Below are 176391 nucleotides of genomic sequence, written 5' to 3' on the forward strand. Positions count from 1 at the left end.
CCACAGAACGTCGAGGCGGCGCCGGGCGAGCGCGAGGATCACCTGCTTATGGCTCTTGCCTTCGGCTAGCTTGCGGTCGTAGAAGGTCTTGGAAGTAGGGCAGAACCGAGCGGCGATCTGTGCCGAGAGGTAGAAGACGCGTAGGAGCCGACGGTGGTAGCGATGTGGTCGGCGCATGTTGCCGCTGATGCGACCGGAATCCCGTGGGACTGGAGCGAGGCCGGCGACCCCGGCAAGTCGCCCCGAGCTGCCGAAGACGTCCATGTCCCCGCCGGTGCAGATGAATTCGGCTCCCAGCAAGGGGCCCATGCCGGGCATGCTGAGGATCACCTCCGCGTCGCGGTGCTCACCGAACCGGGCTGCGATCTGCCCGTCGATGTCCGCAATCTCCTCGTCCAGCGCCAGCACCTCCTTGGCGAGGATGTGCACCACGGCCGCCGCGGTGCTCTCGCCTGCCACGGCTGTGTGCTGGGCCTGGGCTGCGGCGACGGCGGTGTCAGCGATGGCCTGGGCGCCACGGACTTTGCGGTTCCTCAGCCATGTCGCCAGCCGGCTAGTGCCGGTCCGCCGCAGGCCGGCGGGTGTCTGGTGACCGGTGAGAAGGATGAGGGCGGCCTTGGACGCGGCGTAGTCGAAGGCCCGCTCGAGGGCGGGGAAGTACTCCAGCAGCTGGGCTCGCATCCGGTTGATGGCGCGGGTGCGGTCGGCTGCGAGGTCGTAGCGGCGGGCGGTGAGGATCTTCAGGTCCACCGCGATCTCGTTCCACTCCTGCAGCGGCTGGAGGTCCCGGCGCATCCGTGCCTGGTCGGCGATGACGTAGGCGTCCTTCGCATCCGTCTTGCCATCGCCCCGGTAGCCGCGGACGCGTGGTGGACAGTGCGGCCGGGGACATAGAGGAGCCGCTGGCCATGGCCTGCCAGCAGGGCTATCAGAAGTGCGGCACCGCCGGCATTCAGATCGACTGCCCAGGTCACGGGGCTGCCCTCGGCCAATGCGAGGACGTCGCCTATCAGCTCCAGCAGTTCGGGTTCGTTGTTCGGCACCCGGCGCGAGTGCACCTTCGTCCCGTCCGTATCGATCACCGTGTAGTGATGCGCGGCCTTGCCGGCATCCGTCCCCGCCCAGAGCTCGTGCACCCGAGCCTCCCTCGTCGATCGGTTGACTGGTCCCTGCAGACGACCACGCCGACGTGTCCTTCCGAAGCGATCCGTGTTTGCTCATCCCAATGAGTGGCCGTGTCGTCGCGGGGCACTGGGCGGCCAATCAGTCAAAGCCACAACCACGGCATGAGCGTTTTAAGCCACGCCCAGGCCCCCGGGTCTCCCGATCGTAGGAAGGACCGGAATCAACCCGCCAACACGGTAAGGAGTGTTTGAGCTGGAGGGTGAGCGTCATGGTTGGCTAGATGTGGATCTCGTGTGCGCGTAGGTAAGGAGTGCGAGTGAGTGCTTCACCGCGGGGAGAGACGCCGACGCGTGACCGCGAGGGTTCCTGTGGCGAAGGCCAGTAGCAGGAGCGCGAGACCTGTGAAGATCATGGGATTCACCCAGCCCGGGGCCAGTTCGGTTCCCACACCATCTGACGTGACGCACTGAGCACTGACCGGCAACGTCCATCGCGTCACCACATGATCGCCCGAAACGCCCATCGACGCGCACATCTGATCCGGGTCCAGGATGTAGAACCCCGACATCACACCCCACGAGTACGCGCCGTACGCCGCCGCGCCAGCCAAGACCGCTACCAGAGCGCAGGTGGTGACGCTGGGCAGGTGTCCGACCAGGAACGGCTGCTGCTTACACACCCGTCGGACGACCGCGACGGCGGCGGCCAGGCCAATGCAGGGCGCCAGGAACGGCCCGAAGACGAGGGCGAAAAACAGAAGATCATCCATGCCTGCTCAGACATCGCCCGGACAGGACCGGTTCCACCGTCCGCCTGAACCTAACTGCCTGAGCGCTCTGCGTGGCGACCGTCTCCAATTGGAATGCTCAAGCCACACGAGGCTGACTATCCGGGCCAGCGACCAGCAGAGCGTCGGAGCCGGTGACGCCCACCGTGCTTCGCGCGCTGCTGGTGACAGGTAGCGCGCCGATCTGGTGACAACCACTGTGCTTCGCTCGGCCGAAGTCGCAGGTCAGCGGGCGCCGATGGTGACAACTATCGCGTTTCGGCACAGGAGATGAGCCGAAGCACGATAGTTGGCACTGGGGCAGGCTGTTTGTCACCGACTGGGCGGCATGCCCAGTCGGTGCGACTCTTTCGCGACAGGTGCCACCTGATCTTGGCGGTTGAGACCACTTGCGTCTCGCACGGCGCTAGCGTTGGTTCCATGATCGTATGGCTTAACGGCACCCACGGCGCAGGCAAGACGACGACCAGTGCACTTGTGCAGCAGCTGATCCCGGATTCACGGGTGTTCGATGCCGAAAAGGTCGGCGAGACGCTCATGGACATCAAGCCGGGGCTGCCCTGGACGGGTAACTTCCAGGACTGGTCGCCGTGGCGGCCGCTCGTGGTCGAGACCGCCCGGCGCGTACTCGACTACACCGGTGGCACTCTGGTGATGCTGACTGTCCTGGTCGAGCAGTACTGGCGCGAGATCAACTCGGGCCTCGCCCAGCATGCGATTCCAGTACGGCACTTCGTTCTTCATGCTGACCAGGACACCCTCCGCGGGCGCATCGAGGGGGACACGGACCTTGGTCCTTCCCCGTTCCGTCTCGCATACCTCGAGCCCTACGCCGAGGCGGCCCGCACGTGGCTGCACGGTGAGGCCGAGGTCGTCGACACCACGCACCTCACGCCTTCCCAGGCCGCCTTGCAGATCGCGGAGGCCGTCAAGAGTTGAGGTTCGCCCGTCGATCTTCGTTACTGGTGACACATGGGTTGTTGTATCAGCATTTGTGACAAGTCGCGTGCCTCACTGGTGACAACAAGGCTACTTCGTTCGGTCCCATTCGCCATGTCATCCGGCTCTGCCAGTGACAACTACTGAGCTTCGGCTCATGGAGATGAGCCGTGAACGATCTCGACTCGGGCTCCAGCAGGCTCTCGTGACATCCAATCCGACCAGCTCACGTGATGGCGACGTCCTGCTGACGGAAGGCAAGCAAGATCGTTCACGGAATGTGTGCCAGAACCCGGTTGTGAAGTCAGTTGTTCGCGGGTTTGGAAGGCGCCCGGTCCGCGCCGGGGTCGATGTTCACGAGAATCGACAGCACCACGCGGGCGGGGCTACGCGGTGGAGCGCCATTCCTCTTCGAGGCTGCTGAAGATCATGGAGTCTCGCCAGCCGTCGTGGAGCAGCGCTGTGTCGCGCAGGCGTCCCTCATGCGTCATGCCGATCTTGGACAGGACTCGGGAGGAGCCGAGATTCCTCGGGTCGCAGGTGGCATGGATCCGATGGAGCCCCAGCTCGCCGAACCCGTGCGCGAGCAGCTGCCGGCCTATTTCCGTGCCGATCCCCTGCCCCCATACCCGGGGATGCACGATGTACGAGATCTCGCCCTGGCGCTGCTTATGGCTGCGGACATGCAGCTCACCCATGCCCACGACATCCCGCCCGACGCGGGCGACGTAGGGGAACCGGCGCTGAGGGGTGCCCGACCAGGCCTTGACCGCGGAGTCCACGAAGTCCTGCGTCTGGACCTCTGTGTTCGGCCCCCAGGACTGATAGCGGCACACCTCCGGGAGGCACGCCCACGAGTGAACGGCCGGCCAGTCCTCCAAAACGATCTTGTCCAAGGCTACCGAGTGCTGACTCATAGGACGATCATGAATGGGGCGCCGTGGGAAGATCAAGATCAGGGAGCCCATCACGCTTCACCGCCGGCCATGTGGGGAGAAAGGCCCGGTGCGGGGAAAAACCTTCGACCGGCCGAACGCCGATCCGGCACCCTCTCCAGCATGACCACGTCGTCCTTCATCCCCGGACTGGAACTCTCCCACCGCTTCTACCTCGAAGCCGTGCGGCCTTTGCTGGACGAGGCCGCCCCGGGGGTTGCGCACTCCGCTGCCCGCCTCGGCAGCGGCTCGGAAGTCCTCGGATTCGACACCGCCCGCTCCGCCGACCACGAGTGGGGACCCCGCCTGCAGATCTTCCTGCGCTCGCAGGACGTCATCCGCCACGGCGCGAGGATCACGGCGCTGCTCTCCGAACGCTTGCCGAAAACCTTCCGCGGCTACCCGACGCACTTCGCCCCTGCCGGCGAAGCAGGCATCCGGGTCATGCAGACAACTGACGGGCCAGTCCACCACCGAGTCGAAGTCACAGACCCAGGCGCCTGGTTCACCGCGCAACTGGGCTTCGACCCGCGTACCGGCATCACCCTGGCGGACTGGCTGGCCACCCCGACTCAGCTCCTCGCAGAGGTCACTGCCGGTGTCGTCTTCCACGACGGACTCGGACAACTCGCACCAGCCCGCGCCAACCTCGACTGGTACCCCCACGACCTCTGGCTCTACCTACTCGCCTGCCAGTGGCAGCGCGTCTCCCAGGAGGAAGCCTTCGTCGGCCGCTGCGGCGAAGTGGGCGATGAACTCGGCTCCGCTGTCGTCGCAGCCCGCCTGGTACGCGATCTGATGCGGCTCTGCCTGCTCATGGAGCGCCGCTACCCGCCCTACGGCAAATGGCTCGGCAGCGCCTTCGCCCGCACTCCCCAGGCACCCGCCCTCACCCCGGTCCTCACCGCGGCTCTCGCCGCCACCGACTGGCACACCCGCGAGCACCACTTGGCCCGCGCCTACGAGGCGGTCGCGGCCGCACACAACCAGCTCGGCCTGACCGACCCTGTCGACCCCGCCACGCGGCCCTACCACACCAGACCATTCCAGGTTCTGCACGCCGAACGCTTCACCGCGGCGCTGAGCACCCGTATCACCGACCCTGACATTAGCTCCCTGCCGACAATCGGCACCGTCGACCAGTTCGTCGACAGCGCGGACGTCCTCAGCCACCCGGAACTGACACGCGCCGCCACCAACGGTCTGCTCTTCCCCTGAGACCTCCGTCTCAAAGCGATGGAAGGAGAGAGTGAAGCGGCCCGACGATTGGGGACGTCTATCGGCTCTGTCGCGGATCTTGTGACCGTTGTGGTGAGTGCTGCGAGGATGGAGCGTCAGCCGTTGGCCGGGGGCGAGGGGGGATATCCCTCACTTCAATTCGTTCATCCAGGACAAGAAATGGATCAACTTCTATCAAGGGTATCGTTGGGAAGATTGATCGCATGCGTGATGCAGAGCAATATCTTCTGTCTTCAAGTCATTGATTTTTGTGGAGGTGAGCATGGGCCTTGAGCCTGGTCAAGTGTGTAGGGGGTAATTTCCGGCGTGGATGATTTCTGTTTGACGGTCACTCTCGAGGGAGGGGTGCGTGGGAGGGTCTCCGCGGCCAACCTTTCATGGAAAAGAGTAGATCATCCATCGCAAGTCGCTAGCGTCGGGGAAGAAGTCGCAGTCGTCTTCATGAGTTTCGACCCCGACCGAAATGATATCTCTCTTTCCGTTAAAGACCTTACTGTCGACCCTTTCATTGAATTTGCACGTACACAGCTGGGTGAGACTTGCCTCGGGCGGGTCGCTAAAATCACTCCCATCGGATTTTTTGTGCGCCTCCATTCGGGAATCGAAGGCCTTCTGCCAGGTTCTAGTCCGGTCGATGTCGGGGTGGGGCACGCTGAAATCGGTGATGAAGTTGCAGTCAGGGTTGACTACATCAACCTCCAGTGCAGACAAGTGCGTGTTTCGCTGGTCAATGGCGCAAATGAAGAACAGCAGGCACATCCGAGCTAAGGGCTGTTCCGTAACTGATCTTTGGCATGAGAGTGGGCGGCTGAGATCGGATCCTGGGTCCCACTCTTTGGAAGAGGCGCCGGCCTCGGTTCACCCCTGTGACCGCACGACACGGCAGCGGATGGCGGGGGCCGTCCTCCCGGCAACGTGTGGATCCACCCGCCCGGGGAGATGAGCAGGGCCCCTGTTATCGTGCGCCGATGTCAACGATCAAGCAGTTCCAAGTGACCTTCGACTGCGCGGAACCTGCGCGCCTCGCCGCCTTCTGGTGCGAGGTGCTGGGGTACGTCGTACCGACAGTCCCGGAGGGCTTTGCCGCGTGGGAGGAGTACCACCACTCGCTGCCGTCTGAGGACGAGGTCTACTTCGCGTGCGCTGATCCCTCGGGTGTGGGCCCGCGCGTGCTCTTCCAGCGAGTTCCCGAAGGCAAGGTCGTCAAGAACCGGGTGCATCTTGATGTGCGGGTCGGCACAGGGCTCGTGGGTGACGAGCGCCTGGCCACACTCGAGGCCGAATGCGCACGGCTGATGGCGCTCGGCGCGAAGCACGTGCTGACGCAGCGCGCCGATGGCGTCAACGAGTCGTGCATCACGATGCAGGACATCGAGGGCAACGAGTTCTGCCTCGCCTGATTCTCCTCCGAGACTGCGAGGGGGGAGCCGTCTCCCGGGGACCTCTCAGGTCTCGTATGCGGCAGAAGCTATCCCGTGAGGGCGAGGTTGTGCAGTCGGGCGATGCCGAGCATGGCGTGTCGGACCCCGTCGCCCTTGAGACGGCAGTCGCGGAGGATCTTCCAGGTCTTCATGCGGGCGAAGACGTGCTCGACGCGGGCCCGGACCTGTTTGTGCGAGCGATTGTGCTCGCGCTTCCAGCCCGGCAACTCTTCGCCCGGGGTGCGGCGGTGGGGCATGAGGAGGCCGATGCCCGGATAGCCGCCGTCGGCCATCGTGAGGGTCCTGCCCACGGCGGCCTTCGCGCCAGACTCCTCCCATGCCCGGCAGTCGATGCGATTGCCGGGCAAAGGCTCACCGACCACAACGACCAGGCGGGTATCCGCATCAATGACGACCTGGTGGTTGGTGGAGTACCGGTAGTTCTAATAGGTCATCGGTAAGCCCGAGCACGGAAGCGCAAGGGCTTCAATGCGAGGTGGAAGCCTGCCCCCGTTCCGGGACCTGGATCTCTGTGTCCCTGGTCCTGCTCCTGACCTCGCAGGACAGGTAACGGCCGCGTCTCCACGGGCGAAGGACGAGTCGCTGGTCCTGCTCGCCGACGCGCCGGGCATCGGCACGGTCGGCTTCGCGCAGGTCTACCGGGTGTTCTCGTCGCTCAGCATGGACACCGCCTGGGTGCTCAACGACCTGTACGTGGCTCCCGAAGGCCGCCGCACCGGCGCCCGGCCGGGCGCTGCTGCGCGAGGTGCTGCGCCGGGCGCGGGAGGCCGGGGTGGCCGGGGTGCAGCTGGAGACCGCGTACGACAACACGGTCGCGCAGGGGCTGTACGAGGCGGAGGGCTTCGTGCGCGAGGATTTCCATGTCTGTTTCCACGAACTCGGGTGAAACATTCTCTGGTCTCCGTCGCGTCGATGGGGTGAGACGACGCGAGGGGGAGTAGATGCGGCAGGGTCGCGGAGACGGGTTCCGTGAGTTCGCGGAGGGCAGATCGGGGCACCTGTACCGGTCGGCCTGTCTGCTGGCCAGCGGGGACACCCATCTCGCGGAGGACCTCGTGCAGGAGACCCTGGGCAGGATGTACCTGCTCTGGGGGCGTGTTTCCCGTATCGACAATCCGGCGGCGTACGCACAGACCGTGCTCGTACGGGCCTTCCTGACCCACCAGCGCCGGCGGTCCGCGGGAGAGCGCCCGGTCGGGGAGTTCCCCGAGTCGGGCGCGGCCGCCGCCGGATCCGGGTCCGGCGATACGGCGTTGCGGCTGACGCTGCTGGAGGCCCTGGGGCGGCTCGCGCCCAAGGACCGGGCGGTGCTCGTGCTGCGGTACTGGGAGGACCGCAGCATCGAGGCGACCGCCGACGCGATGAACACCAGCTCGGCGGCGGTCCGTACCAGGACCTCGCGGGCGCTCGGCCGGCTCAGGGAGCAACTGGGCGGCAGCATGAGTGAGTTCGCGGGCCTTTGAGAACGGAAATGGCCAGGCCGCCGGTGGGCGGCCCCGTGCCGGTGTGGTCCTCTGCACTCTCCCTGAGAACGGAAGGTTTGGTTCCCCATGCCCTTTGAAGACGAGCTCGGCGAAGCCCTCCGGCGTGCGGGGGACGGTTTCACGGCCGACCGGCACGCCCTGGTGGAAGCCGGTGAGCGGCGCGGACGGCGGCTCGTGGCCCGCCGCCGGGCCGCCGTGATCGGCGGATCGGTGCTGTCCCTGGCCCTGATCGGCGCGGTCGGTGCCTACGCCGGGGGGCTGCTGGACGGAACGGGCCGGGTCGAGATCGCGGCGCCGCCGCAACCGTCGGGCGGAGGGTCCGGCGGGGGCGGGGGCGGCGCCCCGGAGCTGCCGCCCGGCGGTACCGGCGCGGTCTCCGCGGCACAGCTGGTCGAGGTGTTCAAGGGGTTGCTGCCGGGAGGGACTCTGTCCGTAGAGCATGCGAACGGTACCGACGGCCACGGCGCGGGAGTCGCCGGCGTGTACGACGACGGCAAGGGCGCAGTGGCGATCAGGCTCACCCTGGTCCCGGTGGACCCGAACGGCAGCATGGCCAACATCGCGACCCTTTGTACGAAGAAGGATGTGCGGCCGGACGACGCCTGCACGACGGAGCAGCTGGCCGACGGCTCCAGGCTGCTGACCCAGCAGGGCTACATGGCCCAGAACCCCGCCATAGACATCAAGGAATGGCGGGCCGCGCTCGTGACCCCGCAGGGGTTCCTGGTCGAGCTGTCCGAAAAGAACGCTCCGCCGATGGAGACCACGACGTCCTCTCGCCCCAACCCGCCCTTGAGCCCGGCCCAGTTGAGGGCGGTGGTCACCTCGGACAAGTGGCAACCGGCGCTGAACGACATGCCCCCGGCCGTGCAACTGCCAGGCCGGACGCCCTGATCCCCGAACGCGCTGCGGGATCTGAAGACAGCGGAGCAGCTGCAGAGCATCGACTACCACCCCAAGTGGTATGAACTGGACTACTTAAAGAGCGTTTTGTCCTGTCGATGGTGTTTGGTTCGAATCTGGGCGGGTGGCTGTCGCCGGGTGGCTGAGGCGGCTGGTTGTGGTGTTAAGCGTGTGGCTGGTGACGGCTGCTGCAGGTCCATTTCGGTCCCTTCGCTCCTGTCTGATCCCAAGGCGCCCCCGCTCACCCCTGTTTGCGCCCTGTCTTGGGCCGTCGGCCGGCAGTACTACCGAAACATGCGCCCAACGACCGTGGCCTTATCCCAGTGACCTGTCCGATGCCCGGTGGGAACTGCTCGAACCGATTCTGTCGGCCTGGCGGGCCGAGCGGAGAGGAAAGGGCCTGGATATCGGCCGGCCGCCCGAGCACGACCTGCGCCGGATCATGGACGCGGTCCTCTACGTCGATCGAACCGGGATCCCCTGGCGGTACCTGCCGCACGACTTCGCCCCGTGGGAGACGGTCTACGGCTACTTCCGCCGCCTGGCAGAAGGACGGGGTGTTCGAGCAGCTCAACGGCTTCCTCCGCCGACTAGTCAGGGAGGCCGAGGGCCGGGATGCCGAGCCGACCGCTTGCGTGCTGGACGCCCAGAGCGTCAAGACCTCCGCGAACGTGCCTGCCACCGGCCAGGGCATCGACGCGGGCAAGAAGATCGCAGGCCGTAAACGCCACATCGGCGTCGACACCCTTGGCCTCCTCCTCGCCGTCCTCGTCACCGCCGCCAGCGTCTCGGACAACGTCGGCGGCATCCACCTGCTCTCGAACATCGCCGCAGCCCACCCCCGCATCACCAAGGCCTGGGCCGACACCGGCTACCGCAACAAGGCCATCGACCACGGTGCCCGCCTCGGCATCGACGTCGAAGTCCTCCACCGCGACCCCACCCAGAAAGGCTTCAAGGTCATCCCGCGACGCTGGGTCGTGGAGAGGACTTTTGGATGGCTCATGCACCACCGCCGGCTTGCCCGCGACTACGAGGCCCACCCGCACCGCTCCGAAGCCATGATCCACCTCGCGATGATCGACCTCATGAGTCGACGCCTCACCCGCGAATCCACACCGAACTGGCGCGACAGCTGACCCCTTTACCAAACACCATCGACAGGACAAAACGCTCTTTCAGACCGCCGAGCCCAGCGCCGAACCCATCCGCGTCACCGGGTTCGGCACCGACGCCGCGGGCCTGGTGCACCTCCTGCCCGACCACGGCGACACCACCGCCCGCTGCGGCTTCACGGACTGACACAGCTACGCCACCTGCATCGACTGGTTCGAGGAGCGCACCTGCCCCGTGTGCCTCGCCGACCTCGCGCTCGACCTCGGCGCCGAAATCCCCGCGGACGTCCTCGCCGAGCTGGACGAGATCGCCGCGCCCTGGCCGGGCCGCTGGCTCCTGCGCCCCCGCGAGGGCGACCGCGAGCGCGTCGATGCGGGCGCCGGCGGGGAAGGCGAAGGACGCCAAGCGGAGCGATGTGCGTTGGTTGACTCCCCGGGCCTGGCGTCGCTGGGTGGATGTGGGGCTGCGCGGGCATGGCGCCGCCGGGCTGCCGGATCCGGAGTGGGCGGGGCGGCTGGAGGACCGCAATGCCGCCTTTGCCGATCTGCTCTACTCCTCGGGGATGCGGCTGAGCGAGGGCGGTTCGCTGCTGACCTTCGAGGTCTCCTCGATCCGGTTGCGCGGTGGCCGCTACTACGTCGGTCGGATCGCCGCTGCGGTGACCCGGTCGAAGAAGTCGCGCACGTTCTACGTCGCGGTGCATGTCTTGGGTGAGGTCGAGGCATACCGGCAGGGGCTGCGTGCGGGCCGGGCTCACCTGCTGGCGGGGTGCACGTGGCGCCTTGTACTCGACGGAGCGGGGTACGGCAGATCAGCGAGGCGGGGCGCTGCCGGAGGCGGGCGGGTTGGGGGTGCAGGTGCGGAGTTGGCGGGTGAGTGCGTCACCGAGGGCGGGGTCCGGCGGGCCCGTGTGGTCGATGCCGAGTTGGGCGGCCAGGGCGGTGGTGTGTAGTCGAGCGGCGGCCTCCAGAAGCTGGGCACAGGTGTCGGTGGCGCTGCGGAGATGATGCCTGGCGGTGAGGGCGAGGGCGGCGGCGAGCGGGGCGCTGGGCCACCACCAGACGGTCAGTGGGGTGTACAGGATGGCCCAGCCGGCCAGGGTGGCGGCGCGGGTGAGGGCCTGCTCTGCGGCGGTGATCTCGGTGCGGGTGGTCTCGGGCAGTGTGAGCCATAAGTGCGGCCACAGGAGAGGCAGGTCCAGGTGGTGGTCGCGGTCCAGGCGGATGGTGACGGCGTGGATGCGGTCGCCGCTCCAGGTGGGCCGGTCCGGTTCCTCGGCGGAGATGCGCTGCAGCGCCTGATGCGCGGCCCGGCGCCGGGCGGGGTCAGCTCGGTGCCCGTCGCGGGCCAGGGTGCGGGCGTCGGCGTCGAGTTGTTGCCGGTAGCGCTGCTGGGCGGCGGTCCAGCGGGCGCGGCGGCGAGCAACGCGGGCATGGGCCCATTGCCGCAGCAGACGCGGCCAGGTGTACCAGCCGGCGGCCAGCGTGATGCGCTGGACCAGCGTCCCCAGACCCTGGGCGGCCAGCCCGGCCGCCGCGCTAGCGGCGAGGACCGCGCCAAGCAGGACGATTTGGCCGCCGAAGGTGGTTGCAGCGGGGGCTTGGGCCCAGTGGGTGATCCGGCCGGTAAGGCGAACGTAGTCCAGGGCGTGGGCCTGGCCGAGGGTTCGGGCGGTGGTGGCAGTGGCCAGGAAGAGTGCTCCCGGCAGGACCAGCAGAGTCAGCCAGCGCTCGGCGAGCTTCTGCCCCAGGGCGCTCAGGAACCCGCCCACCACTACAACCGCTCGGCACGCAGGGGCCGGTCGCTGATTCGGCAGCGGGGCACGTCAGAGCCGTCGGGCCAAGCATGGCGCGAGCACTGACCGGTCGGGCACAGCAGCACCCACTCGTCGGGCACGGCGGGATTGACCCCGGGCGGGTTCAGGGCGCGCGACCGGGCGTAGACGCCTGCGGCGTCGCCGGCGGCCAGCAGGGCCTCGTGGAGCACGTTCAGCGGCGTGGCGGGATCTTCCCCGTCGCGCAGTGCCGCCAGCAGGCCTTCCAACGGCGCCGCGCCTAGGGGGCTGTGCGCCTCCAGAGTTGTGCGAATACTGCCCAGCTGATCGCATATATAGGCGACATCATCGCGCTGCTCCATACCGGAGCCTCCGGCAAAGTTCTCGGGCACGCCATCCCCCGTTCGCTTGCGAACCCACGGTGTGCTCAGGCGGCCTAGTGCACGGTGGCTTCACCCCGCCGGCATAGGGGCCCCGGGGCCATCGTGTCCGAACCTAATCCTATCCGGCAACTAGGGCTCTATCTTTGGCATTTGACGATCAACGGGTCACCGTTTACGGGGGAGGGGTCATGGGGCAGCGTGAGGAACTGCTAGCGGCGGTGCGGGCACGATTAGAGCGGGCCGCGGCTGGAGACGCAACAGCGATCCGCGAGGCGCCAGCGATGGCCGAGGCGCACCGCTTGGCCAGGTTCGTTAACGGGCCGCTTGATCCCGACGATGCGGAAACCGAGCGCATCCTGGGGTGGTTTCACTACCGGCGGACCGAGATCCTTCCCCAGCCGGTAGCCGGACAAGACAAGGAGGCAGCGCTCCGGTTCTTCACGCGGTGTTTCATCGCAGGAATCGACGATCTGCCGCAACCACTCCTCGCGACCCTCGCCGGGCGGGCGGTCTCGTATGCGATTGACCTGGGCGAGCGTGCATCGCGTACCCCGACGGATCGAGCGCTTAGGGCGTCTGCCGTGGGCCTGTGGGAGCGCATCATGGGCACACCCGGCGACCAGGTCAAGCGCGCCCTGCTGTCACACGGTGTCAGTTCCCTGTCCGTCCAGTATGCCAAGGGTCGGCTTGAGAGAATCAAGGTGGCGGTCCAGGCCTCCCCTAATGACCATCCCAACCCGACTCCGGACCTGACTAATCAGGGCATTTCCCTACGGGAGCGTTTCCAGCGTACCCAAGAACCTGAGGATCTGGATCAGGCGGTGGAGGTGTTCCGTGCGGCCGTCCGGGCCACCCCCCGCGACCGCTCCGATCGAGATGTGCCTCTGGCTTGCCTTGGCGAGGCGCTCGAAGCGCGGTTCAAGCTCACCGGGAACGCCAAAGACCTGGACCAGGCGGTGCAGCTGTTCGCTGCATCCGCTCGAGCCATCCCCCGCAAGGGCCCCGAACACGCCGAGAACCTCCCCGTCCTCGCCTCGTACCTGACTGCCCTCGGCCGCACCCTGCAGGCGCGGTCCCAACGCACGGGGAACGTTTGGGATCTGGATCAGGCGGTGACGGCGTACCGTGCGGCTGTCGCAGCACTCCCTCCCGACCACTCCGAGCGCGCCCGGTATCTGACCACTCTAGGGACCGCCTTGCATGCGCGGACCTCGAAAAGGTCCGAGCAAGCCAAGGATCTGGATCAGGCGGTGGAGGCGCTCCGTGCGGCTGTCGCAGCACTCCCCCCCAACCACCCCGACCCCGCCAATATCCTGCTGATGCTTGGCATCGTGCTAGGAACACGGTTCCAACGCACTGGGAACCTTATGGATCTGGATCAGGCGGTGGTGGCAGCCCGCTCCGCTGTCCGAGCCGCCACCCACAACCACCCCTTGCACAATGTGTGTTTGACCCAGCTCGGTGCCGTCCTGGAGATCCGGTACGACCATTCCGGGGACGTCAAGGAACTGGACGAAGCAGTGGAGGTGCACCGCGCTGCTGTCCGGGCCACCCTTTATGACGACTTCCACCGCGCCATGAGCCTGAGCGGCCTCGCCGGCACGCTACAGCTGCGATTCGAGCACACCGGGGAGTCGGCCGACCGGGAGGAGGCGCTGTCCCTGTGGGGGCAGGCGGTCGAAGCAGAGACGGGTCCGCCGTCGCTGCGTATCGCGGTGGCGCGTAGGGCGGCACGTTTCGCGTCTTCCTCGGACCCCGGTCGGGCGGCCGGATTCCTGGAGCGGGCGGTGCTGATGTTGCCGGAGTTGGCGCCACGGTGGCTAGATCGCGACGAGCAGCAGCATGCCCTCGGCCGCAGGGCTGCCGGTCTCGTCGGCGACGCTGCCGCGCGGGTGTTGGGCGACACCAATGGAAACGAGCAAGGGCGGGCCATGCGGGCACTGCGTCTGATTGAGGCCGGACGGGGAGTCCTTCTGTCCCAAGCGCTGGATACACGAAGTGACTTGACTGACTTGAAGCTCCAACACCCTGACTTGGCCAGGCGTTTCACCGAGCTGCGCGAGCTACTTGACCAGGATCCAGCTGTCGCGGCCACCGGAGTTGGTGCCGACCCCTCCGGGCGGACAGGCAGTGGGCGCCACCGGCTGGGTGTAGAACTGGAGGAGTTGCTGAGGCGCATACGGGCCTGCGATGGGTTCGCCGCCTTCGCCCTGCCGCCCACTCCCGACGAGCTCCTGGCCGAAGCCGCACATGGCCCCGTGGTGACGTTCAACGTCAACCGCTACCGCAGCGACGCACTCCTACTCACCCGCAACGGCATCACCTCCTGCCCACTGCCTGGGCTCAGCCAGGACACCGTCATCGACCAGCTGAACACCTTCTACGGGGCACTGGCCGATGCGACAGCGCCTGACTGCGACCGGATCGCCGCCCAGCAAACCCTGCGCCGGACCCTCGAATGGCTCTGGGAGGCCGCAGCCGAGCCAGTCCTCTCCGCCTTGGCGGCCCTGGGCGAGATCGTCCCCCCAACCCAGGACGGCGCGCCATTGCCACGGGTGTGGTGGGCACCGGGCGCGATCCTCGATCTGCTGCCCCTGCATGCGGCCGGATTCCACACTGACCCCGTACACGACCCCAACCGCCGCACTGTCATGGACCGGGTGATCTCCTCCTACACCCCCACCATCCGCGCCCTGCGTCACGCCCGTGGGCGTCGCCCCCGGCCCGCCAGCGGATCCCAGTCCCTGATCGTCGCCATGCCTACCACCCCTGGCCACAGCCCACTGCCGTACGCCTCGGAAGAAGTCCGCCAGATCCGGGCACTTCTGCACTGCCCGATCCAGCTCACCGAACCCGCCCCGGCCCCCGACGGCACCCCTGCCCCCCCGGGGATCGGCACTCCGACCACAGCCACGGTTCTCGCCCACCTCCCGCAGTGTGGCATCGCCCACTTCGCCTGCCATGGCAACAACCGCAGCACCGATCAGAGCGAGCTACTCCTCCACGACCACGCCACCACACCGTTGACTGTGTCCACACTCTCCCAGATCAGCCTGGACCATGCGCATCTTGCGTACCTCTCCGCCTGCAGCACCGCGAACCCCGGCACCACCGACTTTCTGGACGAGGCCATCCATCTGACCAGCGCTTTCCAACTCGCTGGCTTCCCCCACGTCATCGGGACCCTTTGGCCAATCAACGACCGCTTGGCTGTCGAAGTCGCCGAATCCTTCTACATCCACCTGACCATCGGCCCGCGCGGAACACTCGACCCCAGTCAGGCCGCAACCGCCCTGCACCACACCATCCGGGCCCTTCGCGACCGCTACCCGGCGACCCCATCTTTATGGGCGGCCTACCTCCACGCCGGCGCATAGACGAAGCGGACAGACCCGACCCGGCTTCTTCCCTCCTCGCTTGGGAGCAGGGGGGACCTCAACCCGGCGCCGGTTGCCCGGCCTCGGCGTCCGCCATGGTGCGGGGGTCGGGCACGGACTTGCGAATCGCTAAGGCAACCGTGTTGAGGAGAACATCCATCGCCGATCACACATAGAACTCCCGCCACGAGAAAACACCTGACCGGGCGCCGTCCCCCGAGGAGGGTAATATTCAACACGCTGAATTTGACGGGGAACCGCCCTGCCCGGCCTGGTCGACCGCGGGCAAGCGGGCCGGACTCACCGCGCAGTCCCTCCGGGTGCTCGCCGCCATGCTGCGCGCCGCCGGGGAGGCGGCCGGACACGGCGGGTACCGCGAGGGCTCCGGGGCGACGTGGGCCGAGGTGCGCGCCATGGCGGCCGCCATGCCGGACCCGGAAGCCGGACTCGTCGCCGAGGTGCTGGTCTGGGCGCTCGGCCTGCAGCTGCACGGCGAGTCCCTGCGGTGGGTCGCTCTGGAGCAGTCGGCGAACCTGCCCGCCGAGGTGCGTGAACGGTCTCGTTCGAACTGGCCCTGGCCGTTGGTCTCAGCAGCAGTGGGCCGAGCTGGACGCGGCCGACTACGGGGTTGCAACCCACCGGCGCCGGGTGCTCTTCATGGCGTTGCGGTACGGGCGCATCCCCGGATCCGTGCGGCCCGGGGTGCCGTTCGCCGAGCAGACCCTCGCCGCCGCCCTCGGGTGGGGCGCGGGTGAGCGGATCAACACCCGCGGCGTGCGGGGCCTCGACGAGCGCGGCCGGGCCAAAGGTGGGAACACCCTTCAGCGCGGACCGGGCCGGTTGGTGCCTCACGGGGAAGGTCCGGACCTGGTTCCGGAAAACGGGTACCGGCTGATCGAGGCCGGACAGCTGGTCGGGTTCCTGCCGTCCAACCCGTGGCAGGGATCGCGGACGTCCGCGATCCAGCGGATCGGGGACGTGGTGTGCCCGCCGGTCGGGGCGGTCGTCATGGGGGCGCTGACGGGCCGGGCATGGCAGGGGCCGGTCGATGACTACCTCGGCCAGGTGTACGGCGGGGGCCGAGGCCCTGGTGCCAGTCGCGGTGCCGCAGCAGCACCGCCGGTGCGCACCGGCGGACTTGGTGACGCTGGCTGCATAGTTCAACGTGCGTTGGTCCGCGTCTCCGGGACCAGGTGGTCCATCGAGGAGTTTCCAGGCCGCCAAAGGCCAGGTCGGCTTGGACGATTACCAGGTCCGGCACTGGACCTCGTGGCACCGGCACATCCCCCTGGCCATGCTCGCCCTGGCCTTCCTCGCAACCGTTACGGTCAGCGCGAAGCCCGGCCGAAGCGCCGACCCGAACCTAGGCACGTGCACCCACTCATCTCTCAACGAGAGCGTCCCGGCGCGACCGCTTCGCTGCGATCGCCGTCGGCCCGCGCTCGCAGCGCGTTCCTCGCGGACCAGTCGTGCCGGGAGCTGAGGTTGTGGGTGGAGGCCATGGTGAGCGTCGTGAGCGGCCCGGGGAATGCTCCGGGACCGCGCCGCTACTGGCCGTCGTCCGGCTTCGACGCCGGCGGCTGAGTCTGATCACCCACCGTCGCGGTCGGTGCGGTCCTCGGCCTGCTTCTGCTGGTCCTCCGCCTTTTTGTCGTCCGGGTCCTTCTTTTTCGGGGGGTGCACGTCCTCGCGCATCATGGTCACAAGGTCGTCAAGCTGAGAAGGTGACAACGGAAAGGCCAATTCCGTCAGGTAGTCACGAAGGGGCCTTTCAGCGATGATCAGCGCCCTCGCCCGTTCCTTCGACCACTTTCTCCGCGAGTCGTCTGTCGGGCCGTCAGACAGCTCTTGCGCCGCCTCCAGCAGATCGCTGTACACCGCCCGCTTATGCATGTGCCAGGCAGCGTTACGCGACCACCCGTCGACTTTGATCTGTCTGTCCAGTTCCGTTTCGGCCCGCAAAGCTACGTGCTTCTCCTCCGCGTCGAGTGTCTTCTGGAGATGGGTATCGGCCGCTGCAAGCTGCTTTCCGAGCTGGGTATCGGCCGCTGCAAGCTGCTTGCCCAGATGGGTCTCGGCCGCTCGAATCTGCTTGTCGGTATTGCGCCTCCCATTGAGGAAGAGGAGCACCTGGCCTGTGACAGCGCTCGCGAAGCCCATGGCGCCGACAGCGAGGGTCACTTCATCCGAGACCGCCATAAGCCAGCCCTTCTCCGTGTCGAGCGGGTGTCAGCCCGCATGGGTCATGAGCCAGCCTGGCTCCCCTCTCGGCCTCTTGCATCTGGGGTGCGGCCGTACGGCGGGTGGAGGCGGCCCAGTCCTCCGACGAGCAGATACGGGCGCTGAGACCCCAGAAAGGGGGCAGGAACCGTATGCCGGAGTACAGCGTGACTTGGACCATCGACATCGACGCCGACACGCCCGTACACGCCGGCTTCGAAGCGCTCGCCGTCCATCGCGACAGCACGTCCTGGACCACGGTCTTCACCGTCCACACGGACGAAGTGATGTGGTCGTGGACCTCAACCCCCACCAGCCGGGCCCGCCGAAGCTGAGCGGCCCCTGGACCCTGGCCAGGTAACCTCCACGTCCTCGCGCCCCGGCACGGCCACCAGCCGCGCCGAGGCGCAGCCGTCCCCGGCGCCCCAAGAGCTGGCCGCTACCCGCCAGCCGCGAACAGGCCCAGCCGCCGCCCCAGCCGTTGGGCCTCCTGCGCGGACCCCGGACGATTCCTGGGCGCGACGGACGGTCGGCGCTCGTCGGCCCGACAGCGTGACGCCGCGCTCCGCCGCGGCAGCGTGGCGCGCCGCGTTGGGTTGTTGAGCGCACGTTGGCCTGGCTGATGCACGCCCGCCGCCATGCCCGCGACTACGAACGGCTCGTCCAGCACTCCGAAGCCCTGATTACCTGGGCCGCCATCACCCTCATGACCCGCAGGATTGTCCAGACAAAAATCCTCAGAGGCCGAGGGCAAGACGAGTCAAGATAAGGCCTCGTGAACGACACCTCGAACTGGCCCACAGACAAACTGACCGCGCTCCGCCTCGGGAGGAGACTGGTGGCGGAAGTCCCCGCCAGGCGGATTGACCGCCGGGCGTTCGTGGACATCACCCCCAGGCAGACCCCTCGTGATTCCGAGGCACGCAAGCAAGGCTGGGTGCCCAGCGAAACGAACCGCATCTTCCGGCTTGAGCACTGGGAGTACGACAGCGAGCGCATCGATGGCTTCGACTACGACATCGGGGCAGTCCTCATCGCATCCGCTGAGGCAACCGGTGAGTCGGAGCTGGTCACCGTCCTGACCGACTGGCAACTCAGCCCCCACCAGTTCGTCTACCCCTGGGACAGCGAGGACCCCAAGTAGCCGCGGAGGTATTCATTCAACACGCGGCCACACCCTCGCTTACAAATGCCATGAACGGCTCAGACGCAGGTGCTGAACTGGCCGTTACTCAAGGCGCGGCGGGTGGACAACTCGCCCGGCATGCCTCGGCAGGCCACGGCCCCTTGCAGGGGGCCGGGTCGATAGGGTCGGCCCCTCGCCTGATGGTGCGATCGCACCAGTCGCACAGCACTGTCGCACGGGCGCCCGCGTCCTCAAGGACCCTGGCCGCCTCATCTGCGACTTCGAGCCAGTTGGGTTCCGTGACCGCTACGGGCGCGCTGTCGAGCAGAAGTTTGCTGTTCCAGAGACTGAGGCCGGTGACCGTCCGGATCGCACGGACCGCTTCCACCTTCCGGTCACCTGCCTCTGTCAGCAGTACACGGAATCCTGGCTCTTCCACGCACCCTCCCAGGCCACCCCAAGCCGTCCAGCAAGTGAACCATCACCGCAACGGGCCTTGACCCCGGATGTTGAACACGTCTATGCGGCTTGGGTCAGGGTAGTTGCTGCTGGTCGGAGGGCGTTCTCGTAGGCGATCGGGGACCGCTGGCCGAGGCGGGAGTGCCGGCGGCGGGTGTTGTATCGGGTCAGCCAGCGGAAGGCGTCGAGTCTGGCCTCACGCTCGCTCGACCAGGCCTTCCGGCCTTTGAGCGCCTCCCTCTTGAAGGCGGCGTTGAAGCTTTCCGCGGCGGCGTTGTCCGCGCTGGAGCCGACCGCGCCCATGCTCTGCCGGACCCCTGCTGACCTGCAGAGTTCCGCGAAAGCCCTGCTCGAATATTGAGATCCGTGGTCGGTGTGCATGATCGCTCCGGCAAGGCTTCCACGGGTCCGCTCGGCGACCGTCAGGGCGTCGATGACGAGCTCTGTCCGCATGTGGTCGGCGATCGCCCAGCCGGCCAGCCGGCGCGAGGCGAGGTCGATGACGGTCGCGAGATAGAGCGGCTTCGAACCGCTGACCGGCAGATAGGTGATGTCGCCGACGTACTTCATGTTCACCTCGGATGCGGTGAAGTCACGTCCGAGCAGATCCGGTGCCTTCGCCGCGGCTTGGTCCGCGACGGTGGTGCGGTGCCGGCGGCGCAGACGGACTCCCTCGAGCCCGATGGTCCGCATGATCCTGGCGACGCGCTTGTGGTTGACCGCCGGGCCGCCCTCGTCTCGGAGTTCTGCGGTGATTCTGGGGGCTCCGTAGGTGCCGTCGGAGTCCTGGTGGACCTTGCGTATCCGGGCCGCGATCCCGGCTTCGACGGTCTGGCGGGCCGCTCTCGCGGATGCGGTGCGGCGCCAGTAGTAGAAGCTCGAGCGGGCCAGGCCAAGGATGTCGCAGAGCCGCTTCACGCCGTGTCGGCGCTGGTGATCGTCAACGAACTGGCAGCGGTTCACCAGCGCGTCTCCGTCGCGAAATACCGGGCCGCCTTGCGGAGGATGTCGCGCTCTTCCTCCAGCTCACGGATCCTCTTGCGGGCGGCGGCCAGCTCCGCCTGAACGGCGTCGGCGTCGGCCCGCGAGGCGGCCGGCGGCGCGGAGTGGGCGCCAGGTCGGCGGCCGTCGGCGGCCCGGATCCAGTTCCGCAGCGTCTCGGTGTTCACCCCGAGATCACCGGCGACCGACTTGATCGTCGCTCCCGGCCTCGAGCGGTACAACGCGACCGCGTCCGCCTTGAACTCGGCGGGGTAATGCTTCATCCCCACAGGGACTCCGTTCTCCTGGACCATCAAGATCCAAGTGTCTCCGGTGTCCAAAACCCAGGGTCAAGGCCCCTTCTCGAGTTCGTCCGGGTCCTCACCATCCCCCGAGACCCGGATCAGGGCTCAGCTGCCGGGTCCCAGTCCGACACCGACCTCATAGACGAATGGCGCGGCCGCTGGCGCGACGTCAAGCTGCTCCAACGCCAGGCCCAGCCGGCCAGCAAGCGCTTACGTGCCACGGTGCGGCAGACCCTGGACGATGCCGCGCAGGAAGCCGAAGTCGTCCGCGAGGACGCCCGCGTGGCAGCAGGCCGTATCCGCGCGAGCGCGGAAGCCGAGGCCGTGCGACTGCGCGCCGAGGCCCAGAAGGATGCCGACGAACTCCTGCACCAAGCCCGCGAGAGGGCCGAACAGGTCCGCAGAGCGTTCGCGGGGGAGGGGTTAGGCCCGCACACGCCGGGGGTGGCCGCAGGCTCGAGCAACTCATGGTGGCGGCAGGGGGAAGGCCTTGCGCTGCGTCCCGCGATACGTCCGCTGGCCGCAGGGGTCGCGGTGGCCGCGCTGGCGACGACCGTGATCCTCACGGGGGACTCCATCATCGGCACGTCCGGCGACTGCAGGGCCCAAGGCGCCGACCAGCTCATCTCCCGAGCCGACCTCCAAGGCCGCGGTACCGTCCAGCAGGCCGCCTTCGTCCGTAAGCCCGAGGCCATCATCACCTTCCCGCCCAACTACACCCCGCGACCGATCTTCGGCTTCCCGAGCGGACCCGCCTCCAGCCCTTCGCCGGAAGCATCGCCCACGCCGAGCGCCGAGCCGACCCCGAGCCCCACCCCCACGCCCAGCACCTCACCCACACCGACCGCGTCACCGGCCCAGGACAGACGCGACCCCTGCGCCAAGAAGGCGCACGCCCGCTAGACCGCGAGCCGGCCATCGTCGGCGAGGGGCCGGTACCCGCCGCAGAGAGCGCGGCGAACGGTTCGGTTCCGCATCCGTCGCATGCGGCGGATCGGCGGCAGCGTTCGCCTATTCCATGAGGCCGAGGGCGTTGTCGGGGTTGCAGTACGGGCAGGCCTCGACGTTGTCGGCGAGCATCCGGCGGGCCTGGTCGCGGTCGATGGGCTTGCCGTTGCCCATGATGCAGTCGCCGACGTGGACACGCAGCGGCCTGGCGCCGGCCGCCGTGCGGATCGACTCGGCCTTCCAGTCCGGGGGTGGCGGCAGTGGCCGGCGGGACTGCTCGGCGGCGAGCTCCGCCTCCAGGCCGTGGATCTTCTCCTCGACCTGCCGCTGCTGCCACTGGAGCCAGGCCCGCACGGCCCGCCACTGGTCCAGGCGCGCCTGGACCCCGCTCACCGCGACCGCGCCCCTGGGCCGGCCGCCGCGAACCCACCACGGCGGTGTCCCGCCGCGCGGTCTGCCGCCTCGGCTGCCTGACGAAGCTCGACCCGGCCCGCCGTGGACCATCCAGACCCTTCCCAGTAGGGGTACGCGCTGATCCGGCACGACAGCACGATCAGCTCCCGCCGGAGCTCCGCTCCTCCTTGCCCGGGCCGGTCGGCGAGGCGCTGGTAGGCGGCGGTCCACTGCTGCTGGAGCTTGATCAGGTCGTCGGGGAACGGGAAGGACTTCATCCACTTATTCAATCAGGTGTTCGAATTATTGTGCGAGTCCCGACGAGGTGCTCGTGGCGCCTGTGACTGATTCCCAATGACCGTTGTCAAGCGTCGGAGGTGCCTACTGGGTCCTGCCGATCGCACGCCGGAACCTTGCCCATAGAGAGGTCGGCAAGGTGACGTCAGTGGCTTCATCCGGAGAGCCAGCATCGTGCGCCGTGGCGGTCGGCTCTGCTGGGTCCTCGTGAGCGTCTCCGCGGAATGCGACGGCGTCCTCCCCGATCCCGACAACGTCCAGGAGGGTGTCCAGGGCCTTGTCGGCTTGCTCATGCGGCTCGGTCAGCCAGACATACGAGACGCCCACCGGATTGCCGTCGTGCTTGCTGATCGCGAAGCTGAATCCCTTCAGCCGGAACAGTACGACGTCGAGCTCGTCCAGCCCGTCCCACGACCGCTCCACGTGCAGACGTAGCCGCTGAGCCACGGGCTGCACCGGCAGCGCCAGCACTCCGATCATCTGGAATAGCGGGGCGTGGTGTTCCCAGACGCTGTACTGGTAGGCGGGGTTCTTGCCGGTGTAGTAGGGCGGTTGTGTAGCCGGCTGCCAGTCGGGCTCAGGCCCCGGGACCTCGATCTCTGTCACAGCAGCTCCTCCCCACGGCCTCCAGCCAACTGATGATCAACCTACCTTCACCGGGTCGGCCAGCGTTATGCGGCGCCGGTCAGGCCCAGTTGTGGCGGCTGGGCTGTCCAGTGGCGTTGGTCGCGGATGAGGGCCCACAGAACGTCGAGGCGGCGGCGAGCTAGGGCGAGAATCGCCTGCTTGTGACTCTTGCCTACGCCTCTCTTCCGGTCGTAGAAGGTCTTCGAAGTGGGGCAGAACCGGGCGGCGATCTGGGCGGAGAGATAGAAGACCCGCAGGAGCCGGCGGTGGTAGCGGTGTGGCCGGCGCATGTTGCCGCTGATGCGACCGGAGTCCCGTGGGACCGGTGCGAGTCCGGCGACGCCGGCGAGCCGGCCCGCGGTGCCGAAGGCGTCCATGTCCCCGCCGGTGCAGGCGATGAACTCCGCCCCCAGCAACGGGCCCATGCCGGGCATGCTGAGGACCACGTCCGCGTCGCGATGTTCACGGAAACGGACCGCAATCTGCGCGTCGATTCCAGCGATCTCATCGTCCAGAGCCAAAACTGCCCTGGCCAGGGTGCTGACCACAGCCGCGGCAGTGCTTTCCCCAGCCACGGCGGTGTGCTGGGACTGTGCCGCCGCGACGGCTGCATCGGCGATGGCCTGGGCACCACGGACTTTACGGTTCTTCAGCCAGGTCGCGAGTCGGCTCGGGCCGACCCGGCGCAGGCCAGCCGGGGTCTGGTAGCCGGTCAGCAGGATGAGTGCGGACTTGGAGGCGGCGTAGTCGAAGGTCCGTTCCAGGGCAGGGAAGTACTCCAGCAGCTGGGCCCGCATCCGGTTGATGGCGCGGGTGCGGTCGGCGGCGAGGTCATAGCGGCGGCCGGTGAGAATCTTCAGGGCCACCACGATCTCGTCCCACTCCTGCAAAGGCTGCAGGTCCCGACGCATCCGTGCCTGGTCGGCGATGACGTAGGCGTCCTTCGCATCCGTCTTGCCGTCTCCGCGGTATCCACGGGAAGCGTGGTGGACGGTGCGGCCAGGAATGTAAAGCAGCCGCTGACCATGGCCAGTGAGCAGAGCGATCAGAAGTGCGTCCCCGCCGGCGTTCAGGTCGACGGCCCAGGTCACCGGGCCGTCCTCAGCCAGTGCCAGGACATCGCCTATCAGCTCCAGGAGCTCCGGTTCGTTGTTCGGCACCCGGCGCGAGTGCACCTTCGTCCCGTCCGTATCGATCACCGTGTAGTGATGCGCGGCCTTGCCTGCATCCGTCCCCGCCCAGAGCTCGGGCACCCGAGCCTCCCTCGTCGATCGGTTGACTGGTCCCTACAGACGACCACGCCGACGTGTCCTTACGAAGCGATCTCTGTTCGCTCATCCCAATGAGTGGCCGTGTCGTCGCGGGGCACCGGGCGGCCAATCAGTCAAAGCCACAACCACGGCATGAGCGCTCTAAAGCCACACCCAGGCCCCTGGGTCTCCCGATCGTACGAAGGGCCGGAATCAACCCGCCAACAAGGTAAGGAGCGCTTCAGTTGGCGTGTGAGCGCGCTACTTGGCGGAGCTGAGCAGCGTAGATGGCGGACGACTCATGGCAGGCCGGCGGCGCTGCGGAGCGCACGGCGGGAGCCGGGCCCTCGGTCGCGGGCCGCGCCCCTGGCCAGAGGCCCGGCTTGTCGATGTCGAGCCAGGTGACGTGCGCGCTGTACCCGCTGTGCTCGTCGTCGTCGTTCACGCACTCGACTCTGTGTCTGATCCGTGAAGCGGCTCTCTACAGCGTTGTGCGTGGACGCGGCGCAGGTGCTTCACCGTCACCGCCGCCGGGAGACCGGCCAGGAGGAGGGACAACCCCACCGGGAACACCCCCGCCCACACCGTTGGTGAGACGTACGCGGTGCCGGACGAACCGTCCACCAGCCACGCGCGGACCGGTGGCGAATCGATGTCGCCCTCGACGGGGACATCGAACGACGAGCCGCCGTCGTCCGGGGTGAAGGCGCCCGAGCAGGACGTCGACACTCCCGCATTGGCCACAGTGTTGTCGTACGTCCGGCAGTCTGCTTCGGTCACGGTGCCGGGCTCGCCCCACAGCGCCGCCCGCAGCTCTGCGGTGAAGTTCGTCAGTACGACGTAGGCCAGAATCAGCCCGACCAGACAGGCCAGGGCCAGCCACGGGGCGGGTCCGACCTGCTCCGGCCCGCTCCGTTGCCCGTCCAGAACGTTCCCACCCTCGCTCATTCCCACCCTCGGATCTCCGACGGACCTTCATGGTGACCGATCCGAGGTGCCCTCGGAAGCCCTCCACGACGTACTGGTGGGCTCGCACGACCGACACCGGCCAGTGGATGTCGTCGGCCGCGTCGGATCCGCCTCCGGGTGAGCGTCGTACATGGCGAATCCCGCCAACTGAAGCGCTCAGTCACACGTGGGACTGTCAGTGGCGGGTTCTACGATCCGGCCGTGGCTGATACCGAACTCACTGACGACTTGATTCGCTCGCAGAAGCGCTCCGACTCGGCCTGGGCGCAGCTCCGGGCCGTTCAGGACGGGTACGGCCCGCCTTCTCGGGACGGTGGTTGGCCTGAGGCAGCCCACGAGGAGTGGCAGGCCGCATGGCTTGCCTGGGGAGACCGCTCGGACGAAGTCCGGGCCGCGATCGACACGTGGGCCGCGGAGAGCGGGCAGCGCCGCATCGATATCGAGACCCGTCTGAAGGGCGAGGTCCGAGGGGCAAGGACCCGCAGGTCTGGCCGGAGGAGTAGCAGCAGCCCGGGCGACAGGAGCGGTCCGTTCGGCAGCGCCCGCCGGGCCCCGGCTCGGCCTGCCGGTCATGCTGACCGTGCCAGGCCTGAAGCGGCGGTGAAGGAGGCCACCCCGAGTGCCTCTGTTCCCGCCCCTCGAGCCGATGCTCGCCCAGGCCGCCCAGGCCGCCCAGGCCGCCGAGTCCGTCCCCGGACCTGGTGTCCTGGCGGGCGGCCTGGCCTTTGAGCAGAAGTTCGACGGCCACCGCGCCCTGCTGTACACCCCGTACGGGCCGGGCGGCCAGGTGCTGCTGCAGACCCGCCGCGGATCGCTGATCCAAGAACGGTTCCCCGACCTCGTCGCCGCCGTCGAGCAGCTCCCCGGCGGCCTGGTCCTCGACGGCGAACTCCTCGTCTGGGACCCCGACGAGGGCCGGCTGTCGTTCGAGGCGCTGCAGCGCCGCGCCGCCGCCCGCGGCCGCAGCGCCCCCACGCTGGCCGCACGATGGCCGGCCTACTTCGTCGCGTTCGACGTGCTGCAACTCCACGGGACCGAGCTGCTGAACCTCCCCTACCGCGAGCGCCGCACCCTGCTCGAGGACCTGTTGGCTTTATTCACGGGTTGTGGTTCTGGCTCAACTTCTGTGGAGCTGCGCCGGGCGCGCTCGTGCCCACTGTCGGGCCAACACGCCGACCTGCTGGTTCTCATTGTTCAGCGTCCCGAAGTATTGAGCGTCGAGCCGTCACCACAGAAGTTGAGCCAGAACCCGGGTTGTGAAGCCCGTTGTTCATGGGTTTGGGAGGCGCCCAGATCCACGGTCGGGTGATGTTCACGAATTTTGGGTTCTGGCACAGATCTTGGGGAGCGGTCGCGGAGGGTGACCTCGATGTTCGATTGTGAGGAGGCGGGTTCGTGTGAGACGGCGTACGCCTTGTCGTCCAACGGTCAGAATTGACGCTCCCTCAGGTGGCTGTCGGCCGCTGCTGCGGGCGGTTGTGGATGGCGATGGTGCTGGTCATGCAGACCGATGCACCGTTCTGGGACTCGCTGGTGTTCAACGGGATCGACGATGTGGATGTCGAGACGGCTACGGCCGCGTTCGGCACGGTCGAGGTGGTGGCGAGAGGCCGTGCCGCCGGGGCTGCATGTCCGGACTGCGGTCGCTTCTCGGACCGGGTCCACGACCGTTACCAGCGCAAGCTGAAGGACCTTCCGCTCGCTGAGCAGGGCTTTGAGATCCGGCTGACGGTCCGGCGCTTCATCTGCGGAACGGCGGACTGCCCGCGCCGGACGTTCGCCGAGCCGTTCTCCCGGCTGGCCGCCCCGCACGCAAGGTTCACGACTCGGCTCAACCGCGCCCTTGAGCGAGTGGGGCTCGCGCTGGCCGGGCGGGCAGGCGCTCGGCTGGCTGCCCAGCTGGGGTTCGGGCGCGGGACGGATGACCTTGTTACGCAGGGTCATGGCACTGCCTGATCCGCAGTTCAGTACTCCGCGTGTGCTGGGCGTGGACGACTTCGCGATCCGTCGCGGTCAGACCTACTCCACGGTCTTGATCAGCGTCGAAGACCATCGTGTGGTCGATGTGCTCCCGACGCGTGAAGCCGGGCCGCTGGCCGTGTGGCTGGTCCGTCACCCCGGCGTGGAGATCATCTGCCGGGAGCGAGCGGGAGCCTATGCCGAGGGTGCCCGGCGCGGTGCCCCCGATGCTCTGCAGGTCGCTGACCGGTTCCATCTGTGGCAGGGTCTCGGCCGAGCCGTGGAGACCTGCGTCGCCGCCCATCGCGACTGTCTGAGCAATCCTTCGCCCAGCGGCATGCTGCCGGAGGCCACCCGACTGGCTTCCGGTCGGCCGCAGGACGACTCGGTACCAGCCGGCCGGCGGGCCGAGCGGAAGAAGGCAGCACATGCCCTGGTCCACAAGCTTCTTGCTCAAGGTCACTCACGTCGGGCGATTGCCCGACACCTGGGCTGGGGCCTCAACACCGTGCTCCGGTACGCGAACGCCGCACGCTGGCAGGACACCATCCGTGACAACCGGCCCCGACCCAGCAGGCTGGACCCCTACAAGCCCTACCTGGAGCGCCGATTCGCCGCGGGATGCACCAGCGTCACCCACCTCCACAGTGAACTCGTTGCCGACAACGCGCCCGTCACCTATCAGATGGTCCGCGCCCACATCGCCACCCTCCGCGGGGCTCCGGCCGGCGCGCCGCCCCGGCCTCCGACGGTGCGCCAGGTGACCGGCTGGCTCACCCGACACCCCACCGCGCTGAGCGAGGACGACCGCGCCGGCCTGAAGGATGTCCTGGCACGCTGTCCCGAACTGGACACGGCCGCCGGGCATGTCCGAGCCTTCGGCGAGATACTCACCGGCCGCCTCGGCTCCACCCTTCCCACCTGGATCGACGCGGTCGAGGCCAGCCAGCTGCCCGGGCTCACCGGCTTCGCACTCCACCTGCTCCGGGACCTTGACGCCGTGACAGCCGGGCTCACCCTGGACTGGAGCTCGGGCAGCATCGAGGGTGCCGTGAACCGGATCAAGAAGATCAAGCGACAGCTCTACGGTCGAGCCGGATTTGAACTGCTCCGAAAATGATCTTGCTTCAGTAGCTCCTCGCGGAGGTGTTGCTCTGCCGCTGGTCGACGCCTTCGAAGCCGGTCGTCCAGATCCCGACAGGGGGCCCTCGGGGGTTCGTGAGTGGGCCTGACCAGTGAGTACGGAGCCGGTTGGAGGTCGTTTCCCGTGGGCCGGGTGAGTTTCCTCCACTGGCGGTGGGCAGTCGCCGTGGAGGCCCCGATCGGCCGCGGGGACCGTGGTGCTACTTTTGCCGAAATTTGCGGGAGGGGTGGGCAAGCTGGTGAACAGTACCCTGCGGCGTGCTGCTGTCGTGGCCCTCGGCGAGCTCGGGCGAAGCAGCGACTCTGGGGACCGGGCGGACGCCGGTCACGGTCTGGCGAGCTTTGCCGAGATGGAGGAGGCTGTCGATCCGCTGCTGGAGCTGGTGCTCGACCGCGAAGACACCTTTGTCACACGGGTGACCGCAGAAGCCTTGCTTCGACGGCAGGACAGGGCCGGACTTCTGATTGTCGCGTCCGCGCTGGCAGTCGCCAGCCCGAACCATGGCGATTGGATCCACACCGCGGTCCGCGATGCATTTGCCATCTACGCCAGCGACCGCGACGACGCGATGCGGCTCTGCGAGGAGCTGACGCGGGATCCTGACGAACGCGTCGCCCTGGGAGCTCGCGAGCTGAACGAAAGCCTGACCGGGATCCACTGCGTTCTTCACCCCGAATAGTGCAGGGGCACACGGCGCCGTAGGCGCTCGACGACCGCGACTTGGTGACCACGTTGCAGTCAAGCATCCGGGCTCATGACTCCCGTTTTCCATCGAACGGCACTGTCACCGTCTGTGACCACTCCCCAAGATCTGTGCCAGAACCCGAAACTCGTCAACAGACGCTGTCGAAAGAAGTGATCGAAGCCACCGGTTCGTGAACGCTTCCTCTGCGGCCACCGCCCGGTCGTTTTGAGCTGAAAAGCGCTCGCAGATCCCCGCCTGCCATGAGTCCCCCCGATGATCATCCGCCGCCAACCCACCTTGCTACGGCAGTTCTTGGGCCAGCATCCCAAACCGGGCCCGCAGGCCGGGTCCGGCACGGCAAGATCCGGCCCCGGCGCGCTCCCCAGTCCGGTGGCCGGCTCTGCTGAACGGCGACCTCATGCCTGTCCGTCGCTGTTCCGCCGTTGAGGCAGCCTTTTTTACGCATGGCCACCTTCGCGAGGTGGGGTAACGACTGCGGTGGGTGCGATTCTCGTTCTACGGTGTCTTCAGCAGCATGACCATGTATCAGATCTTGGGGTGGGTTTGTTGGATATTCCTTTGGCGGACGCGGTCGCGGCGGTACGTGACGAACTACTCACGGCGGCAGCGCGGGCCGGTGAGAATCCCCAGGTGGTCTTCGCCGTGGGGCCGGTGGAGATGGAGTTCGAGGTCGAGCTGCGCGCGGACGCGAAGGCGAAGGCTGGCTTCAAGCTGTGGGCCGTCGGTGCGGAAACCGAGGCGGGAGTGTCGCGCGCCCGCACGCACCGCGTCTCGTTCACCCTCACCCCGAAGACCGCGAGCGGTGAGGACGTACTCGTCCACGCCACGCAGCCCCGCCAGTCGGGCCCGGGAGACACGTCACAACGCATCGAAGACTGAGCCCTAGCCGGCTCGGCGGCGCCAGTCCCGGGCCTGGAGTGCAAGGTCGTGCACGGGTAAGGCGGGGGAGGGCGACAGTGCAGCAGGAACGGTTGGCCGGGGTTGGCGGCCCGGGTGGGCCAGGGTCGGGCTATGCGGTGGGCGGGCGACTGGTGCTGACATCCGCCCACGTCGCCGGCCCCGTTGGCACCCGGGTAGAGGTCTTCCGGCCGGCAGGAAGCAGGGCGGTGGGCGGGACGGTGGTGTGGTGCGGCACCCCGGCCGGGCGAGACGACGCCGCGTTGGTCCTCGTCGACCACGAGCCGCACTGGCAGCCACCCATGACACCGGTGCGGTGGGGCCGACTGGTGACGGCACGGCCGGGCACCGACTGCGAAACCTGGGGCTTGCCGGACGTCGCCCAGCGCGACGGCAAGCCGGTGGAAGCGGCACAGCTGCGCGGGGAACTGAATCCAGGCAGCGGGTTCGTCGGCAACCAGTACGTGATGGACCTGCGCCAGCCTTCCCTACAATGGTCAGCCGACGGCACATCGCCGTGGGGCGGTATATCGGGCGCGGCGGTATACGCGGATCGGCTGCTGGTCGGCGTGGTGGCCTCCGACCGTGCGCACTCCGGCGGCAGCCAGCTCAACGTCGTACCCACCTTCGTTCTCCACCACGACCAGGCCTTCCGCACCGCCCTCGCGGAGCATGGATTCGGTGCGGACCACGGGCTGGAGCCGGTGGAACTCCAGCACCTCACCGACCTCGCCCAAGGCCATATCGGCGCCGCAAAGATGGCCTCACCAGCGGCACTCCTTGAAGCCCGACATCAAGTTGTGCCCTTCCACGGCCGAGACGGACTCCTGGGCGAGCTGAGAGATTGGTGCGCCCAGGGAGGTACCGGATTCTGGTTGCTGCACGGGCCAGGCGGCCAGGGCAAGACTCGCCTGGCCCATCACTTGGCCGCACAGCTGACCGCCGACCGTTGGGCGGTGCTGTGGCCGAAGGCGAACGCCACCACAGAACAGCTGGCGGAGGTGCGGCATGTTGCCAGGCCTCTGCTGGCCGTCCTCGACTACGTCGAGACACGCACCGAACAGCTCGCTGCCCTCGTCGAAGCTGCCGCCGACCACCCCGGCACGACCCCTCTCAAGCTTCTGCTCCTCGCCCGCACGGGCGGTGACTGGTGGCGCCAGGCCTCCACCGCCACCCGTCTCGCCGAGGACTACCTTGCAACCGCCCCCACCCGCCTACTCACCCCGCTGGAGAACGACCCCGTCCGCCGGTCCGACCACTACCGCGACGCGGCCCGCGCGCTGGCCGCTGCTCTGCCGCGGGTCGACGGCCTGACCGGACACGACTGGCCCGCGGCTGCGTCCTGCCTGCTGCTGCCGCGGCTGGATCAGGACGCCTACGGCAACGCCCTCACCCTCCATATGACCGCCCTCGCCGACCTCCTCGAGACCATCGAACCCGGCGGGATCCGCCGACATGGCGCCGCACGGCCAGTAGCCGCGGACGTCGAGGACCGGCTACTGAGACATGAGAGCCGGTACTGGAGGCAGAACGCTGCCGCCCTCGGCCTCACCCCGGGCCTGAGCCTTCCGACGCTAGAAACGGCGCTAGCCGCCGCCCACCTCACTGGCGCCTCCGACCATCAACAGGCCGATTGGCTGTGGCAACGGCTCCCCGCGCTGGCCGACCAGACTCGCGACCGCCGCAACCAGGTCACCACCTGGCTCTCCACCCTCTACCCGGCCAGCATCATTCCAGGACAGCCTTGGGGCGCGCTGCAGCCCGACCGCCTCGCCGAACGCCACATCGGCCGCATCCTGGACACCGACCCCACCCTCGCCGATCGCCTCCTTCACGACGCCGACTACACCCAGACAGAACGACTGTTCAACATCTACAGCCGCGCAGCTGCTCACCCCGTCTTCCAAGACCGCCTCGACACCCAGCTCACCGCTCTGTGTACCCGCCACCACCAGCTGGGTGCGCAGATCATCGGCACTGCCATCCGGACCGACCACCCCATCGCCTTCACTACCGCCCTCAACATCACCATTTCCGACCCCGCCACTCCCATCACTGATCTCGTCACCCTCGACGAGCAGCTCCCGGCCAGCAGCCGACGCCTCGCCACAACAGCTGTCCACCTCACCCAAACCCTCACCGACCGCTACCGAGCGCTGACCGAGGCCAACCCTGACGCCTACCTGCCCAACCTCGCCCGCTCCCTGAACAGGCTGTCCGTACGGCTGGGTGCAGTGGGGCAGCGGGAGGAAGCTTTGACCGCCGTCGCGGAAGCTGTAAGGATCCGCCGCGCGCTGGCCGAGGCCGACTCTGATGCCTTCCTGCCCTACCTGGCCGGCTCAGTGAACGATCTGTCCATCGCCTTGCATGAGGCGGGCCGAGGGGAGGAGGCTCTGGCAGCGATTGAGGAAGCCGTGAGCCAATTCCGTGTACTGGCAGAGGCCAACTCCGACGCCTACCTGCCCGACCTCGCCGCCTCCTTGATCAACCTGTCCACCGTCCTGGGTGAGGCGGGCCGAGGGGAGGAGGCTCTGGCAGCGATTGAGGAAGCCGTGAGCCAATTCCGTGTACTGGCCGAGGCCAACTCCGACGCCTACCTGCCCGACCTCGCCACCTCCTTGAACAACCTGTCTCGCTGGCTGAGGCCTGAGGAAGGTTTGACCGCCATTGAGGAAGCAGTAAGGATCCGCCGCGCGCTGGCCGAAGCCAACTCCGATGCGTACCTACTGGACCTCGCCCAGTCCCTAGACAACCTGGCCACCCGGCTGGGCGACGTGGGACGGCGTGAGGAAGCATTGACCGTTAGAGAGGAAACCCTCGGCCACTACCGCGTACTGGCCGAGGCCAACCCCGATGCTTACCGGCGCGGCCTCGCCGGATTCTTGTACAACCTGTCCATCGATCTGGGTGCGGTTGGTCGGCGGGAGGAAGGCTTGGCCGCCATCGAGGAATCCGCCAGCCACTACCGTGTACTGGCTGAGGCCAACCCCATGGCCTTCGAAGCCGATCTACAAGACTCTCTGGAAGTGGCGGCCTGGCTCGAAGCCCTTGGCCAATAGTCCAGCAGGCAAAGGCGCACGCACCCCAGCCCGCTCAGCACTACCAAGCTTCAGCGCAACGCGACACTCGGTGCAGGGCGGCCGTCACCTCGGATGCTGAAGGCGGTGGTCGAGGATATCGCACGTCTGAGATGGAGCTCCCCGCCAGCTGGTGCCTTGGGCTGGACGCCCGCGCGCCGCTGACGCGGCCGCGTGCCGGCCCTGCGGCCCAACCAGCCGCAGGGCCACCGTCCGTGTGGGGCTGGCGACCAGGTGGGCCGCACTGAGCTTCCGTCAACTTGAAGTCGCAGGTCAAAGGGCTGGTGTGACCGGCTCTCGGGACGCTCGTGCTGGTCACGGGCGACTGTCTGAGTAGTAGATCGTCCGTCAGCGCGGTCGGCGCCTGAGTCGAAAGGCAGTCGACGGGATCATCTCGTGCAGGGGATCATGCGTAGGTGTCGCCGATCGAAGCCGCAACCCATGACCTGCAAGACCTCGCTGTTCTCTGGAGTATCGGCGAGGCCCATGCTCACGATGTCGTCGAGGCTGCCTGCGCGGCACTCGTTGCCGGACTCGACAGCCCGGCACTGCGCATTCTGGCCGGATACACACGTGCCGAGGCGGAGTACGACGTTCCCGACCTGCTTCCCGTCGTACTCGATGAGCTGGACCTGGTGTTTTACCCGCGTGACAGCGAGGCCGGGCAGGACGCTGCCGTGCGGGCGCTCGCGCACCAGATGCTGGCGGGCCGGCTGACGCCGCGAGAGCTTGCTCTGCGCATCCACCAGCGGTTCGGCCACCAGCTACCCCTGGCCGAGCGCCTTGCTGAGCTTGATGACGAGTACGACATCGTCGAGTACGGGAACAGGACGTTGGCCCAGCTCGATGCCGAGGTCACGGCCGAAGCTCAGCGTCTGGCGCATGGTCGGCCCGACCAGAACCGACATTCGTAGCGATCGAGCCCTGAACAAGCGGTCGTCAGCAGAAGCAGGTAGCTGTGTGAACGTTCTCGTTATTCCCCAGGCGTAAGTTCACGTAATTCCCCAGGCCCTGGCCGCGGCCGGGGGTTACGTTGGCCAGCGTGAACTTGCTGGGGTGGAGCTATCGGTATGTGGGACCGCCTGATCTGCGGGCCCTTGTCCGGCCGGAGGCTGAGGGCCGACGCATCCACTCGGTGGCGGACTTCAACGACTGGGTGTCGGGCCTGGCAGCGGTGGAGCTAGCCGAGCCTTTCACGTTCGTTATCGACTCGGCGGCCGTGCTGCGGCTCGCCCCGCGCCGGAGCGAGCACGTGGTGTGCGCTGGCGGCGGCCCCGTTCTCGGTGCCGGAGAGATTGGCTTCCGCGAGGAGTCCGGGCAGTGGGTGGTCGGCGAGGTGAGTAACCAGTCGACCGGATACTGCCCGGACATCAGCTCGTGGCCGGCCGTCGCGAAGGCTCTGGACGCAGCCGGAATCGAGCACCCTTCCGGCTTCACCCACGAGGTGATGTTCCGGCGCTGTCCCGCCTGTAGCCAGCTGAACATCGTTCGGGAGGAGGACTTCGTCTGCGTCTTCTGTGACGAGGACCTGCCGCGGGAATGGAACGTGGACTGGGCTGGGCGTTAGCGGACCGGCGGCTTGTCGGGCTTGTCGGTGGGGTTCTTGGGTCGCTTGTTCGGTCGGTAGCTGAGGCCGTTCATGATGACCTGGTGGCTGGTGTTGATCAGCCGGTCCAGCAGCGACTCGGCGACGACCGGGTTCGGGAAGAGCGGATACCAGTCGCTGGGTGCCCGGTTGCTGGTGATGATCAGGGACCGGCCCTGCCGTTCGCTGACCAGTTCATAGAGGTCATCGGCCTGGGACGCGCCGAGCTGGCGCATGGCGAAGTCGTCGAGGATGAGCACGTCGGGCCGTACCAGTTCACGGATCCGCTTGTCCCAGGTGCGGTCCGCGTGGCCGCCGGCGAGGTCCGCGAGGATCCGGCTGGTCTTGGCGAACCGTACGTGGGCGCCCTGGCGGACCGCGAGATGGCCGAGGGCCTGTGCGACGTGTGTTTTTCCGACCCCGACCGGGCCGAAGAGGATGCTGCGCCTCAGCCTCGACACGATTTCGCGGCGCCGCGGTCTCGTGCTCACGACCGACCACATCCACCAGAACAGCCGCGGCGCCACCCTTATCGCTGAGGTCATCGACGCCGGTCTGCTGACCCAGAGCGCGTAGCTGCTTCCGCGCCCGGCCAGTCGGATGCCATCTACCGCGCGGAGGTGGCGTGCGATCCAGACGGTCAAAACTGAAGCAGTGGCGCGGCATCGCCACCCGCTACGAGAAGACCGCCACCATCACCCGCCTGGCCCCGTTCACGCCCCAACTCGCTCCGGGCAGGCTCTGCCCATGCAGCATCCCGAACGCATGCCGGACGATGAGCCCTGCGAGATCCTCTATGACCTCACCGAGATCATGTTCTTGGGCATCGGCCACCCGGACCGCCCGAAGCTGGTTGTGATGGGGGAGGGCGACCCACCGACGTCGTGGACACGCTGACGCTCAGAAGAGCGCCAGCTTCTCGTCGGCCGGATCGGGCTCGGCGTCCTCGAACATCGGCAGCAGCAGGTCTGAGTCCGCCGGGATGAGGCGGCCCGAGGCGATGCAGCTGATCGGGGGGAGCCCGTGGCGGCGGTTCTGGGGCCCCGGCGGGTCGTGCCGGGCCAAGTGGCGCGTGTCCGGGCTGACGGCGACGGAGCGACGGCAGGCAGGGCAGGTGATGCGAGGCCATGCGGACATGACGAAGTCTCCTTCGTTGAAGGCAGGTTGAGGAGTCACGTCCCCGAGAACCGGGGCGTGTTTGGAGAGTAGGAGCGCTGGCTGAGCATGGCCACCGGCGGCTGAAATCGCACCGGGAAACTGAATCTCAGCAGGTCACACTCAAGGAAACTCAAAGGAACTCAACGGAACAGACCTATCGGGTCGAGATAGGTCGAGAAGGATCGAGAACGATCTAGGCCACCGATCCTGAACTTGGCCGGATCGCGTCAGATGTCCGCGCCGGACTCGCGAGGGAACGCACTTTCGGGCACGACGAACATCCCTTCTGGAGGGGGAGGCGGAGAGTGTCCTCGGAGGTCGAGGTGTGAGTGGAGCGTATGACCGGCCGGGTGACCTGGCGAGCGGCCAGTGCGGAAACCGGCAACAGAGTCGTTGTTGCAGGTGAAAGGCTACGCAAGGTCTCGCAAGAAGACATGAGTGCCCATCAGTGACTAACTATGACTAACTTCCGCGAGGTCATTAGAGGCCAAATTGGCTGGATCGCGTCGTTGGTGACGGCCGGCCCGCGCGGTCGGGATCTGAGGCATGGCGGAATCCCTCCCCTGGGGGTGTGTCTGGTGTGTGGAGTCGGTCCGATCGGAGCCGGTGAAGCGAGAGTAGGACGACAGCCCGGCGGCGAGTAGCGCCCACCAAAAGCCGCCATGACCTGCGCGTAGTCAGAGTGCGCGAGAGCGTATTCAGAGTGTCGGCAGAGTGGTGCCAGAGTGCTTCGGAGGGGCCTGGACGGGTTGGCTGATTCCGTTCGTCTGAGGCGAGTCTGGCACGCTGTCCGACTACGGCGAAGCGCCCCGGATCCGTCTTGGCCAGGGCGCTTTGAGTGAGTTTCAGTGAGATCCGGTGAGCGTTGATGAGGGTTACGCGGTGTTCCGCCGGATTCCGCCGTCGGAGGTCGGCCGGATGTGGCCGGAGGGCCCCTGCTGCTCCGCACGGCCCGCGATACCGGGATCGGGATATTCAACCCAAAAATAGGAGTATGACCCGAGACCTGACGTGGTACCTGTTCGAGGTGCCCGCTCCTCCCCGCAGCCAGCCCAGCGCCGCACCGAGCCCTCCGCCGCCCCGCCCTCGCCTCCGCGTACGGCCCGGGTCAACGACCGTGCCGAGGATCTCGTCTACGCCGGCGCCTGGTTCGAGCAGAACTCTTGCCCCGTGGAGGACGACGACGAGGGCCTGGAGGAGGGCTTCGACCCGGTGGAGGACGACGACGAAGACGACGACGGGGCGGTCTACGTGCCGCTCGGCGGCGGGCGGTAAGTCAACTCCTTTGCCTCCGGCCCGGCGAGGGCTGTACCACGGGCTGGACCTACATGGATTGCTTACCGTTCGCGGTCTACAGTTCGCGGGCCCGTCGCCCGGTAAGGGCGGTATGGATCGCAACGAAGAAAGAGCACCCGTGACCGTCTGGCTCATCGCCGCCGGAGGACCCGGCGACCCGTTACTCCCCCAGTTCCGCCAGTACAAGGCCGCCGTCTTCTCCTACAAGGAGGGCGGTGACATACGCGGCATCGCCCGGGAGGACCTCGCCGCGTCCTTCGAGGGCAAGCCGTACCTCGACGACCCCCGCAGGGTCGTCAACGCCGGCGCCGCCGGAAAATACGCGCGGGAGCTGGGCAAGATCCGCGACGAGGTGAAGAGGGGTGACTACCTCGACGCCTCCCTCAAGGGGGCAAGGAGTTCCTCGTCGGCCGCGTCAAGAAGCACCCCTACGCGTACCACCCCGAGCACGACCGCGACCACCGCCACATCCTGCGCACCAAGTGGGCGGCCCCGGTCCTCGCTGAAGCTCTCGGTGCGCTTACTCCGCACCTGAACACCTCACGCCACACCATCCGCACCCCTCAGGAGCAGCAGGCACTCAGCGACTTGGCCGCGCGTTTCTTCGCCTGACCAACTGGAAGCCCCCGTCGGTTATCCGGTCCGGGGGCTTCTGCGTGCGCCGGCTAGGCCGCCGCGGCCAGCGTCTTCACGGTGAGGATCTCCGACCTCGGCCCGGCGCCCGAGCCGTTGAACGCGGCGATCTGGAGCCGGTACGTGGTGTTGGCCGCGAGTCCGTCCAGGAGGGCGTTCACACGCGGCCCCAGGACCCTTGAGGGCTCGGTGGGCAGCGGGTCTTCCCCTGCGGCGAGGTACAGGTAATGCCCGGCGATCCCGGCCAGGTCGAGCCCTTCGGTTCCGCTGTAGGTACCGGCTGCTGCGGCCTCGCCTACGCCCGACCGCCAGGAGATCATCACCTCGCGATCGGTGGCCCAGCCGCCGGAGACGGGCCCCGGGTCGAGCGGGTCCCCGGACTGACTCCAGACCGGGGCCGGCGGTATCTGCGAACTTCCTTAAGCCGGCACCCACGTTGCGCGGTCCGCCAGGCGCTCCTCGGCGGTCGCCGGGGGCCACTGTGTCCGCCCGGCCATGTCGTAGGGGTCCGACGTCAGGTCGATGCCGGTGTTCAGGCTGGTCTTCCGGTCCTTGATCGCCACGGCCCGCTCCAGGGGGAAAGGAAGCCTATTTACCCAATTCTCCCATTTCGGCTGGGAAATGCGCGCGTCACTTGAAGGCGACGGTCCCGTCCGATAGCACCTTCGTGGCCCGCATGCACTCGTCCGGCGTCATGGCTCCCCGCCGCGAGGACTGGCAGAACTCCAGCTGCTTGCCGACGACCTCGAAGCCGGACTGATCCCAGTAGCTCGAACGGGATGGTGTGGGAGTCGGAGTCGGGCTCGAAGAGGGCGGGAACAGCAGGTCGGCCACACTGTCCCGGCTCTTGCTCGGGGACGGCGCAGCCGATGTCACCGCAGGAGCAGGAACGCGCTCGGTGACCGTCACCGTGGGGGTGGGAGATTCACCTGCACCGCAGCCCGTCAGCAGTACGCCGGCTGCCATGACGAACATCGTGATCTTTTTCAAGGGCCCTCCCCGGGATCGTGCCGCGCCGGGGGTGAGCGTAGGTGAACCCGCGTCAGATGTGTGCGGAAGTAGCCAAGAAGAGACGAGAGGAGCCCCCGCCGGCCGCACCTTCGCGAGCGAAGGAGGGTGGTACCCGACGAGGGCATGAGATCCGGTGTGACGCGGAGTTCTCGAATAACAACTTAGAGGTCGTTTTCGTCCGTTGTTTCATCCCGGGATGAAACAACGGACGAAAACGACCTCTCAGCCCCGGCCTCAGCTGTGGCACGGGCGACGGGCCGCGGGCCGGCACTGTGCAGGGAACCTGTCGTGCCGGCCTGCGGTCCGTGGAGGGGGTTAGGGGACGACGATGGAGAAGGAGGCGTCTTCGTAGACGCCGGGCTTTCCGGTGATGACGAGGAAGGTGTCGGTGCGGGTCCCGCACGAGGGGTGCGGCCACATCGAGATCCGGACGTCGTACTCGAAGCTGATGTACTGCAGGGTGGCGGTCGGGACGAGCTTGCGGATGTCGAGGTCCTTGTCCTCCAGCTCGACGCAGTAGTGCCCCGTCGCGGGCTTGGTGACGGCCTCGATGCCCTTGGACCGGTTGACGCTGCCGTTGGCGTTGACCACGGCCGCGGCCTGCGCGTAGGGGGCGGTCACCTTCGCGGAGCCCGGGGGTACGGCCACCGCTGTCCCCGCCCAGGTTCCGCCGGCAAGGAGTCCGAGGGCGACGCTGGTCCATACGGCTGCGCGGGTCCTCTTGCTCATGGTCATGTGCAGTCTTTCCCCTCTGTGGTGTGTGCCGGCGGCCTCCCCGGGCCGCCGACACACCGGAAGCTAGGGGCGCCGCTACAACCTCCGTGGTCCTTACACGTTGAAACCACCGGTTGAGGGGGCGCGGGAGGCGCTCCTCACCGACCGCGGCGCGCCTTCGGCGCGTGAGCTGCGGGATTCCACGGCCGGGGGGTTTGCTTCGCCCCTCGGGCTGCCTGTGGGTGTGCAGTGGCGTTTCACCGGTGAACCGTGCGCCCCGGGCGAGTGAACTGGCGCCTGCGGGGCTGTTCCTGGCCGAGTTGCAACGGATACAACCGGCTCATGATGATCACGATGCGAGCCGCGGTCGCTGCCGCTGCCCTTGCCAGCCCCCGCGCCCGCGCCAGCCCCCGCGCCCGCTCCGGCCGCCGTACCCGCCCCGGCCTCGACTGCCGTTGCCGCACCCGCTCCCGCCCGGCCTCGACAGCCCCGGCGGCGATTGCCGTCGCCGCTCCCGCTCTGGCGGCCGGTGCCGCGGCACCGGGGAGGACGTGCTGGCCGAGCGCATGGGTGCGGCCGGTGACCCGTGGGCCGCGCCTGCCCGCCGAGTCCCCGCTCCGGCCGCTCCGGCCGCTGCGCCCGCGCCCGCCGCTCGCGCTGCTGCGCCGCGGGTGCGGGAGGCCGCTGATCCGTGGGCTGTGCCCGCGAGTACGGACGCGAAGCGTTCCTGGGGCCCCCTGACCGAGGGCCTGGACGTCCCCCGTGATCTCGACCTCGGTGACCGGGCCCGTGCCCTGGAGCAGCTGAGGGTGCACCCGGCCGCGCACTCGCAGATGGTGTCGATGGTCCGGGACATCCTCCCGGAGCAGGAATCGGGCCTCCTGGTCGGCTCACGTCAGTGGCCCCTGCTGGCCGCCCGCATGCAGAACATCCGCGAGAGCGACAGCACACACACCGTCGCCCAGCACCTGAACCGCCTGACGGCCGACACCTCCTGGAAGCAGGCCACCGGCACGGCCCTGGTGGGCCGCCTCGTGGACGCGACCCTCCACGCCCTGACCACGCCGCTTTCCGCGTCGCCCGCGTCCGCCTCCCGGCTGTGGGTCTCCCCGATGGCGGCCCGCTCCCGCTGCACCACCCCCACCGTGGCCCCCGGTCGGCCAGCCCCGGCCGAAGCCGCCGTCCCCGCCCACCGGCAGCAGGCCGCGCCCACCAGGGGAGCGGGGCGCGGGCGCTGACAGGGCGTCCGGCTCCGGACGGGAGCGGCTGTTCCAGAGGTCTGGAACAGCGCCCGATGGGGTTGGATGTCCGGTTTGGGGTGGCGGTGATCCTTCTGTCCGGGTGGACCCGGATGATCTACAGTGACTTTCTGTCATGGCTTGTAACTGTCGGTTGTGTGTGCTGCTCCGCGGTGACGGCCTCAGGGATGGATTTGATCGAGGAGAAAAGGAGACACCGTGAGCAAGGCCCGGACCACTGCTCCGTCCGACCTTCGCGCGGACATCAGGTACCGCGATGACGGCAAGTACACGATGTACGGGATCAGCCTGCGCTGGCAGATCGGGGACAACGCCCCCGATCACGAGGCCTGGCCCCCACCGGCGGACTGGAACGAGGGCAACGCGCCCTACCCGCACCTGTACGAGGTATGGCTCAACGACGAGCTGCGGCAGACGGTCTTCCTCCACTGGTCTTCATGGAATTGGATGCAGTCCAACTCCCACTGGGTCGACCTGGGGGACCAGGAGCCGACAGGACAGCTCCACGTCAAGATCCGCGCCAAGGCGGATGGCGAGTTCACGCCGTTCACCAACGTGGTCGCCATCGGCTCGGAGCGGGCCGGCCTGGAGAAGTGGGCGGTGCGCCTGCCCCGCGAGAATGCCGAGAAGGCGCCCGGGGCCGTCCTGGATCCGCGGCACGGCACGGCCAACCATCCGCGCAGCCGGGCCGGCGCCGCGATCCGCGACCTGGACCCCTCACCGATCTGCGCCGAGGCACGCCGTGTCAACACCAGCACCGACTGGCACGAAGTGGTGCCGGGGGCCGACAGGATGCTCGCCGACTATCCGTGGAACGACGCGCAGAAGTACCTCGAGTACCGCAAGTTCTTCGAGGGCAGCACCCTTGCCTCCGCAGGGAACCCGGCGTTCCGCGGTCTGGATCTGGCCCCGGACGACGCCCTCGGGGACTGGCCCGTGACGGATCTGGACACCTCGGCCCCCACCCAGACCTTCACCTACGACTACATGGCGTATCACCAGGGTGAGAGCTGGTCCCACCGGTGGTTCATCACCCGCGCCGATTGGATTCCCGCCGACGGCCTGAGCTGGCAGGACCTGGAGCCGATCCCGTTCCTCGTCGAGGTGCACGGTGCGCCCGGGGAAGAGGAATCCACCGCTTGGGAGTTCGCGTCCTTCCCGCGGAGCCGGACCGGGCGGGCGGCGATCGTGGACATCTGGGGCGGCCACGGAGGACCGGACACCCCGAATGGTGAGAACGGCGGCATGACTGGCGAGTTCTTCCTGTCCGTTTCCGACGTGCTCCTGCGATAGCCGAGCCACCACACCACCCGGGATCGACCGCCTCCTCCAAGCGGTCGATCCCAAGCGGAGCGCGCTAGCCGGCCCAGTCCACGCCCAGCTCGGCCAGAGCGGCACGCTGCGCCTGGTCGAGCCGGTCGCGGCGCTGCTTCTGATTGGCCAGCCATACCCCGACGCGGCGGACGTCCCCATATGCTTCCGGCAGCCCGGCATCGGCAGCCGCCTGCGCCCGCTGCGGCGGTCGCCATGTCGAGAGCGCGGTTTCGCTGCCTGGTTCAGGCCGTGTTTCTTCCGTATGCCGTTTCGGAATTGATCGTTTCTGTCGTGCACGAATGGGGCCCTGCGGATCGCTATATGAGTGGAGGCGGGCGCCTCTGACGCCGTGGGGGGAGGGGTACGGCGTCGACGAAGGGGTGGGACACGTGCGGCTTTCTGCTGTAGCGATGGTCCTCCAGACCGCACTGGTCGTCCGGGTGTTCGGACCCGACACAGTCCGCTGCTGCCGACGACTGCTCGCCGCGGGCGTCCGGGTCGGCATCGCCGGCATGACGGGTGCCGCCCGGCACCCCGCCGCGGCGCCAGACGACTTCCACCTCGAGGTGGAGCAGTGACCTATGAAGAGCCGGAGGACTCCGCAGACCCGGAGCCCCCATCCAGCGCCTCAGCTCAGCATCCCGCCCTGGCCGGCTGGAGCACTGCCGATGAGAGGTCGTTCTGGGGGTTCCACGACGACCGGTACAAGCCGTACCTGCATTTCGCCTACAAACAGCTGGGATCTGACGCCGATGCGGAAGACGCCGCCGACAAAACCTTCGATGAGATCATGAACAACTGGCAGCGCATGCTCGGCATGGAGAACCTGCCCGGCTACGCGTGGAGCATCCTCAAGAGCCGTATCAGCGACCAGCGGCGCAAGCGCGACAGGCAGGCCCTGCCGACCGATCTTTCCGCGTTCGCGGCGGTCGTCGACGGCCGGGACGACTTCGCGGCCGTGCACGGCCGGCTCCAGTTCGCCCAGGCGATCGAGCACCTGAGCGAGAGGCAGCGGGACGCAGTGATCCTGCGGTTCGGGCTGGACCTCGACACCGCAGCAAAGTCTGTTGAGTGCCGTTTCAGGCCTTTTCTGGGGCGTGGCCTGGCCACGGCACCGACCCCCGCCAAGGCCGCGAAGCTGATCCGGAGGCGTCTGCAGTCTTTGCTCAAGCAGGCCGGTCGCGTCCGCGGCATCCAGGGCGAAGCCGAACGGCTCCACGAGGTCTTTAGCCGCGACTACCTCCACCAGCTCCCGCAGGTCGAGGCGGCTCTCGGACATCAGACTTCCGCTCTGCTCAGGCAGCTGGACACCGCCTGCGACAACGCCGACCAGCTCGAAGAAGCCGTCACGCAGGCCTTCGAGGAACATCCGGATGCGCCGGTCATCCGCAGCTTTCCGGGTCTCGCCGCACTGACCGGCGCCCGGGTCCTGGCGGAGATCGGCGACGACCGCACCCGCTTCGCCACCGCCGGATCCCTCAAGGCCTACGCGGGAAGTGCCCCCGTCACCAGGGCCAGCGGCAAGAGCTGCAAGGTCATGAGCCGGAAGGTCAAGAGCCAGAGACTGGCCGCCGTCGGCTACGTCTGGGCATTCGGTGCTCTCACCAGGTCGCCAGGCGCCAGAGCCCACTACGACCGCCGACGAGCAGCCGGCGACCGTCCCGTCGCGGCACAGCGGAACCTCTTCAACCGCTTCATGGGCATGCTGTTCCACTGCCTCCAGAACGGGCACCCCTACGACGAAGAAATCGCCTTCCCACAGGCCTCAGCAGGCCCGAAGGCAGCGGCGGCTTGACGCTTATCCGCGTGGGATGTCTTGTCGGCGGCACCATCGCGGGTCGGGTCCGGTGGCGGCCTTGGGGGCGTACCACCCCGGTCCCCGCCATGACGTGCTGGAATGCGGGGGCGTCCCCGGCTTGGCCGGGCGTGACGACGAAAGCCAGAGGCATGCAGCGGCCGTCGGCGGCGAGGTGGATCTTCTCTGTCAGCCCACTTCGGGATCGCCCGAGGGCATGGTCGGCCGGTTCGCCTTGCCGGAGCCCCTTTTGAGACGGTGCGGGGCAAGCGCTGCGCGCGATCATGCCGAGACGCGCGAAGCGACTCCCCAACACACCGCGAACCGGCTCCCGCTCAGACCTCCACAGCCAGCGGTGATCAATACAGCGACCAACCCGGTCCTTCATCACGGTCCCGAGGGGGCGCAAATCCCGTGGCGGTTACGGTCGGCACCGTGATGAAGTCCGCGTCGGCCACGACCTTCGTCAGTTGTGCCGTTGCGTTCACTGTTACGGGTCGGGAGTGCTGCCGCCGAACCCGGCCTTTCAGTGCCAGGGCAAGTGGCTCATCGCTTCAACCAGACCCGGTAGCGGCCGGTGTGCTCAACGGAGGGCGCGCTTCGCATCAGGTGGTCCCGGACGTCGTTACTGGCGCTATGGAAGGGCAGGACGGCGAGAAGGCGGTAGTGCGGATTCCCTTTCAGCGCGTCCGTGATGACGCCGTTCACCCGTGGGTTGGTGAACCCGTCGAGGACGACCAGGTCGAAGTCGCCGTTTCGCACCGCCTCCCGGTAGGCATCAGCGCCGGTGTGGCGGGCGCCGTGCCCGTCCCTGTACTCCATACCGAAGACGCTCTGCCACTGGCGGTGAGTCGTCTTGTCACGCAGGTAGTAGACGGGCACCTCGGGCGTTGAGCTGAGGTAGTGGCCCTTGCGGTCCACGTGGGAGGAGATCGTTCGGATCAGCGTCAAGGAGTCGGGCCAGCTTGTAAAGCGCCAGTCTGCCTGCGGCATACCGATGCACAGCGTTGCCGACCACAGAGCAATACCAAGGTGGGTGTGTCGAAAGTGTGCGCCCACCAGTCGCGTCAGGCCCACACCTGCCATCGGGGCAGCGAAGAGGAGGCCGAAGCCGACGTGCTTGAACAGCGCCACGACCGTCCCGAGATGCATCTGATAAGCGGGCGCGAGCAGCGCAGTGGCGCACATCAGCGCACCGAGCAACGACCGCTGTACGCGTCCCGGACCGCTGAACCCCGGAGCGAGCGGTGACTCGTGCAAGCGATGGCGCCGGGCATACGAGACCGCGCCCGCGACTGCTGCGAGGAACAGCAGTCCGCCCCACGCGATCGACTGCTCAAGCAGGAACACGGCACTGTCGGAACCATGTTCGCGGCTGGTCGTGGTCTGACGCACGCCGGCCGACAGATCGGTGCCGTACATGCCGAGCACAAGGAGGGCACTCATACCGAGGCCGAGCAGCAAAGACCGAACGAACGCGCTGCCGCGCCGATGCGGCAGCGCGGTGAGCAGAGCCAGTGCGACGATGGTGGGCAGGTAGAGGCCGGCCGCGTACTTCACACCGACAGCCAGGACGGCGACGGGTGCGGCGAGGAGTACACGCGGAGCGGGCATCCCAGCGGTGCGCACGACGATCCAGGTGGCCGATGCCAGGAGGAACACGGCGGGCGCATCGTAGGTGGCGAAGTGCCCCATGACGATGGTCGACTGCACCACGGAGAACAGACCTGCGGCGGCCAGCCCTGCGCGCTCGCTGAAGAGCCGCCGGGTGAACGAGTACAGCAGCGCAGTGGTGCCCAGCATGAAGAACAGGCTGAGCATTCGTGCGCCGGACAGCCCGAATTGGCTGTCCACCACGGCAGCGAGTACCGGGTACAGACGTGGCGAGCCGGAGAAGTACGCGGCGTAGCCGCTCTGTACCGCTGTCCCGTGGAGCAGGTGGCTCAGTTCGGCATGACCTGCTGTCAGGTAGAGAGCCTCGTCCTGAAACGCTGTGTTCGACAGTCTCAGTGACAGCGTCGCCTGGAAGGCCAGGATCGTCAGTAGGACGGTCCGGCTGACCCAGGTGCGCCGTCGGCATCCGGCCGAGCTCCATGCGACCGTGGGTGCCTTCGGCAGGTGGTCAGCCGGCGCGTGGCGGTCGCCGACCTGAGCGGGGAGGGGAGCGAGGGTCTGGGAACCGTGCTGCGTGGGTGTCATCGGACCCTCCGCACATCGAAGCCGTAGAGGTCGTCGGCACCCAAACGCCGGAACTCTGCGGCGCTCTCCGGGCTCGCTTCCAGCCGCCAGTCGGCGCGCGCCTTGTAGTCGAACCATGCGAACCCGACGAGGTCGGGGGAGGCGGTGACCCCCTGGAACAGGGCACGCACGTCTTGCGTGCGGTGTCGGCCAGGCATGGCGGCGGTCTCCAGGAGGAGCTGCGGCTTTCGGCTGAAGCGTGCGATCTCCGTCAGGGTCGCTCCGAACAAGCCGTCGAAGGAGTGAGGGTCCCAGTCGGTGAAGTAGCCGATCAGACCGACCCAGTCGACATATTCGTCACCGGGGTAAAAGGGGCTCAAATCCTTGTCCGTTCCGGGTTGAACGATGTTCGGTGACCAGGTCCAGATCACGTTGGTGGCCCCGACAGCCTCGAAGACATCGTGGATGTGGCGCCAGGCCCTGACGTACGCCTGTGGCGTGGTCCCGGTGGTCCCCCACTGCTCCCAGTCGCCGTTCATCTCGTCCGCGAAGCTGATTGCGACCGGGATGTTCAGTCTCCGGACCGCCTTCGCGTAATCTCGGAGATAGCTGTCGGACGCACCGTCGGCAATGCGGGTGGGCGTCGTGCCGCGCGGCTCCCAGGAGACGACTGTCATGGCCCCCGAATTCCAGGCGTTGCGCGTACCCGAGGCATCGAAACCGTCGCCCCAGCCCGCGTAATAGACGATCAAGTTTGGCTGTTTGCCGACCTTCCGAGCCCAGTCGAGCACCGGCTCCATGGAATGTGGGGCTTTGGGCCGGGACACTCCGAAGAACTTCTTGGACGGGTGCAACAGCGGGCGTACGTCGTAGGGCGAGGCCTCGGGGCGCGCCACAGCACCGACTTGACGGCCTGCTGAGGCCGGGGCGCAGGCGGACGCTGCGGGCACCGAGGCTGTGAGAGACAACAGCGCAATGACGGCAAGAGCACGTGTCACGCGCATCATGGGGTTCCCATCGCACGAGGCTGCAGCAGGGCTCTCGCGACGACCGCAGCGTAGAAGAGTCCGGAGGAGAGGAGAAGGACGAAGTCGACGGGATCGAGGGTGAGTGTGCGCCATGCGGCGGCACCTACCCACACCAGCGCAGTCCCGCCGCCCCACGACCACATGCCGAGCCGATGCCGCTTGGTGCCGCTGCGCTTCGCGCCGCAAGAACCGGTTGCCTGCCAGCCCACACGCCGCCCACGCAGGATGTCCCAGATCGCAAAGATGTGCGCCCAGCCGTACATCATCCGCGCGGCCCAGGCCTCGAGGCGGTAGGGAACCTTGTGCCACAGAGGAAAAACAGTGGTCGTGTACAAGACGCTGGGCAAGACCAGCCACAGGGTCTCCGCGGTGGGTTTCTCCGGGAACGCCAACAGGAGCAGAATCGGGATGAGGGGAGCGACGAATGTGAACAGGGCCGTGTGGATGTAGTAGAGGAAGCCCGACAGGTAGCAAAGCCTGCTTGAGGTCCGCATCCTCGCCCGCCAGAACTTGGAGCTGCACAGCAGGCTCATCGAGCCGGCGCACCAGCGGTATTGCTGATGGAAGAAGGCCTCCGCATCGTCAGGGCACACACCTGTCGACAGCGCGATCGGCACGTAGCGCAGGCCCCACCCGAGACTCCGCAGATCAAAGCCCGTGTGGACATCCTCCGAGTGTTCGATGAGCGTAGTGCCGCCGTTTTCATGCAGCGCCGCCCGCCGATAGACGGCGCAGCTTCCGACGCAGATCGCCCCGTCTTTGCTCTGCCGGGAGACTTGGACAGTCCGGTAGAAGAGCTCCTGGACGGCGCCGGCACCCCGTTCGATCCAGTTCTGAGCGTCCAGCACACGGAAGTACTGAGGGGACTGAACGATGGCGAGACGCTCGTCTTCCGCCAGATATGGAAGGAGTTCGTGGAGCAGATCCGCGCGCGGGGCGAAATCGGCGTCGAGAATAAGGATGTACGTGCCGCGGGTTCGCTCGAACCCGAAGTGCAGATTGCCGGCCTTCTTGAACCAACCCCGATTGGTGCGGGTGGCGTAGCGGAATCCGAACTCAGCTGCCATGGCCTGCAGTTCAGGGCTGGCCGAGTCATCCAGGACGAACGGCTCGCAGACCCCCGGGTAGTGGGCTGCCAGTGCACGGACGCGGGTCCAGGTGTTGTGCAGGATCTCGACCGGCTCACCGCACACGGGCAGGAAGACGTCGACCGACGGGTAGACATCGGGGCGCCAGTCACTCACGAGCCTTTTATGGCGTGAGAGATCGAAGTCACGGCTGAACAGGTTCACCCAAAGCGAGATCGAGTAGTAGAGGACAGTGAATGCCATAAGTGGGTAGAAGAATCGCAGCGGTGGCGCCGAGGAGAAGAGTCGAAACTGGCTCAAGGCGAGGCAGCTGATACTCGCCAGCGATGCAACCGTCAACACCCATAGGCGGCGGTCGACATAGGAATATTTCTCGAAATCCGACGGTGGCACCGGCAACAGGCTCGAGTCAACCAATCCGCAGGGATGTCGCTCTAGGGTCTGTCGATTTTGTGCGGCCGGCCTCACCAAGCGAACGGCTTCAACTGAACTCATGCAAGCCTCCCGGACTAACCGCCTCGTAGGGGTAGAGGTCAATATGCCGGGACCATAGGGTGGGGCATGCGGTCACCGCGGATAACGCGGTCGAAGATAGTGACAGTTAACCCGAAATAATGTAACGGCTACCCGAAATGACACAGGAGGTCGTTCATACGATATTTGTATCTGATCTTGACCGGCCGCGCTGAGCTGCGAATATCGATCTTTCCGCGTGGAGTTGATGCCTGCCGGAGCCGACGATGGGGCACCGTGTCCGCCGCGCTGTTATGCGGACCAGTCGCCTATGGTTGCACTCCTCCCCACCCATGCGGGCCGCATCCACAACAGCACGGAAAGGGAACAGGCCGCGCCCACTTAGAGGTCCTAACAGAAGCCGGTTGTGGTGTGACTGTCGGCTTGGACGCTCGTTGGTCTGGTCGTGGGGAAGAGGGTGTCTCGTCCGTGGATCGTCTCGGATGAACTGTGGTCATTGATCGAGCCGTTGCTGCCGATACCTGGGCCGAAGCTGAAGCCGGGGCGACCGCGGGTCCCGGACCGGCAAGCCTTGTGCGGGATCTTGTTCGTGCTGCATACCGGCATCCAGGGGGAGTACTTGCCGCAGGAGCTGGGCTTCGGTTCGGGCATGACCTGCTGCTTGTCGGAGTCGGCGAGCACGAGTACTCCCTCCAGGTCCACGATCACCTGCCCGCCCGCGTCCGGTGCCGATGGGCCGGCCAACTTCCTGTCACGGCTCGTCGCCGGCGTCCGGGTCGCGTAGCGGGCGCAGGGCTCGTTGCGGCCGGGTCCGGACGGCCGCCGCGGCGGCGGATGAGCCGGTGGCGCCCCTACGCGGGCATGTCAGGGGCGTGTGCTCTTGGCCGCGGGGCGGCGGCCGCGGCGGGTCTTGCCCCAGGGCTTGTAGATCGACAGTGCCGTCGCCGTGACCAGCAGCCCCAGGGCGATGCTCATGACGATCACCAGCTGCAGGCTGAGGGATTCAGGGGCCTTGCCCACCTCTGCCTGTTCGTGCAGCCAGTGCTGGAGGAAGAAGTGGCCGTTCAGCATCAGGGCGACGGTGATGACGAGCTTGGTGCTTCAGCAGGCCCCACTGCGTTGCCGTCGCGAGGAGCAGGCCGGTCAGCAGGGCCGTCCAGGCGATACCGGCGATCAGTTCGATCCCGAGGATCTCCATGACGACGCGGGTTGCGCGGACGACTCCGGCGTCGTCGGTGGTGAGGCCGACCAGCCCGAGGATGAGCTGGGCGATCTCGATTCCCACCCAGCCGACGGCCACCGTCACATGGAGGGTGAGGATCGCCTTGCGTCATCGCTGGGGCATGCGCCGAACCTTTCCAGCGGCGGGCGGTGTCCGCGGTGTCCGGGGGTGGGGTGCCGGGCGGGCTGGGGCCTCTGTGCTGCCCGCGCTCGCGACGGTCCCGGGGTGCTTCCTGCTCGCGGTCCGCGTCATGTGTCATGCCTCCGGTCGTCGTCGTCCAGGCCGTCGGCGAGAGCAGCGCGGTGCGAGCCGTGGGTGGGTTACCGGTTGCCGGGCCTGGTGGATCTGCGGTTCTCACGTACGCCCGGCGCTACGCCGAGCGCCAGGAACGCGCATGCGGGGGCCATCGTGACGCCCGCGCTCACCACGGCTGTGGTGGCCGGGGTGGCGAAGGTGAGGCCGGCCGCGGCCGCGGCGGTTACCAGTGCGACGACGGCACCGTACGCGGCGACGGTGAGGCGGATCAGGCGTAGCCGCTCCGCCTCCGGTCGTCGGGTACGGCTCAGAAGCCAGGCCAGGGAGGGCAGCAGCAGGACGGCGTGCATGGTGACGGCATGGGCGGGGCGCAGGAAGCCGGCTGCCTGGTAAGCCTCGGCCGCGCGGCCCGCTCCCTCGAGCGTCAGCCCGTAGGCGATCATCACCGCTCCAGCCGCCATCGAGCCGGTGAGCGCCACCAGTCCGGCGCGGAGCGCGAGCCGCATGCTGGGGGCGGCTCTCGGGTGGGGGCGCAGTGCGGCGACGGTGAGTGCGACGACGACCGCGATGAGGGTGACGCCGCCGGCCGCGAGGGCGCGCGTGACGAAGGTGTCGAAGGTGGTCTCGGTGTTGAAGTGCGAGGGGACACCGCGCCACGCCTGCAGGGTGATCAGACCGGTCTCCAGCAGGGACGCCGCGGTGAACGCGCCCAGGAGGAGGGTGCGGGTGCGCGCGGCGAGCGGGAGGAGCCGGCAGATCCAGGTGACGGTCAGCACGCTGACACCGAAGGACAGCCCGAAGGTGATCGGCTTCCGCCAGGAGACGGGGCCGTCCCACGGGCCGCCGGCGAGCAGGAGGACGACCGTGTGGAAGGCGGCGGACGCGAGCAGTAGAAGGGCCGCGCCGACAGGGATCTGCCAGGCCGAGCGCGATTGTACGGGCGAGGTTGCGGTGATGCGTTCATCCGCGGTCATGTGCTCGCCTGCGGTCATGTGTTCGCCCGCGGTCATGCGTTCGTCCGCGGTGCGGTCGGGCGCGCGCGGAACAGTGCGAACGCGGCCCACACCAGCCATGCCGTGCCACCGAAGCGGACGACGGGCAGCAGGTAGCCGAAGTCGATGGCGAGGAGCGTGAGGGTCGCGGCCAGTCCGGCGGCGGCGATGACCAGCCCGGTGGTGGCACAGGCGCGCGGCAGGAGCCCGCTCTCGCGGGCTGCCAGGCAGGTGCCTGCCGCCAGGAGAGCGAAGGACACGGCGTATCCGACACCGCCGGCGAGGAAGGACAGGTCCGCCAGGGCACGGGCCAGGGCTGCGGGTGCGTCTTCCGGAAGCCGGCCGAGGGTCCAGGTGAGCGCGGCGCTGGAGGCCAGTGCGCCACTGGCCAACAGTCCGCCGACGAGGACTGTTGCCGCCGCGGCGCCCTGGTCCTGTCCCTGCCGCCGCCGCACCAGCCGGGCCAGGGTGGCGGCCACGGGCACCAGGAGAACGGCGACGACGAGCAGTAGGAAGGCGCCCAGGTCGATCGCCGTGCCGTGGTCGCGTACGTACTGGCTCAGGATGTCGCGGCCAGAGGCGTCGGGCTGCGGGGTGGCGCGGTTGGTGACGACGTACGCGGCGGTGAGCACGGCGTAGGAGAGCGAGACGGTGAGCAGCGCAACGGGGCCGCGAGGGCGCGGGGCCGCGCCCCGGAGCGAGGCCGCGTGGGACTCTTCTGCTGATGTGCGCATGACATCTCCTGGATCATCGGTGAGGGGATTCGGCGTGGGATCCCGGCGGGTGGTGTGGGCGTGGAACCCCGGTGCGCGACAGCCAGAATGCCGCTGCGGTGGCGCCATGGTCGTCCCGCAGCGGGAGGTGGTGCGGCTACTCCGCGGGGAGTAGCCGCACCGGGGTGTCTCCACAACGTGGCGGGTGCGGTGCCGGGCGGCTCGGGTCAGGCAGGATCCGGAAGGGACGGCCTGGCGGCCGGCGCACCCGCGGTCCGTTCCCGGGACGCCCGCTCGTCGGCATCCGCCAGCCAGAACCAGGTCAGCGGGAAGGCCAGCTCGATCACGGTCAGCGCCACCTGGAACCAGTGCGGCCACCCGTGCACCGCCAGGGACAGCAGCCGCCCCACGCCGCCCAGCAGGAACACCGCCGCGAGCCACCGCACCACCTTCGCCGGGACGGGGTTCTGCCGGGCAGCCCACAGCCAGGCCAGCCCGTACCCGGCGAAGATCGCGCCGAAGAACCGGCCCAGGCTGTCCAGAGTGGGGCCGGCGTCGGCCTCGCCCGGAATCGCGGCATTGCCGCCGATCACGTGGAACAGCCCGATCGCCGTGCAGGCGAGGCCCATCACCCATGCGAACACCCGGAGTGTCTTGGCCATGACTCCACCCCACTTACTTGACGTGTGTCTAGTAATTCAAGAGTAGCCCGCTTTGATAGACGCGTGTCAAGTAGTAATCTGGGTGTGTGCCGCCCCGCCGACGCCTGACCCCTGCCGACCGCCGTGCCCAGCTGCTCGCCGTCGGCACCCGGCTCTTCTCCGCCGCGCCGTACGACGACGTGCTGATGGAGGACGTCGCCCGGCAGGCCGATGTGTCCCGCGCCCTGCTCTACCAGCACTTCCCGAGCAAGCACGCGCTCTTCGCGGCGGTCTACCAGCAGGCGAGCGACCGGCTGCTGGAGGCGACCATGTTCGACCCCGGCGCCACGCTCGTCGAGCAGCTCACCCAGGGCCTGGACGCCCACCTCGACTACTTCATCCCCAACCGCCACGCCGTCCTGGCCGCGAACCGGGTGCTGGCGGGCGACCCTGTCATCCAGACGATCATGACGGACGAACTCGACGCCCTGCGCTCACGCCTGCTCGGTGTGCTCCCGCTCGCCGACGCACGCACGCACGCCGCGGTCTCCGCGGCACTGAAGGCCTGGCTCGTGTTCGTCCAGGTGCTGTGCGTGGACTGGCTCACGCGCGAGACCTGCACCCGCACCGAGCTGCGGGACACCTGCATCGGCGCGGCGGTCGGCGCCCTGCGCCCCCTGCTCTCCGAGGACCCCGCCCCGGACTGGCAGCCCGCCCTGCCCGCCTGAACCGGCCCGACCGGCGAGACCGGCGGGCCTAGGTATAAAGCTGACGCAGGTTGTTGACAGGGGGTTCTCGTATCTACGAGACCTGTATGACTGAACGCGAGCTCTCGAGGCGGGCGAAGCGCCGGCTGTCGGTGCTTCGCCATGTGGAGGAAGTGAGCGGGAGCGTTGCCGCCACCTGCCGCTACGACGGGATCAGCCGTCAGTGCTACTACACGTGGCTGCGGCGCCACGAGGCCGAGGGCCTCGACGGGCTGAAAGACCGATCCAGTGCGCCGCATCACACGCCGCATGCCACAAAGTCAGACGTCGTGGAGAAGACCCTTTGGCTTCGCCAGCAGTATCACTTCGGTCCGGCCAAGATCGCGATGTACTTGGAGCGGTATCACGACGTCAAGGTCAGCTCGTCCGGCATCTGGCGGATCTTGAAGAAGGTCGGTCTCAACCGGCTGCCGGCCTCGCAACACTACAAGCGACGCTCCACCCGCTGGAAGCGGTACGAGAAGCAGCGTCCCGGCCATCAACTGCAGGTGGACGTCAAGTTCATCGAGCCCCTGGGCCAGACAGGCCGTAAGCGGCGCTGCTGGCCAGTACACCGCCATCGACGACTGCACGCGGATCCGGGTCCTGCGCGCCTATCCGCGCAACGACCAGAAGACCGCGATCCAGTTCATCGATCACGTCCTGGCCAAGCTGCCCTTCGTCATCGAGTAGATCCAGACCGACAACGGCCAGGAATTCGGCTCAGCGTTCCGCTGGCACGTTCTCGACCAGGGCATCGGCCACGTCCCGTATCAAGCCCCCGTACACCGCGGCTGAACGGCAAGGTCGAACGGTCTCACCGCATCGACTCCGAAGAGTTCTACCGCCTCCTGGAGGGACAGGTCATCGACGAAGTCAGCCTGTTCAACACCAAACTCCAGGAGTGGGAGGACTACTACAACTACGATCGCCCGCACGGTGCACTCGCCGGCCAGACACCCTACGAACGACTCCGGCAGAAGGCTCAGAACCCACTGTCATAGACCTCCGTCACATGCTGAAGGCCTGGCGAGGAATCGCCACCCGCTACGACAAGGTGCCCGAGAGCTACCTCGCCGGCCTTCACCTCCGCGCCGCAAGGATCTGGATCGACGACCTCCTGAATGCCGCAAGACACACTTGTGTCCTGAGGTGAAACCTGGGCGGGGGCAATCCGTCGACCGACTGCGCCCTACTCCTCCGTCCCCCGCCCGAACGAGATCTCCACCCGTCGGTTCTTCTTCCGGCCCTCTTCGGTGGAGTTGTCCGCGATGGGGTCGTCCTCGCTCTTGCCGACCACCTCGTAGGCGATCCCGGATGCACCCAACTTCGCGGCGAGCGCCTTGTGTACGGCCTCGGCACGCTCCGTGGAGAGGGTCTTGCCGTGGGCGTACGTCCCCAGGTTGTCGGTGAAGCCGTGGACCGTGACCTTCCGCGGGCCGTTCTCCCTGATCTCCTCGGCGGCCTCGGCGATCCGGGCGTCGGCGTGGCCGCTCAGCTCCGCGCTGTCCTTGGCGAAGAGGACCTCGGACTGGAGGGTCAGCTTGATGTCGTCGTTCGATTCCTCGCGCCCCGAGTCGCCGGACAGGTCTCCGGAGACCGAGAGGATGTCGACCACCACCGGAGGGGCCAGCTCCGCGCCCTTCTTCAGTTCCAGGACCTTGGCGTGCGGATCGACTGGTACGGGCGGCGGCTTGGGCGAGGCGCTGGGGGAGGGGTCGGCACGGGCCGCAGGGGCGTCGTGCAGACTGAGGAAAGTCGTCAGGCATACGGCGGTGAGTGCGCAGGCCGCGAGCCGGGCGGCAGCGGTGTGTGCCGTCGTCGCCAGCCTCACTGGGCGACCGTGATCTTGACGGGGGCGGTGCCGAAGGTCGGCATGGCGAAGTCGACCTCCGTGGTGCCCTCCGGCGGCGCCGGGAACTGGACGAAGACCGGGGCCGTGTCGCCGGGCTGGAAGACCGTGTGGAACTGGTTGCACAGGCAGTTGCCCTGGGTGTCCCGCAGCGGGTAATAGCGCTTCTTGCCCTTGAGGTCCGCCAGGGAGGCACCCGACGAGGAATAGCCGTTCTTCAGCGACAGATCGTTGCCGCCGGTCCACTGGCCGGTGTTCAGCGCCACCTTGCCGTCGTTGCGCATCTCGCCGCGGACGGTCACCACACCGCCCTCGTACCGCTGCACGGAGTCGATGGTGAGCACCGCGCCGTTAGCGCCCTTCATCTCCAGGCCCATGCCCTTGGGGTCTGCGGCGGCCGGCTTTTCGGCGGCCGGCTTCTTGCCGTCCGGCGCACCACCCGAGTCGCCACCCCCGCACCCGCTCAGCGAAAGCGTTACGACCGCAACGAGGCCAACGGCGGCCACTTTCGCCCCAACTTGCGCCAATCCATGCCGACTTCGGTGCCCAAGGCCGGTCCAACCCTGTATCTCATCCATCATGCTTCCCCCTCGCTCCCCGTCCACTGCAACGCGTTGCAGAATAGCGCATGCGAACCCTGAGCCCGGGTGACATGCATCGCGCACATGTCACACATCGACGTTGGACGCCCTCGTCTCATGTGCGCAGGCGATCCCTTGGGCTCATTCAGGGATCCGGGGCGGCGCCCACTGCGGTGACTATGCGTCACGGTCGTTTCGCAGGGCCTGGATGAGCCAGGGGTACACCGGGATCAGGTTCGGCACCACCTGCCAGCCGTTGACGATCCACACCAGCCGCCAGTACCGGTCCACGCGGGGATCGTGCGCTTCTTCGAACCGCTGGGCCATCCAGTCCCGGAATTCCGTGTCAGGGGTGCGCGCGAACACCTCGGCGAAGCGGTGCACGAGGTCGTCGATGACGGGTGCTCCCCTGTCGCTGAGCGGGTCGATGCCCGACTCCATGGCCTCGGCCACCTTCTGACGGGTGAACCCCATCAGTTCCTCGCCGATCTCGCTCTCGATGCCCAGCGTGCGCCCGGAGGCCTGGTACGTGGCCGTCCGGCGCATCCGGGCCCGGAAGTCCTCGTCGCCGACCAGCTCGGCGAGTTCCACCCACGCGGCGACCTGCTCGCCGGACGGATCATCGGGGAGGTCGGGAGTGGCAGCGCGAACCATGGCCACCGCGGCCGGGTCGCCATCCACTGTGCCGAAGGTGCCTTCCATGAAATCGTCGATCAAACGCCGGCGTTCCTCGCCGGACAACTGCGTGAGCCTGTGCATGAGCTTGGTCTCCTCGGGACTGGACCCGCGTCCGGCCACGACTCGCAGAACGCTCCGACGCAGTTGCAGCACCCGGATCTGGACGTCCACGGCATCGGCGTGCGCCGCGGCGACTTCCGCCACCGAGAGCTCGCGGTCCAGTACCCGTTGAATCGTGGCCAGGTCCATGCCCAGCTCGCGCAGTGTGCGGAGGAGTTCCAGACGAAGCAGTGCGTCGTGGTCGTAGAGCCGATAGCCGGCGGGGCTTCGGGTGGTCGGCGCCACCACCCCCGAATCGGAGTAGAACCGGATGGTCCTCACGGTCAAGCCGGTCCGCCGGGAAAGCTCCCCGATCGAGTAGAGGGTCGTAACGTCCATGTCCCCCACTCTGCTGTCTCCAGTCACTGGAGACTCAAGGCTATTTCCCAGCCGGGCCCCGACCGAGACGTCCTCCGAGCTACTGAAGCATGCGCCGCAGGCTCTCCGCTGACCGCCAGGACGACGGGCACGCCTTGCACGCGCTGGGCGAGCGATGACAGCGACATGCGTCACCGCTCGCTGGCGGCCTACGGCTACGAGCCCTTGGACTCAATCATCTAGTCCTCGGTGCTGCCGGGAGTAGGGGGCGCTCCTGTGCAGGGCGCCGGATCCGGCCAGTCGTCCCGCTGATCCCCAGCCCGGGCTCAGCGGGACGACGGCGTGAAGGTCGCGTCGGCGACTCCGCACCACGGCACCGTCGCCACCGGCCAGACCTGGCCCGGGACCTCGGCGTGTTCCGCCGCCACGCCCGGGATGCGGACCAGGGACCGGGCGGACCGGCCGCCCGGATCCGCCTGCGCGGTGTCGCGGAACTCCACCGTCACCACGTACCCGCCCGGCCCCTCGGGCCGGCCCGACGCCTCCATCGCAGCCACCACCCGGCTGGCTTCGTTCGCTTTCAGCAGCGTCGTTTGTCGATGAGTGGGCGTAGCGCGGGCAGCGGTGGGGTGTCAGAGGCGGAGGGCGTGTACGCCTTCGTCGTTCGCGAAGTACAGCAGCCCGTCGGCGGCTAGTGGCGGGGGGCCCGAGGTACCCTCTCCCGCACTGACTCGCCAGAGGGCCTTGCCGGTGCTGGTGTCATAGCAGTACCAGTCCCGCAAGTAGCAGATGAACAGCCGATTTCCGGGGGCCACGTCTGCCGCATAGGAGGAGTCAGGGCGCTCACTTCGCCAGCGTTCACGCCCGGTGCGCGCGTCATACGCTCGCAGCGTCGTGCGATCCTCGCCGAAGCTGATGTCCTCGCTCCAGCTCAGATACGCGCAGTCCTCGTCAGCGGCGATGGCGGGGCTATCGTTGAGCGTGGTCGAGAAAGCGGGCGCGGTCCAGCGGCGCTTGCCCGACGTGGCATCGAAGGCCTGCAGCTGCTGTTGGTCGCGCCGGCGTCGGCCGGGCGCACTGATATAGACGGCGTCGCCGTGCGCCACCGGCACCGAGGCGTGCGCCGCTGCTGCGGTCCAGCGGACGTCGCCGGTGCGCGGGTCGTACGCCACCAACTTCGAGCCGATGCCGACGTTGCCGTTGCGCCCGAAGAGCAACCCCGCGGCGAAGGCGTCCAGAGTGCACAGGCCCCCCGACTTCTCCGGCGGCGCCGACCAGCGGACAACGCCGGTGCGTGGGTCGAGCGCGGTCAGGCTCTCGTCCGGCGGGTTGACGTACACGACGCCGTCGCGCACCTCCAGGAGCGAGGCTTCGGTGTGCCACAGCAGGTCCCCGTCCCTCGTGTCGAGTGCGTACAGGACACTGGGCGGCGGGTCACGATCACCGTCGTAGGTGTACGGCAGAAAGCTCACCAGGGCGACGGAGCCGCTGGTCCACACGTCCCCCGCACTGGGCTCACGAAGGCGGCCTCCCGGGGCCTGGCGCCACATCTGCTCGCCGTCTGCGGTGCGCATCGCGTGCACGGCGCCGCCGTCCGTGGCGACGAACACGGCACCCGACGTCACGGCCGGTGCACCGGGGAGGACGCCGGCCAAGGGCGCGCGCCAGCGCTTTCGCCCGGTGGCCGCGTCGATTGCGTACAGCCCGTCGTTCTTCGACCTGACGTAGAGCATGCCGTCGTGATGCATCAAAGCGTCGTCGAGGCCCTTGCCGATACCGTCCATGTCCAGCAGAGCGAAGGTCCACAGCGGCGTGCGAGCCGGCGGCTTGGCCTCCTCCGCTGCCCCGCCGAGGACGTCGCACGCGAAGGTGGTGAGGGCGAGCCCGCCCACCGCAGCGGTCGCCAACTTCAGGGCCTGGCGGCGGCCGACGTTCTGCTGTCCCCCCGGTGTTCGCATCGGGGCAGGCTAAGCGACGATCGCGGACCGTGGCTACATCCACAGGACGACGTCGGCGTGCTCCGGCACCCGGGAGGCGACCATCCGGCGCAGCACGTCGGTCGGCGCCTCGCGCCCATACGGGAGCTGCACCGAGCCCCTGCCGGTCTCGTAGCCGGCGACTTCGGCGTTGAAGCCCTGCGGGTGCTGGGCGCGAACACGAAGTTCGCGTGCTCCGCATGGTCGCTGACCGTTAACGCCGCACGTGGCGCCCTCGCTGCGAGCCCTGCCCGGTCAGGTCGCTCGACCTTCGAGATGAGAATGTCCATCGACCAGTTTTGGCAGAGAACCACACAACCTTCGCTGCGACGGGACAGCCCCGCTGTGACTGATTCCCAATCATGGTTGTCAAGCAGTCCTTGATCCGGCCTGCCTGAAGTTGCTGCGGCCGGCCCGCAAGGGGGAAGCGGAGCCGGCCGGGTCACATCTGTTCAAACCGCTGCGGCAGGTCATCGAGTCGATCAATCAGACCTTCAAGGGGCAGCTCAACCTGGAACGACACGGCGGTAAGAGCCCGGCAGGGGTGTCAGCCCGGGTCTTGTGCCGGATCCTCGCTCTCACAGCGGCGATCTGGCACAACGGCCAAACTGGACAGCCCATCAAGCGATCACTCACTGCCTACGATCACTGACTGCAACGGACTGCAACGACACCCCTTGGACTCATTCATGTAGAGAATGCGATGTACGCGCGGTAGGGACTCAAGAGGGCGGGAATGTAGAGATGTTGAACGAAATGATGTTCCGAAGTGTCGACGTGCCTGCTGAGAGCCGGTTCGACTACTGGCAGGAGCGCATGGGCCAGACCCACGCGCCCATGCACCTCAGCAGCGACCATGCCGATGACTACCGGGGCACACAGCGTGTGCTGGACCTCGGCGCCGTGTCCGTGTGGCCGGCTACGTTCCAGCCGCTTGTCTTTCGACGGACGCCCAAGCTGATCCGCCAGTCCGATCCGGAGGTGTACCACCTCTCTCTGCTGCTGCGCGGGATCGGGGCTGTCACCTGGGGCAAGAACCGAGAAGTCCACTACAGTCCGCACGATCTGTACTGGAACGACTCTTCCCGGCCGTGGGAGATCCACGCCAGCGGCGAGGTGATCACAACAGTGGGTCTTGAGATCCCCAAGGCGCTCCTACCGCTGCCCCGCGGCGGTGCAAGCAGGCTGATCGGATGCCGGGTGGAAGGGCGAGAAGGGATCGGCGGCCTGCTCGCGCACTTCCTCACCGAGTTATCCAAAGACACCAGTGCCTACCAGCCCTGCGATGGACCCCGCCTGGGAACAGTCCTGACCGATCTGGTGGCCGCACTCTTCGCCCACATCCTCAGCGCGGACGGATCCCTGCCGCCCGAGACTCACCGGCGGGCCCTTGCCCTGCGCATCCAGGCATTCATCCGCCAACACCTGCACGACCCGCAACTGACTCCAGCCGGCATCGCCGTCGCACACCACATCTCCACCAGTTACCTTCACCAAATCTTCCAGGCCGAAGGCGCCACCGTCGCCGCCCAGATACGCCACCAACGTTTAGTCGCTGTTGTCTTTCCGATCTTGAGGGATGCCGGTCGACAAGATCTTCGATTGAGTGACCCGGCGGGGCTCATCGAGATGTTGGGTGTCGGAGGGCAGCGGTATGTTCGCCTGCATGAACGCCATACGAGACTTCGTCCGCGCTCACGCGGCGCCAGCTCTACGGCCACACGGCTTCCGAAAGGCCGGCTCCCATCTCGCCCTGGCCCTGCCCGACGACGACCTGCTCATCCTCGAGTTCAACGTCCACCGCGTCGATCCGGTCCGTGACGTCTTCGACATGACGTTCAAGTACGCCCTGCGCACGTACTGGCGGTGGATCACCCTGAACGAGCCGAACCCGAGGCGGATGGACAGCGCGAGCTCTGTCGCGTGGTGCTATGTGATGCCGCCTGCGGACTTCGCGTGGGCCCCGGATCGGCCGAAGCCCTTCTGCACACGGTGGGCGGCCGACCTCCCGGCCGGGTCGGAGGCACTGGGTGAGGCCTTCCGGGAAGCAGTCGACACGGAGATCCTGCCGCTGGTGCAGCGCATGGCCAGTCGAGAGCGGCTCCTTGCCGAGTTCGGCGCCGCCGCCTCCCCGGTCCTGCGCCTCGGCCCGGTCTACCGCGACGTGCTGTTCCGTCTCGACCAGGGTGACGCTGCCGAGATCGAGTCCTTGCTCGCTCAACTTGCCGACCACCGGCAACAGCCTCGGTTCGCGGCGTGGGCCCGGTCCTACGTGGCTGCAGCCGCGATCTGATTTCCTGCCCCGGGGGCCGGGCGAAGCGGAGTCTCGATCGGGTGGTCGTTGCGGTTGCCGGGCATGAAAGCATGGCCTCTTGGTAGCTCGAAGGGTGTCTACGCCAACAAGTCGTGCAGGAGGCCCTGTTGTCGCATTTCTACGGCATCACGGAGGCGGGGTCCACTTCGGCCACTCCTGCGTGTGACTGCCTGGCTCACAGGTTCGGGAACGCCGGCGACCACACAGCGCGCGAGCGCCGCTACCCGACCGACATGTCGGACGCCGAGTGGAAGGTGGTGCGGCCGTTGCTGCCGGTGCCGGGCTGGCTGCGTGGCCGCGGCGGCCAGCCGGAGGCCTACTGCCACCGCGCGATACTGGACGCGATCCGCTACCTCGTCGACAACGCGACGAAATGGCGGGCTATCCCGGGCGACTTCCCGCCGTGGGACCGGGTCTACGCGTTCTTCCGGCGCTGGCGCGACCACGACCTGGTCAAGGAGTTCCACGACCGGCTCCGCCGCCGGGTGCGCGAGCAGGCCGGGCGGGATCCGGAGCCGAGCGCTGGGGTGATCGACTCCCAGTCGGTCAAAGCGGACGCCGTCGTCGGAGCCGACAGCCGCGGTTTCGACGGCGGCAAGCTCATCAACGGCCGCAAGCGGCACGCCGTGGTCGACACGCTCGGCCTGCTGCTCGCGGTGATGGTCACCGCCGCCGACATCGGCGACCGCGCCGCCGCCCAGGTCCTACTCGCCCAGGTCGCCGCCGCACACCACCGGCTGGCCCTGATCTGGGCCGACGGCGGCTACACCGGCAGCCTCGTCGAGTACAGCCTCGCCGTCCTCGCCCTGGTCCTCGCAATCGTCAAGCGCAGCGACGACATGCGCGGCTTCGTCGTGCTGCCGAAGCGGTGGATCGTGGAGCGGTTCTTCGCCCACCTGATGCGAAGCCGCCGCCTCGTGCGCGACTTCGAGCGCTCCACCAGCAGCGCGGAGGCGATGATCTACTGGTCGATGACGACGCTCATGACCCGCCGCCTTGCCCGGCCACGTCCTTCGCGAGCGTGAAACGGCCCGGCGCCGACTCGACCAGCCAACCCCGGGCCACCAGCCGCTTCGCCTTCGACCGCAAGGCTTCCACCTTCCCCGGCACCGGGTCCAGACCGAAGCAGGCGGCCATCTCCTGGCACGTCAAAGGTCCTTGACCGAGCCGGCTCCCGTCCGCGAGGGCCTGCAGGATGCGCTGGTAGTCCACCGACAACGCTGCCCAGGACAGCCCCGCACGCCACATCGGCACCACGGACTTCGGCTTCGCCGCGTCCGCCGACTCGGGACGAAGCGGCTGCCCGCCGGGATGGCGCTGGTCCTCGGACGTGGAGGTGTCGGCGCCCGGGGCCAGCACTTCGCCGACGCGTGAGCGGGCGATGCCCCACTCGTTCCACTCCCGCTCGGCCACGTCCAGCTCGGCGTGGATGCGGTCGGCCTCCTGCCGCAGCTCGTCCACGCGGCGGCGAGCGGTGAGCTCACGCTGCTCCAGCAACCCCACGACCGACGGCATCCCCGACCTCCACCCGAGCGACGACACGACACGTCATCACTGCCGCGGGACCGCCGACCCTATACCTGACCAGCGGAAACACATCCATCATGCCCGGAAAGACAACAACCACTTAGAGGCCGCCCGCCGAGACCTCGCAGACCCTGCCCTGCGCACCACGCCCATCCACGCCATCGCCGCACGATGGGGGTTTCCCCGCGCCGCCGACTTCAGCCGTGCCCATCGCAACGCCTACGGCACCACACCCAAGGACCACCGCCACCAGGCCCTTCAAGCCCACGCATCCAAGTGGGCTCAGCGCTAAGGAAGTTGTGGACCCAGTGCTCACGACCTTTTCGCCGCACCAGGGCAGACTACTGAGGTCTTCTCCTTCCGGCCGAAGAACCAGGCCGAGGGAAACGGGGATTCCGCATTCGAACACATAAGTTTCCATGACAGGTGGGGCGCACCTCACCTCAACGAAGGGGCTCAGCACGACGTGGATCCGTAAGGCCGCTCTCGCGGTGAGCGCGCTGGTGACAGGGTGGGTTTCCGTTGTGCTCGATCAGGGTGGGCGGCTCCAGGAGCAGCACGGGTGGCAACTTCGATGAAGCGGTACTGGTGTGTACGGGCGGCAGGAGCCCCTGCTGGTCCGAAGCCTGAGGGATTCACTTGCACCCGTGCGGGTGGCTGCAGCTCGGGCTGAGAACGATGGCCGGATGAAGCCTTTTTCATTGGCCATGACTCCATGAAGTGGCCTTTGAAGATCATCGACACTGGGGGATGTTGTGGGGTTGACGCGTACGGGATCGCTGCTGGTGGCGGCGCTTGCTGTGGGGACCGGGGGTTCGCTGACGCTCTCGTCGGGTGCTTCGGCGGCCTCTGCGGAGTTCACGTATGAGGTGACCCGGAGGGCGGAGGACTATCGGGACATTCCCGGTACGGACGTGGTGTTCACCGCTGCGGCTGGCGAGAAATCCTACCTGTGGTCCCGCAACCTTTCGGTCGCCAGCTTGACCCCCCTCGGCAGCGGGGACAACATCGGCTCCACCGTTGCCGTGCGCTGCAAGAACTCCGGCGGCACCGCCCTCCCTGCTTCCGCGGAGGCGGGCGCGTACTGGGCGACGAATCAGGTGCCGCCGGGTGAGAAGTCGGTGGCGCCCGCGCTGCGCTGGGTGTTCACGGCGCCGACGGCCGGCACGTACAACTGCCGTCTATCGGTGACCAGTTACTCCAGCATCATTCAGAACGGGCGCAGCGTGAGCATGCGGGTCCCGGCGGGCGCGGAGTTGGCGCGCGCCGTGTATCCGTCGGCAGCCCGCTGGACGCTTCCCGCCAGTACCAGCGTGATCGCACGTGGAACGACGCACACCACGCTCGGCTACTCGTACACCCCCAGCGGTGGTGACAGCATCACCGTCGTCCAGGACGCCGCCCTGACCACCTGCGTGGCCGGCTCATCGATCTGTCAGGGCGGATCGACCGCCAACAGCGGCACCCAGGCCGAGACCTGGATCGAGGCGCAGCCACAGAACCCCGACGGAGCCAAGTGCGGCGGGCCGATCAAGTCGGCGGTCGGCAACTGGAACATCTCCAACGCCAAGCACCACCAGACCGCCACGAATACCCTGCGCCTCACGAAGTCCCAACTCGGCGGCTGCACCCAGATCCGCACCACCCTGAAGATCAAGAACGTCGACGGAAACCCCGTCAACCTGCACACCGGGTACGCCCCCGGCCAGATCGCGGCCACCCACGGACTCGCCTTCACCGGCTGAGGTCCATCCTCCTGATCTCTCCCTCACCACCGGCAAGGGAGAAGTGTGCCCAGTCAGCACACGTGGACAACAAGCCACAAGCAACAAGACGGACAACAAGGGAGAACATCTGTGAGTCTCATCCGTAACGGCCTGGGGGGAAATTGAGGTCGGGGTGTGGTGGTGGTATCAGTCGGCGGTTTCATGATCGCGACGCTGTATCCCCCGAGCACGTCAGGGAACTGTGCCCCTGCCTGCCGGTCTGCACCGGCTGGCTGTGCTGTGCGCGTACTCCACCGCGATCAAGCCAGACAGCCACCGAAGAAGGCGAGATCCGGCCGACCGGTGTGCGGAAGCTGGGATTCCCAGACTCGGACACCCTTAACTCTTGGGCGAAAGCACTCCTCTCATCAACGAAGGGCTCACCATGGCTTGGATCCGTAAGGCAACTCTCGCGGTAAGCGCGCTGGCCATGACGGGGGGCAGTCTCGCCGCCACGGCGGCACCGGCAGCAGCGGTCGGCGGCTGCCCCGAATATCCGATAGGGAAGCTGTGCCTGTACGACAGCAGCCAGTACCGCAACCTGGCGATCACGTCGACCAGCACCAAAGCCTGCATCGACCTAGTGAATGGGCCAAACCGCATGCCCCGGATCAGGTCGTACGTGAACAACCTGGATCGCAATGCAGTCGTATGGAAGCAATCGGGCTTTGGCTTGGTGGTGCAGGGCACGATCGGGCCCGGTGGGCACAGCAGCGACGCCGGGTGGGACTTCGGGACTGCCGGGGCCGTCTGCATGGGCGGTGTGAACCCCAACAATTAATTCCTCCCCGCCTCGTAAGTCAGCACTGGCATTCTCGGCTGTCGGTATGGCAGCGGCCGGCATGGCGGCCACGGCCCCTTCAGTGGCGGCGGCAGAGGGCGACTGCTCGGAAAACACGCTTTGTCTGTACGAGGGCACGCACTTCACCAAGATCGGCCTCACGATGGGGAGCCACGGTCTGCTACCCGCTGGCCAAGTACGGCGAGACCGGCTTCTACAAGGGCGTCTGGTCGTACGTGAACAACCTGTCGGTCCCCGCCGCGATCTACCACTACAACTTCGTCCCGTCCAAGCCCTACACCTACGACGGCCCGATCGGTGCCGACGGCACCAGCATCGACACGCGCGCGAACCCCGCCTTCGGAGACCGTGGCGCCGTGTGCACGGGTGGGCTCGACCCGAACGCATGGCTGACGTAACAAGGCCATGAAGTAGCTGGCCCGGGGTGCCGGTGCTCTGCAAGCGAGGCAGAGCACCGGCACCCCGGAGTCATGCGCCCCGGGTGCCCAGCTCTGTCCCCGGGGAAACTGGCCAGATTGACGGCCTCGGCTTGGCCGTGACGCGCATGAACCCGTTCAAGCTGGTCGGACCATAGAGTCAGTTGTTGCCAGACAGGCTATCTCGAGCGGCTGTCAGCTGTCGCTCGCACGGCGAACCGGCGAGCGGGCCGACCCCACAGCCCGAAGGCTCTTTCCCGGTCGCCGAGCAGGTCAGCCCGCATGAGTTCGCCGCCTCCCACCGCGGCTGCCCCGCCGCCGACGCCCTGCTCGCATTCACCCACGCCGACCTGCGTGATGAACAGGCCGAGGCCATCAGCACCGGCCAGCCGTACGTCCTGCGTGTGGTGCGTGTCTTCGATGTGGCGGCAATTACCCCTGGGGTAATCGCGTAGCCCAACCAGCCTCAGCTACGTTCTGGTCATCGCTCACACCCCCTGAACGAAGGAGCCCCGTGGCGTCCGCTTATGGCTTCGCTCATCTCCGCAGCCGCCGGAATCACTCCGACATCATCGAGTACCTGGAGCGCATCCAGGCAACCCTTGCCCCCTTCGCGGGCCGCTTCGTCATCCACGGTCCGCCGGCCGAAGTCGTGGAGGGGACGTGGCCCGGCAGCATGGTGCTGATCGAGTTTCCCAGCCTGGCCGAAGCCCGCGCCTGGTACGACTCTCCCGACTACCGGGCCATCCTGCGTCTGCGTACCGACCATATCGAGGGCGACTTGCTTCTGATCGAGGGCGTCGGGCCGAACTACGACCCGGCCGAGCGGGCTCGCACGTTGCGAACAGAAGCGGAGCGAGCGGACCAGTCGGGCACGTAGTCCTGGCAGCCGCCTCTTCCGGCGCTGAGATAGTTCGCCGGTTGTTTTTCCCTAATCCGTCACTCTCTGAGCAGCAAAGTCATCGGGCGGCGGTGAGAAGTACCCGTTTGCGGAGGAGCGGGAGTTTGGCGCGGCCGAACATCTGGCGTGTGATCATTTTGATGTGGTTGACGCGGCCTTCGACGGGGCCGGAGTTTCAGCGGTGGTCAGGCCCTGGACGACGGCGTCCCAGTCTTTCTCCAGGCCGGTGGCGAAGGAGTGGAAGCTGGGAAGATTCTCGGCTCGCGCGCTGATGACCCAGTCCTTCAGGTGCTGGCCGGTGCGGGTGGAGAGGATCTCGCCGAAGTTGCGGACGAGACGGCCGGCCGCCTTGAGTTCCGGGCAACGGGCGAGGATTTCGGTGTGCTGTTTGCGCTCGCTCTCCGAGAGCCGGTCGGGGTGGCGCATGATCCATCCAGTGACTTGCCGGATTCCGGGTGGCGCGGGGTGTTGTGGCGGTTGCGGACCGGTGCCCCGTGGCGTGACCTGCCTGAACGCTATGGGCCGTGGCAGACGGCTTATGAACGGTTCGCCCGCTGGGAGACGGACGGAACCTGGGCTCGCCTGCTCGAACAGGTCCAGGTCCAGGACGACTCCGTCGGGGCGGTGGAGTGGACGGTGTCGGTCGACTCGACGATCAGCCGGGCTCACCAGCACGCCGCCGGCGCGCAAAAGGGGGCGGCGACGGGGGACGAACTGGGAGATCTGGCACGTGAGACGGCTGGCCAGGCGCTCGGCCGGTCCCGCGGCGGGCTGACCACCAAGGTCCATCTCGCCTGCGACGGCCGGGGCTTGCCCCTGGCCGTCGTCGTCACGACCGGCAACGTCAACGATTCCACCGTCTTCGACGAGGTCATGGACGTGCTGAGGGTGCCCCGGGCCGGGGCCGGGCGGCCCCGGCGCAGGCCCGAGGCGGTCATCGCGGACAAGGCGTACTCGTCCCGGGCGATCCGCCAGACCCTACGGCGCAGGGGCATCCGGGCAGTGATCCCAGAGCGGTCGGACCAGAAGGCCCACCGTGTGCGGCGCGGACAGACCGGCAGTAGGCCGCCGGTTTTCGACCGCGAGCTCTATAAGGCCCGCAACCTGGTCGAACGCTGCTTCAACCGCCTCAAACAGTTCCGCGCGATCGCCACCCGCTTCGACAAACTGGCCACCCGCTACAAAGCCGGAGTCCACCTCGCCTCGCTCATCCTCTGGTTCCGTGAACCCGTCCAAGATCCTTTGCCGGATTGCACCTAGTATCAAGGCGTTGCGCTGCCAGTGCAGATGTAATCCGAGTGGCCGAACCAGTAGTTGGAGGTCGAGTTGCTGGAGAAGCTGCCGCGCGGGATCCCTCCGGTGTTCGCCCAAAGCGGCTGCCCCACGGGAGCGTCGTTTACGTTTGTATAGAGGGTTGCGTTGACCGGCAGATTGTTGACGTACGAGCTGATGCCATTCCAGGGATCGGTCAGGCCGTAGGTGCCGAGCCACCAGCACTCATTCGTCTTTGTCGTCTCGAACGCCATGGTTCGGAACTCCGTGCTGCGGTAGAGGCACAGCTGGTTGGCGTCACACCCTCCCACCGCCGCGGCGGGCGGGGCGGTCACCATCAGCCCGGCGACCGCCAGACCTGCGCTAACTGCAACTGCTGCCAGCTTGCTCGTCAGTTTCACTTCTTTCCTCCGTTATTATCCCGGTATCCCCACACCGCACCGAGTGGGGATACCGGGGATTTGGCAGGAGAATATCGTCAAGTGTGATCATCCCGTCCTTGCTGTGATGGTGCAAGGAAAATGGGCTCCTCTGTCTGTTCTGCGGCCGCATTGCGCGGTCTGCCTCTCCATCGACGTCACCACTCGCCGGCACGGCCGCACCGGTGGTCGTGGCCGACGGGGCGGGTGCCGAACAGAAAGCCCGTCGCGACAAGCTCACCGCCGATCAGCTCGGCGCGCTGCAGAAGCTGTGTGTGCAGTCGCCTCCGGAGGATGGCTTCCGCCGCAACACGATCTTTGTCAGACACGGCCTAGCTGTGTTGTCCCGGGACGTTGGTGACACGCGTGCTGGGTTCTTGAAATGGGTCAGGGCCTCCGGGTTCGGTGTGGATTGCGACATCTGCACCGATCCGAGGAGGCCCTCGTGGTCCACCATAATGCCCCGCTGACCGAGACCGGACGACTGCGCCTGGCGCGTTGTGTCGTGGACGACGGCTGGCCCGTGCGGCGGGCAGCGGAACGTTTCCAGGTCAGCCACACCACCGCGGCCCGCTGGGCCGGCCGCTACCGCACGCTGGGCGTCGCCGGAATGAGTGACCGGACCAGTCGCCCCCACCACCAGCCCGCCCGGACACCGGCCACGGTCGAGGAACACGTCCTGCGACTGCGGCGCGAACACCGCATCGGCCCCCTGCGGCTGGCCGCCCGCTGCGGGATCGCGCCCTCCACCGCCCACCGCATCCTGCTTCGCCACGGCCTGCCGCCACTGGCCACCCTGGACCGCGCCACCGGCGAGCCCGTCCGCCGCTACGAACGGCAGCGGCCCGGCGAACTCGTCCACATCGACGTCAAGAAACTCGGCCGGATCCCCGACGGCGGCGGCCACCAGGCCCTCGGCCGGGCCGAGGGCCGCCGTAACAAGACCGGCGCGGGCTGGGCCTACCTTCACACCGCCCTCGACGACCACACCCGCCTCGCCTACACCGAAGACCTCCCCGACGAGACCGCCCCCACCTGCGCCGCCTTCCTGGCCCGGGCCACCGCCTGGTTCGCGTCCCTGGGCATCACCGTCGAACGCGTCCTGACCGACAACGCCTGGGCCTACAGCAAGAACACCTGGCGTCAGACCTGCAGTGATCTGGGCATCAGCCCCCGCTGGACCAGGCCCTGGCGGCCGCAGACCAACGGCAAGGTCGAACGCTTCCACCGCACCCTGCTCGAGGAATGGGCCTACCAGCGGCCCTACACCTCAGATCACCAGCGCCAGGAAGCGTTCACCGACTGGATCGACTGGTACAACTACCACCGACCCCACACCGGCATCCAAGGCCAAACACCCGCCAGCCGCGTCACCAACCTGCCCGGACAACACACCTAGCGCGCAGCCGACGTGCTGCAATCCGCAGACGACGGCCCATCATTGCCGCCAGCAGGTACGCGAGTTCAGCATCGTGTTGCCTTCATACCTGGCGACCTGCATGCCCAGGATGTAAATGCCATTCCTGCCGTTCTGTGCACTCGTGTACCAGGCTTGACCCGCACCGCTTCCGTCGTAGAACGAACGCCACGGCCAGTAAGTGCGGACGTGGCCGAGATTCTCCGACACGAACCGGACCTTCACGTGGTGTCCGTCAGCGGCGGTGTCTATGACGTGGAGGCCGAGGTCGATGGAAGAGTAATCGGAGGCCCAATGGCTCCAATTCACCTCGCCCTCGGCACCGGTGGTACTACACGAAATGGTGCCCCTGCTCTCCGCCTGGGCGGTGCCAGCCGTGGCTGCGGTGGCAAGAATCGCGAAGCTTACGCTCGCTGCAAGTGCTGCTTTCCTCATGATCAAATACCCCTTTCGGCTGCTCGTGATCGTATTGGAGGTTTGATCGTTTCATGTCAACTTGTTTACATGCGCGCCCTGTTGCGGGGGCGGTGGGTGGGCCCTCAGCGAGGTCGGCTGTGCGGGTTTGGCCGACGTCCTGCCCGGAATTTGAACGAGTGGCCCCCTGGTCTTGCTCGACGCGGGACCCGAACTGGGTGGGTAAAGCCCCCACGTCGTGCTGAGCCCCTTCGTTGAGGTGAGGTGCGCCCCACCTGTCATGGAACTTATGTGTTCGAAGGCGGAATCCCCGTTTCCCTCGGCCTGGTTCTTCGGCCGGAAGGAGAAGACCTCGGTAGTCTGCCCTGGCGCGGCGGGAGGGTCGTGAGCACTGGGTCCACAACTTCCCTAGCGCTGAGTCCACTTGGATGCGTGGGCTTGAAAGGCCTGGTGGCGGTGGTCCTTGGGTGTGGTGCCGTAGGCGTTGCGGTGGGCACGGCTGAAGTCGGCGGCGCGGGGAAACCCCCATCGTGCGGCGGGGGGGAGTACACCACGGCGTTCCTCTCCCAGGTCCCATCCCGGTCTCGGCGTATACGGCCTGACGCCAGCAGGAAGCGTGACCACGAGAGCAGAGCCAGGTGGCTGGTCCACGCGGGTATACGGGTTACGGGTGTCCGGCGTTCGACTCCGTCCGAGACCACGACGAGGATGCCGTCACACGGAGCCGGCACACTCCATCCGACCCATCCCTTGATATGCGGGGAACGGCGAAGGTTCTGCTCCTGGATCAGCATCACGGCGAGTTCGCTATTTGGCCCGATGCTCCAGGAGAAGTGGGGGCCGGGGGTCGATGTGGGATCCCGTGTCGCCACGACGCAGGCGTAGCCGCCTCCTGGCGGCTGGCGCACGAGATCGGCGATGGCGCCGGCACGGCCCGCACCACCCCGCACTGGGACACTGCCTCCCTCGCAGAAGTCCTTCTGCACATCGACGACCACCAGCGCACGGCTCATGAGAAGCATCCTTTCCACGGGGATCACCACCAGCTGACCCCTGCCCGCCGCTCTGCTGTACACCGCCGTTCCGGCACCCCGTCCATCCGACCGGAGGACAAGCTTCACCACCATGCGCGGTACCGGGAGTGCCGGGACTGTACATCGTTGAAGGCGCGGCGAGGAGCCGCAGTGGGAAGGGGGTCGGGAAGGCCCGGTCCGCAAGGATGTTGGAACAGCGCCACAGGCGGAAGCGTCCCGCAATCCCTTCGAAGGCCTGGGGCCGACTGGCGACGGTGCCCGGTGCGGCTTCGGCCCCGTGGGTGATTGGGCGGCCCGGCACTACTGCCGCCAGAGCGCTCTGGTCACCGGGCCTCGCCCGCGCACGCCCTATCGGCGCGGACTGCGACCGACCATAGCCGCGGCCGGCCATCGCCCCGCATCAGAAGCACACCGTTCGGCATCCTGTGTGACATGCATGGGCAAGGGTTGACCCCCGGCGCTGACACCGCCGCTCCCACCGGGGCCCACCCCTCTCGCATCCCCGCTCCGTACGCCTGGCAGCCGACCCGGGTGTCGCAACGGCCGAGGATGACGGACTGGAGCCGGATGTGCGGTCGGTGATGGTGTCGCGGGAACTCGTGAAAACGGGACGGATGCGTCGTGCGTCGTACAGTGCGCCATACCCGCCACCCCCTTATATGGTGAGAAAAGGGATGTACGGGACGTGTGGGGAGCGTCCTGTGTCCGCCGCCCGAGAGGCTCACCCTGCTGCCCGTTCTGTAGGAGGTGCTGTGTCCCAGACCGGTCCTGTCATCGATGAGTTGGTGGCTTCCGCACTCAACGCGCCCGGGGAAATGGTGACCCGGCTTCTGGGCAGCGCGGATGTTCGTACGGCGCGGCTCGGTCAGGCGATCCGGGACCTGCAGGACGTCCCGCCGGAGCCGCAGGATGCCGATGCCTGTGACGGGACGCGTGTGATCGACCCGGTGACCCACGACCCCGCGTGGTGAGTGCCCGCGGGGCAACGGCAGGCGCTGCCAGGGTGCTGGCCGCCGACCTGGACGGCACCCTGCTGGGCGGGAGCCCACACGACCGGCGGCGGCTCTTCGACGCACTGAACGGGGACCCGGACATCACCGTCGTCTTCGCGACCGGCCGAGGCCTGGCATCGGTCCGGGCTCTCCTGCGCGACGATCCCCTGCTACCGCCCCCGCACTGGATCATCGCCGACGTCGGGTCCACCATCGTCGATGCCACCCGCATGGCGCACGCCCGAGCCCTGGAGGCACGGCTGCGCGCGGGATGGCCGGGCGCCGGACGGGTCCGGGCGGCGCTGGAGGCGTTCCCGCACCTGGTGTACCAGGAGCAGGTACCCCAGGAAGGCCGCTGCTCCTTCTACCTTGCCCCCGATGCCCTGTCCGACGAGCTGATCCGTGCGGTGGAGGCGCTGGGATGCTCCTGGTCGTACGCTTCGGGCCGGTACTTCGATGTCCTGCCGCCCAGAGCCGGCAAGGGACGTGCGCTGGAGCTCCTCGCCCAGACGCTCGGGTGGCCCCGGCGGGCGATGCTAGTGGCCGGGGACTCCCTCAACGACCTTTCGCTGTTCCGCCTGGGCACGCCCGCCGTTGTGGTCGCCAACGCGGAACCCGCGCTGACCGCGCGGGTCCCTGCCAGTGACCGCGTCCACCATTCGGCCCTTGACGGAGCGGCCGCCGTGCTGCAGGGGATCGAACGCCTGGGCCGGCCGCCGAGGCGCTCGGTGGTGGTCGGCTACCACCGCCCGCCCGTCTGCTGGCTCGACGGAGCATGGCGGCCGCCCCCCAGCCCAGCGTTACCCGCGACTTCCTCGTCAACGAGGTCCCCGCTGCCCTGACGAACCCGGCCTACATCACATTCAGCCTCGCCGCCGGAATCGTCGGATATTTCATCGCCTTCAAACCGAGTCAGCTCTTCCGAGGGGCCCGTTTGAGTTCGTGACGTCAGCCTCGTTGTCCTGGTTCGCCATTGTCGGGGTGCAGAAGGGCATTCAGGTGGGGCTGCCCATGATCGGTGTGCTGTTGCTGGCGGTCGTCGCGGCCACAGCTGGCCGGTACTTCATCGACCTGACCAGCGGCGTGCCACGAAACTGTTCGTACGAGACGAGTGGTACGTGGGCACCGCGCTGCTCGCCGCCGTTGTGGGGTTGTGCAGTTTGGTTGAGCGGCTTGGTGGTGCCGGTGGCTCGTCGAATCTGCGCAGGGTCGGGGGCGTCGGCCGTGTGGGCGCCGACACCGCCAGGCGGTCGCCCGCCGCTGCCACTACCAGCGGCGGTGCCACACGACCGAGGGGCAGCCTCCCGAAGGCCACCCCTGACCACTCCACAGCCCACTACACTCCACCCGCCAGACGAAACCCGCAGGTCAGACAGCGAAATCCTGCTGGAGTACTAGCGGCGCCACCACTGCCGCTTCTGGCGGTTTGCCGCGGGTGACTGGAACGGGAACGCGGCCCCGGTATTCGTCTTGCCTCCCGGGTGGATCCCGAACCTGGACATCAGCCCGGCTTCCTGATCCAGACCGGATCCGGCCAGCAGTTCGACCAGGTCGTGCAGCGGCTCGTCACGGCCCCAGCGGTGGGTACCTGCCTCGACGGCGCGCCGCATGATGTCCGCGTGCTGCGCCGCGTCGCACAACCGCAACAGTTCCCGGGGCGCGGTGGGGTCGCCGTCGTACAGGCAGGAGTACCAGACCTGCACGGCCTCGCCGACTCTTTCGGCCCGCTGCATCAGGCGGGCGAGTTCGTGCGCCGCGGTGAAGTCGGGGTTCTGGTCGGGGCTCGAGTGTTCCGCAACCACCGTGCGCTGAAGTTCGATTGCGTCGTCGTGGCGGTCGCGTGCGATGAGTGCGCTGATGAGGTCCTGCCTGGCCCACACATCGCCGCCGGCCGCGGCGCCTCGCAGCAGGGCCGATGCCGCCTCGAAGCGGTCGTGGCGCAGTAGGACCGCCGCTGCGTTCCGTGCCGCCGGCGGCAGGTTCGACTGCACCCAAATGGCGACGGCTTCATCGATCCGGCCTGATGCCTCCAGCTTCTCTGAGCGCTCCCTTATCAGTGCCGACGCGTCTGCGTAGCGCAGCTCGTGCTGATAGCGGTTAAAGCCGTCTGACCAGTCGCCCGCATCCCCGGCTGCGTTGGAGTCTGCCCGGATTTCGGGCGGCTCCAAATACGCTCCTGCGTGTTCGGCCGGTTCCTGCGCCACCGGATCGGGAGTCACGGTCGCGCGTGCGGCAGCCGTCCATGCCTCGTGTCCGGCGAATGAGGTGGTGTGAATGATGTCGGCGTAGTGCTCCTTCGCCGCGCGGCTGTCCCGCGTATCGATCGCGGTCAGGCAAAGTCGCGCCGCGACCTCGCGGAGCCCCCGGTCCATGGCCACCCGCGTGACGGCCTTCAGGTCGGCGTCATCTCCTGCGGCCGCTTGCACCAGCACATCCCACAGTTCGCGGGGTGCGAGTCTGCGGCAGCCGCACGGCTGGCGGGCGCACGAACACGGCCTGCGGGCTGACTGGATGAGGAAGTCCGCTGGCAAAAAGGCGCCGTCGAAGCCCTGGGCAAGGGGTGCCACGCCGCCCACCGTGAGTTCTCGTGTGGCCGCTTCGACGGCGGGGCCGAACCAGTCTGGCGGTGCCGGGATGTCCGAGTCCCGCAGGTACCCCTGTGCGGCTGCCTTCAAGTGCTCGCTCTGTAGCGGGGTGCGGCAGCCCAGCCGGAACGCGTCGATTGCCGCGCTCACGACCGCCGCAGGGTATGGCGAGTAGCCGTCCTGGTTGCCGGGTCGCGCGGTGCCGTGATTCCGGTACCAGTCCAGCAGTTGCGGGCCGCCCGCCAGGATCTGCGTCAAGCGCCAGCGATCAGCGGTCCGCCGTGGGTCGGCGTGTGCCAGCAGCGCGAGCTGCCAATGCGGGTCGCCCTCGCGGGCGTATTCCTCGACACGCGGGAGATCGGTATGCCGGTCGAACGTCTCGGGGACGTCGATCCGGTACCCGCCGTCGCGCACCATGGCCAGTAGTTTGGCCACTGACGACGCGTCCGCGTCCTGGGCCACCGCCTCGGCGGGGCCTTGCGCCATTGCGGCCCAACGCCCCGGCCAGCACGTTCCGATCGCCACGAACGGGCCCGTGTTGTGGTCCTCGAGCAGACCGCTCAGTCGGCGAGCCGCCGTCGCGCCCGCGCTGCTGCGCAAGAACCCGTCCAACTCGTCGAGCCAGAGGACGGTGCGCGGCGCGACACCACCCGCTGCGGACAGGATGTCGCGGAGGTCTTCGGGGTCCTGGGGGCGCAGCAGGGTCCAGTGGCGCTGCGCGTTCCCCAGCTCGGCGCGCACCGCCTCGAAGGCGCTGCGGGTCTTTCCGGTTGACGACTTGCCGACCAGTACGACGAAAGCCTTGCCTGCGCGTTCAGGCATTGCGTCGCGCACGCTCCGCAGGACGGTGCGTAGCCGCTCGTCGTGCTGGCGGGACAGGAAGCGCGGAAGACGGTCTGAGCCGGGCCGGCCGTCCGGGACCAAGACGTCCGGCCGTGGCGGCCCGACCGCGCGGTGCACGCGCAGACCGAACGCCGTGGTATCGGCCATGTCCGCGACCCGGTATTCCAAATGGCGTTCCAGCGCGATGGGGTAGCCGTACGCGTTCCGTAGCCGCACATCACTCACGTGGTCAGGGAACCGTAGGCGTTTGCGGCCCCGTCGCCCGTCGTTGACTGCACGCAGGGCAGCTGCAAAGCCGCGCAGTACGGCATCGACATCCTGAGGCCGAGTGCCCTTCTTCCACTGGTGCAAGCTCTGCGGGGTGGTGCCCATCAGCTTGGCGAGCGCGGCCTCCGACACGACGCCGGCGTCACCGACGAACCATCGGACGCGCTCGGAGACCAGTTGCGCGAACGACTTCGGTGTCTGGCCAGTTCCTAGTTCGACCATCGTCATCCCCTCGTCAAAGGCACTGCCGGAATAGCCCATACGGCGGGGCAAAAGAGCAGGTCGAAGGGGGTGCACCAAGAAGAGCCGTCAAGACGATCCGCCCAACGGCGCCCTGCGGTTCGCTCATGCCACAGCACCCGTGAGAAGAACCGGAGGACACCAGTGAAGGTTCCCACCGTGATCGAGGCCATCTACATCGGGACCGCGATCCTGTCGTCCGCGGCAGTGGCGTTGATCGCCGCCCGCCGTACAGTGCAGGCGTTGGACGCGCTGGTGCGTGCGTGCTTCGACGTGTTCCAGGGCTGGGGTCGGCTGTGCCGACGCCGCAAGGCGGCCAAGGCGCGACGCACCGCGACCAAGGCACGCCACAGGACCGCCCGCTGACCGCACCCCGGCGCGGCCATCCAGGGCCGTCACGTCAGGCCCTGTAGCGCGTCGCCAAGTCGGCGAAATAGTCCAGGCCGCAATCTGGCACTGTGCGATCGGGCAGGTGCCGTGCACACAACGCCAAGGCGTCGCTGCGAGTCTGCAGCGGCGCCTCGGTGCCTGAAAGGCGCATTGCGGTGTCACGGTCGTTGTACTCGAAGACGGTCTGGATGCTCGCCATAGCGCTGTACATCTTCTGCTTTGCTCTGAATGAAAGCGGTGCGACCGCGTACGCCAGAAGCACGGCCAGCTGTTGTGCGGTGGTCTCCACCCCTGGGTAGACCTGGCGAAACGCATCGTCGGTGCTCTGTGGCCCGGGCCACCAAGGTCGTGCGCGGCCGAGGTCAGTGCTGACGATCGTCCCGGCGTTGAAGAAATGGCCGCCCAGGCGGCCTGCGAGATCCTTGCCCAGTGGCACCGGTGTGAGGTACTCCGGACATGCGGTGAGCCATCCCGGCTGCCAGATCTGGAGTGCAGTCGCAGTACCGCCGCGGAGCCGCCCGGACTTGGCGTTGTATTTGCCGCTCATGATCCGTGAGTACACGATCGTGTCCTCGTACTTCACGGCGATCGACGGGCCGGTGATGTGATCCATTGGGCCGTGGATCCGGACCTGTCCGTGGGCCAGCCCCTGCTCGAGCCACGCGTGGAATCCGGCGGAGTCCTGAACGCGGATGCTGCTTCCCGTGAAATCAAATATCGACGCCATGAAGCCCCTTACTACACGGCAGCCTGCATCGTCCCATGATCCGTTGGAACACCGCAGAGCGTAACAGTTGCGTGTGCCGCCTCACAGACGGAAGACAATGCCGGTCCTGAAGTTGCACATCAGAGCCGGCAATGGGTGAGCCTCGACTCGATCGGCGCCTGGCGCGGCAGCACTTGGCACCTGTGTCTGAGCCGTTCATGACAGGTAGTGAGCGAGGGCTGGGCGGCGGTGGCTCGCAGGTGTGTTGAGCGAGCGGCTCCGCAGCTACTTTCGAACAGCCATTTGTGCGTTCCGGCGATCACCACGTCCGCGCCCAGGCTGGCTGCATCCTCGTCGATCGCCGCCAGCCCGTGCACACCGTCGACGACCAGCGGGCAGCGGTCGGCAGGGCTGCGGCCTTCATTGGCTCGGCGCACCACCTCGGCCACCGCACGCACCGGCATCCGAAGCCCCGTGCTCGATTGCACCCAGGTGATCCCCACGACTCTGGTGTTCGGGCGAATCGCCTCGCCGACTGCCGCTGCGATGCCGTCCGCCGTCGCGGTGGCCGGATCGGCGAACCAGGAGCCCAGTCGCAGCGTGTTGCCGTGCTTGTCGGCGGCCAGTCGGGCGGCGGTGCGATGGGCGTTGTGGTCGTGCTCGGTCAACAGGAACTCCTGTCCCGGACGGGTAACGACGCCGTTGTAGAAGACGCCCAGCCCGATGCTCGTGCTCGCCGTCATCGCAATGTCCTCCGCCCGGCCTCCCAGATAGGCCGCGAGCGCCTGGTGTACCCGGGGCCATCCGGTAGGGCCATCGGGCAGCGCCAGCCCCGTGGGCACCGACAGAGGGTTGGCGTCGACCTGTGCTGTCAGATGGTCCACCGCATCCCGGACCACCTGCGGATGCGAGGCCAGATAGAACAGCGCAAGGTTCACCCATCCGGGCTCCAGGCGAAACTGCGCCCGCAAGGCGTCCCAGTCCACGCGCCCGTCGATCGTGGTGACCGGCCGCTCCCGCGGTGTGTTCATCCCTGCCGCGCCGGAGCTGGGCACGAGGTTGACCGCCACCGCTCCCACAGACCTTGCCAGCAGACCGCGCCGACTCGTCATCGACATCCAGCACCCCTTTGCATGGCGACCGGCGGAGCGGTGGCGGAATAGCCGTCCGTGCCCTTCTGGTGACGAGATTACGCAAAGAGGCCGCGTGCGCAGACAGCGCCGATACCCAAACGGTCTCTATCGCTGACGATCGCCGCGGCTCCTTCTGCGAGCGTCCTGCTGCTGGCGGAGCTGGGTGGGGTTGATCTAATGCGGTGACCGCGCAGGCCGCTCTGCTCGGCGTCCCGCGGGGGACGGCCGGGACGTGGCGGCGCTGACCTGGGCTGCGCGCGAGCCTGGAGCGCCTGGGGCTTGAGCCTCCGGGCGCGCCTGGACCCCAGCCGAGCCCTGGCTACTTCGTCCAGGCGGGGCTGCGGTCCGGGGTCGGCGTCTTCGACTATGCGCTCACGTGCTGGTGGAGGCGGAGCGAGAGGGTGGCCATGGCCATGGCGGCGCCGGTCCCGGCCGTCGCCGCGCAGCCCAGGCCCGCGTTGCTGACGACGCCGCCCAGCCTGGGGCCGCAAGTGTTGACGATGTTGAACGCGGCGGTCGGGGTCGTGGCCGCCCCCAGGGTGGGAGCGGCGGCCGCGACGCCGAACATCCGGGCGTTCAGGGCTGGCGCCATGGCGAACTCGAGACGCCTGGCCCGCGGCTCGCGTGCCGCGCGAGCATGACCGGCTGGAGCGTCGACGCGGGCGTTGCCGGTGAGCAGCATGCCGAACTGGTGGGCGTCGGCGGTCCCGCTCTGCCGATCGTGCCGACTGGAACACCCTCCACCGCGCGCTCGGGTGAATCCCTGTACGCCCGACGGTGCGCCATAACAATGTGTCACCAATGGTCACACATGGTGACAGTTGCGGAGCGTGTCCCCGTCAACGGCCGTACGGCCGACAAAGGAGAGTCCCCCGTGCCCTCGAACAGTGATGCAGGGCGGCTGGAAAGCCGCCGCTACAAGAGCCGGGGGGTGGACGTCCAGATCGGGGAGGCAGCGAGCGGTGGCGTCGACCTCCGGTTGGACGGCCTGCCCGTCGACGTCATCTTCCTCGACGGTGAGTACCACAGCCAGCTCGCCAACATGTTCACCGGGTTCCGCACCATCGACGACCTCGTGGACTCGCTCCTGGAGACACAGGGGAAGACGTGGGTGCTGCGCGGCGGGGCCCGCACGTGCGCGGGCCACGGCGGTGGCGGTCACGATCACGGCGGTCACGACCATGGGGGCGGCGGTCACGATCACGGCGGGGGCCACGGCGATCACAACCACTCCGGAGGGGGCGGCGCCCGATGAACATCCGAAGGAACATCTACAACCTGACCCCGCAGGAACTCGCCGACTTCCAGGACGCGCTCAACGCGATCAAGGCCGACGGCAGCTACGACGAATTCATCGAGCGCCACCACCACGCGATGATGGAGGCGACTCCCCTGTCGGGGGAGACGGTGAATCCGGGCGTCCGCAATGTCGCGCACAGGGGCCCGGCGTTCCTGCCTTGGCACCGGTACTTCTGTCGGGAACTGGAGCTGCTGCTCCAGGCCAAGAAGAAGAACGTCACTCTCCCCTACTGGGACGAGGCGGGGGACGCGGTCGCTCCCGCGGCGGCCGCTCTGTGGAACACCGACCCGAGCGCGGGCCCGGTGTACGTGGGTGGCGACGGCGACGGCCCGAACGGCGAGGTGACGACGGGGCCGTTCAAGCACTGGATGGCTCTGATCGAGGATCTGGAGACCGGTGGGCTCGTCCCCCGGCAGGGCATCCTCCGAGCGTTGGGCAGTACGGGCGGCCCGGCGGCGCGGAACAAGCCGTTGTTTCCGACGGCGGCCCAGGTGGAGAACATGCTCGTGAACTGGGGCGTCTACGACACCGCCCCTTGGTCGCCAGCCAGCCAGGGCAGCTTCCGGAACCGTCTGGAAGGCTGGGAACGGATCGTCCCCCCGGAAGGCGTACCCGCCGCCGAACTCGGCTCCCAGATGCACAACCGCGTGCACATCTGGGTCGGTGGGGACATGGGTCCCGGAACCTCGCCCAACGACCCCGTCTTCTTCCTGCACCACTGCAATGCCGACCGCCTGTGGGCCCGCTGGCAGCACACTCACCCCACGGCCCCCTACCTTCCGGCGAGCGGTGGCCCCATCGGGCACAACCTCGGCGACACGATGGGGCACCTCGTCACGACCGACGCAACCCCCGCGCGGTCCCTCGACTACCGGCGCACCCTCGGCTTCATCTACGACACCGACCCGCCGCTGGTCGAGCAGGTCTCCCCGACGGTGCACTTCCAGGACGTGCCGACCCTGGAAACCGTCTGGCGGCCGGCGGTCTTCCGGATCCGGGCCGGCGCGCCCGTCCACCTGGAGGTCGTGTCGGGCAGCGGACCGGCCGCGCCGTACGGGCTCAGCTCCCGTGGGGGGAGGGTGACGCACACGCCGGTCGCGGACAACGCCCCCTTCGACCTGGTACGAGTCTGGCTCGCCTTCACCGGTGCGGCGACGCCAGGGGCTGCGACCGCCGGCGCGGTGAAGATCCGCTGCGTGGAGACGGGGGAAGTCTTCGACTTCATCCTCACAGGCAACACCGTCCAACGGGAGACCACCGGAGTGGTGTTCGCCCTGGACAAGTCCCTCAGCATGGCCCAGCCCACGAGCAACGGCCTCAGCCACATGCAGATGGTGCGCGAGGCGGTCACGCGAGGCGCCGAGCTCATCCGGGACGACAGCGGGGCCGGGGTGGTGACCTTCGACCAAGAAGCGCACCCCGAGGTGAAACTGTCGCCATTCGCACCCGCCCTGAGTCAGCGCGCCGACGTCCTGGCGGCGGTCAACGCCGTGGAGCCTGGCGGGGACACCTCCCTCGGGGACGGGCTGGTGGCCGCCCAGCAGACCATGAACGCGAACGGCCGCGCCTTCACGAGCCGTGCGCTGGTCGTGGTAACCGACGGGCTGGAGAACCAGCCGAAGTTCCTGGACGAGGTCGGCGGGACGATCACCACGCGGACCTTCGCCGTCGTCGCGGGGGCCGCGAACCTGGTCAGCGCCCCTGCGCTCACCAGGCTGGCGAACGGGACCGGTGGCCGGCTGCTGCTCACCGATACCCCAGGTACCGACGCCGAAGGGTTCTTCCGGCTGTCCACCTACATCCAACACGTCCTCGCCTCGGCCGCCGACGAAGACGTGGTGGCCGAGGCTTCCGGGGTCGTCACCCCGGAGGAGGAGGTCCGGGTCCCCTTCCAGCTCAACGAGACGGACATCGAGGCGACCGTCATTCTGTCGCTGGACGTGCCATCGGTCTCGCTCGAGCTGGAGACACCGGCGGGGCGGGTCCTCACGGAGTCCGAACTCACCGCCCTCGGCGCCACCGTCAGACGCACCACGAACATGATCTTCTGTCGCTTCCGGCTGCCGTTCCCCGCCGGGGTCGGCGCTCACAGCGGGACGTGGCAGGTGGGTCTCAAGGCCGATGAGCGAGTCCTCCGCGAGGAGACCGCCAAACTCAGGACTGCGGCGGAAGGAGATCCGGCGCGCGGCGCCGAACTGGACCGGTTGACCGCTCACGGCCCGCGCTACAGCATCGTCGTCACCGCGTGGAGCAATCTGCGCCTCAACTCGCGGGTCACCCAGCCGAGCATGGAACCGGGCGCCACCATCCGGTTCGACGCCGTTCTGGCCGAGTTCGGGCGACCGGTCGAAGGCCGTGCCGACGTGGAGGCGGAGGTACGGCGCCCCGACGGTGTCGTCGTGACCGTGCCGCTCGACGAGGAGGTGCCGGGCGCCTTCAGGGGTGATCTCACGGCCACCATGGCAGGCGTCTGGCAAGCCCGGATCACGGCCCGCGGGCATACCTTCGGCCGGACGCGGTTCGCGAGGCAGCAACGGCTCGGCATCGCCGTACTGGTGGGTGGGGACCATCCGCCCGCCCCTGTGGTGGGGACCGACGTCGACGGCAACGACTGAAGACCGCGAGACGGTAGCAGACAGCCTGAACCGCGGCACACATGCCGCGGTTCAGGCATGTCAGCTCCGCGAGCTCCCGCTCCAAGTTCAGCCGCCGCGCCGCCCAGTGGTCGGTCCCGTACGCGGTGTGGCACAGCCACGGCAGGCCGAACAGTTGCCGCAGCACCGCTACCTGCTTTTGCCGGAAGGCGCGTCGGGGATGAGCGCTGCTCCTTGACGTCGTTGCTGGTGATCGTGCCGGACCGGTGATGGTGGCTGGCAGGCCGAGGCAGGTGGGCTGGGCGGCCGCCAGGCCGGTAGTGAGGGACGGGCATGGAGGACCTCCGTGTCGCACCCGCAACGGCGGAACGGAACCTGACAGCGTTCACGGAAGACCCCGGAGATCCGTACATCGACGGCGACATCCTCGCCCGGCAGGTCGCACGGGAAGGTCTGGTTCCTCCCCTGGCACTTCGGGTGCCGCCTGTGTCTGTGACCAGACCGAGCGGGAGGCGCTGCTCCGGTACGCGGCCGCCTGCCCGAACGCGAACCTCGCCTTCTCGCCGGCCAGCTGACCAGCCCCGGGACAGGAAACGACGACGGCGGCGGTGTGGACGTGACCGCCTAGAACGACACGTCGATGTAGTCGATGTCGGTGAATTCGACTTCGAGGTGGCCGGGTGCCGCCGTCTCTGAAGTAGATGTCCTGGAGACCTTCGGCGGCGCCCGGAGTTCCGGATCGCCGACGCCTTGCTGTTGGGCGTCGAAGAGGCGTTGGGTGCTGTGTAGTTTCACTGGTCGTCGACATCCGGACCTGCTGCGTTCCGGGTCGGTGCAAGCCAATCTAGGCGTTTGGCAGCGAACCCGGCCCTTTCGGCTTTTATGACAGTGAACCTAGTCGTTTGGGGTGAGCACGCGGGGGATGGCGGAGACCGGGGCCTCCGCCGCCGAAGTCAGCCGCCGACGTGGATAGGGGGAGGCGCTGCGTTCAGTGCTGTCGATGACCTGGACTGGGTCAGCCTGCCAGTCGGGCGACGGCCAGCGCGTGAGCGCGGTCGAGGGAGTCAGCAGCAGCGCAAGGGATGTCCGGCTGCACACCGGTGCCCTCCCAGTTCGTGCTGGAGACGGGGTTGATGGCGCGGCCGACGGGGACGGTGGCTTCCAGGTGCGGGTGCACCGTCCAGCCCTTGCACGGGTGTGCGCCGCCGCGGGTGGGCTCGCCGACGATCACGGCGCGGCCGAGTTGCTGGAGGTTGTACGCCAGCTCTTCAGCGGCAGAGAAGGTGGTGTCGCTGGAGAGCACGTACAACGGCTTGATGCCGCCGAAGCGCGCGCCGGGAACGTGCGGCAGGCTCCAGGACTGCTCGCTGCGCTCGCCGCTGCGCCAGTGCATGGTGTTGAGGTGGGTGCGCTTGTCCAGGAGGTAGCTGCAGACGAAGGCGACCGTGTCCGGGTCGCCGCCCCGGTTGGCGCGAAGGTCCACGATCAGTGCCTGGGCGCGGGAGGCCAGGGTGAGCGCGGCGCCCAGCGGTTCGGCGGCCCACTCCAGCGGAAACAGCATTGGTGCCAGCTCCAGCACGGCGACCCCTCCGTCGAGCAAGTGCATCCGGGGCGCACCGCCCAGCGAGGTGTCGAAGTCCCGGCGCATGGCGTCCAGGGTGGCCGCCCCCTGCTTCGGGGACACCGGGTCGGCGTGGTGCTTCAGTCTCAGGTGTCGGTCGCCGTTGACGGACTGCAGGTCCGCGGTGACCAGACGGGCGAGCTCCTCGGCGTCGTCGACGTCGTAGGCGCCCTCGGCGAGGCGTCGTTGAAGCAGGCCGGCGAGCTGCTCGGCTATCTCGGGGAAGACGTAGTTCTCGGTCAGCAGCCGGGCTGTCTCATCGATGACAGGGGCGGGCTGAAGCTTCGTCAGAGTCGTCATGGCAGTGAGTAGATCACCACCCTTGCGAAAGCGTCAAAGAATTTAGACACTTTCGGTATGCGTGATCAGCCTTCCCACCCGCCACCTCCTGAGGATGTTCTGGAGATCGGTACGCCTGAGCAGTTCGCGGCGCTCGCCCACCCGTTGCGTCAGCGGTTGCTCTTCGCCCTGGGCCACCGGCCTGCCACCATCGGGCAGCTTGCGGCGCAGCTCGAAGCGAAGAAGGGCAACGTGGCCCACCATCTCAAAGTGCTCCGCGATGCCGGGCTGATCCACGTCGCCGAGACCCGCCAGGTCCGCGGCGGCACGGAGCAGTACTACCAGCGCACGGCCCGCCACATGGTCGTCGCCCAACCCCAGGCGGCAGGCACCGCCGCGATGCTCACCGCGTTCGCCCAGGAGCTGGACCTCTCTCCCGTCGAGACCCACCTGACACTGCGCCACCTGCGTCTCAGCCCCGCGAAGGCAAGAGAACTCGGCGAGGCCCTCGCCAAACTGGTCGACGAGGCCGAGGAAGATACAGAGGACCAGCCCCTGCACGGTGTGTTGGTGGCGCTCTATCAGCAGGCCCTGCCGACCAGCAGCACCAGTTCCGCCTAGCTTGACTCTGTCGGGGATCTTGGGGCCGCTGAGGTCAGCTGCCCAGGGTTCGCCAGGACTTCGGCCGGGGTATCTCGCGCTGGTCGAGGTAGTTCTGGAAGGCAGTCGGTCGGCGGGGCGTGGGGGCTTCCTCGGTTGGTGGCAGGCCGCTGAGGCGTTCGATGTTGACGGCGATGGCTGTCAGGACGTGCTGGATGTGGGCCTTTCCCTGTCCTCGATAGCGGCAGCGTCGCATGCCGTATCCGTGGGCGAACTCGTTAACCGTGCCCTCCACTCCGGAGCGGACCGCGTAGCGGGTCTTCCACTCGGGTGTCTGTTGCTCGGTGCGGACGCGGAGTTGCAGGTCGCGGAGTTCTCGTGGGGGGAAGCCCACGGTGCGGGTGCTTTCGCGGGAGGTGGTGCACTGGGTGCGGGCCGGGCAGGGCTGGCACTGGCTTTTGGTGAACCTGGCCACGATCAGCGGGGCCGCGGTGGGCGAGGACGTCGGGTAGGGGCCGTGCCAGCCCTGGCTGACCTGGCCCTGGGGGCAGGTGACCTGCTGGCGGTCGTAGTCGGTGTGGAAGTCGTCCCGGGCGAAGCCCTCGTCCCGGCGGTGTTGCCGGGTGGGGTTGCTCCGGAGTGGTCCGGAGACGGTGACCTGGTGTTCACGGGTGGCTTGTTCCAGGTGGGGCAGGGAGGTGTAGCCGGCGTCGACCAGGTGCTCGGCGGGCAGGAGTCCGCGGCGGGAGAGGCGGGTGTGGATGCCGGGCAGGACCTGGCTGTCGTGGGTGGTGGCCGCGGTGGTGGCCACGTCCGTGATCACGTTGGGGCCGTCGGGAGCACAGGTCTCGGTCAGGTGAGCGGAGAACCCCTTCCAGCTGATGATGTGTCCGTGCCGTGCGTAGCGGGCCGAGGTGTCGTAGGGCGAGACGACCGCCCGGGACGAGGGTGGCAGTCCGGTCCCGCCTTCCTTCTCGGCGGCGCGCCAGCGCAGGTGTCCTGCGGCGTCACGGTGGTAGTTCTGCACCATGATCTGGCGCAGGGCCTCGATACGAGGGCCGGACGTGCGGTCTGTGCCGTGCTGGTAGAGGTGTTCCAGGAGCCGGACGGCGTCGTTTCCGGTGGCAAGGATCCTGGTTTTGGGCTTGCTGGGGTTCTTGCCCAGGCGGACCGGTCGGCCGTAGTGGCGCCCCCAGTCCTCATCGACCAGCTCGTCCAGCAGGTGAGGGGAGGTGCCGGCGACTTCTTCCAGTGCGGCGCGGACCGCTTCGGTGATCAGCTCCAGGCGGGTCAGGTCGCGCACCGCGGCCAGGACATGGGTGGAGTCGGTGCGCTGGGTGGTGCGCTCACGCACCAAGCCGACCTCCTTGAGGCGGGCCAGCGCGAGGTCGAGGAGGCGGTCAGCACGGTCGCCTTCGGCAAGACGATCGCGGAAATCGGCCAGCACACTGTGGTGGAACCCGGGGTCGTCCAGCTCCATGGCCATCGCGTACTTGAAGTCGATGCGGCAACGGACCGCCTCAGCGGCCTGCCGGTCCGACAGGCCGAGCAGGAACTGCAGCACACAGACGGTAGCCAGTTGAGCAGGAGAGAGACCCGGACGCCCGTCACGCGGGTACCAGTCGGCGAAGTCCTCGTCGTGCCACAGCCCGTCCAGCCGGTCTCTCACCCATATCGCCGTCGTGCCGCCGGGGTTGCTCGCCCGCGCGACCTGCGCAGTCAGAGGCGGGACCTGCTCACCGGAACGCGGGCGGAGGGACAACGGGCACCTCAACAGCTGCATCGGTCATCGGAACTACCCGAGCATGCCCGTTGACCACGCTGCCGCACCGCGAAACTCCAAGATCCCCGACAGAGTCAAGTTAGGGGTGGGGGTCTGCGCGGGGGCCGGGCTGGCCAGGGGGTCGGTGTCAGGGGCCCCCGGGTCTCCCGCGCGGTCGAGTAGCACCATGCGGGGGCGGACGATTCCGTAGCCGACCCAGTCATTGCGCTTGGAGCCGTCGACGTGGGCGCCGGCGGTCTGGATGAGGACACGGGCCACCTGGTTTGCGGTCCAGTCGGGGTGTGCCGACCAGACGAGCGCGGCGGAGGCGGAGGCCAGACTGGTGGCGTACGAGGTGCCTCCGTCTCCCACGCACCAGCCCTTGTTGTCGGTGCAGCGGAGCTGGACTTTGCTACCGAAGGCGGCCAGGTCCGTGGCGTGTCCGTAGGAGGACGACGGCAGGGGTTCACCAGTGAGGTCGACGGCTCCTACGCCGAAGACTCCCGGCAGGGCGGCGATGGGGTTGGCGGACTTATTGCCGTCCCCCTCATTTCCCATGGCGACGAAGACGAGCACGCCCTTGCTCTGGGCGTACTCGACAGCCGACCTGATCTTGTCCAGCGACCAACAACCGCCGATGGACAGGTTGATGATCTTGGCGCCGTTGTCGGCCGCGTACCGAACTCCCTGGGCGGATTCGCCGATCGCGCCGAAAGCCATGGGTGTGCCGATGCTGGTGCGGATGGGCATGACCTTGGCGCCGGGAGCGAGGCCCTGTGGGCCGCCTGCCGAGCCGTCGCCGACGATCGCTGCGGTCATGGTGGTCCTGTGCCCGACGAAATCCTCGTGCGGCGGGTACTGCTGATCCGGGTGTTCGAGCGGTGGTTCCATGAATGACACGCCTGGAAGGACGGACTCGCTCCTCAAGCCTGGGACAAGTTTGACGCCACTGTCGATGACGGCCACCGTGATGCCGGTGCCGTCTGCAACCTTCCACATCTCCTGGGCTTTCATGATCTTGAGGTGGCCCCGCGGGTCGGTATCGGCGGCCGCCGGCATCACCGTGCCTGCGCTGACCGCCAACGCTGCGACGATGACACCCGCCGCCTTCCGCCACGACCCATGTCGACGGCCATCCCGAGGGGCCTGCGCCTGCGCTCCTGACTGCGGCAAACGGGTATCGACTGTTCCGCGGCTGTCTTGGGCATGTCACAGGACTGTCGCCGAAGGCCTCTGAGCTGGATCGCGCACTTATTCATCGCTTATCAAGAGTCCACAGGCGTCACATTGTTGATGCACAGTCATGGGGGAGTAGAAGAGTGAGCACCATCAGCATGCGCAAGAACACCCTGGTCGCGGTCGCTGTCGCGGTCGCCGGCACCATGGCCCTGACCGGATGCAAGAACGGCAACGAGGAGCTGTCCCCGGCCCAGCCGACCTCCTCCGCTCCGGGCGGCGCCCCGGCCAGTCCCAGCGCGGCGGCCAGCCCCTCGACCGGCGGCGGCGAGGCCCCCGCCGGGGCGGCGGGCACGGCGAAGTCCGGCCAGGCCTTCAAGCTCGGAGAGACCGCCACGGTCCCGTTCGACTACGGCAACAACAAGGGCGGCACCATCGACCTGACGGTCACCACCATCGAGCAGGGCAACCCCGCCGACCTGGAGTCGCTCAACCTCGGCGACAAGGTGAAGGGGATGATCCCCTACTACGTCCGCTACACGGTCAAGAACGTCGGCACCACGGACCTGTCGTTCTCCACCGTGGGCCACATCAAGGGCCTGCTCCCGGACGGCAGCGAGGCCCAGGGCGTCTCGGTCATCGGCAAGTTCGAGAAGTGCAAGGGCGATTCGCTGCCGAAGGGCTTCACCAACGGACAGACCCAGAACGGCTGCGCGATCGCGCTGGCCCCGTCCGCGCAGACGAAGGTGGCCGGCGCCCAGTACTGGGGCAAGCCCTACAACAACCTGAGTGACGGCAAGCCCCTCACCTGGAAGTAGCGGGCGGCCTACCAGGCCGGCCCCCTCTCCGCCGCCGAGCCCCCGCGAGGGGCTCCTGCCGCAGCAGAGCCCGCTGGAGCTCCGCCCAGTGCGGAGACCAGCCCCGTCGGGCCAAGACGTCTGGCTGGGCGCCGGGCCAGGCCGTAACGCCGACGGTGATGCGGACCTCGAATTTTCCCCAGGGCCGCTCTTCGTTCCCCAGTGGGTTGCTGCCGGCAAGGGGGATCGGGGCCGCCCGATCGTGGAGTGTGCGGGCCGTGCCGAGCGGTCAAGGGCGCCTGCGGCGGCGCTGCGCGCTGGGCTGCGCCCAGCCTGGACAGCTCGCCCCCCTGGACCTGGCTGGCTATCGGGCGGCCCCTCCGCTGTGGCGCCCGACCGCAGGTCAGCGCCCAGGGGGTGGGGATCTTGGGTGAGCAGGTCTGTCCCACCCCCGAGCGCGGGGTGGGGAGATTTCTCGAGCCCCATCACCCCGGGTGGCTACTCTCGTTGGCAAGGCATGACCAACACACGCACCTTGCTCACGTCGGTGGCGCTTGCTGTCGGCGCCTTCGCCCTGACGGCTGTTCCTGCTCACGCGGATGACTCTTTGGTGTCGTCCGGTGTGGCCAATGAGGTCGGCCGGCTCGGCCAGGCCGTGCCCGCGGGGGATGGGGTAGAGGCGGATGAGGCAGGCCCGGCCTTCGTGGCCAGGAGTGTCGTCGGCCGGGTGGAGAGGGGCATCGCGAGGATTCAGGAAGAGGTCGAAATCGTGGGACTGCGCGATACCCAGTAAGGCGACCCTGGGCAAGCCCCGCTGTCGGCCATGGCCTCCCGCACCGCGATGGCGCGGGCGGGTGGGATGCGGCCGTAACCGGGCAGCTGCTGAATCGTTTATCCACATCGTCGCGTCAGATGCACTACCGCTCCCCCCCCTTGCGGTGCCGCGGCTGGCGGCCCCGGGACACCCCCTGTCCCGGGGCCTTGCTCTGGGACCGGGTGGGACGGCCGGGTGGCTCCCACCTGCCGACGCTCGGAGCCGGAAGGCAGGGCATCGCCACATAGTTGGAGTGCCGGGCGGGTGAAGCCGCTGCCCCGGGCGACCGCGTGCGGGTGCCTGCCTGCGATCGGGGCCGCAGGATGAGCCGAAACAGCCCCCCTGTCTGCAGGAGCTCTCTGCCATGCTCGAACGCAAGCTGCTCAAGGACCGTGCTCAGGTCACCTTCGTCCTGCCCGCCGACATCCCGCCCGGCCAGGTGAGCGTGGTCGGTGACTTCAACGAGTGGAAGCCCGGCGCCCATACCCTTGAGCCCCGCAGTGACGGCAACCGCGCCGTCACCATCGGCCTGCCGGTCAAGAGCGTGCACTCCTTCCGCTACCTCGCGGCGGGTGACTACTGGTTCGACGAGGACCACGCCGACGGCCACGACGGCACCAACAGCCTGCTGCACACCTGATCCCCCATCCCCGGGGGCGGATCCACCCCGAGCGGTCCGCCCCTCCCACACCTCACCGGCCAGGGCAGAAGAACACCCTCTGATGGCCACAGCCCGTCAACTGCGGCGGCACCGACGTGGAGTTCACCCCGGCTCCGTAGACCAGGCGCAGACGGGCTGAGGCCGTCACCCGCCAAGAGGTGACGGCCCCTTCGCATGTTCCGGCCCTGGCCCGCCGAGCTCCTGTCGGCGGTGTTGTCGGTGGTGGCGGTGACCATGGGGAGATGCGCGCCGGTATCGAGCGCGGGGCCCGCATGCGGGTATCGACGGGCAACGACACTGACGTGCTCCCCGGATGCATGTCGGCCTTCACGGCCACGATGCGTGATGAGGCCGTCGTGACGTTCAGCCCCGGTCACCGCGCAGCTCCTACTCGGCCGTGGCATGGCGATGGAGCGTCAACTTCGCCGGTGGTCGATTCACTCCGAGGAGGGATGGCCGCAAGGGTTCGGCGCGGACTTTCGGCCATGACGGGGTGGGTGGGAGAGGGCCGGGAGGCATGTGTGGTGGCTGCGGTTGCCTGGGCCTCGTCCATGACGGGCGTGGGGGAGTGGTTGTGGGGGCGGATTCCGCAAACGTGCCGCGCGGGATTGGCCAAACCCCTCCGCTAGTCACTTTACGTGTTCGTTTGGATGCGGTGCGCTACGGGATGTTTCAGGCTCCGCCACGGCACGCACTGTGCGGCCGGCCGGCGGCGCATTCCAGAAGCGTCCCGAGGGGAAAGAACCATGACCACGCCTCCCGCTGCTCCGCTCCGCGTCGCCCTGGCCAACGGCAGTTTCGAACAGCCCGCCGTGACCAGCGTGGAAATCCTGCCGGACGGCTCACAGACACAGGCGTCCAAGTGGGTCCCGGGCTGGCTCACCACCGCCTCCGACCACAAGATCGAGCTGTGGCATTCGGGCTTCCAGGGAGTGCCGGCGGCCGACGGCGCCCAGTTCGCCGAGCTCAACGCCAACGAGGTCTCCACGCTCTACCAGGACCTGCCGACCACCCCCGGTACGAAGCTGTACTGGCGGCTGTACCACCGCGGCCGCCAGGGGGACGACACCATGGCGCTGGACATCGGCGCACCGGGCTCCACGGTGGAGCAGAGGCGTTTCACCGACGGCAACACCGCCTGGGGCTACTACACCGGCACCTACACCGTCCCGGCAGGCCAGACGCTGACGCGCTTCGCCTTCCGATCCATCTCCGCCGCCGGCGGCAACCGCGGCGTCGGCAACTTCCTCGACGGCATCTTCTTCGGCACCGCCCCCTACGTGGAACTCGCCAAGACCGCCATTCCTGCGGGGCCGCTGGAGGTGGGCGACGTCGTCACCTACCGCATCACCGCGAAGAACGAGGGCGGCGGCGGGGCCGAGAACCTCATCCTGACCGACGTGATCCCGCAGGGCACGACGTACCTGCCCGGCTCCCTGCGCATCGTCGACGGCCCGAACGCCGGAGCGAAGAGCGACGCGCAAGGAGACGACCAGGCGTACTACGACGCTCCGGCGAACAGGGTCGTCTTCCATCTCGGCAACGGCGCTTCCGCGGTGGAAGGGGGCAGCCTGCCCAGCACCGAGACCCTGCCGGCAGGCACGACGGTGGAGTACCGGGCGGTCATCGACCGGGCCAGCGGTGGCAAGCAGATCAGCAACACCGCAACCGCCTCCTACGAGAACCGGCTCGGTGACACACCGGAGCCCCTGACGTCCACCTCCAACGAGCAGGTCACACAGGTCAAGCCGGCCGCCGACCTGACCGTGACGAAGGCAGCCGACGCCACCACCGTCACCGTCGGCCAGACGGTGACCTACCGCATCACCGTCCACAACACCGGCCCGAACGACGCCACCGGCGTCACCGCCACCGACCAGCTCCCCGACAGCCTCACCTTCCTCTCCGCCGACGGCCCCGGAAGCTACGACCCGGCCACCGGGCGGTGGACCGTGGGAGACCTGGCCGACGGCGCCACCACCACCCTCGTGCTGCGCGCCAAGGCCACCAAGGCCGGCCTGATCGGCAACACCGCCACCGCCACCGGCAACGAAAAGGACCCCGACACCACCAACAACACCGACACCGTCAGCGTCTGCGTCGAACCGGCCCCCTCCTGCTGCGACCCCTGCGCCGGCCAGGAATAGCCCTCGAGGACCACTGCCGACAACTACTCCCGGCACACCCCTGCGGAAATGCACGGCCGGGAGTAGGGCCCCGGGGCCCTACCGCTACCGCACTACCGTCCGCGACCGCATGAGCGGTTCCCGCGCCGGGACGCGTGGTCCGCCGGGATGCGTGTCCGGCAGGTGTGGCGGGTGTGCGCCTGCGCGGATCGTTCGGCTGGAGTCGGGGGGCCGCTGTGAAGTGAGGGCCCCTGCGGCTTCGCCCGCATGCCCCCGGCCAGCCCACCCCCGGCTGGTCGGGGCTCTTTGGCTCGGAGCGGCCGTTCTCCCGGTTCTTCACCGTCTGCGGCGTCTTCAACGCGGCCGCGAGCCGGGCCTGCGTAACACCGGCCCGCCCCCTCATACACCCGCGCCCGTCCGTCGGAGACGGCAACCGCGGCTCGCTCCCCCTCGGCGCCGTGTTGCGGGGTCCGGTATCCAACTGCGCTGGTTGTTGGGCCCCTCCGGGTGTGGGCGCGTGCGCGGGCGGGGCAGGGTCGCAGGCGGGATCGGGCCGGTCTGTCGGCAGGGATGTGGGAGCGGGGTGCGCTGGTGGGGTGGGACTGGTGGACGGTGGAGTTCGGGGACGCGCACGCGGGCGCGGCGGGAGTCCTGGTCGGCGGCAGTGAGCCGGGGCCGGTGTACTTCGATGTCGGGAGTGGCCCGGACGTGCCCTCTAGGACGCACTGGTCGGCCTACGACGGCAGGGGCGGCCGCCCGCGCGCCGAGGCGCTCCGGGCGGTGTGTGCGCCGTTGAGTGCCCGCTGGACTGGGACGCGCTCGGCGACCGGCCGTTGTGAGAGGCGGACGTCGACCTGACCGGGCCGCTGGCGGACTGGAACGCGCACCTGTCCCTCGTCCGCGACAGGGCGGTACCGCTGCCCGAGCCGCTGGCCGCCCTCCTGGTCGAGATCACCGAGCAGCTGACCGCCACGGCCGAGGACGCGCCGCTGGCCGCGCTGCGCGCCGTCGGCATGCTGGAGCGGATCGCCGCCCGCGTCGGGCGGGAGGCGGCCGGTGCGCTGTGTGACGGCGGCGTGTCCGCCGAGGCGGTGGCGACTGGGCTCGGGATCACCCGCTCCAAGGCCTTGGTGTTCCTTCTGGCTGCGCGGGACTGATGACAGCACCCGGCTGGCGTCGGGCTTCCGCGGTTCCGGGCGAGGGGTGTGAGGCCTGCCGTCAGGGCGGGAAGCGTGTGCGGATCACGGACTTGCGGGCGAAGAATTCCGCAGAACGGCTGTTACTTGATCGACTGGTCCGGTCGGGTGAGGCGGGGAAGGAGTGCGCCCGGTGGTGGGCCGGAGCGCGCCGACCCTGATGCCCGGTTTGCGGTACGGGTGGGTGTAGCGGTCAGTGAATGTCAGGGGCACGTTCAGGCGGAATGCGTGCATCCGGCAGGCGACTGTGACGGATATGTCCATGTCCGGTAACCAGCGTCGGCGGGGGCTGCCGTGGGGGTCGTGTCGGGTCGAGAGTGGGGCCCTCGGCTCACTTCGGGCCGTCTCCGAGAGTGCCTCTGCCACCTGTTTCGCCTGGTGAGGCACTGTTCTTGAGGGAGCGTCACCCATGTCTTCTGCTTCTTCCTCCGTACGCCGTATCGCCGCCACCGTCCTGGCCGCCGGTGCGATCGTCTCCGCCGCCGCGCTGCCGGCGGCCGCGCACGACGGTGACCGTCACAACCAGCAGCGGCCGCGGGTGGAGATCAGCCGGGTCCAGGCCGACAGCCCCGGACGCGACGACCGCTCCAACCGGTCCCTGAACGCGGAATGGGTGGAGATCACCAACACCACCCGCAACCCGATCAGCCTCCGCGGCTGGACGCTGCGTGACAGCGATGGCAACCGCTACCGCTTCGACAACGTCCGCATCGGCGGCCGCGCCACCATCCGCATTCACACCGGCAACGGCCACGACACCCGCACCGACCTCTTCCAGGACCGCCGCGACTACGTCTGGGACAACCGCTCCGACACCGCCACCCTGCGCGACGACCGCGGCCACACGGTCGACACCGAGTCCTGGGGCCGACGCCACCACTGACCGGTGTCAAGGTGTCGGCGGCCGCCTGGACGGCGGGCGACCGCCGGCACCGCACCTAAAGGGGGACCGCCGCAAGCCCCTCACCTCATCCTCGTGGTTCGGGAACCGGTGGTGGAGATCAGCGCCAACACCGCCATCGACCGAGGGGCCCGGCGCCACCCCGCAACGCTTCGCACTGCTGCGCCTGGGCGACACTGTGGCCGACGTGCTGGGTTCGGGGAGGGCGTACAGTCCTCCAGCGGCTGGCCTGCGCAGCCTGTGATGGCGCGGGGCCGGTTGGGTGCTGCCGTAACCGTGCGGCTGCTGAATCGTTTATCCATATCGTCGCGTCAGATGCACAACCGCTCCCCCCTCTTGCGGTGCCGCGACCGTGGCCCCGGGACGCCCCCCTGTCCCGGGGTCCTGCCATGTCTGACGGGAAGGTGCAGGGGTCTGCTGTTGCCGGGCTGTTTTTCCACGGTTTCTCCCCGCATGTCTGTGACCGCTGGGATGTCGGTGGGTAAAGCTGGAAGGTCTTGCCCGTGTCGGCACTGCTGGAGCAGTAGATGGAACCCACGTCACAAGCCCGCCCCCTGGCGGACCTGTTCCCTTCACAGGTCGTCTTCTGCGGCTTTTGCCGGGCCAACGCGACCACCGGTGGAGCGCGGACTCTCAGCGCCGAGGGGGAGTTCCTTTCGGTGATGTGGCACGCCCTTGCCTGCCCGCACCACGCAGCCGACCTGATCCTCGCCGGGGACGACTGACGGCACCGCTCCGGCGACCCGCCGCCCGCGAGCAGCTTTGTCCCCGGTCGCCACGACACGGCCGATCGGGGGATGCCGGGTGGGCGAAACGGTTCCGTGTTCAGCCGTCGGGGACATGTACAGCGTGTCCGCTGGCCAGAGCTGACTGTTGCGGCTAAACCACGAATGTTGGGCAGCTCCGCCAGATAGGGGAACTGCACCGAACCAGCCCGGCCGCTCTTCTGCACCCGGGGTCGGATAGATCGGGCTGGTCGGGGTGTCGGCCGTGGCTCAGTGAGCAATTCCCGTGGAATGCATGTTCCGGGCGTGCGTTCGGCAGATGCCCGCCCCTTGAATGCGCCGAAACATCACGCACCGTCCCCCGCCTCCCTTCCCGGCCTTCCGGCAGAGCGCCAGGGTGGTCAGACCCGACGTTGACCACCGGGCTCACAAAGCCCGCCCACACAGGAGGTTTGTGATGGCGCTGACACAGTGGACGAAGGCAATGGAGTGGCTGGCAACCGCCGCCGACGATCCGCAAGCTTACGAGCGCGACTGCCGTCGCAGCGGCGCCGGCATCCATCTCTTAGCTGCCGGACGTCTATGGGACGTGCTGATCGTTCCCGCGTGCCTGGGCCTGCGCGCTGCGGACATGCTCGACGACCTTCCTCGCGTCGGTCCCGGCCCTGTACTGCTTGACGGACGGCGGCGTGAGGTCGGTTTCTTCCTGCCTCCCGACCCTCACGCCACCTGGGTCGGCGACGGCACCCGCCACATCACCCAGGGAGGATGGATCGCCGCCCCTGCCCCTCACTGCCGCTGGGGAGACCTGCGATGGCTTGTACCGCCCGACGGAAGCGGCGCCCTGACGACACCCCGCGCCATGGAGCTCGCCCTGCACCGGGCCACGCGAGAGCTCGTCCGCTGCCACGGCACCCCCACCCACACCGGCCGGTCCCCCCACCGGCGTGCCGACGGCACTTCCACGGCGATCGATAGCACAGGCCGTCGGGACCGGTGACGAGCACAGCCAGGACTGGCAGCCGCTTCGGTGTGGGTGCGGCGAGGGCTTGGACGGCTTCGTCGTGGGTGGCGAACAGGTCGCCGACCGTCAGTCGGAGGTCGGTGGGGTGAGGTGGCGGGAGAGGCGGGCGAGGGAGAACCGGGCGCTGGCGAAGCCGGTTCCCCGGTGACGGAAGTCCTCGGCGATCTCGGGACGGCCCTGGCGCCGGTGTAGTCGATGTCAGTGACGGCCTGCGCGTCGAGGGCAGGTTCACGCGTGCACTCCGGGGAACAGCTTCCGGAACAGTCCGTGCGTGGCGTCGATGGCCTCGGCGCCGGTGGCCCGCTCCAGGTCGATGGCTGTCACGGGCGTCCCGAGTTCGGCGCCGAGGGCGAAGGCGGTCGCGAAGAGGGCCTTGGCGTGGCTGCCGAGCGGTGCGTCCAGCGGTACCAGTGACTCGTGCAGCGGGGGTACGGGCTGCGGGCTCACCTCCGGCCAGTCCTCCTGCGGGCGCGGAGCATCGAGAGTGAAAACGTCGGTGAAGGTGGCCGCAGCCGCGTCCCGCTCGGTCAGCGGAGGCCCCAGATTCCACCGCTCGCGCAGCGTCGCCAGTACGGAGGTGTTCCAGTGCCCCCGGGTGACGACCGTGCGCTCGGGGATCCAGGCCGAGACGGCGATCGTCGGGACGCGTACGCCGAGGCGGTCGAAGCGGAAGCCGAGCTGCCCGGCCGGGGCGCCCGCGGTGGGCGCGGGCGCGGGGCCGGGCGGTACGTGGTCGTAGGTGCCGCCGTGCTCGTCGAACGTCACCAGCAGCGTCGTGTTCAGATGATTCGACCCCTGCGCGGACGACGACGAGCGAACCGCCTCGTACACGCGCGCGAGCAGGTCCTCACCGCCCAGCACGCTGGACGGCGGGTCCCACACCAGTCCGGGCGCCGAGGACCAGAACGGCGGGTGCATGTCGTTGTGCGCCCAGCCGATGATCTGCGGCTCGATGAAGGAGTACCGGGGCAGTACGCCGGCTTGTGCGTCTTCGAAGAAGCGTGTGGTGGAGGAGAAGTGGGTGGCGAACTTCTCCCGCAGCCGTGCGGCGTGGATGAGTCCGGTCAGGGAGTAGTGCGACAGCGGGTCGCAGTACACCCGCCAGTCCAGGCCCGCGGCGTCCAGGCGGTCGAAGAGCGTCTCGGCCGTGTTCTGACGCAGGAAGTCGCCGCCCTCGCCCATGTTCACCACCAGCCCGGAGGCGGTGGCGGCGTGGAAGAAGGAGCGGTTGGTGAACGTCTGTGACGGCACGTCGCAGAACCAGTGGTCGAAGGCGGCGAACCCCTTCGCAAGCGCCGAGACGACCGGCACCTGTGCGGGGGTGTAGCCGGCCATGATCTGCCGGTACTCCTGGTAGAACGGCTGGCGCCCGGTGGCCGCCCACCAGGTGTGGATGTAGTCGGTGACGAACCCGTCCATGGTCGGCACCGCACCCGGCGCGGGCGCGTTGTAGGGCGCGCTGAACCCCTTGGCACCGGGCCGGCCGAGGACGTTGAACAGCTGGGTGTTGATGTGGGGGTACTCCTCGCCCGGATCCAGGCTCGGAGTGTTCATCGACGTGGCGACGCCGTACGGCACGCTGCCGCGCTCAGCGCCGTCCTCGGCCCACTCCGGGATCGGGTTCGACAGCTCCTTGCCCAGCACCCCCTCGAACGAGGCCACCTCACCCGGCTCGTACAACCGGCCCAGCAGGTTGTCGAACGACCGGTTCTCGAACATCAGCACCACGACATGGTCCAGCGCGTTCTCCGGCCCGACCGCCACAACCATCACCCGCAATCGAGTAGCCCGCCGCGCCGGATCCGACGCCGAACCGGGTCCCATCTCCAAGCCCCGACACCAGGCATGCCCCGCGCACCGGACCAGGGGCGGGCGCAACACAAACCCGGCCGCTCCCGCCGCTACACGGAGATCAATCCGCTACAGGCCGACGACGTCCGCACCGGTACAGGCCGAGGAACTACGCATATTGCACCCATATGTGCAGGCTATGCACTTTATGGGTGTCGGTCCTGTAGGCGCGGGACTTGCCCGCAAGGGCGCGCGTAGCTCCAGACGTTGCGGCGCTGCGGCCCCGCGCTTGCCTCGGACCCTGCACGGCCGGCATTCAGCAGGCCCCAGCCGCCGCTCAATACCGCGCGTTTCGAATGACGCTCCCCGCCAGCTGGCGCCAGTTCGTGGACCGCACAACGGCGCGAGGCGTACGCGAACGACCTGGGCCAGCTGTCCTCGCTGGTGGCGGTGACGGCGCGTTCGAATCGGCAGAAGGCGGATCAGGATCCGGCGCAGTGGCTTCCGCCGTCGCCGGAGGCGCTGTGCCGGTACGGGGCGGAGTGGACGGCGACGAAGCTGCGGTGGGGTCTGGCGGTCGATGAGGCTGAGCAGGACCGGCTGTACGACATCGCGGCCGGCTGCGGTGACACCGAAGTGGAGTTCACCCCCGCCCCGTAGGCAGGGCTCGCAGCGCCGAGGGCCGCCACCCTGAGGGTGACGGCCCTTTGGTCTGCCTTGGGTGAGGTGGTGGTGGGAGGCCGCCCGGTCCCTGCTGCCCGGGCGGCATAGGGGTTTCCTTTGACCTGCCTCTGGCTTGTCGGTCAGGGGAGGGCGATGGCGCGGGGTGGTCGGGCGGTCTCTGCGGGCCATGAGTCGGGGGTGGTCGGGGTGTTTGTGGTGTGGGTGGCTGTGGTGGTGAGGAGGCGGGCGAGGAGGAGGCCGGCGGAGGCTTCGCTGAGGGCCTTGGCGGTGCGGCGCAGGCGCTGGTGCTGGCCGGTGGGCAGGGCAAGTGCGACGCAGGTGGCGTCGCTGCCGGGAAGGGTGAGGGAGAACGCGGCGCAGACGTTTTGGTGGGAGTACTCGAGGAGGTCGAACTGGGCTGCGTTCGGGCCGTGGCTGTCGAGGTTGTCGAAGAGGGTCCGGGGGTCGGTGATGGTGCGCCCGGTGAGGGGGATGGGCTGGTAGCGGGTCAGGTGTTCCATGCGGGCTTCGAAGTCGAGGTCGGCCAGGAGGGCTTTGCCGACGGCGCTGGCGTGGGCGGTGTCGGTGAACGCGGCTCCGACGCGGACCGGTGGTGCGCTCTGGCTGTGGGAGGACTGCAGGATGGTGATCTCTCCGCTGGTGTAGGTGCTGAGGTAGACGGCGGCGCCGAGGTGGTCGCGCAGGCCGTCGAGGGTCTGTTGCATCAGCTGTTCGTGCTGTTCGGGGCGGCCGGCCATTTCCATGACGGGTCCGGGCAGGTGGGCGCCGGCGATGGTTTCGACGAGGTACTGGGCGCGCAGCCAGTGCAGCAGCCAGGCCGTGGAGGTCACGGACATGCCGGTGCGCCGGGCGAGGTCGCGGGTGGTGATTCCTCCGGAGCTTTGGATGTGGTGGAGCAGGTCACGGGCCCGGATGGCTGCTGCCTGCTGCTGGGGTGGCTGTGCGGGCAGGATCCGGGAGCGGGCCATGTCGGTCAGGACTGCCGGTCGCAGGGAGTTCGCCGACCACCACGGCTCCTTGCCCAGGTTCCAGCCCTGCACAACATCGGGGCGGGCGGCTGCCGCTGCCTGGGCCGCCGCGGCGGCCAGGTGGGCTGCGGGGTCGGGCAGGGGCAGGATCAGCGCGCCGCTCTGCGTCCCGTCCACCGCGGTCAGGTGCGGCCGCCCGTCACCAAGTTCGGGTTCGGGCCGGGTGTCGCCAGCCGGATGGTCGGGGGTGGGGAAGGCGGGTGGGGGCACGAGCACGAGATGCGGCCCGCGCCGCCCGTCCGCCGGTCCGGCCTGCGAGTGCGGTGCCGCCCTGCGCGGCAACGTCCACCCGCACGAGGACAACATCAGCCATGCACACGCACCCGCCCTCCTCGTTCCGTGGACTCCTTGGTGCGCGGGGCCGTGCGGTCTTGCGGCCGGTGAAGCGTTGCTGGCACAGCTGCACCAGGACGACCAGCGCGTGTGCCGCGCTTACGGCGGCCGGGACATGCCCGATCCAATCCAAGGACGCCGTCATGTTCAGTGGTTCTCCATCTATCCGGGTGGGACACGGTCGGCGTGAACGCGTCCTCGCCCCCCAGACGAACCCCAAGGCACACTTCTCCCCCCACAGCCCCCCGATTCACCCATGCGAGTGAATGTCATGCCCGTCCCGCCTGGTGCGTCGGGATCTGCTCGCATGCTCCGCTGCGTGCTGCGGGGTCGTGCCTGACTGCCGTCGGGCAGTGCAGAACCGGCCAGAGTGTTGAGAGCGAACCGCCGCTGCACGCCCGCGCTGTGCGGCAGCTGCGCCAGCACCACCACCCTGCGGTCAATGCCGCGAGCGCGCTCGCGCAACTGCCGACCCGCCTTCCCGCCCAGGCGATGGTGCAACGGCGCGCTGATTTGCTAGGGCCCATCGGGGGGTGGCCGCCAGGACGGGTACGGAACAAGTGGTGCCACGGTCAACTGGCCATGGCGAAGATGCCAATGAAGAAGGCCATGTAGAGCAGCAGGAGCGCACCGGCTACGGCCGCCACGATGAGGACCGCCTTCATCACTTTTTCTAGGGCCCGATGGTCGCGGGCGGGTCGCACAGGAACCTCGGGACAACGCTCGTTATCAGTCACGGAACCATCCTGCTGATCGCGGTGGCGGCAGGCTATCCGTAGAAGTACTCACGTGCGACGGTCGTCTCCGACGCTCCGCCTGGCCAGGTAGGAATCGACATGGCCATAAACGGCCGATGTGACTCAGTAGGTCTGGTGGTAGAGCGCGGCAACGGCAGGGCTGGTGACGCCGTGCGCGGCGCGGCACAGCTCCGTCATGTCCGCGGCCCCCGCCCTTGGGGCTCGTACAGGACGATGCGGTGCGGGCGTACGGCTCGGCCGCTTCACCTTCCTGTCGACGGTCACGCATTTCCCCACGATCTACATGATCGGCGTCACGCAATTCCCCACCCCCACGGTCACGCTTCCCCATGGGGATGGCGGTTGCGAGGGGATGCCCAACGGCAGGGCCCGAGCTCGCCTCTCCTTGCCGTTCACATGAACGGCAGGTCGACCGGCGGCCATGGGTAGCCCAGTTGCTCGGCATCATGGGAACCTCCCCAGACCTCAGCGGTGGCACGGGGATCGCCAGCGGTCAGCTGTGCTTCAAGGCGCTCGGCCTGGTCCGATGGGTCGTCCGCGGAGATCGGGAGAGTCATCCCGAACTGGATCCAGGGCAGATCCGTGTCGGGCCCGTTAGGGGGGTGCATCAGGATGACGTGGATTCGGTCGGGTTGCTTGCGGGAGGCCCAGACGTCTTGCAACTCGCACTCCCACCGGAGGAGCCAGTCCCCGCGTCCACTCAGCCCCGCCTCAAGCAGCCGCGGTCCCCAGGACATGTCGGCCCTGCCGACGCAGTGGCACCGCGTCGGCCATGAGTGTCATCGCTGACTTATGTCAGCGATGACACCGGGTGGGGCGATGATGGACGTATCTCGGCCGACGCGTCAACGGCTGGGACGGCTTTCCCCGGCTGGACCAGTCACACGTTGATCTGGGATGTGCACTCCGGCAGCTGACTCCGCCAGGGAGGGTTCGGACCGGCGACGGAGCAGGTCAGAGCCGCGACGTGGGCGGCGAACAGGCAGGCTTCCGCCACCTCGTCCAGGCGGAGACCTGCCAGTCGGCCCCCCAGGAGGCCACGTGCGCCCAGGTGGTGCAGCAGACCCGCCGTGAAGGAGTCACCGGCCCCGACCGTGTCGACGACCCGTGTCGTCACGGCGGGCACGTGCATCCGCTCGCCGTTCAGCGAGACAAGAGCGCCATCTGCGCCACGCGTGACCACGACGAGCGGTGCGCCGGCGGCGTGCCAGACATCGCATGCCTGCTCGAGGGGTGTTTCCGGCAGGAGGAGCCTGAGGTCTTCCTCGCTCAGCCGCAGTATGTCCGCGAGGTCGCACCAGTGCCGCAGTTTCGCGCGGTAGGTCTCCAGATGCACCAGCAGCGGCCGGACATTGGGGTCGATACTGATGGTGGCTTGGGACGAGGCCGTTTCAAGGAACTCCTCTACCGCTGCCGCCCCGGGATCCCGGATCAGGGCGAGCGAGCCCGTGTGCAGGCATGCGGTGGAGGACAGGTCCACACCGGCCAGTTCGGCGCTCGACCACTGCCAGTCGGCCGTGCTCTGCGCGTGGAACGAATACGCGGCCTGGCCCTGAGCGTCCAGCTCCGCCACCGCCAACGTGCTCGGCTCCGAAGCCACGACGGCGTGCGACAGGTCTACCCCTGAAGCCTCCAAGTGGGCCCGGAACAGCCGGCCGAACACATCCTGGGACAGCCGCGCGAGGAAGCGGGAGGGAGTGCCCAGACGAGCCAGGGCCACGGCCGTGTTCGCCGGTCCACCACCCGGCAGAACATGCAGGTCGAGCTCATTCGGAGCGCTTGCGGGCCGGACGAACGCGTCCGCGACGCATTCGCCCAAGACAGTGATCTGACGCGAACTCATGGACTGCTCTTCTCTGACGAACGGACGGGCAAACCGAGTACGCCGCGCCGCGGGCGTTGCTTCTCCGGGCGAACGACGACCGGGAACGTTGCCGATCTGTAACAGCGGTAAGGCATTGACGTGTCGGGCAGACGGAGTCCATCATCCTCGGCAAGCAGTGTCAACGATGACATAAGTCAACGATGACATCACGGGACGGCATGCTTCGATGCCGGCCAGCCGCACGCGATCCGCAGGAGCCGTACATGCCTCGCACCATCCGCCCGACCCCCTCCCTGATCAGATCCGCCGCGTGCCTGGGCATCGCGGCTCTTACCCTGACGGCCTGCGGATCCGGTTCCACGGGCGACGGATCGGGCAGCGTCAAGGTCGGTCTGATCACGAAGACCGATACCAACCCGTTCTTCGTGAAGATGAAGGAGGGTGCGGAGAAGGCCGCCAAGGACAGCGGTGCACAACTGATCACCTCGGCCGGCAAGTTCGACGGGGACAACGCCGGGCAGGTCACCGCGATCGAGAACATGGTCGCCGCAGGGGTGAAGGGCATCCTGATCACTCCCAGCGACTCCAAGGCCATCGTGCCTGCCCTGGACAAGGCCCGCGCCAAGGGGATTCTGGTCATCGCCCTGGACTCCCCGACCGACCCCCAGCGCGCGGTCGACGCCCTCTTCGCCACCGACAACTTCCGGGCCGGGGAGTTGATCGGCGCCTACGCCAAGGCCTCGATGAAGGGCAAGGCGGCCAAGATCGCCACCCTCGACCTGGCGCCGGGCGTCGCCGTCGGGGTCCAGCGGCACGACGGCTTCCTCAAGGGCTTCGGCATCGGCGAGAAGGACCCGGCGATCGTCTGCTCCCAGGACACCGGAGGCGACCAGGCAAAGGGCCAGACCGCCATGGAGAACTGTCTGCAGAAGGCGCCCGACATCAACGTCGTCTACACCATCAACGAGCCGGCCGCGCTCGGCGCGTACACCGCGCTGAAGGCCAAGGGCATGGAGAGGGACGTCCTGATCGTCTCCGTCGACGGCGGCTGCACCGGGACACAGGCGGTCAAGGACGGCAAGATCGCCGCTACCTCCCAGCAGTACCCGTTGACGATGGCCGCCCAAGGTGTCGGGGCCGTCGTGAAGTACGCCGAGGACGGCAAGAAGGCGACCGGTTACACCGACACCGGCGTCAGCCTGATCACCGGCACGCCACAGGAGGGGGTCGCGTCGAAGGACACCGCCTACGGCCTGGACAACTGCTGGGGCTGAGGCGCCCGACTCCCGAGCAGTCGGCTTGTGAAACCCGATTGCGGGGTGGCCGGCCCTGCCCCGATCGGGGACGGCCGCCCCCGTCTGTCCTCCCCCGAGGACTTCTGCTTTTCCGACAAGGACTTCGTATGACAGCCACTATCGCGCCGTACGCCGAGCTCAAAACGCCGACCCCGGCCCGCAGGCTCCTCGCCGCTCCGACCACCGGCCCTCTGGCCGCTCTCCTCCTCGCCTGTGTCGTCTTCTCCCTGTCGACGGACCAGTTCCTCACGGGCGGGAACTTCTCGCTGATCGTGCAGCAGGTCATGGTCGTCGGCACTCTCGCCATCGGCCAGACCCTGATCATCCTCACGGCTGGCATCGACCTGTCGTGCGGTGCCGTGATGGCTTTCGGCAGCATCGTGATCGCCAAGATGGCGGCCGAGGGCACTCTGCCCCCGCTCCTCGCCATCACCATGGGCCTGGTCGTCTGCGGCGGCTTCGGACTTCTCAACGGGCTTCTGGTGCAGAAGATCCCGCTGCCGCCGTTCATCGTGACGCTGGGCATGCTCAACGTGGCGTTCGCCCTGACGCACATCTACTCCGAAGAGCAGACCGTCACCAGCCTGCCGGGTCCGCTGACCGCCCTGGGTGAGACCTTCCCGCTCGGCCGCACGGACATCACCTACGGCTCGCTGGTCACCATCGTCCTCTTCCTGCTCCTGGCCTACGCCCTCAGCAGCACCGGATGGGGCCGGCATGTCTACGCCTTGGGCAACAGCCAGGAAAGCGCACGCCTCAACGGCATCCGCACTTCCCGTCTGACCATCGGCATCTACACCGTGGCCGGCGTGCTGTACGGCCTCGCCGCCCTGCTGCTTATCTCCCGCACTGGGGTGGGCGACCCGCAGGCAGGACAGACCGAGAACCTCGACAGCATCACCGCCGTGGTCCTCGGCGGTACCAGCCTCTTCGGTGGGCGTGGTTCGGTCCTGGGCACCTTCATCGGTGTCCTCATCGTCGGTGTCTTCCGCAACGGCCTCCAACTGATGGGTGTGGCCTCCATCTACCAGACCCTGATCACCGGGATCCTCGTCATCCTCGCGGTGACCGTCGACCAGATGTCCCGGAGGAAGGCCCGATGACCACCACCGCCCCCACCCCTGTTCTCCAGGCCCGCGGTCTGGTCAAGCGCTACGGGCAGGTCACCGCCATCGACGGCGCCGACTTCGACCTGATGCCCGGCGAGGTCCTCGCGGTCATCGGCGACAACGGAGCCGGCAAGACCAGCCTGATCAAGGCTCTCACCGGTGCGGTGGCACCGGACGCGGGCGACATACGCCTCAACGGCGAACTCATCCAGTTCACAGGGCCGCAGAGCGCGCGCGCCAACGGCATCGAAACCGTCTACCAGGACCTGGCGGTGGCCGCCTCGATGGACATCGCCTCGAACATGTTCCTAGGACGTGAACTGCGCCGGCCCGGCGTCCTCGGCAGTGTCTTCCGCATGCTGGACAAGAAGCGCATGCGTCAGGAGGCCGCGGAGCACATGGCCGACCTCAAGATCGGACTGCGCTCGCTCACGCAGGCGGTCGAGACTCTCTCCGGCGGGCAGCGGCAAGCCGTGGCCGTCGCACGTGCCGTCGCCTGGGCGCGGAGCGTCGTCGTCATGGACGAGCCCACCGCCGCTCTCGGCGTCAAGGAATCGGGACAGGTCCTCGACCTGATCCGCCGGGTCCGCGACAAGGGCATGCCCGTCATCCTGATCAGCCACAACATGCCGCACGTCTTCGAGATCGCCGACCGGATCCACGTCCACCGGCTGGGCCGGCGGGCTGCTGTGATCAAGCCCTCCGACTACAGCATGGCCGAAGTCGTCGCCATCATGACCGGCGCGCTGACCCTCGATGAGACCGGAGGTACTGTCGTAGCGGATTCCGAGGCCGCCAAGGCAGCAGGAGTCCAGGCCACCTGACATCCGACGAAGACCCTCACAGGTTCCGGCCGAGGCCGCGGCCGGAACCGACGAGCACAGGGAGACCTCCGCTTCATGGCAGCGAACCGCCGCCCCACCCTGGCCGACGTCGCCCGCGAAGTCGGCGTCAGCGCAAAGACGGTTTCCCGGGTGCTCAACGAGGACGGACCTGCCTCGGCCCGGACCAGGGAACAGGTTCTCGCCGCCGTGGCCAAACTCGGCTTCCAGCCGAACCTCATGGCCCGGAACATTCGTGTCGGAGGACCCGACACGACCATCGGGCTCGTCGTACCCGACCTCGGAAACCCCTTCTTCGGAGCGGTGGCCGGCGGCATCGAGGACGTCGTGCGAGACCGCGGTCTGACCCTGCTCATGGGGTCCTCCGCGGACGAACCCGCACGCGAAAGGGGACTAACCGACAAGTTCCTCGCCCGTCGTATCAGTATCCTGATGGTCATCCCGTCCGTCGGCGCCGACCACTCCCACCTGCGGAGCCAGCGCAGCACGGGGCTGCCCGTCGTCTTCATCGACCGGCCGGGAGCCGGGCTGACCACGGACAGCGTCGTCAGTTCCAACCTCGCGGGGGCACACGAGGGTGTCGCACACCTGATCGCCCACGGCCACCGTCGCATCGGCTTCGTCGGCGACCTCCCCACCAACCTCTACACCCGCCGTGAACGCCTGGCCGGATACCGCTCGGCCTTGGCGGAAGCCGGCATCCCCCACGACCGTTCGCTGGTCGTCAACGCCCACGACCAGCACGGCGCCTCCGTCTGCACCTCCCGTCTACTGGAGTCGACGAATCCCCCCACCGCTCTGTTCGCCGGCAACAACATCGTCGCGCTGGGAGTGGTCGCCGAACTGGCCCGCATCAAGCGGAAAGACATCGCCGTCGTCGCCTTCGACGACGTGCCACTCGCCGAAGCGCTCGAACCCGCCCTGACCGTCGTAGCCCAGCACCCGGAAGAGATCGGCCGCAAGGCAGCGGAGACCGCCCTGGCACGCCTGGACGGCGACCGCTCCCGCGCCCGCACCATCACCGTCCCCACCCGGCTGATCGTACGAGGATCGGGAGAACTCGCAGCTTTGTAGGCGCCGCTTGAACAGCCCGTCTACGGCGGCCCCTACGCCCGCGCGGCAGCCCTGGTCCACACGCTCGGCCGCTGCCGCTGGCTGGAACGCTCCAACCTCACGGTCGCCTGCGCGACCGCAGTGATGTACCTGACCGCGAGCGGCATCCCCGTCGACCCCGGCCGCGACCAGCTCACCGCACTCGCCCAAGAGCTCTACGACCCCCGCACCGCCACCGCCCGAATCACCGAACTCCTGCGCACCTGGCGATAGGCGTACGCACCGTGCAGCCGGCGGCCCCCGGGCAGCCGCGCGGCCGAAGCGCTGGATACGACGAAAGGGCCCGGATCCTTGAGGATCCGGGCCCTTCAACCTTCAGTAGCGGGGACAGGATTTGAACCTGCGACCTCTGGATTATGAGCCCAGCGAGCTACCGAACTGCTCCACCCCGCGTCGGTAAACCTCACCTTACGGCACCGCAGGACCACCCGTTTACCAGCTTTGCCCTGCTCAAGGGCCTGGCTGCCCGGCAACGGTGATGAGTCGGATGTCCATCTGGTCGGCTCGTGCGGCGAGGACGCGTCTCACGGTGCGCATGGTGGCGGGGCCTCACGCGATGGTTCCTCCCCGCCGCGGGCCCAGGTGAGGTCTCCTCATCCAGCTGTGGAGGGCGGTGGCGATGCCCCGGAGCATGCCCGTCCCTGCCCCCACCTGCAGCCTGACGAGCTCTCCCCTTGCGGGCCGGGGCCTCGCTCCGTCCCTGGGACATTCCCCTATCCACTGGAGGGCATGGGGATGGGCGCTATCCATGGTGGGTCAACGGGCGGCAGGTCAAAGGGAGACGGACAGTCGGCAGCGCCCTCCTCGCAGCCCGCCGATCTGCAGAGCTGCCCGAACAACACCTTCCCAGATCGTCCCGGACCTGCAGGAGTTCAGGCCGTGTGCTGGTTGTCCGACCCGCTTCCTGCTCCACTAGGTGGAGCGCAATTTTCCGCAAGCAGAGCGATGCTGGAGGCGGTTATGGCATTACGGTTCATCGGAATCGATCCCAACTCCGACACCGGGCAGTGCCCAACGGTGTGGGTCGACGAGGCGACAGCGGACGTGGTCATCCAAGGCTGGAAGGCCGACCAGGCGCTGCTCGACGAGTGTCTGGAGACCGGTGCGATCCCTGACACCGAAGGTGTTGTACGGATTCCGGCGCGGATGGTGACGATGCTGAGGGAGGCATGTGATGCCGCAGAGCGACGTGCCGGCCTTTGACGTCCTGCTGGACGGCGCCGAGCACTCAGCCCTCCACCTGGAGATGCGCGACGGCTACGGGGTCGCGGCGGAGTCCGCCGGCTTCGCCCAGTGGCTTGCCACCGGAGAGCGGAACCTCGACCCGGACTCCGAGTACTGGGCATTTTGGACCGGCCTGGTACGGCGCACCGTCGCCCGCGGCGTCACCGTACGCCGGGCCCGGATCGTCTCCGAGCCGCTGTCGGACTACTCCAAGTACAGCCACGCCGGCGCGGTTGTGAACATCGCGGCGGGCGAGGAGATCCGCTACCTGCCCCGCCGCCACGCCTCCGACATCGCCCTGCCCGGCAACGACTTCTGGCTGATCGACGGCCGCCTCATCCGCTGGAACCACTTCACCGGCAACGGCACCCCCGCCGGCGGCGAAATGTCGGATGACCCCACCGTCGCCGCACTGTGCGCGGCCGCGTTCACCGCGGTGTGGGAACGCGCCGTCCCATACGAGGATTACAAGCCCTGACCGCCCACATGACCTCGCCCCTGTCCAGTGCCCAGGCCGCCCGCACCGCCCTCGCCACCCGGCTGCGGCACCTCCGCCTGGACGCGGGCCTGGCCGGCCAACAACTCTCCCAGGCGTGCGGCTGGCACCCGGCGAAGACCTCCCGCATCGAACACGGCCACGCCGTCCCCTCCGACACCGACATCCGCGCCTGGTGCACGGCCTGCGGCGCCGACGGCCAGGCCGAGGACCTCATCGCCGCGGCCCGCAGCGCCACCTCCATGTACGTGGAGTGGAAGCGCCTGAACCGGGCCGGGCTCGCCAGCCTGCAACGCGAGATCGTCCCCCTCGTCGAGCGCACCCGCCAATTCCGCGTCTACTGCTCCCACGTCGTCCCCGGCCTCCTCCAGACCCACGCCTACGCGGCCGCCGTCATCGCCGCCTACGGCACGTTCCACAACGCCACCGACGACGCCGAAGCCGCGGCGGCGGCCCGGCTGAAACGCTCCCGCGTCCTGCACAAGCGCGGCCGGCAGTTCGCCTTCCTCATCGAAGAATCCGTCCTCCACTCCCGCATCGTGGAACCCGACACCACCGCAGCCCAGCTCGACCACCTCCTCGAACTCACCGCCCTGCCGCAGATCTCCATCGGCATCATCGCCACTCGGGCACCACGCCCGCTCTGGTCGATGGAGTCCTTCACCATCTACGACGACGCCCAGGTCGGCATCGAGCTGCTCTCCGCCCGCGTCACCATCACGGCACCCGGAGAGATCGCGACCTACGAGCGGGCCTTCGCCGACCTCGCCGCCCACGCCGTCCACGGCGACGGCGCCCGAGCCCTGATCCGCCGAGCCGCCGCCCACCGGTGAAACTCCGCAATTTTCCGCAAGAACATTGAGCGGCCCCCGCCCGGATCCCTAGCCTCAAGAGTGTTGGGATTCCACCAGCGGCACGGAGGCCCCTGATGAACGCACCCACCAACACCCCGAAGCCGACCCGCTGGAACCTGGCCCAGCCCGGATACGGCATCCCCTCACCAGAGCTCCTTGCCCGCTCCGATCAGGGACTCGCACGCTTCCTCGGCCACACCGACGAAGACCACGACGAAAACGGACGCGAGGACGGCGGCGCCGGGTGAGCGCACACCTGCTTCCGCACCCGCTCCTGGGCCACCGCGTCCGTGACATCGCCTCCGGCACCGTCGGCAAGCTGACCGTCGTGGTCCGCGAGGAGATCCCCATGCACCGGGGGAGCTGCCAAGCCGACCTCGCCTACATCAGCCCAGAAGCTGGCGGCCAGGACCTCCCGACGGCCGTCGGCGACATCGAGGCCACCGGATCCTCCTGACCAACCCCGCCACCTGACCTCGAGCCGATCCCACCAGATCGAACCGAGCGGCAGGGCACCACCATGAGCACCGCCAACGCCGAACTGCACCGCTTCCTCACCATCACCGGCCAGCGACTCAAGGACGGCCAAACCTCGCCGGAGATGTTCTGCCCGGCCGTGGACGCCCTCGGGCACGAGCTGCCGACTCCGAGTGGGAGTTGTTGGCTCCGCTGATACCGAGTGCCGGCAGAGGCCGGCCTCGGGCGGAGGACCGCCGGGTCGTCAACGGGATGGTCTACAAGATCCGGACCGGGGTTTCCTGGCGTGACCTGCCGGAACGCTACGGCCCCTGGAAGTCGGTCTACACCCGCTTCCGCCGCTACGCGATCGACGGCGTGTTCACCCAGGCCCTGCAACAGATCCAGGCCCAGGCCGACGCCGCCGGTGACATCGACTGGCTGGTCCAGATCGACTCCACCATCGTCCGCGCCCACCAGCACTCCGCCGCCACCGGCCGAAAAGGGGGAAGCATCGCACGGACGAACCGGACGATCACGTCCTCGGCCGATCCCGAGGAGGCCTGACCAGCAAAATCCACCTCGCCTGCGACGGCCGCGGCCGGCCGCTGGCCATACTGCTCACCCCGGGGCAACGACACGACGGTGTCTGCGCATGGCCTTTGCTCGAACGCATCCGAGTACCCCGCATCGGCCTGGGGCGGCCCCGCTGCCGACCGGACCACGTGATCGCCGACAAGGCCTACAGTTCACGTGGATTCCGTGCCTACCTGCGACGACTCATCTGGTCGGCAAGGTGATCCGAAGGAAACGGCCTAGATAGCTCGTCGTGATCAGCGGCTACAGCAGGACCACGACGGTCCGCTGCCGGTCCGGCAGCGCGGCTGTTCTTCCGACAACGGCTGAAGGGGGGAGACCCGTGTCGTCGAGACGGATTCTCCGAATGAACCAGCGGGTGATGAGCGCGGCCCGGGGCTGGCCGCGCGCTCTCATCCTCGCGCTGACCGTGACCCTCACCGCGGCCTCGCCCGTCGCCGCGGCGGGGCTCTCCGAACCCCGTCCCAGCGCCCCGCCGACGGCCAGCAGTTCCTCGAAGCAGGCCGTCGAGGGGCAGGAGAGGCGGGTCAAGCCGGACGGGGTGGTGGACACGCGGAAGCGGCCCAAGCCGCGGCGCGGCGCCAGGCAGGAGGCCGAGTCGCAGAGGCCGGCCCCGAAGTTCGCGCGGTCGCGGTCGCGGTCGCGGTCGCGGTCGCAGTCGCTGGCGCCGACCCGGCCGGTGACGACCGGTGGTCTGATCCCGAAGGCGGCGTCGGGCATCGTGTCCTCCCCGAAGGCTGTGCCGTCCGCGGCCGTTCTCGAGCGCCTGAAGACGTTCCCGACGCTGGGGAACGTGAACGGTCGTATCCCGTCGGACGCGCAGTTCGCGGTGGGGCCGACGTACATCATCGAGATGATCAACCAGAGCGCCCAGATCTACGACAAGGCCGGCAACACCGTCGGCAGCAGCTTCGACTTGGGCACGTTCTTCGGTTCCGGCACCGGCCTGTGGTGGGAGTCGGACCAGGCCCTCGCCAAGCGGTTCCGCAAGGGCGGCGACGCCTGACGGAGAAGACCTCGGGGAGGCCTTCTCCGTCAGATGGGGTGCTCAGACTCCGGCCGCCGTCAGCATGGCCGGACGTGGTACACGGGGTTGTAGTCGTAGTTCCAGTTGTGCTGCTCGGGTCCGGCCAACGGGTAGATGGTCGAGCCGTTGCTGCGCATGAACCGGGCCCACGTGTTGCCGGTCTGGCGGCTGTACCACCCGCCGATCCCGTTCCAGTTGTACAGGTTGTACGTGGTGCAGTGCGGCAGCTCGAAATGGACACCGCCGAGCGGCTTCGTGTAGATGCAGATCGCGCCCACGGGGCAGGGCACGTCCGCGGAGTAGGAGGGCAGCCAGCCCTCCTGCGGCCCCCACACACTGGCGCTTTCATTGTCGCCGGTGGCGGTGGCGGAGGCCGACCCGGTCAGCCCCGTGGTCGTCAGCGCGAGTGCCGCCGCGGCCACCGCGACCGCGGTGCGGGTGCTTCGAAACTTCATGGTGACTCCCTCGAACGGATTGGGGGTTCAGGCGGTGGCGCAGGTGGGGACGCCGGCCATCCAGGCGTCTCCCTTGAGGTAGATGTTGGTGATCCATCCGCCCAGGTCGGGCAGGTAGGACCAGGCGTCGTTGGTGACGCCTTCGGCTGTGATGGATTGGGCGTGCATCTGGCAGGAGATCAGCACGCTGGTGCCGCCGGTGATCGTGGTGACCACGGCCGCGCCGGTGTTCGGCTGGGTCCGGATGTTCAGGGTGCCGCCCCAGGTGGCGTGTCCGATACTGCCGCCGGTCGAGCCTCCGGAGTCCCCGCAGGTGGGTACCCCGGTCATCCAGGCCGGCCCCTTGAGGTAGATGTTGGTGATCCAGCCGCCCAGTTCGGGGAGGTAGGACCAGGCGTCGTTGGTGACGCCTTCGGCGCTGATCGACTGCGCGTGCATCTGGCAGGAGATGACCACGCTGGTGCCGCCCGCGATGGTGGTCACCACGGCCGCCCCGGTGTTGGGCTGCGCCCGGACGTTGAGCGAATCGCCCCAGGTGGCGTGTCCGATGCCGCTTCCTCCACCACCCGCGTCCGGAACGGGTACGTCACGACAGGACGGCACGTCGGTCATCCAGGCCGGACCTCTGAGGTAGATATTGGTGATCCACCCGTGCAGGGCCGGGAGGTAAGACCAGGCGTCGTTGGTGACTCCCTCCGCCGTGATCGACTGGGCGTGCGCCTGGCAGCCGATGAAGACGCTGGTGCCGCCCGCGATGGTGGTCACCACGGCCGCCCCGGTGTTGGGCTGCGCCCGGACGTTCAGCGTGTCGCCCCACGTGGCGTGCTGGATCTGGCCGGTGTCCCCGCCCCCGCCGCCAGGGTCGGGAGCCTTGGACTGCATCCGCAGGGCGCCCGCGTAGTCGTTCTTGGAGCCCCAGCGGAAGTCCGAGACCATGATCTTGGTGTCGGACTCCTTCGCCTCGACCATCAGTCCCGCTCCGAGGTAGATGGCGACGTGGTGGATCGCTCCAGGCTTGCCCCAGAAGAGGATGTCCCCCGGCAGCAGCGGGGCGGTGCCCGCGGCCGCGCCGAAGCGGGTCGAGCCCGGCGGGTAGAGGCCGTAGAGGTTGTTCGTCAGGCCGGGGGAGCCGGCGATGTCGTAGTCGTAGGCCTGCGCCAGGGCCCAGCGCACCAGGCCCGAGCAGTCGAATCCCGTCCGGAACGGATCGTTCTCGGAGCGGAGGGGATCGGACCAGTCGATCGCTCCCTTGGTCATGCCCGGCTTCGCGCCGTGCCCGCCGGTCCAGACGTACCAGATGTCGGAGTCGGCCACGGCGCACGCGGCCCGGACGGTCTCCGCGGCGATCTCCGAAATGTCGTCCTCGTGTTCGCGGGGCTGGCACAACCCCGCGGCGTGAGCCGGTGCGGCGAGTGCCGTCGACGTCACGACGCCCCCCAGCACGGCCAGCAAGGCCGCCAACGCTAACGTGGTCAGCCTGTGCACAAGTCTGCGCACGTCGATCCCTTCTGCTCTGGTTTGGGGTCGGCCAGCCCCCGTGTTCGCGCTCGCGCCGCTCGCCCCCCGCAAAGGGCAGGCGTCGTCTGACTCGGCATCGATTCCGCGCCGACTGGCCGACGTGCTCACTGTGCAGGGGCCCGCTATGCGTCCGCCTACCACCCGCTATACGCCGCCGCTAACCGTCCCGAACAGGAAGAACTCCGGTGAACGGACCCGGCCGACCGCAATGTCTGTAGTCCGCATTCGAGCCAGGAAGGGCCGTGAGGGCGTTACGCCGCCGGAGCGCGCGGCTTAAGATCGCCCGGCACTTGTGTTTCTAGGGGGAGACGGACATGCGGTTCACGGTTCTGGGACAGGTAGGGGCACAGGGCGTCGACGGGGTGATCGAAGTCCAACGCCCCCAGCGGCGCGCGGTGCTGGCCTATCTGCTCCTGAACGCGGGGCAGCCGGTCGTCCTCGAACGGCTCATAGACGCCGTCTGGGCTGACGAGGCGCCGAGCAGCGCGCGGACCCAGGTCCACAGCGCGGTCTCCTCGCTGCGCCAGACCCTGCGCGGAACCGACCTGGCGGACCGGATCCAGACCACGGCCGACGGCTACATCTGCGCCGTCGACGACACGGAACTCGATCTGCTGGACTTTCGCGCCCGGGTCCGGCGGGCCGCCGAGGAAATGGCGGGCCGGGAGGAGGAGCAGGCGTCGGAAACCCTGCGCGAGGCGCTCGCGATGTGGCGCGGCGCCCCGTTGGCCGGGGTCAGCGCCGCGTTCGTGGAGCCGGCGCGGGCGCGGCTGAACGAGGAGCGGCTGGACGCCTGCCAGCAGCTGGCGGCCTGCGAACTCGGCCTCGGGCGGGAAGCCGAACTCGTGCCGACGCTGACGGAACTCGTCGAGGCCAACCCGCAGCGCGAGCAGCTCGTCGGGCAGCTGCTGATCGCGCTGTACCGCACCGGGCGGCAGGCCGAGGCGACACAGCGCTTCGCCGACACCCGGCGCTTCCTCGCCGAGGAACTCGGCCTCGACCCCGGGCCCGAGCTCTCCGCCATCCACGCGGCGATCCTGCGCGCGGACCCCGGACTGGCGACGACCGCGCTGTCCGTGACGACTCCCCGGACCAGCCCGGCCGTTGACGCCGCCCCCGCATCGGAGGAGACGTCCGCACGTCCGCGGCGCGGCGAGCACCCCGCAGATGACGACCTTCCCGTGGTGTCCTCGGAGGGACCCGCTGCCGCGGCGGGCGTGCGCGGGCCGTGGGGCCGCCGGATCCGGCTGGGGCTGGCGGCGGCAGCCGTCGTCGCCGCCGTGGCCGCCGCCATCGGGTTCGTGCTCCACGACCGCGATGCCCCCGTACCGGGGCGGCCGCCGGCGCCACCGGTCGAGGCCCGTCCGCCTCGCCGTCCGCCCCGCCGTCCGGCCAGGCGCGGCCCGCGCCGACGGGCCCGGCCGGGAAACTGGAGCCCATCCGGGTGTTCAACATCGACGGCGACTGCAAGACCCAGACCGAGCGCCTTCCCGCATGCCGACTCGGCCTGGCCCGGAACCCGTACGTCACCTACGACCTGAACAATGTCGTCTCGCACCGGGTCTGGCACGGCGACGTCCTGATGGCCGACTGCATGGTGGTCGACGGCATCCGCATCGAGGACGAGCACGGCGTGGGAACCCCCAACTGGTTCCGTGTGCACCTGACGGACATCCCCGAGGCCACCGCCTGGCTGCCGGCGGTACGCACCCACGACGACCCCGGACTACCCGTCTGCGCCGCCGCCTGACGCGCGGACGGGCCCGACCAGGAAGCGGAACCGCTCCGGCAGCGCACGGAGCCACGCGGCGCGGTCGGTGGCGATATCCCGGAGGCGGGCATGGTCGTTGCGCGCGACGAGGGGGCCCATGTAGCGCTCCTCGAACCGTGCGTACTCCCCGTGCAGCGTCCGCAGCGCATGAGCCACCAGCCGCTCGTCGGCCTGCGCGAGGTACGCGAGGGAGGCTACTTGGCTCTCCCAGCGCCCCTCGACGGCCTGGCGCAGCACGTCGACGAGCTCCCGGCCGCGGCCGATCAGGTCCAGCAGGTCTTCCGAGCGCAGGCCCAGGGCGTCCGCCAGGAGCACGGTCTGCCGGTCGGTGCCGGACCACTGGTGCTCGGCTTCGGCCCTGGCGTACGCGTACGGGTCCATCCCGATACGCAGTGCCAGCCGCTCTGCGGTGAACCGCCGTTCCAGCCGGTGCTCCCGCAGGGTGGGGTCGACCCGGCTTCAGTGGCTCTTCGACACCATCGGTCGGACCATCCCCGCGGGCGCGGGGTCGACCCTTTCTGAGCTGGGGGTATATCGGCCTAGTGCTCTGACCGGATAGGTACACCGGCTTCCGGGCCGCCCTGCGATCATGTGTGCATGGATACGGGGGGATCTACTCATGGCCGCCGAATACCGGGCGCCTCTCGGCGGCGTCGGGTCAGTTCCGTTCTTCTCACGGTGGCGGCGGTGCACGGTGGGATGGTTGGCGATCTTCTGGAGGAAGTTGGAGTGGACGACGTTGGAATTGACGTCGTTATCGGCTTGGGCTGCGGGGGCCGTACCGAGTACGAGCGCTGCCGCGACCACCGCCCCCACCGGGACAAGCGACTTCATGAATGGCTTCATGCCCCGTGAACGAATCCAGCACTGGCAGGTAACCCCGCCACAGGCGGCTGACTCGCGCTCCTGACGGGAGGGCGCGGACGGGGTGTCGGCGACGGGTGAAAAGGGTTCAGGCACGGATTCCGTGAAGGCGACCAAGAGCCGGTTACGGTCTGTGGTCAGTTGGTTGGAGTCTTGCTCGGAGGCTGTGCTGGTCGGATCTCTGTGCGCGAGAATGCTCGGCATGACGACTTGAAGAGCACCGGCCAGGCGACAGCATTGGCGAAAGGTCGGGAGCTGGGACACGGTTTCCGACGGCGATCGACGCGTCTGCGCCGACTGCGGAACGCCCGTCTGCTCGTACCAGTACCGCTTCCATCCGCCTGAGTCCTCGATGTTCGAGCGGTGCATCGGACTCGCCTGGTGTTCCACTTGCCGGATCTACTCCGGCAACATGGTGTATGTCCCGCGGAAGCGAGTCCTGGCCGACCTCCTCGCGTCTCTTCCTCCTGAGCAGCGAGAACGGGTTCTGCGTTCGGAGACACGACTGATCGAGTTCCTGGACCGCCAGGCCCGAGGCGCCAGAGGTTAGGGTCGGCGACTGGCCGCGATCAGGACGAGCCGCTTGCGCAATAGCGGAAGCTTCGCTCTTCCGAACATGCTGCGCTTGAGCGCTTTGAGGTCGTTGACGCGGCCTTCGACAGGGCCGGAGGAGCATTCGGTGCTCATGCCGAAGACGACGGCGTCGAGGTCGGTGATCAGCCCGGCGGCGAGGGAGGCCAGGCCGCACTGCTGGTCGGCGCAGACATCGGCGATCCATCCGCGCAGCTGTTCTCCTTCACGGTTGGAAGGGTGCGGGGTGAAGGCTGTTGAGGTAGCCGGCGGCTGTCATGCGCCAGACCGCTGGGTGCGGGGAAGACGCCTCTGCAGTTAAGCCGTCAAGTCGTGGGGTGTTCGCCGCCCCACCGCGCCCGCAGAACCCCGGCCCAGTCGCTGGGCTCCGGACCCGGATCCTCCAGCTGTGGCACCGGGCCGGGAGCCGTCTCGATCAGGTGCACGAGCGTCCAGGCGACGCCGTAGCAGTCGTCGGGGCTGAAGCAGGTGGCCAGGGCAGCGGCCTCTTCGGGGGTAACAGGGCGGGAGATCGCCGTCAGCTGGCGTTCACGCCGGTCGATCTCTTCCTCGCTCGCGTCCCAGTCGGGAAGCGGTCCGCTGGCGACGAACGTCTGCACTTCGGGTCTCATGGCCGAATGATCGTCTCCCCTGCTGCCCTGAACAAACCGCCCCGTTCGCCGGTAGCCGTCGAGGTCGTCGTTGATCCGGCATTGGCCAGCAGCTTGCCGGTGTCATCGACGAGCGCGACGTCGTGGTGTCCCTCCGCCCAGTCAATCCCGCAGAACACGTCCATGGATCCCGCCCCTTCTCCGGTGCTGTTCTCGAAGACGAGCACGCGAGGCTGCACGGCGCACCAATTCCAGGGCTCCAAGGCCCGCCACCTCATCAGCCGTGCGCGGCACCGCTGGACCGCACGGGCGCACGCCGCGTCCAGAGCTCGGAGCTCGTGAGGAGAAACGTGTCACTGTGCGGCAGCTCATCCACCGAGGAATCCTGAACCTGACGGCCGCGTGAGGGCAGAACGTGTGAGGACCGGCCGGCTTCTGCCGCGGCAGCCCGGGAAACAGGTCGTGAACGCGATGGTCGATGGCCCAGCGGGTGACGACCGCCGACGGCTTCCGACGCTACGACTACGCCGGATCCCCAGCGATCTAGAGCCTGTCTCTTTGACCGGTGAGTGCCTCGTGGTGGGGGCTGGTTAGTCTGCTGGGATGACGAATAGCGAGCTGATCGTTGACCTGCGCGGTCGGCCGATCGAGACACTCAACGACTTCTGGGATGCAGTTGCCGAACCGTGCGGGCTGCCGGAGTGGTTCGGTCGGAACCTGGACGCGTGGTCGGACACGATCGAGACCCGGGGCATTTCTGAAGTAATCGACAGCCACGACATTCTGATCGTGCACGTCGACCAGCGGGGCCTCTTCGGTGGGGACCGGCGGGAGGCCAACGTCCTGGCCAGCATCTTTGATGGAGAGCAGAACCGGCTCGTCGTCCATGGGCTGACTGACGAATCCTTCGGACGCCTTGCTCAGCGCCGGGTCCAGATGAGGATGGCAGCAAGGTGGAGAGCGGCCTGGTAGGCGATGGCGAGCTTGTCCGTCCGCATTGCGAGGCCGCGCCACTGTTTGAGTCGGGCGATGCACCGCTCGACGGCGTTGCGCTCCTTGTACGTTCTCGGCGTCGAAGCCGGGCGGGCGGCCTCCGGCGCGGCCTCGCCGCAAACGGTGACCGATCTGATCGGCGGGCTGCGGGATGACCGCACCGATGCCACGCCGACGGAGGTGCCCGCGGATCGCGCGGGAAGAGTAGGCACGATCCGCAAGGACGACCGCAGGGCGGGTTCTTGGCCTGCCGAGTCCGCTCCGCGGGATCCGGATTCCGGCCATGACCGCCTCGAAGACCGGCGCGTCACCGGCCTGGCCCGCAGTGATCTGGATGGACAGAGGCCGTGCCCGGCTGTCAACGGCCAAGTGGACCTTCGTGCTCAAGCCACCGCGGGAGCGTCCGAGCGCGTGGTCCTCGGGCTCGGACCGGCCGGGTGCCCCGTTACCGTCTTCGTGGCCTCGCAATGAGGCTCCCGGCCTTCGGCCCCGGTATGACTTGAGCCCCCAGTCGAGATGATCGAAAAGGTGGTGTCGCCGGTGCCGGAGGCATTGGCAGACCGCTGATTAGAGGCACGAGCGCCCCTTGGGGCAGTCTCTTCGTAACGTGGATGCCGGCACGCTGATGCCGCAGATGAGGCCGGGGAACAGGCGAGGCGGGAGCGAAGGGCATGTCGGACGAGACTGGCATCGACGTCTATCTGGGCCTGGACGTCGGAAAGGGCGATCAGCACGCCACCGCCGTGAACCCGGCGGGGAAGAAGGTGTTCGACAAGCCGCTGCCCAACAGCGAACCGAAGCTGCGAGAGCTGTTCGACAAGCTCCAGGCCAAGCACGGAACGATACTGGTGGTCGTCGACCAGCCGGCTTCCATCGGGGCCCTGCCACTGGCGGTCGCCCGGGACGCAGGATGTCAGGTCGCCTACCTGCCCGGACTCACGATGCGACGGATCGCCGATCTTTACCCTGGCGAGGCGAAAACCGACGCCCGCGACGCGTTCATCATCGCGGACGCCGCCCGAGCGATGCCCCACACCCTGAGGACGATCGATCCCGCGGACGAGACCGTTGCCGAGCTCTCGATGATCGCCGGGTTCGACGACGACCTCGCGGGTGAGTCCACCCGGATCGCCAACCGGCTCCGCGGCCTGCTCACCCAGATCCACCCGTCGCTCGAGCGCGTCCTGGGCCCGCGGATCCAACACCCGGCCGTGCTCAAACTGCTGGACCAGTTCGGCTCCCCGGCCCAGATCCGCAAGGCAGGACGCCGCCGACTCGTGACCTTGATACGTCCCAAGGCACCGAGGATGGCCGAGCGGCTGGTCGAGGACATCTTCACCGCACTCGACGAACAGACCGTCGTCGTCCCCGGCACCGACGCTGCCGCGCTGATCGTCCCCAGCCTCGCGAGTTCACTCCAGTCCGTCCTTGACCAGCGCAAACTCCTCGCCGCCCGGATTGAGCAACTCCTGGAGGCCCACCCTCTTTCCCAGGTCCTGATCTCGATGCCCGGCATCGGGATCAGGACCGCGGCCCGCATCCTCATCGACGTCGGCGACGGCAGCGGCTTCGCCACCTCCGGCCACCTCGCCGCCTACGCCGGCCTCGCACCCGTGACCAGGAACTCCGGCTCCTCCATTCGCGGCGAACACCCCTCCCGGCGAGGCAACAAACAGCTCAAAAGAGCCTTCTACCTCGCTGCGTTCGCCTCGCTCTCCCAGCCCGAATCACGCGCCTACTACGACCGCAAACGCCGCGAGGGGAAACACCACATCGCCGCCCTCATCGCACTCGCCCGACGCCGCATCGACGTCCTCTACGCCATGCTCCGCGACGGCACCTTCTACCAACCACCCACACCGGCTACGGCTTGACGAAAACCATAGAGGCACCTTTTGCAGCCCGTATGCGGTCACGGCGCCTGCCGGGGCGGCAGGACAGCGGCCCGGGATCGTGGGAGGGCCCGCCTCAGTTGGTCGAGGTAGGTGCGCACCTCGGGGAGCTTGGGGTGCGTGGGGCCGCCGATGCGCTCCAGGGCTCCGATGAGGCGTTCGGTCGCCGCGATCGCCTCTTCGATCCGCCCGGCCTGGTCGTAGCCGGAGATGAGGGAGATCAGCGCGTCCAGCGTCCCCACGTGGTCCGGGCCCAGGGTGTGCTCGCGCGCGGCGAGGGCCGCCTTCAGGTAGGGCAGGGCCCGCTCCGGCCGGCCGGCTTCCAGGTGTGCGATCGCGAGGTTGTGGTAGCGGTAGGAGATCTCGTCGCTGTCGGCTCCGTGGATGCGCTCGAAGCCGTGGACGGCCCGTTCGTAGCAGGCGATGGCCGCGTCGAGGTCCCTGGCGTCGTGGTGAAGGTGGGCCAGGTTGTCCACCCAGATGTAGGTGTCGAGGTGGTCGGGGCCGTAGTACCGCTCCTTGTCGGCGACGATCTCCAGGCAGAGCGCGGTGGCCTCGGGCAGTCGGCCCGCCTCGCGGTAGGCGGTGAACAGCTTCTGCTTCCGGGCCTCCAGCCGCTCCCCGCCTGGCGGCAGGAGGCGCCTGCTGCCGGCCACGGTCGCCTCCAGCCGGGCGATCGCCCGGTCGGCGCGGCCCGCCGCGGCGTAGGCGTCCGACAGCTTCTCGCGCCAGGCGAGGCTCTGTTCCTCGTCGAGGTCGGGGTTGAGTTCGCTGCCCTCCACGGCCCGTTCGAGGTAGGGGATGGCCTCGGCGGGGCGCTCCGCCGACAGGTGGGCGGCGCCGATCCCCTGGAGGGTGATCAGGGTGTCGCGGGCGTGCGGGCCCATGGTCGCCGACTGGTGGGTCAGGTTCTCCAGCATCAGGGGGATCGCCCGGTCCAGCATGTACGTCTCCCCGGGCGGGGCCGCGGCGGACCAGATGCACAGGGTGAAGGCGTAGTTGTGGCGCAGCCGCAGGACGTCCTCGTGGCCCGGGCCCAGCCTCCGCTCCGCCTCCGCGAGTTCCTCGCGCATCCGCAGGGTGGAATCCATGCTGAGGTGGATCGGTGTGTCGTCGGGCTCGTCCAGCCGCAGGTCGAGCGGATCCGCCGGAGTCCCGGGCTCCGGCGGCGGGTCCTCGGGGTTCTCCGGGCCTGCCGGGCTCGCCGGGGTGCCCGGGGTGCCCTTGGCGCGCTTCCTTCGGAACATTTCGGTCACTCTCCTCGGTCGGTGGCGGTCACAAGGGAGACCCGAGGTCCCGTACGAGCTCCAGCAGTTCCCGGATCGCGGCGTAGGGTGCCCGCCCGCTGTCGAGGTAGGCGTTCAGGGCCGCCCTGTCGGCCGCGGTCAGCGAGGCGGGCGGCCGTCCGGCGAAGGAGAGCGGGTCGCCGAGGTCGTGCACGGCCGAGCCGTGGAGCACGTGGCGGCCGCCGGGCGGGGCGGTCACGAGGCGCGGGGCGCGGCGGGACGGCCCGGCGAGCGGGCGCGGCTCCGGGCCCGGGGCGAGGCCCACGGAGTCGCTGAAGTACGTCGTCTCGTCGCCCCGGGCCCGCCCTCCGACGACGCGCCACCCAGGGACCGCGAACAGGTGCTCGAGGCTGCGTCCGGACGTGTTCCAGGCGGTCACCATGGTCTGGTCGGACTCCTGTTGGAAGAGGTAGAGACCGCCGGTCGAGGCGGCGGTCACGAACTCGTCGGGTGAGAGGAAGGCGGCGGCCCGTACCGTGCCGTGCTGCTCGGGCACACCCCACCAGCCGCGGGCGGACAGCGGCTCCAGACCCTCGTCGGTGAGGATCACGCGGCGGTCACCTGCCAGCAGCAGCCGGTGCCCGGAGGGGTCGACGGCGTGGACGGTGCAGCGCTCCAGGCCCAGGTCCCGCAGGTCGATCCGCTCCAACGGCCGACCCACCGCGCCGACCAGGGCCGCGGGCTCGCTCCGCAGGAGTACGACGAACCCTCGGGCGGTGGCGAAGGTCCGGGCCCCCACGAGGTCCGGGCCGCTTGCCAGGACTTCCGCCCGGCCCGGCCGGTACAGGACGAGTTCGGGAGCGAACCAGAGGTCCGTCCGCAGCGCGAGGACCGCGTCGGGCCCGAGGCAGGTCACGGCGTCGGTGCCCACCCGGAGGTGGTCGGCGGACCAGAGGCGGGAGCGGGAGGCGAGGTCGTACACGTCGATGCGGGTGGTGTGCTCGTCGCGCGGTCGCCCCCTGCTCGGGCGGTAGGTCTCCCAGGTCATGACCGGCGCCCCGGGGGCGAAGGAGACCCGGTCCGGTGCCACGGGCCCGTCGCGGTGGGGCAGGCGCCACACCGCCCGCGCGGCGGCTGACCTGGCGACGCGCTCGGCGGCCTGCGGCCGGTGGCGCCGCGAGGTCAGCCGGGCGGCCAGCCGGCGGCCGGGGCCGTCCTCGGTCGGGGCCCAGTGCTCGGCCGGGTGGCGGTGGGCGATCCGGATCGCGTCGGTGACGGGGACCGCGCGCATGAGGTCCCACAGCCCCGCGGGGTCGGCGGCCCGTACGAGCTGCTCGGCGGCCTCGTCCATCTCCGCGGGCGTGCTCCAGGGCAGGCGGTCGGCGGCGCGCCGCTCGCGTAAGTAGACCAGTGCGCGGCCGATGGCACCGCGTTCCGTTTCGGCGGTCCCCGCGGTGTCCGGATCGAGGGCGAGCCGCTCCCGGTGCAGGGCGAGGCTCTCCTCGACGATCGCGACGGCCTCCGTGTGCCGCCCGAGCGAGATGAGCCTGGCGGCCGCGTCGTCGAGCCGGTCGACGAGGACATCCCGGTAGTGGGGGCCGACCTCGCGAAGCTGGCGGTAGAGGTGGAGCGCCTCCAGGAGGGCGTCGACCGCTTCGGCGTACCGCCCCGCGCTCCACAGGTGCAGGCTCTGGATGCCCAGGCTGCCGGCCAGGTCGTCCCCGTACCGGGCGGGATCGAGGTCCGCCATCTGGCGCACGTACGCCACCACCGCCCCGGCGCCCTCGGCCGCCTCCTGCGGGTGTCCGGATTTGGCCAGCAGGAAGCCGTTCACCATCTCCAGGCGGTTGACGTCCGAGGACATGGACCACCACAGGAGGGGGTCGCGGTCCAGCACCTCCCCGAAGAGGCGTTCCGCCTCCCGCACGGACTCCTCGGCCCGCTCCCCGGCCCGGGCCTCCCAGAGCGCGAGGGCCAGCCGGGTGTGGGCCTGGGCAAGGGCGCCCAGGACGGCCGGGGCGTCGCCGTTCTCCCGCATCAGCCCGATCGCCTCCTGGAGGAGGTGGATCCGGCGCTCGGCGGCGATCTCGTGGAGGAAGCGGCCGCCGAGGTTGAGGAGGGCGTCCGCGTATGAGGACCGGTGCGCCGGATCCTCCTCGGCGGCCTCCCTCGCGAGGCGTACAGCCTCCTCCATGTGCGCGAGCGCCTCGCTCCGGCGGCCCGTCCTGAGGTGGGCGGATGCCAGCTCCCCGGAGAGGCGGGCCCGTTCCGTGCGGTCCGCAGCGCCTTCGAGGCGGTGGGTGGCGAGCCGGAGGGCCAGTTCCCCGGCTCCGCCCTCCACCCGTACGTCTCCCTGGGGCAGCAGGGGCTCGATGGCCTCCAGGACGTCGAGGTCCACGGAGTCGAGGGTGGCGATCGAGGTCAGTACGGCGCCGCCGCCCCGGACGGCGAGGGCGGGGTCGCGGCGCAGCAGCGGGAAGAGGACGGTGGGACCGATGTGCGGCCAGCGTTCGGCCGCGGCGATGAGGAAGGTGAGGGCGCGGGGCGTCCAGGCGGGCGCGGCCCCTCCGTCGCGCCGGAGGATGCGGGTGGTCGCGGTCACGGACCACAGATCGGTCGGGTAGCCGGTGACGGGGCTGCCGGGGAGGGTGAGGGCCAGGTAGTCCTCGGCGAGCCGGTCGGGGAGCAGGGGTTCGAGTACGTGGGCGGCCGCCGGGTCGGTGGGCGGGTAGTGGACGGCGTGTGCGGTCAGGACCCGGTCGGCCGGGGTGCGCAGCAGGAGCCGGTCCAGGAGCGGGCGGGCGGCGTCGCGTCGCATCGGGCCGGTGAGGACGGCGGTGAAGACGGTGCGCGCGAGGTCGAGGGCGCGGCGGTCGTCGTCCTCGGGGCCCGCGGTGCTCGCGCCGCCGGTGTCGTCCGTGTCGTGCTCGGACGGCCGGCGCCAGTTCTCGTGTTCGCGGTCGAGGAGGTACGCGGTCATGCCGGCGAGGCCGGCGGGCGGTTCCCGGCCGCCGGCCCGGGCGTCGACGGCGGTGAGCGCCGCCATGTGGACGGCGAGGGTGAGCCCGAAGTCGGGGCGGGCGAGGTCCTCGTACGGCGGGCGCAGGTCGTCGAGGGCGGCCGGGTCCGGGTAGTGGGCCGCGAAGCTGCGGCGGGCGGCCTCGAACATCCTGCCGCGTTCGCCCAGTTGACCGGAGAGCGGGTCCAGCGGCTGGTCGGAGAGGTCGGTCGCGCGCCGCTGACGGCTCAGCTGCGCCCGCAGCGCGGGCCAGGGCCGCACCGACCGGGCGATGAGGAGGATCCGCGCGGGCAGTTCGCCGAGGAGTAACCCGTTGTGGAACAGCCACCTGAGGTGAGCGTCCGGCCAGCGGTCGGCGTAGTCGACGAGCAGGAGCACCCCGGCGCGGTGGTCGGTGCGCAGGTCCTGGCTGCCCTGGGCGGGCGGGTAGGTGTCCGTGCCGTGTACGGCGTCCACGACGAGCCAGCCGGCGTCGGCGCATTCGGCGGCGAAGCGGGCGGCGAGCCGGGACTTGCCCGCGCCGCCGGGCCCGTGCAGCCAGCGTACGGCCGATCGGGCGGGCAGCTCGCGCCACTCCCGCAGCCGGGCCAGCTCCGCTTCGCGGCCGGTGAACTCCACGATCTCGCTGCGGGCGTCGAGCATGCGGCTGGGCTGGGCGCGCAGCCAGGCCGAGTCACGCCGCAAGGTGTCCGCGGCGCCGTGCGTGTCGCGCGCGTACAGCAGGTAGACGGGGGTGCCGTCGCCGAAGACGTGGATGTCGGCGCCGACCGCGCCGTAGGCGAAGCCGGCGACGGCGCGGACTTCCTGGTGGACCTCGTCAGGGAGGTCCACGATCAGCCGGTCCCGTCCGCGCCGTCCTCGTCGGCGGGCGGTGGCACCTGCCCTTCGGCCGCCTGGTGGTAGTGGAGGTTGCCACCCTGCACGGCGAAGAGGGTGCCGTGGTCGCGTGCGGTGTTCGACTGCGTCCAGACCTGCCGCTCGGCCGGCCGGCCGCTCTGCACGCGGGCGACCAGCTCGCGCAACTCGCTTTCGGAGTCCGGGTGTTCCTCCAGCAGCAGGAGCAGTCGCCGACGCCATACGGGCAGCAGCTCCGCCCGGATCTCGTCCGCGCCGGCCGGTTCGGCGCGGCCGACGAGAACGGCGTCCTCGTCGAGCTGCGCCCCGATGGCTGCCCCGCGGGCCTCGCCGCCGCGCCCGAAGAGTCGGACGACCCCGCCGCGGGCCCCTTGCCACAGGTCGGTGGCCATGGCTCCGATCAGCGCGGTGGCACCCGCGCCGGCGAGTGCCGTCAGTGACTCGGCCAACATCCGTCCTCCTGAGTCCGATGCCGCGGGCAGTCCTCGGGATGCCGAACTCCCCTTGCCCGGAACCAGGTTAGCCCGCGCGGAGGGCGTCCGTCCTCAGCCGCGGAAGGCCGCGGGGCGTTCCGGGGAGGCCTCGGCCAGGGCCTTGGTGACCCCGTCGACGCCCTCCCGGAGCCCGTAGACGGGGGTGTCGGGCTGCTTTCCTTCGCCCCGGTAGGAGCCGGCGGCATGGTGGACGGTGCGGCCCGGTATGTATAAGACCTGCTGCCCGTGGTCGGCCAGCAGCGTGATCAACAGCGCGGCGCCGCCGGCGTTGAGATCGATCGCCCAGGTCACTGGCGCGCCTTCGCTCAGTGCGAGGACGTCACCGATGAGGTTGAGCAGGGCGGTCTCGTCATTGGCCACCCGCCTCGACAGCTTCCGCCTGCCGTCGATGCCGATCACCACGCAGTGATGCTCGGCCTTGCCCGCGTCTGTACCGGCCCACAGCTCGGGCACGGCCACCTCCGAAGTCGTTGCGTGCGTTTGTCCCAACAGACGACTTCGCCAACGTGTCCTTACCAAGCGATCTTGTCGCGCGCATCCCAATGAGTGGTCGAGTCGTCGCCGGATGCCAGGCGGCCAATCGTTTGAAGCCACCACCGGGCTGGAGACACGCAGCCATACCCAGCATCCCTGGGCCTTCCGATCCTACGAGTGACCGGAATCAGCCCAGGAACAACGTAAGGAGACACGACCCGCACCGCGGCCGCTACTTCAAACCCCAGCGCCTCCATGCCGACAAGGCCTACGACATACCTGAACTGCGGAAATGGCTACGCGGCAAGCGGATCGGCGTCCGTATCGCCCGCAAAGGCATCGAGTCATCAGAGCGACTTGGGCGACGCAGGTGGGTGATCGAGCGGACCATGTCCTGGCTGACCGGCTACCGCCGACTCAACCACCGCTACGAACGCCATCCCCGCAACTACCTGGCCTTTCTCGGCCTCGCGGCAGCCCTGTGCTGCTACAAGCGACTCGTCCGCCTCACCACATAGGACACGGTCTTAGGGCGTCTCGTTGCCCGAGGACAGCTGGTAGTCGGTGCCGGCCAGGTATCGCCGCCACTGAGCAGGTCGATCTTGAAGCGGGTCAGGGCGCGGCAGCTTCAAGCGCAGATAGCCCCGTTGGGCTCTTCAACCTGTCTGACTCCACAACTCCACTAAATAGGTGGCAAGATGGGAAACTCGTCTACGGAGGTGCGCGCGCGTGACGGTAGTGGAGTTCGCGGTCGGTCAGAACGGACGCGTCTACGTTGAGGTCCCTGACGAGGCGAGTGACACCGGCGGCAACGGACTGGTCCGGGCTGGCGTCGGAAACCGTATCGCCCGGGCAGCATCGGACACGTGGCAGGACGCCCTGGCGGGCGTTCGGTCCGCCGCTGAGGGAGCCTTGGCCCAGCTGCGCGGGATCGACCCGTCGCCTGAGGAGGTGGAGTTGACCTTCGGGGTGGCGGTCGACGGAAAGTTCGGTGCGACATTGGTGTCGGCAGGAACGAATGCGCATCTGAACGTCAAGGTGGTGTGGCGGAACATGGCCGGGGCGACGGGGGACCTGGGCTCGGCCCCATGACGGGCTTGGCAAGCCAGCTTGCGGAACGTCCGCCGTGGCTGGTCCGATTTCCACACCCGAACGGTCAGAGTGTCGCGGGAGCCGGTGTACTAATCGGGCCCCGACACGTACTGACGTGCGCCCACGTCCTAGAGCAGCAGCTTGGGCGGCCGCTTTCAGCGTCTGGCCTCGACCTGGCGGCGATTGCCCAAGAGGTCGAGTTCCCCTTCGCTGGTGAGCTTGGAACTGTGGGTAAGCGCATGCGGGGCGCTGTCGTGGGGTGCGTGCCGATCGCAGCGGATGGCTCCGGTGACGTCGCACTGCTGGAACTGGAGTCGCCCGTTGGCTGCACCCCGGCTCCACTGGCCTGTCCCCCCAAGCTGAGCGGTCACCGATTCTCCGTCCACGGCTTCCCACATGGCGATCCAACGGCGCGGCACGCAACCGGCGTACTGCGAGGGGCCAGTGGACGGGAGGGACCGTGGGTACAGCTCGACACAGAAAGTCCGGCAGGCTGGGCAATCGAGGTGGGCTTCTCCGGCGCGCCCGTCTTCGACCACAGCAGGGAGGCCGTCGTCGGGATCGTCGTAATGCGCGACGATCCCCGCACCCGCACGGGACACATGCTGCCCATGTCCTACCTGCGGACGCTCTGGCCCGAGGTCCGGCGTAACTGCGGATGGCGACTGGACCTGGACGCCAGCTACCGCACGCACTGGCGCCCCCGAGCACGCGGTTCCGAGATCGATTCCGATACCAGCGAGTGGTTCTTCACGGGCCGTACCGAGGCCCGCCGCGTCATCAGCGCCTGGTTGGAGGAACGGGACCTCGCCGAGCACCCAATTCTGCTGGTGACCGGTGGCCCGGGTAGCGGCAAATCGGCGCTCCTGGCGCACTCACTGGTCTCGGCCGACCCGCTGCTGGCCCCGACCGTGCCCACCTCTGGTCCCCGCCCGCCGACGGGTGCCTTCGACGTGGCGCTCCACTTGAGAGGGCGTACCTGTGGGGAGGTGACGGCGCGGCTTGCTGGTGTCCTCGGTGTCGCCGCGAGCGATCCTGAGGAACTGTTGGCTGCAGTGGGCGAGTTACCGCGTGGGGAGCGGTTCTGTGTGATGGCGGACGCGGTGGAGGAGGCCGCCAGTCTCGACGAGGCTCGGAAGATCTCGACTTTGCTGCGGCAGTTGGCCAACACCGGCCGAGCCCGGGTACTGGCGGCAGTACGCACCGCGCCCGCGGGGACCAGCCGTGCCCGGATCCTGAACAACTTCGGCCGCAGCGCCCCCCGCATCGACCTGGAGAATACCCAGTACCTGCACCGTCCTGACATCGCTGACTATGTCGTGCGCCGCCTAACCAGTGAACAGGCGGACTCAGGGCCGTATCGCACGTACGCGCCGGACCAACTGGCGGCTATCGGCGAGGCCGTGGCGCGAAAGACCCGCTACAACTTCCTGATTGCTCAACTCACGACCATCTGGCTGTCCCGCCGCAGTGCGCCGGGGCCCGGCCCGGCCGGCATCGCTTGGGAGGAAGAACTTCCCGAGACCGTCGGCCAGGTAATGGATGCCTACCTCGATACCTGTGGTACCGACGCTGAAACCGTTCGGCGCCTGCTCACCGCTTTGGCCTACGCGCGTGGCGACGGCCTGCCCCGCGGCGACACCTGGCTGCGCATCGCGGACGCACTGGGCTTCGGCGTCAGCCATACGGCTAACGATCTGAAGACAATCTTTGAAAGCGCAGCGCACTACCTCGTAGAGAGGGTCAACGAGCACTCAGGACCGCACACGTATCGGCTCTACCACGACGCCCTCGACCAGCACCTGCGGGAAGAGTGCGAACATGTCCATCACGACCCCGAGGCGGCTATTACGGCCGCGCTCATTGACGCTGTTCCTGGATGCGACGGGCAGCGCGACTGGGCCGCCGCCGACTCCTACATACGTGATCACCTGGCCGCTCACGCGGCCACCGCAGGACGGCTCGATGCCCTCTTGGCTGCGGATGCCGAGTACCTCGTCCACGCCACCCCGCGCGGCCTCACGCCACACCTGCACCATGCTCTCTCCGAGCAAGCCCGGCGCAACACCTCGGTGTACCGGACGTCCTGGGACCTCCACCGTGCGCTTCCATCCGCAGCCCGCCGCCAGTTCCTAGCCCTGGACGCGGCACGCTTCCGCAACGCACCGCTGCAGACACAGCTGCCCGGCGACTCCGACTGGCAGGTGCGCTGGGCGACAAACAGTCAGGTGTCGACGGCGCTCGTCCGCACGCTCACCGGCCACACCGGCGGTGTGCGTGCAGTGTCGGTGGCGGAGCTGGAAGGCCGCCCACACGCCATCACCGGCGGCAGCGACGGGGCGGTGCGGGTGTGGGACCTGACCACCGGCACCCAAATCCGCGAGCTCACCGGCCACACCGGCTCAGTGCATGCAGTGTCGGTGGCGGAGCTGGAAGGCCGCCCACACGCCATCACCGGCGGCAGCGACGGGGCGGTGCGGGTCTGGGACCTGACCAGCGGCACCCAAACCCACCACCTGACCGGTCAGAAGCCGTCTCACACCAGCTGGGTGAGCGCGGTGGCGATGGTGAAGTTGGAGGGCCGCCCACACGCGATCTTCTGCAGGGGCAGCGATGGGTCGGTGTGGGTGTGGGACTTGGCTATCCGAGGTCCTGCCCGCGAGCTGATCGGCGCAGGCCAGGTGAACGCCGTGGAGGTGACGCAGTTGGAGGGCCGCCCGCACGCCGTCACCGGAAATGCCGACAGGTCGGTGCGGGTGTGGGACCTGACGAGCGGCACCCAAACCCGCCACCAGACTGGCCACACCGACAGAGTGCATGCGGTGGCGGTGGTGGAGCTGGGAGGCCGCCCACACGCTGTCACCGGCAGCTACGACAAGTCGGTGCGCGTGTTGGACCTGACCACCGGTGCCCAAACCTGTCACCTGACCGGCCACACCGACTGGGTGAGCGCGGTGGCGGTGGTGGAGCTGGGAGGCCGCCCGCACGCCGTCACCGGCAGCTACGACAAGTCGGTGCGCGTGTGGGACCTGACCACCGGCACCCAGACTTACGAACTGGCCGGCCACACCGACGGAGTGAGCGCGGTGGCGGTGGTGGAGCTGGGAGGCCGCCCGCACGCCGTCACCGGCAGCGGCGACCGCCCGTACGGCGCCACCGGCAGTGGCGAACGGCCCGTACGGGTGTGGGACCTGACCACCGACATCCAGACCTACGAACTAACCGGCCACACCAACTGGGTGAGCGCGGTGGCGGTGGCGGAGGTGCAGGGCCGCCCGTACGCCGTCACCGGCAGCGGCGACCGATCTGTGCGGGTGTGGGACCTGACCACCGACACTCTGACCTACGAACTGACCGGCCACACAGCCCCGGTGCGGGCGGTGGAGGTGGTGGAGTTGGAGGGCCGCCCGCACGCCGTCACCGGCGGCGACGACGGGTCTGTGCGGGTGTGGGACCTGACCACCGGCACCCAGACCCGCCACCTGACCCGCCGCCCCGGAGTGAGCGCGCTGGCGGTGGTAAAGCTGGGAGGCCGACCATATGTCGTCACAGGCAGTTACAACGGGTATCTGCGGGTGTGGGACCTGGCCACCACCGCTCAGCCCCGCCATCTGACCGGCCACACAGGCTCAGTACATGCGGTGGCGGTGATGGAGTTGGAGGGCCGCCCGCACGCCGTCACCGGCAGCTCCGACGGGTCTGTGCGGGTATGGGACGTGACCACCGGCACCCAGACTTACGAACTGATCGGCCGCAACGGCAGGGTGTGGGCGGTGGAGGTGGTGGAGTTGGAGGGCCGCCCGCACGCCGTCATCGCAAGCGACGACGGGTCTGTGCGGGTATGGGACGTGACCACTGGGGCCCAGCCCCGGGAGCTGACCGGCCACAGCGACGGGGTACGGACGGTGGCCGTGGTGGAGTTGGAGGGCCGTCCATATGCCGTCACCGGAAGTGATGACAGGTCGGTGCGGGTGTGGGACCTGACCACCGGCTCCTGCCTGACCACATTGCACTGCCCTGCATCCGTGCTGGCTGTAGCCGTCACCACTGACGCCACCGTGGTTGTCGGTTTCGGCCACGAAGTGGCAGTCCTGAGTTGTGTGCCCCTGCAACGCAGGTCCCGTTGACTAGGCAGTGTCTGATGGCTCTTTGGTGAGGTCGCTGCGCCACGACGGGATCCGCATCCGGTTCACGCCCGGTCGAGGTCACGATGCCTCCGGGCACGTCGGCACACGGACCTCGGCGTCGGGGCCCGGAAGGTGCACGCCCTCGATGACAGGCAGGATGCCGGAGTCGGCCACGGGCCCTCTTCTGCTGTCGCGTGGTGAGCGGGAGACAAGGCGGTCCGCCCGGTCGACGTGCGCAGGGCTCCCGGGCGGACTCAAGCCCTCGGCCGCGCGACGAGCGTAGGCGGCATCTTCGAGTTCCTGCGCGGGGGAGGCATAGTCAAGACCTGTGGATCGGCATGACATCGCCTTTTTCTCTCCTGCCGTATCGCCGATCAGCCTGACCTTCCACCTTCTTGCCGTGATGCATCGCATGGGGCCGCATCCGGGGCCGTTTCCAAGTGGATGCGATTGGGCGACGGCCTTTCCCGGTCCACTCCAGTGGCGGTAGCAATCAAATGGGCATCATGGTGGAGTGACTGGTCAGTAGGCGTTCTGCGCCTCGTGCGGGGTCAGGCAAGCACCGGCGTCCTGGAGTATCCATGAAGGCGAAGCCGAAGATCGGACCGACTCACGACACTGCCTTTTTTAATGACATCCAGGCAGTGTTCGAAAAGTATCCGGATGTCGCAAAAAACTACTCCATTGATTATATTGGTGGGGTGGTTGACGTCATGGGGGTTGACCTTGATCGCCAGGTCGGGATGTCGACTGTTCGGGACGGTGAGATTGTCACCAAGTACGCTGACCGGTCCTCCGGTCGTAACCCGGGGCCGCCGCCCGAAGAGGAAGGGTGCTTCAGGTGGGCGTTGAGGGCCGGTGAATGGGTATGTGTCACGTACATGACCATTCCACCTCCGACTTAGATAGATTTATCCCGTGGGAGCCCTCGGTGCTTGGCTCGCATACTGGTCTCATGAGTCCGAGCTCCACACACCATCGTTTCCGGGACCCGCGCAGCACGAAGTACGACTTCCTCGTGTCTGTCCTCATGCGCTGTCCCGGCTGCGAGAAGGTCGCGCACGTCGGGACAGCACCAGACCTGGCCGGAGTGCACGACCAGGGTCTCTTCGCTCGAAGGCGTCTCGTCTGCCGGAGCTGCGGGACGGCGAAGGAATGGAGCCGTGGAGGTGTGGCCTTGCACCGGGACCGGCACGAGCCAGCCACAGACCCGCACTTCGGCGTCCCCCTGTGGCTGCAGACCGAGACCCGTCATGGGTGGGTATGGGCCTACAACCTGGAACACCTGGACCTGATCAGGCGATTCGTGCAGGCGCCGCTACGTGAAGGGATTCCCTGGCACGACCACGGCCGGAAGATGACCGTGGTGGCCCGCCTGCCCGCATGGATGCAGCAAGCCAAGAACCGCGACGAGGTGCTGCGGGCCATCGCCCGCATCCACGCCTCACTGCTCCGCGCCTGATCCAGGAACACTGCGCTTGTCGCGTATCCCGTGACGCGTCTGGGCTCTTGGTGCCCTTCTTGTGATGGCTTGTGCGAGCGTATGCTTCGCCGGTTTTGAGGACCCGGCCGACGTCCTCAACGGTGGCCCGGCGTCGGTTTTTCACGCCGGGTGGGCGCCCGGGGCCCGGCTTGGTGGGTTTGGGCGCACGGGCTGGCAGGGGGCACTTCATGCGGAGGTTCCTGAACCCCCGTCTCACCCGGGCGGGGTGAGCTTGTTCGGCAGAGCCGGCCGTTCCCAGGGGCGGCGGAGGTCTGTGACCAAGCTGCGGACGAGCCGGAGCTGGGTGTGAGCGGCGATGACGAGCCAGGTCCAGCGGTCGGAGGCCTCGGGATCGCGGAGCTTCGGACGAGTCCAACCGAGGGTCTGCTTGATCATTCTGAAGGTGTGCTCAAGATCGAATCTGCGCAAGAACGCGTGCCAGGGCCGGTCGACATCGCCCTCGGCCGCACCGGTGCCCGACCACCACAGCCAGACCGGCTTGGGGTCCGCGCCGTTGGGCAGACCGTCGACCTTGAGCCGGATCACGGTTCCCTCGATGATCGGCAGCTCGTCCCGGTGGGTGAGCCAGGCCGCGCGGCGGGTCAGTCTTGGGTGGAGCCGGTCGAAGGCGGTGGCCACCGCAGTGCCGTACCGCTCCGTCTCCGTGACCGTCCGGACGTCGGGCTCGCCCCAGGTGTCCGGCTGGCCGAAGACGAACTCGCCCCCGTGCTTGGGCGGCCGCCCGCCCTTCGGGTCGTAGATCCTCAGTGGTGTGGGCCGGCGCATCACCCGGTCCGACCGCAGCCTGCCCAGCAACTCGACCGGTAGGTCCGCCAGCAGGAACGACAGTCGCTGGACGTCGTAACCGGCGTCCAGGACCAGGAGGATCTCCAGGTCGCCTGGTTTCCACTGCCCGGCGGCGACCAGGCGCTCGACGACCTCGCGGACCTGGACGGCGGTGACCGCCGCGACGTCGGCACCCGGCTCCAGCCGGACCGCATCCAGCCATGCGGTCCAGGAGGTGCGGCCCACCTCCAGTGCCGCGACGATCGAGTATGGCCAGCCTGGGATCATCCGGTGCTCGTTCTTGCCCCGGCCACCCTCCCGCCCCGGGTTCGGGAGCCAGGTTGCCGTGCAGAAGGACGCTGACGCGGAAGGTCGGAAGGCTTGGCGCCGAGAGCTAGTCGTTCGTTCGCAAGCTGGTGAGAATGGCAGGATGAACCATTTAGCCCGCCTGATGGCCCTGACCTGCCTCGGATGCGCCACCCTGCTGTCCGGATGTACCGTCGACAGCACCCCGAGCCCAGACCGCCGTCCCTCTGCCACCCCCGGCCCCACGGCCACGACTACCGTGGCCCCGGATGCCGCGGTTCAGCTGGCCGACCGCTACCGCCGCTCCGGCGGGACGAGTGACGTGTACGGCATCCAGTGGAGTTCCGGTCCGGACGGGGTCCCTCTGCTGACCGTGTGGACGCACAGCTCCGACGAAGACGCTAAGCCGTTCGATGACCTCAAGGTCTCGATAACCAGATACCTGGAGCGCAAAGAGAGGCTGTCGCTGGAACACGGCTATCTGATGGACGTCTTCGGCCCGGATGGTTCTTTGCAGCACCGCCTCGACGCTCGCCGATAACCCCCAGTCCGCCACACTTCGCCGGGATCCCGCACAACTCGCAAACTCAGGCACTCGCATGTCATGTGCGGCTCAGCGCTTGACGGTCATGCCAGCCGGCCCCATCCCCAGATCGCCCACACGACCACCGCGCACCGGTCGAACTCGGGATGTGTCTGAGCACCTTTGGACGGAACCCGATTCCGGTCCGCGACCGAACCGTCGGCGTCTCGTCCCGCAACTACCGGTTCTCGCCGAACGTGCAGGTCATCATCGACGCTGACACCCGCCTGGTTATCGCGAGCGCCCGGCCGGCACCGGGCAACAGGCCGGCGCCCACGTCTGGCGAGAGTCCGGCCTGCCCGCGAAAGCGGCGGGCACGACGATGATCGCCGACGGTGGCGGCATCGGCCACGATGCCGGCCTCCTCGTGGAGTTCGCGTACTGCGGCCTCGGCGAAGGTCTCGCCGGGTTCAACCGATCCACCCGGCAATTCGAAAGTTCCACGACGGTGTTGGCCCAGCAGGACACCATCCGGCCCGTGGATGATCACGCCGACCCCCACGAACGCGCGTGGAGGCGGTGGAGTACTGGTGCGCTGGCGGCTCGGCACCCACTGCGGACGCCTGACCTCGTACAGCCGGTAGGAGGCCTGGTTGTCCGGCTGCGGCTCGTCGATGGCCGTGGCCTTCTCCAGGGTGAGGCCGTACTCGACCAGGAGGTCCTCCCACAGCTGGGTGGTCAGGACCCACATGTGGACGGGGTGGGTCTGGTCAGTGCCGGGCAGTCGAAGGATTTCCGGGCGTGGGGTGGCGGCCGTGGAGGGTCCGGCGCCGGCGGAGTTGGTGTGCAGTGCCGAGAACAGGAGGCGCCCACCGGGTTTGAAGGCGTTGGCCAGCGCGGGCAGGAGCCGGTTGGGGTCCAGGAACGGCAGCCCGTTGATGGAGTAGATGAGGTCGTACGGGGTTGTGTCCTTCAGGTGGGCGACGGCGTCGGCGCACACGAAGCGGAGCCCGGGAGTGTTCGGGTAGCGGGTGACGGCGCGCTCGTGCTGGGTGGGGGAGGCGTCCACACCGGTGACGTCGGCACCCAGGGCGGCCAGGCGGGCGGCGTGCCGGCCTACTCCGCTGCCGAGGTCGAGAATGCGGAGCCCTTCCACGTCCCCGAGGCTCTCGATGTCGGGCCCGGTGTTGGTGACGCCCCAGTCCCACCGCTCGATTTCCGGCAGGTCCGGGCGGGCGGTGAGCTGGTGCGCCCCGTAGGTGGTCCACACTCCGGCGGTCTGCTTCTCGATGTCCATCAACATGTCCTCCAGCAGGATGGGGGCGGTCAGGGGCGCAAGGCGTAGCAGCGGAGCACGTCAAGGTCATGGGTCCGGACGGCCGACCAGCCCGCGGTGAGGATCTCGGCCTCGGCCGGGCTGATCCCGAGGCCCTGGAGCGGGGCGGCGTCCTTCCGGCGGCCGGCGATCTCGGCGACCACCCAGAAGACCCCGCCGGGTACCAGAAGGCGGCGGACGCGGTTGGCGAACGCCCCCTTGTCGCCGAGCCACCGGTAGACCAGTCGGCAGGTGATGACCGCGTACGCGGGCTCCGGCACGGCGGTCAGGTCGCCGGCCCCGATGTCGGCGCACTTCCACAGCGGGCCGGGCTTGTCCGCGGAGTCCTTCGCGGCGGCGAGTGCGAGGGCGGTGGGGGAGCAGTCGATTCCGGTGGCGCGGTATCCGAGCTGATGGTGGAGGTGACGGGTCAAGGCGCCGTCGCCGCAGCCGATGTCGAGGGCCGGCCGCCCTCGGCCGGGTCCGAGGTGTTCGTCCAGCAGCCGTGTCTCGGGTTCGTCGAGCCGCCGGTACCGGCGGCCTTGGGCCCAGAGGGGCTCCCAGTACGCGGCGGTCGCGGTCATCGTCATGAGGATCCTTCGCGGGCGGAGGGAAGCGCTGTGCGCGGGGGCGGGGAGGGCATGTCCCGCATCGTGCGGACAGGGGAGACGAGCAGGAGAGCGACCGGGACGAGTTGGAAGAGCGCGCCGACCGTGAGGGTGGTGCGTACGCCGAGGTAGAGGACCAGGGCGCCGGCGGCTGCGGCAGCGAGCGGACGGGCCCCGGCGGTCACCGTGGTGCTGGCGGCCTGCATCCGCCCCTGGAAACGAGGGTCGCAAAGGGTTTGTCTGAGGGACCTCTGGCTCGTCCCCGACGCGGTTGCCCAGAACAGCTGTACGGCCAGGACGAGGGCGAGGGTGGTCTGCCAACGCAGGCCGGGCCCGGCGAGCAGGAGTGGCACCTGAGTCAGAGGGCTGACCGCGAACCCGACGATGATCGTCGGGCCGATGCCGATACGGGAGGCGATCTTCGGGGCGAGGAGGGCTCCGGCCAGGCTGCCGGCACCGCCGACACCCATGATCACGCCGAACGCCGTCGGGGTCACATTCAGGACGGCGAGCAGGTAGTACGCCCAGTACGTGTTCATGATCGCCAACCCGAAGCTGAGCGTGGACAGCGCGGCGATCACGGTGCGGATCGTCGGCTGCCCGGCCACGTAGTGCAGACCCTCACTGATGTCCCGCGCGAGGCTGCGGCGGCCTTGCGGTCGCGGGGCGATCGTCTCGGGTGTGCGGATGTGCCAGACGAGAAAGGCGGAGACGAGGTAGGACAGGACATCGACGATGACCGAGCGCGCCGCGCCGACCGTGCCGATCAGCGCGGCGCCCAGGTTGTTTCCCGCACTGTCGGCCACCGACGAGGCAGCGCCGAGGCGGGAGTTCGCGCGCTGGAGCAAGTGGGGCTCGACCAGGACGGGCAGGTAGCTGATGGATGCAGAGCCGTGCACGATCTTGGCAATGCCGAGGACGACGGCGACCACGTACAGCTGACCGATGGTGAGCATGTCGCCCACGGCGACGACCGGGATGGTCACGAGGGCTACTGCGGCTGCCACATCGGCGCAGATCATCTGGGGGCGCTTCGGGTACCGGTCCGAGAGCGCGCCGGCCGGGAGCGCCACGATGGCGTTCGGCAGTTGTCCGAGGAAGGCGAGCGCGGCGATCTGGGTGATGGAGGCGTGGAGCTCCAGCACGGCCAGGGTGGGGATGGCTACAGCGCTGACTGCCGATCCGGACAGGCTCGCGCATTCGCTTCCGACCAGCAGGCGCAGGCCCGGGGAGGTCCACCTCGGGGCCTTCGACGTCTGGGTGGACGCCGTCACCGGCCCTCACCGCCCAGGAGTTCCGGGGCGGTGACGTTGCCGTAGAGCTGGCGGACGGCGAAGTGCGTGAGTACCGCGTGAGTGAAGGGATGGCAGTCGGGCGGCGGGGCCGCCGGGTCCACCCACACCAGCTCGCTGTGCGTGCGCGGCTCACGGTTGTACGGGGTGCCCTCCCACTCCGGCACCTCGAAGACGGCGCCGATCACCCGCTCACCGTCCGCGGCGTGGAAGTGGGGCAGCTGGCAGAACCGCAGACGATCCGGGGCGGCGTGGATGCCGACTTCCTCGGCGAGTTCTCGTGAGGCACCTTCGTTGAGGAACTCACCGTTCTCAAGACGCCCGCCGACCACCGTGAGCATCCCGGGGGAGTGCCAGGAGGTCGCCCAGTGCCGGACGGTCAGGACCCAGCCGTCGCCGGGACGCTGGAGCAGGACCATGACGTTCCCGATACTCCGGTGCACGGCGCTCACGGCCGGCTCTCCCTCATGAGCCGGTCCAGGGTCCGACGACCGCGGGCGGTGACCATCTGGTCGTTGTTGTCCGGGCCCCAGGCCAGGCAGTTGACTGCGTCCAGCGCGGTCAGGCAGCGCAAGGCGTGCCGCTCGGCATCAGTGAGTTCGCGCCCGTAGGACTGGCGGAACGCGTTCTCGCGGTCGGGGTGGTCGACCCACTGGGTGGCGGCGAGGATGACGAGGTCCTGGACACAGGCGGCCGGTCGACTTCGTTCGAAGTCGACGAGGGCGAGCCCGGCCTCGGACCACAGCCAGTTCCGCGGCTGGTTGTCGCCGTGGATGTATCCGACGGGCACCGGGCCGACGCGGCGGAGCTGGGCAGCGTGGTCGCGGATCAGCTGCTGCTCACCTTCGGTGAGCCGGTCGCTGGCGCGGGTCAGGTACTTCTCCGCTCCGTCGGCGGCGGCTTCCAGGGAGGCTTCGGCCTCCACCCGATCGGCACGGTCGAGCTCGCCGGCCTCATGCAGCCGGGCACACAGCGCTCCGGCCTGCTGGTACACAGCCCGCCAGTCACCGGCGGCCAGGGGGAGCTCCTTCGCCGGGCGGCCGGGCACGGCGGTGAGTAGCAGGGCCAGGTCCTGGGCGCGGCTGTCGATGAGGTGGGGTGCCCGGCTGTGTCCCAGGGCGGGGACGACGTGGCGGTATGCCCGGGTCTCGCGGGTGAAGAACTTCTCGCTGGGCGAGACCTTCACGTATCGGTGCACCCCGTCTGCGCCCTCCAACTCCCATACTCGGGAGCGGTCCCAGTCGTGGGAGGCGTCGCGTACGGATACGACGTGCCCGATCCGCTGCTCCGCCCATTGCCGCACCGCCGCGGGCAGTGGCTTCGGCGGCCTCATCGGGCGGACCTCCTGCCCGGGTGTGAGGTCTCCACGAGGCAGGGCACACGGCTGTCGGGTGCGGTGAGATGAGGGAACACAGGTTCTCCTGGAGGTGTCGGCTGCGTTGGTCGGCGGCGGTCGGGCGGGGTGAAGCCAGTCAGCGGTCCTGGGAGAGCGCGAGGAGTTCGGCGAAGGTTCCGCCGCCGTGGACGAGGTCGTCGTAGCGGCCCTGCTCGGAAATCCGGCCGTCCTCCAGCACGATGATGTGGTCCGCGATCTGAGTGTTCTCCAGGCGGTGGGTGACCATGATGGTGATCCGGTCGGCTGCGATGGCCTTGATCTGCTCGAAGATCAGGTGCTCACCGCGAGGGTCCATCTGAGAAGTCGGCTCGTCCAAGATCAGCAGCTCGGGCTTGCGATACAGGGCTCGAGCACACGCCTCGCGCTGCCACTGCCCGCCGGAGAACTCGATACCTCCCCAGATGTCGCGGGCCTGGGGGCTGTCCAGACCGTCGGGGAGGTCCTCGACAGCCTCGCGCAGGCCGACTGCGTCGATGGCCTCCCACACGGGTCCGTCGTCGTGGGTGCGGGGCTGGCCGAGGGTGATGTTCTCGCGCACCCGCAGCGGCCACCTCGCGAAGTCCTGTGGGACCAGGCCGGTGAGGCGCCAGACGGTGCCAGGGTCGGTGTCGGCGAGGTCGCTTCCGTTCCAGGTGACCTTGCCCTTGTCGCACAGGTAGATCCCGGTGATCAGGCGCGTCAGGGTCGACTTCCCGGAGCCGTTCGCTCCGACGATCGCGAGGATCTGGCCGCGCTCCAGGGTGAGGGAGCCCCCGTCGACCGCGGGCGCTCGACGCGGCGATCCGTCCGCACACGGTGCCGCGTCGCACGCTTCTCACCCGACTGCGGGGACCGGCTGGCCCAACGGGCGAGTCGCGGAGCGGCATGCTCCCGACGCGCGGATTGTGTGCAAAGGTGCGATTGCGATCCATATTCCGAAGGGAGATCATGCTGGACGGCCCTGAGCCGGACGCCCCGGACGAAGCCCCTGCCGCCGAGTCACCGGAAGCCCCCGAGGAGCCGCACAACGGTTCTGGTTCACTGCCGTGGGGGTTGGGTCTGCTGGCAATGGCAGCCACGTTGCTCTCGGCGAGCCTCGGTCCGCTGCTGCAACTGTTCGGCATCAAGTCTGGCCCTGTTGCCGCGGCTCTCCTGCTCTCGGCGGTCCTCATCGGCGGGATCGTCGCCATCAGGAAGGCATTTGCGGACCGGCCCAAGATGTCCCGCCGCGCGCGCTGGTTGTCGGTTGCTGGCCTGGGAGGCTTCCTCGTCGCCTGCACCACTCTGGTGATCGTCTTCCAGCCGCATCCGCCACCGCCGGAGCTGCTCCGCTTGCCCGGGGGCCAGGACGTGGCCGTGGTCGGTTTCGAGGGCGTTGGCGCCGGCCAGGATCAACGGGTGCTCGACGATGTGTCTGAGGTCTTCACGACGGACCTGATGAAAGATCAGCTGCCGGAGGGAAGCAAGGCATACGACTACGCCAGGGTGACCTCGCCTCCCCTGGATGTGCTCGGGAAGGCGGGGCAGGACCACCAGGAGCTGGACGACTGGACGGACGGCTTCGTCGAACGGACGAATGCCGGGATCGTCATCGGCGGCCTCGTGACCACCGACTCTGCTGGACAGACCGGACTTCGGCCGGCTGTCTACGTGCGGGCGGCACAGGTGGACGATGCACCCGAACTCGCCGGGTGGTACCTCAGCGGCCAGATCCGACTCGATCAGGACTGGAGCTCCGACACAGGCCGGAGACACGTGATCACCGAGTTGGTGCGCCGGACGCGCGGACTGGCCGATTTCACCCACGCTCTCGATCTCTGGCGGAACGGCAAGGTCAACGACGCGAAGCAGGTGCTGGACCAGCTACTGCCATCGGGCGCGGTCGCCGTTCGGCAGGACGGCGCCGAGTTCGTCACGCCCGATCTGGTCCGGCTCTTTCACGGGCACGCCCTCGAGCAGGTTGCCATCGGCCTCCCCGCGGCTCAACGGAAGCCGTACCTCGAGGCGGCTCGCGCCGATTACCAGGCCATCGACCCGAACGGCCGGATCGGGCGGCGCGCACGCCTCAGCTTGGCCGGCGCGCAGTACCAGCTGGCGCTGGGCCCGTCACCAAGCTGCCGCCCGGGGACGGTGGATACCAAGGCACTGAGTGCCTCGTCGGCCGAGCTGCGGAGGCTCTCGGTCGAAGGGCTCTTCTCCGAAGTCGGTCGGCTGCGGGCGTCCGTGAACCTGGCCCAGGTGGAGCAGTGCAGGGTGACGGCGCAGATCGTTCCCGATGACGGGATCATCGACCAGGCCCTGCGACGGGTCCGCTCCGCCAACGGGGGCCGCGCAGTCAAGGACCTTCAGGTGCTGGCCGCCTCCGTCGCAGCGGTGCATGCCTTCGAGCGCGGAGATTCGGTCGCTGCCATCTCCTACATCAAGGAAGCGATCAGAGGGGAACGCGGGTTCGCCCGGCGAGGGCTCTGGCAGGCGCTCGCAGCCTCCTGGGAGTTTCAGCGCGGCGACACAACCTCAGGCTGCCGCGACATGCAGGACTCGCTCGACCAGCTCGGCAACGCCCAGGGCAAGGGCGCGATCACGTCGCAGCGGTATGAGGAGATCGAGAACTCCGTCCAGCAAGAGGCCAAGACCGCAGGAGCCCGGTGCCCCCAGGTTTCGCCGGGCGGCTGACCCCCGAAAGGACCGTGGTGCGAGTGACACCAAGAGTACTGATCTTGAGCATCGTCATGCTGGGCTGTGCCGTCGCAGGGTGCAGCAGCCCTGCGTCGGAGTCCGGCTCCCCGAGCCCGACCACCGGGGCGGCGTCGCCCTCCCCGAGCCGTACCACGCAGACGGCAACCCCCTCCTCCAGCACGACTACCGACTCTGCCACGGACGTCCTCCTGGCCCAGCAGATTACCCTCCTCGCGGCCGGCGACGGGGCCGCCCCGGACTGCACCGCGGACCTGGGCAGGATCCCTGGCCTCAGCGGCTCGCCCGCGGTCTGGGTCGGGAACATCCGCGGACTGGACCGGGTCACCACCCCCGACGAGGTGGCCCTGTGTCTGAGCGGCTTCTCACCTGATGAACCGGTCAAGGTGATCGTCACCGCCGGCGGCCGGCAGTACGCGAGCACGGCCCAGCCCACCGCCTCCGAGCTCACGTATGCGCACTTCGAGCCGTCAGAGTCGCTCTTCACCGGGCAGGTACTTACCGTGCACCCCCAAGGCGATGGAGTGCTGCAGAGCGAGAAGTGGTGGTTCGTGCCGCCCGGCGCGGCCCGCGAGGATCTCGCGGCTGCCGGGACGCTCACGATCCAGGCGACCCAGGGCTCGCTGACGGCCCAGCACAGTCACTCGGTCGAGCTCCCAGGCAAGCCCGACCGCTTGGTCGTGGACAACGGTAGTCATCGGATCCTCATCTACGGGTTCGCGCCCGGAGCGCGGATCCCGGTCGGGCTCTACAAGACCGACTCCACAACCCAATCCGAAAGCCGTGCCTCACTCGTCCAGCAGATTGGCACGGTCGTGATGCCTCGCTCGAGAACCGTCGTCTTCACCGTTCCCGACGCCGTCGTCGAAGAGACCGGTAACCAGGGCTCGTACTGCGTCACCGTACCGATGCCGGAGCAGTACAACTGCCCTCAGCCTTAGACCTTTGAGGTTTGATCCGGTCTCGTTCGATGAGGCCAGTTCTGCAGATGAACCCGTGCGCAGGCAGGCGTTCCTGGACCTGGATGCCGTCGACGACGATGCCCTCGGCCTCAGGCCACACCAGATCCCACAACCCGCGCTGTGACCCAGAGCCCCGTACGTGCACGACACCCGCCGCCACAGCCCACTCAGCGCCGCAGCGATCTGACCAGGCCGACTTCGATCGCAGCGTATTTCTACGGATCAGTAGCCCTACAGAAAGGGACCCTCGCCGAAGGCACCGCCCGCGGTGACGGCTCCGCGGAGATCCTCAAGAGCCGCCGCTTCCGCTGGTCCCGGAACCTCGGCCGCTGGTACCTCCCGCACTCCCGCGACCGTGCCGCCAACCGCTTCACCCTCAACGCGGTGGCCGAGGCCCTCCGTGAGGCCGGGCACGCTGTGCACGTCACCGTGCGCGAGGACGTCGCCCGCAGCTTCGGCGAAGCCGAGGCCGAGCGGGAGGAGCGCGCCGCCAACCGGGCCGAGCGGTTCAGACGAATGCGCCAACCGGGCCGCCAGCGCATCCAAGGCCGCGTTCGCCGAGGCCCACCGCATCGGCTCCGCCATCCCGCTCGGTCAGCCTGGCTGTGTCAGTGACAACTGACTCCAGTGGGAGGTCACCTCTGACTCCGTTCAGGGGTCTCAAGGGCAAGATCTGAATGTGAGAAGTGGTTCTGGCTCAGCTTGTGTGGTGAGGGCACGCTGAGTAACCGGTTGGGGATGGGAGCCCAGGCTGGCTAGGCTCTCGTCATGAGCGGTCCGGTGTTGGTGATTGAGTTGGCGGAGCCCGTCCAACCCGTATCCATCCAGCGGCTCCGGGAACTCCTTGTCCGTTCCTCATCGCACTTTGAGGAGAAGCGGGTCGGCGAGTACGACCTGAATATTCACGCGGAGAGCCTCGGCATCGCCGATACCGGGGGCATCGACGGACGCCGGCCTGTCATGGTCTCTCTCATGGGACCCGGCATCGGCGACGAGGCCATCTTCGAGGCCGAGCACGCCGACGAAGTCGACCAGGAACCCCTTATCGGCTTCACGCCGACCCACGCCGTCGACGTCATAGCGTTCTGCAACAGGCCCGTCGACCACGTCGTCACGGCGCTGCTGACCGCTGCCGTCATGGACGTGATCGGCGGCGTCGCCAATGCCGAACTTCTTGAGGATCAAGTCCCGATCGTGACCGACCTTCCAGGCATCATCGCGACGATGACGGATCCGTGGCCTGCTGCCTACGGTTCAGCGGAATTCCTCAGAGCGTGGGCTCGGCAGCCCGGCTTCCGGCTCCTGAAGTAGTCGCAGACCAGCTAGTTTTTAGGCCAGAAGCACACGTTTGCGTAACAGGGTGAAGCCAGCGCGGCCGAACATCTGACGCTTGAGCATCTTGATCCGGTTGACATGGCCTTCGACGACTCCAGAGTTCCAGGTCAGTGTGAGGCCAGCGATCACTGCATCGCGGTCGCGGTCGATACCTGCGGCAAGCGTGTGGAGGCTCGGGAGGTCGTCCTGTTTCACGGCGTCGAGCCAGTCCGGTAGCCGCTCGCCCTGGCGCTCGGTGTGCATGGTCGCGAAGGACCGGACGTGCCTGCTGAGGGCGTCGATCTCGGGGCAGTTCGCCCGGACGTTCTTCAGTTGGAGTTGCTCGGCATCGGACAGGTTTTCCGGGCGGCGCAGAACCCATCCCGCGACTGCCCGGGGTGAGGGCGGCCGGGCTGTCACGGGTCGTGGCGAGGTGCGCTTCTGGCGGAGGTAGGCGCGAACGCGCTGGTAGCTGCCCTGGTAGCCGAGCGGGACAATCTCTTCCCACAGTTTCCAGGCGTTGGTGCAGCCCTCGTTCCAGCGGTCGTCGAGGTAGGTCTTGTACTCGTCGAGGACGGAGGTCCGGGCCTGCCACTGACCGGTGAAGAGGTCTTCCGGCTTGGCGGCGTCCGCGTACCGTTTGACGGTTCGGCTCGTCATGCCGAGTTGCTGCTGGATCGCGCGACGGCTGTGTCCTGCCTCCACCAGGGCATGGACGGTGGCGTGAACGGCTCGGGTTCGGTCGGCGAACCGGTGCCCGGTCGGCCATGGCGAACCGGCCGACTCCTCTGCAGGGTCGGGCTCCCCTCGGTCGTTTCAGGCGTCTCAGGGACCAGGACGCGCAGGCACTGGCGGTGCTGGGCGATGCTCCGCTCAGCGGCTTCGCTGAGGTTGTGCCAGAGATGCCACCGGTCCGCGACCTGCACGGCCTGCGGTGCGCCGGCGGTGGCGCCCTCGGCGAAGAACGGGGCTCGGTCCCGACATACGACCTCGATTCCGGGCCGTTCGGCCAGCCACGCGGCCAGGCTCGATGACTCCCGGTCGGGCAGCAGGTCGACCGGCCGGCGGGTCTCGACGTCCACGAGGACGGTGCCGTAGTTCCGGCCTTTTCGGGTGGCGTACTCGTCGACGCCGACCACTCGCGGGGCGGGCACCTCCGGCTCGGGAAGTGCGTCGATCAGCCGCAGGACCGTGCTGCGGCTGATCGGCACTCCGACGACGTGGGCCAGGCGGGCGCCCGCCCGGCCCGCGAGGGCGAGACCGATCGCGGCCAGGGTCGAGCGAAGCCTCTCGGTCCGCTGACCGTGCCTTCGGGTCAGGCCGGGTATTTGCTCGACGAACGTGTGGCGTCCACACTCGGCGTTCCGGCAGGTGAACCGGCGGACCCGCAGCTGGAGTACGACGCTTCGTCCCGCACTCGGAACATCGGCGGGAAACCGCAGGTAGGAGCCGTGAACCCGGCAGGACCACGTTCCGCACCCCGGGCACCAGGCGCCCGCAGCGGTGCACCGCACTTCAACACGCACTATCGCGATGTTCACGTCCACCGACAGCACCGTAACGTCGTCGATCGACGGGAACAGCAGCTCCTCCAGCCGGAGCAAGACCTCTTTCACAGCCCGAACTGTCAGGGCAGTCGCTCCTGCCACTGCTCATTTCGAGGCAACTTCCGGAGGCGTCAAAGGAAGTTCAGTGGTCACTCACAGTGAACGGACCACACAACCTGAGCCAGAACCCGCCGGGGAACGGTTACGGATAGCCGCCATGCCCCGCTGCCCTCGGGCTGGGAGACGGCCCCACCAGGCCCACGGCCTGATCCTGGACCGGCTCGCCAGCTTGCCAGGGAAGCCGGCCGCGGCCGAACGCCGGTTCCCTAGCGGTCGGCGCAGCGGGCGCGCGTCAGCGCGAGACGGCCAGCTCCGTACGCTGCCCGGCCAGCACCTTGCAGCCGATCCGCCACCTCGGTGCCACTCCACGGCTCGCCTGTGTACCGCCCCGCAGGAGCCGGGAGACGGCGGCGTCAGGACGTGACGGTAGCGCGGCTTCCAGCAGCGGGCCACCAGCCATGCCGTGATAGCGGCGCGATCACCGGAAGCAGAGTCGTCCTGCTGAACCCGAACCCGTCGTGAACCTCACCCGCCAAGGCGAGGCTGGTCGCCGGGAGCGCGGCATCGCCGTTGCCTCCCGACCTACCGGTGCCGGGGTGCGGCCCCCGTCGCGGCCCCTGTCGTCGCCGGATGGATCCTCCGCCGGCCGGAGACCCTCAACGAGACGGAGCAACTTCGACTCAAGGCCGTTCTCGTCCACTGCCCTGAACTGGACGCCCTCACCACCCACGTCCGCTCCTTCGGCCAGATGCTCACCGAGCGCCAGGGCGAACGGCTGCCGCAGTGGCTCGATGCTGTCCGGCAAGACAACCTCCCCGGCCTCCACACACTCGCCGCAGGTATCGACCGTGACCGCGATGCCGTCATCGCCGGCCTCACCCTGCCCTGGAGCTCTGGCGTCGTCGAAGGACACGTCAACCGAATCAAGATGCTCAAACGCCAGATGTTCGGCCGGGCCGGCTTCGCCCTCCTCCGCAAGCGCGTCCTGCTCTACTCGTGAAGCACAGGTCAGACCGCATCATCAAGGAGTCCGAAGCCTTCCGGGAACCCTTCCAGGAACTCCCGCCGCGCGGGGTCGGACTCGGCTTCGGCCATCGTCCCGAGCAGGTCGATCAATTCGCTCCGCTGTTCACTCGACAGCTTGCTGGCCAGGTGGGCGACACCCTCCAGGACCTTGACGGCGTCGTCCGGATCCAACTGATCGTCTTCACTGCCCTCGATGAACCACAGGACGTCGACCAAGGCCTCGGTCAGGGCGTGGGTCAGAGACGAGTACACGGGCATCAAGGCGGACTCCCAGCAGGTCAGGGCAGCAGAGTCCGGCCATCCCACCACACACCACTGACATCACACTCAGTCAGCCCTCCACGGAAAGTGAGCCAGAACCCCAGAGATGACGTCACCCGGCGGTGGTGGGGCTGGTTGAAATTTCCTGTGCTTGGTGTTGGCCACGCCGCTCAGGGTTCCCACCTTCGGAGGGCTGAGATCGTCTCCGTGGGACGTGGGACGTGGGACGTGGGACGTGGGACGTGGGACGTGGGACGTGGGACGTGGGACGTGGGACGTGGGACGTGGTGCTGGTTTGCGTCTCGGCCGTGATCAGAGTTGGTTTGCGATCCGTCGGCCGAGCTGTTCGAGGAACTCTTGCAAGCTGGCCGCGGCAACTTCGAAGTCGTCAAACCAGGAAGCCGTGGTGGACTTCCAGACTTGTCTGGTGTCTCCGATCGCGAACAGATGGCCCCCGCCGTCGCTGGCGAAGACCAGTGCGATCGATTCGCCGTCGATCGGAGCGGGGCCGTACTCGCGGAAGTGCTCCGCCGCCGTCGCGGGTGAGTGGATGAAGTACCCGCTGTCGACATCGGGCAGGGAAGCCTCACTGATCACCCGGTAGAGCGTGGTCAGGTCGGAGGGGATCGGCGTCAGGTCCACGAGTGCGTCCGTCGCCTGGTGGCTGTCGTCGGTTGCGAGCATCACGGAGTTGTGGCCGGGTGGGAAGCCGTGCGTCGGGAGGAATGACTGCATCAGCTTCGTCAGCGCCGCATCGGCCTGCTTCCACCAGGACCGGACCCACTCCGCGTCAAGCCGCTCACCTGGCACGTTTCCCCCCAATACGCGTGTGACCCGCCGGCGCGGGTCCGGAAGAACATATCGGAAGGCTCAGCATGGGGTGGGTGGCAGCCGGGCCACTCCGATCCGGTCTTCCTCCGCTTCGGCCGCACCCACATGCAGCCACTGCGCGACGCGATCGGCAACCCCCGCCGCGATGCCGTCCTCGCCCGCCGAGCGGAGCGGATGGAGGCGCAACAGGCGGAGTACCAGGCGCAGCTGCGCCGCGCTGCCGAGCAGAAGAGAGCCGAGCACGAGGCCGCCCGCCCTGTCTGCGCCGGCTGCGGGACGAAGTTCGACAACGACCGATGGGAGAACACCAGGTTCTCCCCGGAGCCGGGCCACCGGTGGCACCCGACGCTGCGCGAGCCGTGCGAGGACAAGACCGTCGCGGTAGCGGAGCAGACCGAGCGCGACCGCCTGGAGGCGGAGGCCGCCGCGACTGCCGAGAAGGCCCGCGGCTGGCGATCCCGCTTCCGCCCCGGGCAAGCCTTAGGTGACCCTGAGCAAGCCTCGCTGCCAGCGGTGGCCTACTCGGGGTTGGGGGCGGGATTCGAGAACTCGCCGAGGATCCTGGTGGGCGGCTGGAGACCGACACGCTGCCACCGGAGTCCGGCCGCATCCATGAACTGGATCGTCAGCCGGAGATTGGTCGCATCGAAGGGGGCGATGCCTTCATCCGTTCCCACTTCGTACCCGTGTACGGGATCGAGGAGCGGCCCCCAGCCCTGTTCCCGGAGCGCAAGGTGGTGGGTCTGCCCAGCCGATACGTTGCGGAAGATCCGCCGATCCTCATCCGACCAGCGGACCGCCACAGGGTGCCCGTTGGGCTGTTCGGCGTCGGCCCTGATGATCCTTAGTTCAAGCAGTGGTTCGGAGCTGTGGTTGACCACCTCGCCTCGGTGCCCGTCTATGACGGGCACCACCAGCCGTGCCTGTGCTGCTTGCCTGTCTGCCTCGTCCTTCCGCCGCATCTTCACCTCGTGCCAACCAAACCAGAGGGGCTACGGCGGTTGCCCCGGTCGTTGCGATCGCGCTAGCCGCGTCCCAGAAGTCACTCATGCCTGGACCCTAGACCGGCGCGGACGTACCGTCGCCCCTCCTCGCAAGCTGAGGCCGTACCTGGGCATGCCCCTACCGTCGGTGCCGCCTGGGACGGTGGGATGCATGGACAGGTATGAGGAGCTGTTGCGCGGCCGGGTCTACGGTATGGATCACGACGACCCGAACCCGTGCCCGCAGCCCGGCCGCACCTACGCCAAGGTCGTCAGCGGCCCGGTCGACGGGCTGCTGCTCGACATCACCGGCTGGACGGCAGGCGAGAACCAGACCAGCGCCGCGCTGATGACCGAGCTGGGCCAGTTCGGCGCCGACGGCCGGTCCCTGTACGACCCGCGCCCCGGCGAGCGGAACCGCTGGGACTGGTCCGGCGACACCCCTTAACAGGGGGGCAGAGAATCGAGGCGGTCGATCCCTCCTCGCCCGTGAGCCGCAGGCTCAAGGCGAAGAAGTACCGGGCCCGTCCTCGGGGTGGTTGAGGAGCGGGCCGGGTCCGGCTGCGCGGCGTCCCGGGACGGCGGGGGAGAGGTAGCCGCGCTCGCGGGCTGCTTTGATCCAGTCCTTGATGGTCGGTTCAGGGCGGTCGAAGAGGTGGGCCAGGCGCCGGTGGAGGCCGGGGCCGTTGATGGCTTCACGGAGATAGGCGTGGGCCACACGGTGAAGGAGTTCTTCCTCGAGCGGGGGCCGCCCTCGCTGCGCGGGCTGTGCGAGTGCGCTGGCGTTCTCCAGAGCCTGTACCGACGCCGGGGCGAGCTCCGGTCCGGAGCCGCCCTGAAGCCGCCCGAGCCCCAGGACGGTCACGCCCTCGTCTTTCCAGGACTGGTCGGCCAGCTCGGCCTGGGCGCGGGCGACGATCTGGCCCAGTGGGATGCGGCTCGGGTCGGCAGAGCGCCGCATTGTCACACCGGACCGAGGCGGCGGAATTGATGGGTGGCCAGAGGGAACAATGACGAGAGGATGTTCGACTGCAGCTCTCCGGTGAGGGCGGACGCGAGGAATTGCGTGCACGATACGGAGTAATGTTCCCATCGGGGGCCGCTCACCTCGTTCACCATGATGGTCCATTCGTTCGGCGCAAGGCCCGGAAGAACGAGCCAGTACAGGCATTCTCCGTTGTCCGTGGTCGCCCATGGGATGACCACGGATCCCTCGGTCTCCAGTTCTGCCGGCTTCTTCTCGACTGTCCACAGGTCTTCCAGGTCTTCGAACTGGTACTCGGCCCACTTGAGGAGGTCGTAGTGTTTGTTGGGGCAGTCGGGCTCCAGGACGTACAGATAGTCGTCCCAGTTGCTACCTCCATAGACGTGGATGAGCTCCTTGTAGTCGGCGGGAAGCTCGACCCCACGGTCGCGCTCGACCTCGCCCCAATCCTTCTGGCGAGGCTCGCTCGGCGCCGGAGCGATTTCGAGAAGACGTGTAAGGGCGTTGTTCATGGTGGGGGACCTGTTTCTAAGGGCAAGGGGCCCGGACGGCAGGAGCGTCCGGGCTGTATGCCCTCGATGTGCCCGTGGGAATTATGCCGGTCCCGTTGCATCGAGGGGTGGCCTGCAATGGATGGTCTCCCCGGACTCGACTGCGGCCTTCAGGTGAGCGCGTGTGCACGCTCACTCTGAGGTGCTGTTACTCGCCTCCGCGATGCGCTCGGCGAATGCATCCATGTACACGCGGTGTTCCACGTGGATCATGGATTCCGGGATTTCTCCCAGTGGTGATAGATCGACACCTTCGAGCTTCCCGCATCCGTCGAGATCGCTCAGCGCGTGCAGTAGGGCCTCCAGGGCCACCCGGGACTCTTCGCGCGGGGCCAGCATGGCGATCAGGTCCCCTACCACTCTGGCTTGGGTGCCGGATAGCAAGTTCACGAAGTCCTGAACGCGATTACTCGCTTCCGTGCGCACGGCTTCGTCGAGACCCAGAAGGTCCCGGACGAAGTCGACGTAATACTCACTTTCCATATTTCCTGCTTTCCAGATCAATGCGGATATGGTACCGGAAGGTGGCTGGGCCACGGAATGTGCGTATCGTTGACCGCCGCCTCATTAAAGTTCTCACTTCTCGGGTTTCCGATTTGCCTATGGTAGAGCCGACCCGCCTCGTCCTGGAATTGATTCCCGATCTGGATGCGGTAGATAGGGCCACTGCTGGCGTTGGGGCCAGCGTGTGGGCCGAGGTCGGGCCCGTGGACGCGCATACGCACCGTCAGCCCTGTGGATTCGTCCTTCCAGCTCCACTTGATGCCGTGCTCGACACCACCCGGGATCGCCCTCCACGGCTCCAGCACGGCGTCCTTGGGGATGACGCTCAGCGGGTCTGTATCTCCACGGAGGTCCCAGCCTCCACCCTCGATCCGGGGCGGACAGGGACTGAGCCCGAGCGGGTCGCTCCACGTGTGAGGGTTGTGGACGTACGTGACCGGGTTGTCAGCCGGGCCGAGGCCGAGGGGGTCCTGGCTGAGGTAGCGGGCCGATTCGGGGTCGTAGTAGCGGAAGTAGTTGTAGTGGAGGCCCGATTCGGGGTCGAAGTGCTGGCCTGGGAAGCGGAGCGGGGTGTATGCCGTGGCATCGCGGTTCCAGATCGTCGTGCCCCAGAGGGTGGTGCGGGTTCGCCAGGCCAGCTCGCCCGACTCATCTACGAGTTCCGTCGGGGTGCCGATCAGGTCGGTGACGATGGCGAAGAAGCGTTCGTCGTCCGTGTCCGTGCGGCGTTCCGTCTGGGACAGGGGGCGCAGGCCCGCGTGGTCCCAGGTCAGGACGACGGTCGCGGTCGTCTGCTCGCAGAGGGTCGTGCCGTCCCAGGTGAAGTAGACCGTTTCGAAAGGAGACTGCTTGGATATTCGTCGGCCCAGGGGGTCGTACGTGTACCGCCAGACCGTGCCGTCCGGTGTCGTCACCGCGGTGAGACGGTCCTCCGCGTCCCACTCGTAGCGCCAGGTGTCGGGCTTCCGGGACAGCCGGGTCCTCTGGCGCAGGACGATCCGACCCTGGCCGTCGTGTTCGTAGCGGACGGCACCCGCGCTGGCGATCCGAGTGCCCTCGTAGGTGCGCGCACCCGTCGCGGAGTGCGACGGGTGGTTCGCTGGCCACGAGGCTTCCGTCTGGTTTCCGGCGTCGTCGTACGCATACCGCTCGGTCCATCGGTGCGCGTGGACGGCTGTGACGCGGCCGGCCGAGTCCACGTCGAAGCCGCGGGCACCGGAGAGTGCGTCGCTGATGCCGAGGAGGCCGCCGCCCGCGCCGTAGGTGTAGGCACGGTGCTGGAGGCTGCGGCCCCCGGAGGTGATGGTCTGGGCCTTCAGCCGGTTCATCTCGTCGAAAGACGACGTCAGCGCCACGAAGTCCGATACGGTGCGCCCCACCTCACGGCCCAGGGCGTCGAAGGAGAAGGAGATGTCGCGCCCGGACGTGGTGAGCTTCGTCCTGCGGCCCGCAGCGTCATACGACCATTCGCTGATCGCACCTCCAGGCGTCGTCCTCCCCACCCGGCGGCCCAGCTCGTCATACCTGTACGTCAGCGTCCGGCCGTTGACCGTCTCGGACTGCAGGCGGCCGTAGCGGTCCTTCAGGCGTTCCAGTTCGGCGTCCGGGCCGGTGGCCACCGCGAGTTCGTCGAAAATGTCGTATTCGAAGGTCGTGGCCCCGTTGCCTTCGACCTCTTTGCGGATCACCTGGCCGAGCGCGTTGTGCGTGAAGTCGATGCGCTGGCCCAGGCCGTTCGCCCGGGAGGTCAGACGGCCCGAAGGGTCGTAGTCGTAGCTCAGCGCCCGGCCGTCGAAGTCGGTCTCCGTGACCAGTTGGCCTGCCGCGTCGTAGGCGTAGTCCCAGGTCAGGCCCTGGGGGTTGGTCACGCGCGTCATCCGCAGGTTGGTGTCGTGGGAGAACTCGTGGCGGACTCCGTCCGGGCCTGTGCGGGCCGTCAGGAGGTCGAAGTCCGTGTACGCGAAGTGGGTCGTGCCTCCCATAGAGTCGGTGTGGCTGAGGCAGTTGCCCTCACCGTCGTACGTCCATGACTCCACGGTGCCGTCGGGTGCGGTGCGCCGGGAGGGCAGGCCCTCGACCGTCCACTCCATTCGCGTCTCCCCGCCGAGAGGGTCGATGACGCGGACCGTGCGGCCGAAGGCATCGTGTTCATAGCGGGTCGTGGCACCCAACGGATCGGTGACCTCGACGGGAAGACCCCGGCGGTCCAGGATGAGCCGGGTGGTGGCGCCGAGCGGGTCCGTCACCGAGGTGAGCCAGCCGGCCGCGTCGTACGCGAACTCTGTCGTCGCGCCCGTGGGGTCGGTCACCGAAGTGCGGTTGCCGCGCTCGTCGAAGGTCTGGCGCGTGACGTTCCCGTCGGTGCCGACGATGCGTATCGGCATCCCATTGTGGTCGTACTCGGCCCGCGCCTGCCGTCCGTCCGGACGCTCCATCACCGTCATACGGCCGTGCTCGCCGTAGGCGAAGCGGCTGACGTGGCCCAGCGGATCGGTACGTGACAGCAGTTGGTTGTAGCGGTCGTACTCGAAGTGGGTGACCGCGCCCAGGGGGTCGATCTCGGCGACTACCTGTGATCGGTCGTTGATCAGGTGACGCTCGGTGTGCCCCAGACCGCTGGTGACGGTGGTTATGCGGAGCCCGGTTGCGGGATCGACGTCGTCCCAGGTGAACGTGGACTCGAGGTGTCCGTTCGTGCCTGACTGGTAGGTGCAGCGGTCCTGATCGTCGTAGACGTAGTCGAAGCGGCTTCCGTTGGTGTCGGTCCACGAGGTGATGCGGCCGTGTTCGTCGCAGTTGAAGCTCAGGGGGCGGCCGGAGGAGTTGGTGACTGAGGTGAGATGGCCGTCGGTGTAGCTGTAGCGCAGGATCTCCTGGTCGGATCCGTCCGTCGCAGCCCCCTTGAGGTGGAGGGCCGTCACCCGGCCTTCGGTCGTGGTGAGTTTCAGGTGGTAGCCAGCGTGGTGGACGATCGCCGTCGGGGCACCCGCCTCGTCGTGCTCGAAGGTGATCGAGCGGCCGTTGCGGTCGTCGATCTGGGCCAGGAGCGCGAAGTCGTCGCTGTGGTCGGTGAAGTGCCAGACCCTGCCGGTGTCGGGATCGGTGATGGTGTAACCGCCCGGGACCCGGTCCAGTGGCCACTGTCGGCCGTGCGTGGGCATGACCGGAGCCCCAGGGGCCGGGTGGGGGTAGGCGAGGAGACTGCCCTCGTCACAGCTGAAGATCACGCCCGCGGAATCGATCTCCAGTCGCTGGTCCACCGTGGACGACCACGTCGGCCCGAACCAGCGCCCGGAGCGGCGGGCGGAGTCGAAGGTGCGCCGGAAGACGAGTGGAAGTGCGCCGGGCAGGGCGATGTCGGTCGTGGGCAGCAGCATGCGGCCGGTCGCGATGTCGATCGGGTCCTTCTTGCACACCGTCTCGCTGCACCGTTTGCCGTTGCTGTCGGGGTTCTGTTCGTGATCCCCGCGGCTGCCGCCCGGCTTGTTGCCGTCCAGGTCGTCGAGTTGTTTGGCAGCTGTGGCGGCTCTGCGGCCAGCGCCGGCCAGCAGGCCACCCCCTTTAGGGCCGACGGCTTCCGGGACGAGCTTGCCGCCGAACTCGAAGGGGTCCTGCATCGCGCTGTCGGCCATAGCCTTGGCCGCGGCGACCGGGTCGTTGGCCGAGGTGAGGAGGCCGGCTCCCATGCTGTTGAGGCCCATCTGGGCCACCGTCGGATGGGTGATGTTGTACGGGTCCTGGGGGCTGAGCCCGCGGCCGAAATTGACCAGGCCGGCCGTACCCTTGGCGATTCCGCCGAGGAAGTGTTCGGCCTCCGCGCCCTTGCGGACGATCTCCACCAGCGCGGCGTCGGCGGCTGACACCTTCGGCGCCGCGTCACGGGCCTTCTCCAACGCCTGTGCCACCGAGTGGGCTACGTCGTCGCGCTGGCGCCGCGCCTCGGCCAGCTTCTGTTGGGCGGCCTTGATGCCGTCCGCGCCCGGGTCGGTGAAACCCACGGGGCGGGCCGGCAGCGGGTCCTGCTGAGCTTTGACAGCCGATTCGTAGTCCTTGACCCAGGTGTTGTAGGCGGCGTGAGCGTTTTCCGACAGTTTGACGGCGGTCTTGTACTCGTCGATTGCCTCTTTCGCCTGCCCCTGCGCCCACGTCACCGTGTCGGCGAAGCGGCCGACCGCGTCGGCCGCCGTCTCGAAGGCGGCCGCGGCCGCGAACCAGCGGGGCGCCTTCTCCTGGACGGAGTCCCGAAAGGCGTCGGCCGTCGCACCCTTGATGCCGTCCGTGCCCAGCTTCTTCAGGCCATCCCCGGTGCGGGTGAAGGCAGCGTGGAAGTCACGCAGGTGCCCGGCGGTCGTCCGCAGGCTGCTGGCGCTGCCGTGGACGAGCTGCTTGGGATCGTCGCTCTGGCCGAGCTCGACCTCGGTGACCTCGGCTCCGAGGCGGTTCGCCGCGGAGTTAGCCGTGTTGCGGACGGCGTTGGCGCCCCCCTGCCAGCCGACATCCTCCAACGTGTCGGCCGTCTTGTCGCCGAGCCACTCGACCGCGTCGCCCGTGAAGGCTGCGCCCTTCTCCAGCCAGTTGCCGCCGCTCATCAGGAACGGCCCCCCTGATCCCCGCGCTGATCACTGTCCTGATCGCCACCCTGCGGGTCCGCGCCCTGCGGGTTGCGGACGCGGTCGAGGGTCTCGCGGTCCATGCCCTGCGCTTCGGCTACGTCCTCCAACAGGCCGCCGACAAGCCCCTCGTTGAGGATGCCCTGCTTGGTGTCCGCCCACGTACGGTCGAAGTCCTCCCTGGCCTGACGCGCCTGCTCCGGCGTCTCCCGCTTGAACGCGTGATCGGAGAGGATCGCGTCCATGGACTTCTTCTCGACCTCGTCCTCCGACGCGTAGGGGTTGCCAATACCGGCGTTGACCAGCACCTTGAAAGTGCCCCTGCGGTACTGGTCCTCCTCCCACACCGAGCCAGCCCCAATACCCAGGCGCTCGGCGAGCCCGCTGGTGACGACGAAGAGACTGCTCACGCTCAGATCCCAGCGCTCGCAGAAGCCCTCCAACGCCGCAGCGACTGCCGGATGACCGGCCTCCATGCCCGTCAGCGCCAGCTGGCTCATACCACCACCCGCCACGGCCGAGGTGTCCATCGCGAACTCACGCAACTCCCCGACCGCGGACCGCAGACCGTCCTGGATATTCCCCACCGCGACCGGATCCATCTCCAGGTCTGCGCTGCCACCACTCATGATCCCCACCCCCAAGGTTCCCGAAGACGCTACACGAGTAGACCGACAGCTCCGGCACCGAGCGTCGACGTTCGGCCAGGTCAGCGGACCACTGGGTGGGCGGCGGACCGGCTGACGGAGCGCCGCGATGGAGTGGCACCCCGGAGGCGGGATCCGCTGCACAGACCTGTTCCTGGGTCGTCTATTGCGCTAACGGCAGCCATGGCCGCGACGCAAGGCAGGCGACTCTCTGCCGCTGGCGGGAACAAAGGGGTGCCCCATGCGCCGACTCGCCACCGGGGCACGGTCGTTCTCCGGGGCGAGATCACCGAGCAGCTGACCGACACGGCCGAGGCCGCGCCGTTGGCCGCCCTGCGCGCCGTCGACGTGCTCGAGCGGATCGCCGCCCGTGTCCGGCCGCCGGGGTCTTTTCATCCCATCCCATCGACAACCGGCACGTCGCCCTCATGCTCATCTTCAGCGTCGCTCAACAAGTCCGCAGAAGAAGTCCGCGGCGAAGAAGCGCGTCACCTGCAAGGCCGGGTCGCTTCAGTCGCTGACGAAGGCCGAGCTCTACAAGAAGGCCGCGGCCGCGCGCGTTCCCGGCCGCTCCACCATGACCCACGACCAGTTCGCCGCCGCCCTCACAGACACGGCAAACAGTCGGTCCTGACGTCGCGAGGCTCGGACACGGCGCCCTGAGGCTGGCGCACGGTGCGCCGTCGAGCTGCGGCTGCCCTCCGGGTTCCAGATGGCCGACCCGGCCTGGCGTGCCGGCTACGCCAAGGCTGCCAAGGGCGTGATCGGTCAGGCACTGCGGTGGAACTGCACAGAATTTCCGGGATCGTCGATGTCCTCAGTGAAGTAGAGGCCACCGCTCGCCTGCCCGCCGGATACCCGGAGCAGCGAAGTCAGGGTCCTTTTCGGCTGGTTGAAGTGGAGGTCGATCGCCTGGTCGGCAGCGGTGCCGGAATCTCCGAGCTCCCAGGTGCCGCAGGAGTCGGTCCGCCGACCGTCGCCGATGGGGAAGGAGTGGCTGCAGAACGCCCCATCCTCACTGAATTCGATCTCGGCGCCGCCCTTCGCCTTCCACGACCCTGCCAGCTTCTGCGCGGAGACGCTTCCTGTGCTGAGGCCCGGGCTGCCGCTCCACACGTAGAGGACGCCGGCGAGGGCTGCGATGGCGGTCGAGGCCAGGGCACCGAAGAGGATCTTTCGGCCCATGGTCAGTTCACCTTCGTCCGCTCTGTCCAATGGTTCGTCTGGGTCCGGTTCGGCCCGCTGTCGAACAAGGTACCCAGGACCTGTACAACCCCAGGGCCGCGTGCGGGCGTGCGCAAGGCCGACCAGGACGGGTCGGTGTTCGGTCAGCGGGTGGCGGCGTTGCGGAGTGTGAGGGTGGTCTGCGCGGCGTTGGGGAGGCGGGTCTCTCGGACCAGCCGTACTGCGCCGAAGGTGGTGGCGTCGCTCCAGGCACACACGGACTGGTCGCCGTCCAGCCCCGTCGCGAGGCCGCAGCTGAGGCCCCCGCCGTACGGCCCCGCGTCGAAGCGGGTCACGTCGTGGGCTTTCGCAGCGGCGAAGAAGTTGCGGAACTCCTGCGAGATCGACTCGGTCGCCTTCTCGTCGTACACCTTGGGATCCCACTCCGCGCTGCGGACAACGACGAAAAGCTCGAGGTTCTCGTCCCCACCCTTGTCGTAGTAGCCGACCTTCGCCCCTTCGGGCAGCTTGCGACCCGCCATCACCTCAGCCTCGGTCCGCTCCGCGGCCGCACCCGTCAACAGCCGGAAGTCCGCGAAACTGTCCGGAAGGGCGATGGTGCGCGGTGCGTCCGCCGCCGAGCCCCGGCCCTCGGAAACCGGCCCGGTCGCCGTCGTCTCGGAGGCCCGGGGTTCCGGGTTGTACGAGATCGTGGCCTTCACCCCTGCGGCAGCGGCTATCAGCACGGTCACACCGATGACGAGCACACGGCGCTTGCTCTCCACACGAGCGGTCGCGGCGGGGTCGCCGCCGGGCGGGGTCGAGGGAGCGCGCCAGGAGCTGGTCAGTTTCCAGAGCGCCACGATGGCGATGAGGGCGACGGCGAGGACTCCGACGACCTGGCCGGCGGCGTAGCTTTGCGAGGTTGTGTCCACGGACAGGGCGATCATGTCGAGCATCGTACGTGCGATCGAAAAAGGTGTGGATCACGATTTCGACAGCCCCGGCACGCCAGCATTCAGCACCTCGGCCAACCGCCCGAGTGCCCGGCTCAACGGGTCCGACCACCAGCCACACCCTCACCGTGCCACCCGCGGATCGAAGTTGGCTCCGGAGCGTTCCAGTTGGCCGAGACGGCGCTGCAGAGGGCCCAACCGCTGTGGACGGAGGCGTGGGGCAAGATGCGGCGTATGACCCTCTCATCGCGTTTCACCCTGCCGGGCCAGGTCCGTTCCGTGGCCACGGACGATCCTTTCGGGCCGTTGACCGTGACCGGCTACGGTGCGAATCCCCTGGTGACCGTGATCACGAGGGTCGATCTTTCAGGCAAGGTGGCGTGGCAGCAGACCTACCCGGGGACGGGCAGGCCGCAATCCCGTCTGTCTGCGGACGGCACGCTGTGGGTCGCCTACCCAGATCGCGACGGCCGGCTCCTGGAAGGTGTTCTGCCGGACGGATCCCCTGGGCCCACAGCCCGCCCGGAGTGCCGACCCGATGAGGAGATCGGGGCGTTCGTCCTCCTCGACGACGGGTTCGTCATTTCCTGGGTCAGTGCCTCCCGCCTGGTCCGTGGGGAACGAAGCCGGCCCACGTCCGTACCGGAGCCTCGCGTGTCCCGGTACACGCGAGAGGGCGAGTGTCTTTGGTCCACGCCGATCGTGCTCGGTGCGGTGTCGTTCCCGGGTTTGGTGGAGATGGGAGACCGGACCGGATGGGAGATCCGGCCGCGTAGATCTTGGGTTCCAGAGGAGATCGGTGTAGACCACTGGGAGCCACTGCTCGTATCAGCCGACCGGATTGCAGCCAGCTTCACCGACACACGGGGCGGCATCGGGAGGACGTTCTTCCTCGACCTGGACAGCGGCGAGACTGTGTCGGCCACCTCTGCCGCTCCCACGGGCCGAAAGGCGATAGCTGGCCCTGGCCAGTTCCTGATCGGATCCCAGGGCTATGGCGCGTTCACGACCGGCCGTTTCGGCCGGGACGGCGCCGAAACCGCGCGCTGGGCCAGCCACGGGGCGATGCTCGTCGACAGGGACGGCAGCGCCAGCGGCCCCGAGCTCGAAAATCGCCTGCCTTCGAGATCACGCTTCCGGCGGCTCGCACAGGACAACAGCCTCGTGGACGGGCCGGCGCTGACGGGCTACTACATGTCCTACCCCGCGATGGACTGCGAGGGAACCGCGGTGTTCTGGCGAGACGGCAAGCTACTCGCCGTGGACACGGACCTCGCCGGCCACGAACTGTTCGCCATGGACGACAGCCGAGCCGTCATCGGTCGTGCGCTACTGCTGAGTGAAGGCAGCGTCGTCGTCTCCCTGGACAACGAGGTCCTGGTTTTCCGTACACCGCTGGGCCCCCTGGCCGAAGGCCCCTGGCCGTGCGGGGAAGCGAACCTCCAGGGCAATCCTCTGCTGAGCTGAAAATGCCTGCGTGACGCCGACGGAGGCTGAGCATGTAGTTGCCGCTGAGCGTTGTAGGTGGCCGGAACCACGCAGGAGACGTCCCTATGACGTCTACCGATCCGGCTGAGCCGGAGTCTCGAAACCGGTCCGCGTGCGCATGCGCGGGAAAAGGAGATGCTGGTTCCTGGCCTGCGCAGGCAGGATCTCTCCATGTCGACCGACGTCAGCGGAATGATCGAATGCCGGCCGGGGGCCCGCCTATGGGGCCCCGACGACGAGGACTCCGTATGGGAGGTCGGCATCGATCTCTTCCTCCTCAACAGGGGCAACGCCTACGACGGCCTGGCCTGCCTCTTCGGAATCCGAAACTCCTTCGGCTTTCGTCCCCTGGCGGAAGGCCGTGGCTTCCCGGACGATGCCTCGGATGGGCTGCGAGGTGAGTTCGCCGGCTACGGCGGCCCCCACGATGTGCACGGGACCACCTGGCTGACCTGGGCCGAGCTGGACACCACGGACTGGCAGGAGACCGACGCCTCAGGCACACGAACCCGTGCCTCAGCCGCAGGTATCGACACCGACTGGGGCCGGGTTTGGAGCGTCATGCGCATCCTCAGCGAAGTCCACGGAGCTGAGAACGTACGCCTTGTCGTCTGGTTTCACTGACTCGTGGCTCAGTACCTGTTTGGCCAGCCTGGCCAACTACAGCGCTAAGTCATAACGGGTGTGACCGAGCGCCGTAGTTGGCCCGCCTGGCCAGATGCGTGCTCAGTCGGGTACCACGCCCCGTCTGCGGCCCGACGGCGTCGCAGCCGGCCGCCGTCAGATACCGGCGGCCTGCACTTGGGCGAAGGTGCCGACCTTCGCTGACCATGCCTGCTGGCCCTGTAGAGGGCGCCATCCGATCAGCGAGTCGGAGGTGGCCGTGTCGGGCCAGATCATGTAGCCGAGCATGACGAGCTCGCACCCAGCCGCGTGGGCTGCGTCGGCCGGGAATGTCGGCCAGTCAGGCCAGTGCGAGAGGTCCTTCTCGGCGAGGGGCTCGCGGCTGCCCTCGCGAACCACTTGCAGTTGGTAGCCGCTGTTCGCAGCCTTGCAGATGGCAGTGAGATCACGGCGGAAATCGTCAGTCGTCACGGCAAAGGACGCTAACAAGATCAGCGTACTGACGAAGTGCCGGGTACCGGCTTGGGTGCTGGCCTGGGGCCCGGACTCCAGACACCATGGGCATGACCTTGGCGCCGGGAGCGAGGCCCTGCGGGCCGCCTGCCGAGCCGTCGCCGACGATCGCTGCGGTCATGGTGGTCCCGTGCCCGACGAAATCCTCGTGCGGCGGGTACTGCTGATCCGGGTGCTCGAGCGGTGGTTCCATGAATGACACGCCTGGAAGGACGGACTCGCTCCTCAAGCCTGGGACAAGTTTGACGCCACTGTCGATGACGGCCACCGTGATGCCGGTGCCGTCTGCAACCTTCCACATCTCCTGGGCTTTCATGATCTTGAGGTAGCCCCGCGGGTCGGTATCGGCGGCCGCCGGCATTACCGTGCCTGCGCTGACCGCCAACGCTGCGACGATGACGCCGCCGCTCTCCGCCACGACCCATGCCGACGTATATGGCCCTGCATTTTCGCCCCTTTGTGTCCATGCGCTGCAATCTCGCGCGAACCCACCCCATCACACTGTCCATCCACAGCAGCGCCTGACCTTCCGTTAACTCCAGCACCAGCCTCACAGCAGCGCAGCCCTGGGGATTCAGAGTGGGCGGGGTATCGGCAGGCCGCCGACGCCGACAGCCTGTCCCTCAGCGGCGGTACGGTTCAGGACCGGCCACTGCACGGGCCTAGGTACGGTGGCGGCATGGCGACGATCCTGCGGCACCCCCGGCCTGGATTCACCTGGGACTGGTGGGCAGTCGACACCGAGGGCTTCCTCGTGCAGTTCAGCGGCGGGCCCGCCCCCGAGCACCTGCTGGCGCATGTGGACCGCGTCGGCGCCGCAGCCGCGTGGGCGGAGGAACACCGCCCCGCATTCTTCAACCCTGATCCCTTGCCGCTCCACGCTTTCAGCTGCAACGGCGAGTTGCCGACCTACACCCGGAACGGCGTCCCGGACTCCCCGTTGCGGTTGTCCGACGCACCGACAGTCATCGCGGAGGTCGCGGTTTTGGTCGAACTGAACAAGGCAGTGAGAGATACCTGGACGATCCACCTCGACGAGGGATGGGTCTAGCCAGCTCGTTCAGGTCACCTCGCCGACCAGATACTGAGGTTTTCGGGTCGTCGTCGGGTAGTGACGGTTCATGATCCCTGCGGTATGCCGGTGAGGTGAGGTATCCAGAGGGCGGGGGCCTGACCGCTGAGCGTCGGGCGTTTCGTGAGGAGATCCGGCTTCAGGCCGGCGTGCGGTTCGCGGCGGGTGAGAAGACAGCGGTCATCGCGAAGGACCTGCGGGTGAGTGTGCGGTCCGTGGAACGCTGGCGCCGTGCCTGGCGCGAGCGCGGCATGGATGCCTTGCGCTCGACGGGTCCGGCGAACGCCCCGACCGTCACCGATGAACAGTTCGCCGTGCTCGAGGAGGAACTCGGCAAGGGGCCGTCGGCACACGGCTTCGAAGACGAACGCTGGACCCTGGCCCGGGTCCAGACCCTGATCCGTCGGCATCTTCGGGTGAGCCTGTCAGTGGCGACGGTGTGGCGGCTGCTGAAACGGCACGGCTGGTCCTGGCAGACGCCCGCCCGCAGAGCCCTCGAGCGTGACGAGCACGCGGTGGAGCTGTGGAAGAAGGAGGTCTGGCCGGGGGTAAAAGCCTCGCGGCGGCGTCCGGTGCCTGGATCGTCTTCGAGGACGAAGCCGGCTTCTCGATGACTCCGCCCCGTGCCCGCACCTGGGGCCGGCGCGGACAGACCCCTGTCATCCGTGTGCGCGGCAGGTCCCGCCGCCGGACCTCGGTCGCCGCGCTGTGCTGCTGCAAACCCGGTGAACACAGCCGTCTCATCCACCGGCCCCGCACTCATCTCCTGCTCAAGGGTGCGCGCAAGAGCTTCTCCTGGAAGGACTACCGCGGCCTGCTGGTGCGGGCTCACATCCAGCTCGGCGGCCCGATCGTGGTGGTCTGGGACAATCTCAACACCCACCTGGCCGCGGGGCTGAAACATTACGAGGCCGAGCACGACTGGCTCACCACCGTCCGGCTCCCGCCCTATGCACCCGACCTGAACCCCGTCGAGGCCGTCTGGTCACTCGTGCGCAGAGCGATGGCCAACACCGCCTTCGCCACACCCGACGACCTCGACCGCACACTCCGCCGCGAGTTACACAGAATCCAACTCCGACCCCACTTGGTCGACGGCTGCCTCACGGCCACACATCTGGCCATCGACCCACCGACCCCACCCTGAAAACCTCAGTAACTAGGATTGACCCATGACTAGGCCCTGTTTCTCGGATCTCCTGACGTGAGTGGGGTGTTGGGGTGAGGCTGTCTGCATGGGTCGTGGAGATCTGACCAATGCGGAGTGGGATCGACTGGAGTCGTTCTTACCTCCTGGTGGTGCCCGCGGGGGCCGGTGGAGTGATCACCGCCGGGTGATCAACGGAGTGCTCTACCGGGTCTGGACGGGCGTTCAGTGGCGGGATCTGCCGGATCGGTTCGGGCCGTGGGAGACCGTCTACAAACGCCATCGCCGCTGGTCAGCGGATGGAACGTGGACGATGCTGCTGTCTCGGATCCAGGCGGCCGAGGACGCCGCGGGCCGGATCGACTGGGACGTTTCGGTGGACTCGACAGCAGTGCGGGCCCACCAGCACGCCGGCGGCGCGAGGAAGACGCCGGCGGCCGTGGTCCCTCAAAGGGGGAACGCTGGGGGGACGAACCAGGTCGATCCGGTGTTGCGGAAACTGGCGGTCCGGCTCGAGGAAGTGGTCAGATCGGCGAGTGCCTGGGACGCTCCCGCGGCGGATTCACCACCAAGATCCACCTCGCCGCCGACGGACGATGCCGGCCCCTCGCCGTCGTCCTGACACCCGGCCACTATGGTGACGGCCCCCAGTTCGAGCGGGTACTGGAACTGGTCTCCGTGCCCCGTATCGGAGTCGGCCGGCCCCGCACCCGGCCCGACCATGTCCTGGCGGACAAGGCCTACACATCCCGGAAGAACCGTCGCTACCTGCGACGACGCGGAATCCGGCACACCATCCCCGAACGCCGCGACCAGCAAAGACACCGCAGGAACCGCGGCTCCCGAGGCGGCCGCCCCACCGGGTTCGACAGCGAGCGCTACAAGAAACGCAACACCGTCGAACGAGCCATCAACCGCCTCAAGGGCTTCCGTGCCGTCGCCACCCGCTACGAGAAACGCGCCTACATCTACCTGGGCACCGTCACCCTCGCAGCCCTCATCATCTGGCTCCGCACATGATCCGAGAAACAGCCCCTAGTCGACGTCAGCTGATACTTCGCCTGTCACTGCCCCTGCCCCTGCTGTTGGCGTCCACGCTCTCCCTGGCGGCCTGCAGCTCGACGCCCTCCAAGGCCACGGTGGCGGCGCGCGAGTTTGCCAAGTCCGCCTGCGCCTCCCTGCAGCAGCTGACCGACCAACTCGTCCGCCCCCGGCCGTCAAATCTGACCGACCCCTACTACCAGACCGCCGAGCAGTACTTGAACACGGCGACCAACCGCGCCGCCGACGCGGCTCAACAGGACCACGGCTACCAGGAGTTCGCCGACACCCTGCACCGGGCGGCCGAGACCTGGCAGGTCACCTTCACGCTGGACGAGGCCGAGCCGCTGATCCAGCAGGCACGGAAGGAGAAGTGCTGACGCTCTCGACGTGAACCTAGTCGGGTGCAGATCTTCTGGGTGCGCCTGTTCGTCCTGGCTGACCTGCCGTTGCCCCTTCCAGCCCCTCAGGCCGAACCCCTGGTGCTCGGACCACTCCTTCGAGCAGGAGTTCACCAGAGGCTGTGACCAGCGGGAATGTGCGGCATGCGGAACCTCCACGGCCCACCTCGAGCCGTCCCGCGCCCGCCAGTGGTGCTCGGGCACCTGCCGGCAAAGAGCGGACCTCCGGCGAGCCGGACTCCGGGATCGCGCAGCTCAAGCCCCTGCCGGTCCAGCTTCGCTGTCACAGGTCACCGGTGACCGGTGGCCGGTCACCGGCTCGGGCGGGAGTTGCACGGGTTGGTCACGGCGCTGACGTGCTGTTTGACCGATCGCGGAAGACGGATCGGTCACGCTCTCCTGCCGACCGGTCACACGTCCCGGTGGGCAAGCCCCGGCGTACGAAGGGTTTGCCCAGCGTCCGGACCGCTGGGCGGGATGGCTCCCGAGGTCGTGGCGTCACCGTCTGGGACGCGGCGGCCCGGAGCCGACCGACATCACCCCGCTGGCCGTACACCGGAGTCATGAGACGAAACAAGCAGGAGAACCCGGCCGGGCTCGGGCAGAGCGATCCGGGCGACATGTGGCTCGCCCTGGCGCGCCTCCACGCCGCCCACCGCGACCCGGTCGGCCGCCTCGTCCCGTTCGAGCTACCGGAGGCGCTGCTCTCCCTCACCGAGCAGGACGACCTCCTCTTCACCGCACGGGTGGAGCTGTCCGGGATGGAGACGATGGGCCACCTCCACGACCTCATCCGCACGGTCACCCACGGCGTCACCAGTGAACTGGGCTACGCAGGGCCCGGGGTCGCACTGGAGGTCCTGGTCGGCAAGCGCCACGAACTCGCCCTGCACCCGGCCCACGTCGACGGCCTCACCAGGCTCCTGCGCCACGCCGTCGGCACCATCGCGGCCCGCAGCACGCCCGGGGGCGGCCGGTGCTTCCACTGCGACGGCACCGGGCTTGCCCGCCCGTTGTGGGAGCCGGCCGGGCAAGCCTGAACGACTGGGCAAGCCCAAGGCGACCCTGGGCAAGCCACCTGGGAGGGCGGCTTGCCCAGGGGCGGCGGCCGGGCTACGCCATCGCGGCGGCCGCGGTCTCCAGGGCGGCGCGCTGCTGCGGGTCGACGGGGACGTCGGCCTGGCGCAGCGAGCGGAGCGTGCTGCAGCCGGCGCACAGCCTGCACAGCCCGATCACCGGCATTGGCCCGGCACCGATGAGGGTGTGCGAGGACGAGCTCTCATAGACGGGCCGGTAGCAGCCGGGGCACGGCAGGCAGTCGTCGACTCCGTCCGCCGGTGGCGCGTCCGGGCCGAGCTGCGGCACGATCCGCAGGAGGTTCTCCCCGGCCTCGGCCCACAGCCCCATCGGCCGCTCCGCGGAACGCTCGAAGACCACGTCACCGTCCGGGCCTTCGCTGGTGCGGACCCGGGCCAGTGTGCCGACGCCTTCGTCGGGGTGGCTCGGGAGGAACGCCAGGACGGTCTTGGCGCCGGGCTCGTCGCTCACGCTGTAGACGTGCCCGCGCCCGGCCTTCAGGACGGCGCCCGTCTCGTTCAGGCCCCGGCCGTCGTCGTTGCGCAGGCGCAGCTGCCACGACGCCGGGGCCCCGTCGATCTCGGCAGGGGAGGAGGTGATCAGGATGCCGTTGCCGGACCGGCGGACGTCCAGGTGCAGCCTCCCCAGGACGGAGTGGAACGCGGTGCCGAACCACTCCGTCGGCTGCCCGCCCTCACCGCGCGGCGCGCGCGGCTTGTGCAGCTTGTGTCGTCCCATGCTCTGCCTCGCAGACGTGATCCGTGCACGGGCCGATCGGTCCGCTGAACCCACAACCGCTCCCCGGCGGCTCAGGCACGCCACAGGCCCGGCCTCCACCCGTTCAGCGCACCTGGGCAAGCCTCCCCGGAACGGGTGGCCGGCGGCCGCACCCCCGACCCGCAGGAAGGTTGCACCGGAAGGGGGCTGGACAGTTGCCTGCAGGGGTGCACTAGGGGCTGTTTCTCGGATCATGTGCGGAGCCAGATGATGAGGGCTGCGAGGGTGACGGTGCCCAGGTAGATGTAGGCGCGTTTCTCGTAGCGGGTGGCGACGGCACGGAAGCCCTTGAGGCGGTTGATGGCTCGTTCGACGGTGTTGCGTTTCTTGTAGCGCTCGCTGTCGAACCCGGTGGGGCGGCCGCCTCGGGAGCCGCGGTTCCTGCGGTGTCTTTGCTGGTCGCGGCGTTCGGGGATGGTGTGCCGGATTCCGCGTCGTCGCAGGTAGCGACGGTTCTTCCGGGATGTGTAGGCCTTGTCCGCCAGGACATGGTCGGGCCGGGTGCGGGGCCGGCCGACTCCGATACGGGGCACGGAGACCAGTTCCAGTACCCGCTCGAACTGGGGGCCGTCACCATAGTGGCCGGGTGTCAGGACGACGGCGAGGGGCCGGCATCGTCCGTCGGCGGCGAGGTGGATCTTGGTGGTGAATCCGCCGCGGGAGCGTCCCAGGCACTCGCCGATCTGACCACTTCCTCGAGCCGGACCGCCAGTTTCCGCAACACCGGATCGACCTGGTTCGTCCCCCCAGCGTTCCCCCTTTGAGGGACCACGGCCGCCGGCGTCTTCCTCGCGCCGCCGGCGTGCTGGTGGGCCCGCACTGCTGTCGAGTCCACCGAAACGTCCCAGTCGATCCGGCCCGCGGCGTCCTCGGCCGCCTGGATCCGAGACAGCAGCATCGTCCACGTTCCATCCGCTGACCAGCGGCGATGGCGTTTGTAGACGGTCTCCCACGGCCCGAACCGATCCGGCAGATCCCGCCACTGAACGCCCGTCCGGACCCGGTAGAGCACTCCGTTGATCACCCGGCGGTGATCACTCCACCGGCCCCCGCGGGCACCACCAGGAGGTAAGAACGACTCCAGTCGATCCCACTCCGCATTGGTCAGATCTCCACGACCCATGCAGACAGCCTCACCCCAACACCCCACTCACGTCAGGAGATCCGAGAAACAGGGCCTAGGCGGGGGACCGCAGGTGTGACCCCCCGAAGCTGGTGATCTTCCATTCGTACAGGTCAGAGGCCATGGGCAAGCCCCCTTCGGAAAACGACACCTCTTACCTCGCGATAGCCGAGGGGAGAGGTCTATCTGTATCCCGGGGGCCGGCGGCCGCGCGGAGGGGTACATGTGCCGGTATGGCTCGTGAACGGATCCGGTGGCCCCTCGTCGTGGAACGGGCCCGGCAGATCGTGGACGGGTACGCGCCACTCAAGGTGACCTTGAGGCAGGTCATGTACCGACTCGCAGCTGAGGGCGTGCTGCCGCACACGCCGCCGATGTACCGCCGGCTGTCCGCGCAGCTGGCCCAGGCCCGGCGGGAGACCGGAGACCTGGTCGGCCGATCCGGTCACCATGCGGCAATGACCGGAGCGTCGGGTTCGTGCTGCCGCCAAGCCTCGTTGAGGCGCGCGAGCCTGCCCGCTGCGGCGATGCCGCGCAGGGACGCGACCTTCCCGTCATGGACTTCGAACGCCACGGCGCCCACGACCCGGTGGTCGATCACGGCGAGGACGGCCGGGGAGCCGTTGACCAGCGCGAAATGGAACGTGGGGGAGCCGCCTGCCAGCCGCCGCTTCGCAGGCGTCGGCTTGAAGCCGGCCCGCACGTGGGAGGCAACCTGTTCGGGCGTCGTGTACCGCAACAGCCGTTTGGCCAGCCCGTTGCCGTCCGAGAGTGCCATCACATCGTCGGTGAGCAGCGCCACCAGCCGTTCGGTGCGCCCCGACGCGGCCGCGACAAGGAACTCCTCGACGACCCGGCGCGCGGACGCAGGGTCGACCTCGCCGCCTCGGCGGCGCTCGGCGGCAATCCGGGTCCGGGCTCGGTGGACATGCTGTTGGCTCGCGGACTCGGTGATGTCGAGGATCTGGGCCATCTCGGCGTGGCTGTACGAGAATGCCTCGCGCAGGACGTAGACGGCTCGCTCGACCGGCGAGAGGCGTTCCATCAGGGTCAGCACGGCCAGGGAAACCGATTCCCGCTGCTCAATGGTGTCGGCCGGGCCGAGCATCGGGTCGCCCTCCAGGAGCGGTTCGGGCAGCCAAGCGCCGACCGCTCGCTCGTGGCGCACCTGTGCCGAGCGGAGCCGGTCGAGGCACAGGTTGGTGACGACCTTGGTCAGCCACGCTTCCGGGACCTCGATCTGCTGCCGATCGGCGGCTTGCCAGCGCAGGAACGCGTCCTGAACGGCGTCCTCGGCGTCGGAGGCAGAGCCGAGCAGACGGTACGCGAGCGAGGCCAGCCTGTTCCGGCTGGCCTCGAACCGACTGGTGTCGAAGCGATCACTTACGGTGCTGCCCATGTGGATCACCCTAGGCGGCTACGCGACCGCCTTGTCGGCGGGGGCGTCCTGCGCGTACGGGAGCGCCTTCGCGGCGGACGCGTCCGGCGCGGCGGCCAGGTGGCGCTTGCGCTTGGGCACGCAGAAGGTCGGGTGCGAGTTGGTCCACATCGACAGCTTGAGGATGCCCGCCTTGATCCGTGCGGCCTTCCGGCCGCCCATGTACTTCGGCCTTGCGTGTGCTTCGTGGTCGACCATCTGCAGGATCCCGTCCTGCCGCCCGAGGCTGATGTGGTTGCCCAGGTAGTCCAGCTTGACGTGTCCGATCTTGCTGCCGGTCAGGCGCCCCACGATGGCCTTCATGGCCTGCCTGCCGGTGTAGCCGGCCGTGGCGCAGGACATCGGCAGCGGCCGGCCGTTGTCGCCGATGGCGTAGACGCTGTCGCCGGCGGCGTAGACGTTCGGGTGCGAGAGCGAGCGCATGGTGCGGTCGACGACGATCCGGCCGTTCTCGGTGACCTCCAAGCCGGCAGCGGCGGCAATCGGGTTGACCGCGAACCCGGCCGTCCACACGGTTGCGTCGGACGCTACGGCGGTGCCGTCGGCGCACAGGACTCGTGTCGCTTCGACGGCTTCGACGCTGGTGTGTTCCATGACGGTGATGCCCAGCCGGTCGCAGGCCCGGCCCAGGTGGCCGCGGGCTGCGGCGGAGAGCTGGGCGCCGAGCTCACCGCGGGCGACCAGCGTCACCGACAGGCCGGGCCGGGATTCGGCGATCTCGGTGGCGGTCTCGATGCCGGTCAGCCCGTCGCCGACGACCAGCACGTTCCCGCCTTCCCGCAGGCTGTCCAGGCGCTCGCGCAGGCGCAGCGCCGAGGGCCGGGCGGCGACGTCGAAGGCGTGCTCAGCCACACCTGGGACGCTCCGGTCGTCGCCGTGGCTGCCGAGCGCGTAGAGAAGCGTGTTGTAGCCGAGTTCGTCACCGCCGTTGGCGCCAGCCACAATGACGACCTGGCGCTCGGGGTCGACGGCGGTGACGCGGGCCAGGTGCAGCCGTATCCCCGTGTCCGCGAAAATGTCGGCGAGCTTCTGGGTTTCGATCTCCTGGCCGGCGGCGACCTGGTGGAGCCGCAGCCGCTCGACAAAGTCCGGCACGGCGTTGACCACGGTGATCTCGGTGTCCGCCGGGGACAGCCGGCGGGCCAGGTTCCCGGCCACGTAGGTCCCGGCATAGCCGGCGCCGAGGACGACGATGCGGTGCTTCATGTGATGCTCCTGTCGGTTCGCTCCGCTGGGCTCTCGGTGACTTGAGCGGGACAGCGCCCCGATTCCTGACAGGAAGCACATGTGACGTGGGTCACAGATCGGTAAAGGTGTCGGTGTCGCCCTGTGATGGCGGCCGGTGTGCTGGTCAGGCCCTACGTGCGGTCACCGCGCGACGCACCGCGTAGGCAGCGGCGCCGGCCGACAGAACCGCCGCGCCTGCGATCACTGAAGAGACCGGCAGGGCGAAGGCGAGGACGAGGCAACCGGCCAGCCCGACGACCGGGATGATCCGCGCCGGTCGGCCCTCGTCCGGGGAGAGCGTCCAGGCGGAGGCGTTGGCGATGGCGTAGTAGGCGAGCACCCCGAAGGAGGAGAACCCGATCGCCCCGCGCACGTCGGTGGTCGCCGCGAGCACGGCCACGACAGCGCCGACCACGAGTTCGGCCCGGTGTGGCACCTGGAATTTCGGATGGACGGAGGCCAGGGCATGCGGGAGGTTGTGGTCGCGGGCCATCGCCAGGGTCGTGCGCGAGACCCCGAGGATCAGGGCGAGCAGCGAGCCGAGCGCGGCCACCGCGGCACCGACTCGTACGGCCGGCGCCAGCCAGTCCGCGCCTGCGGCGCGCGCGGCATCCGACAGCGGAGCCGTGGCGTCGGCGAGTCCCTGCGGGCCGAGCACGAGCAGGACGGCGACGGCGACTGCCGCGTAGACGACCAGTGCGATGCCGAGAGCGATCGGGATGGCCCGCGGGATGGTGCGGGCCGGGTCGCGGACTTCCTCTCCGAGCGTGGCGATGCGGGCGTATCCGGCGAAGGCGAAGAACAGCAGGCCCGCTGCTTGGAGCACCCCTCCGAAGGTCACGTCGTCACCGATGCCGAGCCGGGCGATGTCCGCGTCGCCGGAGGTCACGGCCGCGACCACCACTGCGGACAGCACGGCCAGGACCACGGCGACGATCACGCGGGTCAGCCAGGCGGACTTCTGCACCCCGGCGTAGTTGACGGCGGTCAACGCCACCACGGCCGCCACCGCGGCGGCGTGCGCCTGGCCCGGCCATACGTAGGAGCCGACGGTCAGAGCCATGGCCGCGCAGGATGCGGTCTTGCCGACCACGAACGCCCAGCCGGCGAGGTAGCCCCAGAACTCGCCCAGCCGCTCCCGCCCGTAGACGTACGTACCTCCGGAGGCCGGGTAGCGGGCGGCCAGGCGCGCCGAGGACATCGCGTTGCAGTACGCCACCACCGCTGCCAGCGCCAGGCCGAGCAGCAGCCCCGACCGGGCCGCACCGGCCGCCGGAGCCAGGGCCGCGAAGATCCCCGCCCCGATCATCGACCCCAGGCCGATCACCACGGCGTCGAACACACTCAGGTGCCGCTTCAACTCGCCCGTACCCGCAGGCCCCGACACCGCACCCATCACTCGCTCCCCACCACAATTCGCCAGATGTACCGGCGCACCGTATAGGAACAAGGTGTCGAGACGGGGTTGGCGCAGAGGTAGGCGAGCAGTCATCCGAGGGAGATCATCCTGGGCGCTGTGCTGGTGCCGCCGCGGAGACCGCGTTCACTCAGACCGGCGATGGCGCCACACCTGCTGCACTCGTTACGGTGGGTCACACCGATGCTGAGCTGCACTGAGCCGATCGCTCGCACCTCATGCCACAAGTCGAGCCCCAGAGAATCCGCTCTGCCAGGAGTGCCGCGCCCGGCTCCTGGCGTCACAGCAGAAGCCGGCCCACCCGGAGCCTGACGTTGCGGGGCCTTCTGGCCGCATCGGGCGCGCCGGGCCGCGCCCGGCCGGTGACGCTGGGGGGCCAGGCTCGGAGTGGCGGTGAAGGAGGCCAACCCCGAGTGGTTCTGACCCCTCCCTCCGAGCCGATGCTCGCCCAGGCCGCCGAGTCCGTCCCCGGTCCCGGTGTTCTGGCGGGCGGCCTGGCCCTGGAGCAGAAGTTCGACGGTCACCGCACCATCCTCTTTACCCCCGCTGGCCCCGGCGGCCGGGTGCTGCTCCAGACCCGTCGTGGCTCCCTGGTCCAGGACCGCTTCCCCGACCTGGTCGCAGCCGCCGAGCAGCTGCCCGACGGCCTCGTCCTCGACGGCGAACTCGTCGTCTGGGGCACCGCAGCCGGACGCCTGTCCTTCGAAGCGCTCCAGCGCCGGGCCGCCGCCCGCGGCCGCACCGCCGCCGCACTGGCCGCGAAGACCCCGGCCTTCTTCATCGCCTTCGACGTCCTCCAGCAGGACGGCACCGAACTCCTCACCCGGCCCTACCGTGAGCGCCGGCGCATCCTCGAGGACCTCTTCGACACCCACCAGCTCAGCCCGCCGTGGACGCTGTGCCCGATGACCACCGACCTCGCCAAGGCGAGGGAGTGGCTGGAGACGTGGACCGACGTCTCCGGAGTGGAGGGGATCTTGGTGAAGGGAATGAACCAGCGCTACCTCCCCGGATCGAGAGCCTGGTGAGTTGACTGCACCAACTCGACGAGCATCCGGTGTGGTTTCCGAGGGGAAGGCTCTCACCGTGGCAGTCGATCGCAGTCAGCTGTTGTCTGGACGAGTAGGCCCTGCTCTGGTGGGTCGTGTGGTGCGGACCGGTCAGCCGGTGGTGCCGTACCTCCTCCTCGACGGGGGCGACGAGCCGGTCGTCCCCGTCTCGGATTGGACCACGGACCTGATGGTGGGCGACGCCAGCCCGAACACCTGCCGGGCGTACTGCTACGCCCTCCTGACCTGGTTCAGGGTGTTGTGGACCATCGAAGTGGACTGGCAGCGTGCCACCGAGGGCGACGTCGTGGCGATGGTGGGCTGGATGCGTGCGGCCAAGAACCCCCAGCGCGCCCGGCGCCCGGACTCGGCCCCGGCGGGCTCGGTCAACCTGAAGACCGGCAAGCGGTACCTGCCTGACCGCTACGGAGCCTCCAGTATCAACCTGACGCTGGCCGCGGTCCGCGGCTTCTACGAGTTCCACGCTCATCTCGGGGAGGGTCCTGTTCTCAACCCTGTGCCGGAGTCACGGCGCGAAGCGATGGTGAACCGGCACCGCACACCGGACACCCCGCGGTCCCCGGCCCGCCGTGGCCGACTGCGCCAGAAGTCCCCCCGTCCGGCGCCGCGCGCAATGTCTGACCTGGCGTGGGACGAACTGTTCGCGGCGATGGGAAGTGACCGCGACCGGGCTGAGAGGTGGCAGCCCAGGTGAGAGCCGGGCGGGGCAGGTTGCCGTGTGGAGCGGGCCTGGGGCGGGTGCGTGGCGGCAGCGTGGGTGGAGGCCGCGTCGGCGACCCGCTTGGGCGAGTCGCCGGGTGGCGGGGCGTCAGCAGGTGAGGGTGACCTCGTGCACGACCGGCTGGGGTGTCCAGGGGAAGGAGGCCACGCCGAACGTGCCGCGGACCGTGGTGCCACAGGGGACGGTGCCCGCCGGGCCGCGCACCTCGAGCGTCGTGGTGGTGAAGACGACAGGCTTGTCCTGTGTGAGGGGCGGGGCGCCGGCGCCCACGACCTCGGCGGACAGCGTGGTGGACAGCTCCTTTGTGGCCGGCGTCGGGCTGCCGGGAGAGGGCGGCCCGGCGAGGCTGACCCTGCCGTAGAACTGCACCGCGTTACCGGTGACCTCCGCGCACAGCCGGGTGAGCAGGCCTGCCTGGAGGCCCGAGTTCCCGCAGGTGGTCACGGTCTGGTCGGCGGCGGCCTCGGGGGTCGCGGCGGCAGGGTCGGCGGCCAGAACGGTCAGGCCGGCAACGCCGACCGCGAGAAGGGCTAAGCGGTTCATGGGGACGTGCTCTCCTTGGTGTTTTCGTCGGTGCGTGACGGGCCATCAACCCGCCTTATGCGATGTGATATTTCACATCACATAAGAAGGCGAGATGATCGCGCCCTGAACTCCTTCCGTCAGAGGGTCAAACTCTCCGGCGCAGCGGTCGGCCCGACGTTCCGTGGTCGAGCAGCGCAAGCCCCGCCTCGCTCTCCGCATTGGCGAGGTCACCAGCCAGTGAGGGTTGGGCACCTGCCGCCCGGGTATCGGCCGGCCCTGGCGCCACCCGTTGGGGGGTGGCGCCAGGGCCGATGTCTGAGCAGGCGGCTTGCCGGGGAGGATTCGGTGCGGTGGGCCCGCTGTCAGGCGGGCGTGCCGTCGATCTTGTAGGGGATCGGCGCGTCCATGAAGGTGCCGCCGCCTACGGCCACGGTCAGCTCGCCCTTGCCGTCCTGGGCTGCGAGTTCAGCGGAGGCTTCCTTGGCCGGGGGTACTGCAGGGTGAGGTAGGAATTGCGGACGTCGAAGTCGACGCCCGGCTGGTCTGTGGCCGGGGTGCCGTTACGCGCCCGCGCGGTCGAACCGGACTTCCCCACCCTGGAACATGATCGTCTTCCCGGACGGCAGCGTTCACGACGCCGCCACCCACCCCGACCCGCCCGCGGCCCCGCCGACCCTGCCGCGCCCCGCGGCAACCCCAACCATCGAGCCGGCCCCGGCGTCTCCGGCCCGCCCGCCACGCTCGTTCCCGAGGACCACCGGGCCGCGTGGACGGCGCTGTGGGCCACGCACGCGGCTGGGGACCTCCCCACCGCGGTCGTCCTCGCGCACCGCCTGGAGGCACAGCTCGAAGCGGAGTACGGGCCGAGCCACCCGGACACCATCACCGTCCTGAGCGCCCGCGCATGGCTGACCCTGATCCAGCGCGCCGACCCCCGCGGCACGGTCGAGCTGCTGCTCACCACAGCGATCCGGCGGCAGGCCGCCCGTGCCCGCCCCGAGCTGGAGACAGCGCGAGCGGCCCGCAACGCCCATGCCGTCTGGCGGATCCTGTGCGACCAGGACCCCGAGGGCGCCCGGGAGATGGCCGAGAGACCGCGGAGGTGGAGCTGAACGCGGCGGCGGTGATGGTCGGAACGGAGGCCGGCGGGCGGTTCGCCGCGGCCCGCCCGCCGCAGGTGGCCTGGCCCGAGTTCCAGGCCCTCGCCGGCCGCCTGGCCCCCTGACGGCGACCGCCGAGCGGGCACGGACGTCCGCCGCGCGGGGCCGGAGGTCAGTACTCCGCAACAAGCCGATCCCGGCCCGGTGACGAATCACATCCGGCCATCGCCCCGGCCGGATCCCGGGGGCTACGGTCTGCGCGACGGCGGAACTCGCAGAGGGAGAAGACCATGAGAGCGGTACGGGGGCAGGCGGCCATGGCCGTCCTCGCGGTGTGCGGGATGCTGGCGCTGAGCGCCTGTCAGAACGGCGACGACCAGGCCGCCGCACCGGACGCGAAGCCCAGTGCGGCCGCACCGGCGTCGCCCACCGCCACGACCGCCGTGCCGGCCCCCTCGAAGACCGGCGCGGCGCCCAAGCCCTCGGCGACCGCCACCCCGGCGGGGAAGAATCCCCCCGCCCCGGCCCCGCCCTCCGCGCCGGCCTGCGGCGCCGACCACAGGATGCCGGTCTCGCCCGACACGATCGCCGTGCACCGCTACACGCCCGAGGGCGGCATGACCAACCTCATCGTCCAGCACGGCACGTACGGCTGCCCCGGGCGCTTCGAACCGTCGGGCGCGTGGACGTACATCCCGATCTCGGAGAAAGCCAAGATCACCGCGACGGCGCCGATCCTCCCCTCGGAGGTGATGGGCAAGCCCATCTCCACCAGCGAGCTGACCTCCTGGCTGGACACCCACCCGGACAAGGGCCTCCCCTTCCGCTACCACCTGAACGCGGAAGGGGTCATCGACACCCTCGACGAGATCTACGTGAAGTAGCCCGCTGCCGCCGCCTCCCCGGCCCGGGGCCGGGGTCCGGACCATCGAGGGAGACGTTCACGTGACTGCGACACCGCTCGTGATTGTCCATGTTGGGCTGCAGGGGCTGTCCTGGGAGGCTGAGCCTGGTTTCTGCTGGGCAGGGCTGTGTGCGTGGTTGGTGGGGGACAGTTCGATGCGTTGAAGTTGGTGTCACTGGGATGAGTTGCATTGGACAGCGGAGCGCGGTGTAGCAAGTGATTCTCGACAGTGCAGGTTGGCTGAGCGGATCCGGAGGATGCCCTGGATCCCAGTATCTATCTATGGTGAGAAATGATGCAGATGCTGGCCCATGCGTGCTGCGGGTACGCCGTCAGAGCTCTCTTTTGAGCGGGAGGTGTTGGCTGCATGGCGGCGAGGTTTGACCCGTGTACGTCATGTTGAGATCGTTTAGGTGACTACTTGTTCACGCGGAACTTGAAGGAGCACTATGCGCGCCAGCGTCGCACGACGTCTCTCCGCCTTGGCTTTGGGGATCGGGCTGACCCTCTCGGGGACCGCCTTCGCGGCTTCCCCTGCCTCTGCCGCCGCGATCACGTGCCAGACGACTGGCGGGGACCTCTATGTCACCGCCACTTCGGCTCCGGTTCGGACTGCCTACTACGAGACCGGCCGAGTCGTCGACACCGTCCACCGCGCAGACAGGCTCCATTTCACCCAGTGGTGCAAGAACTCCAAGGGCAACCTCTGGTACTGGGTGGACAAGACCTATGGGGTGAAGGACGGCTGGATCTACTCCGGCAACGTATCGCGTATCTGAACCGGTTTTGTTGCTGCTGGCGGGGCCCGCGTTAGCGGGCCCCGGGTCCTGGAGGCGGAGCCGGAAGGACCGGGGTGGGGGAGCGGAGCGGACCCGCCCAACGGGCCGAAGGCTCGGACCCCGTGAAACGGGGTCACCCTAGCCTGCGGAGCAGGCCGTTCGGGGTGGAGCGAAGCGGAACCGAACCAGTCAGAGCGAAGCGCAGGACACCGGCCGAAGGGCCGGCCTAGGATCGCGAGCAGTCCGCCGCCGAGCGCAGCAGGCGGTTCCTGAGCGCGCAGCGCTCAAC

The 176391-nt window shown here is 68.4% G+C and carries 170 protein-coding genes, 1 tRNA gene and 27 pseudogenes (1 of these 198 running past the window's edge); 103 read left to right on the forward strand and 95 right to left on the reverse strand.

Annotated features, from left to right (window positions below):
- Together OHA89_RS38125 and OHA89_RS38130 are read right to left on the reverse strand one after the other, a co-directional pair.
- Positions 1-1136: pseudogene (locus OHA89_RS38125) on the reverse strand (IS110 family transposase) (it extends 66 nt beyond the left edge of the window).
- A 314-nt stretch (positions 1137-1450) separates the two neighbouring features.
- Entirely contained in the window at positions 1451-1894 is a 444-nt protein-coding gene (locus tag OHA89_RS38130; protein WP_266616739.1) for a hypothetical protein, read from the reverse strand.
- Between the two features lie 438 nt (positions 1895-2332).
- Between OHA89_RS38130 and OHA89_RS38135 the strand changes: the two genes are divergently transcribed.
- On the forward strand, positions 2333-2851 hold the full coding sequence (locus OHA89_RS38135) for an ATP-binding protein (RefSeq protein WP_406368145.1): 519 nt from the start codon (positions 2333-2335) through the stop codon (positions 2849-2851).
- A gap of 386 nt (positions 2852-3237) precedes the next feature.
- On the opposite strand, the gene OHA89_RS38140 is transcribed toward OHA89_RS38135, so the two are convergent.
- Positions 3238-3768, reverse strand: a complete 531-nt coding sequence (locus OHA89_RS38140) for a GNAT family N-acetyltransferase (RefSeq protein WP_406368146.1) — start codon at positions 3766-3768, stop codon at positions 3238-3240.
- Between the two features lie 141 nt (positions 3769-3909).
- Here OHA89_RS38140 and OHA89_RS38145 point away from each other — a divergent pair, with 141 nt between their 5' ends.
- The 3 genes from OHA89_RS38145 to OHA89_RS38155 all read left to right on the forward strand — a co-directional run bounded on the left by OHA89_RS38145 (position 3910) and on the right by OHA89_RS38155 (position 6425).
- Positions 3910-5004 (forward strand): DUF4037 domain-containing protein, encoded by a 1095-nt coding sequence (locus OHA89_RS38145; RefSeq protein ID WP_406368147.1) that lies wholly within the window; start codon positions 3910-3912, stop codon positions 5002-5004.
- A gap of 318 nt (positions 5005-5322) precedes the next feature.
- Positions 5323-5793 (forward strand): S1 RNA-binding domain-containing protein, encoded by a 471-nt coding sequence (locus OHA89_RS38150; RefSeq protein ID WP_406368759.1) that lies wholly within the window; start codon positions 5323-5325, stop codon positions 5791-5793.
- Between the two features lie 200 nt (positions 5794-5993).
- Positions 5994-6425, forward strand: a complete 432-nt coding sequence (locus tag OHA89_RS38155) for a VOC family protein (RefSeq protein ID WP_266616733.1) — start codon at positions 5994-5996, stop codon at positions 6423-6425.
- Positions 6426-6493: 68 nt separating this feature from the next.
- Here the strand turns inward: OHA89_RS38155 and OHA89_RS38160 are convergent.
- A pseudogene (locus OHA89_RS38160) lies at positions 6494-6889 on the reverse strand (transposase family protein); the annotation flags it as partial.
- Positions 6890-7239: 350 nt separating this feature from the next.
- Here OHA89_RS38160 and OHA89_RS38165 point away from each other — a divergent pair.
- The 4 genes and pseudogenes from OHA89_RS38165 (at position 7240) to OHA89_RS38180 (ending at position 9993) form a co-directional block, all read left to right on the forward strand.
- Positions 7240-7353 carry a hypothetical protein gene (locus tag OHA89_RS38165; protein WP_406368148.1) on the forward strand — a complete coding sequence of 38 codons (114 nt, stop codon included), beginning with the start codon at positions 7240-7242 and terminating at the stop codon, positions 7351-7353.
- A 55-nt stretch (positions 7354-7408) separates the two neighbouring features.
- Positions 7409-7930, forward strand: a complete 522-nt coding sequence (locus OHA89_RS38170; protein WP_406368149.1) for a SigE family RNA polymerase sigma factor — start codon at positions 7409-7411, stop codon at positions 7928-7930.
- An 87-nt stretch (positions 7931-8017) separates the two neighbouring features.
- A complete protein-coding gene (locus tag OHA89_RS38175; protein WP_406368150.1) occupies positions 8018-8845 on the forward strand; it encodes a hypothetical protein in 828 nt (275 codons plus the stop codon).
- A gap of 337 nt (positions 8846-9182) precedes the next feature.
- Positions 9183-9993 (forward strand): annotated as a pseudogene (locus OHA89_RS38180) (IS5 family transposase).
- On the opposite strand, the gene OHA89_RS38185 reads toward OHA89_RS38180, so the two are convergent.
- The 3 genes from OHA89_RS38185 to OHA89_RS38195 form a co-directional block, all read right to left on the reverse strand.
- Positions 9956-10375, reverse strand: a complete 420-nt coding sequence (locus OHA89_RS38185; protein WP_406368151.1) for a hypothetical protein — start codon at positions 10373-10375, stop codon at positions 9956-9958. The pseudogene OHA89_RS38180 and the gene OHA89_RS38185 overlap by 38 nt on opposite strands.
- A gap of 406 nt (positions 10376-10781) precedes the next feature.
- Positions 10782-11741: a hypothetical protein gene (locus OHA89_RS38190; protein WP_406368152.1), complete on the reverse strand. Its 960-nt coding sequence runs from the start codon at positions 11739-11741 to the stop codon at positions 10782-10784.
- Between the two features lie 2 nt (positions 11742-11743).
- Complete coding sequence (locus OHA89_RS38195; protein ID WP_406368153.1) at positions 11744-12106, reverse strand: hypothetical protein; 363 nt, start codon at positions 12104-12106, stop codon at positions 11744-11746.
- Positions 12107-12315: 209 nt separating this feature from the next.
- Here OHA89_RS38195 and OHA89_RS38200 point away from each other — a divergent pair, with 209 nt between their 5' ends.
- Positions 12316-15504, forward strand: coding sequence for a CHAT domain-containing protein (locus tag OHA89_RS38200; protein ID WP_406368154.1), 3189 nt, complete (start codon positions 12316-12318; stop codon positions 15502-15504).
- A 1590-nt stretch (positions 15505-17094) separates the two neighbouring features.
- Here OHA89_RS38200 and OHA89_RS38205 read toward each other — a convergent pair.
- Entirely contained in the window at positions 17095-17703 is a 609-nt protein-coding gene (locus OHA89_RS38205; RefSeq protein ID WP_406368155.1) for a hypothetical protein, read from the reverse strand.
- 188 nt (positions 17704-17891) lie between these two features.
- On the opposite strand from OHA89_RS38205, the gene OHA89_RS38210 reads away from it, so the two are divergent.
- The 3 genes and pseudogenes from OHA89_RS38210 to OHA89_RS38220 all read left to right on the forward strand — a co-directional run bounded on the left by OHA89_RS38210 (position 17892) and on the right by OHA89_RS38220 (position 18868).
- Positions 17892-18059, forward strand: coding sequence for a hypothetical protein (locus OHA89_RS38210; protein ID WP_406368156.1), 168 nt, complete (start codon positions 17892-17894; stop codon positions 18057-18059).
- A 254-nt stretch (positions 18060-18313) separates the two neighbouring features.
- Positions 18314-18493, forward strand: a pseudogene (locus OHA89_RS38215) (IS5/IS1182 family transposase); the annotation flags it as partial.
- A 6-nt stretch (positions 18494-18499) separates the two neighbouring features.
- A complete protein-coding gene (locus tag OHA89_RS38220; protein WP_406368157.1) occupies positions 18500-18868 on the forward strand; it encodes a hypothetical protein in 369 nt (122 codons plus the stop codon).
- A gap of 88 nt (positions 18869-18956) precedes the next feature.
- Here OHA89_RS38220 and OHA89_RS38225 read toward each other — a convergent pair whose 3' ends face one another.
- Positions 18957-19289: a ribosomal protein L7/L12 gene (locus OHA89_RS38225; protein ID WP_406368158.1), complete on the reverse strand. Its 333-nt coding sequence runs from the start codon at positions 19287-19289 to the stop codon at positions 18957-18959.
- A gap of 80 nt (positions 19290-19369) precedes the next feature.
- Positions 19370-20580, reverse strand: a protein-coding gene (locus OHA89_RS38230) for an IS3 family transposase (protein WP_406368159.1) whose coding sequence is annotated in 2 segments (ribosomal slippage) — positions 19370-20286 and positions 20286-20580 — 1212 coding nt in all. Because the reading frame shifts where the segments join, the coding sequence is not laid out codon by codon here.
- Between the two features lie 237 nt (positions 20581-20817).
- Between OHA89_RS38230 and OHA89_RS38235 the strand changes: the two genes are divergently transcribed.
- The gene (locus OHA89_RS38235) at positions 20818-21498 is read left to right on the forward strand and encodes a hypothetical protein (RefSeq protein ID WP_406368160.1); all 681 of its coding nucleotides are present in this window, start codon (positions 20818-20820) and stop codon (positions 21496-21498) included.
- Between the two features lie 108 nt (positions 21499-21606).
- On the opposite strand, the gene OHA89_RS38240 is transcribed toward OHA89_RS38235, so the two are convergent.
- From OHA89_RS38240 to OHA89_RS38265, 6 genes are all read right to left on the reverse strand, one after another.
- The gene (locus OHA89_RS38240) at positions 21607-21936 is read right to left on the reverse strand and encodes a DUF6233 domain-containing protein (RefSeq protein ID WP_406368161.1); all 330 of its coding nucleotides are present in this window, start codon (positions 21934-21936) and stop codon (positions 21607-21609) included.
- Positions 21933-22214, reverse strand: a complete 282-nt coding sequence (locus OHA89_RS38245; protein ID WP_406368162.1) for a hypothetical protein — start codon at positions 22212-22214, stop codon at positions 21933-21935. Before OHA89_RS38245 ends, OHA89_RS38240 begins: the two co-directional genes overlap by 4 nt.
- A 103-nt stretch (positions 22215-22317) precedes the next feature.
- Entirely contained in the window at positions 22318-22839 is a 522-nt protein-coding gene (locus OHA89_RS38250; RefSeq protein WP_406368163.1) for a hypothetical protein, read from the reverse strand.
- Positions 22840-22904: 65 nt separating this feature from the next.
- Entirely contained in the window at positions 22905-24113 is a 1209-nt protein-coding gene (locus OHA89_RS38255; protein ID WP_406368164.1) for an IS110 family transposase, read from the reverse strand.
- 238 nt (positions 24114-24351) lie between these two features.
- The gene (locus OHA89_RS38260) at positions 24352-24555 is read right to left on the reverse strand and encodes a hypothetical protein (protein WP_406368165.1); all 204 of its coding nucleotides are present in this window, start codon (positions 24553-24555) and stop codon (positions 24352-24354) included.
- Positions 24552-25058, reverse strand: coding sequence for a hypothetical protein (locus OHA89_RS38265; RefSeq protein ID WP_406368166.1), 507 nt, complete (start codon positions 25056-25058; stop codon positions 24552-24554). The genes OHA89_RS38260 and OHA89_RS38265 overlap by 4 nt, the downstream gene beginning before the upstream one ends.
- 640 nt (positions 25059-25698) lie before the next feature.
- On the opposite strand from OHA89_RS38265, the gene OHA89_RS38270 reads away from it, so the two are divergent.
- The 8 genes from OHA89_RS38270 to OHA89_RS38305 all read left to right on the forward strand — a co-directional run bounded on the left by OHA89_RS38270 (position 25699) and on the right by OHA89_RS38305 (position 34429).
- Entirely contained in the window at positions 25699-26388 is a 690-nt protein-coding gene (locus OHA89_RS38270; protein WP_406368167.1) for a hypothetical protein, read from the forward strand.
- 173 nt (positions 26389-26561) lie between these two features.
- Positions 26562-27035, forward strand: coding sequence for a transposase family protein (locus OHA89_RS38275; protein ID WP_406368168.1), 474 nt, complete (start codon positions 26562-26564; stop codon positions 27033-27035).
- A complete protein-coding gene (locus OHA89_RS38280) occupies positions 27022-28158 on the forward strand; it encodes a transposase (protein ID WP_406368169.1) in 1137 nt (378 codons plus the stop codon). Before OHA89_RS38275 ends, OHA89_RS38280 begins: the two co-directional genes overlap by 14 nt.
- Positions 28159-28408: 250 nt before the next feature.
- The gene (locus OHA89_RS38285) at positions 28409-28861 is read left to right on the forward strand and encodes a hypothetical protein (protein WP_406368170.1); all 453 of its coding nucleotides are present in this window, start codon (positions 28409-28411) and stop codon (positions 28859-28861) included.
- Positions 28862-29425: 564 nt separating this feature from the next.
- The gene (locus OHA89_RS38290; protein WP_406368171.1) at positions 29426-29767 is read left to right on the forward strand and encodes a trypco2 family protein; all 342 of its coding nucleotides are present in this window, start codon (positions 29426-29428) and stop codon (positions 29765-29767) included.
- 227 nt (positions 29768-29994) lie between these two features.
- The gene (locus OHA89_RS38295; protein WP_406368172.1) at positions 29995-32844 is read left to right on the forward strand and encodes a tetratricopeptide repeat protein; all 2850 of its coding nucleotides are present in this window, start codon (positions 29995-29997) and stop codon (positions 32842-32844) included.
- A 434-nt stretch (positions 32845-33278) separates the two neighbouring features.
- The gene (locus OHA89_RS38300; RefSeq protein WP_257552333.1) at positions 33279-33776 is read left to right on the forward strand and encodes a hypothetical protein; all 498 of its coding nucleotides are present in this window, start codon (positions 33279-33281) and stop codon (positions 33774-33776) included.
- 128 nt (positions 33777-33904) lie between these two features.
- Positions 33905-34429, forward strand: a complete 525-nt coding sequence (locus tag OHA89_RS38305; RefSeq protein ID WP_406368173.1) for a hypothetical protein — start codon at positions 33905-33907, stop codon at positions 34427-34429.
- On the opposite strand, the gene OHA89_RS38310 is transcribed toward OHA89_RS38305, so the two are convergent.
- Positions 34426-34950, reverse strand: a complete 525-nt coding sequence (locus OHA89_RS38310) for an ATP-binding protein (RefSeq protein ID WP_406368174.1) — start codon at positions 34948-34950, stop codon at positions 34426-34428. The genes OHA89_RS38305 and OHA89_RS38310 overlap by 4 nt on opposite strands.
- Here OHA89_RS38310 and OHA89_RS38315 point away from each other — a divergent pair.
- Together OHA89_RS38315 and OHA89_RS38320 are read left to right on the forward strand one after the other, a co-directional pair.
- Positions 34886-35023: pseudogene (locus tag OHA89_RS38315) on the forward strand (SGNH/GDSL hydrolase family protein); the annotation flags it as partial. The gene OHA89_RS38310 and the pseudogene OHA89_RS38315 overlap by 65 nt on opposite strands.
- 171 nt (positions 35024-35194) lie before the next feature.
- Positions 35195-35344 carry a hypothetical protein gene (locus OHA89_RS38320; RefSeq protein ID WP_406368175.1) on the forward strand — a complete coding sequence of 50 codons (150 nt, stop codon included), beginning with the start codon at positions 35195-35197 and terminating at the stop codon, positions 35342-35344.
- A 3-nt stretch (positions 35345-35347) separates the two neighbouring features.
- Here OHA89_RS38320 and OHA89_RS38325 read toward each other — a convergent pair whose 3' ends face one another.
- Positions 35348-35584, reverse strand: coding sequence for a hypothetical protein (locus tag OHA89_RS38325; protein WP_406368176.1), 237 nt, complete (start codon positions 35582-35584; stop codon positions 35348-35350).
- A gap of 1032 nt (positions 35585-36616) precedes the next feature.
- Between OHA89_RS38325 and OHA89_RS38330 the strand changes: the two genes are divergently transcribed.
- Both OHA89_RS38330 and OHA89_RS38335 read left to right on the forward strand, forming a co-directional pair.
- Complete coding sequence (locus OHA89_RS38330) at positions 36617-36880, forward strand: hypothetical protein (RefSeq protein ID WP_406368177.1); 264 nt, start codon at positions 36617-36619, stop codon at positions 36878-36880.
- A gap of 139 nt (positions 36881-37019) precedes the next feature.
- Positions 37020-37436: a hypothetical protein gene (locus OHA89_RS38335; protein ID WP_406368178.1), complete on the forward strand. Its 417-nt coding sequence runs from the start codon at positions 37020-37022 to the stop codon at positions 37434-37436.
- Between the two features lie 130 nt (positions 37437-37566).
- On the opposite strand, the gene OHA89_RS38340 is transcribed toward OHA89_RS38335, so the two are convergent.
- From OHA89_RS38340 to OHA89_RS38355, 4 genes are all read right to left on the reverse strand, one after another.
- Positions 37567-37854, reverse strand: coding sequence for a fibronectin type III domain-containing protein (locus OHA89_RS38340; RefSeq protein WP_406368179.1), 288 nt, complete (start codon positions 37852-37854; stop codon positions 37567-37569).
- A 99-nt stretch (positions 37855-37953) separates the two neighbouring features.
- Complete coding sequence (locus OHA89_RS38345) at positions 37954-38097, reverse strand: hypothetical protein (protein WP_406368180.1); 144 nt, start codon at positions 38095-38097, stop codon at positions 37954-37956.
- A gap of 67 nt (positions 38098-38164) precedes the next feature.
- The gene (locus OHA89_RS38350; RefSeq protein ID WP_406368181.1) at positions 38165-38524 is read right to left on the reverse strand and encodes a hypothetical protein; all 360 of its coding nucleotides are present in this window, start codon (positions 38522-38524) and stop codon (positions 38165-38167) included.
- Positions 38525-38860: 336 nt separating this feature from the next.
- On the reverse strand, positions 38861-39280 hold the full coding sequence (locus OHA89_RS38355; protein WP_257552245.1) for a hypothetical protein: 420 nt from the start codon (positions 39278-39280) through the stop codon (positions 38861-38863).
- A 677-nt stretch (positions 39281-39957) separates the two neighbouring features.
- Between OHA89_RS38355 and OHA89_RS38360 the strand changes: the two genes are divergently transcribed.
- The 4 genes from OHA89_RS38360 to OHA89_RS38375 all read left to right on the forward strand — a co-directional run bounded on the left by OHA89_RS38360 (position 39958) and on the right by OHA89_RS38375 (position 43627).
- Positions 39958-40497 carry a hypothetical protein gene (locus OHA89_RS38360; RefSeq protein WP_406368182.1) on the forward strand — a complete coding sequence of 180 codons (540 nt, stop codon included), beginning with the start codon at positions 39958-39960 and terminating at the stop codon, positions 40495-40497.
- 219 nt (positions 40498-40716) lie between these two features.
- The gene (locus tag OHA89_RS38365; protein WP_406368183.1) at positions 40717-41811 is read left to right on the forward strand and encodes a lytic polysaccharide monooxygenase auxiliary activity family 9 protein; all 1095 of its coding nucleotides are present in this window, start codon (positions 40717-40719) and stop codon (positions 41809-41811) included.
- Positions 41812-42242: 431 nt separating this feature from the next.
- A complete protein-coding gene (locus OHA89_RS38370; RefSeq protein WP_406368184.1) occupies positions 42243-42410 on the forward strand; it encodes a hypothetical protein in 168 nt (55 codons plus the stop codon).
- Positions 42407-43627 carry a transposase gene (locus OHA89_RS38375; protein WP_406368185.1) on the forward strand — a complete coding sequence of 407 codons (1221 nt, stop codon included), beginning with the start codon at positions 42407-42409 and terminating at the stop codon, positions 43625-43627. Before OHA89_RS38370 ends, OHA89_RS38375 begins: the two co-directional genes overlap by 4 nt.
- Before the next feature lie 30 nt (positions 43628-43657).
- Here the strand turns inward: OHA89_RS38375 and OHA89_RS38380 are convergent.
- The 4 genes and pseudogenes from OHA89_RS38380 to OHA89_RS38395 all read right to left on the reverse strand — a co-directional run.
- Positions 43658-43865, reverse strand: a pseudogene (locus tag OHA89_RS38380) (IS5/IS1182 family transposase); the annotation flags it as partial.
- A 308-nt stretch (positions 43866-44173) separates the two neighbouring features.
- Positions 44174-45826, reverse strand: a complete 1653-nt coding sequence (locus tag OHA89_RS38385; RefSeq protein WP_406368186.1) for an ArnT family glycosyltransferase — start codon at positions 45824-45826, stop codon at positions 44174-44176.
- Positions 45823-46701, reverse strand: a complete 879-nt coding sequence (locus OHA89_RS38390; RefSeq protein ID WP_406368187.1) for a glycoside hydrolase family 26 protein — start codon at positions 46699-46701, stop codon at positions 45823-45825. The genes OHA89_RS38385 and OHA89_RS38390 overlap by 4 nt, the downstream gene beginning before the upstream one ends.
- 107 nt (positions 46702-46808) lie before the next feature.
- The gene (locus OHA89_RS38395) at positions 46809-48416 is read right to left on the reverse strand and encodes a glycosyltransferase family 2 protein (RefSeq protein WP_406368188.1); all 1608 of its coding nucleotides are present in this window, start codon (positions 48414-48416) and stop codon (positions 46809-46811) included.
- A 436-nt stretch (positions 48417-48852) separates the two neighbouring features.
- On the opposite strand from OHA89_RS38395, the pseudogene OHA89_RS38400 reads away from it, so the two are divergent.
- Positions 48853-49053, forward strand: a pseudogene (locus tag OHA89_RS38400) (transposase); the annotation flags it as partial.
- Positions 49054-49259: 206 nt separating this feature from the next.
- Here OHA89_RS38400 and OHA89_RS38405 read toward each other — a convergent pair.
- The 4 genes from OHA89_RS38405 to OHA89_RS38420 all read right to left on the reverse strand — a co-directional run bounded on the left by OHA89_RS38405 (position 49260) and on the right by OHA89_RS38420 (position 52239).
- Entirely contained in the window at positions 49260-49466 is a 207-nt protein-coding gene (locus OHA89_RS38405) for a hypothetical protein (RefSeq protein ID WP_406368189.1), read from the reverse strand.
- A gap of 471 nt (positions 49467-49937) precedes the next feature.
- Complete coding sequence (locus tag OHA89_RS38410; protein WP_406368190.1) at positions 49938-50882, reverse strand: hypothetical protein; 945 nt, start codon at positions 50880-50882, stop codon at positions 49938-49940.
- Positions 50879-51598, reverse strand: coding sequence for a DUF4386 domain-containing protein (locus tag OHA89_RS38415; protein WP_406368191.1), 720 nt, complete (start codon positions 51596-51598; stop codon positions 50879-50881). Before OHA89_RS38415 ends, OHA89_RS38410 begins: the two co-directional genes overlap by 4 nt.
- A gap of 206 nt (positions 51599-51804) precedes the next feature.
- Entirely contained in the window at positions 51805-52239 is a 435-nt protein-coding gene (locus tag OHA89_RS38420) for a DUF4345 domain-containing protein (RefSeq protein ID WP_266616718.1), read from the reverse strand.
- A gap of 86 nt (positions 52240-52325) precedes the next feature.
- On the opposite strand from OHA89_RS38420, the gene OHA89_RS38425 reads away from it, so the two are divergent.
- Both OHA89_RS38425 and OHA89_RS38430 read left to right on the forward strand, forming a co-directional pair.
- Positions 52326-52946 (forward strand): TetR/AcrR family transcriptional regulator, encoded by a 621-nt coding sequence (locus OHA89_RS38425; RefSeq protein WP_266616716.1) that lies wholly within the window; start codon positions 52326-52328, stop codon positions 52944-52946.
- 86 nt (positions 52947-53032) lie between these two features.
- Positions 53033-53968 carry a helix-turn-helix domain-containing protein gene (locus OHA89_RS38430; protein ID WP_406368192.1) on the forward strand — a complete coding sequence of 312 codons (936 nt, stop codon included), beginning with the start codon at positions 53033-53035 and terminating at the stop codon, positions 53966-53968.
- 188 nt (positions 53969-54156) lie between these two features.
- Here OHA89_RS38430 and OHA89_RS38435 read toward each other — a convergent pair whose 3' ends face one another.
- The 5 genes from OHA89_RS38435 to OHA89_RS38455 form a co-directional block, all read right to left on the reverse strand.
- Positions 54157-54798 (reverse strand): OmpA family protein, encoded by a 642-nt coding sequence (locus tag OHA89_RS38435; protein ID WP_406368193.1) that lies wholly within the window; start codon positions 54796-54798, stop codon positions 54157-54159.
- Positions 54795-55322 carry a hypothetical protein gene (locus tag OHA89_RS38440; protein WP_257552228.1) on the reverse strand — a complete coding sequence of 176 codons (528 nt, stop codon included), beginning with the start codon at positions 55320-55322 and terminating at the stop codon, positions 54795-54797. The genes OHA89_RS38435 and OHA89_RS38440 overlap by 4 nt, the downstream gene beginning before the upstream one ends.
- A gap of 252 nt (positions 55323-55574) precedes the next feature.
- Positions 55575-56513 carry a MerR family transcriptional regulator gene (locus OHA89_RS38445; protein WP_406368194.1) on the reverse strand — a complete coding sequence of 313 codons (939 nt, stop codon included), beginning with the start codon at positions 56511-56513 and terminating at the stop codon, positions 55575-55577.
- 305 nt (positions 56514-56818) lie between these two features.
- Positions 56819-57040 (reverse strand): hypothetical protein, encoded by a 222-nt coding sequence (locus tag OHA89_RS38450; RefSeq protein WP_266616711.1) that lies wholly within the window; start codon positions 57038-57040, stop codon positions 56819-56821.
- An 84-nt stretch (positions 57041-57124) separates the two neighbouring features.
- Positions 57125-58450 (reverse strand): PQQ-like beta-propeller repeat protein, encoded by a 1326-nt coding sequence (locus tag OHA89_RS38455; RefSeq protein ID WP_266616710.1) that lies wholly within the window; start codon positions 58448-58450, stop codon positions 57125-57127.
- A 412-nt stretch (positions 58451-58862) separates the two neighbouring features.
- On the opposite strand from OHA89_RS38455, the pseudogene OHA89_RS38460 reads away from it, so the two are divergent.
- The 4 genes and pseudogenes from OHA89_RS38460 to OHA89_RS38475 all read left to right on the forward strand — a co-directional run.
- Positions 58863-59120, forward strand: a pseudogene (locus tag OHA89_RS38460) (IS982 family transposase); the annotation flags it as partial.
- Between the two features lie 92 nt (positions 59121-59212).
- Positions 59213-60289, forward strand: a complete 1077-nt coding sequence (locus OHA89_RS38465) for an AraC family transcriptional regulator (RefSeq protein ID WP_406368195.1) — start codon at positions 59213-59215, stop codon at positions 60287-60289.
- A 10-nt stretch (positions 60290-60299) separates the two neighbouring features.
- A complete protein-coding gene (locus OHA89_RS38470) occupies positions 60300-60761 on the forward strand; it encodes a hypothetical protein (protein ID WP_406368196.1) in 462 nt (153 codons plus the stop codon).
- A gap of 254 nt (positions 60762-61015) precedes the next feature.
- Entirely contained in the window at positions 61016-61807 is a 792-nt protein-coding gene (locus OHA89_RS38475) for an IS5 family transposase (RefSeq protein WP_405435938.1), read from the forward strand.
- Here the strand turns inward: OHA89_RS38475 and OHA89_RS38480 are convergent.
- Complete coding sequence (locus OHA89_RS38480) at positions 61764-62297, reverse strand: hypothetical protein (protein ID WP_406368199.1); 534 nt, start codon at positions 62295-62297, stop codon at positions 61764-61766. The two genes, OHA89_RS38475 and OHA89_RS38480, sit on opposite strands and share 44 nt — an antisense overlap.
- 112 nt (positions 62298-62409) lie before the next feature.
- Here OHA89_RS38480 and OHA89_RS38485 point away from each other — a divergent pair.
- The 6 genes and pseudogenes from OHA89_RS38485 to OHA89_RS38510 all read left to right on the forward strand — a co-directional run.
- A pseudogene (locus OHA89_RS38485) lies at positions 62410-62601 on the forward strand (AraC family transcriptional regulator); the annotation flags it as partial.
- A gap of 688 nt (positions 62602-63289) precedes the next feature.
- Positions 63290-64054 carry a hypothetical protein gene (locus OHA89_RS38490; protein ID WP_266616707.1) on the forward strand — a complete coding sequence of 255 codons (765 nt, stop codon included), beginning with the start codon at positions 63290-63292 and terminating at the stop codon, positions 64052-64054.
- 367 nt (positions 64055-64421) lie between these two features.
- Positions 64422-64856 carry a proteinase inhibitor I36 SMPI gene (locus OHA89_RS38495; protein ID WP_257552221.1) on the forward strand — a complete coding sequence of 145 codons (435 nt, stop codon included), beginning with the start codon at positions 64422-64424 and terminating at the stop codon, positions 64854-64856.
- Positions 64857-65092: 236 nt separating this feature from the next.
- Positions 65093-65275 carry a hypothetical protein gene (locus OHA89_RS38500; protein ID WP_406368201.1) on the forward strand — a complete coding sequence of 61 codons (183 nt, stop codon included), beginning with the start codon at positions 65093-65095 and terminating at the stop codon, positions 65273-65275.
- Positions 65276-65460: 185 nt separating this feature from the next.
- Entirely contained in the window at positions 65461-65748 is a 288-nt protein-coding gene (locus tag OHA89_RS38505; protein ID WP_406368203.1) for a hypothetical protein, read from the forward strand.
- 59 nt (positions 65749-65807) lie between these two features.
- Positions 65808-66173 (forward strand): DUF1330 domain-containing protein, encoded by a 366-nt coding sequence (locus OHA89_RS38510; RefSeq protein WP_257552219.1) that lies wholly within the window; start codon positions 65808-65810, stop codon positions 66171-66173.
- Positions 66174-66326: 153 nt separating this feature from the next.
- On the opposite strand, the gene OHA89_RS38515 is transcribed toward OHA89_RS38510, so the two are convergent.
- Positions 66327-66620: a hypothetical protein gene (locus OHA89_RS38515; protein ID WP_406368205.1), complete on the reverse strand. Its 294-nt coding sequence runs from the start codon at positions 66618-66620 to the stop codon at positions 66327-66329.
- A 36-nt stretch (positions 66621-66656) separates the two neighbouring features.
- On the opposite strand from OHA89_RS38515, the pseudogene OHA89_RS38520 reads away from it, so the two are divergent.
- Positions 66657-67454 (forward strand): annotated as a pseudogene (locus OHA89_RS38520) (IS5 family transposase); the annotation flags it as partial.
- 2 nt (positions 67455-67456) lie between these two features.
- Here the strand turns inward: OHA89_RS38520 and OHA89_RS38525 are convergent.
- Together OHA89_RS38525 and OHA89_RS38530 are read right to left on the reverse strand one after the other, a co-directional pair.
- Entirely contained in the window at positions 67457-67867 is a 411-nt protein-coding gene (locus OHA89_RS38525) for a peptidase inhibitor family I36 protein (protein WP_406368207.1), read from the reverse strand.
- Between the two features lie 176 nt (positions 67868-68043).
- A complete protein-coding gene (locus tag OHA89_RS38530) occupies positions 68044-68214 on the reverse strand; it encodes a hypothetical protein (RefSeq protein WP_406368209.1) in 171 nt (56 codons plus the stop codon).
- Between the two features lie 116 nt (positions 68215-68330).
- Between OHA89_RS38530 and OHA89_RS38535 the strand changes: the two genes are divergently transcribed.
- The gene (locus tag OHA89_RS38535; RefSeq protein WP_406368211.1) at positions 68331-69284 is read left to right on the forward strand and encodes an IS481 family transposase; all 954 of its coding nucleotides are present in this window, start codon (positions 68331-68333) and stop codon (positions 69282-69284) included.
- 39 nt (positions 69285-69323) lie between these two features.
- On the opposite strand, the gene OHA89_RS38540 is transcribed toward OHA89_RS38535, so the two are convergent.
- Both OHA89_RS38540 and OHA89_RS38545 read right to left on the reverse strand, forming a co-directional pair.
- A complete protein-coding gene (locus OHA89_RS38540; protein ID WP_406368213.1) occupies positions 69324-69737 on the reverse strand; it encodes a hypothetical protein in 414 nt (137 codons plus the stop codon).
- An 806-nt stretch (positions 69738-70543) separates the two neighbouring features.
- Positions 70544-70729 (reverse strand): annotated as a pseudogene (locus tag OHA89_RS38545) (nicotinamidase); the annotation flags it as partial.
- Positions 70730-71502: 773 nt separating this feature from the next.
- Here OHA89_RS38545 and OHA89_RS38550 point away from each other — a divergent pair.
- From OHA89_RS38550 to OHA89_RS38560, 3 genes are all read left to right on the forward strand, one after another.
- The gene (locus OHA89_RS38550; protein WP_406368215.1) at positions 71503-71721 is read left to right on the forward strand and encodes a hypothetical protein; all 219 of its coding nucleotides are present in this window, start codon (positions 71503-71505) and stop codon (positions 71719-71721) included.
- Between the two features lie 32 nt (positions 71722-71753).
- Positions 71754-72584: an HAD-IIB family hydrolase gene (locus OHA89_RS38555; RefSeq protein ID WP_406368217.1), complete on the forward strand. Its 831-nt coding sequence runs from the start codon at positions 71754-71756 to the stop codon at positions 72582-72584.
- Positions 72585-72684: 100 nt separating this feature from the next.
- A complete protein-coding gene (locus tag OHA89_RS38560) occupies positions 72685-73140 on the forward strand; it encodes a TRIC cation channel family protein (protein WP_353962587.1) in 456 nt (151 codons plus the stop codon).
- Here the strand turns inward: OHA89_RS38560 and OHA89_RS38565 are convergent.
- Positions 73137-75698, reverse strand: a complete 2562-nt coding sequence (locus tag OHA89_RS38565) for a hypothetical protein (protein ID WP_266616697.1) — start codon at positions 75696-75698, stop codon at positions 73137-73139. The genes OHA89_RS38560 and OHA89_RS38565 overlap by 4 nt on opposite strands.
- 138 nt (positions 75699-75836) lie before the next feature.
- Between OHA89_RS38565 and OHA89_RS38570 the strand changes: the two genes are divergently transcribed.
- Positions 75837-76043, forward strand: a complete 207-nt coding sequence (locus tag OHA89_RS38570; RefSeq protein WP_257552206.1) for a hypothetical protein — start codon at positions 75837-75839, stop codon at positions 76041-76043.
- Positions 76044-76077: 34 nt separating this feature from the next.
- Here OHA89_RS38570 and OHA89_RS38575 read toward each other — a convergent pair whose 3' ends face one another.
- The 3 genes from OHA89_RS38575 to OHA89_RS38585 all read right to left on the reverse strand — a co-directional run bounded on the left by OHA89_RS38575 (position 76078) and on the right by OHA89_RS38585 (position 78588).
- Positions 76078-76794 carry a hypothetical protein gene (locus OHA89_RS38575; protein ID WP_266616696.1) on the reverse strand — a complete coding sequence of 239 codons (717 nt, stop codon included), beginning with the start codon at positions 76792-76794 and terminating at the stop codon, positions 76078-76080.
- A gap of 119 nt (positions 76795-76913) precedes the next feature.
- Positions 76914-77891 carry an aminotransferase class V-fold PLP-dependent enzyme gene (locus OHA89_RS38580; RefSeq protein ID WP_406368221.1) on the reverse strand — a complete coding sequence of 326 codons (978 nt, stop codon included), beginning with the start codon at positions 77889-77891 and terminating at the stop codon, positions 76914-76916.
- Positions 77892-78270: 379 nt separating this feature from the next.
- On the reverse strand, positions 78271-78588 hold the full coding sequence (locus OHA89_RS38585; RefSeq protein ID WP_257552203.1) for a hypothetical protein: 318 nt from the start codon (positions 78586-78588) through the stop codon (positions 78271-78273).
- 192 nt (positions 78589-78780) lie between these two features.
- Here OHA89_RS38585 and OHA89_RS38590 point away from each other — a divergent pair, with 192 nt between their 5' ends.
- Entirely contained in the window at positions 78781-79161 is a 381-nt protein-coding gene (locus tag OHA89_RS38590; protein WP_266616693.1) for a hypothetical protein, read from the forward strand.
- A complete protein-coding gene (locus OHA89_RS38595) occupies positions 79158-81821 on the forward strand; it encodes a tyrosinase family protein (protein WP_266616691.1) in 2664 nt (887 codons plus the stop codon). The genes OHA89_RS38590 and OHA89_RS38595 overlap by 4 nt, the downstream gene beginning before the upstream one ends.
- 603 nt (positions 81822-82424) lie before the next feature.
- Here OHA89_RS38595 and OHA89_RS38600 read toward each other — a convergent pair.
- The gene (locus OHA89_RS38600; RefSeq protein WP_257552199.1) at positions 82425-82595 is read right to left on the reverse strand and encodes a hypothetical protein; all 171 of its coding nucleotides are present in this window, start codon (positions 82593-82595) and stop codon (positions 82425-82427) included.
- Positions 82596-82815: 220 nt separating this feature from the next.
- Positions 82816-83721 carry a S41 family peptidase gene (locus OHA89_RS38605; RefSeq protein ID WP_257552198.1) on the reverse strand — a complete coding sequence of 302 codons (906 nt, stop codon included), beginning with the start codon at positions 83719-83721 and terminating at the stop codon, positions 82816-82818.
- Positions 83722-83778: 57 nt separating this feature from the next.
- Here OHA89_RS38605 and OHA89_RS38610 point away from each other — a divergent pair, with 57 nt between their 5' ends.
- Complete coding sequence (locus OHA89_RS38610) at positions 83779-84321, forward strand: transcriptional regulator (protein ID WP_266616688.1); 543 nt, start codon at positions 83779-83781, stop codon at positions 84319-84321.
- A gap of 34 nt (positions 84322-84355) precedes the next feature.
- On the opposite strand, the gene OHA89_RS38615 is transcribed toward OHA89_RS38610, so the two are convergent.
- Positions 84356-85969, reverse strand: a complete 1614-nt coding sequence (locus tag OHA89_RS38615; protein WP_406368225.1) for an IS1182 family transposase — start codon at positions 85967-85969, stop codon at positions 84356-84358.
- A 126-nt stretch (positions 85970-86095) separates the two neighbouring features.
- On the reverse strand, positions 86096-87121 hold the full coding sequence (locus OHA89_RS38620) for a S8 family serine peptidase (protein WP_406368761.1): 1026 nt from the start codon (positions 87119-87121) through the stop codon (positions 86096-86098).
- 260 nt (positions 87122-87381) lie between these two features.
- On the opposite strand from OHA89_RS38620, the gene OHA89_RS38625 reads away from it, so the two are divergent.
- The 4 genes from OHA89_RS38625 (at position 87382) to OHA89_RS38640 (ending at position 91657) form a co-directional block, all read left to right on the forward strand.
- Complete coding sequence (locus OHA89_RS38625) at positions 87382-88056, forward strand: hypothetical protein (RefSeq protein ID WP_257552195.1); 675 nt, start codon at positions 87382-87384, stop codon at positions 88054-88056.
- Positions 88057-88552: 496 nt separating this feature from the next.
- A complete protein-coding gene (locus tag OHA89_RS38630; RefSeq protein WP_266616977.1) occupies positions 88553-88828 on the forward strand; it encodes a hypothetical protein in 276 nt (91 codons plus the stop codon).
- Positions 88829-89213: 385 nt separating this feature from the next.
- Positions 89214-89489, forward strand: coding sequence for an isoamylase early set domain-containing protein (locus tag OHA89_RS38635; RefSeq protein WP_266616975.1), 276 nt, complete (start codon positions 89214-89216; stop codon positions 89487-89489).
- Between the two features lie 767 nt (positions 89490-90256).
- The gene (locus tag OHA89_RS38640) at positions 90257-91657 is read left to right on the forward strand and encodes a CARDB domain-containing protein (RefSeq protein ID WP_266616973.1); all 1401 of its coding nucleotides are present in this window, start codon (positions 90257-90259) and stop codon (positions 91655-91657) included.
- A 713-nt stretch (positions 91658-92370) separates the two neighbouring features.
- On the opposite strand, the gene OHA89_RS38645 is transcribed toward OHA89_RS38640, so the two are convergent.
- Positions 92371-92802 carry a hypothetical protein gene (locus OHA89_RS38645; protein ID WP_266616971.1) on the reverse strand — a complete coding sequence of 144 codons (432 nt, stop codon included), beginning with the start codon at positions 92800-92802 and terminating at the stop codon, positions 92371-92373.
- A 439-nt stretch (positions 92803-93241) separates the two neighbouring features.
- Here OHA89_RS38645 and OHA89_RS38650 point away from each other — a divergent pair, with 439 nt between their 5' ends.
- The 3 genes from OHA89_RS38650 (at position 93242) to OHA89_RS38660 (ending at position 95458) form a co-directional block, all read left to right on the forward strand.
- A complete protein-coding gene (locus tag OHA89_RS38650; protein ID WP_406368228.1) occupies positions 93242-93715 on the forward strand; it encodes a lamin tail domain-containing protein in 474 nt (157 codons plus the stop codon).
- 545 nt (positions 93716-94260) lie between these two features.
- Positions 94261-94458, forward strand: coding sequence for a hypothetical protein (locus tag OHA89_RS38655; protein WP_266616968.1), 198 nt, complete (start codon positions 94261-94263; stop codon positions 94456-94458).
- A 457-nt stretch (positions 94459-94915) separates the two neighbouring features.
- A complete protein-coding gene (locus OHA89_RS38660) occupies positions 94916-95458 on the forward strand; it encodes a hypothetical protein (RefSeq protein WP_266616966.1) in 543 nt (180 codons plus the stop codon).
- A gap of 252 nt (positions 95459-95710) precedes the next feature.
- Here the strand turns inward: OHA89_RS38660 and OHA89_RS38665 are convergent, their stop codons facing one another.
- Positions 95711-97252, reverse strand: a complete 1542-nt coding sequence (locus OHA89_RS38665; protein ID WP_406368231.1) for an alkaline phosphatase family protein — start codon at positions 97250-97252, stop codon at positions 95711-95713.
- A gap of 393 nt (positions 97253-97645) precedes the next feature.
- Here OHA89_RS38665 and OHA89_RS38670 point away from each other — a divergent pair.
- Positions 97646-97933: pseudogene (locus OHA89_RS38670) on the forward strand (HNH endonuclease); the annotation flags it as partial.
- A gap of 143 nt (positions 97934-98076) precedes the next feature.
- Here the strand turns inward: OHA89_RS38670 and OHA89_RS38675 are convergent.
- The 3 genes from OHA89_RS38675 to OHA89_RS38685 form a co-directional block, all read right to left on the reverse strand.
- A complete protein-coding gene (locus OHA89_RS38675) occupies positions 98077-99195 on the reverse strand; it encodes an IclR family transcriptional regulator C-terminal domain-containing protein (protein WP_266616962.1) in 1119 nt (372 codons plus the stop codon).
- Positions 99196-99890: 695 nt separating this feature from the next.
- Positions 99891-100055 (reverse strand): hypothetical protein, encoded by a 165-nt coding sequence (locus tag OHA89_RS38680; RefSeq protein WP_266616960.1) that lies wholly within the window; start codon positions 100053-100055, stop codon positions 99891-99893.
- Between the two features lie 901 nt (positions 100056-100956).
- Complete coding sequence (locus tag OHA89_RS38685) at positions 100957-101919, reverse strand: carbohydrate kinase (protein WP_406368234.1); 963 nt, start codon at positions 101917-101919, stop codon at positions 100957-100959.
- Between the two features lie 245 nt (positions 101920-102164).
- Between OHA89_RS38685 and OHA89_RS38690 the strand changes: the two genes are divergently transcribed.
- From OHA89_RS38690 to OHA89_RS38710, 5 genes and pseudogenes are all read left to right on the forward strand, one after another.
- Positions 102165-103175 (forward strand): sugar ABC transporter substrate-binding protein, encoded by a 1011-nt coding sequence (locus OHA89_RS38690; RefSeq protein WP_257552051.1) that lies wholly within the window; start codon positions 102165-102167, stop codon positions 103173-103175.
- Between the two features lie 128 nt (positions 103176-103303).
- Complete coding sequence (locus tag OHA89_RS38695; RefSeq protein WP_257552050.1) at positions 103304-104299, forward strand: ABC transporter permease; 996 nt, start codon at positions 103304-103306, stop codon at positions 104297-104299.
- Entirely contained in the window at positions 104296-105129 is an 834-nt protein-coding gene (locus OHA89_RS38700; RefSeq protein ID WP_257552049.1) for an ATP-binding cassette domain-containing protein, read from the forward strand. Before OHA89_RS38695 ends, OHA89_RS38700 begins: the two co-directional genes overlap by 4 nt.
- Before the next feature lie 75 nt (positions 105130-105204).
- Entirely contained in the window at positions 105205-106221 is a 1017-nt protein-coding gene (locus tag OHA89_RS38705; RefSeq protein ID WP_257552048.1) for a LacI family DNA-binding transcriptional regulator, read from the forward strand.
- A gap of 6 nt (positions 106222-106227) precedes the next feature.
- Positions 106228-106473: pseudogene (locus OHA89_RS38710) on the forward strand (fic family toxin-antitoxin system, toxin component); the annotation flags it as partial.
- Positions 106474-106579: 106 nt separating this feature from the next.
- Here OHA89_RS38710 and OHA89_RS38715 read toward each other — a convergent pair.
- Positions 106580-106653: transfer RNA gene (locus tag OHA89_RS38715), tRNA-Met, on the reverse strand.
- Positions 106654-107220: 567 nt separating this feature from the next.
- Between OHA89_RS38715 and OHA89_RS38720 the strand changes: the two genes are divergently transcribed.
- The 8 genes from OHA89_RS38720 to OHA89_RS38755 all read left to right on the forward strand — a co-directional run bounded on the left by OHA89_RS38720 (position 107221) and on the right by OHA89_RS38755 (position 110090).
- Positions 107221-107463, forward strand: a complete 243-nt coding sequence (locus tag OHA89_RS38720; RefSeq protein WP_257559178.1) for a hypothetical protein — start codon at positions 107221-107223, stop codon at positions 107461-107463.
- Positions 107435-107962, forward strand: a complete 528-nt coding sequence (locus OHA89_RS38725) for a DUF6879 family protein (protein WP_257552047.1) — start codon at positions 107435-107437, stop codon at positions 107960-107962. Before OHA89_RS38720 ends, OHA89_RS38725 begins: the two co-directional genes overlap by 29 nt.
- Positions 107963-107970: 8 nt before the next feature.
- Complete coding sequence (locus OHA89_RS38730) at positions 107971-108813, forward strand: helix-turn-helix domain-containing protein (protein ID WP_257552046.1); 843 nt, start codon at positions 107971-107973, stop codon at positions 108811-108813.
- Positions 108814-108908: 95 nt separating this feature from the next.
- The gene (locus OHA89_RS38735; protein WP_406368238.1) at positions 108909-109082 is read left to right on the forward strand and encodes a hypothetical protein; all 174 of its coding nucleotides are present in this window, start codon (positions 108909-108911) and stop codon (positions 109080-109082) included.
- A complete protein-coding gene (locus OHA89_RS38740; RefSeq protein WP_257552044.1) occupies positions 109079-109291 on the forward strand; it encodes a hypothetical protein in 213 nt (70 codons plus the stop codon). The genes OHA89_RS38735 and OHA89_RS38740 overlap by 4 nt, the downstream gene beginning before the upstream one ends.
- Positions 109292-109354: 63 nt before the next feature.
- Complete coding sequence (locus OHA89_RS38745; protein WP_257552043.1) at positions 109355-109507, forward strand: hypothetical protein; 153 nt, start codon at positions 109355-109357, stop codon at positions 109505-109507.
- Positions 109495-109857 (forward strand): transposase, encoded by a 363-nt coding sequence (locus OHA89_RS38750; RefSeq protein WP_406368241.1) that lies wholly within the window; start codon positions 109495-109497, stop codon positions 109855-109857. Before OHA89_RS38745 ends, OHA89_RS38750 begins: the two co-directional genes overlap by 13 nt.
- A gap of 8 nt (positions 109858-109865) precedes the next feature.
- The gene (locus OHA89_RS38755) at positions 109866-110090 is read left to right on the forward strand and encodes a transposase (RefSeq protein WP_406368764.1); all 225 of its coding nucleotides are present in this window, start codon (positions 109866-109868) and stop codon (positions 110088-110090) included.
- 40 nt (positions 110091-110130) lie between these two features.
- On the opposite strand, the gene OHA89_RS38760 is transcribed toward OHA89_RS38755, so the two are convergent.
- Entirely contained in the window at positions 110131-110607 is a 477-nt protein-coding gene (locus OHA89_RS38760; RefSeq protein WP_406368243.1) for a hypothetical protein, read from the reverse strand.
- A 73-nt stretch (positions 110608-110680) separates the two neighbouring features.
- On the opposite strand from OHA89_RS38760, the gene OHA89_RS38765 reads away from it, so the two are divergent.
- A complete protein-coding gene (locus OHA89_RS38765) occupies positions 110681-110893 on the forward strand; it encodes a hypothetical protein (protein WP_406368245.1) in 213 nt (70 codons plus the stop codon).
- 59 nt (positions 110894-110952) lie between these two features.
- Here the strand turns inward: OHA89_RS38765 and OHA89_RS38770 are convergent, their stop codons facing one another.
- Both OHA89_RS38770 and OHA89_RS38775 read right to left on the reverse strand, forming a co-directional pair.
- Positions 110953-111369: a hypothetical protein gene (locus OHA89_RS38770; RefSeq protein WP_406368247.1), complete on the reverse strand. Its 417-nt coding sequence runs from the start codon at positions 111367-111369 to the stop codon at positions 110953-110955.
- A gap of 27 nt (positions 111370-111396) precedes the next feature.
- Positions 111397-112797, reverse strand: a complete 1401-nt coding sequence (locus OHA89_RS38775) for an NlpC/P60 family protein (protein WP_406368249.1) — start codon at positions 112795-112797, stop codon at positions 111397-111399.
- A gap of 404 nt (positions 112798-113201) precedes the next feature.
- Here OHA89_RS38775 and OHA89_RS38780 point away from each other — a divergent pair, with 404 nt between their 5' ends.
- Together OHA89_RS38780 and OHA89_RS38785 are read left to right on the forward strand one after the other, a co-directional pair.
- Entirely contained in the window at positions 113202-114428 is a 1227-nt protein-coding gene (locus tag OHA89_RS38780) for a BTAD domain-containing putative transcriptional regulator (protein ID WP_406368251.1), read from the forward strand.
- Complete coding sequence (locus OHA89_RS38785; RefSeq protein ID WP_406368253.1) at positions 114332-114637, forward strand: hypothetical protein; 306 nt, start codon at positions 114332-114334, stop codon at positions 114635-114637. Before OHA89_RS38780 ends, OHA89_RS38785 begins: the two co-directional genes overlap by 97 nt.
- On the opposite strand, the gene OHA89_RS38790 is transcribed toward OHA89_RS38785, so the two are convergent.
- The 3 genes and pseudogenes from OHA89_RS38790 to OHA89_RS38800 form a co-directional block, all read right to left on the reverse strand.
- Positions 114614-115039: a hypothetical protein gene (locus tag OHA89_RS38790; protein ID WP_406368255.1), complete on the reverse strand. Its 426-nt coding sequence runs from the start codon at positions 115037-115039 to the stop codon at positions 114614-114616. The genes OHA89_RS38785 and OHA89_RS38790 overlap by 24 nt on opposite strands.
- Before the next feature lie 1379 nt (positions 115040-116418).
- Positions 116419-116724: a hypothetical protein gene (locus tag OHA89_RS38795; RefSeq protein WP_406368766.1), complete on the reverse strand. Its 306-nt coding sequence runs from the start codon at positions 116722-116724 to the stop codon at positions 116419-116421.
- Positions 116725-116769: 45 nt separating this feature from the next.
- A pseudogene (locus OHA89_RS38800) lies at positions 116770-116888 on the reverse strand (transposase); the annotation flags it as partial.
- Between the two features lie 418 nt (positions 116889-117306).
- Here OHA89_RS38800 and OHA89_RS38805 point away from each other — a divergent pair.
- Positions 117307-117591: pseudogene (locus OHA89_RS38805) on the forward strand (barstar family protein); the annotation flags it as partial.
- A 32-nt stretch (positions 117592-117623) separates the two neighbouring features.
- On the opposite strand, the pseudogene OHA89_RS38810 reads toward OHA89_RS38805, so the two are convergent.
- Positions 117624-118122 (reverse strand): annotated as a pseudogene (locus OHA89_RS38810) (IS5 family transposase); the annotation flags it as partial.
- A gap of 245 nt (positions 118123-118367) precedes the next feature.
- Between OHA89_RS38810 and OHA89_RS38815 the strand changes: the two are divergent.
- Entirely contained in the window at positions 118368-119570 is a 1203-nt protein-coding gene (locus tag OHA89_RS38815) for an IS110 family transposase (protein ID WP_406368257.1), read from the forward strand.
- A 38-nt stretch (positions 119571-119608) separates the two neighbouring features.
- Here the strand turns inward: OHA89_RS38815 and OHA89_RS38820 are convergent, their stop codons facing one another.
- The 5 genes and pseudogenes from OHA89_RS38820 to OHA89_RS38840 all read right to left on the reverse strand — a co-directional run.
- A complete protein-coding gene (locus tag OHA89_RS38820) occupies positions 119609-120835 on the reverse strand; it encodes a tetratricopeptide repeat protein (protein ID WP_266616948.1) in 1227 nt (408 codons plus the stop codon).
- Between the two features lie 28 nt (positions 120836-120863).
- Positions 120864-124664, reverse strand: a complete 3801-nt coding sequence (locus OHA89_RS38825) for an ATP-binding protein (RefSeq protein WP_266616946.1) — start codon at positions 124662-124664, stop codon at positions 120864-120866.
- Between the two features lie 2 nt (positions 124665-124666).
- Entirely contained in the window at positions 124667-125140 is a 474-nt protein-coding gene (locus OHA89_RS38830; RefSeq protein WP_257559166.1) for a hypothetical protein, read from the reverse strand.
- Positions 125141-125233: 93 nt separating this feature from the next.
- Positions 125234-125338: pseudogene (locus OHA89_RS38835) on the reverse strand (NADP oxidoreductase); the annotation flags it as partial.
- Positions 125336-125641, reverse strand: a pseudogene (locus OHA89_RS38840) (transposase); the annotation flags it as partial. The pseudogenes OHA89_RS38840 and OHA89_RS38835, both read right to left, overlap by 3 nt.
- Before the next feature lie 224 nt (positions 125642-125865).
- Here OHA89_RS38840 and OHA89_RS38845 point away from each other — a divergent pair.
- From OHA89_RS38845 to OHA89_RS38865, 5 genes and pseudogenes are all read left to right on the forward strand, one after another.
- A pseudogene (locus OHA89_RS38845) lies at positions 125866-126174 on the forward strand (transposase); the annotation flags it as partial.
- Between the two features lie 211 nt (positions 126175-126385).
- Positions 126386-126748 carry a CU044_2847 family protein gene (locus tag OHA89_RS38850; RefSeq protein WP_406368260.1) on the forward strand — a complete coding sequence of 121 codons (363 nt, stop codon included), beginning with the start codon at positions 126386-126388 and terminating at the stop codon, positions 126746-126748.
- A gap of 506 nt (positions 126749-127254) precedes the next feature.
- A complete protein-coding gene (locus tag OHA89_RS38855; protein ID WP_406368262.1) occupies positions 127255-130875 on the forward strand; it encodes a hypothetical protein in 3621 nt (1206 codons plus the stop codon).
- A 581-nt stretch (positions 130876-131456) separates the two neighbouring features.
- Positions 131457-131780: a hypothetical protein gene (locus OHA89_RS38860; protein WP_406368264.1), complete on the forward strand. Its 324-nt coding sequence runs from the start codon at positions 131457-131459 to the stop codon at positions 131778-131780.
- A gap of 50 nt (positions 131781-131830) precedes the next feature.
- Entirely contained in the window at positions 131831-132337 is a 507-nt protein-coding gene (locus OHA89_RS38865; RefSeq protein WP_406368266.1) for a hypothetical protein, read from the forward strand.
- Positions 132338-132386: 49 nt separating this feature from the next.
- Here OHA89_RS38865 and OHA89_RS38870 read toward each other — a convergent pair.
- Positions 132387-133456 (reverse strand): annotated as a pseudogene (locus OHA89_RS38870) (transposase); the annotation flags it as partial.
- A gap of 118 nt (positions 133457-133574) precedes the next feature.
- Here OHA89_RS38870 and OHA89_RS38875 point away from each other — a divergent pair.
- Both OHA89_RS38875 and OHA89_RS38880 read left to right on the forward strand, forming a co-directional pair.
- The gene (locus tag OHA89_RS38875) at positions 133575-133991 is read left to right on the forward strand and encodes a hypothetical protein (RefSeq protein WP_406368268.1); all 417 of its coding nucleotides are present in this window, start codon (positions 133575-133577) and stop codon (positions 133989-133991) included.
- Positions 133992-134170: 179 nt separating this feature from the next.
- Positions 134171-134403, forward strand: a pseudogene (locus tag OHA89_RS38880) (IS5/IS1182 family transposase); the annotation flags it as partial.
- Between the two features lie 15 nt (positions 134404-134418).
- On the opposite strand, the pseudogene OHA89_RS38885 reads toward OHA89_RS38880, so the two are convergent.
- The 6 genes and pseudogenes from OHA89_RS38885 to OHA89_RS38910 all read right to left on the reverse strand — a co-directional run.
- Positions 134419-135276 (reverse strand): annotated as a pseudogene (locus OHA89_RS38885) (bifunctional class I SAM-dependent methyltransferase/NUDIX hydrolase); the annotation flags it as partial.
- A 23-nt stretch (positions 135277-135299) separates the two neighbouring features.
- A complete protein-coding gene (locus tag OHA89_RS38890) occupies positions 135300-135878 on the reverse strand; it encodes a class I SAM-dependent DNA methyltransferase (protein WP_406368270.1) in 579 nt (192 codons plus the stop codon).
- A complete protein-coding gene (locus tag OHA89_RS38895; protein WP_406368272.1) occupies positions 135875-137170 on the reverse strand; it encodes an MFS transporter in 1296 nt (431 codons plus the stop codon). The genes OHA89_RS38890 and OHA89_RS38895 overlap by 4 nt, the downstream gene beginning before the upstream one ends.
- Positions 137167-137640, reverse strand: a complete 474-nt coding sequence (locus tag OHA89_RS38900) for an NUDIX domain-containing protein (RefSeq protein ID WP_406368274.1) — start codon at positions 137638-137640, stop codon at positions 137167-137169. The genes OHA89_RS38895 and OHA89_RS38900 overlap by 4 nt, the downstream gene beginning before the upstream one ends.
- Entirely contained in the window at positions 137637-138521 is an 885-nt protein-coding gene (locus OHA89_RS38905; protein WP_406368276.1) for a phosphotransferase, read from the reverse strand. The genes OHA89_RS38900 and OHA89_RS38905 overlap by 4 nt, the downstream gene beginning before the upstream one ends.
- 139 nt (positions 138522-138660) lie before the next feature.
- Positions 138661-139350, reverse strand: a pseudogene (locus OHA89_RS38910) (ATP-binding cassette domain-containing protein); the annotation flags it as partial.
- A gap of 161 nt (positions 139351-139511) precedes the next feature.
- On the opposite strand from OHA89_RS38910, the gene OHA89_RS38915 reads away from it, so the two are divergent.
- Together OHA89_RS38915 and OHA89_RS38920 are read left to right on the forward strand one after the other, a co-directional pair.
- Positions 139512-141236 carry a hypothetical protein gene (locus OHA89_RS38915; RefSeq protein WP_406368278.1) on the forward strand — a complete coding sequence of 575 codons (1725 nt, stop codon included), beginning with the start codon at positions 139512-139514 and terminating at the stop codon, positions 141234-141236.
- Between the two features lie 44 nt (positions 141237-141280).
- Positions 141281-142198, forward strand: a complete 918-nt coding sequence (locus tag OHA89_RS38920; protein WP_406368280.1) for a hypothetical protein — start codon at positions 141281-141283, stop codon at positions 142196-142198.
- Between the two features lie 252 nt (positions 142199-142450).
- On the opposite strand, the gene OHA89_RS38925 is transcribed toward OHA89_RS38920, so the two are convergent.
- Positions 142451-142804: a hypothetical protein gene (locus OHA89_RS38925; protein WP_406368282.1), complete on the reverse strand. Its 354-nt coding sequence runs from the start codon at positions 142802-142804 to the stop codon at positions 142451-142453.
- Positions 142805-142987: 183 nt separating this feature from the next.
- Between OHA89_RS38925 and OHA89_RS38930 the strand changes: the two genes are divergently transcribed.
- Positions 142988-143530 carry a DUF6368 family protein gene (locus tag OHA89_RS38930; protein ID WP_257551935.1) on the forward strand — a complete coding sequence of 181 codons (543 nt, stop codon included), beginning with the start codon at positions 142988-142990 and terminating at the stop codon, positions 143528-143530.
- Positions 143531-143548: 18 nt separating this feature from the next.
- On the opposite strand, the pseudogene OHA89_RS38935 reads toward OHA89_RS38930, so the two are convergent.
- A pseudogene (locus tag OHA89_RS38935) lies at positions 143549-145149 on the reverse strand (ISL3 family transposase).
- A gap of 613 nt (positions 145150-145762) precedes the next feature.
- Here OHA89_RS38935 and OHA89_RS38940 point away from each other — a divergent pair.
- A pseudogene (locus OHA89_RS38940) lies at positions 145763-146140 on the forward strand (transposase); the annotation flags it as partial.
- 8 nt (positions 146141-146148) lie between these two features.
- On the opposite strand, the gene OHA89_RS38945 reads toward OHA89_RS38940, so the two are convergent.
- The 4 genes from OHA89_RS38945 to OHA89_RS38960 all read right to left on the reverse strand — a co-directional run bounded on the left by OHA89_RS38945 (position 146149) and on the right by OHA89_RS38960 (position 148220).
- Complete coding sequence (locus tag OHA89_RS38945) at positions 146149-146424, reverse strand: hypothetical protein (protein ID WP_406368284.1); 276 nt, start codon at positions 146422-146424, stop codon at positions 146149-146151.
- A gap of 315 nt (positions 146425-146739) precedes the next feature.
- Positions 146740-147237: a hypothetical protein gene (locus tag OHA89_RS38950; RefSeq protein ID WP_406368286.1), complete on the reverse strand. Its 498-nt coding sequence runs from the start codon at positions 147235-147237 to the stop codon at positions 146740-146742.
- Positions 147238-147297: 60 nt separating this feature from the next.
- On the reverse strand, positions 147298-147501 hold the full coding sequence (locus tag OHA89_RS38955; RefSeq protein ID WP_406368288.1) for a hypothetical protein: 204 nt from the start codon (positions 147499-147501) through the stop codon (positions 147298-147300).
- A 275-nt stretch (positions 147502-147776) separates the two neighbouring features.
- Entirely contained in the window at positions 147777-148220 is a 444-nt protein-coding gene (locus OHA89_RS38960) for a hypothetical protein (RefSeq protein WP_406368290.1), read from the reverse strand.
- 193 nt (positions 148221-148413) lie between these two features.
- Between OHA89_RS38960 and OHA89_RS38965 the strand changes: the two genes are divergently transcribed.
- Positions 148414-148689, forward strand: a complete 276-nt coding sequence (locus tag OHA89_RS38965; protein ID WP_406368292.1) for a hypothetical protein — start codon at positions 148414-148416, stop codon at positions 148687-148689.
- Positions 148690-148743: 54 nt separating this feature from the next.
- Here the strand turns inward: OHA89_RS38965 and OHA89_RS38970 are convergent, their stop codons facing one another.
- The 7 genes from OHA89_RS38970 to OHA89_RS39000 all read right to left on the reverse strand — a co-directional run bounded on the left by OHA89_RS38970 (position 148744) and on the right by OHA89_RS39000 (position 157652).
- The gene (locus tag OHA89_RS38970) at positions 148744-149202 is read right to left on the reverse strand and encodes a hypothetical protein (protein ID WP_406368294.1); all 459 of its coding nucleotides are present in this window, start codon (positions 149200-149202) and stop codon (positions 148744-148746) included.
- 2 nt (positions 149203-149204) lie between these two features.
- Positions 149205-149738, reverse strand: a complete 534-nt coding sequence (locus tag OHA89_RS38975; RefSeq protein WP_406368296.1) for an SMI1/KNR4 family protein — start codon at positions 149736-149738, stop codon at positions 149205-149207.
- A 171-nt stretch (positions 149739-149909) separates the two neighbouring features.
- Complete coding sequence (locus tag OHA89_RS38980) at positions 149910-150281, reverse strand: hypothetical protein (protein WP_406368298.1); 372 nt, start codon at positions 150279-150281, stop codon at positions 149910-149912.
- The gene (locus OHA89_RS38985) at positions 150278-154870 is read right to left on the reverse strand and encodes a putative T7SS-secreted protein (RefSeq protein WP_406368300.1); all 4593 of its coding nucleotides are present in this window, start codon (positions 154868-154870) and stop codon (positions 150278-150280) included. Before OHA89_RS38985 ends, OHA89_RS38980 begins: the two co-directional genes overlap by 4 nt.
- The gene (locus OHA89_RS38990; protein WP_406368302.1) at positions 154870-155520 is read right to left on the reverse strand and encodes a hypothetical protein; all 651 of its coding nucleotides are present in this window, start codon (positions 155518-155520) and stop codon (positions 154870-154872) included. The genes OHA89_RS38985 and OHA89_RS38990 overlap by 1 nt, the downstream gene beginning before the upstream one ends.
- A gap of 786 nt (positions 155521-156306) precedes the next feature.
- Positions 156307-156723 (reverse strand): hypothetical protein, encoded by a 417-nt coding sequence (locus OHA89_RS38995; protein WP_406368304.1) that lies wholly within the window; start codon positions 156721-156723, stop codon positions 156307-156309.
- A gap of 143 nt (positions 156724-156866) precedes the next feature.
- Positions 156867-157652: a hypothetical protein gene (locus OHA89_RS39000; RefSeq protein ID WP_406368306.1), complete on the reverse strand. Its 786-nt coding sequence runs from the start codon at positions 157650-157652 to the stop codon at positions 156867-156869.
- A gap of 240 nt (positions 157653-157892) precedes the next feature.
- Between OHA89_RS39000 and OHA89_RS39005 the strand changes: the two genes are divergently transcribed.
- Positions 157893-159125, forward strand: a complete 1233-nt coding sequence (locus OHA89_RS39005; protein ID WP_406368308.1) for a hypothetical protein — start codon at positions 157893-157895, stop codon at positions 159123-159125.
- A gap of 192 nt (positions 159126-159317) precedes the next feature.
- Positions 159318-159770 carry a hypothetical protein gene (locus tag OHA89_RS39010; RefSeq protein WP_406368310.1) on the forward strand — a complete coding sequence of 151 codons (453 nt, stop codon included), beginning with the start codon at positions 159318-159320 and terminating at the stop codon, positions 159768-159770.
- Between the two features lie 156 nt (positions 159771-159926).
- On the opposite strand, the gene OHA89_RS39015 is transcribed toward OHA89_RS39010, so the two are convergent.
- Positions 159927-160241, reverse strand: a complete 315-nt coding sequence (locus tag OHA89_RS39015; RefSeq protein WP_406368312.1) for a hypothetical protein — start codon at positions 160239-160241, stop codon at positions 159927-159929.
- Positions 160231-160701, reverse strand: a complete 471-nt coding sequence (locus OHA89_RS39020; RefSeq protein ID WP_406368314.1) for a S8 family serine peptidase — start codon at positions 160699-160701, stop codon at positions 160231-160233. Before OHA89_RS39020 ends, OHA89_RS39015 begins: the two co-directional genes overlap by 11 nt.
- Positions 160702-160962: 261 nt before the next feature.
- On the opposite strand from OHA89_RS39020, the gene OHA89_RS39025 reads away from it, so the two are divergent.
- The 6 genes and pseudogenes from OHA89_RS39025 to OHA89_RS39050 all read left to right on the forward strand — a co-directional run bounded on the left by OHA89_RS39025 (position 160963) and on the right by OHA89_RS39050 (position 164984).
- Positions 160963-161334: a hypothetical protein gene (locus OHA89_RS39025; protein WP_406368316.1), complete on the forward strand. Its 372-nt coding sequence runs from the start codon at positions 160963-160965 to the stop codon at positions 161332-161334.
- A gap of 95 nt (positions 161335-161429) precedes the next feature.
- Positions 161430-161969 (forward strand): winged helix-turn-helix domain-containing protein, encoded by a 540-nt coding sequence (locus OHA89_RS39030; protein WP_406364905.1) that lies wholly within the window; start codon positions 161430-161432, stop codon positions 161967-161969.
- Complete coding sequence (locus tag OHA89_RS39035; RefSeq protein ID WP_406364904.1) at positions 161966-162502, forward strand: transposase; 537 nt, start codon at positions 161966-161968, stop codon at positions 162500-162502. Before OHA89_RS39030 ends, OHA89_RS39035 begins: the two co-directional genes overlap by 4 nt.
- An 88-nt stretch (positions 162503-162590) precedes the next feature.
- Positions 162591-163522: pseudogene (locus OHA89_RS39040) on the forward strand (IS5 family transposase).
- Positions 163519-163923: a hypothetical protein gene (locus OHA89_RS39045; RefSeq protein ID WP_406368318.1), complete on the forward strand. Its 405-nt coding sequence runs from the start codon at positions 163519-163521 to the stop codon at positions 163921-163923. Before OHA89_RS39040 ends, OHA89_RS39045 begins: the two are co-directional and overlap by 4 nt.
- A 584-nt stretch (positions 163924-164507) precedes the next feature.
- Entirely contained in the window at positions 164508-164984 is a 477-nt protein-coding gene (locus OHA89_RS39050; RefSeq protein ID WP_406368320.1) for a hypothetical protein, read from the forward strand.
- Between the two features lie 73 nt (positions 164985-165057).
- Here OHA89_RS39050 and OHA89_RS39055 read toward each other — a convergent pair whose 3' ends face one another.
- The 5 genes and pseudogenes from OHA89_RS39055 to OHA89_RS39075 form a co-directional block, all read right to left on the reverse strand.
- Entirely contained in the window at positions 165058-165759 is a 702-nt protein-coding gene (locus OHA89_RS39055) for a hypothetical protein (protein ID WP_406368322.1), read from the reverse strand.
- A gap of 230 nt (positions 165760-165989) precedes the next feature.
- A pseudogene (locus tag OHA89_RS39060) lies at positions 165990-166921 on the reverse strand (IS5 family transposase).
- A gap of 445 nt (positions 166922-167366) precedes the next feature.
- Positions 167367-168320, reverse strand: a complete 954-nt coding sequence (locus OHA89_RS39065; RefSeq protein WP_257559144.1) for a sigma-70 family RNA polymerase sigma factor — start codon at positions 168318-168320, stop codon at positions 167367-167369.
- A gap of 18 nt (positions 168321-168338) precedes the next feature.
- Positions 168339-169565 (reverse strand): NAD(P)/FAD-dependent oxidoreductase, encoded by a 1227-nt coding sequence (locus OHA89_RS39070; RefSeq protein ID WP_266616845.1) that lies wholly within the window; start codon positions 169563-169565, stop codon positions 168339-168341.
- A gap of 145 nt (positions 169566-169710) precedes the next feature.
- On the reverse strand, positions 169711-170982 hold the full coding sequence (locus OHA89_RS39075) for an APC family permease (protein WP_406368325.1): 1272 nt from the start codon (positions 170980-170982) through the stop codon (positions 169711-169713).
- A gap of 434 nt (positions 170983-171416) precedes the next feature.
- Between OHA89_RS39075 and OHA89_RS39080 the strand changes: the two genes are divergently transcribed.
- Both OHA89_RS39080 and OHA89_RS39085 read left to right on the forward strand, forming a co-directional pair.
- Entirely contained in the window at positions 171417-172031 is a 615-nt protein-coding gene (locus OHA89_RS39080) for a hypothetical protein (protein WP_406368327.1), read from the forward strand.
- Positions 172032-172149: 118 nt separating this feature from the next.
- A complete protein-coding gene (locus OHA89_RS39085; protein ID WP_406368329.1) occupies positions 172150-172767 on the forward strand; it encodes a site-specific integrase in 618 nt (205 codons plus the stop codon).
- A 114-nt stretch (positions 172768-172881) separates the two neighbouring features.
- Here the strand turns inward: OHA89_RS39085 and OHA89_RS39090 are convergent, their stop codons facing one another.
- Positions 172882-173337: a hypothetical protein gene (locus tag OHA89_RS39090; RefSeq protein ID WP_406368331.1), complete on the reverse strand. Its 456-nt coding sequence runs from the start codon at positions 173335-173337 to the stop codon at positions 172882-172884.
- A gap of 494 nt (positions 173338-173831) precedes the next feature.
- Here OHA89_RS39090 and OHA89_RS39095 point away from each other — a divergent pair, with 494 nt between their 5' ends.
- The 4 genes from OHA89_RS39095 to OHA89_RS39110 all read left to right on the forward strand — a co-directional run bounded on the left by OHA89_RS39095 (position 173832) and on the right by OHA89_RS39110 (position 176102).
- Positions 173832-174431 (forward strand): hypothetical protein, encoded by a 600-nt coding sequence (locus tag OHA89_RS39095; protein WP_406368333.1) that lies wholly within the window; start codon positions 173832-173834, stop codon positions 174429-174431.
- Positions 174422-174544, forward strand: coding sequence for a hypothetical protein (locus OHA89_RS39100; RefSeq protein ID WP_406368335.1), 123 nt, complete (start codon positions 174422-174424; stop codon positions 174542-174544). The genes OHA89_RS39095 and OHA89_RS39100 overlap by 10 nt, the downstream gene beginning before the upstream one ends.
- A gap of 165 nt (positions 174545-174709) precedes the next feature.
- Positions 174710-175303, forward strand: a complete 594-nt coding sequence (locus OHA89_RS39105; RefSeq protein WP_266941377.1) for a hypothetical protein — start codon at positions 174710-174712, stop codon at positions 175301-175303.
- 469 nt (positions 175304-175772) lie between these two features.
- A complete protein-coding gene (locus OHA89_RS39110) occupies positions 175773-176102 on the forward strand; it encodes a hypothetical protein (RefSeq protein WP_406368337.1) in 330 nt (109 codons plus the stop codon).
- Positions 176103-176391: the final 289 nt, after the last annotated feature.

The organism is Streptomyces sp. NBC_01546, assembly GCF_045208355.1.
Lineage (GTDB): Bacteria > Actinomycetota > Actinomycetes > Streptomycetales > Streptomycetaceae > Streptomyces.

Excerpts from the sequence above, each read along its gene's own strand:
- OHA89_RS38130 (WP_266616739.1), bottom strand. The coding sequence starts at position 1,894 with ATGGATGATCTTCTGTTTTTCGCCCTCGTCTTCGGGCCGTTCCTGGCG.
- OHA89_RS38355 (WP_257552245.1), bottom strand. The coding sequence starts at position 39,280 with ATGACCATGAGCAAGAGGACCCGCGCAGCCGTATGGACCAGCGTCGCC.
- OHA89_RS38370 (WP_406368184.1), top strand. The coding sequence starts at position 42,243 with ATGGTCCTCCAGACCGCACTGGTCGTCCGGGTGTTCGGACCCGACACA.
- OHA89_RS39090 (WP_406368331.1), bottom strand. The coding sequence starts at position 173,337 with ATGAACCGCTTAGCCCTTCTCGCGGTCGGCGTTGCCGGCCTGACCGTT.
- OHA89_RS39055 (WP_406368322.1), bottom strand. The coding sequence starts at position 165,759 with ATGGGACGACACAAGCTGCACAAGCCGCGCGCGCCGCGCGGTGAGGGC.
- OHA89_RS38705 (WP_257552048.1), top strand. The coding sequence starts at position 105,205 with ATGGCAGCGAACCGCCGCCCCACCCTGGCCGACGTCGCCCGCGAAGTC.
- OHA89_RS38395 (WP_406368188.1), bottom strand. The coding sequence starts at position 48,416 with ATGAGTTCAGTTGAAGCCGTTCGCTTGGTGAGGCCGGCCGCACAAAAT.
- OHA89_RS38450 (WP_266616711.1), bottom strand. The coding sequence starts at position 57,040 with ATGGAGGCGTCGGGCCGGCCCGAGGGGCCGGGCGGGTACGTGGTGACG.
- OHA89_RS38410 (WP_406368190.1), bottom strand. The coding sequence starts at position 50,882 with ATGACCGCGGGCGAACACATGACCGCAGGCGAGCACATGACCGCGGAT.
- OHA89_RS38650 (WP_406368228.1), top strand. The coding sequence starts at position 93,242 with ATGTCTTCTGCTTCTTCCTCCGTACGCCGTATCGCCGCCACCGTCCTG.
- OHA89_RS38660 (WP_266616966.1), top strand. The coding sequence starts at position 94,916 with ATGGCGCTGACACAGTGGACGAAGGCAATGGAGTGGCTGGCAACCGCC.
- OHA89_RS38970 (WP_406368294.1), bottom strand. The coding sequence starts at position 149,202 with ATGCGGCGCTCTGCCGACCCGAGCCGCATCCCACTGGGCCAGATCGTC.
- OHA89_RS38790 (WP_406368255.1), bottom strand. The coding sequence starts at position 115,039 with ATGGACCCGTACGCGTACGCCAGGGCCGAAGCCGAGCACCAGTGGTCC.
- OHA89_RS38635 (WP_266616975.1), top strand. The coding sequence starts at position 89,214 with ATGCTCGAACGCAAGCTGCTCAAGGACCGTGCTCAGGTCACCTTCGTC.
- OHA89_RS38540 (WP_406368213.1), bottom strand. The coding sequence starts at position 69,737 with ATGAGGAAAGCAGCACTTGCAGCGAGCGTAAGCTTCGCGATTCTTGCC.
- OHA89_RS38685 (WP_406368234.1), bottom strand. The coding sequence starts at position 101,919 with ATGAGTTCGCGTCAGATCACTGTCTTGGGCGAATGCGTCGCGGACGCG.
- OHA89_RS39070 (WP_266616845.1), bottom strand. The coding sequence starts at position 169,565 with ATGAAGCACCGCATCGTCGTCCTCGGCGCCGGCTATGCCGGGACCTAC.
- OHA89_RS38140 (WP_406368146.1), bottom strand. The coding sequence starts at position 3,768 with ATGAGTCAGCACTCGGTAGCCTTGGACAAGATCGTTTTGGAGGACTGG.
- OHA89_RS38135 (WP_406368145.1), top strand. The coding sequence starts at position 2,333 with ATGATCGTATGGCTTAACGGCACCCACGGCGCAGGCAAGACGACGACC.
- OHA89_RS38865 (WP_406368266.1), top strand. The coding sequence starts at position 131,831 with ATGAGTCCGAGCTCCACACACCATCGTTTCCGGGACCCGCGCAGCACG.
- OHA89_RS39075 (WP_406368325.1), bottom strand. The coding sequence starts at position 170,982 with ATGGGTGCGGTGTCGGGGCCTGCGGGTACGGGCGAGTTGAAGCGGCAC.
- OHA89_RS38195 (WP_406368153.1), bottom strand. The coding sequence starts at position 12,106 with ATGGAGCAGCGCGATGATGTCGCCTATATATGCGATCAGCTGGGCAGT.
- OHA89_RS38760 (WP_406368243.1), bottom strand. The coding sequence starts at position 110,607 with ATGCCCGACGCCGCCTTCGGGATCAGACCACCGGTCGTCACCGGCCGG.
- OHA89_RS38745 (WP_257552043.1), top strand. The coding sequence starts at position 109,355 with ATGAGCACCGCCAACGCCGAACTGCACCGCTTCCTCACCATCACCGGC.
- OHA89_RS38975 (WP_406368296.1), bottom strand. The coding sequence starts at position 149,738 with ATGAACAACGCCCTTACACGTCTTCTCGAAATCGCTCCGGCGCCGAGC.
- OHA89_RS38915 (WP_406368278.1), top strand. The coding sequence starts at position 139,512 with ATGCTGGACGGCCCTGAGCCGGACGCCCCGGACGAAGCCCCTGCCGCC.
- OHA89_RS38205 (WP_406368155.1), bottom strand. The coding sequence starts at position 17,703 with ATGGCGGTCTCGGATGAAGTGACCCTCGCTGTCGGCGCCATGGGCTTC.
- OHA89_RS39110 (WP_406368337.1), top strand. The coding sequence starts at position 175,773 with ATGCGCGCCAGCGTCGCACGACGTCTCTCCGCCTTGGCTTTGGGGATC.
- OHA89_RS38610 (WP_266616688.1), top strand. The coding sequence starts at position 83,779 with ATGCGTGATCAGCCTTCCCACCCGCCACCTCCTGAGGATGTTCTGGAG.
- OHA89_RS39010 (WP_406368310.1), top strand. The coding sequence starts at position 159,318 with ATGTCGACCGACGTCAGCGGAATGATCGAATGCCGGCCGGGGGCCCGC.
- OHA89_RS38170 (WP_406368149.1), top strand. The coding sequence starts at position 7,409 with ATGCGGCAGGGTCGCGGAGACGGGTTCCGTGAGTTCGCGGAGGGCAGA.
- OHA89_RS38620 (WP_406368761.1), bottom strand. The coding sequence starts at position 87,121 with ATGCCGGCGGCCGCCGATACCGACCCGCGGGGCCACCTCAAGATCATG.
- OHA89_RS38960 (WP_406368290.1), bottom strand. The coding sequence starts at position 148,220 with ATGCGGCGGAAGGACGAGGCAGACAGGCAAGCAGCACAGGCACGGCTG.
- OHA89_RS38770 (WP_406368247.1), bottom strand. The coding sequence starts at position 111,369 with ATGAAGTTTCGAAGCACCCGCACCGCGGTCGCGGTGGCCGCGGCGGCA.
- OHA89_RS38695 (WP_257552050.1), top strand. The coding sequence starts at position 103,304 with ATGACAGCCACTATCGCGCCGTACGCCGAGCTCAAAACGCCGACCCCG.
- OHA89_RS38320 (WP_406368175.1), top strand. The coding sequence starts at position 35,195 with ATGCAGCATCCCGAACGCATGCCGGACGATGAGCCCTGCGAGATCCTC.
- OHA89_RS38890 (WP_406368270.1), bottom strand. The coding sequence starts at position 135,878 with ATGACGATGACCGCGACCGCCGCGTACTGGGAGCCCCTCTGGGCCCAA.
- OHA89_RS38405 (WP_406368189.1), bottom strand. The coding sequence starts at position 49,466 with ATGCTGAACGGCCACTTCTTCCTCCAGCACTGGCTGCACGAACAGGCA.
- OHA89_RS38480 (WP_406368199.1), bottom strand. The coding sequence starts at position 62,297 with ATGCCGTCGGTCGTGGGGTTGCTGGAGCAGCGTGAGCTCACCGCTCGC.
- OHA89_RS38815 (WP_406368257.1), top strand. The coding sequence starts at position 118,368 with ATGTCGGACGAGACTGGCATCGACGTCTATCTGGGCCTGGACGTCGGA.
- OHA89_RS39035 (WP_406364904.1), top strand. The coding sequence starts at position 161,966 with ATGACTCCGCCCCGTGCCCGCACCTGGGGCCGGCGCGGACAGACCCCT.
- OHA89_RS38310 (WP_406368174.1), bottom strand. The coding sequence starts at position 34,950 with ATGTGGTCGGTCGTGAGCACGAGACCGCGGCGCCGCGAAATCGTGTCG.
- OHA89_RS38340 (WP_406368179.1), bottom strand. The coding sequence starts at position 37,854 with ATGATCTCCTGGCGGTCGGGCGTAGGCGAGGCCGCAGCAGCCGGTACC.
- OHA89_RS38175 (WP_406368150.1), top strand. The coding sequence starts at position 8,018 with ATGCCCTTTGAAGACGAGCTCGGCGAAGCCCTCCGGCGTGCGGGGGAC.
- OHA89_RS39005 (WP_406368308.1), top strand. The coding sequence starts at position 157,893 with ATGACCCTCTCATCGCGTTTCACCCTGCCGGGCCAGGTCCGTTCCGTG.
- OHA89_RS38145 (WP_406368147.1), top strand. The coding sequence starts at position 3,910 with ATGACCACGTCGTCCTTCATCCCCGGACTGGAACTCTCCCACCGCTTC.
- OHA89_RS38860 (WP_406368264.1), top strand. The coding sequence starts at position 131,457 with ATGAAGGCGAAGCCGAAGATCGGACCGACTCACGACACTGCCTTTTTT.
- OHA89_RS38665 (WP_406368231.1), bottom strand. The coding sequence starts at position 97,252 with ATGGTTGTGGCGGTCGGGCCGGAGAACGCGCTGGACCATGTCGTGGTG.
- OHA89_RS38580 (WP_406368221.1), bottom strand. The coding sequence starts at position 77,891 with ATGTCGATGACGAGTCGGCGCGGTCTGCTGGCAAGGTCTGTGGGAGCG.
- OHA89_RS38795 (WP_406368766.1), bottom strand. The coding sequence starts at position 116,724 with ATGAGACCCGAAGTGCAGACGTTCGTCGCCAGCGGACCGCTTCCCGAC.
- OHA89_RS38585 (WP_257552203.1), bottom strand. The coding sequence starts at position 78,588 with ATGCTGCTCACCGGCAACGCCCGCGTCGACGCTCCAGCCGGTCATGCT.
- OHA89_RS38985 (WP_406368300.1), bottom strand. The coding sequence starts at position 154,870 with ATGAGCGGCGGCAACTGGCTGGAGAAGGGCGCAGCCTTCACGGGCGAC.
- OHA89_RS38655 (WP_266616968.1), top strand. The coding sequence starts at position 94,261 with ATGGAACCCACGTCACAAGCCCGCCCCCTGGCGGACCTGTTCCCTTCA.
- OHA89_RS38475 (WP_405435938.1), top strand. The coding sequence starts at position 61,016 with ATGTCGGACGCCGAGTGGAAGGTGGTGCGGCCGTTGCTGCCGGTGCCG.
- OHA89_RS39065 (WP_257559144.1), bottom strand. The coding sequence starts at position 168,320 with ATGGGCAGCACCGTAAGTGATCGCTTCGACACCAGTCGGTTCGAGGCC.
- OHA89_RS39045 (WP_406368318.1), top strand. The coding sequence starts at position 163,519 with ATGATCCGAGAAACAGCCCCTAGTCGACGTCAGCTGATACTTCGCCTG.
- OHA89_RS38465 (WP_406368195.1), top strand. The coding sequence starts at position 59,213 with ATGTTGAACGAAATGATGTTCCGAAGTGTCGACGTGCCTGCTGAGAGC.
- OHA89_RS38595 (WP_266616691.1), top strand. The coding sequence starts at position 79,158 with ATGAACATCCGAAGGAACATCTACAACCTGACCCCGCAGGAACTCGCC.
- OHA89_RS38735 (WP_406368238.1), top strand. The coding sequence starts at position 108,909 with ATGAACGCACCCACCAACACCCCGAAGCCGACCCGCTGGAACCTGGCC.
- OHA89_RS38565 (WP_266616697.1), bottom strand. The coding sequence starts at position 75,698 with ATGGGCTATTCCGGCAGTGCCTTTGACGAGGGGATGACGATGGTCGAA.
- OHA89_RS38990 (WP_406368302.1), bottom strand. The coding sequence starts at position 155,520 with ATGAGTGGTGGCAGCGCAGACCTGGAGATGGATCCGGTCGCGGTGGGG.
- OHA89_RS38455 (WP_266616710.1), bottom strand. The coding sequence starts at position 58,450 with ATGCGAACACCGGGGGGACAGCAGAACGTCGGCCGCCGCCAGGCCCTG.
- OHA89_RS38945 (WP_406368284.1), bottom strand. The coding sequence starts at position 146,424 with ATGCCCGTGTACTCGTCTCTGACCCACGCCCTGACCGAGGCCTTGGTC.
- OHA89_RS38155 (WP_266616733.1), top strand. The coding sequence starts at position 5,994 with ATGTCAACGATCAAGCAGTTCCAAGTGACCTTCGACTGCGCGGAACCT.
- OHA89_RS38420 (WP_266616718.1), bottom strand. The coding sequence starts at position 52,239 with ATGGCCAAGACACTCCGGGTGTTCGCATGGGTGATGGGCCTCGCCTGC.
- OHA89_RS38995 (WP_406368304.1), bottom strand. The coding sequence starts at position 156,723 with ATGGGCCGAAAGATCCTCTTCGGTGCCCTGGCCTCGACCGCCATCGCA.
- OHA89_RS38820 (WP_266616948.1), bottom strand. The coding sequence starts at position 120,835 with ATGTTCCGAAGGAAGCGCGCCAAGGGCACCCCGGGCACCCCGGCGAGC.
- OHA89_RS38275 (WP_406368168.1), top strand. The coding sequence starts at position 26,562 with ATGGCGATGGTGCTGGTCATGCAGACCGATGCACCGTTCTGGGACTCG.
- OHA89_RS38690 (WP_257552051.1), top strand. The coding sequence starts at position 102,165 with ATGCCTCGCACCATCCGCCCGACCCCCTCCCTGATCAGATCCGCCGCG.
- OHA89_RS38780 (WP_406368251.1), top strand. The coding sequence starts at position 113,202 with ATGCGGTTCACGGTTCTGGGACAGGTAGGGGCACAGGGCGTCGACGGG.
- OHA89_RS38965 (WP_406368292.1), top strand. The coding sequence starts at position 148,414 with ATGGACAGGTATGAGGAGCTGTTGCGCGGCCGGGTCTACGGTATGGAT.
- OHA89_RS38325 (WP_406368176.1), bottom strand. The coding sequence starts at position 35,584 with ATGTCCGCATGGCCTCGCATCACCTGCCCTGCCTGCCGTCGCTCCGTC.
- OHA89_RS38515 (WP_406368205.1), bottom strand. The coding sequence starts at position 66,620 with ATGCGCCACCCCGACCGGCTCTCGGAGAGCGAGCGCAAACAGCACACC.
- OHA89_RS38730 (WP_257552046.1), top strand. The coding sequence starts at position 107,971 with ATGACCTCGCCCCTGTCCAGTGCCCAGGCCGCCCGCACCGCCCTCGCC.
- OHA89_RS38640 (WP_266616973.1), top strand. The coding sequence starts at position 90,257 with ATGACCACGCCTCCCGCTGCTCCGCTCCGCGTCGCCCTGGCCAACGGC.
- OHA89_RS38265 (WP_406368166.1), bottom strand. The coding sequence starts at position 25,058 with ATGAGCGAGGGTGGGAACGTTCTGGACGGGCAACGGAGCGGGCCGGAG.
- OHA89_RS38905 (WP_406368276.1), bottom strand. The coding sequence starts at position 138,521 with ATGAGGCCGCCGAAGCCACTGCCCGCGGCGGTGCGGCAATGGGCGGAG.
- OHA89_RS38445 (WP_406368194.1), bottom strand. The coding sequence starts at position 56,513 with ATGGACGTTACGACCCTCTACTCGATCGGGGAGCTTTCCCGGCGGACC.
- OHA89_RS38415 (WP_406368191.1), bottom strand. The coding sequence starts at position 51,598 with ATGCGCACATCAGCAGAAGAGTCCCACGCGGCCTCGCTCCGGGGCGCG.
- OHA89_RS38385 (WP_406368186.1), bottom strand. The coding sequence starts at position 45,826 with ATGACACCCACGCAGCACGGTTCCCAGACCCTCGCTCCCCTCCCCGCT.
- OHA89_RS38630 (WP_266616977.1), top strand. The coding sequence starts at position 88,553 with ATGACCAACACACGCACCTTGCTCACGTCGGTGGCGCTTGCTGTCGGC.
- OHA89_RS38700 (WP_257552049.1), top strand. The coding sequence starts at position 104,296 with ATGACCACCACCGCCCCCACCCCTGTTCTCCAGGCCCGCGGTCTGGTC.
- OHA89_RS38430 (WP_406368192.1), top strand. The coding sequence starts at position 53,033 with ATGACTGAACGCGAGCTCTCGAGGCGGGCGAAGCGCCGGCTGTCGGTG.
- OHA89_RS38925 (WP_406368282.1), bottom strand. The coding sequence starts at position 142,804 with ATGGCGGAGCCGATGCGGTGGGCCTCGGCGAACGCGGCCTTGGATGCG.
- OHA89_RS38280 (WP_406368169.1), top strand. The coding sequence starts at position 27,022 with ATGGCACTGCCTGATCCGCAGTTCAGTACTCCGCGTGTGCTGGGCGTG.
- OHA89_RS39105 (WP_266941377.1), top strand. The coding sequence starts at position 174,710 with ATGAGAGCGGTACGGGGGCAGGCGGCCATGGCCGTCCTCGCGGTGTGC.
- OHA89_RS38875 (WP_406368268.1), top strand. The coding sequence starts at position 133,575 with ATGAACCATTTAGCCCGCCTGATGGCCCTGACCTGCCTCGGATGCGCC.
- OHA89_RS38200 (WP_406368154.1), top strand. The coding sequence starts at position 12,316 with ATGGGGCAGCGTGAGGAACTGCTAGCGGCGGTGCGGGCACGATTAGAG.
- OHA89_RS38605 (WP_257552198.1), bottom strand. The coding sequence starts at position 83,721 with ATGACGACTCTGACGAAGCTTCAGCCCGCCCCTGTCATCGATGAGACA.
- OHA89_RS38930 (WP_257551935.1), top strand. The coding sequence starts at position 142,988 with ATGAGCGGTCCGGTGTTGGTGATTGAGTTGGCGGAGCCCGTCCAACCC.
- OHA89_RS38470 (WP_406368196.1), top strand. The coding sequence starts at position 60,300 with ATGACGTTCAAGTACGCCCTGCGCACGTACTGGCGGTGGATCACCCTG.
- OHA89_RS38830 (WP_257559166.1), bottom strand. The coding sequence starts at position 125,140 with ATGTTGGCCGAGTCACTGACGGCACTCGCCGGCGCGGGTGCCACCGCG.
- OHA89_RS38725 (WP_257552047.1), top strand. The coding sequence starts at position 107,435 with ATGCCGCAGAGCGACGTGCCGGCCTTTGACGTCCTGCTGGACGGCGCC.
- OHA89_RS38575 (WP_266616696.1), bottom strand. The coding sequence starts at position 76,794 with ATGGCGTCGATATTTGATTTCACGGGAAGCAGCATCCGCGTTCAGGAC.
- OHA89_RS38245 (WP_406368162.1), bottom strand. The coding sequence starts at position 22,214 with ATGAAGTCCTTCCCGTTCCCCGACGACCTGATCAAGCTCCAGCAGCAG.
- OHA89_RS38720 (WP_257559178.1), top strand. The coding sequence starts at position 107,221 with ATGGCATTACGGTTCATCGGAATCGATCCCAACTCCGACACCGGGCAG.
- OHA89_RS39050 (WP_406368320.1), top strand. The coding sequence starts at position 164,508 with ATGAGACGAAACAAGCAGGAGAACCCGGCCGGGCTCGGGCAGAGCGAT.
- OHA89_RS39000 (WP_406368306.1), bottom strand. The coding sequence starts at position 157,652 with ATGATCGCCCTGTCCGTGGACACAACCTCGCAAAGCTACGCCGCCGGC.
- OHA89_RS39025 (WP_406368316.1), top strand. The coding sequence starts at position 160,963 with ATGGCGACGATCCTGCGGCACCCCCGGCCTGGATTCACCTGGGACTGG.